This window comes from Chromobacterium haemolyticum DSM 19808, assembly GCF_000711885.1.
Lineage (GTDB): Bacteria > Pseudomonadota > Gammaproteobacteria > Burkholderiales > Chromobacteriaceae > Chromobacterium > Chromobacterium haemolyticum.
The window spans coordinates 57672-288357 of record NZ_JONK01000006.1; the positions used below are offsets into that span (position 1 = coordinate 57672).

200 protein-coding genes, 2 tRNA genes and 2 pseudogenes (2 of these 204 only partly in view) are annotated in these 230686 nt (G+C 63.3%); 108 read left to right on the forward strand and 96 right to left on the reverse strand.

Features of this window, described 5'->3' with window-relative positions:
* Both rho and trxA read right to left on the reverse strand, forming a co-directional pair.
* A protein-coding gene (rho, locus tag BR71_RS05465; protein ID WP_043591613.1) for a transcription termination factor Rho crosses the window boundary here: on the reverse strand, positions 1 to 88 show its 5' portion. Its footprint begins 1169 nt before the window's first position; 88 of the gene's 1257 nt are visible here — the first part of the coding sequence; it begins with the start codon at positions 86 to 88; the stop codon falls past the left edge of the window.
* Between the two features lie 123 nt (positions 89 to 211).
* On the reverse strand, positions 212 to 538 hold the full coding sequence (gene trxA / locus BR71_RS05470; protein WP_039755088.1) for a thioredoxin TrxA: 327 nt from the start codon (positions 536 to 538) through the stop codon (positions 212 to 214).
* A 226-nt stretch (positions 539 to 764) separates the two neighbouring features.
* Between trxA and fabI the strand changes: the two genes are divergently transcribed.
* Entirely contained in the window at positions 765 to 1553 is a 789-nt protein-coding gene (fabI, locus tag BR71_RS05475) for an enoyl-ACP reductase FabI (RefSeq protein WP_043634369.1), read from the forward strand.
* A gap of 257 nt (positions 1554 to 1810) precedes the next feature.
* Here fabI and BR71_RS05480 read toward each other — a convergent pair whose 3' ends face one another.
* On the reverse strand, positions 1811 to 2206 hold the full coding sequence (locus BR71_RS05480; RefSeq protein ID WP_043633793.1) for a nuclear transport factor 2 family protein: 396 nt from the start codon (positions 2204 to 2206) through the stop codon (positions 1811 to 1813).
* A gap of 390 nt (positions 2207 to 2596) precedes the next feature.
* Here BR71_RS05480 and BR71_RS05485 point away from each other — a divergent pair, with 390 nt between their 5' ends.
* Positions 2597 to 3352: an AraC family transcriptional regulator gene (locus BR71_RS05485; RefSeq protein ID WP_052370358.1), complete on the forward strand. Its 756-nt coding sequence runs from the start codon at positions 2597 to 2599 to the stop codon at positions 3350 to 3352.
* A gap of 132 nt (positions 3353 to 3484) precedes the next feature.
* Here the strand turns inward: BR71_RS05485 and BR71_RS05490 are convergent, their stop codons facing one another.
* A complete protein-coding gene (locus BR71_RS05490) occupies positions 3485 to 4888 on the reverse strand; it encodes an NAD(P)/FAD-dependent oxidoreductase (protein ID WP_043633797.1) in 1404 nt (467 codons plus the stop codon).
* A 153-nt stretch (positions 4889 to 5041) separates the two neighbouring features.
* On the opposite strand from BR71_RS05490, the gene BR71_RS05495 reads away from it, so the two are divergent.
* Positions 5042 to 5608, forward strand: coding sequence for a GNAT family N-acetyltransferase (locus tag BR71_RS05495; protein ID WP_043633800.1), 567 nt, complete (start codon positions 5042 to 5044; stop codon positions 5606 to 5608).
* 150 nt (positions 5609 to 5758) lie between these two features.
* The gene (locus BR71_RS05500; RefSeq protein WP_043633803.1) at positions 5759 to 7348 is read left to right on the forward strand and encodes a hypothetical protein; all 1590 of its coding nucleotides are present in this window, start codon (positions 5759 to 5761) and stop codon (positions 7346 to 7348) included.
* A 33-nt stretch (positions 7349 to 7381) separates the two neighbouring features.
* Here BR71_RS05500 and BR71_RS05505 read toward each other — a convergent pair whose 3' ends face one another.
* The 11 genes from BR71_RS05505 to BR71_RS05555 all read right to left on the reverse strand — a co-directional run bounded on the left by BR71_RS05505 (position 7382) and on the right by BR71_RS05555 (position 15735).
* Positions 7382 to 7681 (reverse strand): putative quinol monooxygenase, encoded by a 300-nt coding sequence (locus BR71_RS05505; protein ID WP_043633807.1) that lies wholly within the window; start codon positions 7679 to 7681, stop codon positions 7382 to 7384.
* 264 nt (positions 7682 to 7945) lie between these two features.
* Positions 7946 to 8022, reverse strand: a tRNA-Pro gene (locus tag BR71_RS05510).
* A 30-nt stretch (positions 8023 to 8052) separates the two neighbouring features.
* The gene (locus BR71_RS05515; protein WP_019103244.1) at positions 8053 to 8406 is read right to left on the reverse strand and encodes a MerR family transcriptional regulator; all 354 of its coding nucleotides are present in this window, start codon (positions 8404 to 8406) and stop codon (positions 8053 to 8055) included.
* Complete coding sequence (locus BR71_RS05520) at positions 8387 to 8689, reverse strand: integration host factor subunit alpha (RefSeq protein WP_019103243.1); 303 nt, start codon at positions 8687 to 8689, stop codon at positions 8387 to 8389. The genes BR71_RS05515 and BR71_RS05520 overlap by 20 nt, the downstream gene beginning before the upstream one ends.
* Positions 8690 to 8764: 75 nt before the next feature.
* Positions 8765 to 11122, reverse strand: a complete 2358-nt coding sequence (gene pheT, locus BR71_RS05525) for a phenylalanine--tRNA ligase subunit beta (RefSeq protein ID WP_043633810.1) — start codon at positions 11120 to 11122, stop codon at positions 8765 to 8767.
* 21 nt (positions 11123 to 11143) lie between these two features.
* Positions 11144 to 12127 carry a phenylalanine--tRNA ligase subunit alpha gene (gene pheS / locus BR71_RS05530; RefSeq protein ID WP_043633812.1) on the reverse strand — a complete coding sequence of 328 codons (984 nt, stop codon included), beginning with the start codon at positions 12125 to 12127 and terminating at the stop codon, positions 11144 to 11146.
* 152 nt (positions 12128 to 12279) lie between these two features.
* Positions 12280 to 12639, reverse strand: coding sequence for a 50S ribosomal protein L20 (gene rplT, locus BR71_RS05535; RefSeq protein ID WP_019103240.1), 360 nt, complete (start codon positions 12637 to 12639; stop codon positions 12280 to 12282).
* A 12-nt stretch (positions 12640 to 12651) separates the two neighbouring features.
* Positions 12652 to 12849, reverse strand: coding sequence for a 50S ribosomal protein L35 (rpmI, locus tag BR71_RS05540; protein WP_019103239.1), 198 nt, complete (start codon positions 12847 to 12849; stop codon positions 12652 to 12654).
* Between the two features lie 167 nt (positions 12850 to 13016).
* Positions 13017 to 13541: a translation initiation factor IF-3 gene (infC, locus tag BR71_RS05545; RefSeq protein WP_081556240.1), complete on the reverse strand. Its 525-nt coding sequence runs from the start codon at positions 13539 to 13541 to the stop codon at positions 13017 to 13019.
* A gap of 41 nt (positions 13542 to 13582) precedes the next feature.
* Complete coding sequence (gene thrS, locus BR71_RS05550) at positions 13583 to 15484, reverse strand: threonine--tRNA ligase (RefSeq protein ID WP_019103237.1); 1902 nt, start codon at positions 15482 to 15484, stop codon at positions 13583 to 13585.
* 174 nt (positions 15485 to 15658) lie between these two features.
* A tRNA-Ile gene (locus BR71_RS05555) sits at positions 15659 to 15735 on the reverse strand.
* 160 nt (positions 15736 to 15895) lie between these two features.
* Here BR71_RS05555 and tgt point away from each other — a divergent pair.
* The 8 genes from tgt to BR71_RS05595 all read left to right on the forward strand — a co-directional run bounded on the left by tgt (position 15896) and on the right by BR71_RS05595 (position 26721).
* Positions 15896 to 17011 (forward strand): tRNA guanosine(34) transglycosylase Tgt, encoded by a 1116-nt coding sequence (gene tgt / locus BR71_RS05560; RefSeq protein WP_019103236.1) that lies wholly within the window; start codon positions 15896 to 15898, stop codon positions 17009 to 17011.
* 129 nt (positions 17012 to 17140) lie between these two features.
* Positions 17141 to 17467, forward strand: coding sequence for a preprotein translocase subunit YajC (gene yajC / locus BR71_RS05565; protein WP_043633815.1), 327 nt, complete (start codon positions 17141 to 17143; stop codon positions 17465 to 17467).
* A 68-nt stretch (positions 17468 to 17535) separates the two neighbouring features.
* Positions 17536 to 19383 (forward strand): protein translocase subunit SecD, encoded by a 1848-nt coding sequence (gene secD / locus BR71_RS05570; protein WP_043591625.1) that lies wholly within the window; start codon positions 17536 to 17538, stop codon positions 19381 to 19383.
* Positions 19384 to 19392: 9 nt separating this feature from the next.
* The gene (gene secF, locus BR71_RS05575) at positions 19393 to 20328 is read left to right on the forward strand and encodes a protein translocase subunit SecF (protein ID WP_043633823.1); all 936 of its coding nucleotides are present in this window, start codon (positions 19393 to 19395) and stop codon (positions 20326 to 20328) included.
* A gap of 82 nt (positions 20329 to 20410) precedes the next feature.
* A complete protein-coding gene (locus BR71_RS05580; protein WP_043633826.1) occupies positions 20411 to 21055 on the forward strand; it encodes a DedA family protein in 645 nt (214 codons plus the stop codon).
* Positions 21056 to 21256: 201 nt separating this feature from the next.
* Positions 21257 to 23158: a DNA mismatch repair endonuclease MutL gene (gene mutL, locus BR71_RS05585; RefSeq protein ID WP_043634376.1), complete on the forward strand. Its 1902-nt coding sequence runs from the start codon at positions 21257 to 21259 to the stop codon at positions 23156 to 23158.
* A 3-nt stretch (positions 23159 to 23161) separates the two neighbouring features.
* Positions 23162 to 23983, forward strand: coding sequence for an MBL fold metallo-hydrolase (locus BR71_RS05590; protein ID WP_043633829.1), 822 nt, complete (start codon positions 23162 to 23164; stop codon positions 23981 to 23983).
* 356 nt (positions 23984 to 24339) lie between these two features.
* Positions 24340 to 26721 (forward strand): glycosyl hydrolase family 18 protein, encoded by a 2382-nt coding sequence (locus tag BR71_RS05595; protein WP_043633832.1) that lies wholly within the window; start codon positions 24340 to 24342, stop codon positions 26719 to 26721.
* Here BR71_RS05595 and BR71_RS05600 read toward each other — a convergent pair.
* Complete coding sequence (locus BR71_RS05600) at positions 26709 to 26912, reverse strand: hypothetical protein (RefSeq protein ID WP_043633835.1); 204 nt, start codon at positions 26910 to 26912, stop codon at positions 26709 to 26711. The genes BR71_RS05595 and BR71_RS05600 overlap by 13 nt on opposite strands.
* 89 nt (positions 26913 to 27001) lie before the next feature.
* On the opposite strand from BR71_RS05600, the gene sgrR reads away from it, so the two are divergent.
* The 4 genes from sgrR to BR71_RS05620 all read left to right on the forward strand — a co-directional run bounded on the left by sgrR (position 27002) and on the right by BR71_RS05620 (position 31010).
* Positions 27002 to 28684: an HTH-type transcriptional regulator SgrR gene (gene sgrR, locus BR71_RS05605; RefSeq protein WP_043633838.1), complete on the forward strand. Its 1683-nt coding sequence runs from the start codon at positions 27002 to 27004 to the stop codon at positions 28682 to 28684.
* A 105-nt stretch (positions 28685 to 28789) separates the two neighbouring features.
* Positions 28790 to 29335 (forward strand): MarR family winged helix-turn-helix transcriptional regulator, encoded by a 546-nt coding sequence (locus BR71_RS05610; RefSeq protein WP_052370359.1) that lies wholly within the window; start codon positions 28790 to 28792, stop codon positions 29333 to 29335.
* The gene (locus tag BR71_RS05615; protein ID WP_043633841.1) at positions 29332 to 30546 is read left to right on the forward strand and encodes a cyanate transporter; all 1215 of its coding nucleotides are present in this window, start codon (positions 29332 to 29334) and stop codon (positions 30544 to 30546) included. Before BR71_RS05610 ends, BR71_RS05615 begins: the two co-directional genes overlap by 4 nt.
* 47 nt (positions 30547 to 30593) lie before the next feature.
* Positions 30594 to 31010, forward strand: coding sequence for a RidA family protein (locus BR71_RS05620; protein ID WP_043633842.1), 417 nt, complete (start codon positions 30594 to 30596; stop codon positions 31008 to 31010).
* A gap of 55 nt (positions 31011 to 31065) precedes the next feature.
* Here the strand turns inward: BR71_RS05620 and BR71_RS05625 are convergent, their stop codons facing one another.
* From BR71_RS05625 to BR71_RS05660, 8 genes are all read right to left on the reverse strand, one after another.
* Positions 31066 to 32538: an FAD-binding oxidoreductase gene (locus BR71_RS05625; RefSeq protein WP_081862563.1), complete on the reverse strand. Its 1473-nt coding sequence runs from the start codon at positions 32536 to 32538 to the stop codon at positions 31066 to 31068.
* Between the two features lie 63 nt (positions 32539 to 32601).
* On the reverse strand, positions 32602 to 33876 hold the full coding sequence (locus BR71_RS05630) for a flagella assembly protein FlgT middle domain-containing protein (RefSeq protein ID WP_244269593.1): 1275 nt from the start codon (positions 33874 to 33876) through the stop codon (positions 32602 to 32604).
* Positions 33873 to 34514 (reverse strand): LPP20 family lipoprotein, encoded by a 642-nt coding sequence (locus BR71_RS05635; protein ID WP_043633845.1) that lies wholly within the window; start codon positions 34512 to 34514, stop codon positions 33873 to 33875. Before BR71_RS05635 ends, BR71_RS05630 begins: the two co-directional genes overlap by 4 nt.
* A gap of 109 nt (positions 34515 to 34623) precedes the next feature.
* Positions 34624 to 35541, reverse strand: a complete 918-nt coding sequence (locus tag BR71_RS05640; protein WP_043633849.1) for a GlxA family transcriptional regulator — start codon at positions 35539 to 35541, stop codon at positions 34624 to 34626.
* Complete coding sequence (locus BR71_RS05645) at positions 35531 to 36439, reverse strand: EamA family transporter (RefSeq protein ID WP_043633852.1); 909 nt, start codon at positions 36437 to 36439, stop codon at positions 35531 to 35533. The genes BR71_RS05640 and BR71_RS05645 overlap by 11 nt, the downstream gene beginning before the upstream one ends.
* A complete protein-coding gene (locus BR71_RS05650; protein WP_043633856.1) occupies positions 36426 to 36644 on the reverse strand; it encodes a DUF1737 domain-containing protein in 219 nt (72 codons plus the stop codon). Before BR71_RS05650 ends, BR71_RS05645 begins: the two co-directional genes overlap by 14 nt.
* A 250-nt stretch (positions 36645 to 36894) precedes the next feature.
* The gene (locus tag BR71_RS05655) at positions 36895 to 37446 is read right to left on the reverse strand and encodes an isochorismatase family protein (RefSeq protein WP_043633859.1); all 552 of its coding nucleotides are present in this window, start codon (positions 37444 to 37446) and stop codon (positions 36895 to 36897) included.
* Between the two features lie 70 nt (positions 37447 to 37516).
* Positions 37517 to 38224 carry a LysE family translocator gene (locus BR71_RS05660; RefSeq protein WP_081862572.1) on the reverse strand — a complete coding sequence of 236 codons (708 nt, stop codon included), beginning with the start codon at positions 38222 to 38224 and terminating at the stop codon, positions 37517 to 37519.
* A 232-nt stretch (positions 38225 to 38456) separates the two neighbouring features.
* Between BR71_RS05660 and BR71_RS05665 the strand changes: the two genes are divergently transcribed.
* The 9 genes and pseudogenes from BR71_RS05665 (at position 38457) to BR71_RS05700 (ending at position 49257) form a co-directional block, all read left to right on the forward strand.
* Positions 38457 to 39905, forward strand: a complete 1449-nt coding sequence (locus BR71_RS05665) for an aminotransferase-like domain-containing protein (RefSeq protein WP_043633861.1) — start codon at positions 38457 to 38459, stop codon at positions 39903 to 39905.
* A gap of 201 nt (positions 39906 to 40106) precedes the next feature.
* Entirely contained in the window at positions 40107 to 43379 is a 3273-nt protein-coding gene (locus tag BR71_RS22780; protein ID WP_052370360.1) for an EAL domain-containing protein, read from the forward strand.
* Between the two features lie 419 nt (positions 43380 to 43798).
* A complete protein-coding gene (infA, locus tag BR71_RS05675; RefSeq protein WP_019104365.1) occupies positions 43799 to 44068 on the forward strand; it encodes a translation initiation factor IF-1 in 270 nt (89 codons plus the stop codon).
* Between the two features lie 45 nt (positions 44069 to 44113).
* Positions 44114 to 44299: a hypothetical protein gene (locus BR71_RS05680; protein WP_143330311.1), complete on the forward strand. Its 186-nt coding sequence runs from the start codon at positions 44114 to 44116 to the stop codon at positions 44297 to 44299.
* A gap of 374 nt (positions 44300 to 44673) precedes the next feature.
* Entirely contained in the window at positions 44674 to 45999 is a 1326-nt protein-coding gene (locus BR71_RS05685) for a glycoside hydrolase family 19 protein (protein WP_081862564.1), read from the forward strand.
* A gap of 483 nt (positions 46000 to 46482) precedes the next feature.
* Positions 46483 to 47250 (forward strand): type 2 periplasmic-binding domain-containing protein, encoded by a 768-nt coding sequence (locus BR71_RS05690; RefSeq protein ID WP_156038834.1) that lies wholly within the window; start codon positions 46483 to 46485, stop codon positions 47248 to 47250.
* A gap of 851 nt (positions 47251 to 48101) precedes the next feature.
* Positions 48102 to 48359 (forward strand): annotated as a pseudogene (locus tag BR71_RS25100) (methyl-accepting chemotaxis protein); the annotation flags it as partial.
* Between the two features lie 99 nt (positions 48360 to 48458).
* Positions 48459 to 48800: a CZB domain-containing protein gene (locus BR71_RS25105; protein ID WP_256870422.1), complete on the forward strand. Its 342-nt coding sequence runs from the start codon at positions 48459 to 48461 to the stop codon at positions 48798 to 48800.
* The gene (locus BR71_RS05700) at positions 48793 to 49257 is read left to right on the forward strand and encodes a GNAT family N-acetyltransferase (protein WP_043633869.1); all 465 of its coding nucleotides are present in this window, start codon (positions 48793 to 48795) and stop codon (positions 49255 to 49257) included. Before BR71_RS25105 ends, BR71_RS05700 begins: the two co-directional genes overlap by 8 nt.
* A gap of 10 nt (positions 49258 to 49267) precedes the next feature.
* Here the strand turns inward: BR71_RS05700 and BR71_RS05705 are convergent, their stop codons facing one another.
* Entirely contained in the window at positions 49268 to 49702 is a 435-nt protein-coding gene (locus BR71_RS05705) for an anti-virulence regulator CigR family protein (protein ID WP_043633872.1), read from the reverse strand.
* 139 nt (positions 49703 to 49841) lie between these two features.
* On the opposite strand from BR71_RS05705, the gene BR71_RS05710 reads away from it, so the two are divergent.
* From BR71_RS05710 to BR71_RS05740, 7 genes are all read left to right on the forward strand, one after another.
* Positions 49842 to 50771: a chromate resistance protein ChrB domain-containing protein gene (locus BR71_RS05710; protein WP_043633876.1), complete on the forward strand. Its 930-nt coding sequence runs from the start codon at positions 49842 to 49844 to the stop codon at positions 50769 to 50771.
* A 2-nt stretch (positions 50772 to 50773) separates the two neighbouring features.
* Positions 50774 to 52120, forward strand: coding sequence for a chromate efflux transporter (gene chrA / locus BR71_RS05715; protein ID WP_043633879.1), 1347 nt, complete (start codon positions 50774 to 50776; stop codon positions 52118 to 52120).
* A gap of 32 nt (positions 52121 to 52152) precedes the next feature.
* Positions 52153 to 53343 (forward strand): MFS transporter, encoded by a 1191-nt coding sequence (locus tag BR71_RS05720; RefSeq protein ID WP_052370362.1) that lies wholly within the window; start codon positions 52153 to 52155, stop codon positions 53341 to 53343.
* Positions 53344 to 53466: 123 nt separating this feature from the next.
* Positions 53467 to 54030 carry a putative glycolipid-binding domain-containing protein gene (locus BR71_RS05725; protein WP_043633883.1) on the forward strand — a complete coding sequence of 188 codons (564 nt, stop codon included), beginning with the start codon at positions 53467 to 53469 and terminating at the stop codon, positions 54028 to 54030.
* 1 nt (position 54031) lies between these two features.
* Positions 54032 to 54541 (forward strand): GNAT family N-acetyltransferase, encoded by a 510-nt coding sequence (locus tag BR71_RS05730; protein ID WP_043633886.1) that lies wholly within the window; start codon positions 54032 to 54034, stop codon positions 54539 to 54541.
* 80 nt (positions 54542 to 54621) lie between these two features.
* A complete protein-coding gene (locus BR71_RS05735; RefSeq protein ID WP_052370363.1) occupies positions 54622 to 55536 on the forward strand; it encodes an AraC family transcriptional regulator in 915 nt (304 codons plus the stop codon).
* Positions 55537 to 55708: 172 nt separating this feature from the next.
* Complete coding sequence (locus BR71_RS05740; RefSeq protein ID WP_043633890.1) at positions 55709 to 56167, forward strand: hypothetical protein; 459 nt, start codon at positions 55709 to 55711, stop codon at positions 56165 to 56167.
* A 193-nt stretch (positions 56168 to 56360) separates the two neighbouring features.
* Here BR71_RS05740 and BR71_RS05745 read toward each other — a convergent pair whose 3' ends face one another.
* Genes BR71_RS05745 through BR71_RS05755 form a run of 3 tightly spaced genes read right to left on the reverse strand, consistent with a single transcriptional unit; the run spans position 56361 to position 58487 of the window.
* Entirely contained in the window at positions 56361 to 57107 is a 747-nt protein-coding gene (locus BR71_RS05745) for a metallophosphoesterase (protein ID WP_052370364.1), read from the reverse strand.
* Positions 57104 to 57823 (reverse strand): VUT family protein, encoded by a 720-nt coding sequence (locus BR71_RS05750; RefSeq protein ID WP_052370365.1) that lies wholly within the window; start codon positions 57821 to 57823, stop codon positions 57104 to 57106. Before BR71_RS05750 ends, BR71_RS05745 begins: the two co-directional genes overlap by 4 nt.
* 4 nt (positions 57824 to 57827) lie before the next feature.
* The gene (locus BR71_RS05755) at positions 57828 to 58487 is read right to left on the reverse strand and encodes a helix-turn-helix domain-containing protein (RefSeq protein ID WP_043633896.1); all 660 of its coding nucleotides are present in this window, start codon (positions 58485 to 58487) and stop codon (positions 57828 to 57830) included.
* Between the two features lie 315 nt (positions 58488 to 58802).
* Between BR71_RS05755 and BR71_RS05760 the strand changes: the two genes are divergently transcribed.
* From BR71_RS05760 to BR71_RS05770, 3 genes are all read left to right on the forward strand, one after another.
* Positions 58803 to 59021 carry a hypothetical protein gene (locus BR71_RS05760; protein ID WP_043633899.1) on the forward strand — a complete coding sequence of 73 codons (219 nt, stop codon included), beginning with the start codon at positions 58803 to 58805 and terminating at the stop codon, positions 59019 to 59021.
* 158 nt (positions 59022 to 59179) lie between these two features.
* Positions 59180 to 59542 carry a 5-carboxymethyl-2-hydroxymuconate Delta-isomerase gene (locus BR71_RS05765; protein WP_043633904.1) on the forward strand — a complete coding sequence of 121 codons (363 nt, stop codon included), beginning with the start codon at positions 59180 to 59182 and terminating at the stop codon, positions 59540 to 59542.
* Positions 59543 to 59556: 14 nt separating this feature from the next.
* Positions 59557 to 60309, forward strand: coding sequence for a hypothetical protein (locus BR71_RS05770; RefSeq protein WP_052370366.1), 753 nt, complete (start codon positions 59557 to 59559; stop codon positions 60307 to 60309).
* Positions 60310 to 60371: 62 nt separating this feature from the next.
* Here the strand turns inward: BR71_RS05770 and BR71_RS05775 are convergent, their stop codons facing one another.
* Positions 60372 to 61103: an aspartate/glutamate racemase family protein gene (locus BR71_RS05775; protein WP_043633907.1), complete on the reverse strand. Its 732-nt coding sequence runs from the start codon at positions 61101 to 61103 to the stop codon at positions 60372 to 60374.
* 26 nt (positions 61104 to 61129) lie between these two features.
* On the reverse strand, positions 61130 to 61867 hold the full coding sequence (locus BR71_RS05780; protein ID WP_043633911.1) for a GntR family transcriptional regulator: 738 nt from the start codon (positions 61865 to 61867) through the stop codon (positions 61130 to 61132).
* A 305-nt stretch (positions 61868 to 62172) separates the two neighbouring features.
* Between BR71_RS05780 and BR71_RS05785 the strand changes: the two genes are divergently transcribed.
* The 5 genes from BR71_RS05785 (at position 62173) to BR71_RS05805 (ending at position 67311) form a co-directional block, all read left to right on the forward strand.
* A complete protein-coding gene (locus BR71_RS05785) occupies positions 62173 to 63630 on the forward strand; it encodes an NCS1 family nucleobase:cation symporter-1 (protein ID WP_043633915.1) in 1458 nt (485 codons plus the stop codon).
* Positions 63631 to 64038: 408 nt separating this feature from the next.
* Positions 64039 to 65373, forward strand: a complete 1335-nt coding sequence (locus BR71_RS05790; protein ID WP_043634420.1) for a DUF3422 family protein — start codon at positions 64039 to 64041, stop codon at positions 65371 to 65373.
* A gap of 174 nt (positions 65374 to 65547) precedes the next feature.
* Complete coding sequence (locus tag BR71_RS05795; protein ID WP_052370367.1) at positions 65548 to 66117, forward strand: cysteine dioxygenase; 570 nt, start codon at positions 65548 to 65550, stop codon at positions 66115 to 66117.
* 74 nt (positions 66118 to 66191) lie between these two features.
* Entirely contained in the window at positions 66192 to 66818 is a 627-nt protein-coding gene (locus BR71_RS05800; RefSeq protein WP_052370368.1) for an LbetaH domain-containing protein, read from the forward strand.
* A 181-nt stretch (positions 66819 to 66999) separates the two neighbouring features.
* Positions 67000 to 67311 carry a hypothetical protein gene (locus tag BR71_RS05805; protein WP_043633919.1) on the forward strand — a complete coding sequence of 104 codons (312 nt, stop codon included), beginning with the start codon at positions 67000 to 67002 and terminating at the stop codon, positions 67309 to 67311.
* Positions 67312 to 67721: 410 nt separating this feature from the next.
* Here the strand turns inward: BR71_RS05805 and BR71_RS05810 are convergent, their stop codons facing one another.
* The 3 genes from BR71_RS05810 to BR71_RS05820 all read right to left on the reverse strand — a co-directional run bounded on the left by BR71_RS05810 (position 67722) and on the right by BR71_RS05820 (position 73033).
* The gene (locus tag BR71_RS05810) at positions 67722 to 68975 is read right to left on the reverse strand and encodes an HD-GYP domain-containing protein (RefSeq protein ID WP_043633922.1); all 1254 of its coding nucleotides are present in this window, start codon (positions 68973 to 68975) and stop codon (positions 67722 to 67724) included.
* A 517-nt stretch (positions 68976 to 69492) separates the two neighbouring features.
* Complete coding sequence (locus BR71_RS05815) at positions 69493 to 71088, reverse strand: flavin monoamine oxidase family protein (RefSeq protein WP_043633925.1); 1596 nt, start codon at positions 71086 to 71088, stop codon at positions 69493 to 69495.
* A gap of 31 nt (positions 71089 to 71119) precedes the next feature.
* Entirely contained in the window at positions 71120 to 73033 is a 1914-nt protein-coding gene (locus tag BR71_RS05820) for a thiamine pyrophosphate-binding protein (protein ID WP_043633928.1), read from the reverse strand.
* 498 nt (positions 73034 to 73531) lie between these two features.
* Between BR71_RS05820 and folE the strand changes: the two genes are divergently transcribed.
* From folE to BR71_RS23340, 4 genes are all read left to right on the forward strand, one after another.
* A complete protein-coding gene (gene folE, locus BR71_RS05830; RefSeq protein WP_043633935.1) occupies positions 73532 to 74227 on the forward strand; it encodes a GTP cyclohydrolase I in 696 nt (231 codons plus the stop codon).
* A 316-nt stretch (positions 74228 to 74543) separates the two neighbouring features.
* The gene (locus BR71_RS05835) at positions 74544 to 74969 is read left to right on the forward strand and encodes a BLUF domain-containing protein (protein WP_043633938.1); all 426 of its coding nucleotides are present in this window, start codon (positions 74544 to 74546) and stop codon (positions 74967 to 74969) included.
* A 730-nt stretch (positions 74970 to 75699) separates the two neighbouring features.
* Entirely contained in the window at positions 75700 to 76863 is a 1164-nt protein-coding gene (locus tag BR71_RS23335; RefSeq protein ID WP_081862565.1) for a fimbrial protein, read from the forward strand.
* Positions 76864 to 76960: 97 nt separating this feature from the next.
* Positions 76961 to 77989, forward strand: a complete 1029-nt coding sequence (locus BR71_RS23340) for a fimbrial protein (RefSeq protein WP_081862566.1) — start codon at positions 76961 to 76963, stop codon at positions 77987 to 77989.
* A gap of 283 nt (positions 77990 to 78272) precedes the next feature.
* Here BR71_RS23340 and astB read toward each other — a convergent pair whose 3' ends face one another.
* The 6 genes from astB to BR71_RS05875 form a co-directional block, all read right to left on the reverse strand.
* The gene (astB, locus tag BR71_RS05850; RefSeq protein ID WP_043633948.1) at positions 78273 to 79619 is read right to left on the reverse strand and encodes an N-succinylarginine dihydrolase; all 1347 of its coding nucleotides are present in this window, start codon (positions 79617 to 79619) and stop codon (positions 78273 to 78275) included.
* Positions 79616 to 81076, reverse strand: coding sequence for a succinylglutamate-semialdehyde dehydrogenase (gene astD / locus BR71_RS05855; RefSeq protein WP_043633951.1), 1461 nt, complete (start codon positions 81074 to 81076; stop codon positions 79616 to 79618). Before astD ends, astB begins: the two co-directional genes overlap by 4 nt.
* On the reverse strand, positions 81076 to 82110 hold the full coding sequence (gene astA, locus BR71_RS05860; protein WP_043633954.1) for an arginine N-succinyltransferase: 1035 nt from the start codon (positions 82108 to 82110) through the stop codon (positions 81076 to 81078). Before astA ends, astD begins: the two co-directional genes overlap by 1 nt.
* Positions 82107 to 83138, reverse strand: a complete 1032-nt coding sequence (aruF, locus tag BR71_RS05865; RefSeq protein WP_043633958.1) for an arginine/ornithine succinyltransferase subunit alpha — start codon at positions 83136 to 83138, stop codon at positions 82107 to 82109. Before aruF ends, astA begins: the two co-directional genes overlap by 4 nt.
* 162 nt (positions 83139 to 83300) lie before the next feature.
* Positions 83301 to 84515: an aspartate aminotransferase family protein gene (locus tag BR71_RS05870; protein WP_043633961.1), complete on the reverse strand. Its 1215-nt coding sequence runs from the start codon at positions 84513 to 84515 to the stop codon at positions 83301 to 83303.
* Positions 84516 to 84898: 383 nt separating this feature from the next.
* Complete coding sequence (locus BR71_RS05875) at positions 84899 to 87520, reverse strand: family 20 glycosylhydrolase (protein WP_043633963.1); 2622 nt, start codon at positions 87518 to 87520, stop codon at positions 84899 to 84901.
* A gap of 297 nt (positions 87521 to 87817) precedes the next feature.
* Here BR71_RS05875 and BR71_RS05880 point away from each other — a divergent pair, with 297 nt between their 5' ends.
* Positions 87818 to 88486: a DUF3313 domain-containing protein gene (locus tag BR71_RS05880; RefSeq protein ID WP_043633966.1), complete on the forward strand. Its 669-nt coding sequence runs from the start codon at positions 87818 to 87820 to the stop codon at positions 88484 to 88486.
* A gap of 61 nt (positions 88487 to 88547) precedes the next feature.
* On the opposite strand, the gene BR71_RS05885 is transcribed toward BR71_RS05880, so the two are convergent.
* The 8 genes from BR71_RS05885 to rimP all read right to left on the reverse strand — a co-directional run bounded on the left by BR71_RS05885 (position 88548) and on the right by rimP (position 98333).
* Positions 88548 to 89087, reverse strand: coding sequence for an STM3941 family protein (locus BR71_RS05885; RefSeq protein ID WP_156038835.1), 540 nt, complete (start codon positions 89085 to 89087; stop codon positions 88548 to 88550).
* A gap of 85 nt (positions 89088 to 89172) precedes the next feature.
* The gene (gene pnp / locus BR71_RS05890; RefSeq protein WP_043633977.1) at positions 89173 to 91317 is read right to left on the reverse strand and encodes a polyribonucleotide nucleotidyltransferase; all 2145 of its coding nucleotides are present in this window, start codon (positions 91315 to 91317) and stop codon (positions 89173 to 89175) included.
* Positions 91318 to 91510: 193 nt separating this feature from the next.
* Positions 91511 to 91780, reverse strand: coding sequence for a 30S ribosomal protein S15 (gene rpsO / locus BR71_RS05895; protein WP_019104449.1), 270 nt, complete (start codon positions 91778 to 91780; stop codon positions 91511 to 91513).
* Positions 91781 to 91900: 120 nt separating this feature from the next.
* A complete protein-coding gene (gene truB, locus BR71_RS05900; protein ID WP_043633981.1) occupies positions 91901 to 92824 on the reverse strand; it encodes a tRNA pseudouridine(55) synthase TruB in 924 nt (307 codons plus the stop codon).
* Positions 92821 to 93240, reverse strand: a complete 420-nt coding sequence (gene rbfA, locus BR71_RS05905) for a 30S ribosome-binding factor RbfA (protein ID WP_019104451.1) — start codon at positions 93238 to 93240, stop codon at positions 92821 to 92823. The genes truB and rbfA overlap by 4 nt, the downstream gene beginning before the upstream one ends.
* 169 nt (positions 93241 to 93409) lie before the next feature.
* Positions 93410 to 96337 carry a translation initiation factor IF-2 gene (infB, locus tag BR71_RS05910; protein WP_043633986.1) on the reverse strand — a complete coding sequence of 976 codons (2928 nt, stop codon included), beginning with the start codon at positions 96335 to 96337 and terminating at the stop codon, positions 93410 to 93412.
* Positions 96338 to 96376: 39 nt separating this feature from the next.
* The gene (gene nusA / locus BR71_RS05915) at positions 96377 to 97855 is read right to left on the reverse strand and encodes a transcription termination factor NusA (RefSeq protein ID WP_043633989.1); all 1479 of its coding nucleotides are present in this window, start codon (positions 97853 to 97855) and stop codon (positions 96377 to 96379) included.
* A 52-nt stretch (positions 97856 to 97907) separates the two neighbouring features.
* Entirely contained in the window at positions 97908 to 98333 is a 426-nt protein-coding gene (rimP, locus tag BR71_RS05920; RefSeq protein WP_043633992.1) for a ribosome maturation factor RimP, read from the reverse strand.
* A gap of 313 nt (positions 98334 to 98646) precedes the next feature.
* Between rimP and BR71_RS05925 the strand changes: the two genes are divergently transcribed.
* The 7 genes from BR71_RS05925 to BR71_RS05955 all read left to right on the forward strand — a co-directional run bounded on the left by BR71_RS05925 (position 98647) and on the right by BR71_RS05955 (position 107012).
* Positions 98647 to 100329, forward strand: a complete 1683-nt coding sequence (locus tag BR71_RS05925; protein ID WP_043633995.1) for a long-chain-fatty-acid--CoA ligase — start codon at positions 98647 to 98649, stop codon at positions 100327 to 100329.
* Between the two features lie 131 nt (positions 100330 to 100460).
* Positions 100461 to 101588, forward strand: coding sequence for a PilT/PilU family type 4a pilus ATPase (locus BR71_RS05930; RefSeq protein ID WP_231138223.1), 1128 nt, complete (start codon positions 100461 to 100463; stop codon positions 101586 to 101588).
* A gap of 7 nt (positions 101589 to 101595) precedes the next feature.
* Complete coding sequence (locus tag BR71_RS05935) at positions 101596 to 101946, forward strand: arsenate reductase (protein ID WP_043634003.1); 351 nt, start codon at positions 101596 to 101598, stop codon at positions 101944 to 101946.
* Positions 101943 to 103076 (forward strand): succinyl-diaminopimelate desuccinylase, encoded by a 1134-nt coding sequence (gene dapE, locus BR71_RS05940; protein WP_043634006.1) that lies wholly within the window; start codon positions 101943 to 101945, stop codon positions 103074 to 103076. Before BR71_RS05935 ends, dapE begins: the two co-directional genes overlap by 4 nt.
* Positions 103077 to 103223: 147 nt before the next feature.
* The gene (locus BR71_RS05945; RefSeq protein WP_043634009.1) at positions 103224 to 103853 is read left to right on the forward strand and encodes a MarC family protein; all 630 of its coding nucleotides are present in this window, start codon (positions 103224 to 103226) and stop codon (positions 103851 to 103853) included.
* 288 nt (positions 103854 to 104141) lie between these two features.
* Positions 104142 to 105503 (forward strand): cytochrome c oxidase accessory protein CcoG, encoded by a 1362-nt coding sequence (ccoG, locus tag BR71_RS05950; protein WP_043634012.1) that lies wholly within the window; start codon positions 104142 to 104144, stop codon positions 105501 to 105503.
* Positions 105504 to 105617: 114 nt separating this feature from the next.
* A complete protein-coding gene (locus tag BR71_RS05955) occupies positions 105618 to 107012 on the forward strand; it encodes an aminotransferase-like domain-containing protein (protein ID WP_043634016.1) in 1395 nt (464 codons plus the stop codon).
* Here the strand turns inward: BR71_RS05955 and BR71_RS05960 are convergent.
* From BR71_RS05960 to BR71_RS05985, 6 genes are all read right to left on the reverse strand, one after another.
* A complete protein-coding gene (locus BR71_RS05960; protein ID WP_143330318.1) occupies positions 107009 to 107401 on the reverse strand; it encodes a hypothetical protein in 393 nt (130 codons plus the stop codon). The genes BR71_RS05955 and BR71_RS05960 overlap by 4 nt on opposite strands.
* 48 nt (positions 107402 to 107449) lie before the next feature.
* Entirely contained in the window at positions 107450 to 108583 is a 1134-nt protein-coding gene (locus BR71_RS05965; protein ID WP_043634023.1) for a branched-chain amino acid ABC transporter substrate-binding protein, read from the reverse strand.
* Between the two features lie 75 nt (positions 108584 to 108658).
* Positions 108659 to 110140 (reverse strand): aldehyde dehydrogenase, encoded by a 1482-nt coding sequence (locus BR71_RS05970; protein WP_043634028.1) that lies wholly within the window; start codon positions 110138 to 110140, stop codon positions 108659 to 108661.
* Positions 110141 to 110152: 12 nt separating this feature from the next.
* The gene (gene dapA, locus BR71_RS05975; protein WP_043634032.1) at positions 110153 to 111028 is read right to left on the reverse strand and encodes a 4-hydroxy-tetrahydrodipicolinate synthase; all 876 of its coding nucleotides are present in this window, start codon (positions 111026 to 111028) and stop codon (positions 110153 to 110155) included.
* A gap of 74 nt (positions 111029 to 111102) precedes the next feature.
* Positions 111103 to 112347 carry an NAD(P)/FAD-dependent oxidoreductase gene (locus BR71_RS05980; RefSeq protein ID WP_043634034.1) on the reverse strand — a complete coding sequence of 415 codons (1245 nt, stop codon included), beginning with the start codon at positions 112345 to 112347 and terminating at the stop codon, positions 111103 to 111105.
* A 2-nt stretch (positions 112348 to 112349) separates the two neighbouring features.
* Complete coding sequence (locus BR71_RS05985; RefSeq protein ID WP_043634037.1) at positions 112350 to 113351, reverse strand: 4-hydroxyproline epimerase; 1002 nt, start codon at positions 113349 to 113351, stop codon at positions 112350 to 112352.
* Between the two features lie 373 nt (positions 113352 to 113724).
* Here BR71_RS05985 and BR71_RS05990 point away from each other — a divergent pair, with 373 nt between their 5' ends.
* The 4 genes from BR71_RS05990 to hcnC all read left to right on the forward strand — a co-directional run bounded on the left by BR71_RS05990 (position 113725) and on the right by hcnC (position 117905).
* Positions 113725 to 114420 (forward strand): GntR family transcriptional regulator, encoded by a 696-nt coding sequence (locus BR71_RS05990; RefSeq protein ID WP_043634040.1) that lies wholly within the window; start codon positions 113725 to 113727, stop codon positions 114418 to 114420.
* A gap of 538 nt (positions 114421 to 114958) precedes the next feature.
* Positions 114959 to 115237 carry a (2Fe-2S)-binding protein gene (locus BR71_RS05995; RefSeq protein WP_275888038.1) on the forward strand — a complete coding sequence of 93 codons (279 nt, stop codon included), beginning with the start codon at positions 114959 to 114961 and terminating at the stop codon, positions 115235 to 115237.
* Entirely contained in the window at positions 115234 to 116631 is a 1398-nt protein-coding gene (locus BR71_RS06000) for an FAD/NAD(P)-dependent oxidoreductase (protein WP_043634046.1), read from the forward strand. Before BR71_RS05995 ends, BR71_RS06000 begins: the two co-directional genes overlap by 4 nt.
* Positions 116632 to 116633: 2 nt before the next feature.
* A complete protein-coding gene (hcnC, locus tag BR71_RS06005; protein ID WP_043634049.1) occupies positions 116634 to 117905 on the forward strand; it encodes a cyanide-forming glycine dehydrogenase subunit HcnC in 1272 nt (423 codons plus the stop codon).
* 253 nt (positions 117906 to 118158) lie between these two features.
* On the opposite strand, the gene recR is transcribed toward hcnC, so the two are convergent.
* The 6 genes from recR to hrcA form a co-directional block, all read right to left on the reverse strand.
* The gene (recR, locus tag BR71_RS06010) at positions 118159 to 118761 is read right to left on the reverse strand and encodes a recombination mediator RecR (protein WP_043634052.1); all 603 of its coding nucleotides are present in this window, start codon (positions 118759 to 118761) and stop codon (positions 118159 to 118161) included.
* A 5-nt stretch (positions 118762 to 118766) separates the two neighbouring features.
* Positions 118767 to 119222 (reverse strand): hypothetical protein, encoded by a 456-nt coding sequence (locus BR71_RS06015; RefSeq protein ID WP_052370369.1) that lies wholly within the window; start codon positions 119220 to 119222, stop codon positions 118767 to 118769.
* A gap of 70 nt (positions 119223 to 119292) precedes the next feature.
* Positions 119293 to 119631: a YbaB/EbfC family nucleoid-associated protein gene (locus BR71_RS06020; RefSeq protein ID WP_019100549.1), complete on the reverse strand. Its 339-nt coding sequence runs from the start codon at positions 119629 to 119631 to the stop codon at positions 119293 to 119295.
* A gap of 7 nt (positions 119632 to 119638) precedes the next feature.
* Positions 119639 to 121543, reverse strand: a complete 1905-nt coding sequence (gene dnaX / locus BR71_RS06025) for a DNA polymerase III subunit gamma/tau (RefSeq protein ID WP_043634057.1) — start codon at positions 121541 to 121543, stop codon at positions 119639 to 119641.
* Positions 121544 to 121616: 73 nt separating this feature from the next.
* Positions 121617 to 122627: a lytic murein transglycosylase B gene (mltB, locus tag BR71_RS06030; protein ID WP_043634060.1), complete on the reverse strand. Its 1011-nt coding sequence runs from the start codon at positions 122625 to 122627 to the stop codon at positions 121617 to 121619.
* A gap of 241 nt (positions 122628 to 122868) precedes the next feature.
* Entirely contained in the window at positions 122869 to 123891 is a 1023-nt protein-coding gene (hrcA, locus tag BR71_RS06035) for a heat-inducible transcriptional repressor HrcA (RefSeq protein WP_043634063.1), read from the reverse strand.
* Positions 123892 to 124200: 309 nt separating this feature from the next.
* On the opposite strand from hrcA, the gene recA reads away from it, so the two are divergent.
* The 5 genes from recA to BR71_RS22785 all read left to right on the forward strand — a co-directional run bounded on the left by recA (position 124201) and on the right by BR71_RS22785 (position 129489).
* Positions 124201 to 125253 carry a recombinase RecA gene (gene recA, locus BR71_RS06040; RefSeq protein ID WP_043634066.1) on the forward strand — a complete coding sequence of 351 codons (1053 nt, stop codon included), beginning with the start codon at positions 124201 to 124203 and terminating at the stop codon, positions 125251 to 125253.
* An 8-nt stretch (positions 125254 to 125261) separates the two neighbouring features.
* On the forward strand, positions 125262 to 125717 hold the full coding sequence (gene recX, locus BR71_RS06045) for a recombination regulator RecX (RefSeq protein ID WP_043634069.1): 456 nt from the start codon (positions 125262 to 125264) through the stop codon (positions 125715 to 125717).
* A gap of 2 nt (positions 125718 to 125719) precedes the next feature.
* The gene (locus BR71_RS06050; RefSeq protein ID WP_043634071.1) at positions 125720 to 126178 is read left to right on the forward strand and encodes an SRPBCC domain-containing protein; all 459 of its coding nucleotides are present in this window, start codon (positions 125720 to 125722) and stop codon (positions 126176 to 126178) included.
* 76 nt (positions 126179 to 126254) lie between these two features.
* Positions 126255 to 128888, forward strand: coding sequence for an alanine--tRNA ligase (gene alaS / locus BR71_RS06055; protein ID WP_043634076.1), 2634 nt, complete (start codon positions 126255 to 126257; stop codon positions 128886 to 128888).
* Between the two features lie 115 nt (positions 128889 to 129003).
* Entirely contained in the window at positions 129004 to 129489 is a 486-nt protein-coding gene (locus BR71_RS22785) for a GNAT family N-acetyltransferase (RefSeq protein WP_052370370.1), read from the forward strand.
* 200 nt (positions 129490 to 129689) lie between these two features.
* Here the strand turns inward: BR71_RS22785 and BR71_RS06065 are convergent, their stop codons facing one another.
* The gene (locus BR71_RS06065; RefSeq protein WP_043634085.1) at positions 129690 to 130460 is read right to left on the reverse strand and encodes a sulfite exporter TauE/SafE family protein; all 771 of its coding nucleotides are present in this window, start codon (positions 130458 to 130460) and stop codon (positions 129690 to 129692) included.
* Positions 130461 to 131095: 635 nt separating this feature from the next.
* Entirely contained in the window at positions 131096 to 131320 is a 225-nt protein-coding gene (locus tag BR71_RS24050) for a hypothetical protein (protein ID WP_143330317.1), read from the reverse strand.
* A 90-nt stretch (positions 131321 to 131410) separates the two neighbouring features.
* Here BR71_RS24050 and kdpF point away from each other — a divergent pair, with 90 nt between their 5' ends.
* The 6 genes from kdpF to kdpE all read left to right on the forward strand — a co-directional run bounded on the left by kdpF (position 131411) and on the right by kdpE (position 139708).
* A complete protein-coding gene (kdpF, locus tag BR71_RS23345; protein ID WP_019103745.1) occupies positions 131411 to 131500 on the forward strand; it encodes a K(+)-transporting ATPase subunit F in 90 nt (29 codons plus the stop codon).
* Positions 131501 to 131502: 2 nt separating this feature from the next.
* Positions 131503 to 133326, forward strand: coding sequence for a potassium-transporting ATPase subunit KdpA (gene kdpA / locus BR71_RS06070; RefSeq protein WP_043634089.1), 1824 nt, complete (start codon positions 131503 to 131505; stop codon positions 133324 to 133326).
* A gap of 22 nt (positions 133327 to 133348) precedes the next feature.
* Positions 133349 to 135460 (forward strand): potassium-transporting ATPase subunit KdpB, encoded by a 2112-nt coding sequence (gene kdpB / locus BR71_RS06075; protein ID WP_052370380.1) that lies wholly within the window; start codon positions 133349 to 133351, stop codon positions 135458 to 135460.
* A 20-nt stretch (positions 135461 to 135480) separates the two neighbouring features.
* Positions 135481 to 136056: a potassium-transporting ATPase subunit KdpC gene (gene kdpC, locus BR71_RS06080; RefSeq protein WP_043634092.1), complete on the forward strand. Its 576-nt coding sequence runs from the start codon at positions 135481 to 135483 to the stop codon at positions 136054 to 136056.
* A gap of 234 nt (positions 136057 to 136290) precedes the next feature.
* Positions 136291 to 138993, forward strand: a complete 2703-nt coding sequence (locus tag BR71_RS06085; protein ID WP_043634095.1) for a sensor histidine kinase — start codon at positions 136291 to 136293, stop codon at positions 138991 to 138993.
* 19 nt (positions 138994 to 139012) lie between these two features.
* Entirely contained in the window at positions 139013 to 139708 is a 696-nt protein-coding gene (kdpE, locus tag BR71_RS06090) for a two-component system response regulator KdpE (protein WP_043634099.1), read from the forward strand.
* A 172-nt stretch (positions 139709 to 139880) separates the two neighbouring features.
* On the opposite strand, the gene BR71_RS06095 is transcribed toward kdpE, so the two are convergent.
* The 8 genes from BR71_RS06095 to BR71_RS06130 all read right to left on the reverse strand — a co-directional run bounded on the left by BR71_RS06095 (position 139881) and on the right by BR71_RS06130 (position 151152).
* Positions 139881 to 140549, reverse strand: a complete 669-nt coding sequence (locus BR71_RS06095) for a response regulator (protein ID WP_043634103.1) — start codon at positions 140547 to 140549, stop codon at positions 139881 to 139883.
* A 70-nt stretch (positions 140550 to 140619) separates the two neighbouring features.
* Positions 140620 to 142554, reverse strand: a complete 1935-nt coding sequence (locus BR71_RS06100; protein WP_043634105.1) for a type IV pili methyl-accepting chemotaxis transducer N-terminal domain-containing protein — start codon at positions 142552 to 142554, stop codon at positions 140620 to 140622.
* 10 nt (positions 142555 to 142564) lie between these two features.
* The gene (moaA, locus tag BR71_RS06105; RefSeq protein WP_043634108.1) at positions 142565 to 143539 is read right to left on the reverse strand and encodes a GTP 3',8-cyclase MoaA; all 975 of its coding nucleotides are present in this window, start codon (positions 143537 to 143539) and stop codon (positions 142565 to 142567) included.
* Positions 143540 to 144012: 473 nt separating this feature from the next.
* Positions 144013 to 144339 carry a glycine zipper domain-containing protein gene (locus BR71_RS06110; RefSeq protein ID WP_043634110.1) on the reverse strand — a complete coding sequence of 109 codons (327 nt, stop codon included), beginning with the start codon at positions 144337 to 144339 and terminating at the stop codon, positions 144013 to 144015.
* Positions 144340 to 144541: 202 nt separating this feature from the next.
* Positions 144542 to 145228 carry a respiratory nitrate reductase subunit gamma gene (gene narI, locus BR71_RS06115; protein WP_043634112.1) on the reverse strand — a complete coding sequence of 229 codons (687 nt, stop codon included), beginning with the start codon at positions 145226 to 145228 and terminating at the stop codon, positions 144542 to 144544.
* Between the two features lie 22 nt (positions 145229 to 145250).
* Positions 145251 to 145892, reverse strand: coding sequence for a nitrate reductase molybdenum cofactor assembly chaperone (gene narJ, locus BR71_RS06120; RefSeq protein WP_043634114.1), 642 nt, complete (start codon positions 145890 to 145892; stop codon positions 145251 to 145253).
* Between the two features lie 11 nt (positions 145893 to 145903).
* Positions 145904 to 147454 carry a nitrate reductase subunit beta gene (gene narH / locus BR71_RS06125; RefSeq protein ID WP_043634116.1) on the reverse strand — a complete coding sequence of 517 codons (1551 nt, stop codon included), beginning with the start codon at positions 147452 to 147454 and terminating at the stop codon, positions 145904 to 145906.
* Positions 147451 to 151152 (reverse strand): nitrate reductase subunit alpha, encoded by a 3702-nt coding sequence (locus tag BR71_RS06130; RefSeq protein ID WP_043634118.1) that lies wholly within the window; start codon positions 151150 to 151152, stop codon positions 147451 to 147453. The genes narH and BR71_RS06130 overlap by 4 nt, the downstream gene beginning before the upstream one ends.
* Positions 151153 to 151460: 308 nt before the next feature.
* Between BR71_RS06130 and zigA the strand changes: the two genes are divergently transcribed.
* The 6 genes from zigA (at position 151461) to BR71_RS06155 (ending at position 158183) form a co-directional block, all read left to right on the forward strand.
* Positions 151461 to 152708, forward strand: a complete 1248-nt coding sequence (gene zigA, locus BR71_RS06135) for a zinc metallochaperone GTPase ZigA (protein WP_043634122.1) — start codon at positions 151461 to 151463, stop codon at positions 152706 to 152708.
* Entirely contained in the window at positions 152705 to 153589 is an 885-nt protein-coding gene (gene folE2, locus BR71_RS06140; RefSeq protein ID WP_043634124.1) for a GTP cyclohydrolase FolE2, read from the forward strand. Before zigA ends, folE2 begins: the two co-directional genes overlap by 4 nt.
* Before the next feature lie 151 nt (positions 153590 to 153740).
* Complete coding sequence (locus BR71_RS06145) at positions 153741 to 154301, forward strand: LbetaH domain-containing protein (protein ID WP_043634131.1); 561 nt, start codon at positions 153741 to 153743, stop codon at positions 154299 to 154301.
* Positions 154302 to 155639, forward strand: a complete 1338-nt coding sequence (locus tag BR71_RS06150) for a dihydroorotase (protein ID WP_043634133.1) — start codon at positions 154302 to 154304, stop codon at positions 155637 to 155639.
* Positions 155640 to 156194: 555 nt separating this feature from the next.
* Positions 156195 to 156440 (forward strand): hypothetical protein, encoded by a 246-nt coding sequence (locus BR71_RS23350; protein WP_081862568.1) that lies wholly within the window; start codon positions 156195 to 156197, stop codon positions 156438 to 156440.
* Positions 156441 to 156452: 12 nt separating this feature from the next.
* Complete coding sequence (locus BR71_RS06155; protein WP_156038837.1) at positions 156453 to 158183, forward strand: exotoxin A binding domain-containing protein; 1731 nt, start codon at positions 156453 to 156455, stop codon at positions 158181 to 158183.
* Positions 158184 to 158342: 159 nt separating this feature from the next.
* On the opposite strand, the gene BR71_RS06160 is transcribed toward BR71_RS06155, so the two are convergent.
* From BR71_RS06160 to BR71_RS06185, 6 genes are all read right to left on the reverse strand, one after another.
* The gene (locus BR71_RS06160; protein ID WP_043634136.1) at positions 158343 to 160151 is read right to left on the reverse strand and encodes a carbon starvation CstA family protein; all 1809 of its coding nucleotides are present in this window, start codon (positions 160149 to 160151) and stop codon (positions 158343 to 158345) included.
* A gap of 123 nt (positions 160152 to 160274) precedes the next feature.
* On the reverse strand, positions 160275 to 161051 hold the full coding sequence (locus BR71_RS22790) for a type 2 periplasmic-binding domain-containing protein (RefSeq protein ID WP_052370371.1): 777 nt from the start codon (positions 161049 to 161051) through the stop codon (positions 160275 to 160277).
* Positions 161052 to 161121: 70 nt separating this feature from the next.
* Positions 161122 to 161856 (reverse strand): two-component system response regulator BtsR, encoded by a 735-nt coding sequence (gene btsR, locus BR71_RS06170; protein WP_231138224.1) that lies wholly within the window; start codon positions 161854 to 161856, stop codon positions 161122 to 161124.
* Complete coding sequence (locus tag BR71_RS06175; RefSeq protein ID WP_279625728.1) at positions 161853 to 163553, reverse strand: sensor histidine kinase; 1701 nt, start codon at positions 163551 to 163553, stop codon at positions 161853 to 161855. The genes btsR and BR71_RS06175 overlap by 4 nt, the downstream gene beginning before the upstream one ends.
* A gap of 158 nt (positions 163554 to 163711) precedes the next feature.
* A complete protein-coding gene (locus tag BR71_RS06180) occupies positions 163712 to 165238 on the reverse strand; it encodes a fumarate hydratase (RefSeq protein ID WP_043634142.1) in 1527 nt (508 codons plus the stop codon).
* Between the two features lie 194 nt (positions 165239 to 165432).
* The gene (locus BR71_RS06185) at positions 165433 to 166374 is read right to left on the reverse strand and encodes a GlxA family transcriptional regulator (protein WP_043634145.1); all 942 of its coding nucleotides are present in this window, start codon (positions 166372 to 166374) and stop codon (positions 165433 to 165435) included.
* A 176-nt stretch (positions 166375 to 166550) separates the two neighbouring features.
* Between BR71_RS06185 and BR71_RS06190 the strand changes: the two genes are divergently transcribed.
* Both BR71_RS06190 and BR71_RS06195 read left to right on the forward strand, forming a co-directional pair.
* The gene (locus BR71_RS06190) at positions 166551 to 167696 is read left to right on the forward strand and encodes an aromatic ring-hydroxylating oxygenase subunit alpha (protein ID WP_052370372.1); all 1146 of its coding nucleotides are present in this window, start codon (positions 166551 to 166553) and stop codon (positions 167694 to 167696) included.
* 15 nt (positions 167697 to 167711) lie between these two features.
* The gene (locus BR71_RS06195; protein ID WP_043634148.1) at positions 167712 to 168647 is read left to right on the forward strand and encodes a PDR/VanB family oxidoreductase; all 936 of its coding nucleotides are present in this window, start codon (positions 167712 to 167714) and stop codon (positions 168645 to 168647) included.
* Between the two features lie 341 nt (positions 168648 to 168988).
* On the opposite strand, the gene BR71_RS06200 is transcribed toward BR71_RS06195, so the two are convergent.
* From BR71_RS06200 to BR71_RS06210, 3 genes are all read right to left on the reverse strand, one after another.
* Positions 168989 to 169399 carry a type II toxin-antitoxin system HicB family antitoxin gene (locus BR71_RS06200; protein WP_043634152.1) on the reverse strand — a complete coding sequence of 137 codons (411 nt, stop codon included), beginning with the start codon at positions 169397 to 169399 and terminating at the stop codon, positions 168989 to 168991.
* A 9-nt stretch (positions 169400 to 169408) separates the two neighbouring features.
* The gene (locus BR71_RS06205; protein WP_043634155.1) at positions 169409 to 169591 is read right to left on the reverse strand and encodes a type II toxin-antitoxin system HicA family toxin; all 183 of its coding nucleotides are present in this window, start codon (positions 169589 to 169591) and stop codon (positions 169409 to 169411) included.
* 278 nt (positions 169592 to 169869) lie between these two features.
* The gene (locus BR71_RS06210) at positions 169870 to 171282 is read right to left on the reverse strand and encodes a sigma-54 interaction domain-containing protein (protein ID WP_043634159.1); all 1413 of its coding nucleotides are present in this window, start codon (positions 171280 to 171282) and stop codon (positions 169870 to 169872) included.
* A 379-nt stretch (positions 171283 to 171661) separates the two neighbouring features.
* Here BR71_RS06210 and BR71_RS06215 point away from each other — a divergent pair, with 379 nt between their 5' ends.
* From BR71_RS06215 to dsr1, 9 genes are all read left to right on the forward strand, one after another.
* A complete protein-coding gene (locus BR71_RS06215; RefSeq protein WP_052370373.1) occupies positions 171662 to 172453 on the forward strand; it encodes an ABC transporter ATP-binding protein in 792 nt (263 codons plus the stop codon).
* Positions 172454 to 172472: 19 nt separating this feature from the next.
* Complete coding sequence (locus tag BR71_RS06220; protein WP_043634163.1) at positions 172473 to 173246, forward strand: transporter substrate-binding domain-containing protein; 774 nt, start codon at positions 172473 to 172475, stop codon at positions 173244 to 173246.
* A 40-nt stretch (positions 173247 to 173286) separates the two neighbouring features.
* Complete coding sequence (locus BR71_RS06225) at positions 173287 to 174000, forward strand: ABC transporter permease (RefSeq protein ID WP_052370374.1); 714 nt, start codon at positions 173287 to 173289, stop codon at positions 173998 to 174000.
* A 13-nt stretch (positions 174001 to 174013) separates the two neighbouring features.
* The gene (locus BR71_RS06230) at positions 174014 to 174709 is read left to right on the forward strand and encodes an ABC transporter permease (RefSeq protein WP_043634166.1); all 696 of its coding nucleotides are present in this window, start codon (positions 174014 to 174016) and stop codon (positions 174707 to 174709) included.
* An 88-nt stretch (positions 174710 to 174797) separates the two neighbouring features.
* The gene (locus BR71_RS06235; RefSeq protein ID WP_043634169.1) at positions 174798 to 176000 is read left to right on the forward strand and encodes a pyridoxal phosphate-dependent aminotransferase; all 1203 of its coding nucleotides are present in this window, start codon (positions 174798 to 174800) and stop codon (positions 175998 to 176000) included.
* Positions 175997 to 177592 (forward strand): 5-guanidino-2-oxopentanoate decarboxylase, encoded by a 1596-nt coding sequence (locus BR71_RS06240; protein ID WP_043634172.1) that lies wholly within the window; start codon positions 175997 to 175999, stop codon positions 177590 to 177592. The genes BR71_RS06235 and BR71_RS06240 overlap by 4 nt, the downstream gene beginning before the upstream one ends.
* A gap of 274 nt (positions 177593 to 177866) precedes the next feature.
* A complete protein-coding gene (locus tag BR71_RS06245; protein ID WP_043634182.1) occupies positions 177867 to 178538 on the forward strand; it encodes a hypothetical protein in 672 nt (223 codons plus the stop codon).
* A gap of 41 nt (positions 178539 to 178579) precedes the next feature.
* Complete coding sequence (locus tag BR71_RS06250) at positions 178580 to 179290, forward strand: hypothetical protein (protein WP_208854841.1); 711 nt, start codon at positions 178580 to 178582, stop codon at positions 179288 to 179290.
* Between the two features lie 255 nt (positions 179291 to 179545).
* On the forward strand, positions 179546 to 183385 hold the full coding sequence (dsr1, locus tag BR71_RS06255; RefSeq protein WP_043634185.1) for an anti-phage defense-associated sirtuin Dsr1: 3840 nt from the start codon (positions 179546 to 179548) through the stop codon (positions 183383 to 183385).
* 233 nt (positions 183386 to 183618) lie between these two features.
* Here the strand turns inward: dsr1 and BR71_RS06260 are convergent, their stop codons facing one another.
* The 3 genes from BR71_RS06260 to BR71_RS06270 form a co-directional block, all read right to left on the reverse strand.
* Complete coding sequence (locus tag BR71_RS06260; RefSeq protein ID WP_039755364.1) at positions 183619 to 184095, reverse strand: FKBP-type peptidyl-prolyl cis-trans isomerase; 477 nt, start codon at positions 184093 to 184095, stop codon at positions 183619 to 183621.
* A 306-nt stretch (positions 184096 to 184401) separates the two neighbouring features.
* On the reverse strand, positions 184402 to 184926 hold the full coding sequence (locus BR71_RS06265) for a hypothetical protein (protein WP_043634189.1): 525 nt from the start codon (positions 184924 to 184926) through the stop codon (positions 184402 to 184404).
* A 374-nt stretch (positions 184927 to 185300) separates the two neighbouring features.
* The gene (locus tag BR71_RS06270; protein WP_043634192.1) at positions 185301 to 186236 is read right to left on the reverse strand and encodes a LysR family transcriptional regulator; all 936 of its coding nucleotides are present in this window, start codon (positions 186234 to 186236) and stop codon (positions 185301 to 185303) included.
* 94 nt (positions 186237 to 186330) lie between these two features.
* Here BR71_RS06270 and BR71_RS06275 point away from each other — a divergent pair, with 94 nt between their 5' ends.
* The gene (locus BR71_RS06275; RefSeq protein ID WP_043634195.1) at positions 186331 to 187104 is read left to right on the forward strand and encodes an NAD(P)H-dependent oxidoreductase; all 774 of its coding nucleotides are present in this window, start codon (positions 186331 to 186333) and stop codon (positions 187102 to 187104) included.
* Between the two features lie 6 nt (positions 187105 to 187110).
* On the opposite strand, the gene BR71_RS06280 is transcribed toward BR71_RS06275, so the two are convergent.
* Positions 187111 to 189066 carry an oxidoreductase gene (locus tag BR71_RS06280; protein WP_043634198.1) on the reverse strand — a complete coding sequence of 652 codons (1956 nt, stop codon included), beginning with the start codon at positions 189064 to 189066 and terminating at the stop codon, positions 187111 to 187113.
* A gap of 137 nt (positions 189067 to 189203) precedes the next feature.
* Between BR71_RS06280 and BR71_RS06285 the strand changes: the two genes are divergently transcribed.
* Complete coding sequence (locus BR71_RS06285) at positions 189204 to 189788, forward strand: cupin domain-containing protein (protein ID WP_231138225.1); 585 nt, start codon at positions 189204 to 189206, stop codon at positions 189786 to 189788.
* 446 nt (positions 189789 to 190234) lie between these two features.
* Entirely contained in the window at positions 190235 to 191269 is a 1035-nt protein-coding gene (locus BR71_RS06290) for an ABC transporter substrate-binding protein (protein ID WP_043634201.1), read from the forward strand.
* A 204-nt stretch (positions 191270 to 191473) separates the two neighbouring features.
* Here BR71_RS06290 and BR71_RS06295 read toward each other — a convergent pair whose 3' ends face one another.
* Entirely contained in the window at positions 191474 to 192337 is an 864-nt protein-coding gene (locus tag BR71_RS06295) for a nucleotidyltransferase domain-containing protein (protein WP_081862570.1), read from the reverse strand.
* A 284-nt stretch (positions 192338 to 192621) separates the two neighbouring features.
* Positions 192622 to 193848 carry an RtcB family protein gene (locus BR71_RS06300; protein WP_043634204.1) on the reverse strand — a complete coding sequence of 409 codons (1227 nt, stop codon included), beginning with the start codon at positions 193846 to 193848 and terminating at the stop codon, positions 192622 to 192624.
* Positions 193849 to 194394: 546 nt separating this feature from the next.
* Between BR71_RS06300 and rtcR the strand changes: the two genes are divergently transcribed.
* The 4 genes from rtcR to BR71_RS06320 all read left to right on the forward strand — a co-directional run bounded on the left by rtcR (position 194395) and on the right by BR71_RS06320 (position 198456).
* The gene (gene rtcR, locus BR71_RS06305) at positions 194395 to 195987 is read left to right on the forward strand and encodes an RNA repair transcriptional activator RtcR (RefSeq protein ID WP_043634207.1); all 1593 of its coding nucleotides are present in this window, start codon (positions 194395 to 194397) and stop codon (positions 195985 to 195987) included.
* A gap of 78 nt (positions 195988 to 196065) precedes the next feature.
* Entirely contained in the window at positions 196066 to 196398 is a 333-nt protein-coding gene (locus BR71_RS06310; RefSeq protein WP_019102060.1) for a metal-sulfur cluster assembly factor, read from the forward strand.
* Entirely contained in the window at positions 196395 to 197486 is a 1092-nt protein-coding gene (locus tag BR71_RS06315) for a hypothetical protein (protein WP_043634210.1), read from the forward strand. The genes BR71_RS06310 and BR71_RS06315 overlap by 4 nt, the downstream gene beginning before the upstream one ends.
* Positions 197487 to 197703: 217 nt before the next feature.
* Entirely contained in the window at positions 197704 to 198456 is a 753-nt protein-coding gene (locus BR71_RS06320; protein ID WP_081862571.1) for a substrate-binding periplasmic protein, read from the forward strand.
* 452 nt (positions 198457 to 198908) lie between these two features.
* Here the strand turns inward: BR71_RS06320 and pgaD are convergent, their stop codons facing one another.
* From pgaD to pgaA, 4 genes are all read right to left on the reverse strand, one after another.
* A complete protein-coding gene (gene pgaD, locus BR71_RS22795) occupies positions 198909 to 199382 on the reverse strand; it encodes a poly-beta-1,6-N-acetyl-D-glucosamine biosynthesis protein PgaD (protein WP_052370375.1) in 474 nt (157 codons plus the stop codon).
* Positions 199379 to 200626 carry a poly-beta-1,6-N-acetyl-D-glucosamine synthase gene (pgaC, locus tag BR71_RS06330; RefSeq protein ID WP_043634213.1) on the reverse strand — a complete coding sequence of 416 codons (1248 nt, stop codon included), beginning with the start codon at positions 200624 to 200626 and terminating at the stop codon, positions 199379 to 199381. Before pgaC ends, pgaD begins: the two co-directional genes overlap by 4 nt.
* A 127-nt stretch (positions 200627 to 200753) precedes the next feature.
* A complete protein-coding gene (pgaB, locus tag BR71_RS06335; RefSeq protein WP_156038839.1) occupies positions 200754 to 202712 on the reverse strand; it encodes a poly-beta-1,6-N-acetyl-D-glucosamine N-deacetylase PgaB in 1959 nt (652 codons plus the stop codon).
* Positions 202712 to 205135 (reverse strand): poly-beta-1,6 N-acetyl-D-glucosamine export porin PgaA, encoded by a 2424-nt coding sequence (gene pgaA, locus BR71_RS06340; RefSeq protein WP_043634216.1) that lies wholly within the window; start codon positions 205133 to 205135, stop codon positions 202712 to 202714. Before pgaA ends, pgaB begins: the two co-directional genes overlap by 1 nt.
* A gap of 289 nt (positions 205136 to 205424) precedes the next feature.
* Between pgaA and BR71_RS06345 the strand changes: the two genes are divergently transcribed.
* Positions 205425 to 205904, forward strand: a complete 480-nt coding sequence (locus BR71_RS06345; RefSeq protein ID WP_043634219.1) for a VOC family protein — start codon at positions 205425 to 205427, stop codon at positions 205902 to 205904.
* Positions 205905 to 205913: 9 nt separating this feature from the next.
* On the opposite strand, the gene BR71_RS06350 is transcribed toward BR71_RS06345, so the two are convergent.
* Together BR71_RS06350 and BR71_RS06355 are read right to left on the reverse strand one after the other, a co-directional pair.
* On the reverse strand, positions 205914 to 206480 hold the full coding sequence (locus BR71_RS06350) for a MarR family winged helix-turn-helix transcriptional regulator (RefSeq protein WP_043634222.1): 567 nt from the start codon (positions 206478 to 206480) through the stop codon (positions 205914 to 205916).
* Between the two features lie 474 nt (positions 206481 to 206954).
* Positions 206955 to 207785, reverse strand: a complete 831-nt coding sequence (locus BR71_RS06355; protein ID WP_043634225.1) for a ChaN family lipoprotein — start codon at positions 207783 to 207785, stop codon at positions 206955 to 206957.
* Between the two features lie 201 nt (positions 207786 to 207986).
* Between BR71_RS06355 and BR71_RS06360 the strand changes: the two genes are divergently transcribed.
* From BR71_RS06360 to BR71_RS06375, 4 genes are all read left to right on the forward strand, one after another.
* Positions 207987 to 208583, forward strand: coding sequence for a TetR/AcrR family transcriptional regulator (locus tag BR71_RS06360; protein ID WP_043634230.1), 597 nt, complete (start codon positions 207987 to 207989; stop codon positions 208581 to 208583).
* Positions 208584 to 208686: 103 nt separating this feature from the next.
* Positions 208687 to 209427: an NADPH-dependent oxidoreductase gene (locus tag BR71_RS06365; protein WP_043634233.1), complete on the forward strand. Its 741-nt coding sequence runs from the start codon at positions 208687 to 208689 to the stop codon at positions 209425 to 209427.
* A gap of 45 nt (positions 209428 to 209472) precedes the next feature.
* Positions 209473 to 210573: an alkene reductase gene (gene nemA / locus BR71_RS06370; protein ID WP_043634242.1), complete on the forward strand. Its 1101-nt coding sequence runs from the start codon at positions 209473 to 209475 to the stop codon at positions 210571 to 210573.
* 435 nt (positions 210574 to 211008) lie between these two features.
* On the forward strand, positions 211009 to 211431 hold the full coding sequence (locus BR71_RS06375) for a hypothetical protein (RefSeq protein WP_143330295.1): 423 nt from the start codon (positions 211009 to 211011) through the stop codon (positions 211429 to 211431).
* Between the two features lie 88 nt (positions 211432 to 211519).
* Here the strand turns inward: BR71_RS06375 and BR71_RS06380 are convergent, their stop codons facing one another.
* Positions 211520 to 212191, reverse strand: coding sequence for a UPF0149 family protein (locus tag BR71_RS06380; protein WP_043634249.1), 672 nt, complete (start codon positions 212189 to 212191; stop codon positions 211520 to 211522).
* 93 nt (positions 212192 to 212284) lie between these two features.
* On the reverse strand, positions 212285 to 213973 hold the full coding sequence (locus BR71_RS06385; RefSeq protein ID WP_043634252.1) for an AMP-binding protein: 1689 nt from the start codon (positions 213971 to 213973) through the stop codon (positions 212285 to 212287).
* A 147-nt stretch (positions 213974 to 214120) separates the two neighbouring features.
* Here BR71_RS06385 and BR71_RS06390 point away from each other — a divergent pair, with 147 nt between their 5' ends.
* From BR71_RS06390 to BR71_RS06400, 3 genes are all read left to right on the forward strand, one after another.
* The gene (locus tag BR71_RS06390; protein ID WP_043634256.1) at positions 214121 to 214507 is read left to right on the forward strand and encodes a MerR family transcriptional regulator; all 387 of its coding nucleotides are present in this window, start codon (positions 214121 to 214123) and stop codon (positions 214505 to 214507) included.
* A 104-nt stretch (positions 214508 to 214611) separates the two neighbouring features.
* On the forward strand, positions 214612 to 216282 hold the full coding sequence (locus BR71_RS06395; protein WP_043634261.1) for a sensor histidine kinase: 1671 nt from the start codon (positions 214612 to 214614) through the stop codon (positions 216280 to 216282).
* Entirely contained in the window at positions 216276 to 217007 is a 732-nt protein-coding gene (locus BR71_RS06400) for a LytR/AlgR family response regulator transcription factor (protein ID WP_043634264.1), read from the forward strand. The genes BR71_RS06395 and BR71_RS06400 overlap by 7 nt, the downstream gene beginning before the upstream one ends.
* A 44-nt stretch (positions 217008 to 217051) precedes the next feature.
* Here BR71_RS06400 and BR71_RS06405 read toward each other — a convergent pair whose 3' ends face one another.
* Positions 217052 to 217390, reverse strand: coding sequence for a hypothetical protein (locus BR71_RS06405; protein ID WP_043634267.1), 339 nt, complete (start codon positions 217388 to 217390; stop codon positions 217052 to 217054).
* 204 nt (positions 217391 to 217594) lie between these two features.
* On the opposite strand from BR71_RS06405, the gene BR71_RS06410 reads away from it, so the two are divergent.
* A complete protein-coding gene (locus BR71_RS06410) occupies positions 217595 to 218809 on the forward strand; it encodes an L-lactate MFS transporter (protein WP_043634270.1) in 1215 nt (404 codons plus the stop codon).
* Positions 218810 to 218924: 115 nt separating this feature from the next.
* Here BR71_RS06410 and BR71_RS06415 read toward each other — a convergent pair whose 3' ends face one another.
* Positions 218925 to 219374 carry a YaiI/YqxD family protein gene (locus tag BR71_RS06415; RefSeq protein ID WP_043634273.1) on the reverse strand — a complete coding sequence of 150 codons (450 nt, stop codon included), beginning with the start codon at positions 219372 to 219374 and terminating at the stop codon, positions 218925 to 218927.
* 141 nt (positions 219375 to 219515) lie between these two features.
* Here BR71_RS06415 and BR71_RS06420 point away from each other — a divergent pair, with 141 nt between their 5' ends.
* From BR71_RS06420 to BR71_RS06450, 8 genes and pseudogenes are all read left to right on the forward strand, one after another.
* Positions 219516 to 220685 (forward strand): isovaleryl-CoA dehydrogenase, encoded by a 1170-nt coding sequence (locus BR71_RS06420; protein WP_043634276.1) that lies wholly within the window; start codon positions 219516 to 219518, stop codon positions 220683 to 220685.
* 132 nt (positions 220686 to 220817) lie between these two features.
* Positions 220818 to 222416, forward strand: a complete 1599-nt coding sequence (locus BR71_RS06425) for a carboxyl transferase domain-containing protein (protein ID WP_043634279.1) — start codon at positions 220818 to 220820, stop codon at positions 222414 to 222416.
* An 18-nt stretch (positions 222417 to 222434) separates the two neighbouring features.
* The gene (locus BR71_RS06430) at positions 222435 to 223220 is read left to right on the forward strand and encodes an enoyl-CoA hydratase/isomerase family protein (protein ID WP_043634282.1); all 786 of its coding nucleotides are present in this window, start codon (positions 222435 to 222437) and stop codon (positions 223218 to 223220) included.
* A 26-nt stretch (positions 223221 to 223246) separates the two neighbouring features.
* Positions 223247 to 224578, forward strand: a pseudogene (locus BR71_RS06435) (acetyl-CoA carboxylase biotin carboxylase subunit); the annotation flags it as partial.
* On the forward strand, positions 224570 to 225214 hold the full coding sequence (locus BR71_RS25155) for an acyl-CoA carboxylase biotin carboxyl carrier protein subunit (protein WP_482764006.1): 645 nt from the start codon (positions 224570 to 224572) through the stop codon (positions 225212 to 225214). The pseudogene BR71_RS06435 and the gene BR71_RS25155, both read left to right, overlap by 9 nt.
* 5 nt (positions 225215 to 225219) lie before the next feature.
* Positions 225220 to 225732 carry a GyrI-like domain-containing protein gene (locus tag BR71_RS06440; RefSeq protein WP_043634296.1) on the forward strand — a complete coding sequence of 171 codons (513 nt, stop codon included), beginning with the start codon at positions 225220 to 225222 and terminating at the stop codon, positions 225730 to 225732.
* Positions 225733 to 225744: 12 nt separating this feature from the next.
* Positions 225745 to 226656 carry a hydroxymethylglutaryl-CoA lyase gene (locus BR71_RS06445; RefSeq protein ID WP_043634299.1) on the forward strand — a complete coding sequence of 304 codons (912 nt, stop codon included), beginning with the start codon at positions 225745 to 225747 and terminating at the stop codon, positions 226654 to 226656.
* Positions 226657 to 226709: 53 nt separating this feature from the next.
* Positions 226710 to 228668 (forward strand): acetoacetate--CoA ligase, encoded by a 1959-nt coding sequence (locus BR71_RS06450; protein ID WP_043634302.1) that lies wholly within the window; start codon positions 226710 to 226712, stop codon positions 228666 to 228668.
* A 60-nt stretch (positions 228669 to 228728) separates the two neighbouring features.
* Here the strand turns inward: BR71_RS06450 and BR71_RS06455 are convergent, their stop codons facing one another.
* Entirely contained in the window at positions 228729 to 230378 is a 1650-nt protein-coding gene (locus tag BR71_RS06455) for an ArnT family glycosyltransferase (RefSeq protein WP_043634306.1), read from the reverse strand.
* Between the two features lie 19 nt (positions 230379 to 230397).
* A protein-coding gene (locus BR71_RS06460; RefSeq protein WP_043634309.1) for a hypothetical protein crosses the window boundary here: on the reverse strand, positions 230398 to 230686 show its 3' end. The gene runs 638 nt beyond the window's last position; the window shows 289 of its 927 coding nt (coding positions 639–927); its start codon lies beyond the right edge, outside the window; the stop codon is at positions 230398 to 230400.

Below are 230686 nucleotides of genomic sequence, written 5' to 3' on the forward strand. Positions count from 1 at the left end.
GCAGTCGATTGGCCCCGTCGATCTCGTTGGAAATGGCCATTTCAACGAGCTCGGAAACATGAAGATGTTTTAGATCAGATAAGTGCATAGCAGCCGTAGGTCGACTCGGTAACGATTTAGCGGAACGCTGAATTCGGAGGGTGGCGTAAAAATGGAACGGGCAACGCGTCAATCGCTACCCGTTTTGAGATTTTGCTGGAGAATAGACGCTTTACAGTTGGCTGTCAATGAAGGCGGTCAACTGGCTCTTGGCCAGCGCGCCCACCTTGGTGGCGGCAACCTGGCCGTCTTTGAAAATCATCAGCGTCGGGATGCCGCGAATGCCGAATTTCGGCGGCGTCAGTTCGTTTTGGTCGATGTTCAGCTTGACTACTTTCAGGCGGCCTTCGTATTCCTTGGCCACTTCGTCCAGGATGGGAGCGATCATCTTGCACGGACCACACCACTCGGCCCAGTAATCGACCAGCACCGGCAGGTCGGCTTTCAGAACATCGGTATCGAAACTGTCATCGCTTACGTGGTGGATGAGATCGCTCATGGTTTCCTCGCTAAATATTTTGGTGGTGCATCTACTGCAATTGATGTGTGATGGTAGCAAGCGCGGAGTGCCGGAGCAACCGGAAATCCGGAGCGCGCCGCCGGGTTCGCGCTTCACTCTTCCCTTATATACCACCTGGAACCACTTGGCCTGGCCGACAATGCCGCTGCTGAAACCTCCAGGCTTCGGTATAATGCGCAGCTGTTTATTCCGAGAAGGACTCCAAATGGGCTTTCTGCAAGGCAAAAAGATTCTGATTACCGGCATGATCTCCAACCGCTCCATCGCTTACGGCATTGCCCAGGCCTGTCATCGCGAAGGCGCGGAACTGGCGTTCACCTATGTGGTGGACAAGCTGGAAGACCGCGTGCGCGAAATGGCCGCGGATTTCGGTTCCAAGCTGGTTTTCCGCTGCGACGTGCAGAATGACGAAGAAATCAATAAATTGTTCGCTGATCTCGGCAAGGAATGGGACGGTCTGGACGGTTTGGTGCACGCCATCGCCTTTGCCCCGCGCGAATCGCTGGAAGGCGACTTTTTGGATGCGCTGAGCCGCGAAGCCTTCCAGACCTCGCACGACGTGTCCGCCTATAGTTTCCCGGCGCTGGCCAAGGCCGCGCGCCCGATGATGCAAGGCCGCAACGCCGCTCTGCTGACCCTGTCCTACTTGGGCGCGGTGCGAGCCATCCCGAATTACAACGTGATGGGCCTGGCCAAAGCCAGCCTGGAAGCTTCGGTGCGCTTCATGGCCGCCAGCCTGGGCAAGGACGGCATCCGCGTCAACGGCATTTCCGCGGGCCCGATCAAGACCCTGGCCGCCGCCGGCATTTCCGGCTTCTCCAAACTGCTGGCCATGGCTGCCGGACAATCCTGTCTGCGCCGTAACGTCACCACCGAGGAAGTGGGCAATACCGCCGCTTTCCTGTTGTCCAATCTGTCCTCCGGCATTACCGGCGAAATCACTTATGTCGACGCCGGCTTCAGCATCAACTCGCTGAACGTTCCGGAAGCCTGATTCAATCGCCGCCATATCGAAATGGACCCGTCGGGTCCATTTTTTTATCCTCGCCGATAAACCGCCACACCGTCATTTGCTCCAAGATTAATCTCATTGAAAATAGATGAGCGGAGCGATATTGCATTCAAAACAATGTGGCTGATATTCAAGGGACGCCAACGCCTGATTATAAAGTCATGCGGCCAAGTCACATTGAATATCGATGATCCGCTCCGCAATGGGCCAGGCCGTCATAAGCCCGGCCCAACCCCTCGTCAGCAACGAGAACCCAGATCTCTATCCCCTGCCGCCCCATCCAGCATATGGGTTAGTTCATCGCAGGCGCGCACCATGCCGTCGCGTACACGGAACTCGGCGATGACCAGCATCCGCACCTGACCGCCGTCCCGCTTGTCCGCGGTAACCAAATGGCGGGTGAACAGCCGCTCTCCCTGCTCCGCCCAGCTCAGGATTTCAAGGCCGACCCGGCTGCACTCCCGCTTCAAATGGCGCAAATGCCTGACGAAAGCGGGGTAATCCAGATTGCGGCCGTCCGCCTGCTGCCGGTAGTCCGGATGCACCAGTCGGGCCAAGCGGCTTTCGTCTAGTTCCGGGCTTAGCAATGCGCATTCGAATAGTTCCCTCACCACAGTGATAGCGGTGTCTTGCATGGTTTTGCTCCTTAGTACCGGTTTACGATCTGCCTCGCGTAGACGATGCGGCGTTGAAACCAGCATTCAAAATGCTCATGCACCACCTGTACATTCCGCTTTCTCAGCCGTTGTCGCCTTGTCTCGCTGGGTCGTAAACACATTCTTAGAGTGGCTAACAAAACTCAGTTTCACGGCTGAGGCAAAGCGCGCCGACGCAGACAGTACATTGAGTACGGCAAGTCCGGACAACGCAGCATCAGGGGTTTTGCTAGCCGCTCTTAGTAGGGACAGATGTCGATAAAGGGCGACGCGGCCCATGCCTCGCCGCCACCGTGGCCAGTATCACGCCCCGCGGCGGCGGCGCGTTATCGCTATAATGCCAACGGATAGCTCAAACAGGCCAAGACCATGCTGATCGCCGCCAACCGCATCCATCACGACGCCGCCGACCCCGACGCCTGGCACAGCCATGACAGCGGCCAGCTGAGCTTGTTGCGCCACGGCGTGCTAAGCATCGCCACCGACGACGGCCGGCTCTGGCTGCCGCCCGGCCACTTGGTCTGGATTCCTCCCGGCGTGCGCCACGCCTCGCATCGTCACGGCCTGATAGACGGCATCAGCCTCCTCCTTGCCGCAGCGGCCTGCGACCGGCTTCCCGCCTACGCGCAAGCCATCGCCTGCGATGCGCTGCTCCCCGCCATCATGCGGCGCGCGCTGGACTTCGCCGTTCCGCCTCTTCCCAGAGAACAGCGGCTGCTGGAGGTCTTGCTGGACGAATTGGAGCAATGTCCATCCTTGAGCCTGAGCCTGCCGCTGCCGCAAGACCGGCGCGCCCGCCGCGTCGCCGACGCCTTGACGGAAGCGCCTGATGACCCCCGCTCGCGCGACGACTGGGCGCAATGGGCCGGCCTCAGCGGGCGCAGCCTGAGCCGCCTGTTTCCAGAACAAACCGGGCTCAGCTTCCAGGCCTGGCGCCGCCGGTTGCGGCTATTGAAGTCCCTGGAATATTTATCGGCCGGCCAAGCCGTCGGCGTCGCGGCCTGGCGCTGCGGCTACGACAGCCCCAGCGCCTTCATCGCCGCCTTCCGCCAGGCCTTCGGCCACACGCCAACCCAGTTATTGGGCTGGTCCGCGGACGCCTTCAGCGAAAACTCAAGCTCTTGAACCCACTGAACAGCACAGCCAACGCCTCGATCAACACCCCACCCTGAGAGCCTGTTCACGATCTCGCGAGCAAGGGCGAGACCACAAGAAGTGCGTCGCGACATGAGCGGCGGCCATATCGCATGCCCGCCTTCAAGCCAGCAGCGACTCCAGCGCCGCGGCCAACTTGCCCGCGCTCCGCCGAGCCCATGCGGGCGCGGAGCCTCCGGCGCACAGCCTCTCCTCCAGCGCGTAGGCGCTGCGCACCAGATGATAGCCAAGCCATGGAACCGGTTCCGGAGCCCAACGGCGCACCCGCTCCAAACGCCCTTCAGACATGACCCAGGGCATGGAGGTCAAATCGCCGTCTCGCTCCAGGATCAATTCCGCCAGCGTGCGCCCCATCAAGTTAGACGCCCCCACGCCCTCGCCGCCGTAACCGCCGGCCATGGCGATGCCGGCCCGCCGGTCATACAGCGCATAGGGCGTGAAAGCGCGCGCCACGCCCAAGGTGCCGCCCCAGCGGTACTCAACCTCCGTAGCGCCCAGCGCCGGCAACAATTGACGCAGCAGACGCTCGCGCCAAGCGAACTCATCGCTGCCCGGATCAAAGTTCCATCGTTCACGGCCGCCCAACCGGTAGCCCCCGCGCGCGCCAAACACCAGGCGGCCGTCCGCGCTGCGTTGCCCGTAAGTCACCATCCGGCTCAAATCGCCGAAAGCCTGACGATCAGCCAGGCCAATCTCATCCCATTGAGCAGACGACAACGGCTCAGTGGCCAACAGCAGGCTCTGCACCGGCAGCAGACAACGCGCCAAGCGGGAAAACTGCCCGGCCGCGCCTTCCAGCGCCGGCACGATGACGTCGGCGCACAACTCGCAGCCGTCCAACCCCGCCACGCCGGGAGCGAGCCGGCGCACCGGGCTGCGCTCATGAATCCGCACCCCCAGCCGCGCCGCGGCCCGCGCAAGGCCTTGCGCCAGCCTGGCCGGCTGAATCACCGCGCAATGCGGCGAGAACACCCCGCCGCGCACATCGCGCGCACCCAACTGCTCTTGTGCCTCTTTGCGGTCCAGCCATCGAAAGTCGGCTTCGCCGTGCCCCGCCCGTCGCAACTCCCGCAGCCAGTTCCGTCCCATTGCCTCCTGCTCCGGATAGCGCGCCGCCGCGTACAACACCCCGCCATGGGCAAAGTCGCAATCGATGCCCTCCCGCGCCAAGATCTCGGCCACCTCGTCGACAATGCCGAACAACCGCCGCCGCGCTTGTTCACGCCGCTCGCCGTCCAGCCTGAGCAAATGGGCATCCTGATTGGCCAGCCCTCCGATCAGCCAGCCTCCGTTGCGCCCAGACGCGCCATAGCCGCAAGTTTCGGCTTCCAGCACCGCCACATCCAGCTCCGGCGCCATGCGCTTGAGGTAGTAAGCCGTCCAAAGGCCGGTATAGCCGCCGCCGATTACCGCCACATCGCAGCGCGCCGATTGCGTCAACGGCGGCCAATGCGGCTCGGCGGGGCTTTGATCCAGCCATAGACAGGCTTGAGTCAGTGAGGACATGCGCTCTCCTTGTTGCGGCCAACCGGCTAAGAACCTGTTTACGATATCGCGAGCAAGGGCGAGATCTTAAACAGGTTCTTAGGCTCGGCCCTGCCGCCAACGCTGTTATCATGAAGGTCGACCATACCCGTCCATTGCGAGAAGAACCAGCTTATGGAAATTCTGATTTTTCCCGAAGCGGAAGTGCCCGCCGAACTACGCATGCAAGTTCTCGAGCTGCAAAACCTGGCCTGGCCTGGCGAACCGCCAACCCGCCCCGACCCCATCCACGATGCCGCACTACGGCCGCTGTCGCTGTTGCTGGTGGAGAACCATCGGGTGCTGTCGGCGCTGGACATCCTCAGCAAGCAGCTAAGCCATGCGGACGAGGACTTCCAGGCCAGCGGCATCAGCTGCATGGTCACTCAGCCCGAGGATCGCAGCCGCGGCTTGGGGCGATTGCTCGCCGCCTCCGCTCGCGAAACCATGCAAGCCAACGGCGCAGATCTCGGCATCTTCACTTGCGACCGTCCCCTGCGGCGCTTTTACCAAAGTTGCGGCTGGAGCGAACTGCCTGGCGCCGTCTTGATAGGCGGCACGCCGGCCTCGCCGTTTCCCAGCAGCCAATTCGACAAAGCGACGATGGCCGGCTTTTTCAGCGACAAGGCCAAGCGCATGGCCGCGCGCTTCGAGCATTGCGAGATTGCGCTCTACCCGGGGGACATCGACAAGCTTTGGTGAACCGCGTGACGCCGTCGGGCCGAAGCCAACGAGTATCCGGCGCGATCAAAACACCAATGCGGAGCGGTAGAATCATTCCTTCCGCGACAAACGCCAGCCTCTGCCCCAACCGGCGCTCTGCTCCGCCAATCCGCAAGCGACCCACCCACCATGATCGAAACGCCCGACATCATCGAAATCGAGTTATCCGCGCCCTACCGAGTCCAGGGCGAAGCCGCCCGCGGTCAGTCCGTTTGGTTGTTGGCCCGTCTCTGGCATGCCTACCATTTTGGCGACGGCGCGGTGTCCGCCGCCGCCTTGCGGCTCGGCTTCCCTGGCCAAAACAATATCCGCATGCTGATCTCGCGCGCTTTCGCCGATTTCGCGCGTTGGGGTGTGCAAGCGGGCTGGGGAGCCGCTCACGGCCAGCCCATCTCCACCCTACCGTTGAACGGGCGCAGCCGCGGTCCATTCTGGCTGACGGCCGACATGGCCTCGCGACTGCGTTTCAGCGCCGGCGGCGTAGAGGTGGAGCGGGATTGGCTGGAACACTTTCTGGGCCTGCGCAGGGAGCGGCCGGAAAACCCGGCCGGCGATCTGTCCTACCTGATGCGCGACATGCGCTTCTGGCAGCAGATGGCGCAAGCGATCCGCGATGAATACGACGGTTTCGGACGCCGCCCCAGCCGTCAGGTAGCGGAATCCTTCCACGTTGCGCGCCAGTTCGCCGACGACGATTTTCAACAGGCGCTGGCTTTGATGAAGGAAAGCCTGGCCTGGCGCCGCAGCGCCCAGTTGGACGGCAGCCGCAGCGCGCTGAAACGGCTGGACCGAGTGCTGGACGCCGGCAGCGTGCATCACGCCCACCCTACTTTCGCCGCCATGGCTTGCATCGTCAGAGCCTGGGAACGCTACACGCATGGCGATGCCGAAGCGGCTCAGACCATGCTGGAGCATCTGCAAACCTCGCCGGAGCTGCAACCGGTATTCCGCTACAACCCGCGGGTACGCTTCGAATGTCTGAATCTGATGGCGCTGTTGCACAAGCACGCCGCCACCAGCGGCGCGGGCATAGCGCGCCAGCAAGACCAGGCCGGCGCGGCTCTGCAAGCGCTGAGCGGCGCGCTGGAGGCGGCTTACGAGGCGGATTCGATCGACGCCGCCCAACATGTGGCCGCCAATATCGGTTGGTGCTTGTGGCTGTTCTGGCAGCAAGGTTTGATCGACCCGGAACGAGAACAGCAGGTGAGCGCGGTGCAACTGCAAGCAATGCGCTGGCTTGGCCTATCCGAATGGATTTGCGACCGTTTCGGCTACGGCAGCGGCTCCGCCTGGAACCTGATCTTCATCCTGCGCATCGCACGCGGCAACTGTCCGCCCCCGCGCTCGCGCAGCTTGGCCGCTTTCCGCGCACAACAGCCGCTGGCGCTGGAAACCGCCATCGCCGCCCTGCATCCCTTGCACGCCTCCTTGTCCCCGGCCAAGGGCTTTAGCCGCTGGTCCTCGGCGGCGGTCCTTGCTCTGGACGAGCAGATAGCCGGCAACGCCGCCTTCCCGCCCTTGCAACAAGCCAATCTATTGCTGGAGGCCGCATGGTTTCTGCTGCATGAGCAGGGGGCCGGACGGGAAGCCGCCGACGCGCTCTCCCGCCTCCAAGCCTTGCTTCCCTCCTTGCGCCGCAGCGAGCGCAGCTTTTTTAACGGAGAGTTGCAACGGCTGCCCATAGAAGCGCCGTTAGCCGAGCCCTGCCCAAAAAAATAGCCGGCAAAGCCGGCTGAACGCGGGTCGGCCGGTCTAGACCGGGTTCAACACATGCACGGACAGTCCGGCCACCGCGCCCTCGGTCGCGGCGATGAAGCCCCGCAGCGCCGGCGCGTCCAGATGCCGATCCAGCGCGGCCTTGCTTGCCCATTTTTCCATTACCACCAAACTGTCCGCCCCAAACGGCTGCGGAGAATCCGCATGGTCCAGAGCCGGGCCGTATTCAATGCAACCCTCTTCCTCGCGCACCAGGGGCACGATCGCATTCAGCTCTTGCAAGATTACGGCGCGCTGCCCCGGTTTGGCGGTAATCACGGCAACTACATGCAACATGGCAATCCTTACATAAAGTCGACGACACGCCGCCGCGCGCATTCGCGGCGGCCACTGAAATACGGCAAGCGCCAAGACAAATGGTTCGGCTCCGCCTCAATCGATAAAAACATATAGACGGAATAACCGGCTGAGTTAGGCCGATTCGTTGCGCCTAACCTGCCGAGTTTGATGTTACTGGAGGAATTTCTAAATTTCGGAGGGGAAAATAAAAAAAGCTCTGCAGATGCAGAGCTTTAAATATTTGATACTTTTGGAATTCTTTGGTCGGGGCGAGAAGATTCGAACTTCCGACCCCCTGCACCCCATGCAGGTGCGCTACCAGGCTGCGCTACGCCCCGACTCGAGAGAAACGTATTCTAAACTGCTTTTTAATTTTTGCCAAGCCCTGAATCGAGCCATTCTAAAATCGCCTCCAACTCGGTTCTCACCTCCTGGGCCGTTGCCGGACGCACTTCCTGGCCGTCCGCGCCCAATCGCTGGCGGGCTCCGTGAATGGTAAAACCATCGTCATATAACAAACCGCGAATGCGTCTGACCAATAACACTTCGTGATGTTGGTAGTAGCGGCGGTTGCCACGGCGCTTCACCTGACGCAGCTGGGAGAACTCCTGCTCCCAATAGCGCAGCACATGCGGCTTGACGCCGGTGAGCTCGCTCACTTCGCTGATGGTGAAGTAACGCTTGGACGGTATCGACGGCAGATCAGCCTTGCTTGTTGGCATGGAATTGCTCGACCATTCCCTTGAGTTTCTGGCTAGCATGGAACGTTACCACACGTCGCGCGGTGATGGGAATCTCTTCCCCTGTCTTGGGGTTGCGACCCGGACGCTGCGGCTTGTCGCGCAACTGGAAATTACCGAAACCGGATAATTTGACGGAATCTCCGGACTCCAAGGCCTGGCGAATTTCTTCAAAAAACGATTCAACCATGTCCTTGGCTTCACGCTTGTTCAGACCCACTTGATCAAACAGCATGTCGGCCAGCTCAGCCTTGGTCAAAGTCATGTCACCCTCTCACACATCAATATTTCTAATCATTCAAAAGCCCGCCGACAAGCCGGCGGGCTCCACGCCTTGTGCTCAGCGCAGCTGAGCGCCCAGCTCGGCGGCAACGCCGTCCAGCAGGGCTTTAAGCGCCGGCTCCACATCTTCGTCGGTCAGCGTGCGGCTATTGTCCTGCAACATCACGCGGAAGGCCAGACTCTTCTTGCCTTCTTCCACGCCTTTGCCGCGATAAACGTCAAACAAAGCCACTTCGCTGACAATGGCGGCACCGTGCTTGGCGAAGCAGGCCAGCAATTGCTCCGTTTCCACCGCCTCGTCCACCACCAGCGCCAGATCACGGCGCACCGCCTGGAACTTGCTCACCGGTTGCGCCTTGATAGGCTGCCGAGCTTCCACAGCGGCCAGATCCAATTCAAACAACACCGGAGCGCTGGACAAATCATATTGCTGCGCCCACTTGGGATGCAGTTCGCCAATCACGCCCACCGCCAGGCCATTCACCAGCACCTCGGCGCAGCGGCCCGGATGGAAGGCAGGGTGCTCTGCCTTGCGGAAGCTGGCTTGCTGCGGATGCAGCAGGGCTTCGACATCGGCTTTGACATCGAAGAAGTCGACTCGCTCCGCCTTGACCCCCCACTGCTCGGGCAAGCGCGGCCCCCAGGCGAGGCCGGCCACTTTTTCCGGCTGGTCGAACCAGTCGGCGGATTTCTTGAATACGCGCGCCACTTCGAACACGCGCACGCGCGGCTGCTTGCGGTTGATGTTGCCGACCAACACATCCACCAAGCCGCCGATCAAGGTGGAGCGCATCACGCTCATCTGCGAGGCGATCGGATTGATCAGACGCACCGGCTGCTCGTTAGCGGCGAAATCACGCTCCCAGGCTTCGTCGACGAAGGCGTAGCTGACGATTTCCTGATAGTCGCGGGCCGCCAGCAGATGGCGGATTTGATCGCGCGGCCGCAGCTCTTCCCGCTGCGCCAGCATGCGCATGCCGGAACGCGGCGCGTCTGCAGGAATCGCGTCGTAGCCGTAAACCCGCGCCACCTCCTCAATCAAATCTTCCTCAATCGCGATGTCGAAGCGGAAAGACGGCGCCTCCACGGTGAAAACCTCGCCGTCCAGGCGGTGAGTCAAACCCAGCCGGCTCAGAATTTCACCGATCTGTTCGCTGCTCAGCGTCACGCCCAACAGCTTGGCGCAACGCGACACGCGCAGCTTGACCTCGCCGCGGTGCGGCAACTCGGCCACGGCTTCCACCACCGGACCCGGTTGCCCCCCGCAGATGTCCAACACCAGGCGGGTGGCGCGCTCCATCGCATCGCGCTGTAGCTGGAAGTCCACGCCGCGCTCGTAACGGAAAGAGGAGTCCGAACCGAAACCCAGCTCGCGCGCTTTGCCGGCAATCGCTTCCGGAGCAAAGAAAGCGCTTTCCAGGAAGATGTCCGTGCTACCGGTGGTCACACCACTGTGCTCGCCGCCCATGATGCCGGCGATGGCCAGTGCTTTGCTCTGGTCCGCGATCACCATGTAATCGGGATTGAGCTTGACGGTTTTTTCGTTCAAGCACAGCAGTTCTTCGCCGTCCTTGGCCATGCGCACGACGATGCCACCGTCCAGCTTGGCCAGGTCGAAGGCGTGCATGGGCTGACCTTGTTCCAGCAATACATAGTTGGTGATGTCAACCACGGCGGAAATCGAACGCAAGCCCGCGCGTTCCAGACGGCGACGCATCCATTCCGGCGTGGCGGCGGCGGCGTTGACGCCCTTGACCACGCGCCCCAGGTAACGACCACAACCCGATTTAGCGTCGATGCTCACCGACAGCGCGTCGTCGATGACCGGCGCCACAGAGGGAATGACCACCGCCGCGAGTTCTGCGCCGGTCAGCGCCGCCACTTCGCGGGCGATGCCGCGAATGGACAGACAATCGGCTCGGTTGGGGGTGATTTTCAGCGTGAACAGCTGGTCGTCCAGGCCCAGGTAGTCGCGAATGCTCTGTCCCGTCGGCGCATCGGCCGGCAGCACCAGCAGGCCGTCGGCCTCGTCCGGCACGCCAAGCTCCTTGCCGGAACACAGCATGCCGTTGGATTCGACGCCGCGCATTTTGGTCGGCTTGATCTTGAAATCACCAGGCAGCGCGGCGCCGGGCAAGGCGCAAGGCACCTTCAGGCCCACGGCGACATTGGGCGCGCCGCAGACGATCTGCACCAGTTCGCCCGTCCCCACGTCCACCTTGGTCACGCGCAGGCGGTCGGCGTTTTCATGCTTGGCCACTTCCTTGACTTCAGCCACCACCACCCCGCTGAAGGCCGGCGCGGCGGCGTTGACTTCCTCCACCTCCAAACCCGCCATGGTCAGCAGGTAGGACAGTTCGTCGGTGCTCAGCGACGGATTAACCCAGCTTCTCAGCCATTGTTCGGAAAATTGCATAGTATTCGGCTCCGTACGCGATCAGTTGAACTGTCTCAGGAAGTTGAGGTCGTTCTCGAAGAACAGCCGCAGGTCGTTGACGCCGTAGCGCAACATGGCGAAGCGGTCGAGACCGATGCCGAAGGCGAAGCCGGTGTACTTCTCCGGGTCGATGTTGACATTGCGCAACACATTGGGGTGCACCATGCCGCAACCGCCCACTTCCAGCCAACCACGCTCGCCCAGCACATCGATTTCCGCCGACGGTTCAGTGAAGGGGAAGAAGGACGGACGGAAGCGCACTTGCAGGTCGTCGCGTTCAAAGAAACGACGTAGAAAATCGGTCACCACCGCCTTGAGATCGGCAAAGGACACGCCCTCTTCCACCCACAAGCCTTCCATCTGGTGGAACATCGGCGAATGGGTGGCGTCGGAGTCGACGCGATATACGCGGCCCGGAGCCACGATCTTGATGGGCGGCTGATTGCTCATCATGAAGCGCGCCTGGATCGGGCTGGTATGCGTGCGCAGCACGTCGCCGCCTTCCACGTAGAAGGTGTCGGCCATCGCGCGCGCGGGATGGTTTTCCGGGATGTTCAGCGCTTGGAAATTATAGAAATCGGTTTCGATCTCCGGACCGTCCGCCACTTCGAAACCCATGGTGCGGAACAGGCCGGCGATGCGCTCCAAAGTCAGCGCCACCGGATGCAAGCCGCCGCCGTTGCTGCCGCGCCCTGGGAGGGTCACGTCCAGCGCCTCGGCGGCCAGTTGCGCCTCCAGCTTGGCGGCGTTCATTTGATCAAGGCGCTGTTTGTGCGCGGCCTCAAAAGCCTGCTTGGCCACGTTAATGGTGGCGCCGGCGGCCTTGCGCTCTTCAGCGGGCAGCTTGCCCAGCTGCTTCAGGAGTTCGGTCAATTCGCCGCTCTTGCCCAGATAGCGGGCCTTGACCTGCTCCAGTTCAACGAGATCGGCCGCCGCGGCTACCGCGGTCAGGCCGGATTGGAGAATCGCGTCAACGTTGTTCATCGTGTTCCACACCGTATGCGAAAGAAAGCTGGCCACACGCGCCCCAGAATCCGAGCGAGTCTGGCCAACTGTCTTGATCTTGAATCATGCTCGCGGCTTGGCCGCATTAAAAAAAGGGAGGCATGTGCCTCCCTTTTGATCCGTCCGGGCGATTAAGCAGCGAGGCTTGCTTTCGCCTTTTCGACGATCTGTGCAAAAGCCGGCTTGTCGAACACGGCCAGGTCGGCCAGGACCTTGCGGTCGATTTCGATAGAGGCTTTTTTCAGGCCGTTCATGAATTTGCTGTACGGCAGGCCGTTTTCACGAGCAGCTGCGTTGATACGAGCAATCCACAGTTGACGGAACTGACGCTTTTTCTGACGACGGTCGCGGTAAGCGTACTGACCGGCTTTCATCACCGCCTGTTTGGCGATGCGATAGACGTTCTTCCGGCGGCCGCGATAGCCTTTCGCCAGTGCGAGGATTTTCTTGTGACGAGCACGAGCGGTTACACCGCGTTTTACGCGTGGCATATCTTAGTCTCCTTAAGCGTAGGGCATCATTGCGCGAACAGAGGCCATGTTGGTGCTATCTACCATGGTAGTGCCACGCAGTTGGCGCTTGTTCTTGGTGGTTTTCTTGGTCAGGATGTGACGCTTGAACGCGTAAGAGCGCTTTACACCACCATTGCCCAGTACTTTGAGACGCTTTTTCGCGCTCGACTTGGTTTTCATTTTCGGCATGGACTGCTCCTGCTGAATTTTGATTAGATTAGACGCGAGGTGGTTGCCAGACGGATCTGGAAACGCTTGAAAAACCATCGTGTCACGCTTTTGGGCAGATCGTTGCCGACCTACAAAATCAACACGGCAGAGCGAACCCTGCCGTGTCGATTTGATGATTATACCGATTATTTCTTCTTCGGCGCAATCATCATGACCATCTGGCGGCCTTCGAGCTTGGGAAACTGCTCAACAACCGCAATTTCAGACAAGTCGGCTTCGACTCGCTTAAGCAATTCCAAACCGATGTTCTGGTGGGCCATCTCACGACCGCGGAAGCGCAGGGTGACCTTGGCCTTGTCGCCGTCAGCCAGGAATCGGGTCAAGTTGCGCAACTTGACGTTGTAGTCGCCGTCGTCGGTACCCGGACGGAACTTGATTTCCTTGATCTGAACCTGTTTCTGCTTCTGCTTGGCTTCGTGACGCTTCTTGGACTGCTCGTACTTGTACTTGCCGTAGTCCATCAGCTTGCATACCGGAGGCTGCGCGGTTGGGGAGATTTCCACCAAATCCACGTCACCTTCCTCCGCCAGCGCCATTGCCTCACGCAGACTGACAACACCAATCTGCTCACCTTCTTTACCTACCAGACGAATTTCACGGGCGGTAATCTCGCCGTTGATCCGTGCTTCGCGTTCCTGAGCTATAGCCAAATCTCCTATTAATCTAAACTCAATGCCTGCCGCCGCCGGAATCAGGCCTCAGGCATCTCAGCCTTGAGGCGCGCAATGAGCGCATCCAGCGTAAGCTGCCCCAGGTCTTCCCCGCGGGAGCGTACGGCAACCAACTCGCCAGCCTTCTCCTTGTCGCCGACGATAATCTGGTACGGCAACTTTTGCAGGCTGTGCTCGCGAATTTTATAGCCGATCTTCTCGTTTCTCAAGTCAAGATCAACGCGGAAGCCTTGTTCGCGCAGTTTCGCGGCCACATCGGCCGCGTATTCGGCCTGCGCTTCGGTGATATTCATCACCACCATTTGCACCGGAGCCAGCCACAACGGGAAGGCGCCGGCATGGTTTTCGATCAGGATGCCGAGGAAACGCTCCAGCGAACCCAGCGCAGCGCGATGCAGCATCACCGGGCGCTTGCGGCTGTTGTCGTCGGCCACGTATTCGGCGTCCAGACGCTCCGGCAGCATGAAGTCCAACTGCAGGGTGCCGCACTGCCAGGAGCGGCCCAGCGCGTCCTTGATATGATATTCGATCTTGGGACCGTAGAACGCCCCCTCGCCCGGCAACTCTTCCCACTCCACGCCGCAGGCGCGCAGCGCTTCGCGCATGCCTTCTTCAGCCTTGTCCCAGGTTTCTTCGGCGCCGATGCGCTTTTCCGGACGCAGCGCCAGCTTGATCGCCACCTTGTCAAAGCCGAAGCGCTCGTACACTTCCATCACCAGGCGATGGAAATCCTTGGCCTCTTGGTTGATCTGATCTTCGGTACAGAAGATGTGACCGTCGTCCTGCACAAAGCCACGCACGCGCATGATGCCGTGCAGCGCGCCGGAGGGCTCGTTGCGGTGGCAGGAGCCGAACTCCGCATAACGCAGCGGCAGGTCGCGATAGGAACGCAAGCCGCTGTTGAATACTTGCACATGGCCGGGGCAATTCATCGGCTTGACCGCGTAGTCGCGCTTTTCCGACTCCGTGATGAACATGTTTTCGCGGTAGTTGGCGGCATGACCGGAACGCTCCCACAGATGAGCGTCCATCATCATCGGGGTGCGGATTTCCTTATAGCCTTCGCGGTTCAACTTGTCGCGCATGTATTGCTCGACGCTCTGCCACAACTGCCAGCCCTTGGGGTGCCAGAACACCATGCCCGGCGCCTCGTCCTGCAGGTGGAACAGGTCCAACTGCACGCCCAGTTTGCGATGATCGCGCTTTTCCGCCTCTTCCAGCATGTAGAGGTAGGCGTCCAGGTCTTCCTTCTTGGCCCAGGCGGTGCCGTAAACCCGCTGCAGCATTTCATTCTTGCTGTCGCCGCGCCAGTAAGCGCCGGCCACCTTCATCAGCTTGAACACTTTGAGCTTGCCGGTGGACGGCACGTGCGGGCCGCGACACAGATCGGTGAATTCGCCCTCGCGATACAGGCTCAACACCTCGCCTTGCGGGATGGACTCAATGATCTCGGCCTTATAGGCCTCGCCTATGCTCTTGAAGTAGGCAATGGCCTCATCGCGCGGCAGCTCGTAGCGCTCCACCGGAATGTCCTTTTTCGCCAGCTCGGCCATTTTCTTTTCGATGGCGGCCAAGTCTTCCGGCGTAAACGGGCGCTTGTAGGCGAAGTCGTAGTAGAAACCGTTCTCAATCTCCGGCCCGATGGTGACCTGAGCCTCCGGGAACAGTTCCTTGACGGCATAGGCCAGCAAGTGAGCGGTGGAGTGACGAATAATGGACAGACCGTCCGCATCCTTATCGGTGATGATGGCCAGATCGGCGTTGCGAGCGATGGTGTGGGAAGTATCCACCAGCACGCCATCGACGCGGCCGGCCAGCGCCGCGCGCGCCAACCCGGCGCCGATGGACGCAGCCACTTCATGAACCGTCACCGGTTTATCGAACGAACGGATCGAGCCGTCCGGCAAGCGAATGTCTGGCATGTCAACTCCAACAAGGCGAGAGAGAAATTTTTAGAAAGCGAAGGATAAAAAAAAAGTGCGGCCTGAGCCGCACTTTTTTTGCATGGAACAACCCGCAAGGCTCAGCTAGCGTGAGTATGTCGGGTTGTGGTAGTTCGCAAGTTGTACACTTGTAACGCTCCATGCGTTTGAATTTGGTAGGCACGATTGGACTCGAACCAACGACCCCCGCCTTATCAAGACGGTGCTCTAACCAGCTGAGCTACGTGCCTGTCGTCGAGCTGCGAATACTAAACAAGCCCACCCGTCTTGGCAAGCGTTTTTTTCATCGACCTCAAGGGGAAAATGGGAACAAAGCCCCAGCGGACGCGGCTTACGGTATACTAGCCGGCTGATTTTGCTAAACAAACATACCAGAGCAATCCCCGAATCATGCTGAAGTTTACCGTACATAAAACCTCCGGCGGCGCGCGGCGCGGCACGCTGGAGCTAAACCACGGCACCGTGGAGACGCCGGTGTTCCAGCCGGTGGGCACTTACGGCTCGGTCAAGGCGATGAGCCCGGTCGAGTTGAACGACATCGGCGCCCAGATCATCCTGGGCAACACCTTCCACCTATGGCTGCGCCCGGGTCTGGAGATCGTCGAACAGTTCGGCGGCCTGCACGAATTCATCGGCTGGGACAAGCCCATCCTCACCGACTCCGGCGGCTTTCAGGTATTCAGCCTGTCCGATATGCGCAAGCTGACCGAGGAAGGCTGCACTTTCCAAAGCCCGATCAATGGCGACAAGCTGTTTCTGAGCCCGGAAATCTCGATGAAGATTCAAACCGTGCTCAACTCAGACATCGTAATGCAGCTGGACGAATGCACGCCGGGCCAGGTGGACCACGCCACCGCGCAGAAGTCTCTGCAGATGAGCTTGCGCTGGGCCGAGCGCTCCCGCCGCGCCTTCGACGATCTGAAAAACCCCAACGCGCTGTTCGGCATCGTTCAGGGGAACCTATATACCGATTTGCGCCAGGAGTCGCTGGAAGGCCTGATGCAGGTGGGCTTCGACGGCATCGCCATCGGCGGCCTGTCGGTGGGCGAGCCCAAACCGGAAATGTACCGGATGCTGACCGAGCTGAAGGACATGCTGCCCGCGGAAAAGCCCCATTACCTGATGGGCGTTGGCACGCCGGAGGACCTGGTGCACGGCGTGGCCAACGGCGTGGACATGTTCGATTGCGTAATGCCAACCCGCAACGCGCGAAACGGCTGGATCTTTACCCAGTGGGGCGATGTCAAAATCAAGAACGCGCGCTACAAGGACGACAAGCGCCCGCTGGATGAAGAGTGCGAGTGCTACGCCTGCCGCAACTTCAGCCGCGCCTACCTGCACCACCTGCACCGCGTCGGCGAAATTCTGGGCGCCCGCCTCAACACCATCCACAACCTGCACTATTACCAGGAATTGATGCGCCAGATGCGCCGCGCCATCGAGGAAGACCGTTTCGAGGACTTCCGCCTGGAGTTCGCCGCCAAGCGCGCCCGCGGCGTCAACTAAGGAACCACTCGCTGTCTCGGTCTGTCACAGGCCTGACCGTTGCAAGCATTGGAAAAAGCGGACCAGCATGGCTACAATGGTCCGTTTATTTTGACCAGCCATAACAAATATATCTAAGGGAGTAGTTTGATGTCCTTTATCAGCCCCGCCTTCGCCAACACCGGCGCCGCAGTAGGAGGTTTCGATCTGATGGGTTTCCTGCCGATGATCGCCATCTTCGTGCTGTTCTGGTTCCTGATGGTTCGCCCTCAGCAGAAGCGCATGAAAGAGCATCAGAAGATGCTGTCGGAAATTCAGAAGGGCGATGAAGTCGCCACCCAAGGCGGCATCGTTGGCCGCGTAGCCAAGATCGGTGAACAATTCCTGACCCTGGAAATCGCCAACGGCGTGGAAATTACCGTTCAGCGCGGCTCGGTTTCCGCCAAGCTGGAAAAAGGCACGCTGAAGTCGCTTTAAGGATTCAGCCGACGGCCACCGCAGCGCGCTGCCGGTGGCCGGTTCATTTTCTTTTCCCGAACTAAAACATGAACCGCTACCCTCTTTGGAAATACCTCGTCATTGCGGTGGCCCTGATCCTTTCCGCGATCTACACGCTGCCCAATTTCTACGGCGAGACTCCCGCGGTCCAGGTCTCCAGCTCGCGCCAATCCATTCCGGTGGACACCGCCGTGATGACGCGCGTGGAAGAGGCGCTGAAGGCGCAGAACATCTCTCCCGACGGCCTGTTCCTTGACGGCGCCAGCCTGCGAGTCCGCTTCAAGGACGCCGACACCCAGTTGAAGGCGCGCGACGCCATCCAGCACGCGCTGGGCGACAATTACATCATCGCGCTGAACCTCCTGTCCGCCTCCCCCGCCTGGCTGACCAGCCTGAAGGCGCATCCGATGTTCCTCGGCCTCGACCTGCGCGGCGGCGTGCACTTCCTGCTGGAAGTGGACATGAAGGCCGCCATCGACAAGACGATGGAACGCTACGCCGGCGACCTGCGCCGCGAGCTGAAGAACAAGAAAGTCCGCTACGGCGCGATCAAACGCAACGGCAACACGCTGGAAGTGCAACTGCGCGACGCCGACACGCTGAAGTCCACGCAGGACGTGGTCTACCGCAGCCTGCCCTCGCTCACCGTCAAGAGCGACGACAGCAACTACCGGCTGACGCTGACCCTGAAGCCGGAGGAGATCACCAAGATCCAAGGCGACGCGGTCAAACAGAACATCACCACGCTGCATAACCGCGTCAACGAACTGGGCACTTCCGAGCCCATCATTCAGCAAAACGGCCCGAACCGCATCGTCGTGCAGTTGCCTGGTATTCAGGACACCGCTCGCGCCAAGGACATCATCGGCCGCACCGCCACCCTGGAAGTGCGCATGGTGGAGGATGACCCGAGCAAGATGGCCGACGCCATGGCCGGCAACGTGCCCGCGGGCTACGAGCTGCTGGACGAAGCCTCCTCGCGCGGCGTGCAGAAAATCCTGGTGCGCAAGGACGTTGAGCTGACCGGCGACAATATCAACGACGCCCAGGCCGGCTTCGACGAAAACGGCGCGCCCGCCGTCCACATCAATCTGGACTCCGCCGGCGCCTCCATCTTCCGTCAGGTAACCGCTGAGAACATCGGCAAGCGCATGGCGATGGTGCTGGTGGAAAAAGGCCGCGCCGAAGTGGTCACCGCGCCGGTGATCCGCTCCGAAATCGGCGGCGGCCGCGTACAGATCTCCGGCAGCATGAACCCGGCCGAAGCCAACGACACCGCGCTGCTCTTGCGCGCCGGTTCGCTGGCCGCGCCGATGAACATCGTCGAAGAGCGCACCGTCGGCCCGAGCCTGGGTCAGGAAAACATTGAGAAGGGCTTCCACGCCACGCTGTGGGGCTTTGCCGCCATCGCCACCTTCATGATCCTGTACTACGGCATGTTCGGCGTGTTCTCCGCGCTGTCCCTGGCGATCAACGTCTTCCTGCTGCTGGCGCTGTTGTCGATGATTCAGGCCACGCTGACCCTGCCCGGCATCGCCGCCATCGCGCTGGCGCTGGGCATGGCCATCGACGCCAACGTGTTGATCAACGAGCGCATCCGCGAGGAACTGCGCAACGGCGTGCCGCCGCACTCGGCGATCCAGGCCGGCTACACCCACGCTTGGCACACCATTCTGGACTCCAACGTCACCACCTTGATCGCCGGCCTTGCGCTGCTGATCTTCGGCTCCGGCGCGGTGCGTGGTTTTGCCGTGGTGCACAGCCTGGGCATCCTGACCTCGATGTTCTCCGCGGTAGTCGTTTCCCGCGGCTTGGTCAACCTGTGGTACGGCCGCCGCCGCAAACTCACCACGCTGGCCATCGGCCAGGTGTGGAAACCGGAAAACAAAGGATAAGGACCGGACATGGAGCTTTTCCGCATCAAACGGGACATCCCGTTCATGAGCTACGGCCGGCTCACCACGACCATTTCGCTGGTGACCTTCATCCTGGCCGTGTTCTTTCTGGCCACCCGCGGCCTGAACTACAGCGTGGAGTTCACCGGCGGCACCGTGCTGGAAGTGCAGTACCAGCAGTCCGCCGACCTGGGCGCCATCCGCGACAAAGTGGACGAGCTGAAGCTGGGCGAATCCACAGTGCAGAGCCTGGGCAGCAGCCGGGATGTGATGATACGCCTGCCCAACAAGCCGGGCGTCACTTCCGCCCAGCTGTCTGAAAAAGTGATGGGCATGCTCAAGGCCAGCGACAGCGCCGTGCAGCTGCGCAAAGTGGACTTCGTGGGCCCCAGCGTGGGCGAGGAACTGGTGACTCATGGCCTGACCGCCACCATCCTGGTGTGCGTGGGCATCATGATCTACCTGGCCATTCGCTTTGAGTGGCGCTTCGCCATCGCGGCCATCATCGCCAACATGCACGACGTGGTGATCATCCTGGGTTGCTTCGCCTTCTTCCGCTGGGAGTTTTCGCTGACCGTGCTGGCCGGCATCCTGGCGGTGCTGGGTTACTCGGTCAACGAATCGGTGGTGGTGTTCGACCGGATTCGCGAGAACTTCCGCAAACCGGGCATGAAGGGCCATAGCGTGGCCGAGGTCATCGACAACGCCATCACCGCCACGATGAGCCGCACCATCATCACCCACTTCTCCACCGAGATGATGGTGGTGTCCATGCTGCTGTTCGGCGGCCCGGCGCTGCACGGCTTCGCCATGGCGCTGACCATCGGCATCGTGTTCGGCATTTACTCGTCGGTGCTGGTGGCCAGCCCGATCGCCCTGTGGCTGGGCGTGAAACGCGAGCACATGATCAAGCCGGTGAAACCAAAAGAAGAAGCGGTCGTCTGATCACTTCTCCAAACGCTGGCCGGCTTGTCCGGCCAGTTTTACATTTAACCCGAGCAGCACCCTTACCGAGCGCAACGACATCATGGAAGCCATCACTTTTCTGATCGACTTCATCCTGCACATCGACACTCATCTGACCCAGCTGGTGGCCGCCTACGGCCTCTGGATCTACGCCATTCTGTTCCTGATCGTGTTCTGCGAAACCGGGCTGGTGGTCACCCCCTTCCTGCCCGGCGACTCCCTGCTGTTCGTCGCCGGCGCGCTGGCCGCCATGGGCCAGATGAACCCGCACTTGCTGGTGCTGCTCCTGATTGTCGCCGCCATCCTTGGCGACGCAACCAATTACGCCATCGGCCGCAATGTCGGCATGAAGCTGTTCGATAAATTCCCGCGCATCCTGAAGCCGCAATATCTGGACCGAACCCACGCCTTCTACGAGCGCCACGGCGGCAAGACCATCATCTTCGCCCGCTTCGTGCCCATCGTGCGCACCTTCGCGCCCTTCGTCGCCGGGATCGGCAAGATGCACTACCCGCAGTTCCTGCGCTACAACGTGGTGGGCGCCATCGCCTGGGTGGTTGGCTTCACTTACGCCGGCTATTTCTTCGGCAACCTGCCCTTTGTTCGCAAAAACCTGGAATTACTGATCTTCGGCATCATCCTGGTTTCCTTCCTGCCGGGGCTGATTGAAATCTGGCGCCACAAGCGCGCGGCCGCCCGCGGCTGATCCGTAGTAGAATCGACAAGGCCGCCCAAGACCTGTTCAAAGCCTCGCGAGACAAGGTGAAAACGGCTGAAGAAGCGGAGTGTACAGACGGTACATGAGTATTCTGAAGACGATTTCAACGCCGTATCGCCAACGCGCAGCAGACACTGAACAGGCTCTTCTCGCGGCCTTTTGCTTTGACATCACGCCCACATGCCGCTCATGAAACGCATCCAACGCCTGCCCGACCACCTCGTCAACCAAATCGCCGCCGGCGAAGTGGTGGAACGCCCCGCTTCCGCGCTCAAGGAAATACTAGAAAACAGCCTGGACGCGGGCGCCTCCAAGATCACAGTGGACCTGGCCCAGGGCGGCATCAAGCTGCTGCGCGTCACAGACAACGGCAGCGGCATCGCGGCGGAAGACTTGGCGCTGGCGCTGGACCGCCACGCCACCAGCAAGATCGCCTCGCTGGACGATCTGGAAAACGTCTCCACGCTGGGTTTTCGCGGAGAGGGTCTCGCCAGCATCGCCTCGGTGTCGCGGCTGACCCTGGTCAGCCGGCCGCCGGACGCGGAACACGCTCATCAAGTCATCGCCATCGACGGCGCGCTGCACCCGGTGGAGCCTGCGGCCCACTCGCCCGGCACCAGCGTGGAAGTGGTGGATATCTATTTCAACACTCCGGCCCGGCGCAAATTCCTGAAAAGCGAGAATACCGAATACGCGCATTGCGAAGCCGTTTTCGAACGCATCGCACTGGCGCATCCGCACGTTGAATTCATGTTGCGTCACAACGGCAAGGTCATCTGGCGCCTGCCGGCGCAAAGCCTGGCCGAACGCGTGGCCGCGATGCTGGGCAAGGACTTCGTCGCCGCCGCCATCGAGATCGACACCGCCGCCGGTCCGTTGACGCTCAGCGGCTTCGTCGCCTCTCCCACTTATTCCAAGGCCAGCCGCGACGCCCAGTACTTCTACGTCAACGGCCGTTTCGTCCGCGACAAGACCGCGCTGCACGCGCTGCGTCAGGCCTATCGCGACGTGCTGCACCACGAGCGCCACCCCGCTTACGCGCTATTCCTGACCATGGAGCCGTCCGGCGTCGACGTCAACGTGCACCCGACCAAAATCGAGGTGCGCTTCCGCGAATCGCAGGCCATCCACCAATTCCTGTTCCACAGCGTGCACAAGGCCTTGGCCAGCACCACCGCCGGCGCCGCGCCTACCGTTCAGATCGCCAACGCGGATAACGAAGCGGCGGCCGCTCCCGCGCTGACCCAGGGCGAGTCCGCGCCGCTGTTCGACAAATCATTCAGCCGCCCCGCCGCACCGCCTTCCGGCGGCTCCTCGCCCCAAACCGGCTTCCGCTACCAGCAGCAAGCGATGCCGCTGCACGTGGCCAGGGAGGCCACCGGCATCTACGACAAGCTGTTCGGCGGTCTTCGCGAGGAAGAGCGCGCCCAGACCGCCGCGCCGGCGCCCGTGGAATACAGCCTGCCGCCGCAGCGCGTGGCCGCGCTGCCGCAAAGCGCGGACGGCATTCCGCCGTTGGGCTTCGCGCTGGCGCAGCTACACGGCGTCTACATCCTCAGCCAGTGCGAAGACGGGCTGATTCTGGTGGATATGCACGCCGCCCACGAGCGCATCGTCTACGAACAACTAAAAACCGCGCTGGAAGCCGACACCATTCCAATGCAGCCCTTGCTGCTGCCGGTATCCTTCGCCGCCGATCGCATGGAAGTGGCGACCGCCCACGAACACGGCGAGGAAATGAAGCGGCTGGGCATCGAACTGGCGCCGCTGTCTCCCACCCAGATCGCCGTGCGCGGCGTGCCGGTGTGGCTGAAGGACGGCAACCCGGTGGATCTGGCTCGCGCGGTGCTGAAGGACGTGCGCGAATTCGGCCTCAGCCAGGTGCTGACCGAGCGCCGCAACGAACTCTTGGCCACCATGGCCTGCCACGGCGCGGTGCGCGCCAACCGACAGCTGACGCTGCCGGAGATGAACGCGCTGCTGCGCGACATGGAAGCCACTGAACGCTCCGGCCAGTGCAACCACGGCCGCCCCACCTGGACCCGGCTGTCCATGCGCGAGCTGGACAAACTGTTCATGCGCGGCCAATAAACGATGCGCGTCACCGTTCTGGCGGAAAACCACAGCCTGCGGCCGGACCTGATCGCCGAACCCGGCCTGGCGCTGCTGATCGAGGACGGCGAAGAGCGCATCCTGTTCGATACCGGCCGCAGCGACGCGCTGCTGTACAACGCCAGCCAACTGGGCGTCGATCTCGCCACGCTGAGCCGGGTAGTGCTCTCCCACGGCCATTACGACCATAGCGGCGGCCTGCCGGCGCTAAGCCGGCTGCTGCGCGAACGCGCGGCGCCGCCGCTCCCGCTGCTGGCCCACCCCGAGGCCTTCCGAGCGCGCGAAGCGCGGCTGGGGCCAATCACGCTGCGCAAGCTGGGCGCGCCGCTTGCCGCCGCCGAACTGGAAACCAGCTTCGAGCTGCAACTGCACGCCCAGCCTCACGCCTTCGCCGACCGCTATGTCTTCCTCGGTCAGATTCCGCGGCTGCGCCACGCCGAAGGGCGCGGCACCCTGGGCCGGCTAATCGACGCGCGCGGCCACCGGCCGGACCCGGTGGCCGATGATTCGGCACTGGCCTATCGCGGAAAGCAAGGTCTGATCATCTTCAGCGGCTGCGCTCATTCCGGCATCCGCCACATCGTCGACTACGCGCGCGAAGTGTGCGCCGAACCCCGCGTCCACGCGGTGATAGGCGGCTTCCACCTGCGCAGTGCCAACCCATGGCGCGTCTGGCAGACCCGCCGCTACTTTCAGCAATTGGCGCCGGACCGCTTGTTCGCCTGCCACTGCACCGGCTACGCCCGTCATGCGCTGACGCGCCAGCATCCCATCGCCGCCGGCAGTCAACTGAATTTCGACTAAACCTGTTTCGACAATTCCTGCCGCGAAAAAACGACAGTTCGCTCGCCTCGCTACTATTCACGGCCAAGGTGCCGCATTGCAGCATTCCGCCCGCCGCGCCTCCTCTCTCCCAAGCCCCCAAACAGCGTAAGCGCCGCCCAGCCGGGCTTTGGCCGGTTGGGAAATTCGCTCCCGCTCTGGCACTAGCAAACAGCCGCGTAAATACACCTGAAAAAAAGAACAGGTGTGTGCTTAGTCCCTCCATGCACATGCTTAGACCCAATACCACTTACATACAACTTTAATACAACTTAAATACAAGTCGGCGCTTCCCGCCGGCCTTTCGCCCCCGCCTTTTTCCAAGAAGGAGATGGACTGTGAGCAAAGCCTTACTGCTGCTGAAAACCGGCCTGGCCGGCACCGCCGTGGCCGGCGCCGCGCTGCTGGCCGCCCAGCACGCCCCCACCGCCGCCAAAGCGCCGGCCTCCGCCGCGCGCGACAGCCTGATCAGAACCGCGGCCGCCAGCTGCGCGGACCCAGCCTGGAGCTCCGGATCGATCTACACCGGCGGCCAGCGCGTCAGCTACCAGGGCCAGACCTGGGAGGCCAAATGGTGGACTCAGGGCAACACGCCCGCAGCCGGCGACGCCAGCCCGTGGAAGCTGATAGGCCAGTGCGACGGCGGAGGCGGAAACCCGACCGAACCGCCGCTGGTGCAAGTGCCGCCGCCCACCGGCAACGCGCTGTGCCGGCCGGAAGGCCTGGCGCGCACCGACGGCGTGGACGTGCCGTATTGCGCGGTGTACCAAAAAGGGGGCGCCGAACAACTGGCCAACGGCAGCCGCAAGCGTCTGATCGGCTACTTCACCAGCTGGCGCACCGGCAAGAACGGCCAGCCCGCCTATCTCGCCAGCGACATCCCCTGGAGCAAGCTCACCCACATCAACTACGCCTTCGCCCACGTGGACGGCAACAACCGCCTGTCGGTCGGCGAGAACAATCCCGGCAACCCGGCCACCGACATGAGTTGGCCGGGCGTGCCCGGCGCTGAGATGGACGCCAGCCTGCCCTATAAGGGCCACTTCAACCTGCTGACCCAGTACAAGCGCAAATATCCGGGCGTCAAAACCCTGGTTTCGGTGGGCGGCTGGGCCGAAACCGGCGGCTACTTCGGCGCGGACGGCAAACGGGTCAACAGCGGCGGCTTCTACAGCATGACCATCAACGCCGACGGCAGCGTCAACCAATCCGGCATCGACGCCTTCGCCGACTCCGCCGTTGCCTTCCTGCGCAAATACGGCTTCGACGGCGTGGACATCGACTTCGAATACCCAACCTCGATGAACGACGCCGGCAACCCGCTGGACTGGAGCGTGGCCAACGCCCGCCGCGGCTCGCTGAACAAAGGATTCAACGCGCTGACGCGAACGCTGCGCGAACGGCTGGACCGCGCCGCCGCCCAGGATGGCCGCTACTACCAGCTCACGGCCGCGGTACCGGCATCCGGCTATCTGCTGCGCGGCATGGAAGCCTTCCAAAGCCTGCGCAACTTCGACTTCGTCAACGTGATGTCCTATGACCTGCACGGCGCCTGGAACGAGTTCGTCGGCCCCAACGCCGCGCTCTACGATGATGGCAAGGATGCCGAACTGGCACGCTGGAGCGTGTACACCACCGCGCAATACGGCGGCATCGGCTACCTGAACACCGACTGGTCCTACCACTACTACCGCGGCGGCCTGCCGGCGGCGCGCGTCAATATCGGCGTGCCCTACTACACCCGCGGCTGGAAAAACGTCAACGGCGGCAGCAATGGACTGTGGGGCACTTCAGTGGGCGGCAACTGCCCGACCGGGCTGAAAACCTGCGGCGACGGCGCAGTGGGCATAGACAATCTGTGGCACGACCTGGACGAACAAGGCCGTGAAGTGGGCGCTGGCTCCAACCCGATGTGGCACGCCAAAAACCTGGAGAAAAACCAGGCCGGCAGCTATCTGTCCGCCTATCTGGACCCGAGCAAGCCGGAAAACCAGCTCAACGGCAGCTACCAGCGCTTCTACAACGACACTCTGAGCGCGCCGTGGCTATGGAACGCCGGCAAGAAGGTATTCCTGTCCACCGAGGATGAACAATCCATCGCCAAGAAAGCCGCCTGGGTCGACGCCAACAACGTCGGCGGCGTGATGTTCTGGGAACTGGCCGGCGACTACGACTGGAAACAGGACCGCAACGGCGGCAAGGGCGAGTACTTCATCGGCACCACGCTGACCAGCCTGCTGTACAACGCCTTCAGCAAACCGGCCGCCGTCAGCGTCAAACCCGCCGCCGCCGCGCCTACAGCCACCGTGGCGATCGACGTGGGCTTCTCGCTTGACGGTTTCGCGCTGGGCGACAGCAATTATCCGATCAACCCCAAGCTGACCATCACCAACCGCTCCGGCAGCAGCCTGCCTGGCGGCACTGAGTTCCAGTTCGACGTGCCCACCTCGGCGCCGTCCAATTTCGCTGACCAGTCCGGCTTTGGGCTCAAGGTGATCAGCGTCGGACACAGCGGCAACAATATCGGCGGCCTGAAGGGCGACGCTCATCGAGTCTCGGTCAAGCTGCCGTCGTGGCAAACGCTGGCCCCGGGTCAGAGCGTCAGCCTGGCCGTGGTCTACTATCTGCCGATCTCCGGTCCGCGCAACTTCAGCGTGACCCTGGCCGGCAAGACCTACGCCATCCGCGATGAGGCGCCCTACCTGCCTTACTTACGCTGAACTCCCTCGTTCTCCTCAGTACCTTCCAAGCCGGGTTCGCCCGGCTTTTTTTCTGCGCCGTCTTCCGTCGGCAGTTGCCATTGCATCAGCTCGTTCAAGCTGGCCAGCGCCGCTTGCGGCGTCAGGCCGAGCACCGGCTTTTTGCCGTCGAGAAAGCGTCGATAAAACAATAAGATCTGTTCGGTTTTCATCGCTGTGGACTCCCGCTGTGGATGCGAGTATTGTCGGCGCAATATGAGGCAATAAAAATTGCTGACTTTGAATCAGGAAACTTCCTCTTATGTCCGCGCGGCTCGCCCAGCAATACCAAAAACTCCACCGCCATTTCGCCGGCCAGACCGAGGCCGTCTCGCTGCAGCAGCTGGCGGATCTGCTGTTCTGCACCCGCCGACACATGCGCAGCCTGCTGCAACAGATGCAGGCTCAAGGCTGGATAGCATGGCAAGCGCGGGCCGGCCGAGGCATGCGCTCGCGGCTGAGCTTTCTGCAAGCTCCGGAGCAGCTGCAACGGGAACGCGCCGCGCAACTGCTGGAGCAAGGCAAGGTGGAACAGGCGGTGGACCTGCTGGGCGACGACCGCGACGAACTGGCGCCCTTGCTGCTGGCGCGGCTGGGCAAACGCTGGAGCCAGGACCGCCAGGTCCTGGGCGTGCCCTACTACCGGCCGTTGCCCAATCTCTACCCCGGCACGCCGCTGCGCCGCTCGGAACGCCATCTGGTTGGGCAGATTTTCAACGGCCTAACCCGGATAAACGAGGAAAAAGGGGAAGTGGAAGGCGATCTCGCCCATCACTGGAACCAGCACAGTCCGCTGGAATGGCATTTTCACCTGCGCCCGGCGGTACGCTGGCATGACGGCGTCGAACTCGGCGTCGCCGATGTCCAGGCCTCGCTGCTGCGGCTGCGCGCGCAGCCGCTGTTTTCCCACCTGGCCGCGGTGCGGCCGCTGTCGCCGCGCAGCCTGGCGCTGGAATTGAGCGAGCCCGACCAGTGGCTGCCCTGGCTGCTGGCCGACAGCGCCGCTCTGATCTTGCCCGCCGACCACGCCTCGCGCGCCGACTTCGCCTCCCGCCCGGTGGGCACCGGCCCCTATCGCGTGGCCGCCAATACCCGCCACCAGCTATGCCTGCAAGCCTTCGACGACTACTTCGGCTACCGCGCGCTGCTGGACCAAGTGGATATCTGGATGATGCCGGAGCTGGGCGAGCAGTTGGAGCACGGCGACGGCCAAGTCTGCGGCCTGGAAGTGCGTATCAACCCGCGCGAGCCCAGCGTGCAAACCGAGATGGCGCTGGAGTCCGGCGTGTATTTCTTGCTTGCCGACAGCCGCTCGCCCCTCATGCGCGATACGGCGCTACGCGACTGGCTGGCCCAAACGCTGACCCCGTTGGCCGTCATGCACGAAACCGCGCCGGCGGTGCGCCAGTACTGGGCCCCGGCCGCGGGCTTGCTTCCCAACTGGCACCACGCCCAGCCCCCCCTGAACCTGCAGCCGCCGGCGGGGCTGAGCATGCTGCGGCTGGCCTATTACGAACAGCATCCGGAGTATCAATTGATCGCTGCCGCGATGGCTCGCTGTCTTCTGAGCCACGGCGTGGCGTTGGAGTGCCGCGCGCTGCCTTACGCCGACTGGGAACAGGGGCAGGCCGAGGCCGACTTATGGCTGGGTTCGGTCAACTTCGCCACCCGGCCGGAATACTCTGTGGCCGCCTGGGTGCTGGGCACTCCGCTGCTGCGCCGTTGTCTGGAGCCGGCGCTACCGCTAACGCAATGGCGCCAAGGCTGGCGCCAGGGCCTGTTTCACGCTCAGGACCTGTCCGCCGCCGTGGTCCAACAACGCTGGATGCTGCCGCTGTTTCACAACTGGCTGCGCCTGCAGGGCCCGGCCCAGATGCAGGGCGTGCGCCTCAACAGCCTGGGATGGTTCGATTTCAAATCCGCCTGGCTGCACCCGGACAGCTGAAACGGAGGATGACAACGACGCTTCATGCATCCATATAATTTCATATAAAGTTACTTGATGTGAAATATCTTCCCAGGAATACATATCCATGACATAATCGCCGCCATGGACAAAATCGACACCATTATTTCCCAGTGGCGACGCGAGCGCCCCGACCTCGATAGCGCCAGCATAGGCATCATTGGCCGGCTGGCGCGGCTGGTCACTCATGTCGAACGGGCGCTGGCCGACAACTTCGCCCGCTTCGGGCTCAAGGACGGCGAATTCGACGTGCTGGCCACGCTGCGCCGCGCCGGCGCGCCCTATCAGCTCTCCCCCACCATGCTGTACACCACGCTGTTGCTGACCTCAGGCGCGATCAGCAAGCGGCTGGACCGGCTGGAAAACGCCGGCTGGGTGGAGCGCCTTCCCGACCCCAACGACCGACGCGGCATGCTGATCCGATTGAGTCCGGCCGGGCTGGAACTGATAGAGCAGGCGATGAGCGCCCACATCGCCACCCAGGAAGCCGCGCTGTCCGCGCTGGCCGAGCCGCAACGCGAGCAACTGGCCGCGCTGCTGAGCCAATGGCTGCAAAGTTTTCCAGGAGAAGCACAAGCCGAGCCCAAGCTCATGCCTAGCCTCGCCCCCACCGAAAGAAAAACCTCATGAAGCAAGACACTCCCGTTCAGCGCCCGCTATGGCTGGCGCTGTCCATCATCCTGGTGGGCCTCAACCTGCGCCCCGCCCTCGCCGCCATCGGTCCGCTGCTGGATCAGTTGCGCCACGCCACCGGCATGAGCTTCAGCGATGCCTCCCTGCTCACTACGCTGCCGGTGGCCACCATGGGCGCCGGCGCCTTTTTGGGGAGTTGGCTGGAACGCCGCGCCGGCGCGCGCCAGGGGGTGGTCATCGCCCTGCTGCTCATCCTCTTGTCCAGCGCGCTGCGCTGGCTGCCCGCCAGCTTCGGCGCGTTGTTGGCCACCGCCTTGATGGCCGGCATCGGCATCGCGCTGGCCCAGGCTTTGATTCCCGGTTTCATCAAGCAGCATTTCCCGCATAAGGTCTCCGCGTTGATGGGCTTCTACATCACCGCCATCATGGGCGGCGCCTCGCTGGCCGCCGCTGGCGCGCCGTGGCTGGCCACGCATAGCGCGCACTGGCGGAACGGGCTGGCCGCCTGGGCCGCGCTGGCCGTGCTGGCGCTGCCCTGCTGGCTGCTGAGCGCGCCGCGCGGCATTCCCGGCGGCGGCTCCGCCGCCCGAGCGCCGCAATTCAGCCAGATTCCGCGCGCCTGGCTGCTGGCCTTCTATTTCGGCATCGGCACCGCCGTGTACGCCAGCTCGCTGGCGTGGTTGCCCGCCTTATTCGTGCAATTGGGATGGAGCCAGCAGCAAGGCGGCCTGATGCTCAGCTTCATGACCGGCATGGAAGTGGTGTCAGGCTTGACCATTCCGCTGCTGTCGGCGCGCAGCCATGACATGCGCGGCTGGCTGACTCTGGTGCTGCTGGCGGTGCTGGCCGGCCTGCTGGGCATGGTGCTAGCGCCGCACGGCGGCCTGCTGTTGCTGTGGGTGGCGCTGCTGGGCCTGGGCGTGGGCGGCCTGTTCCCGCTGACCATGATCCTGACGCTGCACCACTATGAAGACGCGCGCAACGCCGGCCAGCTGTCGGCTTTCGTGCAGGGGATCGGCTATCTGATCGCCGCGGTGGCGCCGTTCGCCGCAGGTTGGATCCGCGATGCCACCTCCAGCTTCAACCTGGCCTGGCTGTGCCTGGCGCTGTTGATCGCCGGCCTGCTGGTGCTGACCCGCCGCTTTGCGCCGCAGGGCTACGCCGAGGCGATGCAAGCCCCCGCCGCCGTCGCCGCGCAAACCCGCTAACCCCAGGGCGGCGCTGCGCCGCCCGGCAAACCAGCAGGAGAAAACCGATGAGCAACGCAATCCCCTTCAGCCTGAGCAATCCCGCCGGCCTCTACGACCCGGCGCCCAACGGCTATTCCCATCTGGCCATCGTCAACCCCGGCAGCCGCATGTTGCTGGTGGCCGGCCAGGGCGGCGAAAACGCCGCCGGCGAGCTGGCAGACGGCTTCGAGGCGCAAGTGCGCCAAGCCTTGGCCAATCTGCGCACCGCGTTGGCCGCCGGCGGCGCCGATCTCGCCCACGTCGCCAAGCTGACGGTATTGATCGTCGATCACAGCGAGGCGCGGCTGCACGCCTTCGGCGCGCTGTTAAGCGCCGCCTGGGGCGCGCTGCCAACGCCGACCTGCACCCTGATCCCGGTGCCGCGGCTGGCCTTGGACGGCATGCTGTTCGAAATCGAGGCCACCGCCTTCCTGCCCGCTTGAGGCGAAGCCAACCCGTCATGAACTTGTTCAAGCGCAGCAGGCTTTAAACCGGCGATTAGACCATCAGATATTGATTCCACAGCTGATTGCGGAAACGGCTGGCCGGATCCAATACCCGCTTCAGTGCCAACAACTTTCCGGCGTCGGGATAGGCCTGGTGGAATTGCTCGCGGCTGGCATGCAGCTGATAAGGCAGGTAATAGCTGCCGCCCTGAGCCAGCGCGGCGTCTATCAATTGGCGGGTCCATTGCCCCACTTGGCGCCGCGCGGCTTCGTCCTTGCCTTGTCGGTAATACAGCACCAGCGAGAACACCTCCTGCCGCGCCCAGGCCAATACGGTGCCAGCGTCCGCCGGTGAATGCCGAATCGACACATTGAGTGCGGCCACCTTGTGCGTTTCCAGAATCGTCGCCATCGCGGCGACAAAATGCTCCAACTTAGCCACCGGGACAAAGTACTCCTGCAACACGAAGCTGTGCTCAGCATCCGCGATGCGGCCCAGCGAGGCCACATCCAGGCTGGCCTCCCTGTTGCGCCAGAGCACGGCGGCGCGGGCGAAGCGCAACGGATCCGCGATCTTCTTGCGCAAGACTGGCCCGCCAGGCAATTCTGCCCAGGCACGGATCGCGCCCTCTTGCAGCCAATAGCGCTGTCCTTGAGGCGTTAGCCGGCGGCTATCCGTCAGCGATTTATCACTCACGCGCCAAGTCACTGCGGTCGCCATCTGGAAATAAGGCGGCGCCAGATCGGCGTTGTGCATCACCGCACGGCTGTCAGCGCGAACATGCTTGAAGAAGAAATCGCGGTAGTCATCCAGACTCATGCGATTGACCTGCCGCTCCAACCGCTGGTTGTCCGTCAGTTCCAGCTCTACTTCGCAGATCACGCCTAGCGCGCCATAAGCGCCTATCGCCGCAAAAAACACCTCCGGCCGCTGTTGGCGGCTGGCCGACAGCAAACTGCCGTCGGCCAACGCGATCACGATGGAGCGCACCGCGTTCACCAGCGGCCCCAGGCCGACGTAACGGCCGTGGGCGTTCACCGACAATGAACCGCCAATGCTGAAGTTGGCATAGCTCTGCATGATTTTCACAGCCAACCCATGCGGGTCTATCCATTGCTGCAGCTCACGCCAGCTCATGCCGGCCTGAACCCGCGCCAAGCGCAAGCGCGGCTCCAGGCTGAGTAGGCGATTGAAGCGTCGCATGTCCAGATGCAAACTACCCGGACTGGCTATCTGCCCGCCCATGCTGAAGCGGCCACCGCCTATCGACACCGGGCCGGGCCACTGCCGCAGCGCTTGCTGAATGTCTGCATTGCTGCGCGGCGTCGCCACTTGCGTCACAGCCACCGGATTCATGCCGGTGATATCGTTGACCACTTCACCGGTGGCTGTCGCCCCCCAGGAGAGCAGCGGCTGGCATAGCGGTGCCGCCGCACTCAACAGCCCGGCTTTGAGCAGGGCGCGGCGCAGCAGATCGACAGTGGAGGCAGGAACGGGACGGGGAGTAAAGGGAGATCTCGGCATGCGCGGCAGTCTACGGCCAGCCCGATGTCATGACAAGCCGGCGCGACACGCGCCGGGTCCGCGTCAACGCCGCGGCATGAAGCGCACGTAGTCCCCTTCGCTCACCTTGCCCTGCGACTGCACCGCGCCGACGGCGAAATTAGGCTGCACTTGACTGATGATGACATCGCCGGCCAAGGTCTCCGGTACGCCCAGCTCGCGCCCGGAGATCAGATCCCGCACCGGTTGCGCGCTCTTGCGCTGGTAGACCAGGAATTTGTCGCCGACCGCAACGCCGTCCAGCGAGCCGGCGTTGATATACACCTGACGCGCGTCGACCAGTTTGACGATGCGGGCGGAGAACGGAATGCACGAGATCACGTCTCCAATCCGGCTCACCGCCTGATCCAGCGCCCGGTTCACCGCCTGGCCGTAATCGCTCTGCCAGAACGCCGCCGAGGCAAACGGCCGCGGCGGATTGGGCGTCACGTCGCCCTTGGCCAGTTCCGACACCCGGTCTCTGGCCAGCAGCGCGCCGGTCAGCGCGTCGTAAACCCAGACTTCGGCGTCGAACTGGCGCTCAGTGGGCACGTACTTGACCCCGCCGCCAAACAGGCCGGCGAACGGCCCGTTGTAGAAGGTTCCCTGCTGACTGGTGTTATTGGACTCGTAGAGGGATTTGCGCAGCCCCTTGGCGGTGGCGCCGGTGGCGAGCACCCGCCCGGCCACCACGAACTGTGCGTCTTCGGATTGGCCGATGCGTCGAGCGATCTCCGCGCCGGCGGCCGGTTCGGCCACGCGCGAATCCGGCAGCACCGACACTGTGTTGGCGTCCAGCAGGCTGTACATGCGGTTGGCGCCCAGACGCCGCGACAGCTCGGTGGGCAGCCCGGTGGCCAGCTCCGGCATGTCGGACGCCTCCGCCGGCCGGTCCACCTGGAAATAAGTGGTGACGATCTTGCGACGCAGGCTGCGGCCCGGCGGCATCGCGCAAGCGGGCTCCTTGCCGCGCGCGGCGCCGGAGGGCTTGCCGGTGTCCACCTCCACCAATACATGGTAGAGCTTGCCCTGCTGGAATTCCTGCGTCACCTTGACCGCGCCCTGCGCCGGCGCCAACGGCGTCAGCGAGCCGGACTCGCTGCTTTTACCGTAATCCAGCCCCTGCGAAGCCTCTACTCGCGCGCCCTGGCGCAGCGCCACCATCTTGAGCGCGTCCTGCAACGCCTGCTCGCGCGCGGCGGCGACGCCGTTGTCCAGCGAAGCCACCCCTTCGGCGCGCATGATCTCGGCGCCGGCCGGACAAACAAAAGCCGCCGCAAGCGCGGCGGCCAACAGGGTACGGAAACGAAACCGCATCATTGAGCCATGTAGTAGTTGCTGTTGTAGCGCGCCGCGCCGCAATTGCCCTCGGCGCACTGCAGGCCGGACGTGGCGTTTTCCTGCGAAGCCTTCATCACGCTGCCGGTCTTGTCCAGCGCTTGGCGGAACTGCTTGTAGAAATCCTGATCCAGCGTGATTTCGGCTACGGCCTCGCTGGTGCCGTCCGGCTTCATGCTGTTGGAAACGATGTTCACCCCGCGCAGGTAGGCATCCACGTAAGTGCGGAAGCTGTCGCTGTTGGCGATCATGTTCGATACCGAGCTGTTGCCCACCAGCTTCATGCCCTGTACCTGTTCGGCGATGGCTCGGAAGGCATCCAGCCGGGCGGCGCGCAGGGCCAGCAGTTTGCGCTGCGACGGCGTCAGGCTGGAGGTGTACGGCGCCGCGCCGCTGCCCACCACCCGCACCACGATGGGCTGATAGGGGTTCACCTCCTTGACCACCACCTTGGGGGCCTCGGTTTCAATGCCCGGGCCGACGAAACCGACGCCGCTCGGCGTCATTCCCGCGGCGGCTCGCGGCGCTTCGGCGGCCTGCGGCGAACGCTCGGCGGTGGCGCAGGCGGACAAGCCCAGCAAGACGGACAGAAAGCAGGCAATACTGGGAATCGTTTTCATGGCAAATACCGTTGGATGTTGCTGGAATTATGAAGCGATCTAAGCGAACGTCAACCGCAACATCGGCATTCCTATGCAAAACTTGAATAAAAACAAAATCCCGATCGCGTCAGCAAGCGCCTACGCCGGCCCGGTTCAACTGCCGCGCCGAGGAAAACCCGGCAGCCAGCGCGGCCTTCTCCTTGGACAGCCCGGCGCCGCGCCATTGACTGGCCAGCGCCAGCCGCAGCCCGGTGTGATAGTCGTGCACCGATACGCCGGCGTGCTCGCGGAACAAGCGCGACAAATGCCTGGCGCTGACGTGCACCTGGCCGGCCAAGTCCTCCACCCTCCAGGCGCGGGCCGGATCAGCGGCGATCAAATCCTGTGCCTTGTGCACCGCCGGGTGCAAATGGTTGCGGTGCGTCAGCCACGGCGACAACTCAGGGTCGCCGGCGGAACGGCGGAAATACACCACCATGTGGCGCGCCACATCGCGCGCCAACGACGGCCCGGCGAGCTGCGCGATCAGTTGCAGAGCCAAGTCCACGCCGGCGGTGATGCCGGCGCTGCTGCTGATCGGCCCGTCCTGCACGAATACGCGGTTCTGCTGCACCCTGGCCTGCGGCGCGAGTTGCTGCAAACGCTGCAGCAGAGTGTGGTGAGTGGTGCACTGACGGCCGTCCAGCAAACCGGCTTCCGCCGTCAGCAGGCTGCCGGAGCAAATGCTGGCCACGCGCTGGCGGCTGGGGTCCACCTTGCGACGCAGCCAACGCACGATCTCTCGCGCCTCTGGCCGCGCGTAAGCATCGATCGAATGGGCGGCGCCGCTGATCACCACCAGCGCCTCGTCGGGCAGAACCTCAGGCAATGGCGAGGCGCCCTCAAGGCTCAGGCCCAGCGAGGTGGGCACGCCGGATACCGGCGCGATGAAGTGTGATCGAAACGACGCCCCCAGTTGCGCGGCGATGCGGAAAGCGTCGGCCGGGCCGGCCAGATCCACCAGCAGCAGATTGGGCGGCAACACGAAAAAGATATCAAGCGCCACGCGTCGCCTCCCCCCCGCGCAAGCGCGCCAGCCAGCGCGCGCCGAACACGTTGACCGCCAAGCCGGCCAGCAGCAACAAGCTGCCGGCGGCTTGCAGCGCGCTCAAGCGCTCGTCCAGCAACACACCGGACGCCAACACGCCCACCACCGGCACCAGCAGCGAAAACGGCGCCACCTTGCCGGCCGGGTGGCGCGACAGCAATCGGCTCCACAAGCCGTAACCGAACAAAGTGGCGACAAAGGCCAGATAGGCCACCGCGAACCAGGCCTGCGGCGTGAAATGCCCCAGAGCGGCGGCGATGCGCTCGCCCCCCTCCAGCCACCAGGACAGCAGGAAGAACGGAATCGGCGGCACCAGGCTGGACCACACCACCAGTCCCAACGGCTGCACGCGGTAGCCGGCGCGGCCCATCTGCCGCACCACCACATTGGACAGCGCCCAGCTGAAGGCGGCGGCGATGGTCAGCCCCAGACCCACCGCCGTCATGCTGCCGCCCTTGCTCAGGCCGATCAGCGCCAAACCGCACAGGGCCAGCAGCAAGCCGGCCATCTGGCTGGCCTGCCAACGCTCGCGCAGCCACAAGCCGGCCAGGATCAAGGTGAAGAAAGCCTGTGATTGCAGCACCACCGAGGCCAGGCCGGCCGGCATGCCCAGCTTGATGGCGGTGAACAGGCAGGCGAACTGGCCGACGCCCACGCACAGACCGTAAAGCAACAGATAGCGCCACGGCAGCGACGGCCTGCGGACGAAGAACACAGCCGGCACCGCGGCCAGGCAGAAGCGCAGGCCGCCCAGCAACAAGGGCGGCACATCGGACACGCCCCATTTGATCACCACGAAGTTGACGCCCCACACCAGCACGATGGCCAGCGCCTGCAGCAAATCACTCCACGGCATCGTCGTCTCCTTGCGCCAACGCACCCGGCCACACCACCGCCTGAGCGACGATGACGCGCTCGCCGTTGAAGGTTGCCGCCGGCGAACCGTGCAGCCGGTACCCCAAAGCCAGCGCCTCGCTGACGCGACGGCAGAAGCCGGCGTCGTCCGGGCCGGTCAGCAAACGATAGGCCGGCATGTCGTCGGGCGGAAGGATGGACCGCATGCAATTCTCCCATGGCTGCGCGGCGGGCCCCGCCCGCCGCATTCATTTTGTATCTCGCCTCACACTAAGAGCCTGTTCACGATCTCGCGAGCAAGAGCGAGACAAGGCGAAAACAGCTGAGAAAGCGGAGTGTACACACGGTACATGAGCATTTCGAAGCTGTTTTTAACGCCGTATGCCAACGCGCAGCAGATCGTAAACAGGTTCTAACATCAGATAGTTGCAATGGCGATGGTCAAATACCCTCTATTCAGCGCGCCAGCTTGGCCAGCGCCTGTTCCACGCTGACAATGTCGGCGAAACGGCCGGCCAGCACCAGTTCGGTCTTGGCGCGAATCTCCGCCGGGCTGAAAACCTGGCCGCTATGCGGATGAGTCATCGCAAACGTCAACGTGGCCTCGGTGACGAAGTCCACTTCGTAGCCCAGGTCGGACGCCACCCGGGTGGTGGTTTCGCAGCATTGCTCGGTGCGGATGCCGGACACGATCAAACGCTGGATGCCGTGGCGAATAAGCCAGGGCTGCAAGCCGGAATCCGTCAAAGCGTTGTGCACGTGTTTGACGAAGGTGGCGGCCGGACGGTGACGCAGCCACTCCAGCGGCCGCACCAGGCCGGACGCGGCGGAAAAGGCCTCGTCTCCGTCTTCGTGCAGAATGTTGATCACCGGCGCGCCAAGCGCCTCCGCGCCGGCGATCAATTGTTGCAGTTTGTCCTGAAAAGCCGAGACCTCGTCCTCGTTCCAATACGGGCGGTGGCGGAATGACTCTTGTGCGTCAATCACCAACAAGGCGGTTTTCTTCATGGTGGTTTCTCCCTCGCGTCCAAGCTGGACGCTGTTGAACACAGCCCGAATGCTACGGACTCGCGCGCCTTTATTTAACGCTGATTACGGACAAGCCACTGTCAAATACGGACATCGTGCCCACCGCTTGCGGAGCCGCCGGCGCGGCCGCGATCTCGGCGGCCCTGGCCGGACCGTGCGGCTGGAACTCGTCGTACAGCAACCACAGCGCGGTGGCGGCCATCAATACCCCCATGCTCAGATTAAAACCCAACAAGGCGCGCGGGCTGGCGAGCCAAGCGCGCAAACGTTCGCCGGCCCAGGCCCAGACGCCGATGCACGGCAGGTTGACCACGGCGAACACCGCCGCCAGCATGGCCGCGCCCAGCCAGCGCTGACCGTCCGCAGCCGGCATGAACAGGATGGCGGCGTTGATCACCATCACCCAGGCCTTGGGGTTCAACCATTGAAACAGCGCCGCGCCGACAAAGCCCAGCGGCTGCGCCGCCGCGCCCGCCTCAGGTTGGCCGGCGCGGGCGATCTTCCAGGACAGCCACAATAGATAGGCGCACCCCATCAAGGCCAGCGGCAAGCGCGCGGCCTGGATGCCGTCCAGCAACAGCGACAACAGGCTGCCCACCAGGAACACTTGGAAGGCGCAACCCAGGCTGATGCCCAGCATGTGCGGAATGGTGCGGCGAAAACCGAAATTGACCCCGGACGCGGTCAACATCAGATTATTGGGGCCGGGGGTGATGGACATCACCGCTACGTAGGACAATAGGGCGAATTCAGGCATGGCGGGCTTCTCTTTCACTTGCTCCGCGCCGTCCATCGACGCGGCATGGCGATACAAGGGGCCAACGCGGCCCCGTTTTCCCAATCCATGCTACGCAGCGGCTCGCAACGCCAACAGCCGCAGCTGTCACCTTTCGCAGTGGTGACAGCGCGGCATTTCCTCAAACTGTCACCATCGCCTATCATGGGTACTGTGTCTGTCTACCGTCGCCCAAGCGCGGCAAGCTGTCCTCATGGAACCCATTGTCGCCCCCCAAGCCCCCACGCTGTATCAGCAACTGGCCGACGATCTGTCGCTGGCCATCAAGCGCGGCACGCTGCCGCCCGGCGCCAAATTGCCGTCGGTGCGGCGCACCTCGCAAAGCCGCCAGCTCAGCCTGAACACCGTGGTGGCCGCCTACCGGGTGCTGGAAGATCGCGGCTTGATCGAGGCCCGGCCGCAATCCGGCTACTACGTGCGGGCGCGGCTGCCGTCGCCGGCTCGGCCGGCGGCCACCCTAAGCAGCCCGGCCGCGCCCACCCGCCCACAGGTCCTGGGCCTGATCGACACCGTGCTGGAGGCGCAGCAGAACGAGGACTACATCGACCTGGCGCTGGCCTGTCCGCATGGAGGAGACTTCTATCCCGGCAGCAAACTGGGCCGGCTGATGGGGCAGATACTGCGCCGCCAGCCCGGCATGGTCAGCCGTTACGCGCTGCCGCCGGGCTCCTTGCGGCTGCGCACCCAGATCGCGCGCCGCGGCCTGGAACTGGGCATGACCCTGCAGGCTCAGGACATCGTGCTCACCCACGGCTGCATGGAAGCGCTGCAATTGGCGCTGCGCGCGGTCACCCGGCCCGGCGACACCGTGGGGCTGGAATCGCCCACCTACTTCAACCTGCTGCCGCTCATCGCCAGCCTGGGTCTGAAAACAGTGGAAATTCCCACCGATCCGCAAACCGGCCTGTCCATCGACGCGGTGGAGCTCTTGCTGGCGGAAAAACGCATCAACGCGCTAGTGGCAATGCCCAATGTGCACAATCCGCTGGGCGCGACCATGCCGCTGGAAGCCAAGAAGCGGCTGGCGCGGCTGATCACTCGCCACCAGGTGCCGCTGATCGAGGACGCCTTGTACGCCGAGCTGCAGTTCGGCGACACCCTGGCGCCGGCGGTCAAGGCCTTCGACGACGAAGGCTGGGTCATCGTCTGCTCCAGCTACACCAAGACGCTGGCGCCGGATTTCCGCATCGGCTGGATGGAAGGGGGCCGTTTCGGTCACACGCTGCGCCAGCTCAAGTTCGCCTCCTCCGTGGCGGAGCCGGCGGTGCTGGCGGAAACCCTGGGCGCCTTCCTGGAGTCCGGCGGCTACGACCATCATCTGCGCGCGCTGAAGCGGCGCTACGCCGCCCACGTGGAGAAGGTGCGCGGCATGATCGCGCGCCACTTCCCGGCCGGCACTCACGCCACGGCGCCTTCCGGCGGCTTTCTGATCTGGGTGGAGCTGCCCGAGGACATCGACGCGGTGGCGCTGTTCCACGCCGCCATCGCGGAGAAAATCAGCATCATGCCCGGCCCGCTGTACTCCCCCAGCGGCCGCTATCCCAACGCCCTGCGGCTGTCCTGCTGCTATCCGCTGGACGAACGCTATCTGGCCGCGCTGGCGCGCGTCGGCGTTCTGGCAGGCCAGCTCCGGCGTTCATAACCCCCGTCGGCAACGCCTCTGCGCGTCGGGCTCGGGCATGCCCGCGCTCCGTCACGCGCGACGACATGCCTAAAGGCGCCCGAGGGTTTTTATGAATGACTCATATTGCTATTAAGTAGTTGGCCTTTTTGCAATCCATGCCTAACAATTAAACAAGACCTGAGCGCGCCCGCAGCGGGCTCGAGCGCAAAAAGAGACTTCATGCCGACGACCAAGAAACCAGCCGCCGACAGCAGGTCCGCCGCCGGCAAACACCAGCGCCGTCTGCGCGATCTGCTGAATCGCTACGACGCCGCCTTCTCCGCTGGCGCGTCGCTGGACAGCTTGATACGCCAACTGGAACAACTGCGCGATTACGCGCTGCGCCACGCCATCGGCGAAGCGCAGATCTTGTCCGCGCTGGCCGCCCAACCCTTCCTGCCTCAGGACAGCGCCGCCGGACGGCAGGCGCGGCAGATGCTGACGGACATGACTCACAATCTGGGACGGCAACTGCTGCAGCCGGCGCAGCCCTCCTCCGCCAAGCCGCTGTCGCCGGCTCAGGCCATGCTGGAACAATTGGAAGACGGCGTGCTGCTGCTAGAGCCTGTAGGCCAGCAAGTGCTGTACGCCAACGCCGCGCTGATGGAGTGGCTGGGCCTCGCCGACGCCCCCGCCTATCCTGTCGCACTCTCCGCGCTGGCGCCCGGCAGCGGGCTGACCGAAGCGTTGCGTCCGTTGCTGGCCTTGCCCAAAGACAAGCCCAGCCAAATCGCCGCGACCCCGCTGCGTCGGCCGGGAGGCGAAGTCGGCCATGCCGACATCCGCGCGCGGCCGTTGCGGGCGGATGATCATGACTGCCTGTTGCTGACCTTTCACGACGCCACCGACCGGCTCACCTCCGAACAATTGCTGACACGCCATCTGGACATCCTCGCGCAACTGGCCGGCCTGTCCGCGGAACTGGCCAGCCAGCCGGCCGAACCGCTGTGGGCGCGCATGAGCGGCCTGCTGGAGCGCGTGGGCCGCTTCCTCGGCGCGGACCATTGCCTGTTGGCCCTGCTCGATGTCGACGGCAAGCAAGTGCGCATCGCCCGCGAGTGGCGGCGCGAAGCGCGAGGAGCCGGCCCTCCGGTCGAAACGCCGGTCATTCCTCGTTCCAAGCTCTACTGGCTGGAACAACAACTGGGCCAGCAGCGCACGTTGCAACTGAACGACAGCGCCGACGCGCCGGAAGCCGCCGACGTGCTGCGACAGCTGCTGGGCGACAACGGCCAGAGCGCGTTGCTAGCCACGCTGCGGCCTCGCCAATGCTGGCGCGGCGTGCTGGCGGTCAGCGCGCCGGCCCCCCACAGCTGGCTGTGGATAGAACAACACATGCTGCAATCGGTGGCGGACATGCTTTCCAACTTCCTGGATCGCAGCCAGCACCACAGCGACGCCCAACGCCGCCAGAGCGAGGCGTTGGCCCAGGCGCGCGTCGGCCATTGGGAATGGCGGCGCGGCGACTCCGCGCCGCATTGGTCCGACGAGCTGTATCAACTGTGGCGGCTGGACCCTGCGCGGCCTCCCCCGCCGCTGACTCAATTGCCCGCGCTGCTGCCGCCCGGCGACTGGCCTCCGCTGCGCCGCTGCCTGCGCCACGTATTGCGCCGGCGCGAAACCGCTCAACTGGACCATCGCATCCTGCTGCCGGACGGCGGCAACCGCTACGTGCGCCATCACATCGCGCTGGAACAGGATGACCGCGGCCGCGTCCTCCGCCTGAGCGGCACCTTGCAGGACATCAGCGAATTCAAGCTCCGCGAGCAGACCCTGCAACAAGCCGCGGCGGTCTACGAGCACACGCTGGAGGGCGTGATGATCGCCGACGCCGACCTGCGCATCCTCGACGTCAACTCCGCTTTCAGCGCGCTCACCGGCTACGCCCGCGCCGATCTTCTGGGGCAAAGCACGCGCTTATTGTATTCCGGCCGCCACGACGTCGGCTTCTATCGCAGGCTGTGGCAGGCCGTGACGGAGCACGGCCGCTGGCAAGGCGAGATCTGGAATCGGCACAAGGACGGCAGCGTGGAGCCGGCCTGGCTCACCGTCACCGCGGTGCGCGACGGCTACGGCGCGGTGCGCAACTATGTCGGCGTGTTCTCCGATATCGCCCAGATCAAGAAATCCGCCGCCGAAATGGCGCAGTTGGCCCATTACGACCCCTTGACCACCCTGCCCAACCGGCTGCTGTTTCTGTCACGGCTGGAGCATGCCATCCAGACCGCCAAGCGCGAACGCCGTCGCGTGGCGGTGCTGTTCATCGACCTGGACAACTTCAAGCAGATCAACGACACCCGCGGCCACGGCGCCGGCGACCGGCTGCTGGTGGAAGTGGCGGCCCGCCTCAAGGACTGCTTGCGCGCCAATGACACCGTGGCCCGCATCGGCGGCGACGAGTTTCTGATCCTGCTGGAGAACCAGAAAGCCGACAACCCGGTCATCGACATCGCCAATAAAATCGTCAAAGCCTGCTCCCGCCCTTTCCAACTGGAGGAACAAGAGGTGGAAGTGGGCTGCAGCGTCGGCATCAGCATCTATCCGCGCGACGGCCAGGACGCGGAAACCCTGATGCGCAACGCCGACGCCGCCATGTACCAGGCCAAAAACGACGGCAAGGGCGCCTTCCGCTTTTACACCGAGGAGTTGACCCAGCGCGCGCGGCTACGGGTGGAACAGGAGCGCGAACTCCGCCTGGCGCTGGAGAGACGAGAGCTGTTTCTGGTGTTCCAGCCCAAATACCACCTGCAAAGCGGCGCCCTCGTCGGCGCCGAGGCCTTGCTGCGCTGGCAACACCCAAGCCTGGGTCTGATTGGGCCGGACACTTTCATTCCGCTGGCGGAGGAAACCGGCCTGATCATTCCAATCGGCAGCTGGCTGATCCGCCACGCCTGCGGCATCTTGCGCCGCTGGCAGGATGCCGGCATCTCTCCGGGCGTGCTCAGCCTCAATATCGCCGGGGCGCAAATCCAGCGCGCCCCCATCCTGCAAACGCTGAAACAGGCGCTGCGCGACTGCCGGATTCCGCCGAGGCAGATCGAACTGGAAATCACGGAACGCTTCGTGATGAGCAATCCGGACGCGCATCTGAAAGTACTGCGCGAACTGCGCCAGCTGGGGGTTGGTCTGTCCATCGACGATTTCGGCACCGGCTACTCCTCGCTCAGCTACTTGCGCCAACTGCCGGTGCAAACGCTGAAAATCGACCAGTCCCTGGTGCGCGGCCTGCCGGACCACGAACACGAGGCCAGCATCAGCCTGGCCATCATCTCGCTGGCCAAAACCCTGCGTCTCGGCTTGGTGGCGGAAGGCGTGGAGAACGAGGCTCAGCGGCGTTTCCTGCTGGACGCCGGCTGCGAACACGGCCAAGGCTTTCTCTACGCACGGCCGCTGCCGGAAGACGAATTCGCAGAACTGGTCAAAAACGGCGGTTTGGCCCCGCCCCGCCCCTGAGAGCCTGTTCAAAGTCTCGCGGGCCAGGGCGAGACGCTGAACAGACGCCATGCCGCCAAGGCGAAGAAACCGGCTTGCCGATCAGATTTTCAACACTGCGGCGGCGGCGGCGGATAAATCCATCTCCCTGATTTTTTTGTGAAAACCGCCTCTTCGCCGCGCCTGATTCGGCCATTGCCGGAAAAATCCTTGTATTTTTCTGACAAATCAGTGCGTTAGATATATAATACCGTTCGCCTCAGATTTTCTGATCGTTCCGGCAGCTGCCTGCTGGACGCTCCGCCTTGCCTGAGGGCTGCCTGTGAAGCCAGCCCCTCCCTAGCTTGGTTACCGAATAGACGCGCCAATAGCACCCGCTCGCGGCAGTCCACGTGACTGCCGCTGTGGCTGTTGGCCTACCGTATTAGAAAGGAATCGTAATGTCCAAAGAAGACATGATCGAACTGGAAGGTGTTGTCATTGAAATGTTGCCTGAGTCCCGCTTCCGCGTGCGCCTGGACAACAACGTCGAAATCCTGGCCTATGGCTCGGGCAAGATGAAGATGCACCGTATTCGCGTTCTGGTAGGCGACCGCGTCACTGTAGAGATGTCGCCCTACGACTTGACCAAGGGCCGCATCAATTTCCGTCATCCGACGGCGCCGGCCGGCGGCGGCACTCCTCGTCCGCATCACAACCGACGCCGTTGATCTGCCGGCATGATCCGCTATCGCGGTCATGCCCTGGAGCAACATTTGCGAGTCAATGAACTCAAACCAGGCGATTACATCGCCGAACAACACGATAGCGCCGCGATCACTTTTACCGTGATTGCGGTCCATGCAGCAGGACGTCACTGTCACATCACCTTTTCGTCAGAATTGGGCCTGGATTCCGCCAGCTACCCGCACGACGCCTGGATCAACGCCTCTCGCCCCTGAGACGGCCGCGCAGTTACGATTGACGCCCAAAGCCGCACCCGCCCGGGATCTCACCCCGGCGCCAGCCGCGGCCGCTTCCGCCTTGTTTGTCCGAGCCCGGCTTAGCCGCGGGTCGGCCGCATTGCCGCGTCAATCTGATTCTTCCTCAAAAAGTCATTTGACATATCTAGAATTGGTTCCATAGTGGTATCTATGCCGCGCATCGCGCACGGCAGAAACCACCCAAGGGGCCTAGAAACACCATCGCAAGCGGTGTATGGAGTCCAGCGCGACGGCGCTGCCGGACCGCGCATTCGGTTTGTCCGGGCCCTTATAAACGGCTGCCCGATTCACGCGGCGTCAACCGCGGCGGCAGCTCGACAACAGGAGCCAACATGCGCAAACCCTTCTCCGCCCTGCTGCTCGGCCTGGCCTGCCAGGCCGTCTTCGCCGCGCCCTGGAACGCCGGCGCCGTCTACCAAGCCGGACAACAAGTCCAATGGCAAGGCCAGGACTGGCAGGCGAAATGGCGCACCCGCGCCGAAACGCCGGCCGCCAATCCCAGAGGCAGTTGGACGCCGGCGGCGGCGGCCAAGGCCGCGGCGCAGGCCGAACCGGGCCAGCCTCAACCGCCCACGCTGCAGCAAGCGCTGCAATACGAGGCAGGCCTGACCGACACCGCTTTCTTCCGCAACGTCAAAGCCTCGATCCGCACCTTGCCCAACGCTCAGGTGGAGCAAGTTGCGCCGGGCCGCGCCGCCAATCCGCTGAACGTGCGCCGAGTGGAGCGTCTGCTGTCGGCAGCCAAGTGGGAGTATTACTTCTCGCGCCGCGACGCCAGCTATAGCTACCAGCGCTTCCTGCAGGCCATCGCCAAGTTTCCCGCCATCTGCGACGACTACAGCGATGGCCGCGACGGCGACGCCATTTGCCGCCACAGCCTGGCCACCATGTTCGCCCACTTCGCCCAAGAAACCGGCGACCACAACCGCAGCGATACGGTGCCGGAATGGCGACAAGGCCTGAAATACCTGCGCGAAATGGGCTGCGACGAAACCGGCCCCGGTTGTGGCTATAACACCGAATGCGCCGACCCGGTATTCAACAAGGTGTGGACCTGCGGTAAAAACGCCGACGGCAGCTGGAAAAAATACTTCGGCCGCGGCGCCAAACAGCTGTCTTACAACTACAACTACGGTCCTTTCTCCCAAGCCATGTACGACGGCGACCAATCGGTGCTGCTGAAGAATCCGGACCTGGTGGCCTCCACCTGGCTCAACCTGACCTCGGCCACGTTCTTCTTTGTCTTCCCACAGCCGCCCAAGCCATCGATGCTGCACGTGCTGGACGGCACTTGGGTGCCCAACGCAGCGGACAAGGCGGCTGGAGCCGGCAACAACTTCGCCACCACCATCCAGATCATCAACGCCGAGTGCGGCGGCGGCACCGAACGTCAAGCGGCGCAGAACCGCATCGACTACTACCGTCAGTTCGCCAAAGACCTGGGCTGGGACTACGGCAACGAACAGCTGTCATGCGCCAATATGCAGCGCTTTAGCGCCGCCAGCTCCGCCGCCTACAACATCTATTGGGAAAAAGACTGGAAATGGGGCAATGACTACAAATGCCAGCTGGTGAGTTACCAGACGCCCTACAGCGCGCTGCAAGCCGGCAACTACCAGCGTTGCGTAGAGGACAACTGGAACATCAAGCTCAAATGAAATCGGCCGGCCCCGCTCACACGGGGCCGGCCTCGCCAACGACTCTTGTTCACCCGTGCATCACCTCCCTGCCCACAGGTTCCGTCTCGTGTTCACGATAAGCCATCGCGACTAAACGCCGCGTCAATCCGGCCGCTGCCGCGCTAAAAATCGCATCAAGAACCTTAGAAGCTGTTTACGATCTGGTGTGCGGCGCTCTATTTGCTCAAAATTGGCCGCCAATGGCGAATGTTACCCAGCGACTTACCCAAGCAGCCAACGATGCGCCTGCTTTAGCCGTTGGAGCGAGTCCAACCCGGATGGTGCCGGCCTCATGAACGCGGCTGGGCGGCGGCGTTTGCGGCCCTGCCGCCGGAGCTGAAACGGGGGCCGACGCGACAGACGGAGCGGGAATATTGAAACTCCGCCAACCAGCTCTATGCCGCCGAGACCCGGCGCTGTTACCCTCTGCGCAGACGATAACAATGGATATATGGATTGGGCTTGAAACAGATAGGATTGCTGCTCGCGGCGCTGGCCGCGCAGCCGGCGACCGCGGCGACGCTGGACATGGTCTACGGCGCGGTGGCCTCGGACCCGTACATGAGCGGCGAAGGCGATCAGGTGCCGCTCCACCCCGGCGCGGTAGTGGAAATGGCGCAGGCGGCGGCCAAGGGCTGCCGGATCGCGCTTAAACTATCGCGGCTGCCGGGCAAGCGCCTGCTCACCGAGATGCAGCACGGCCAGCACGATGCCGCCTTCATGTTTTCACACAATAAAGAGCGCGAAGCATATTTCAACTACCCGATGCAGGGCGACGAGCCGGACCCCCGCTACCGGTTGACCACGCTGGCCTACTCCTTGTACGCGCTGAAAAGCGCGCCGCCGGCCTGGAACGGTCAAAACCTGCCGGCGCTGGGCGCCATCGGCGTCAACGCAGGCTGGTCCATCGCCGACGATCTGCGCGCCAAGGGCGCCAGGGTGGAGACGGCAAAAGACACTGAGATGAACTTCCGCAAGTTGCAGGCGCGTCACATTGCCGCCTACGCCACGCAGAACCACATCGGCGACCGCTATGTGGAGGAACACCCTCAAGCCGGCTTAATCCGCCTGCAGCCGCCGCTGTCGCGCAAAGACTACTACCTGGTGCTAGGCAAACGCTGGCACAAGGACAACCCGGCGCTGGCGCGCTGCCTGTGGCAGCAGATCGGCAAGCTGCGCGAAACCATGCTGCCCGCGCTGCTGCGCCAGCCCTGGTACCGGCAACCCTGAGCCGGAACGCCTGGTTTACTCCTTCCGCGCTTTTCGCTTCTCTCCACATGGCCCCGCCCTGCCACGACATGCCTCTGGACACTGCCTCTCGCCCAGGGAGGATGTACGTTTCCCGCGCCGCCGCTGATGTGTCGACATTGATTTTCGTCATATTGATTCTTATTTAAATAAGACAAATGATTGCAGATTCATGACGGCATTCGGATAATGCTAAGCGTCTATTTAAAATCATCCGGCGACATGCAAGCGCTCTAAGAACGTGTTTGCGATCTCGCGAGCTAAGTCTAGACAAGGCGAAAACAGCTGAAAAAGCAGACTGTACGCACCGTACATAAGCATTTTGAAGCGGTACTCACCGCGTCACGTCTCACAACGCCCAGCAGATCGTAAACAGGCTCTTAGCGCTCGTCCGTCCCGGCCGGCGTCACAAGGAGATAGGAATGGGTTTCTGGAACAAGGCCGACACCACGCGACAGCAAGCGGAGCTGTTGCAATGCAGGCAGGAAGCCGAGCAACTGCGCACGGAGCTGCGGCACACCCGCGCCCGCGCCGACGAGGCGGAAAGCCAGCTGGCGGCCAGCCAGGCCAAGAACCAGGAACTCCACGGGCTGATCGCCAATTTATCCGCCTTCGCCCAATCGATGACCGATACCCAGCAATCGCTGGCCACCCTCTCCAGCGTGATGAGCCAGGAGAAAGACCGCGCCGTCGCCGCTCAGGGCATTTCGCTGCACAGCCGCCAATCCATAGACCAGATCGCCGCCGATCTATCCAAGCTGGCCGGCGCCTCGCAAGGCGCGGCGGAAAAAGTGGGGGAGCTGGACGCGCGCGCCCAAGAGGTGGGCGGCATCGTGCAATTGATCCGCGACATCGCCGACCAAACCAATCTGCTGGCGCTGAACGCCGCCATCGAAGCCGCTCGCGCCGGCGAGCAGGGACGCGGCTTCGCCGTGGTGGCCGACGAAGTGCGCAAGCTGGCCGAACGCACGGCCACCGCCACCGCCGACATCGCCAAACTGGTGGAGCAGATTCGCGGCGACAGCGCCGGCAGCCGCAGCCAGATGGGCCAACTAGCCGAGCAGGCCGCCCGCTTCAGCCTGGACGGCGAGACCGCCGCCGGCACCATGAAGCAATTGCTGGACATGTCCACCAGCATGGAAGGCAGCATCGCCGCCTCCGCGCTGCGCGGCTTCTGCGAACTGGCCAAGATGGATCACCTGATCTACAAATTCCGCGTCTACCAAGTGATGTTCGGCTTGTCCGACGAAGACATCGGCCACTTCGGCTCCCACCAGCACTGCCGCTTCGGCAAGTGGTATTACGAGGGTGAAGGCCGCGCCAGCTTCTCCCACCTGCCCGGCTTCCGTGAAATCGAAGCGCCTCACGCCAAGGTGCACACTGCGGCGCTGGACGCCTTGCGCGCCCATGCCGAAGGCGACAGCCGAGCCGCGGTGGCACAGGTGGCGGCGATGGAGGCCGCCAGCCTCCAAGTGTTGGCCGGGCTGGAACACATGGCCGGCGCAGGCGCCGCGGAACCTCGCCATGACTGAAACCACGTTCGCCATCCGTCCGTTGCAAGCCGGCGACTACGCCGATTGGCTGCCGTTATGGCGCGGCTACAACGCCTTCTACGGCCGCGAAGGCGCGACCGCGCTGCCCGAGGAGGTGGAGAGGGAAACCTGGCGCCGCCTGCTCTCGCCGGCGGAACCGGTACATGGGCTGGCCGCGGTCGCCGGCGACGCGCTGCTGGGCATCGCCCATCTGCTCTACCACCGCAGCACTATCCAGATTCAGGACGCCGCCTATCTGCAGGATCTCTACGTGGCGCCGGCGGCCAGGGGAAGCGGCGTCGCCCGCGCGCTGCTGCGGGCTGCCGCGGACCGGGCGCGCGCCGACGGCGCCGTGGCGCTGTACTGGCGCACCGCCGGCGACAATCACGCCGCGCGCCGCTTGTACGATCAGGTTGCGGAGCTGGCGGACACCGTGATCTACCGCCAAATCTTGTGAACCCACCGGATCAGCGCAGCACATCCAGCAAGATATCCGCTATCAATCCGCTGGCCGCCACCAGCACCAGATCCGCGCCCACCGCCCGCCACTCGTAGCCGGGGTGGCGCGGCAGCTGGCTCAGCAAGGGCGCCGGCAACACCTGCTTTGCGACGCCGGGCGGCAAGGGCTTGCCGCGCGCCAGGCGCTTGCGCATGCCGGGCGGCAGCGATTTATAGCCGGTCGCCCCGGAGTCCAGCGCCAAGCGCCGCGCCGCCGCGACGCTGATACCCGCCGCAACCCAATCCCTGTCCGTCCGCGCCGGCGACGCCTCCCTGTCCTGATCTTTATGCTTGTGCTTTCCCTGCCCCTCGCCATGCCCCTTGCCTTCCGGCGGATTGCCCAGCGTCGGCGCGGCCAACGCCGCCGCCAACAACCACGCCCCCCATGATTTCCATCTCCTCATCTCCGTCTCCTGTCGCGCAAAGTCCACTGTGCATGATCGATCAGCCAAGGACAAAATTTCCCTCCCAGCCAGCCCATCTCAAAAATATATTGATCACTACATTAAATGTAGAATACGCTACAAAAAAATGGAGCGCATCATGGACTGGCTGCTACTGATCACTTCCTTGCCCACCGAAAACGCCACCGCGCGCATGCGTGCCTGGCGCGCCTTGAAAGCTTGCGGCTCCGCCGCGCTGCGCGACGGAGCCTATCTGCTGCCCGGCGGCGACGCCCGCCTGCAACAGCTCGAGGCCATCGCCTCCGATATCCAGCAACACGGCGGCATCGCGCGCTTGCTGACCTGCCGCCCGTTGGACGGCAGCGATTTTCCGCCGCTGTTTCAGCGCGATGCAGACTATCAGCAGCTGCGACAGGACATTCAGGAACAGTTGCTTGGCCTGGACCCGGACAACGCCGCAGAGCGGTTGAAACAATGGCGGCGGCTGGGCAAGGCTCTGGCCGGCATCGCCGCCATCGACTTCTTCCCCAGCGCCAGCCAAGAACAGGCGCAGGCGGCCTTGCAACAACTGGAAGCCGCCATCCAGCAGCAATTGTCCCCGGGCGAGCCGCATAGCCTGGAGATGCGCATCCCGCGACGCGCCCTGGCCGAGCACCAGGGGCGGACCTGGGCCACTCGCCGCCGCCCTTGGGTGGACCGGCTGGCCTCGGCCTGGCTGATTCGCCGCTTCATCGATCCGCAGGCGCGCATTCTGTGGCTGGCCGCGCCCGGAGACTGTCCGCCGGACGCCTTGGGCTTCGACTTCGACGGGGCCGCTTTCACTCATGTCGGCGACAAAGTCAGTTTCGAAGTGCTGCTGGCCAGTTTCGAGCTGGACTCGCCGCCGCTGCGGCGGCTGGCCGCGCTGGTCCATTATCTGGACGTGGGCGGCGCGCCGCCGCCGGAAGCCAGCGGCGTGGAAACCGTGTTGGCCGGCCTGCGCGCCGCGCTGAACGACGACGATCAACTGCTGGCAGCCGCCTCCAACATCTGGGACGGGCTGTACCAGCAATTCGCCAAGGAAGCCTGAACATGCCGCCCGACCGTCCCCTAACCCCTCCCGCCCCCGTCGGTTTCTGGCAAGCCGTCCAATTTTGGCTCAAGCTCGGCCTGATCAGCTTCGGCGGCCCGGCCGGCCAGATCGCCATCATGCATCAGGAGCTGGTGGAGCGCCGGCGCTGGATTTCCGAACGCCGCTTCCTGCACGCTCTGAATTACTGCATGTTGCTGCCCGGACCAGAGGCTCAACAACTGGCCACCTATATCGGCTGGCTGCTTCACCGCGGCTGGGGCGGCGTCGCCGCCGGCGCGCTGTTTGTGCTGCCGTCCTTTTTCCTGCTAGTGCTGCTGTCCTGGATCTATGTCGCTTACGGCCACCTGGCTTGGATCGCCGGTCTGTTCTACGGCATCAAGCCCGCGGTGGTCGCCATCGTGGCCCAAGCGGCCTGGCGTATCGGCACGCGCACGCTGAAACGGCCCTGGCTGTGGGGTGTGGCGCTGGCCTCGCTGTGCGCCATCGCGCTGTGGCAAACGCCGTTCCCGCTGATCGTACTCACCGCGGCCCTGATCGGCGCGCTGGCCGGCCGGCTGCGGCCGCACTGGTTCCAGGCCGGCGGCCACGGCGGCGCGGACGCGCATTTCGGCCCGGCGCTGATCGACGATCACACCCCGCCGCCGGCTCACGCCCGCTTCTCCTGGCTCCGGCTCTGCCGCGCCGCACTGGCCGGCCTGCTGCTATGGTCCTTGCCGATGGCGCTGCTCGCCGCCATCTACGACTGGCACGGCGGCTTTACCCAAATGGGCTGGTTCTTCACCAAGGCCGCCCTGCTGACTTTCGGCGGCGCTTACGCGGTGCTGCCCTATGTCTATCAGGGCGCGGTGGCGCATTACGGCTGGCTGAGCGCCGGCCAAATGCTGGATGGCCTGGCGCTGGGCGAAACCACGCCGGGGCCTCTGATCATGGTGGTGGCCTTCGTAGGCTTCGTCGGCGGCTACGCCAAGGCGCTGCTGGGCCCGGACCACCTGTTCCTGGCCGGCGTGCTGGCGGCGGCGCTGGTCACTTGGTTCACCTTCCTGCCCTCCTTCATATTTATCTTGGCCGGCGGCCCGCTGATCGAACACAGCCATGGCCAAATCCGCCTGACCGCGCCGCTGACCGCCATCACCGCCGCCGTGGTCGGCGTGATCGCCAACCTCGCCCTGTTCTTCGGCTGGCATGTGCTGTGGCCTCAGGGCTGGCGCGGAGGCGTGGACTGGGCCGCCTCCGCCATCGCCGCCTTGGCGGCCTGGGCGCTGCTGAAACGACAGGTCAAAGTGATGCCGGTGATAGCCGGCGCGGCGCTGGCCGGCCTGCTGCTCAGCCTGTGGCGTCTGCCGTGAACGAATTCCCACTTCAAGAAAGGGCCGCGCGCATGCAGCCACGCATCCCCGCCACCATCTGGGCCCTGGGCCTGGTCAGCCTGTGCATGGACATGTCCTCCGAGATCATCCACGCGCTGTTGCCAGTGTTCCTGGTCTCCACCCTGGGCGTCAGCGCGCTGACCCTGGGCATTATCGAGGGCCTGGCGGAATCCACCGCGCTGATCCTGCGCGTGTTCTCCGGCGCCATCAGCGACTACTGGGGCCGGCGCAAAGGCTTGCTGTTGCTGGGCTACGGCCTGGCGGCGCTGAGCAAGCCGCTGTTCCCGCTGGCGCACAGCGCCGAAACCGTGTTGGCCGCGCGGCTGATGGACCGCGTGGGCAAGGGCATACGCGGCGCGCCGCGCGACGCGCTGGTGGCCGATGTCGCGCCGCCGGAAATCCGCGGAGCCTGTTTCGGCCTGCGCCAGTCCATGGACACCATAGGCGCTTTCGCCGGCCCGCTGCTGGGCATCGCGCTGATGTTCTGGCTGGCGGACGACATCCAGCAAGTACTGTGGTGGGCTTGCCTGCCGGCCCTGCTGGCGGTGCTGCTGATCGTCGCCGGCGTGCGCGAACCGGCCGGCGGCGAGCGCAAGCCCTTCCGCTCGCCGCTGCGCCTGGGGTTGCTGCGTCGATTCTCCAGCCGCTACTGGTGGATCGTCGCCATCGGCGCACTGTTCACCCTGGCCCGTTTCAGCGAGGCCTTTCTGGTGCTGCTGGCGCAGCGCCACGGCCTGCCGCTGAGCTGGTTGCCGCTGGTCATGGTGGTGATGAGCCTGGTCTACGCGCTCACCGCCTACCCGGTGGGCGTGCTGGCCGACCGCTGCAGCAAGAGCATGCTGCTGGCCATCGGCCTGCTGATCCTGATCCTGGCCGATGCCGCGCTGGCGCTGTCCGGCTCCATCGCCATCACCCTGACCGGCATCGCCCTGTGGGGGCTGCACCTGGGTTTCACCCAAGGCTTGCTGGCCACGCTGGTGGCGGAGGAAACGCCGGCCGATATGAAGGGCACCGCCTTTGGCCTGTTCAATCTGGTCAGCGGCCTGTGCCTGCTGCTGGCCAGCGTGCTGGCCGGCTGGATGTGGGACCGCCACGGCAGCGCCAGCACCTTCATTGCCGGCGGCGCACTGGCCGCCGCGGCCTTGGCGGCCACCTTGCTGTGGCATTGCCGGGAGCGGCGGCTTGCCAGTCAAACCGCCTAGCAACCTGTTCAAAATCTCCCGGGCGAGGACGAGACGAGGCGAAAACGAACGCCGCTCCGGCCATGGACAAGAACACGGGCAATGCGGTGAAATACGACATCATAAAAACAGCAAGCAACCGCCATGTCCCACACCTTTGTTTCCTCCATCGTCTGGCAACGGCTGGACGCTCCCGGCCACGATTACGCCGCCTTAGAACACAGCGAACTTGGCCCGCGACTTAGCGGCTGCGCCGTCTTCGTCGAAGACGGCGTCAACTGCCTTCTGCGATACCAGGTGGACTGCGCGCCGGACTGGAGCACCCGCCGCGTCGAGGTGAGCGGCTACCGCGGCGGCGAAACCATAGCTTTGCTGCTGGAAACCGACTCTGACCGCAACTGGCTGCTCAACGGCGCGGAACAGCCGCAGGTGCGCGGCTGCGTCGACATCGACCTGGCCTTCACCCCGGCCACCAATCTGCTGCCCATCCGCCGCGGCCGGCCGGACATCGGCTCGGCACTGGAGCTGAGCGCCGCCTGGCTGCGGTTCCCGGCGCTGACCCTGGCCCCGCTGCCGCAGCGCTACACCCGTCTGTCCGAGTTCGGCTACCGCTACGAATCGCGGCAAGGCGCGTTCCAGGCGGAGCTCAGCGTCAGCCCTGACGGGCTGCCGCGGGAGTATCAGGGCCTGTGGCGGGAGGCGCGCTGACATGGCCGCGACTTGCATCCGCCCGGCCGCGCCGGAAGACTTTGACCGCCTGGCCGAAATCGAACGCGCCGCCGCCGCCCGCTTCGATCCGCAAGACCTGCCGCCGGCGCTGGCCGGCGACGCGTTGCCCCGCGAAGAACTAGCCGCCGCCCACGCCGCCGGCCTGCTGTGGGTGGCCGCCGACGCCGACGGCGCGCACGGTTTCCTGCTGGCGCGCCGCTGCGACGACAGCCTTCACCTGCAGGAAATGGATGTCTGCCCCGGACGCCAGGGGCAAGGCCTGGGTTCGGCGCTGATCGCGCACGCGGAAACCATCGCGCGCGGGCAGGGACTGAGCCGCCTTACGCTGACCACGTTCGAGCATCTGGCCTGGAACGCGCCCTACTACCAAAAGCGCGGTTTCCAGCCCCTCGACGACGCCGGCTGCCCGCCCTTCCTGTTGGCCCTATTGCACGCCGAAGCCGAACACGGCCTCAAGCGACGCGTGGCGATGCACAAGCCGCTGCGTTGAATCCGCCCGACAACACCGCAAGATTGGTCAGGCGCGCGGCGACGCGGCCGCGCTAGACTGGCGGCGCCAAGGAGGAAACCATGCGGCACGACACCGCCAGCCCGCGCCTGGACAAAGCGCTAGCCTATATCGACGCCCATCTGGACGCCGACCTGAGTCTGGAACGGCTCAGCCGGGTAGCCGCCTGCTCGCGCTTCCATTTCCACCGCCTGTTCCGCGCCCGCTTCGGCCTCAGCCTGCACCAATACGTGAGGCTATGCCGGCTGCGCCGCGCCGGCGAACGGCTGGCCTTCCGCCGCTGCTCCGTGCTGGATATCGCACTGGACAGCGGCTACCGCAGCCCGGAGGCTTTTGCCCGCGCCTTCCGGCAAGCGTCGGGCCAAACGCCATCGGCCTTTCGACGGCGGCCGCGCTGGCTGCCTTGGCATCAGCACTTTCACGCCCTGTTCCAACTGAGGAGCTTCTCCATGCCATCCCGCCAAACCCCGTTCGCCGTCGACATCGTAGACTTCCCCGCCACCCCGGTTGCCCTGCTGGAACACCGGGGCGATCCCGCGCTTTTGGGCGACAGCCTGCGCGACTTCATCGCCTGGCGGCGGGAAAACCGCCTGCCGCCCAGCGCCGCCGCCACCTACAACCTGCTGTACGAAGACCCGGAAAACTGCGCCCCGGCGGACTACCGCTTTGGCCTGTGCGCCGCTTTCGACGGCCCCATCGCCGCCAACCGACAAGGGGTGCGCGCCGCGCAGATTCCAGCCGGACGCTGCGCCCGGCTGCGCCACATCGGCTCCGACGACGCCCTGGCCGCCGTCGCGCGGCGCTTGTACGCGGAATGGCTGCCCGCCAGCGGCGAAACTCCGCGCGATTTTCCGCTGTTTCTCCAACGCATCCGCTTCTACCCGGACGTGGCGGAAAACGAAGCCGTCTGCGATCTGTTTCTGCCGCTGCAAACGCCTGCGCCGAAAATCGGCTCCGCCGCGACATTAAAACAATAGCAATCCGGATATTCCAAAAACATTCCCTCAAGCGCCTTTTGCCGGCTTTGGGTAAACTAGCTCGCGTTAAATGCAGGGGTAATACACAATGCGCGCTCTTTTTCTGACTCGAATAAAAAAATGGATCATCAGCGTATTCAATCCACCCTACCAATTGGTACTGTGCGACAGAATGCTCAAGAAGAATTCCAAGGAATATCTCTATCTGTTCAAGCTTTACGGCAGCCACGACTTCGTCAAGCTTTCCCACGCCGACATCCTGGCCAGCAATCAGATTCTGTCCGCCATCCGCCCGCGTGACCTGATAAAAATAGCGCTATTGGAAAACAACCGGAAAGAAGAAGAGAAACGCTGCAAAGTGGAGGAAGAACTGCGCGGCAATCAATACCGGATTCATTTGCACGGCAATAGCGAAACTTTTTCCGGCGAAAGCATCTGCCGGAATATCGACTATTTCGCGGACCTGCATCCGCAGGAAGTCTGTAAGATCGCCTACGCCACAGGGTTTCAGAAAGGCCGCGCCGTCTCCGGCCACATCAGCCGCGCGGCGGCCGAGGCCCGCCGCCAGGACACGCCGGCGGCGGACGGCTCAAGCAAGGTGCTGGCCTTGCGGCGCGCCAGACCGCGCTAAGAGCCAGTTCAAAATCTAGCGAGCAAGAGCGAGACAGGGCGAAAACCGCTGAGAAAGCGGAATGGTCAAGTGGTACATGAGCATTTCGAAGCGGTACTCACCGTGTCACGCCTCATGAAGCGTAGCAGATTATGAACAGACTCTAAGAGCCTGTTCAAAGTCTCGCTCTTGCTCGTGGGATCGTAAACGGCCTCTAAATCATCACGGTCTGGCTGCGGAAGCCTGCAGCGTCGAACTCCAGCAGCTTGTAGCCCCGCGCATCCACGGTGTCCAACGCCGCCGTGCCCTTGCGCCACTGAAAACAGCTGGCCGGACAGACTTCCAGCGCCACGCCGCGCGCTTCCAGCCGGTAATCCCCATGCGCATGGCCGCACAGCAGCACTTGCAAGCGCGGCGTTTCCTCCATCAACTCCCAAAACCGCTCCGTGTCTTGCAACATGCAGCTGTCCAATAGCGGCGTGCCCACCGCCGCAGGATGATGATGCAGCAGCACGGCGCAGCGCTTCCCGGCGCTCTCGGCTCCGGCCAGCCGTTGCCGGAAGGCGGCGGCGGCGCGCTCGTCTATATGGCCGTCATCCGTCCCTGGCCGGACCGAATCCAGCGCCAGCAGCAGCCAGTTCGCCGTTTCCAGACGCTCCAGCGGCCGCATGAAGTCGTAGCGGCCCAACACCTCGGCCGCCAAGGGCGCGGCGTCGTGGTTGCCGGCCAGCCAGTACACCGGCAGGCCCGTCCGCTTCAGCCGCTGCGCAAAGCGCTCGTAGGAGGCGGCGCTCTCATCCTGGGAGATGTCTCCGGTGACCAGAATCGCGTCCAGCTCCGCCGCGTGCCGCCGTTCCAATTGTTCCAGCACCCGGTCAAATTCGCGATAAGTGTCGTAGCCCATCAACTGGCCGCCGGCCTCGGCGAACAGGTGCGTGTCGGATATCTGCGCGGCTCTCATTGTCCCTCCTCCGTTGCGTATTTGTTTCTCTTGACGTCTTCGCCGTCCTCCTTGAACACCGCCAAGGGGTTGTAGGACACGCTCCAGTCAAAGTAATCGGTCTTTTCTATTCTCTTCACCACCCCCACCAGGTAATAGCCCACCGGCAGCAAGGCGATGGAAACGAACACTTTGTAAGACCAGGTGGTGGCGATGATGTTGAGCAGTTCCTGCCCGCTATAGCGCGACGACAGACTGATGGGATAGGCCGTCGTCAGCAGCACCGCCTGGGCCAGCATGGACGCAATGACATAGCGGATGAAAAAGAAACGGCCGGCGAAAAAGACCTTCATCCGGGATACGACAAACCCATTGCAAAAATAAGAAGCCGGCACCGAAATCCAGGTACCCACCATCACTCGCCAAAACTCGTTGAACAATAGGTAGTACTGCTTGGAAATTTCGTTATTATCCGGCTGCAACAAGGCGAAAGCATTGATGATCAAAACAAAAAATGTCTGGCACACCACTAGAATCCACACTGTGCGCCCGCCCAGCTTATAGCCATACACCTCGGTGGACACCGTGGACAAAAGATAGCAAAGCGAAAACACAATGCCGCTGGCGGTGATTTTCAAGCCGTAAATGTCCAGCGTCTTGTACACCAGCGAATCGCACACCACCATGATGGTCACCGACAAACCCACAATAAAACCATAAACTCTGAACTGTTCCACACCTTCATCCTGCGCTAAAAGTCTTAATCGCTTTGACCGCCACGCCAAGCACCTTGAAATCCCGGCATACGAAAGGCTGCAAATCATGCATCAAGGAAATGCTTGAAAACAGAAAATGCTCGCCGTCGATGAATATCCGGCGGAAACAAGGCTGCTGGCCGGCCATGCTGACCAAAACCACATCGCCGTCCGTCGGACGCTCCTGCCGAGCCACGATGAAAACGCTGCCCTGGGAAAAACTGGGGAACAGCGAATCATTGTTCAACAACACCGCAAACGCCTCCGCGGCGTCAAAGCCGGCGGCATCCACAAAATAGCGTTCCGGCTCGATAATCATTCCGTCAAAAAACAGGGCCAACTCGGTGAATTTGATCAAGGGCACCGCTATGGCCGCAGGGCTGCCGACGGCTTCGCCTCCCAGATCGCTCTCCACGAAATCGCTCAACTTGACATCGAAAAACCGCGCCAGCTCCATCAAGGTCAGCAACGTGGGATTGCCCACACCGCGCTTGATATTGTTGATCGTCGCCACGCCCAGGCCTATCGCCTCGCTTAATTGCGCGGCATCTACGCCGGCGCGCCCCATCAGACACGTCAGGTTTTTCGACGCCTTGCTCAACAAGGCGCCATGCTCGGCTTCCTCTTTCCACACCGCCCTGCTCATTCAGCCCTCCATGCAAGTCAAACCCGTTTCGATTCGATTTTTAATTTCATATCCCAACATGCGCGCCCATTTTAAACGCAAGCGCCAAACCAGACGCAAGCATCAAACCATATTGTTCTTGTCAGGTTATTTTTTTGTAATTTCATCACTACTCTTTTAAACAAAAAGACAATATAATAATTTTGCAACACTATATCATTCAAGGCATTGCGCAAGATACTCGCGAGCCATAAATTTAAAAGAAGAAAAATATCAATAAGAACAATTAAAACGACGCAACAGCCCGCCATCGCGCAATGCAGAGGAAACGCTTAAATGAGAATTTCAGAAGATGAATTCGCGCTGGACGTCATTGACGGCGAGCCCGCCATCATTACCCAAGCCAGTGTGATTGGACAGCCGGGCAGCGAATGGGAAGGCTCCCCGATATTCAAGAAAACTTATTTGCTGGAGCTGATCAGCCGCAGCCTGGAGCATGAGGTCATCAAGCCGGAAGATATCCAAAGCCTGATCCGGGTCGCGAAAAAACTCTGATAGCGCCGGACGCCTCTTCCGCCGCCGCCTCCGCTGTTCCCTGCTCCGGGCTTGGGTACGCCGGGCCATTGCAATACAATGGCGTATCCACCGCCGCCTAGCCCTTCCCTCGCCCGCCCGGCACAAGCGGAAGGCGGCTCAACACCACAGGCCCACACATGCCCCATCTGACACTGGAGTACAGCGGCAATCTGGCCGGCTTCGCCGCCGCGGACGCGCTACTGGACATCAACCGCGCGCTGCTGGCCAGCGGCCACTTCGAAGAAGCCGACATCAAAAGCCGCGCCGTGGCCTTGGACGCCTGCCGCATCGGCATCCACGATCTGCCCCGCGGCTTCGTCCACGCCAAACTGGCCATACTCAGCGGACGCAGCCCCGAGGAGAAACAGCAGCTGTCCGAACTGAGCCTGCAAGCGCTGGCAGACAGCGCCGCGTTGCCGTCGGGCATGGAAGTGCAATTGTGCGTGGAAATCCAGGAAATAGACCGCGCCAGCTACCGCAAACGCCTCATCGCCCGTTAACGGAGAAACATCGCATGACAGCGCTCAAACTCGCATCCCGCGGCCTGCTCGCCGCCGCCCTGCTCGCCGGCCTGGCCGGCGCGGCCCACGCCGCAGACGACATCGACCGCGTCAACCTGGAAGGCACGCTGGGCCAGGAACGCATCGGCATGAGCCTGCTGGTGAAAAACGGCAAAAGCTTCGACGGCGGCCACTACTTCTACGGCCGCTATCTGAAAGACATCCCGCTGCGCGGCAAGCTGCAAGGCGAAACCCTGCTGCTGAGCGAACCGAGCGGCGGCGTGTTCAAACTGCGCTTCAAAAGCAACGGCAGCGCCGACGGCCAGCCGCTTAGCTTCGACAACAGCGTGGGCCTGGACGGCGACTGGACGCTGAAAACCAAGACGCTGCCGGTGACGCTGACCATGGGCGACATGGCGCCGGCCTCCGAAGGCCGCTGGTATCGGGATGTCACAGAGGAAAGCGACGCCGCTTTCGAAGCCCGGGTGCAAGGCTTCCTGCGCGCAGCGCTTGCCGGCGAGGCTCAGCAGGCCAGCCGCTACGTGCACTTTCCGCTTAGGATCAACCACAAGGGCGGCAGCCGCCAGATCGCCAACGCCCGCCAGTTGCAAGCCGAATGGAGCGATATTTTCACTCCGGCCTATCTGGAGCAACTGAAACAGCCGATGCCGCACAATCTGTTCGTGCGCAACGGCCAGGCGATGCTGGGCAGCGGCGTGGCCTGGTTCGACGCCAAAGGCGCGGCGGCGCTGAATCTGCCGGACTGAAGCCGACGCGCCCAAACAAACAGAGCGGCCAAAGCCGCTCTGTTTTCATTGGGGCCTGCCCGCTATTGCGAAAAAGCGGCGAAACGCCCGGAAAAATGTTTTGGCGGAGGGAAAGCCAGGTCGCCCGTCTTGCTGGTCCGCAGGCCCAGAGTGACCAGCGACTCCGCCAATACCACCGCCGCTCCCACCCCCTCCACAACCGGCAGGCCAATCGCCTCTCCGATACGGGGAGCCAGATCCGCCATCCCCGCGCACCCCAGCACAATGGCGCCGATGCCATCCTCGTCTCGGGCCTTGCGCGCCTCCTCGACGATAAGCCGGTAAGCGATGTCGGGGTCTCGTTCCAGATCCAGCACCGGCACCTCTGCGGCGCGCACCCGCCGGCAAAGATGGGCATAGCCATAGCTATGCAATAAATGCTCGGCGATCACGCAAGTGCGGCTCAATGTGGTGACCACCGAAAAACGCGTGGCGATCAAGGACGCCATTTGGAAAGCGGCCTGCGCGATCCCCACAACCGGAGCACGCACCAGTTCCCGCGCCGCGTTCAAACCGGGGTCGCCAAAGCAGGCCACAACGTAAGCGTCACACCCTTGCCGCGCGCCCTCCATGACCTCCTCGCATACCCCGATCACACTGACCGCTTCGTCAAAATGCGACTCAATCGACACCGGCCCATCCTCGGGATTCCTGGCCACAATCAAGGTGTCGGGTCTGGCGGCCCGTACCGCGGCCAAACGGATACGCTCGGTCATCTCCGCGGTCGTATTGGGATTAATCACGCAAATCTTCATGAGCACGCTCCATGAACAAACGCCATTTATCGGCCGCTGCGCCGCTTGGCGATACCGTGCAACACAGCCCTCAAATCCGGCCCGGCGGCGCTCTGTTCCTCAAACTGACAGTTGCCCTCCACAGCGTCCAGGTGACGCCGCATCCACTGCACCGCGTCATCCACTTGTCCGTTCTCCATCAGTTCGAGAATCTGCTGATGATCGGCATGGCGGCATGAACCGGCAATCGGCGTGCCGTAGCGGGCAATGATCAAAGAGCTGCGCACAATCAATTCATGCAGGATATCGGTCAAGAGTTGATTCCCGGCGATGGACAATAGCCGCAGATGGAAGGCGCCGGACCACGTAATGGCCGCCGATCGGTTCTGCTCGTGCTGGGCCTTGCACTCTTGCCGCAGCGCGTCCGCCAGCGCGGCCAGATCTTTCTTGCGCAAATTGGCCATGGCCTGCGGCAAAGCGCCGCACTCGATCAACCTTCTGGCGGCGAAAACATCGCGCGACTCCTGCACCGTCGGCTCCGCCACCGAGGCTCCTCTATTCGGACGTAAATCAACCAGCCTAGCAATCGACAGACGCTGCAAGGCCTTGCGCACCCCTGCGCGACTCACGCCAAAAGCCTCCGCCAGCGCATCCTCCGGCAATTTAGTGCCTGGCGGCAACTGCGCCTCGTAAATGGCCGTCAGCAGATGCTCGTACACCAGCGCGTCCCTGGCTCCGGCCTCGTCCAAAGCCACGTCATCCTCCTTGCTACGCCCTGACACCATTCCCCCCTTCCGCGCTCCATCCGCGACGCAAAACAACGCCGACCATCAAAACAACAAAATTGTTCACAATAACCAGCAAGATTGTACACAATAAAAAACGCAAAATACAATGCGCCATTAGTGTCCAAATAAAAAAAGCATTTAAATCCGCAGATTGGCAAGTGGCCTGCTAAAGCAATGTTTTGTAACAAAATAGACGGCAATCAAGTCTTACAAAACCATAGCAATGGTCCTTTATTTTGTATACGAAAATAAATAAATCGTAGACAAAAAAGGAGAGACTCACCCCCACCAGGAGTCACCCTATGTCAGAGCAACGCCCCGCCAGCTATAGCGACCGGCTATACAATGAAGACCTCGGCGCTCTCAAGCAGCAGAACTGGAACTGGTACAACATCTTTGCCTTCTGGATGTCGGACGTGCACAGCGTTGGAGGCTATGTGTTTGCCGGCAGCCTGTTCGCTCTTGGCCTCAACGTCTGGCAGGTTCTGCTCTCCCTGCTGATCGGCATCTGTCTTGTGAACCTATTCTGCAATCTGGTGGCCAAACCCAGCCAACAAGCCGGCATCCCTTATCCCGTGGTCTGTCGCATGTCTTTCGGCGTATACGGCGCAAACGTGCCCGCCATCATCCGCGGGCTGATCGCCGTGGCATGGTACGGCATACAAACCTTCCTGGCTTCCAGCGCGCTCAACATCATACTGCTGCGCTTCTTTCCTCAACTCGCAGGCCTTACCCACGGCAGTCTTCTAGGCTTGTCATACCTTGGCTGGCTGGGATTCATGATTATGTGGACGCTGCAGGCCATCGTGTTCTGGCATGGCATGGAATCCATCCGAAAATTCATTGATTGGGCCGGCCCCGCGGTGTACGCCGTCATGCTGCTACTCGCAGCGTGGATAGTCTGGCGGGCGGGCCCCTCCAATATCAGCCCCACGCTGAGCGAAACAAATCATCAGGGCCTTCTCGCCCTGGGCCAGATGGCGATCGCCATCGCCCTGGTGGTTTCATATTTTTCCGGCCCCATGCTCAACTTTGGCGACTTTTCCCGTTATGGCAAAACATTCGAAGAGGTCAAACGCGGCAATTTCTGGGGCCTACCAGTCAACTTCCTGGCCTTTTCCATCGTCACCGCGGTTATCACTTCCGGAACCCTGCCGGTATTCGGCCGCATGATTACCGACCCCATCGAAACCGTCGGCAGAATCGACAATACGCTGGCCGCCGTGCTAGGAGGCTTCACTTTCGTCACCGCCACGATTGGCATCAACATCGTGGCCAATTTCGTTTCCGCGGCTTTCGACTTTTCCAATGTCGCCCCCAAACACATCAGTTGGCGGACCGGCGGTTTCATCGCGGCTTTTGCCTCGATTTTCATCACGCCCTGGAATCTGTTCAACTCCCCTCAGGTCATCCACTATACGCTGGACGTGCTGGCCGCTTTTATCGGCCCCTTGTTCGGCATCCTGATTGCCGATTTCTACCTGATCCGTCATCGCGTCATCCATGTCGACGACCTCTACAGCAATCAGGCTGGAGGCCATTACTGGTACCAAAACGGCGTCAACCCCAAAGCCCTTTACGCCTTGGCCCCCTCCGTGCTCATTGGTCTGATCATCATCTTCAGCTCATGGGAAACGCTTGCCAACTTCAATTGGTTCATCGGCTGCGGGTTGGGGTTTTCAACTTACTACCTGCTGATGAGGCGACACGGCAAAACACTTGCCCTGGTCGCGCCGGACGCTGTCACCAGCCAGCCATAGCAGGCCTGTGACCCGCCCCCCTGATTCCGCGTCGCGCCTTCTGGGATCAGGCTCTCCACAAGGTTTTGTTCGCGGCTTTCAAAACCTGTTTATGTTCTCGCGAGCCAGGGCGAGGCAAGGCGGAAAAGGCTGATAAAGCGGAATGTACTGGTGGTGCGCGAGCATTTCGATGACGGTTTCAATGCTGTATCGCCGACGCGCAGCAGATTGTAGACGGGTGCTAAGCAGAGCGGCGATCACATCCCAAGGCAAGAGGGACAAAATACCGATTCAAAAACCGAGAACATAGCGAGAGGGCGGCCACGGCCGCCCTTTCTTCATGGCGAAACAATCCGGCGTCAAAATATGCTGCATTGCAGCATGAAACGTTTTATGCTGAAGACTGCCCACCCGCCACCGGAGCCCGTCATGACAGCCGAACTCTCCGATCCGCCCCGCCTCCGCCTTAACGAACACCCGCAGCGCCGGCAACTTAACCACGAAGCCCACGCCAGGCCAGCGCTGCAGATAGCCGCCGACAACCGGATCAGCTACCTGGCCTATCTGCACCGCCACATCAGCCGAGAACAGGAAAACTGGCTATGCAGGGAGCTGGCCCAACAGTTAGGCCAGCCCGTCCAGGACCCCGAGGCCGGTCAATTTCAACTGGACGCCCCGTTTGGCCTCGTGCGCTGGGAACGGTACGGCGAATTCTCCAGTTTCACCATTCTTGCCCACGGCGCGGAATCCAGCCCCTTCGCCCAACCCGCTTTGCAGGCCCTGCCGGCGGCCTGGCTACATCTGTTGCCCGGCAACGTGCTGGTGGCCGCCCATGCCGCCTTGCTGTCGCCCGGAGCGCTGCCGCTGCGCATCGAGGACCTGGCCGCCCAATGCTTCAACGGCCATGAACTGGCGGGCGCGGAGATAGGAGACGGCGCCGGCCGCGCTTACACCGATTTCCGCATCCATCCGGACGGTTTCTCCCGCTATCTGCTGGCGGACCTCTACATGGGCCGCCGCCAAGCCGGCCGTATGCTGCAGCGGCTGCTGGAGCTGGAAACCTACCGCATGCTGGCCCTGCTGGCGCTGCCGGTGGCCAAAAGCATCGCCCCGGAGCTGGCCAAAGTGGACGAGGAGCTGGCCGAGCTGACCGGCGCCATAAGCGGCGCGGCCGCCGACAGCGAACCGCAGCTGCTGCACCGGCTGACCGAGCTGGCCGGCGCAGCGGAAAACGCGCTGTCCCGCACCGACCACCGCTTCAACGCCTCTCTCGCCTATTACGACATCGTCCGCAACCGCGTCGCCGAACTGCGCGAACGCCGCATCCACGGCCTGCAACCCTTCCAGCAATTCGTGCAACGCCGTCTGGCCCCCGCCATGGACACCTGCCGCGCCGTGGCCTTTCGCCAGCGCGAGCTGGCCGCGCGGGTCAACCGCGCCACCGCGCTGCTGCGCACCCGCGTGGACATCCGCCGCGAACGGCAGAACCAAGCGCTGCTCACCTCGATGGAACGCCGCGCCGCCATGCAGCTGCACCTGCAACAAACCGTGGAAGGCCTGTCCATCGCCGCCATCACTTATTACAGCGCCGGCCTGATCGGCTATCTGTTCAAAGGCGCCAAGGCCGCCGGCCTGCCCATCAACGTGGAATTGGCCACCGCCGCAGCGGTGCCTTTGCTGGCGCTGGCCATCGCGCTGGGCCTGCGCCGGGCGCGGTCCGCGCTGCGACGCCATGGCGAAGCCTCCAGCGCGCCAAACGGCTGAAACCTGCCCATTCAGGCAACCGGCCCGCGGCCTCATCGGCTATACCGAAACCATAGACGCGGACCGCCGCCGCGAACTTTGCCGGCGCGGGTCCAGTCAGAAAAACGCCGTCCCCGCTCCAGCCCGACGGACAGAACCCACTGTCCGCGGCCGCGCCGGCCAAAGGAGAAACCGATGAACGACACGCTATGCGCCGCCGCGCAGTCTTCCTTCGCCCTGAGCCCCAGCCTGACCGCCTCGCTGCGGCAACTGGACGCCTACCAGGCCAATCTGAACATCGAGCAGATCCAGCGGTTTCACGATTCGCTGCAACTGAGCCCGGATGATCTGCTGCCCTTCCGCCAATTCAGCGACGAACGCTACCGCCGCAACCAGATCTATCTCAGCCCCTGGTGCGAGCTCTTGCTGCTCTGTTGGCGCAGCACCCAACGCAGCCGCATCCATAATCACCGCGGCAGCCTGTGCGGCTTGCGCGTGCTGCAAGGCACCGCCACCGAAACCGTGTTCGAACGCACCGATCATGGCTTGGTGTACGCGGTGGAGTCGCACCGTCTGGAAAGCGGCAGCCTCACCATCAACAGCCATCTGGACATCCATCAGATCTCCAACCTCCAGCCCTACGGCGACGACCTGGTCACCCTGCACCTGTACTCGCCGCCGCTGCGCAAAATGGAGCTGTTCAGTCTGGAGTCGCCCCAAGTGGAACGCCCCGGCGACTCCATCAGCTGGGTGTACGAAATCTGACGCCGCGGCGGCCTTCTGGCCGCCTTGCTCCGCCGGCTCTACAATACAAATCCCCGCACGCACCAGGCCCAATCATGCCCTCCGCCCTCCCCGCCGAATTGTTCGCCGATCTGCTCACCCACTTTCCCTGGCTGGACAGCGCCCAGCCCCCATGGCACTGGCTTGGCCAGTTGCCCGACAGCCTAGCGCGGCAATGCGCCTTGCTGGACCCCGCGCACTGGGCAGTGGACGGAGACATCGCCATCCATCGCAGCGCTACGATAGAAGCCGGCGCAGTGCTCAAAGGCCCTCTGCTGATAGGCCCCAATTGCCGCGTAGCCGCCCACGCCTATTTGCGCGGCGGTGTGGCGCTGGCCAACAACGTGACGGTGGGGCCGGGATCGGAACTCAAAACCTGCGTCGTCGGCCCCTACTCGCGGCTGGCCCACTTCAACTTCGTCGGAGACTCCGTGCTGGGCGCGGACGTCAATATGGAAGCCGGCGCCGTCATCGCCAATCACTGGAACGAACGCCGCGACAAGACCATCACACTGCGCTGCCGCCAGCAAGCCTGGACGCTGCCCACGCAGAAATTTGGCGCATTGGTGGGCGACCACAGCCGCATCGGCGCCAATGCCGTGCTCTCTCCCGGCACCCTGTTGCCGCCGCACGCCGTGGTGGCGCGGCTGGAGCGGGTGGAGCAAGACCCAGGACAGGGATAAGCCTAAGCCCTCGCAATCCCCGCGCCGACAAAGCGGCCAGCGGAGTGCGTAGATCGGCTTGAGAGCATAATGACAAACACCCCGCGGCGACGGGGTGCTTCTACCCTGTTCAAAGCTAGCAAGCAAAGCAAGGCGTGAGCAAAAAGAAGCTCCCGCTCTTACGGAGAATCAACCCCTGCCCATGAAAAACAAGCTCAAACTCTCCCGCTCCATTGTCAGCTATGACGCCCTCAGCGATATCGACGAAACGTTCAACCTTGGCGATGAAACCCTACTGTTCTCCTTGAAGGAAGACATTCTGCAAATAGAGTGCGAGCCACTTGGAGTTCTGGTTGATGTCGGCTGGTATCCGGAATTCAATCCGCGCGGTCGTTTTCGCATTTATGTGATTCAGCATGGAGACTGGGATCAACCGCTGGAAGAAAAAACCGCCAAGAACCTGGCACAGCTATTCGACGCGCTGACAGCCATCATTGAGCGGCACGCGTTATGAGCGTCTCCGATCCAGCCGAGACTCAACTAGCCGCGCGGCTTCTACAGTGCCCTGAAAGCCAGAGCGCCTAAGAACCTGTTTACGATCTGCTGCGCCTCTTGAAACGCGGCTCAATGAGTGTGACTTCAAAATGCTCATGTAACTTGTGCACACTCCGCTTTCTCAACCGTTTTCGCCTTGTCTCGCGAGACTTTGAACAGGTTCTAAAACCGTGTCCATGATCCGGCGCTGCTCCACACCCCAAGACGGAGGAAAGCCCTGATTTGTGCAAAGCATTAAAATTTACCACCCTCACTTTTATAAATGACCTGCGCTTCTTACAAGATAACTATAAAAGTTTGGATAAGAAGCAGTCACGATCAGGCAGCCACACTCATATGAATTAGATAGACGGAGTGGCCACTTAAAAACTAGCCCCAAAAGTGCAACTTGATTTTATCAGCCAGTAAGCTTCGAGCCTCATTCTCACTGATGTCTTTTAATATGACATACACATCAACAGCAATTCCGAGAAAAACCTGCATCACATCAGGGTCAAAATGTGAACCGGTATTCTTTTTTAGGGTATCCATCACTTTATCAAATGGAAAGGGCTCCTTGTATGGCCGCTTTGAGGAAAGTGCATCAAAAACATCCGCTACTGAAAAAATACGCGCGGATAATGGGATGGCGCTACCTGCCAAACAGCGAGGATACCCGCTGCCGTCCCATTTTTCGTGATGTGCAGCCACCACCTCTTGTGCACCATCAAGCCAGCCCATGCCATGCACAATTTCCTCGCCCAAGGCGACATGAGTCCGCATTGTCGCCATTTCATCGGCATCCAGCTTCCCTTCTTTCAATAGTATTGCATCAGGAATGCCAATCTTACCGACATCATGCAGAAAGCTGCCTGCGATCAAAGCTTGCATGGCTGAACCAGACAGCCCCAACTCCTCGCCAATTCTTGCGGCAATCCATGCAACACGATAATTGTGCGCACCAGTATCTGAGTCTCTTTTTGCAATGGCACGCCCTAGGGACTCCATCATGGCTATGTGTGAGTCAAGAATTTGATATGCCTTTCTCACATTGTCTCTAGACAATTTCAGCACAATGGGGAAAATAGCAATCCCACACATCAGGGCAGCCAATGCCGTTATTAATGCAGTCCTGATGGCGGCAGACTCTATGCTTTTACGCTGCCAGGCCGGTATGATCCTGACACCCTCAAAATATCCGACAATACCCGTCCGCCATGCATCTTCCAGCGGGACAAAAACCCGTAATGCCCACAGCCCCTCGTCCAGTTTCACGCTCTCATAAAAAGTATCCGCATAGCTAGGCTTGCCATGACTAGGTAACTTATCTTCAATCTTACTTCCATTAGCCGTCATAGATTCTGCTAGCTTGCCACCATTTCGGTCATATATTTCAGCAATATCAAATAATCCACCAGACAAACCGGTAACCGCTACTTGTGCCTTACTGATTAAACCATCCCCTGTTAGCTTATTACTGTCGAAGTGCAATAAAAATCGCTTAGACTCTTCCATCGCCAACAATACAATTTCATTCTCTGCGCTCTCCGAAGCAACAAGCCATGCAACCGGTACCGAAATCAACGCAAGAATCAAACTTACCAAACCAATACGGAGTACTGCCCGTCTCTCGAAATACCCCATTGCCCCCCCTAAACTGCATCTGCGCATATTTATAGTTACAATATACTGATAGCATATCAGTAACCTTGTTGCACAAATCTGTTAAGAGCGGCTAACTACACTCAGTTTTACGACTAAGCCAAGACACGCCGACGCAGACAGTACATTGAGAGCGGCAAGCCGGCACAACTCACCATCAGGGTTTTGGTAACGTCTATGGAGTCCATAATGTGTGGGGCGGCCTTGGACAGCGTCGCCTTGCCCTCGTCCGACCCCACATCGTAATAGCCGCCATGATCGCTAGTAGGCCATCCTCGATGTGGCGGCGCGGCTTCATCACCACGCTTGAGCCCGCTTTGCAGCTGTATCAAAGCCTAGCGCTGCTCATCGGGAAATCGAAAATGGCACCGTGCGAAAATGATATGGTAGCCGGCACCGAACTACACACTAAGGAAACAGGCGGCTCCCGTCCCGCTTCCGGCAGCGCATCAACGCCCCTGTCTCAGCCCGCCGACGCGCGGCAGGCCAAAACAGGAACTCAGACCAGCTTGGCCAACATCATGTCCGCCGTCTGTAAAGCGCCCTCCACCCAACCTTGGGCGTCGGAATAAGCCTCGCCGCACACATACAGCGGCTGGCCGTCCAGCGGCTGGATGATCTGCTGTTTCACTTCCCAGCTTTTCACCCCGATGTTCCAGCTGTTCCAGCCGCCGCCGAACGGGTCGTCGCCCCAGTCGCGGAAAGCGGCGTTGCGCACTTTGGGCGTATAGGACAGGCTGTGCATCACCGTCAGCTGGCGGGTAACTTCCTCGGTCATCATGCGCGGGGCCTTGTAGCGGTGCCAGCTCAGTTCATTGGCGCGCACATGGTCATCCGTGCCGATGAAGGGATCGGCCAGCTCCGCCACCTCCAGGCCCTTCTTCCAAGCGCTGTGACGACGGCCGCGCAAGCCGTCCCAAAAACCGGTGTTGTCGCCGTCGTCGTAGCTGGCCAGCAACATGGCGTGACCGTGCAAGGCGGGCTGGCCGTTGCTGCGCGGCCAGTAATAAGTCTGGCGCACCGGCAAATCGGTGACGGAACGGCCGGACTTGACCGGCACGTATTCGCCGTCGGCCTTGCTGTAACCGGTATTGAGCCACCAAGGGCTGTTGTAGGTGGTGAACAGCTTGAACAGCGGCCGCGGGGTGACGCTGGCGGTCAATTGCTGAAAGCGCGCGGACTCCTGCAACCAGGGGCTGGTGGCGGACAGCAGTTCCAGCGCGCGGCGCGGCATCGCCAGGATAAGGGTCTTGGCGGACACGGTGCGGCCCTGCGCCAGGAACTGAAAGCCTTGCTCGCTGCGCGTCACGCCGCTGACCGGCGCTTCCAGGCGCACCTCGCCGCCGGCTTGTTCAAACAGCTGGGCCAACACCAGCGGCACTTGCTGAAAGCCGTTGCAAAACCCCATGTATTGAGCCGATACGCTAAAGTCCGACAAAAACCACGGGATGGCGTCGGCGGCGTTCCAGTTGCACAGCGTGGAGTCGTAACCGCCGGTGTCTTCGGCGTATTGATAGGCTTCTCCAGTGATCACGCGGAACAACACATTCCAGAAACCCTGCTGGTACAGCGGCACGCCGCCGAAGCTGGCGCCCTGCGCCATTAGCCGGCGTTCTTCCTCGGACAGCGATTTATTGGTGATGCCAGGCACGATTTGTTCGATGGCGTCGATGATGACGCTGCCGCCGGTTTGGCCCCGATCCAGAAAGTTGAGCCGGTACGGCACTTTGTCCGGCTCGGCGGTGAAGTCTTGCAAGCGCAGGTAAACGCCGCGCAGATAGGCGATGTTTTGCGGCTCGTCCACCGGGAAGCGGTAAAGCTCGATCTGTTCCGGTGCCGGCAGCAGCGCGTTCAATTCCTGGATCAAGTCGTAAATCAGCGGCTGCACCTCCGGCAGGATGCGCATGCCGCCCAGTTCCGCCACCATGTCGGGGATGTCCGGCGGCCGCACCGACAGCAAGCGGCCGCCGATGTGATCGCTGGCCTCGAACACCGCGATCTTGCTCTGGGGATAATGCTGTTGCAGCCGCCAGGCGCTGTACACGCCGGACACGCCGCCGCCGACAATGGCGATGTCTATGTTTTCGCTAGCCATGTTTGCTCGTCCTTGCTGAGTGAAGCCGGGATCAGAAAATCACCGGCACATTGGCCGGCTGGCCGTTGTCCGTATTGCGCTGGGCATCCCCGTCCGGAATGTGGAAGCAGTCAAGCCGCGGCTGGTTGCGGTAGCGGGCGTTGGCCTGCTGCGGCGTGGGCGGCGGCTGGTCCAGGCCCACGGTCTGCATGTCCAGCACATAGGCGCGGCCGGCCAGTGCGTGATCCAGCCCGCGCCGCACCGCGGCGCGCACCGCCTCCGGATGCGCCACCACTTCGCCCTCCATGCCGCCAAAGGCTTTGGCCAGGGCGACGAAGTCCGGTTTGGGCCGTTGGATGCGCAGGTATTCCGGATCCTGGGTGCGCGCATGCCAACCGTAGCCGGCCGCGTCGCCGTACATCGCCTCCACTTGTTGCAGCCCCATTTGCAGGGTGTGGTATTCGTGATTGTTGGTGATGATGTAGAGCACGCCCAGCTGGCGGTGCTGCGCGGTCCACCAGGTTTGCGGGTAGAACAGCGAGGAGCCGTCGCCGGTGGCCGCCACCACGAAACGGGTGTCGATGCCTTGGCATCCTTGCTCCTCCAGCTTGATGCCCAGGGTGGCGGGCATGGACCAGCCCAAGGAGCCGCCGCCCACGCAGTAGTAGCTGATGGGCGCGGCGGCCTCTTCGGTGAACGGCAACAGGTACTGGAACGGCGCCGGGTCCGACACCGCTTCGTGCACGTAGACGAACTGCTTTTCCAGCCCGCGTTCGCGGATTTCCAGGCGCAAGGCGTCGGCGATCACCACCGCCCAGATTTCTTGCTGCCGCATCGCCTCGCCCAGATACCTATCCCATTGCTCACGCCGCGCTTCGGCCTTTTGCCGCAAAAGCTCATTGCGTTGCCGCGCTGCCGCCGACGGCTGATCGCCGATCTCCCGGTTCAGCAGCGGCAAAGTGGCCTTGATGTCGCCGAACAAGGCGCACTCGCCGTAGTAGTTCTTGCCGATGTCCCAACTGTTGTTGCTCAGGTAAACCTGACGCACCGAGGGTGGAATCAAGGGGCCGTCGCTGTACTTGAACACGGTGACCTGGGCCTGATTGCTGAAACCGCACAAAAAAGCCACGTCATGACCGGCAAAAACCTTCTGCAAGTCTTTTTGCCCGCCGGGCAGTTCGCCTTGCCAGTGGTAATCTCCATTGGGGAAATTGGCTAGGCTGCTGAAGGTTTGCAGCGACACCGGCGCGCCGATCAACTCCGCCAGCGCCTGCAGTTCCGGCCAGGCCTCCGCGTAACCCGCGGCGTCGCCCACCACGATCAGCGGGTTCACCGCCTCGCGCAGCATGGCGGCCGCTTGGCGGATGGCGTCGGCGTCGGCGGTGAAGTGCGGGGAGATGCGGGTAATGCCGGGCAGGCGGTCGCCGTCGCCGATGCGCCTCATGGTGAACTCCCAGGGAATGGCGACGAACACCGGCCCGTTGGGCGGCGCCATCGCCTCCTTGAAGGCGCGCTGCAACACCATGGGCAGCTCTTGCTCGGTGCGCACCTCATGCGCCCACTTGGTATATTGCCGCGCCAGGTCCACCAGGTTGGAGGCCAACAACGGCTCTTGGGTGACCAGCTCGTTCTGCTGCTGGCAACACAGAATCACCAGCGGCGCCTGCGAACGCCAGGCGTTGAACAGATTGCCGATGCCGTGGGCGATGCCCGGAGTAACATGCACCACCACGACGCCGGGCTTGCCGGTCATCCGCGCCGACCCCATCGCCGCGCCCATGGCGATGTTCTCATGCAGGCACTCGATGTACTCCACCTGGTTTTCCGGGTAGGACGTACCGTCGATGATGGGGATTTCATTGGTGCCCGGCACGCCGAAAATGCGATGGATGCCCAACTCGCTCAATGCGTCGAACACATAGTCCCGGGCCCAGCGTTGCTGGCCGTTGCCTTGTTGACTATTCATACCGCCCCACCCCTCTTCATAAGTTGTCGTCGTTATGTGAGTGGTAATCCAGGCGGGCGGAAATTCAATCCGAATAATCTCTGTGTCGAAAACACCAATGCACACGGAGGGAGCCGAGGCCTTCACCCTCGTCTCCTGCGCGGCCAAGGCTTGCGCCGCCGCGGCAAGGTCTCGCCGCCCCATGTCCATCCCCGTCCAAAAGGACAGCAAGATCATGTACAGCCGGCCTCCATCATTGACTTTGCATACCAGCCAAATTAAGGACTTTCCGCGTCAAGCCCTGATGGGCTAAGGGTTTCTACTAGGCTCATCGGCTGCGGATACGCTCCGGCGCTTGTGCTAACATGGAGCGTTCCTGTCGCATCGGCCAGGCTCCAACCACGCCGCCCTGCGGGGAAGCGCCCACCGCCTGCCCCGTCCCAAATCATGCGCAATGGATAGAGCCGCCGGCCATGGCGGCGCCAAAATGATAAATAAGCATCCGAGACTGCCAACACAATGAACAAGACCAATACCGTTGACCATCTGCCGGTCTCACAGCGCATCCGCAGCCGCCTGCAGCAAGCCGGCGTCCGTTTTCACGCCAACGACAATATCGCCGCCTATATCGAAGACGGCGAGCTGGACCAGTTGCAAACCGAGGTTCAGGAAAAACTGAAAGCGGTGCTGGAAAGCCTGGTGATCGACACTGAACACGACCACAACACCCAGGACACCGCCAAGCGCGTGGCCAAGATGTTCATCAAGGAAGTCTTCCGCGGCCGCTATGTGGCGATGCCGGCCAGCACCGAATTTCCCAATGTGGAGCAGTTGAACGAGCTGATGATCGTGGGCCCCATCACGGTGCGCAGCGCCTGCTCCCACCACCTGTGCCCCATCATCGGCCGCGTCTGGGTGGGCGTGATGCCCAATGAACATTCCAACCTGATCGGCCTCTCCAAATACGCGCGGCTGATAGATTGGGTGATGACCCGCCCGCAAATCCAGGAAGAAGCGGTATCCCAGATTGCCGACCTGCTGATGAAAAAACTGCAGCCGGACGGCTTGGCCATCGTGATGGAAGCGGACCACTTCTGCATGCACTGGCGCGGAGTGAAAGACAGCAACAGCAAGATGACCAATAGCGTGATGCGCGGCTCCTTCCTGAGCGACGCCAATCTGCGCCGCGAATTCCTGTCCTTGATGCACAAATAAAGCGCCTGTTCAAAGCTTCGAGGGCAGCAGCTAGGCAAGAGCTTGCGGCCGCATCCAGAAGCGCCGCCGGCAGCGCCCAGTTTTACGATGCACAATAGACCTTGAACCGATTCCGTGAGTCAGTTCAAGGTCTTTTTTAGTGCCTTGCAAACTTGCGTAGATACACAGGAAACCGCGTATCTACATTGCATTTCAATATACGCATGTAAGATCGTGAACAGGCTCTAAGGCCAGCGGCAAGACGCCGCGCACCAGCTAAGATGAAAGCGGGGCCTCGCCAGTCTGGCGCGGCGTCTTTCCATCGAAGGGGCACATCATGCTGGTACGCCTGACTTATTGCAGCCGCGCGCACAAATCCATAGACAGCGATCTGGTGGACGACATCATGATCGCCGCTCGCAAATACAATCCGGCTCAGGGCATCACCGGGGTGCTGTGCTACAGCAAGGACGTGTTCGTTCAATCTCTGGAGGGTGGCCGCGCCGAGGTCAACCTGCTGTACCAGAAACTGGCCCACGACCCGCGCCATCAATGTCTGACCCTGCTAGATTATCAGGAAGTGGAGCAACGCCGCTTCGCCAATTGGAGCATGGCGGAGGTGATGATGGAAAAACTCAACGCCTCGCTGCTGCTGCGCTATTCCGCCCAGGCTAGGCTGGACCCGTTCAACCTGCCCGGCGCCAGCACCGCCCTGCTGCTGGAAGCGCTGGCCGAAGCCGGCAGCACCCAGATCCGCCACTAAGAGCCGCTAACAAAACTTCGCAGAGAACCTGAGCCAAGGCGCGCCGACGCAGGCAGTACCAGTTGTACGGCAAGGAGGCGCAACGCAGGATCAGGGGTTTTGTTAGCGGGTCTAAGCAGCGCTTACGATCTGTCGGGGGCCGTGTGACGCGGCATGGTGAGGGTGTCTTCGAAATGCTCATACACCGCGTGCACACTCCAAGCTCTCAGAGCCTGTTCAAAGTCTGCTGCGCTTCGTGAAGCCTTGCAGGGTGAGTACAAGCTCAAAATGCTCATGCCCCCCTCAAGCCTTGCGCTTTTTCGCTCGTTTTCGCCTTGTCTCGCCCTAGTTCGCGAGATCGTAAACACATTCATCAGTCACGCGACGGGAACGGCCGGCGTCGGCTCGTCTTGGCTCAGATCCTCTGCGAGCTTTTGTTAGCCGCTCTAAACACCTCGGGCTCCGGGGCCCGAGCGCCGGTCCATTGACTGAATGAGCCGCTCCATGGCCATTTTGCCCCTTCCGCTGTTTTCGCTGTGTTTCGCCCTGAATCGCAAAAATTTTAGCCGGCTCTTAAGGCGCTATTTTTAAGTAGATTCCTAATGAGCTTTACGTAAATTCTTACAGAATTTAGCACCATGACGCCCATAGAATCTTCTTGCGCTTTTAAAACGACGTCCTCCCATCCACCATTGCCCATATAGGTAAAGGTAAGAACGTCCGGACTTACCACCTCGGTGTATTCCGATGTATGGAATCGCTTTTTGGAAAACTCACTGCCGGTAACAGTTTTTTCTTTTCAGAGTTTTCTTATATTCCAATGAAAATGACGATAAAAACCATTTTGGCATCCACGCTTGCCACAAGCTTGCTGGCGCTAAGCGGAATCACCCACGCGAACTTTTGTACGAATGCAGATCTTAACATTCCCGCCCTCCACTTTAACAAGACGTATCACAACGCAGCGGAAAACCCGGCGGCGGGCACTCTGCTACCAAACGTCCACAGTTGGCAGCTTGATAAATACAGCGCCATTTGTTATTGCTCTGCCAGTAGAACCCCTCGCCGGACCTATTTTTTCACCGACGTCTTGCTAGAAGCAGCAGGTTGGCAGACGGCCAATGGCAAAAGCATCTTTTTTTTCAAGATTAATCCCTATGTGGAAATAGGGATGGAGCTATTTTTGGGCGGGGCGGTTCAACGTTATATGTCGCTGCCCTGGTGGAGCCCCTACACCAACGATGAGGCTCAAGGAGAAGAATCCTGCACATACAATCCCGCAACGAGCAGCTATATAGTGGAGCGCCATAATCTGGATACCGCTAACAGTGGACGAGTGCACCTGCGAATCAGCAAGCCTTTTTCCGGGACCGTCAACGTGCCGGCTTTCACCGTATTTCGGCTTCTGGCCTCGACGGACGATGCCGTCCAGGGCAACATTTTCCCACTGGCAAGTTTAGTCATGAGCCTGAATGTCAGCGTGCCGCAAAGCTGCACGCTGGCGGCCGGACAAGTGGCCAGCATCGACTTTGGCGCGCTGCCGCCCGAGGCGCTGGCCACGCCCGGCGGCGCTGATAAAAACGCGGTCAAACGCACGTTCCAAATCCAGTGCAATAATATTGCTTCCGGGGCCGCCGTCCAGCTATCGCTGGAAGGCCAGCCTCAAGGGCAGGACCCGCGCTACCTGGCCACCTCGCATTCAGCGGTGGGCATCGCCATGGAAAGCAGCGGCAAGCTGGTGCCGCCCACGCCGCCGGGCGCCACTCCGGCCGGCTCTCAACACATCCCCATCGCGCTGGACTATCAAAGCCAGCAAGCGCAGTTCCAATTACTGGCCTGGCCGGTGAAGATGACAACGCGGCCCTCGCCGGCGCCGTTCCAGGGCTCCGCCACCTTGAGGTTTGATTTTGAGTAAGCACGATACGCGAGAAAACACGGCCAGGAGTGCCGGAACCCTCGCTTATCAGCCAAGCGGCAGGCGGACAGGCGCCTTGCCCCGCCTGGCGGGGGCCATGCGCCCTACCGCGCTGTTGCTGTGCGGATGCCTGAACCTATGGCTGGCGTCCTCGGTGAACGCGGGGCCTTGGGATACGTTGAATCATGCGTGCCGTAACACAGCACAGCCACTCGGCAACAATGTGGCCTGGGTTGAGGTGGGAACCATCCAACCTTTTTCCTCGGTGCCGGTAAACGGGGTGCTGGGCCGCGCCAAAATCAGAGGCCCCGCCATCAGTTGCGTAGGCGAGATTCCCCCTCCGGTCGCCAATTTCGCCTTGCAAATCCGCCCTGGCACCGGTGAGGCCGGTACGGTTTGCAGAACGGGGTTGGATGGCGTGGGGGTACGCTTCATAGACAAGAATGGCCAAGCCATTTTGTGCAGCGGCAGGGAGGAGTTCCGGCGTTTTGTCAATGTGCAAGCAGGCCAATCCTTACAGCTTGATGTCCCAGGGGCGGTGGAGTTCATCCGCACCAAAGCCATAAGTTCGCTCAAACCGGGGCAGTATAATCTAGGGCTCCCCTCCTCGCTTGCGATCGACTCATACTGGCCGGGCTATTCGGATAGCTCAGCGTGGGCCTTCCCGAAAATTGACCCCAACTCACCTCCGCTGCTCCTCTCCCAGTGCAGTTTAGCCGGCGTGACCACTACGGTGGACTTCAAGACGCTAACCCTGGCTCAAATCCAATCCAGTCAGCAGGAAAAGCCTTTTACCGTGAGCATAGGCGGTTGCGGAGATCAGACCGCGGCAGAGGTGATCAATCAATACGGCAGCTTCAGTTTTAGCTCCGCCACCATCCTGGCAGACGGCAGCTTGGGCAATGAGAGTTGTGCGGATTGCGCAACGGGGCTGGCGATTGAGGTGCTAAAGCAGGACGGCGCCAAAGTGGATTTGAACCGTCTGTACAAATTAAGTCTGGGCCAATTCGCCATCAACGGCGAAACCGTTACCCATTTTTTCCGCGCCCGCTTGAAAGCCACGCCCAGCACGCTCTCTAGCGGCGCGATCAAGAGCGTGCTGGTGGTGGTTTTGACGCAGGAGTGACGGTTTGACGTTTCCGCCCGCTTAGAGCCTGTTCACAATCTCGCGAGCCAGAGCGAGACAAGGCGAAAACGAGCGAAAAAGCGGAATGGTCACGTGGTACATGAGCATTTTGAGCTTGTACTCACCGTGCAACGCTTCACGACGCGCAGCAGATCGTGAACAGGTTCTTAGAGTGGCTAACAAAACTCCGTTTTACGGCTGAGGCAAGGCGCGCCGACGCAGACAGTACATTGAGTACGGCAAGGTCGGGACAACGCAGCATCAGGGGTTTTGTTAGCCGCTCTTAGCCCAGCTGGAAGGGATACACCGAGCCCAGACCCAGAATGCCGCTCAACTCGTCCAAGGCGGTGCGGCTTTCGATCAGCAGCTGCGGATCGGCCAAGTCATCGCTGCTCAGGCGGTCGCGGTAGTGGCGATCCACCCAAGCGTTGAGCGTGGCGAACAGCGCGTCGCTCATCAGCACCTTGGGGTTGACCGCGGCAATCTCCGCAGCGGACAGCGCCACGCGCAGCCGCAGGCAGGCGGGGCCGCCGCCGTTCTGCATGCTTTGCTTGAGGTCGAACACCTTCACCTCGTCGATGGGGCCGCCGCTGGCGACCAGCTTGCAGAGATAAGCCCAGACGCGCGGCTGATTGCGACACTCCTCCGGCACCACGATGATCATCTTGCCGTCCGGCTTGGACAGCAGTTGGCTGTTGAACAGATAGCTCTTCACCGCCTCCTCTACGCTGACCTCCGCCGCCGGCACCTCCACCGACACGAAGCTGCCGCCGGCGGCGGCCAGCTTGGCGCTCAGCTCGGCCAGCACCTTGTGCTGATCGAGGAAGGATTTCTCGTGGTGGAACAGCACCTGGCGGTTGCCCACCGAGATCACGTCGTTGTGGAACACGCCGGCGTCTATGGTGTCCGGGTCCTGCTGCGCGTAGACCACGCGCTCCGCGCTCAGGCCATGCAGCCGCGCCACCGCCTGGCAGGCTTCCAGAGTCTGCCGCGCCGGGAATTTGGCCGGCTTGGGATAGCGGGCGTCGAAAGCCGCCGCGCCGAACACGAAGAACTCCACGCCCGGGCCGTCGTACTCGGCGCAGAAGCGGGTATGGTTGGCCGCGCCCTCGTCGCCGAAGTGCATCTGCGCCGGCAGCGCCGGATGCACGGCGAAGCGGGCTTCGTCGGCGAACATCGCCCGCAGCAGCCGGCCGGTAGTTGGGTGCTCGATCGAACGGTGGAATTTATTGTTCAAATTGGCCGGGGTGAAATGCACGCGGCCGTCGGCGGTATCGCCGGACGGGCTCACCGTGGCGGCGTTGGCCGTCCACATGCAGGAGGCCGAGCTGGCCGCGGCCAGGATGGCCGGCGCTTCCTTGGCGGCGCGCGCCACCACTTCGGCGTCGCTGCCCGCAAAGCCCAGCAGGCGCAGGCTGGCCACGTCCGGACGCTCGTGCGGGGCCAACACGCCCTGCTTGAAGCCCAGGTCGTGCAAAGCCTTCATCTTGGCCAGGCCCTGCTTGGCGGCCAGCTTGGGATTGGACGCGGCGCTGACATTGCTGGTGGACGCCACATTGCCGAAGGACAGGCCGCTGTAATTATGCGTCGGGCCCACCAGACCGTCGAAATTCACTTCATAGGCGTTCACAGCGTGATCCCCGGCGAAAGTTGGGCCGGCACGGCCAGGCTGTCGCATTCCAGCGAGGCCACCGGATAGGCGCAGTAATCCGCGGCGTAATAGGCGCTGGCGCGATGGTTGCCGGAGGCGCCCACGCCGCCAAAGGGCGCGGCGCTGGACGCGCCGGTCAAGGGCTTGTTCCAGTTCACCACGCCGGCGCGGCTTTCCAGCAGGTAGCGCTCGTACAGCGCGCGCTCGTCCGACAACACGCCGCCGGCCAGGCCGAAGCGGGTGTCGTTGGCGATGGCGATGGCCTCATCGAAATCGGCGTAGCGTATCACTTGCAGCAGCGGGCCGAAGTATTCCTCATCCGGACGCGCGGCGGCGGTGGTGTCGATGATGCCCGGGCTCAGCAGCGCCGCGTCCGGCGTCAGCCGGCGCATTTCCAGCAACGCCTTGCCGCCGGCGGCCAGCATCGCGGCCTGGGCTTGCAGCAGCGCCTCGGCGGCGGCGCTGGAGATCACCGCGCCCATGAAGGGCGCCGGCTCGGCGTCGTATTTGCCGACGCGCAGCTTGGCCGCCACCTCCACCAGCCGCGCCAGCAGCGCATCGCCCCATGCGCCTTGCGGCACCAGCAGCCGGCGCGCGCAAGTGCAGCGCTGGCCGGCGGAAACGAAGGCGGACTGGACGATGTGGTGGACGGCGGCATCAATATCCTGAACGCCTTCCACGATCAACGGGTTGTTTCCGCCCATTTCCAAGGCCAGGATCTTGTCCGGATGGCCGGCAAAGTTCTTGTGCAGCAGCGCGCCGGTGGCGGAGCTGCCGGTAAAGAACAGGCCGTCGATGCCGGCATGGCCGGCCAGGGCCGCGCCGGTATCGCGCGCGCCTTGCAGCAGCGCGATCACGCCCGCCGGCAGGCCGGCTTCGGCCCACAGCCGCACCGTTTCCTGCGCCGTCCACGGCGTCAGTTCCGACGGCTTGAAAATCACCGCGTTGCCGGCCAAGAGCGCCGGCACGATATGGCCGTTGGGCAGGTGGCCGGGAAAGTTGTAGGGGCCGAACACCGCCACTACGCCGTGCGGCTTGTGGCGCAGCACAGCCTGGGCGTCGCCCATGGCGGCGGCGCGTTCGCCGGTGCGCTCGTGATAGGACTTCAGCGAGATGTCCACCTTGTTGACCATGGTGGTCACTTCGGTCAGCGCCTCCCACAACGGCTTGCCGGTTTCCTGGGCGATGACGCGGGCCAGCGCGTCCTTGTTGGCGCTCAGGAGTTCGCCGAAACGCTTGGCCACCGCAACCCGCGCGTCCAGCGGCGTGCGCGCCCAGTGCTTGAACGCGGCGCGGCCTGCGGCCACGGCGGCGTCCACCTGGGCGGCGTCGGCGGCGCGCCCCTGCCACAGCGGGCTATTGTCGGCCGGATTGGTTTTGCTCAGCGCCGCGCCGGCGCCTTCTTGCCATTGTCCATTGATGAATAAGCTGCTCACTATGCATTCTCCTTGGGATAGAGCGCGACGCAACGCAGATGGCCGCCCTCTTCCACATTCAGCGCCTGCGCCTGTTCCGGCGTCAGCAGGATTTCATGGGTGGGCGCCAGCGTCTCGGCCAGGATGGCGCGGAAGCCGGCCAGCGAGTCGTTGGACACCAGATAGAAGTTCTTGTCGCCCTCCGGCAGCGGGTCCGCCAGCCGCGCGGCGGCCACCGCGCTTTCCTTCACCGCGCGGATTTCGCTGGTATAGGCCTGTACCGTCGGGCCGGCGTCGAAGATGTCGACATAGCCTTCGTAGCGGAAGCCTTCGGACTCCAGCATCGCCACCGCCGGACGGGTGTTTTCGTGAGTCTGTCCGATCACCGCCTGCGCCTCCGGCGGCAGGAAGTCGATGTAGACCGGGTGCTTGGGCATCAGCTCGGCGACGAAGGCTTTCTGGCCGACGCCGGTCAGATAGTCGGCGTGAGCGAAGTCGATGGAGAAGAAATGACGGCCCAGGCCTTCCCAGAACGGCGAGCGGCCGGCTTCGTCGGACACGCCGCGCATCTCGGCCACCACCAGCTTGCCGAACAGCTGCGGGAACTGGGCCAAGAACAGGAAGCGACTCTTGGACAACAGGCCGCCGTTGCGGTTGGCGCGGTAATCCGGGTGCAGGAACAGCGTGCACAGCTCGGAATAACCGGTATGGTCGTTGGACAGGAACAGAGTGTCGTGGCGCGAATACACGCCCAACTCCTCGGAGGCGTGGACGATGGTCCCCACGCGGTAGTTGTACCACGGCTCCTTCAGGCCCACCGCGGCCTCCAGCGCGCAGATGCCGGCGATGGCGCCGGTGGCGCCGTCTTCCATCACGAAGACATAGCCTTGGTCGGCCTTGTCCAGCTCGCCGGCGAAAGACAGCACCGAGCGGGCGATGCGACGCGACAGCCGCTCTTCGTTGACCGGCAGGGAGGTCAGGCCGACGCCGGCGCTGCGCGCCAGATTCATCAGGCCGTCCAGGTCTTTGTGAGCTACGGGGCGGATGAACATCATGCTGCGGACTCCTTCTGCTGCAGGCCGGCCACCTGGACCTGGCCGCCGCTGGCGAGGCCCAGCGCGCGGGCGGCGTCGGGATTGATGAAGGCGACGCCGTCCACCACCGCCACGCGGCACACCGCGGCGGCGAATTCGCTGGATTCGAGATTGCTCAACAGCTGCGGCTGCGCCTGCTCCGGCAGGCTGGCCAGCACTTCCACCGGATAACAACGGCTGGTTTCCAGCGTTTTCAGCCGGTCCACTTCGGCGGTGAGCACCGCGCCGCCGTCGAAGATATCGATGTAGTTGTCGGCCTCGAAGCCCTCGTTGCACAGCAATTGGCAGGAGCGCTCGAAACTGGCGTGGATTTGGCCGATGGCGTGCTGCGCCTCGTCCGGCAGCAGCGGCACATAGATAGGGTAGCTGGGCATCAGCTCGGCGATGAAGGTCTTGCTGTGGCTGACGAAAGCCTGCTCCACCTGCAGGAAATCCATATTGAAGAAGCGGCGGCCGATGGCGTTCCAGAACGGCGATTGGCCGGCGTCGTCGTGAATGCCCTGCATCTCCGCGATCACGCGGCGGCCAAAGCGCTCGCGCTTGCTGGCGATGAACAGCAGCCGGGCGCGCGACAGCAGCTCGGCGGCCAGTGGCTCCAGATGGCTGTCCACGTAGAAACCGCACAGCTGCACCATACCGGTCAGGTCATGGCACATATTCAGCACGTGCACGCGGTTGTTGACCTTCAGCGCGCGCGAGGCGTGCACGAAGATCTCGCTGCGGTAGCTGTAGAAGGGCTCGTCGAAACCAGCGGAAGCGTTGATCGACGCGGTGCCCAGCACCTGGCCGCCTTCTTCCAGCACGAACATATAGTATTCGCAGCCGGAATCGCCGGTGGCTTCGTGTTCGAAGGCGGATACGGACTGCTGAATGCGTTCGAACAGCTTTTCCCGGTTGTTGGGCAAGCTGGTGACACCGATGCCGCTGGCCACCGCCATGCGTTCGATGGCGGGCAGATCGGAGGTGCGGACAGGACGCACGGTAAGCATGGGACATCTCCCCTAATCGCTGAAATCCGGCCAGGCCGCGGCGGGACCGCGGCGCAGCATCGCCCGCGCGCCAGCCGGGGGCAGGAACGTGGGGGATAACAGTATTTGTGTCTGGAGCAAGGGCGGCCGCGACGGCCGCCCGGAATCAGTGCCGCGAGGCCCTTATTGAGCGGAGGTCAGCTCGGCGATGGCGGCCTCGAAACGCGCCAGGCCTTCGTCGATGTCCTTATCCTCGATCACCAGCGACGGGGCCAGACGCACCACGCTCAGGCCGGCCACCAGCAACATCAGCCCCTGCTTTTCAGCGGCTTTCAGAAACTCCTTGGCACGGCCGGCGTAAGCGTCGGTCAGTACGCAGCCCAACAGCAGGCCCATGCCGCGCACGGTCTTGAACACCTGGTATTTGGCGTTGATCGCGTTCAGGCCGTCGACGAAGCGCTGATGCTTGGCGCGCACGCCGTCCAGCACCGCCGGTTCGTTGACCAGTTCCAGCACCTTGTGCGCCACCGCGCAAGCCAGCGGATTGCCGCCGTAGGTGGAGCCGTGGGTGCCGATGCCGAAGCTCTTGGCTACTTTCTCCGTAGTCAGCATCGCGCCGATCGGGAAGCCGCCGCCAATACCCTTGGCGGAGCTAAGAATGTCCGGGGTCACGCCGTATTCCTGATAGGCGAACAGCGAGCCGGTGCGGCCCACGCCGCTTTGCACTTCGTCGAACACCAAGAGCGCATTGTGCTGGTCGCACAGCTCGCGCGCGGCTTGCAGGAAAGCCTTGTCGGCCGGCATCACGCCGCCCTCGCCCTGGATGGGTTCGATCACCACCGCACAGGTCTGGTCGGAGATGGCCGCCTTGAGCGATTCGATGTCGTTGTATTCGAAGTGGGCGATGCCGCCCGGCACCGGGCCGAAGCCTTCGGTGTACTTGGGCTGGCCGCCCACGCTGACGGTGAACAGGGTGCGGCCGTGGAAGGAGTTCTTGCAGGCCAGGATCTGGTTCTTTTCCGGGCCGAAGTGATCGGACCCGTATTTGCGCGCCAGCTTGAAGGCGGCTTCATTGGCTTCCGCGCCGGAGTTGCAGAAGAACACGCGCTCGGCGAAGGTGGTCTCGGTCAGCAGCTTGCCCAGCTTCAAGGCCGGCTCGTTGGTGAACACATTGGACACGTGCCACAACTTGGAAGCTTGCTCGGTCAAGGCCGCCACCAGCTGCGGGTGGCAATGGCCCAGCGAGTTGACGGCGATGCCGCCGGCGAAATCGATGAATTCGCGGCCGCTCTGGTCCCATACGCGGGAACCCAGGCCCTTGACCGGGATGAAACCGGCCGGGCCGTAATTGGGGACCATGACTTGGTCGAAATCGGCGCGCGTTACAGTATTGCTCATCTTGATGGTTCCCTTCCTGCTCTATCGTCGTTTCTTATCCGTATCATGAAATCCCAAGCGGCGAGCCGGACCGGTCGTGATGCCGGCTTTATCGACGATTTCATGAAGTTTCAATGATTCTAAGGTAAGCCCGTCGCAAATCCATATCCGGTTTGCGACACCGCCGTATACATTCCTTGATACAGCGCAATAAATTTTGTCCGACAACATCCATTACAGAGGGCAACTGTGTCCAATCCTGCTGTAAACGCCGCCCTCCGGCTTGAAGCGGAATGAGCAAGATAGATCAACACCATTGCCTTAATCAACGCCTGAGCGTCTATTCGCAATGAAAAACGCCCGGGCCAACAGCCCGGGCGTCCTTGTCTTGCTCGCATCGGCGCTCAGTCGCCGCCTCGCGACTCCTGCCGGCTAAAGCGCGCGCCATCGCCGCTGACGCCGCGCCAGTAGGACGCTTCCGCGCCCTGGCCCGGCCGGTACGGCGCCCAGTTGCGTCCGTCTGGCGAGAACTGCAGCGCCTGACCGGGGAATTCCGTCAACACCCCGGCCGACCCGCTCTCCAGGCCCGGCGGCGCGATGCGCAGGCCGATGCCGGCGCCTTCCAGCTTGGCCGCCTCGCGCCAGCCCAGCACCGCGGCGAACTGTTGCCAATCCCGGTTCAAGGCCGTGCGGTCCACCAGATGGCTGACGCCTAACTGATAACGCTCGCCCTGACGGTAAGGCCGTTCCCAGCCCGCGCGGTGCCAGGCCCGCTCGGCCAATGCCAGCAGCCGCGGATAGGCCATGTATTCAAACTGGGCGTCGCTGCGCATCACCTCGCTCCAGGCTTGGCCCTGAATGCCGGCGAAGCGCGCTGGCGCGGCCTCGCTGGGCACTTCAAAAGCCTTGCCTTGGCGATCCGTCATCACCTCGGCGTTCTGCGGCAGATTGTCCGGCGCGAAACTGAACACCTTGTAGCTGTCCGTGGCGCGCGAGGCCCAGTAATAGCCGCGCTCCTTGGGGTTAAGCTCATAGGGGAAGTCGAAGTACAAATAATCCGGCATCGCCAGCACGGTCTGGAAACCCTTGTTGGCGAACTCGTGCGCCTCCTTCGCCGCGCCCCAGAACAAGGTGTCCCACTCGGTCACCATCACCTTGGAGGTGGCGAAGCTCTTGGGCGATTTCGCCCCCTTCAAACCGTCCTGCCAGGCCCCCATCGTGGCGATGCCATGCCGCGCCAGGATGCGGCTGACGTCTTCGGCAAACTGCAAGGGCAGATCGGCGACGGTTTTCCCCGGCTGCTCCGCCAGCAAGACGCGGCAGGCCGGCGAACGCGCCCAGGGCTTGTCCTGTGCCGCCAACTTGATCTTGCCCTTGCCTGGGTCCTGGCCGGACAGGTCCTGGAAGCCGCCGCCCAGCAGGATGTTCTTGGCCTCGTCGCCGCCAAAGTGCCAAGTGGCGAGCGGCGCGCCGGCTTCGCGGTGCATGGCGGCCACTTCCGACACCACTTTGTCGACAAAGCGCGGCACGCCGGGCACGCAGGGGTTGACATAGGTGTGACGGTCGTAGAATTGCACCGACAAGGTATTGGAGCGGTCTTGCGGATCGATCAGCCGGTAAGCCGAAGCCGCCTCCGGCTGACCCAACTGGCTGAGATGGCGGTAGCGCCGTTCCATCGCCATCACCGCCGCGCGCGCATGCGCCGGCATGTCGATTTCCGGAATCACCTCGATAAAGCGCGCCTTGGCGTAACGCAACAATTCCACATACTGCTCGCGGCTCAAATAGCCGCCGCCGGAACGGTTGTCCGGGCCGGAACCCAGTTGCGGCAGCAGGCAGTGGTCCTCGTTCAGATCATGGCAGCGGCGCGCGCCGACCTCGGTCAATTCCGGCAGGCCGTTGATCTGCAAGCGCCAGCCTTCGTCGTCGGACAGGTGCAGATGCAGCTTGTTGAGCTTGTAGGCGGCCATCTGTTCGATCAAGCGCTTAAGCGTGGCCGGCTGGCGAAAATTACGCGCCACGTCCACCATGAAACCACGGTGGCCATAACGCGGCGCGTCTTCCACCGTCAGCGTCGGGATCTCTCCCCCACCCTGCGGGATCAGGCCCAGCAAGGTCTGCGCGCCGTAGAACAGTCCGGCGGCGTCATGCGCGTCTATGCGCGCGCCGCCGCGCTCCACTCGCAGGCGGTAGCCGCCGGCAACGGCGATGTCTGCCGGCAAACCCTTGACCACCGCGCCGCTGACCGGCAGGCCCTGACCGGCCAGGCCCAGTTGGCTGCTGCGCTGGGCCAGCGCCGCGCGCGCGTCCGCGGGCAAGGCCGGCAGCCGCCAGCTCAAGCCGCCGGCAGCCGCCTTGCCGCCATCCCGCTTGACGCGCAGCGCGGCGGGAATCACCCGCGCGGCCACGTCGGCGGCGCCCAGTTGCGGACCGCGGCGCGCAAACTCGCGGTAGCGTTCGGCAGCGTCCATCAAAGGCCGCGCCTCCCCCGCCGGCGACTTCCATTCATCACCCGGCAACGGCAGCAAATAGCTGGCGTCGTCATCGTCATTGCGCGCCAGCACCGCCGGCTCCTGACCTTCCGCCGTCAGGTAGGGCCGCGGCAGCACGTCGCTGTTATGCAACATCCAGTACTCGGCCACCAGCGGGAGCTCCAGTTTGGCGCCGGCGGCGATGCCGGCAAAGCCGGGCTTGGGGGTCAGCCGGTACAGGTCGCCGGTAAGATGGCTCAGCTCGAAGTCCGGGCTGTCCAAGCGCAGCAGCCGGCGAATGCTGTGCAAATACAAGGTCCAATCCTTGGGCGGCACCGCGGCCGAGCCATGGTTCCGCAGAATCAGCCGCCCTTTCAAACAGCTGCCCCAGTCCGCGCCCAACTCCACGCAGGGCGCGCCGGCGGCGGCCCCCTTATTGCTGTCCACCGCTACAGCCAGAGACAGGTCCCGCGCCAGCGCCGCCACATCCGGCTGCGCCCACGCCAGCGCGCTGGCCGACAACAGGCCCGCCGCCAATAGTTGTTTCGTCCTCATGCTCACCTCTGCGATTTGCGTGGCGCGCCGCGCGGCGGAATCCCTACCGCCGCGCCTCCCATTCGTCATCCGCATGCCACCGTGGGCACAGGCTAACTGGTATTAATGTGGTATTCAATGCTCAAGATCAAAATCGTGCTCTCCCGCCTCGGACTGCTAGCATGATGATGGCGGAATGCAAATATCTGTGAAGCCGGGGAACGCCGGCGTCATGCCGACGGTCTAGCCGCGGTTGCCGCCGAATCCGCCGCCGCGGGCGGATGGCGCGCTATCACTCAACACCAACAGGAACGCATCATGCGCAAGACTCTATCGCTCGGCCTGCTATTGCTGGCCGCTCTGCCTGCAATGGCTCAGGACGCAGCAGACCCACAAACCTTATTCAGCCTGCCGCTGACCGCGTTCAAAGCCTCGGACCGCGACGCCTCCCAACGGCTGTACCGTGCACCAGACGCTCAGCTGAACACTTACAAATCCATTGTGGTGGAGCCGCTGTATTTCATGCGCCACCAGCCAGACGGCGACTGGCAACTGCTGCAAAGCGGCGAGGAAAACCGGATCGCCGCTTATTTTCAGCGACGGATGACCGAAGAGTTGCATAAGGTCGGCATCCCTGTCAGCCGCGAAGCGTTGCCGGACAGCGCCCGCCTGCGCGTGGCGGTCACCGGCATGGCTCAGGAGCGGCCGGGCGTGGAGCCGCTGGACATCTTGCCGATCAAGGCGGTGTTCAATCTGGGCCGGCTGGCCGCCGGCAAGGAGCCTTATCTGACCAAGGTGGCCAGCATGGGACAATTGGAAGACGCCAATAACGGCAAACTGCTGGCCGGCAGCGTCAATCTGCGCAAAAGCGACAAAAGCCGCCAGCGCGGCGAACCAGTCAAATTGGAGAGCCTGGAAAGCCTGATCGACGACTGGTGCCGCGATAGCGCCAAACTGCTGGCGCGAGGCATGGCGGTCAAGCCCTGAATAATCTGGGTGCCCAGCAAGAGAAACGCCGAGCCCAGAGGCTCGGCGTGAAGATCGGCGGCTAGCGCCAACCGGAGGATGCAGAACCGTAGCGCTGATGGTATCGCTCAAGGAGCGCCAGCACCTCGTCAAAGCTCGCTTGCAAGGCGCTGGATGAAATGGCGATCGGGCTGCCGTAGCATATTGAATTAAAGCGGCTGAATAGCCGCGCCACCGGCCCCAGCTTGTTCAGATACGCCCCCGGAGCCCTCACCTTGACGATCAAAAACTGCTGGCCGCGCACCGCCGAAACCTCCCAATCGACAATGTCCGACCAGGGAATCAAGCCTACTGCGATCAGGCTGGAGTGATCCCACAAACCCTGCGCGTTGAAAATCAGGGCGGGCTTGTCCTCCATGCATTGACGCAGTCCAAACAGGCAGCAGCAGCCAAAGAAAATCATCGCCGCGCCCCCCGCGCCGTAACGCAGGATCAGGCTGTCTTCGGGGTCGGGCTCGGTCCACATGAAATAGCCGATGACGACAAAGGCCAGTCCGGCGACGATCAAGAGCAACACTTTGCCGCCACCGAACTCAATACGCGTCTCATCCATCGCGCTCATCTCGCAGTCGTAAAAAACCCCCTGCCTTGGCAGGGGGTGATGCTAGCCGGCGGCCGTTCCGCATCGGAACGGCGCTCAGGCGGGCTTACTGGGTTTTCAGGCCGAAGGAGTCGGCAGTTGCCTGCGCGGTCTTGGCTTCTTCTTCCAGCAAAGCCTTGATGGACAGGCGGATGCGGCCGCGGTCGTCCATTTCGATGGCCTTGACCTTCACTACCTGGCCTTCTTTCAGATAGTCGGCCACATTCTTGATGCGCTCGTTGGCGATCTGGGAAATGTGAACCAGACCATCCTTGCCCGGCAGGATGGACACGATGGCGCCTACATTGTTGTCGAGGATCTTGACCACGGTGCCTTCGTACACCTTGCCCACTTCCACTTCAACAGTGATCTCTTCGATGCGCTTCTTGGCGGCTTCCGCGCCTTCGTTGCTGATCGAAGCGATGGTGATGGTGCCGTCTTCCTCGATGTTGATCTCGCAGCCGGTGTCCTTGGTGATGGAGCGTATGGTTTCACCGCCCTTGCCGATCACTTCGCGGATCTTGTCCGGGTTGATCTTCATCACGTACAGACGCGGAGCGTGAGCGGACAGCTCTTGCGGGCCGTCCACGGCTTCCTTCATCAGGCCCAGGATGTGCATGCGGCCTTCCTTGGCCTGATCCAGCGCCACCTGCATGATTTCCTTGGTGATGCCCTGGATCTTGATGTCCATCTGCAGCGCGGTCACGCCTGCGGCGGTACCGGCGACTTTGAAGTCCATGTCGCCCAGGTGATCTTCATCGCCCAGGATGTCGGTCAGCACCGCGAAGCGATTGCCTTCCAGGATCAGACCCATGGCGATACCAGCCACGTGCGCCTTCAGCGGCACGCCGGCGGACAGCAGCGACAGGCAGCCGCCGCACACGGAAGCCATCGACGAGGAGCCGTTGGATTCGGTGATTTCCGACACCACGCGCATCGAGTAACCGAACTCGGATTCCGGCGGCAACACGGCCACCAGCGCGCGCTTGGCCAGGCGGCCATGGCCGATTTCACGGCGCTTCGGCGGGCCCATGCGGCCGGCTTCGCCGGTGGAGTACGGCGGGAAGTTGTAGTGCAGCATGAAGCGCTCGGTGTACTCGCCGGCCAGCGCGTCGATGATCTGCTCGTCCTGCTTGGTGCCCAGGGTGGTCACCACCATGGCTTGGGTTTCGCCACGAGTGAACAGCGCGGAACCGTGGGTGCGCGGCAGCACGTTATTGCGGATGCTGATCGGGCGCACGGTGCGGGTGTCGCGACCGTCAATGCGGGCTTCGCCGGCCAGGATCTGACCGCGAACGATCTCAGCTTCCAGACCCTTGAAGATGCCCTTGATCTCATTGGCCTTCAGGGTATCGGTGTTTTCGTTGATCAGGCTGGACTTAACCGCGTCCCAGGCTTCGTTGATCGCCACGGTGCGGGCTTGCTTCTGACGCAAGCGGAAAGCGTTGGCCAGTTGCTCGCCGGCGATGGCGCGCACTTGGGCGATCAGCTCTTCATTGGCAACCGGAGCGGCCCAGTCGAACATCACCGGATTCACTTCGTCGGCCAGTTCGTTGATGGCCTTGATCGCGGCTTGCATTTGCTCGTGGCCAAACACCACGGCGCCCAGCATCACGGCTTCCGGCAGCTCTTTGGCTTCGGACTCCACCATCAGCACCGCGCGCTCGGTACCGGCAACCACCAAGTCCATTTCGGAGGCGGCCAGCTCGGTGCGGGTCGGGTTCAGGATGTATTCGCCATTGGCGTAGCCAACGCGCGCGGCGCCGATCGGGCCGGCGAACGGCAGGCCGGAAATGGCCAGAGCGGCGGAAGCGCCGATCATCGCCGGGATGTCGGAATCCACTTCCGGGTTCAGCGACATCACGGTGGCGACGATTTGCACGTCGTGGAAGAAGCCTTCCGGGAACAGCGGGCGGATCGGACGATCGATCAGGCGGCTGGTCAGCACTTCCTTCTCGGACTGCTTGCCTTCGCGCTTGAAGAAGCCGCCTGGGATCTTGCCTGCGGCGTAGGTGCGCTCGAGGTAGTCCACGGTCAGCGGGAAGAAGTCCTGGCCCGGCTTGACGTTCTTGCCGCCAACCACGGAGACCAGCACCACGGTGTCTTCAACGGTGACGATGACGGAGCCGGACGCCTGGCGTGCGACTTCGCCGGTTTCCAGAGTCACGGTATGACGGCCGTACTGGAAAGACTTAGTGATTTTATTGAACACAGGGTTTCCCTATTTCTTGGTGTGTGACAAATAATCGCAAGCCGAAAAAACAACGGGAACCCCTAAAAATTCTGACCAAGGCATATGGATCCGAATTTTTAGAGGCTCCCCCCGTTGTTACAGCAGTAATGCTCGCGATCTTGATGCGGCATGAAAAAGTCGCAGCACGCTGCGACTTTTCCAAAACCCAACCTTACTTGCGCAGACCCAGACGGGCGATCAATGCGCGATAGCTATCGGCATCGGTGCGCTTCAGGTAATCCAGCAGACGACGACGGCGGCTAACCAGCTTCAACAGACCACGACGGCTGTGGTGATCCTTGGTGTTGGCTTTGAAGTGCGGGGTCAGGTCGTTGATGCGAGCGGTCAACAGAGCCACTTGCACTTCGGACGAACCGGTGTCGCCTTCGCTGCGCTGGAAGTCTTTAACGATGTCTGCTTTTTGAGCGGCGGTCATTGCCATTTTGGGGTAACTCCAAATTATCAGTAGGGGTTTTTCAACCCGACAAGTGCAGCGAGCAAGCAAGGCCGAAACCCCGACAACCCATCAACACTCCGGTTGCGGCCCTAAGGCCGCCGGCGTTCAAGACGTTGCCGCCTTGCTCGCCAGGAGCCGGATCGGATGCAGGCGACCATCGTCGCGCGCCTCGCCCAGCCCCAGAAATTCCCGGCTTCCCTCGCGGTAAATCCGGAAACGCTGCATTTTCGCACATTTTTCGGCAAAACGCACGGGCTGCCCGTGCATGAATTTACCGGCTTCGTCGGCGGCCAACTCAGCTTCCGGCAGATGGCGCACCAGGATGTCCGCCGGCAGCAGCAAAGCCTCCCGCTGCGGCATGTCCAACGCCTCGATGTCGGTCAGCTGCAAGGCCTCGTCCAGGGAAAAACCGCCAGTGGCGGTACGGCGCAAACCGGTCAAATGCGCGCCGCAGCCCAAGGCTTCGCCGATGTCGCAGGCCAGGGTGCGGATATACGTGCCCTTGCTGCACAGCACCTCGATCACAGCGGTGTCGCCGTCCAGGCTGATCAGCTCCAGCCGGCGAATATTCACCCGCCGCGCCTCGCGTTCAATCTCAATGCCGGCGCGCGCATACTCGTATAAGGGCTTGCCCTGATGCTTGAGCGCCGAATACATCGGCGGCACCTGAGAGATTTCGCCTCGGAACGCCGCCATCGCCGCCAGCAAGCCCTCGCGGTCGAAAGCCATCGGGCGCTCGGACACTACCTCGCCCTCTACGTCCCCCGTGGTGGTGACCACGCCAAACTTCACCGTGGCGCGATACCCCTTGTCCGCATCCAGCAAATAGGAGGAAAACTTGGTCGCCTCGCCCAGGCACACCGGCAACAGGCCGGTGGCCAGCGGATCCAACACACCGGTATGGCCGGCCTTGGCGGCGTTCAGCAGCCAGCGCGCCTTTTGCAAGGCGCCGTTGCTGGAGATGTCGTAGGGCTTGTCGATCAGCAGCACGCCGTCTATCTGTCGGCGATTGCTGCGCGGCTTGCTCATTCCTTGCCCTCGGCGCCGTCCTCGCTGGACGGGGCTTCCTGGCCGCCGAATTTTTCGGCGTCCTCGCGCGCCACCTGATTGATCAGGCTGGTCATGTGCATGCCGCGCTCCACCGATTCGTCATAGACGAAATGCAGCTGCGGCGTGGTGAAGATCTTGATGCTGCGGCCCAATTCGGAACGCAGATAGCCGGCGGAGCTTTCCAGCGCTTCCTGTGTCGCTTCCCGCGTCTTCTCGTCCATCACGGTGTAGAACACCTTGGCGTGCGAGTAGTCCCGGGTCACTTGCACCAGGGTGATGGTGATCCAGCCTGCGCGCGGATCTTTCAAACCCTTGCGGGTCAGTTCCGCCAATTCGCGCTGAATCTGTTCAGCGATGCGGTCGGAACGGGAGAAACCTTTTTTGGCTTTTGCCATATCACTTCCAATCAACTTTGCGCGGCGTCGCCGCCGCTCAAGGCCACGAAACCCACGAAATGACACGGCCTGGGCCGCCATGTCATTTCGTGGTTTTCGCGGCGAAATTAAAAAAGGCGAGCGCCCGCCGACCTCACGGTCAGACCGGCGCCCGCCCCTGGCGTCTCGCTTACAGAGAGCGCGCCACTTCCACGATTTCGAACGCTTCCAGCTGGTCGCCTTCTTGGATGTCGTTGAAGTTTTTCAGCATCAGGCCGCATTCGTAGCCCTGCTTCACTTCCTTCACGTCGTCCTTGAAGCGCTTCAGGGAGTCCAGTTCGCCGGTATGCACCACCACGTGGTTGCGGATCAGACGGATCGAAGCAGTGCGCTTGATCATGCCGTCGGTCACCATGCAACCCGCGATATTGCCCACCTTGGACACCGGGATCACCTGACGGATTTCCACCGTGCCCAGGATCTGCTCTTTCTTCTCCGGAGCCAACATGCCGGACAAGGCCGCTTTCACTTCGTCCACCGCATCATAGATGATGTTGTAGTAGCGGATGTCCACGCCTTCGCTCTCCGCCAGCTTGCGGGCGGCGGCGTCGGCACGGGTGTTGAAGCCGATCACGATGGCCTTGGAGGCGATCGCCAGGTTGACGTCGGATTCCGAGATGCCGCCCACGCCGGAGTGCAGGATGCCCACGCGCACTTCGTCGGTGGACAGCTTTTGCAAGCTGCCGGCCAGCGCTTCGTAAGAACCTTGCATATCGGCCTTGATGATGATGGACAGGGTTTGCACCTCGCCCTCCGCCATCTGCGCGAACATATTTTCCAGCTTGGCCGCCTGCTGCTTGGCCAGACGCACGTCGCGGAACTTGCCGGCGCGGAACAAGGCGATTTCACGCGCCTTCTTCTCGTCGGTCAGCACCATCGCGTCCTCGCCGGCCTGCGGCACGTCGGACAGACCCAGGATTTCCACCGGAATCGCCGGACCGGCGGATTCGATGGCCTTGCCGTTTTCGTCCATCATGGCGCGAACGCGACCGAAAGCGGTGCCAGCCAGGACCACGTCGCCCTTCTTCAGGGTGCCGGACTGCACCAGCAGCGTGGCCACCGGGCCGCGGCCCTTGTCGAGACGAGCCTCGACGATGATGCCCTTGGCCGGGGCGTCCACCGGAGCTTTCAGCTCCAGGACTTCGGCTTGCAGCAGAATGGCTTCCAGCAGCGCGTCGATGTTCAGGCCCATCTTGGCCGACACTTCAACGAACTGGGTGTCGCCGCCCCAGTCTTCCGGCACCACTTCGTGCGATACCAGTTCCTGGCGGATGCGCTCTACGTTGGCGCCCTGCTTGTCGATCTTGTTCACCGCCACCACCATCGGCACCTTGGCCGCTTTGGCATGGTGAATGGCTTCGATGGTTTGCGGCATCACGCCGTCATCGGCCGCCACCACCAGCACCACGATGTCGGTGGCTTTGGCGCCGCGGGCACGCATCGCGGTAAACGCTTCGTGACCCGGGGTATCCAGGAAGGTGATCATGCCGCGCGGGGTTTCCACGTGGTAGGCGCCAATGTGTTGGGTAATGCCGCCGGCTTCGCCCGCGGCGACCTTGGCGCGGCGGATGTAGTCCAGCAGCGAGGTCTTGCCGTGGTCGACGTGACCCATCACGGTCACCACCGGGGAGCGCGGCAACTCGGCCATTTCCACGGTTTCGCCGCCGCCCAGCTCCAGATAGGCTTCCGGATCGTCGGCCTGAGCGGCCTTCGGCACATGGCCCATTTCTTCCACCACGATCATCGCGGTTTCCTGGTCCAGCACCTGGTTGATGGTTACCATCATGCCCATTTTCATCAGCGCTTTGATCACCTCAACGGCCTTAACGGCCATCTTGTGCGCCAAGTCGGCAACGGAAATGGTTTCCGGCACCAGCACTTCGTGCACGATCGGTTCAGTCGGCGCTTGGAAAGCGTGCTGATTGTTCTGCTTGTGACGGTTTTTGCCGCCGCGGGATTTCCAGTCGTTGCCGGCATCGCCGCCCTTGGTCCTCAGACCGCGGCCGCCCTTCTTGCCTTCATCCCAGCGATCGCCGCCCTTCTTGTTGCCGCCGCCCTTCTTGGCGTCGGGACGGCCGGCCACCGTGGCCGGAACCACAGGAGCGCCGGGCGCGCCGGCTGCAGCCGGACGCGGACCGCGGTTGTCGCCCGCCGGACGCGGACCACGGTTATCGCCTGCCGGGCGCGGGCCACGATTGTCGCCAGCCGGACGCGGGCCGCGGTTATCGCCTGCCGGGCGCGGGCCGCGATTGTCGCCCGTCGGGCGCGGACCGCGGTTGTCGCCTGCCGGACGACGATCGTCGCGACGCGGTTCGTCACGGCGCGCCGGCTCCGCGGCGCGTACCGGCTCGGGAGCCGGCGGCGGCGGAGGCGGCTGCAGCGCGGCCTGGCGGGCAGCCTGACGGCGTTCTTCGCGCTCGATCTTTTCGCGCATCAGCGCTTCCTGACGGGCGCGGAACGCGGCTTGACGCTTTTCTTCCGCTTCGCGGGCGGCAATCTCTTCCGGAGTCAGGATGGACGCCACGGTGGGACGCTGCGCCGGCGCGGCCGGCTTGGGAGCGGCCGGCTTGGCGGCTTCCTGACGCGGCGCTTCCGCCGGCTTGGACTCGGGCTTGGCTTCCGCCGCTTTCGGAGCGGGTTCCGGCTTAGGCTCGGGCTTGGCTTCCGCTTTCGGCTCGGGCTTGGCCTCTACCACCGGCGCCGGTTCCGGCGCCTTCACCGGCTCGGCCGGCCGGGATTCCGCCGCGGCGGCGGGCTGAGCCGCGGACGCCTCTTCCGGGCGCACCACGAAACGCTTCTTGCGGGTCTCCACCTTGACGGTGCTGCCGTCGGCGGTCTTGATCTCGCTGGTAGACTTGCGCGTCAGGGCGATGCGCGACTCTTCGTCGCGCGCGCCGTGGGAACGCTTCAGATAGTCTAGAAGCTGGGTCTTGTCTTGCGCGGATAGCGCGTCATCCGGCGAACGCTTGCTCACGCCCGCCGCGCCCAGCTGCTCCAGCAGGCGCTCCGGAGTGAGATTCAGCTCACTGGCAAATTGTTTTACGTTTGTCAAAACCATGCGTCTTCCCAAATTCTGTAAATTCTTTCCGGACAGGCCTTACTGGTCGAACCAGTGCTCGCGCGCCTTCATGATGACGGCGCGGGCGGTCTCGGCTTCCATGCCGGTCATGTCCACCAGATCGTCCACGGCCAAATCGGCCAGGTCGTCGCGGGTGATCACGCCGCCTTCGGCCAGCTTGCGAACCAGCTCGGCGTCCAGGCCCTCGATATCGCGCAGGCCATCGGAAACGCTTTCCACCTTTTCTTCGGACGCAATAGCCTGTGTTAAAAGAGCGTCACGTGCGCGGCTGCGCAGATCGTTGACCAGCTCCTCGTCAAACCCTTCAATCTCCAGCATTTCCGCAATTGGCACATAAGCCACTTCTTCCAAAGCGGCAAAGCCTTCTTGCACCAGTACGGTGGCGACATCCTCGCTCACGCCCAGGGCGCTCACGAACAGATCCCGCACGGCGGCGTCTTCCGCCTGGTGCTTCTCTTCAGCCTCGGCAACGGTCATGATGTTGAGGTACCAGCCGGTCAATTCGGCGGCCAGCTTGACGTTCTGGCCGCTACGGCCGATGGCCAGCGCCAGCTGTTCCTCTTCCACCACCACGTCCATGCTGTGGTTGTCTTCATCCACCATGATGCGGCTGACCTCGGCCGGCGACAGCGCGTTGATCACGAACTGAGCCGGTTCCGGCGCCCACAGCACGATGTCGATGCGCTCGCCGCCCAGCTCCTGACTGACCGACTGAACGCGCGAACCGCGCATGCCGATGCAGGTGCCCTGCGGGTCGATGCGCGCGTCGTTGGCTTTAACCGCGATCTTGGCGCGCATGCCGGCATCGCGCACGGCGGCCTTGATCTCCAGCAGGCCTTCGTCGATTTCCGGCACTTCCAGCTCAAACAGCTTGGTCAGGAAATCCGGAGAGGTGCGCGACAGCACCAGCTGCGGGCCGCGACCCAAACGATCGATGCGCAACAGGAAGGCCTTGACGCGGTCGCCCACGCGCAGGTTTTCCTTGGGGATCATCTGATCGCGCGGCAGCACCGCTTCCAGCTTGCCGCATTCTACGATGGCGTTGCCCCGCTCGATGCGCTTGATGGTGCCGGTCACAAGGTGCTCGCGGCGCTGCAGGAACTCGTTCAGCAGCTGCTCGCGCTCAGCGTCGCGGATGCGTTGCAGGATCACTTGTTTGGCGGTTTGAGCGCCGATACGGCCAAACTCCACCGCTTCCATCGGTTCTTCGATGAACGCGCCCACTTCAATGCGCGGATCGCGCTCACGCGCGTCGATTACGCCGATTTCCTTGCTTTCCGATTCCAGCAGCTCGTCCTCCACCACCAACCAGCGGCGGAAGGTCTGGTATTGGCCGCTGTGACGGTCGATTTCGACGCGCACGTCCATCTCGTCATCGGTAAACTTTTTCTTGGTTGCCGAGGCAAGCGCCATCTCAAGGGCGGAAAACACCACATCCTTGCTGACATTCTTTTCGCTCGCCAGGGCATCCACCAGCAAAAAAATCTCGCGACTCATTCATTCCTCTCCGATTTTTGTCCTTTTGCGTGGCTTTATGGCCGTCCAGACATCAAAACTCAGGCTCCAGCCTGGCTTTGTCGATATTGGCAAACGGAATTGCCACGATACGGCCATCCACATCCAGCTTCACAGAGTCTTCCTCGACCCCGGCAAGACGACCGGTAAATTTCTTCTGCTGCTCGATCGGCATGCGCGTCTTGATCTTGGCAAGCTTTCCGGCGAAGCGGACGAAATCAGCCTCTTTCTTCAGCGGACGGTCCAAGCCCGGCGAAGATACTTCGAGTCGCTCGTAGTCGATGTTCTCGACCATGAAAAGGCGGGTAAAGTGATTGCTCACCTGGACGCAATCTTCCACGGTGATGCCACCCGGCTTGTCGATAAAAACGCGAAAACCGCCCCCCGGGGTCATTTCGAAATCGACCAACTCATAGCCGAGACCCGGCAGGGTGCTGTCCAGCAGCAAACGAACATCCATTGCTTTTTCCACAAATAAAAAATGGGCGAAACGCCCATCCCTAACCGACGCGATTGTAACCTATTCCATTGAAAAAGAAAACCGGCGAACCACCCGCCGCCAACGGACTCGGGCGGCTGTTTGCGCCGGACTTCTTTGCGAGCGGTTCTAGTTACGGTACATTACCGGGCACTCAAACAGCAGTTTGACGTCATGAGCGGCCAAGCCGCCGCGACATAACAAATATTATAGTTACCAAAAGGTACGATACCCGCCGGCGCGCGACACGCTGGCGCGACTCTCGTTAACCAGCACGATGGAGAAACCGGGATTTATGGAAAAGGTGTGGCTCAAAAACTACCAGCCGGGCGTAGCTCACGAAATCGACATCAATCAGTTTCAATCCGTGGTCGAGGTTTTCGACCGCAGCGTAAAAAAATTCCATGACCGTCCCGCTCTGGCCTGCATGGGCAAAGAGCTCAGCTACCGCGAGATGGATCAGCTCTCCGGTCAGTTCGCCTCCTATTTGCAGCATGAGCTGAAGCTCCAGAAGGGCGACCGCGTGGCGGTGATGATGCCCAATCTGCTGCAATATCCGGTTGCGGTGTTCGGCACCCTGCGCGCCGGCGGCACCGTGGTCAACGTCAACCCGCTGTACACCCCGCGCGAGCTGGAGCACCAGTTGAAGGATTCCGGCGCGGAAACCATCGTGATTTTGGAAAACTTCGCCAATGTGCTGGAGCAAGTGCTGCCGCGCACCCAGGTCAAGCACGTGATCGTGGCCTCCATTGGCGAGATGCTGGGCTTCGCCAAGGGCATGCTGGTCAATTTTGTGGTGCGCAAGGTCAAGAAAATGGTGCCGCCGTGGCGCCTGCCCGGCCATGTCCGCTTCAGCGACGCCCTGTCCCGCGGCGCGCGCTCGCCCTACCGCCCGGTGCAGCTGGGCCATGACGACATCGCCTTCCTGCAATACACCGGCGGCACCACCGGCGTCTCCAAGGGCGCAATGCTGCTGCATCGCAATATCGTCGCCAATATGCTGCAGGCGGGCGAATGGGTGAAGCCGGTTATTCGTCCGGGGCAAGAGATCATCGTCACCGCGCTGCCGCTCTATCACATCTTCTCGCTGACAGCCAACCTCATGGTGTTCACCGAGGTGGGGGCGCTCAACATCCTGATCACCAATCCGCGCGACATCCCTGGCTTCATCAAGGAAATGGGCAAGTATCCGGTTACCTGCATGACGGGGGTCAACACCCTGTTCAACGCGCTGCTGAACAATCCCGAGTTCGCCAAGCTGAACTTCTCCACCTGGCGCCTGGCGCTGGGCGGCGGCATGGCGGTGCAAAAAGCGGTGGCGGACAAGTGGAAACAAGTGACCGGGGTCACCCTGGTGGAAGCCTACGGCCTGACCGAAGCCAGCCCGGCCGTGTGCATGAACCCTCTGGACCTCCCCGCCTACAACGGCGCCATCGGCGTGCCGGTGCCCTCCACCGAGATGCAACTGCGCGACGCGAACGGCAATGAAGTGGCGCCCGGCGAACAGGGCGAGCTGTGCATCCGCGGCCCTCAGGTGATGAAAGGCTATTGGAACCGCCCGGACGAAACCGCCAAGGTGCTGAGCCCGGACGGCTTCCTCGCCACGGGCGACATGGCCATGCTGACCCCGGACGGCTTCGTCAAACTGGTGGACCGCAAAAAGGACATGATTCTGGTATCCGGCTTCAATGTTTACCCCAACGAGATCGAAGACGTGGTGGCCGGCCACGCCGGGGTGCTGGAAGTGGCCTGCATCGGCGTGCCGGACGACAAGTCCGGCGAAGTGGTCAAAGTGTTCGTGGTGCGCAAAGACCGCGCGCTGACGGAAAAGGACATCATCCAGCATTGCCGCGACAACCTCACCGGTTACAAAGTGCCCAAGCTGGTGGAGTTCCGCGACGAACTGCCCAAGACCAATGTCGGCAAGATTCTGCGCCGCGCGCTGCGGGACGAAAACAACAGAGTCAAATCCGCCTGACGCATGCCGACACCATGAAATCGCCGCCGCCCGTCCTGTCGGGCGGCGTTTTTTTTGGACGCGAGACGGCTACACTTTAAAAAACCGTTTTATTGATAAACCTTGCCGCTTCCGGGTGCACGATTATGTTGATGCTGCCGTTTTTCAAATTGATGGCCGAACGCCGCGCCAGCGATCTGTTCTTCACCAGCTTCTCTCCACCGATGATCAAGCAGAACGGAGAACTGCTGCCGCTGAATGAAAAACCGCTAACCGCGGACATGGTCAAGCAACTGGCCTACAGCTTGATGAGCGAAGAGGAGATAAGCGTCTTCGAGCAGGAGCGGGAAATGAATCTGGGCCATCCCGTGCCCGGCCTCGGCAGTTTCCGCATCAATATCTTTTGGCAGCGCGGCTCGGTGGGCATGGTAGTGCGCTACATCCTGCCCAATATTCCTTCGTTGGATCACTTGCAGCTGCCGCCGATACTCAGCGAATTGATCAAGCTCAAACGCGGCCTGATCCTGGTGGTAGGCTCCACTGGCTCCGGCAAAAGCTCCACCGTGGCGGCGATGCTGCAAACCCGCAACCAGACCATGAGCGGCCACATCCTCACTGTGGAGGACCCGATCGAGTTTCTGTTCCGCCACGACAAATCCATCGTCAACCAGCGCGAGGTGGGCTTCGACACCCTCTCCTATGCCCGCGCGCTGAAGAACGCGATGCGCGAGGCGCCGGACGTGCTGATGATAGGCGAGATCCGCGATCCCGAAACCCTGACCCAGGCGGTCACTTACGCCCAGTCCGGCCATCTGTGCATTTCCACGCTGCACGGCAACAACAGCTATCACATGCTGAGCCGAGTCATCAATTTCTTCCCGGCGGAAAGCCGCGCCGCCTTGTTGATGGACCTCTCCTCCGCGCTGAAGGCAGTGGTTTCACAGCGCTTGATTCCCACCGTGGACGGCGCCCGAGTGCCGGCAATTGAAATCCTGATCAACACCCCGCGCATTTCGGAGTTGATCCGAAACGGAGAGATAGACAAAATCAAGGAAGCCATCGAAAACAGCATGAGCGATGGTTCGCAAACCTTCGAACAGGCGTTGTACCGGCTCTACAGCACGGGACGCATCAGCCTGGACGAGGCCCTGAGAAACGCCGACTCGCCCACCAACCTGTACTGGTTGATCAATCAGAGCAAGGAAAAAGCGGCGAGCGGCGACGATAAGCAAGCCGGCGGCGAGCCGCCAAGCTTCGACAGCATCAAACTGGACCTGTAACCCACCCATGATTACTCTTTACGGCATCCCCAACTGCAGCACCGTCAAAAAAGCGCGCCAATGGCTCAGCGACAACGGCCTCGACCACCACTTCCATGATTTCAAGAAACAAGGCGCGGACGCCGCCAGCCTGGAACGCTGGGCCGCCGCGGTCGGCCTCGCCAAGCTGATCAACCGCCAGGGCACCACTTGGCGCCAGTTGCCGGACGAGGTCAAGGCCGGCGCCGATCAACTGCCGGCCGCGCTGGCCTTGATGCAGGCCAACCCCTCTGTGATCAAACGCCCGGTGCTGGACGCAAACGGCAAGATCAGCGTCGGCTTCGTCGAAGCCGACTGGGCGGAGCGCCTGCTGAAATGAGCGCCACCCTGGAACTGGCGCGGCAACTGATCCGGCTGGACTCGGTCACCCCTCGCGACCAAGGCTGTCAGGAACTGATGATAGCCCGGCTGGAAGCCATCGGCTTTCGCGTGGAACGCATGCGCTTCGGCGACGTCGATAATTTCTGGGCGCGCCGCGGCGGCGACGGCCCGCTGGTCTGCTTCGCCGGCCACACCGATGTAGTGCCCACCGGCCCGCTGGAACAATGGGACAGCCCGCCCTTCGAACCCACTGTCCGCAACGGCTTGCTCTACGGCCGCGGCGCCGCCGACATGAAAGCCTCGCTGGCGGCCTTCGTCACCGCCTGCGAAGACTTTGTCGCCCACCACCCCGGACACCCCGGCTCCATCGCCCTCTTGATCACCTCGGACGAGGAAGGCGTGGCGGTGGACGGCAGCATTAAGGTAGTGGACGCACTGGAAGCGCGTGGCGAAACCATAGACTATTGCATCGTCGGAGAACCCACTTCGGACCAAGCTCTGGGCGACACCATCAAAAACGGCCGCCGCGGCTCACTGTCCGGTCAGTTGATCGTGCATGGCATCCAGGGGCACATCGCCTACCCGCATCTGGCCAAAAACCCGGTGCATCTGATGGCGCCGGCGCTGGCGGAACTGGCGGCGACGCGCTGGGATGAGGGCAACGCCTTTTTCCCGCCCACCAGCTGGCAGGTCTCCAACATCCACGCGGGCACCGGCGCAAGCAACATCATCCCCGGCCATTGCGAAATTCGCTTCAACTTCCGCTTCTCGCCGGAGAGCAGCGCGGAATCGCTGAAGGAGCGCGTCTGCGCCATTCTGGACCGCCACGGCCTGGGCTACGAACTGCACTGGCAGTTGTCCGGCCAGCCCTTCCTGACCCAGCCGGGCAAGCTTACCGATGCCCTCGGCCGCGCCATCGCCGCCGTCGCCGGCCGCCAGGCCGAGCTATCCACCACCGGAGGCACCTCCGACGGCCGCTTCATCAAACGCATCGCGCGCGAACTGGTGGAGTTCGGCCCGGTCAACGCCACCATCCACAAGCTGAACGAATGCGTGGAAGTGGCCGACATCGAGCCTCTGTCCGCAATTTACCGCCGCACGCTGGAGCAATTGCTGAACACGGACTGAGCTGAATTCCGGCTATGCTGAAACCGGTTGCGCCCAATTGGGCCAACCGGTTTTTTTACGTGGAGACGCTCCTGTCTGACGCAGTGCCGACGCTTCCCGTCTCCCGCCTGAATGCGCAGTCCTCCAGCGAAAGGTATGATCCGAACCATGGAAGTCGAAATCGCAAAAATATTCATCGCGCTGCTGGTGCTGGTCAATCCGCTGGGCGCCATCCCCATCTTCATCAGCCTGACGCCCACCTCCAATCAATTGGAGCGCAAGAAGATCGCCAAGACCACGGCCATTGCCGTGGCCATCGTGCTCTGCCTGTTCGCCGTCGTCGGCGAGACCTTGCTGCGTTTTCTCGGCATCAGCGTCGGCTCCTTCCAAGTGGGCGGCGGCCTGCTGGTGATGCTGATCGCCATCGCGCTGATGAACGCCAAGCCAGGCCCCACCAAAACCACCAAGGTGGAGCGCGAGGAGGCTGAAAGCAAGACCAATATCGCCGTGGTGCCCTTGGCGATTCCGCTGATGACCGGGCCGGGCACCATCTCCACCGTGATCATCTATGCGACCACGGCCTCGTCATGGGTACAGGTGATTTACCTTTTGGTAAGCAGTTTGCTGGTGGCCATCACCTGCTACGGCGCGCTGGTGCTGGCCTCGCCGCTATCGCGCCTGCTGGGACAGACCGGCATCAATATCGTCAACCGAGTGATGGGCATGCTGCTGGCCGCGGTGTCGGTGGAAATCATTGTGGACGGGATTTATCGTCTTTTCCCGCAGCTTGCCAGATAAAATCCCGTAAACCCCACAAACTCGGCAGGATTATTGTGCGGAGGCCATCAGCACAGTCTCACGCATCCAATACAGCATGAAGCGGGATCGGCCAGTGGAAGCACCCGTTTCATGCAGGGAAAACTCATTGTTTTCACTTGAAGTTTCCCCAAATACCCGTCAAGCCCCAGCCCTGATCTGTATATAGACAGACTGCGCTGTATACACATTTTCAAGAGCAACTGTTCATTGTTTGTACCGATCCCAAGCAGTACTAATAAGGGGTTTTCATCCAATGGTCATTTTGCCATGTCTAGCCAGCAAGCCGTCCCCATCAAAATCTATCCGCGCCTGACCACCGGCCGCTTCAACAATGTTCGGGTGTTCATGGTTCTCGCCACCCAACTGGTGTTCTTCGGCCTGCCTTGGTTGCAGTGGAACGGCAGGCAGGCTGTGCACCTGGACCTGGAACAACACCGTTTCCTGATTTTCGGCCTCACTTTCTGGCCGCAGGATTTCATCTTTTTCGCCGCCTTGTTGGTGATCTGCGCGCTGGGCCTGTTCCTGTGGACCGCGCTGGCGGGCCGGCTTTGGTGCGGTTACAGCTGCCCGCAGACAGTCTACACCCAGATCATGTTGTGGATCGAACGGCTGACCCTGGGCGATCACAACGCGCGCCGCAAGCTGGACGCCGCGCCGATGAGCGTCAACAAATTCACGCGCAAAACGCTGGCGCATGGACTGATGGGTCTGTTCTCGCTGATCACCGGCTTCACCCTGGTGGGCTACTTCACCCCCGTGCGCGAACTGGCCGCCGCCGCGCCCAGCCTGGCCTACGGCCCGTGGGAAAGCTTCTGGATACTGTTCTACGGCGGCTTCACCTGGCTGCTGGCCGGCGTGCTGCGCGAGAAAGTCTGCCTGCACATGTGCCCGTACGCCCGCTTCCAGGGCGCAATGTTCGACAACGACACCCTGATCATCTCCTACGACAACCGCCGCGGCGAACCGCGCGGCAAAAGCAAGCAAGCGGCGGACAAGGCGCGCGGCAGCTGCATTGATTGCGGCATCTGCGTGCAGGTTTGCCCCACCGGCATCGACATCCGCAACGGCCTGCAATACGAGTGCATAGGCTGCGCCGCCTGTATCGACGCCTGCGACCAGGTCATGGACAAGACCCATGCGCCGCGCGGGCTGATCCGCTACACCAGCGCCGCCGCGCTGGAAGCCGCCGGCAAGCCCAACCGCCCCAGCAGCAGTCATCGCCCGCGAGTCATCGTTTACTCCAGCCTACTGGCCGGCATCATCGCCCTGTCCACCACCGCGCTGATCTTGAAAAAACCGTTCAAAGTGGATGTGCTACGTGATCGCGCGGTTCTGGTGCGCGCCACCGACGACGGCCTGCTGGAAAACAGCTACAACCTGAAGCTGATCAACACCAGCGAACAGGCGCAGCGCTTCAAGATCCAAGTGGAAGGCCTGCCCAGCCTGAGGCTGGACAAGCCCGGACAGGTGGTCGAAGTCGCGCCCACCCAGACGGAGACCGTCACCGTGCGGGTGCAGGCCGAGCCCGAGCACGCCACTCGCGGCGCGCACGACATCTACTTTGTGGTCAGCTCGCTGAGCCATGACGGTAGTATGATCAGGGAAAAATCCAGCTTCATCGGCGAATGAATCTAGGATCCGCCGACGTTTTTTCAGCGCAACGCAAACATCGGCGATCCTAGGCAGTCCATCAGGAGTCAAACCGCGGCGCAACGCCGCCGCGGTCCAACCGCCAGGAATACAATGAGCAAGACCAGTCAACTGAGCCAGCGCTTTCGCCATGCCATCGAGCAAGGCCATCTGCGCCCCGGCGATCGCATGCCTTCGCTGCGCAAACTGTGCCTGGACCACAAGGTCAGCATCACCACCGCCCAACGCGCCTATGCCGAATTGGAGAAACAAGGCCTGATCGAATCCCTCCCCCGCTCCGGCTTCCGGGTGCTGGGTCTGTCTTCGCTGTCGCTGCGCCAAGCGCCGCCGCTGCCGGACCACCCTGGGGAGTTCCGCGCCGAGCACCTGACCATGGCGCTGCCCATGCCTTGGGGCTGCCCGTTCATGAACCCGGTGCTGATCAACACCACGCCGCTGACCCGCGCGCTGACCCGCGCGCTCAGCGATTACCGCTACGCGCTGTCCAGCACCGACAGCGAAGGCTACGAAGGCTTGCGCCGAGAATTGGCGCTGCGCTACCTGGCCCAGGGCGTGGAGCTGGACGGCGAGGAAATGCTGATCACCTGCGGCGGCATGGAGGCGCTGAACCTGGCGATCCGCTCGGTGGCCCGCCTCAGCGGCAGCGACTGCATGCTGGTGATCACTCCGGCCTTCCCGCCCATCTTCGAACAATTGGAACACCTGGAACTGCGCGCCGTCGGCTTCAACTGCCCGCCAGGGCAGCCGCTGGACCTGGAACGGCTGGAGGCGCTGCTGATCCAGCACCAGCCGGCCGGCATCATCGCCATGCCCAATTTCCAGCACCCCACCGGCCAGGTGATGAGCGATTCGCAAAAAGCCGCGCTGCTGGCGCTGGCGGAGCGTCACCGCGTGCCCATCATCGAGGACGACACCTATCGCGAGCTGTACTTCGGCGAAGGCGCGCCGCTGCCGCTCAAAGCTTTTGACCAGCGCGGCAGCGTGCTGCACTGCTCCTCCTTCAGCAAATCGCTGGCACCCGGCTATCGCGTGGGCTGGATCGCAGCAGGGCGTTTCCGGGACAGCATCCTGGGCCTCAAGCTATGCAGTTCGCTGGCCACGCCGCTGCCCAGCCAGATGGCGCTGGCCCGGCTGCTGGCCGGCGGCCATCACGAGGATATGCTCAGCCTGCTGCGCCAGCGCCTGCAAAACAATCTGGCCGCGCTGCAACAGCAAATCGCCGCTCACTTCCCCGCAGACTGCCGGGTGGCCAGGCCTCAAGGGGGCTACTTCCTGTGGGTGGAGCTGCCGCCCGGCATAGACTGTCGCCGGCTGCTGCCGATGGCGATGCAACAAGGGCTGCACTTCGCGCCGTCACAGATGTTCCACACCCCGGGGCAGGACACCGGCAACGCGATGCGGCTGAACTTCAGCTTCTTCGATCCGCTGCAACATCGTTCCGGCGTGCCGCTGCTGGCCGAGCTGCTCAGCCCGACCAAGGTACGCTAAGCCTCGTCAGGCCCGGCCACGCGCTGGGCCAAGTGCTTGCGCTGCCCCAGAAGGGGCAGCAGCAAGGTGCGGCAACAAGGGGGGATGGACAGGGCGAGGAAAAAACCGTTCCAACCCCAAACATCGATCACCTTGGCCAAAAGATAGCCGGACAAAGCCGCGCCCAAAACACCGAACGCGCCGATAAAACCGGTGCGGCGCGCGCCGAACTCCTCGTCCAGCACCCCGTGGTCTGGATAGCGCAGCAGGGTGCACTCGCACAGCTTTGGCTCAATCACAAGATCCAGCCGGGTTATCAGGGCGTGGTCCGGTTTGAATTGCGAACTCCAGTCAGGACGGGAAGCCAGCAAGCCGCGGCTGCCCACCACCCGTTCCCGAGCGAAGCTCAACCAGTCGTCCAACTACCCTTGGGAATACCGCATCATTCAAACCTCCTTTCACTGCATCACCGCTCTTGTCGTCCACTGGCCGTTCTTGACCTCGGAAATCGTCACCGCCGCCTTGTTGAGATCGCCTTTGGCGTCAAAGGAAAAATCCGTGCTGACCCCGGCGTAGCTAAGCTTGGCCAAGACCGGCATGAAACGTGCCGGTTCCACCGAGCCCGCCTGCTGCATCGCGGCGGCCACCATCATCATGCCGTCGTAGAACTGCGGCCCCAGCCGCACCACGTCCTGTTTGAAGCGCGCCTGATAACGCTGGCGGAAAGCCTTGCCCGCCGGTCTGTCGTTCAACTGGCCGCCGGGAATGCCGGCGAAGTGGCCGCCCGCGCTGTCGCCGGCCAAGCTGAGGAAGGTAGGCGTTTGCAGCATGTCGCCGCCCAACAGCCTGGCGTCCAGACCCAGCCGCTTCATCTGCTTGACCATAGGCGCGGCCTGAGCGTCGGCCCCGCCGTAAAAGATCACTTGGGGCCGCAAGGGCTTGACCGCGGTCAGGATGGCGGAGAAATCACTGGCCTTGTCGTTGGTGTACTCGCGGCGGGCGATCTTGCCGCCGCTGGCTTGCACCGCCTTGGCGAACTCGTCGGCGATGCCCTGACCGTAGGCGGTGCGGTCGTCTATCACCACGATGCTGGCCGCCTTCAGCGTTTGCACCGCGAAGCGGCCCAGCGCCGCCCCCACCTGACTGTCGCTGCCCACCAGCCGGAAGGCGGTGCGGTAGCCCTGCCGGGTATAAACCGGGTTGGTGGACACCGACAACTGCGGAACGCCGGCGGCGGCGTAGATGCGCGCCGCCGGGATGGATACTCCGGAGTTGAAATGACCTAACACCGCCTTGACGCCGGAGTCGACGAAGCGCTGAGCCACCTGAGTGCCGATGCGCGGATCCGCCTGATCGTCCTCCGCCAAGAGTTGGAAGCGCACCGGCTGGCCGCCGACCTGCAACTTGCGCGCGTTCAATTCGTCCACCGCCAGCCGCGCAGCGTTTTCATTGTCCTTGCCGTAATGCGCCTGCGGTCCGGACAAGGGCGAGGCGAAGCCGATCTTGACCAGGGTTTCGGCAGCGGCCGGCCAGGCGCTTATCAGCAACACGGCGCCAGCGAGCGCCGCCCGCAAGGGGATAATGGGTTTCATCTCGTCTCTCCTTTGTTTTGACATGGGTGCTGCCGAAGGCAGCCCGGCGCCGCGTGGGCGACACCGGGCCTGACTCTAGTTCACGTACCAGATGGTCTTGGTCTGTTGATATTGCTCCAGCGCTTCCAGGCCTTTATCGCGGCCGCCGAAGCCGGACTGCTTGAAGCCGCCGAAAGGCGTGGTGATGTCGCCTTCGGAAAAGCCGTTGACCGACACCGTGCCGGCGCGCAAGGCGGCCGCGACGCGCTGCGCGCGCTTGACGTCGCGGGTGTACAGCGAGGCGGCCAGCCCGTAGACGCTGTCGTTGGCCAAGCGCACCGCCTCTTCCTCGCTGTCGAAGGTGCTGACCGCCAAGATGGGCCCGAAGATTTCCTCTTGGAAAATACGCATCTTGGCGCTGACCTGATCGAAGATGGTGGGCTCGATATACCAACCACTGCCCAGCTCGGCATGGATGCGGCCGCCGTGGACCAGCCGCGCGCCCTCGGCCTTGGCCACTTCCAGATAGGCTTTCACCCGCTCGAAGTGGGCTTGCTCCACCAGCGGGCCGACCTGAACCGTAGGATCGGTGGGCAGGCCCAGCTTCCAGCCGGCCAGCCGCCGCTTGAGCTTCTCAAGCAACTCGTCCTTGACTGCGGAAGCGACAATCAAGCGCGAGCCGCAGCTGCAGTTTTCGCTCATATTCCAGAACGCCGCGGCCAGCACGTCGTCGACAATCTCATCCAGCGCGGCGTCCTCGAACACCAGTTGCGGGCTCTTGCCGCCCAGTTCCAGCACCACTTCCTTCAGATTGCTCTCGGCGGCGTATTGCAGAAACAAGCGCCCCACTTCGGTGGAGCCGGTGAAGGACACCATGTCCACATCCGGGTGCCGGCCCAGCGCCTCGCCCACCGCCTGCCCGGAACCGGTGACCAGGGTCAGCGCGGCGGCGGGGATGCCGGCCTGATGCGCCAGCTGGGTGATGCGATAAGCGCTGAGCGAGGTCTGCTTGGCCGGCTTCACCACCACTGAATTGCCGGCGGCCAGCGCCGGAGCCACTTTCCAGGCGTACATCTGCGCCGGGAAGTTCCACGGCAGCACCGCGCCCACCACGCCTATCGGCTCCTTGACGATGAAGCCCAGCGCTTCCGGCCCGGTGGGCGCCACCTTGCCGTAGCACTTGTCAATCGCCTCCGCGTACCAGGCGAAGGTGTCCAGCGTGGCCGGCAGGTCGGTGTTCAGGCATTCGGTGATCGGCTTGCCGGCGTCGATGCAGTCCAGCGCCGCCAGTTCCTCCACGTGTTCGCGCAACAACGCCACCCACCGTTGCATCGCCTGCTTGCGCTCGGCCGGCGGCCGGCGCGACCATTCGCCGGACTCGAAGCATGCGCGCGCCGCCGCCACCGCGGCGTCGACGTCGGCGGCGTCGCCGGCGGCGACATGGCCGATCAAGCTATTGTCCATCGGCGTCATATTGTCCAGCCGCGCCCCCCTGCCCTCATGTCCGGGGATCAGCAAGCCGGCCCATAAGCGCCCTGCTCGGGCGCTCTCGAATACTGCTTCCTTGCTTAATGGCATCTCGTTCTCCCGTTAGCGATCAAACGCGGCCAGCGCGTCGAGAAAAGCCTTGGCTTCCGCGCCCGGCAAGGGCAGCAAGGGCAGACGCACATCTCCGGCGTCGACGCCGTGACGGCGCACGCCCAGTTTGGCCTTCTGGTTGTAACCGCCGGACTCCATCGCCTGGATCGCCGGATACATCGCCGCCATCAGCGCGCGCACTCGCGTCCAGTCTTCGGCCTTGGCGGCGTTCAACATCGCCACCTGCTCGCTGGGGAAGACATTGGCCGCGCCGCTGATCCAACTGCGCACGCCCCAAAACAGGAAATCCGCCGCCTGGTCGTCGCAACCGCAGATCACTTCGAAATCCGGCAGCCGCGCCTGAATCAGCGCCAGGGCGCGGCTGAAATCGCCGCTGCTTTCCTTGATGCCGACGATATTGGGCACGCGGCTCAACTCAATCACGCTGGCGATGTCGATGGAGACGCCGGCGCGGGCCGGAAAGTTATAGAGAATGATGGGCAGCGCGCTGGCGGCGGCCACCGCCTTGAAGTGAGCGATGATGCCGGCCTGATCCGGCAGGCTATATGCCGGCGGCGCCAGCATCAGCGCCTCGTACCCCAGCTCCGCCGCCTGACGCGCGCGTGCTATCGCGCCGCGGGTGGACAGGTCGTTGGCGCCGGCGATCAAGCGCAACCGGCCCTTGCCCGCCTTGGCCACGCACTCCAGCACTTGGCTGCGCTCGCCTTCGTCCAAGGCGTAGTATTCGCCGGTGGTGCCGCAGGCGACGATGCCGGCGACGCCTTGTTCGATGAAGCGCTCGACCAGTTGCCGCAGCGCCGCCAAATCCAGGCGGCCGTCGCGGTCGAACGGTGTAACGATGGGGACCAGAATGCCTTGTTGTTGCATAGGGTGTTTCCTTTATGCTTGAGGGTGGACGGAAGCCGCGCGGCTCACTCCAGCGTCGCGATGGGGCCGCGGCGCTAAAAACGCGCCAGGCGGTACGGGTGCAAATCCAGGCCGCTGGGACGCTGCAACACCATGTCGCGCAGCAGCGCGCCGGTGGTGGCGGCCAGCGTCAGGCCCAGGTGGCCGTGACCGAAGGCGAAATACAGGCCGGCGCGATCCGGCGCGGGGCCGATCACCGGCACGGTGTCAGGCAGCGACGGCCGGTTGCCCATCCACAACGTCATGTCCTCGGTGGAGAAATCGCCGACGATGCCGCGCGCTTTGTCCAGCAGGATCTCGGCGCGCCGCCAATCCGGCGCTGCGTCGCGGTGCGCCAGCTCCACGGTGCCCGCCAGCCGCAGCCCGCCGTCGGCCAGCGGCAGAATCACAAAGCTTTCGCTGGCGCACTGGATGAAATGACGCAAGGCCACGCCGGCCTTGGGCAAGTTGACGTGGTAGCCGCGTTCGCTTTCCAGCGGCACCCGGTAGCGGCACTGGCGGGTGAAACGGTCGCTCCAAATGCCGGCGGCGACAATCACCTGCCCGGCAGCCAGCATGCGGCCGTCGGCGCAGACCACGCCGTCCACCTTGCCGCCGCGCTCGCTCAAAGCGGCCGCTTCCGCTTGTTCGAAAACGCCGCCGGCGGCGACGAAGGCATCGAGCAGGCCTCGGCTAAATAGATAGGGATCGTCGACATGGGACCAGGCCGCCACCTTGACCGCGCGCGCCCATCCATCCCGCAGCGCCGGCTCGCAATCCTGAACGGCAGCCTGATCCAGCGTCTGCCAGGCCACGCCGTGCTCTGCCTTGCGTCGCCAAGCCGGCAAGGCCCGTTCAAGTTCGGCCGCATCGCGGTACAAGGTCAGCGCGCCGTGCCGCCGCCACATGCCGTCGAGGCCGGCCCGCGCCACCAGCGGCGCGTAGTCGGCGGCGGCTCGGTTCAACAAGGCCGCCAGCGCGCGGGTCAGCGAAGCCACCCGCGCCGGCCGGCTGGCCAGCGCAAAACGCGCCAGCCACGGCGCCAGCGTCGGCAGATAACGCCAGCGCACCGCCAGCGGCCCCAGCGGGTCCAGCAGCCAGCCAGGCAACCGCCGCCAGACGCCGGGCTCGGCCAGCGGGATCACATCGCTGACCGCCAGCGCGCCGGCGTTGCCGTAGCTGGTTTCCCGCGCCGGCTCGCCGCGGTCCAGCAACAACACATCCAGGCCGGCCAGCCGCAATTGCAAGGCCGTGGCGATGCCCACGATGCCGGCGCCGACGACAATGACTCGCTCGCTCATGCTCAGGCCACCTCGAAGCCATGAACATAGGGATCGGCGTCGTCCAACAGGATGCGGTTGTACGCTGTGAAGCGCGCCCAGCCCTGCACCGAAGGCACGATTGCCGGGTAATCTCCAACCTGGGTCTCCGCCAGCACTCGGCCAACGAACTGGCTGCCGATAATGCTCTCGTGGACGAAGCTTTCACCAACGGCGAGCAGGCCGCGCGCATGCCGCTGCGCCAGCCGCGCCGAAGTGCCGGTGCCGCATGGAGAGCGGTCTAGCGCCGACTCGCCGTACAGCACGGCGTTGGCCGCGCTGGAGCCGGCGTTCTTGGGCGCGCCGGTCCACTGGCAATGACGGACGCCGCTGATATTCGGGTCCAACGGGTGGACGATGTCGTAATGCCGGTTCAGGTATTCGCGCAGTTCACGCCCCATCTCAACCAGTTGCGCCGGCGAATAATCCGCCATGTCGCGGTAGCCCGGCTGCGCCTCGACGATGGGATAGAAGTTGCCGCCGTAGGCGATATCCACCCGCAGGCGGCCCAACGCCGACACCTCCGCCTCCACGTCGCGCAAATAGAGAAAAGACGGCACATTGGTCAGCGTTACCGCGGCGACCTTGCCGCCCTCCATCCGATATTGAGCCGCCACCTTGCCCGCTGGCGTGTCCAGGTTCAACACCCCGGGCTCGGCCGGCCTCACCAGCCCGTGTTCCAGCGCCATGGTGACCACGCCTATGGTGCCGTGGCCGCACATCGGCAGACAGCCGCTGGTCTCGATGTACAGCACCGCGATATCGCAATCCGCCCGCGTCGACGGATACAGGAAGGCGCCGGACATCTGCGCATGGCCGCGCGGCTCGAACATCAAGCCGGTGCGTATCCAGTCATAGCGACGAATGAAGTCCAAGCGCCGCTCCGCTTGCGTCTCGCCTTCCAACTTCGGGCCGCCGTTCACTACCAGCCTTACGGGGTTGCCGCAGGTATGGCCATCCAGACATTCGAATTCGCGCACCGCCATGTTCTTGCTCCTCGCATGTGATGTGGCCACTCTAACCCCGCCATTTTTTGAATACAATTTTTACAGTTCAAGATGGAGAGGCGCCAGCGTAGAGAAAGTATTGATTTACATTAAATTAGATTTTTTATTCAATAAAATCATGGTTTTATGTTTTGTTGCTTTTTATCATCTTGCATTGCAGCATGTTTGATATCATGGAAAATCGTGATAACCATGCAAAAAATCATCAATATTTGAATACAAAAATACACACCAATCCGTAAACAGAACCTACAAAGATCAAAGCCGGCCGCAATCAAGCCGCCCTTGCCTTGCCATTGCCGGCCCACTCCGCGCCTGTGATAATTTGAGGATTCCAACCGTCGACACCGCCATGCCTCGAACCACCGCCCCGCGCCAAACCCTCACCGCCACCACGACCGACACGCTGCGCCAGCGCATCTTGCTGGGAGAATGGCCGGCCGGCACTCAACTGCGCCAGGAAGCGCTGTCCAAGGAACTGGGCGTCAGCCGGGTGCCGCTGCGAGAGGCGCTGCGGCAACTGGAGGCAGAGGGCTTGGTGGCGATTACCGAGCGGCGCGGCGCGGTGATCGCCCAACTGTCGCTGCCGGAAGTGATGGAGTTGCTGCGGGTAAGAGTGCTGCTGGAATGCGATATGTTGCTGGAGGCCGTGCCGCGGCAGACTCAGGCGGATTTGGATGCGGCCGGGGCGCTGCTGACGCAATTTGAAGAAGCGCTGCGCCGACGGGATGTCGGCGCCTGGGGCATCCTGAATTCACGCTTCCACCTAGCGCTTTATCAGGCGGCCAACCGGCCGCAAACCCTGGCGCTGATAGAACAGCTTCACAACCGCACCGACCGCTACACGCGAATGCAGATTCTGCTGACCAATTTCAGCGACCGCGCCCACCGCGAACATAGCGAAATGCTCGAATTGTGCCGTCGCAAGGATGCAATCAGCGCCGCAGCCTTCTTGCGACAGCACATTCTGAACGCGGAAGAGGCTCTGGAGGCCTGGTATCAGGAGCACCAGAGCGAAACCGGCCGCAACGCGCGCAAGCGGCCCTGAAACCCACCTGGGAAAATTCCGCAAGGGCTTGGTTTCAAACAAAAAAGTCTTGAATCACACTATATCCAATGACTAAAATAATGATATTGACATCATTTTTCAAGCCATTTGATTATAATCAATTAATGTACAGTTTTGAAAATGCTATACGCATTAAAATAACAGAAAAACATATTATTCCAACGGTTTAACAACACACAAAACTCACACAACCATTTGTTTTTTAATTAAAAACAAATAGACCACCCTCTTGCCGCACTCACTGACGCAGCCAATCTGTATACATCTGATTACAGAAATCTGTACATTGCCTGTATCCATACAATGCGATAACAATGCTGCGACAATTTAAAAGCGATTCATCATAGTTAGACTACGGCAGGCGCCATATAGTCTGATTGTCTGACTAAAATCAGACGCGACAAAATCGCTCGCAGCCGGAAAAGACTGTCCACTCTCCGGCACCTCTTTCGTGTCAGCAGAACCAGAACGAGCTATTTCGATGCCAAATTTAGACAGAAAATATGACATTCAGAAATTGAATGCAGATCAAATCGCCATCAACATCAATGGCAACACCGTCGTCGCCGCGCAGGGCGAAACCGTACTCAGCGTGCTCAACGCCGTTGGCTTGCGCCGCGTCAGCCGCAACGACAGCCAGCAAACCATGGGTTCCTACTGCGGCATGGGGGTATGCCACTGCTGCCTGGTCCGCATCGACGGCCGCTACAAACGCCGCGCCTGCCAGACAGTGGTGCAAGCCGGCATGACCGTGGAGACCGCGGCCAACCGCATTGAACTGGAGGGCCTGCAATGAGCATGCGCCCCATCATCGTCGGCGGCGGCCCCGCCGGCATGGCCGCCGCCATCGAGCTGGTCAACCATGGCCAGCCCTGCACGCTGATAGACGAAGCCTCGCGTCTGGGCGGCGTGGTTTACCGCGGCCCCTTGCGTCAAGGCGTGACCCTGGACTACCTGGGCGAACGCTACCGCGACGCCATGCAAGCTCTACACTCGGAGTTCGCCAAGGTCAGCCACGCGGTAGAAGTCAAACTGAACACCCGCATCGTCGGCGGCGAAGCCGGCCAATGGCTGTACGCGTTGAATGAACAAGAAAAGGTCGAGAAGATCGACTTTGAGCAATTGCTGCTGTCCGCCGGCTGCCATGAGCGCAGCGTGCCCTTTCCAGGCTGGACCCTGCCCGGCGTGATCATGCTGGGCGGGCTGCAATTGCAGATCAAAAGCGGCGTGGTCAAGCCGCTGGGCCGCACCACCATTGTAGGCACCGGCCCCTTGCTACCGCTGGTGGCCTGTCAATTGCACCGCGCCGGCGCAGAAGTCCAAGGCGTCTACGAGGCCAGCTCCTTTGGCCGCATCGCCAAGGAAACCCTGGCCATGCTGAACAAGCCGCAGCTGTTCCTCGACGGCCTGAGCATGCTGGCTTACCTGAAACGCCACGGTGTGCCGCTGCACTATGGCTGGGGCGTGGTGGAGGCAAGCGGCCAGCAAGAGGTGCAGGAAGTCACCGTCGCGCCGTACGACGACAACTGGACGCCGGATCTGAACCGCGCGGTCAGCCTGGCCACCGAAACCCTGGCGGTGGGCTACGGCTTCATTCCGCGCACCCAACTCACGCAGCAAATGGGCCTGCGCCACGCTTACGACGCCGACGGCTTCCTCAAACCGGAAATCAACGGCTGGCAACAGAGCAGCGAAGCCCACATCCATCTGGCCGGCGACATCGGCGGCCTGCGCGGCGGCGAAGCCGCCATGCTGAGCGGCCGCATCGCCGCCCAGTCCATGCTCAAACAAAGTGGCGCGATCAGCGCCGAACTGGCCGAGAAAAACCGTCAGCGCTATCTGACGGAGTTGAAGGCGGTGCTGCGCTTCCGCGTGGGCATCGACAGCTTTACTCAGCGCGGCAGCGGCCAGTTGACGCTGCCGCGGGAAGACACGGTGATCTGCCGCTGCGAGAACGCCCTGCGCAAGGATATCGACTCCGCGCTGGAACAAGGCGTGCAGGACTTGATCAGCCTGAAGATGCGCACGCGCGTCAGCATGGGCGACTGCCAGGGCAAGATGTGCGTCGGCTATTGCAGCGACCGCCTGCGCGAGCACACCGGCAAGGCGGACGTGGGCTGGATCCGGCCGCGCTTCCCGCTGGACCCCTTGCCGTTCTCCGCCTTCCAAACCGAAACCGAAGAGGCCTGACCATGAGCAGACAATACGATATCGTGATTGCCGGCGGCGGCGTGATCGGCGCCTCTTGCGCCTACCAGCTGTCCAAACGCAAAGACCTGAAAATCGCGCTGATCGACGCCAAGCGCCCCGGCAACGCTTCGCGCGCCTCCGCCGGCGGCCTGTGGGCGATCGGCGAATCGGTGGGCCTGGGCTGCGGCGTGATTTTCTTCCGCATGACCTCGGCCAAAAACAAGCGCGAGGCGGCCGGCGCCGCCATCGCCGTGGACGCCAGCACCCCGCACATCCTGCCGGAGTCCTTCTTCAATTTCGCGCTGGCCTCCAACGCGCTGTATCCGGCCCTGCATCAGGAGTTGATCGAAAACCACGGCATGGATTTCAAGTTCGAGGAGACCGGGCTGAAGTTCGTGATCTACGACGAGGAAGACCAACTCTACGCCGAACACATCGCCGCACAGATCCCCCACCTGTCCGATCAAGTGCGCTGGGTGGACCAGGCTCAGCTGCGTGAAAACGAGCCCTATATCAGCCACGAAGCCACCGGCGCGCTGGAATTCCTGTGCGACCACCAAGTCAGCCCCTTCCGCTTGACTGACGCCTACACCGAGGCGGCTCGCCAGAACGGCGTTGACGTGTTCTTCAACACCAATGTCACCGGCGTGCTCAAGCAAGGCTCACGCGTCACCGGCGTTCGCACACTGGAAGCCGGCGAATTCCACTGCCACACCCTGATCAACGCGGCCGGCTCCTGGGCCGCCGAGCTGAGCCAATGGGCAACCGGCGTCGGCATTCCGGTCAAACCGGTCAAAGGGCAGATCGTGCTGTCGGAAAAAATGCCCAAGCTGCTGCGCGGCTGCATCACGACCAGCGATTGCTATATCGCGCAGAAAGACAACGGCGAGATCCTGATCGGCAGCACCACCGAAGACAAGGGCTTCGACGTCACCAACACCTATCCGGAAATCGCTGGCCTGGTCAAAGGCGCCATCCGCTGCCTGCCCGAAATGCAAAACATCAACATCAAGCGCTGCTGGGCCGGCCTGCGCCCCGGTTCGCCAGACGAACTGCCCATCCTGGGCCCGATGCAAGGCGTTGACGGCTACCTGAACGCCTGCGGCCATTTCCGCACCGGCATTCTGACTTCGGCCATCACCGGTGTAATGCTGGACGCGCTGGTGCGCGGCGAGACGCCGCCGCTGGACGTCACCCCCTTCCTGGCCGACCGTTTCAACGCTCCGGCCACCCAACCGACGGCACAGGAAGCCGTGGAACCGGCGCTCTCCTAAAACGCGAAAGCCCGCATGCATGCGTGCGGGCTTTCACACTGATTCAGATGTTCCTCTGTTACAGGCCGGCTAGTCCGGCCTGCTTTTTTTTGCCCTCCTGGCCAGCCCTACAAAGCGGCTCACCGTCTCGCAAGCAAAGACGAGACAAGGCGGAAGCGAGCAAATAGCAGAATGGCCAAGTGGCACATGAGCATTCTGAGCTTGTACTCACCGAGCAAGGCTCCACGAAGCGCGGCAGACTTTGAACAGGTTCTTACTGGCCAATGCCGCGGCGCTCATATACCGCCTGCGCCAAAGTGCCCAGGTCGACGTATTCCAGTTCGCCGCCCACCGGCATGCCGCGCGCGATGCGCGTCACCTTCAGGCCACGCTCCTTCAGCAGCTCGGCGATCATATGCGCGGTAACCTCGCCCTCCGCGGTGAAATTGGTGGCGATGATCACCTCCTGCACCTCGCTGTCCGCCGCCCTCACCAGCAGCTTGTCCAGATTGATGTCTCGCGGGCCGACATTGTCCAGCGGCGAGATGCGGCCCATCAACACGAAATACAAGCCATCGAAGCACTTGGCCTGTTCCAGCGTCAGCAGATCCGCCGGCATCTCCACCACGCACAGCAAATCCTGACGGCGCTCCTCGTCGGCGCAGATCGGGCACAGCGGCGTTTCGCTGAAAGTATTGCAACGCTCGCAGTGGGTCAGCTGAGTCAAGGCCCGGTCCAGCGCGCGCGCCAGCTTGTCCGCGCCCTTCTTGTCGCGTTGCAGCAGATGGAAAGCCATGCGCTGCGCGGTTTTGGGGCCGACGCCCGGCAACACTTTCAGAGCGGAGATCAGGTGATCTAGAGCGGGAGGGTTCTTCATCGCTTTCACAATCGGTAAAAACGGCGGCGCAAACGCGCATGCCGCCAGGCAAAGACCAGACGGAAAATGCCGTAATGCAGTGTCAAAAGCCAGGGGGCGCGCGGCGCGAAGCCGACGCGATCCACTACTTCGCAGCCATCGGGCAAGGCGCGCACCCGCCGCCGGTGCAGCCAGCGCCGCTGGGTCAGCATGGTCGAACGCTCGTCGAAGGCGCCCGGTTCCAACCGCGTCAGCCCCAAGTCATCGTATTCCACCGGCAGCAGGCCAAACAGCAGAATCCAGCAGCGTCCGATTTGCGCCGGTGGCGTCAGCCCGGCAGGCAGGGCCTTGCCCGGCAAGCGCATGTGGAGCCAGGGCCACAATTCGTCGTTGATGCCGACGGCGCGGGTGGCGTGCGCCCACACTCTGTCAGCATTCACGCTCAGCCGGCTACGCACGGTGAAATGGGCGAATCGGCGCATGGCTACCCCGGGATCAACGCAAAAATGGCCCGGCGCGCGCCGAGCCATCCGGATGCCGAAATCGTCGCGATCAGAACGGCAGCTTCATGCCGGCCGGCAGGTTCAGACCCGCGGAAAAACCGGACATCTTTTCCTGGGTGGTGGCTTCCACCTTGCGCACCGCGTCGTTGAACGCGGCGGCGATCAGGTCTTCCAGCATTTCCTTGTCTTCCTTGGCGTCGTCCAGCAGGCTGTCGTCCAGGCTGACGCGCTTGACGTCGTGAGAGCAGGTCATCACCACCTTGACCATGCCGGCGCCGGATTGGCCTTCCACTTCCACCTTGGCCAGTTCTTCCTGCGCCTTTTTCATATTATCCTGCATTTGCTGGGCCTGCTTCATCAGGCCGGCGATGCCACCTTTGCCAAACATAATCGTTTCACTCCTTCACGGGTTGAATGGTTTCGATGAGCAGCGTCGCGTCGAATTCGCGCACCATTTGCTGCACCACCGGATCGTTTTTCATATTCTCGCGCGCGATGTTCAACTGCTCCTGCCGATGGCGAGCGTCTTTCATCGCCGGCGTTTCCAGGCCCAGCTCCTCCACCGTCACGGCCAATTCCACCGGCCGGCCGAAGCGTTCGCTCAGCGCTAACTTGAGCTTGTCCTGATAATCGCGGCTGGTCATGTGGCGGAAGCTCTCCGGCACCGCCAGCGCCAGGCGATCCTGGCTCCAGTCCTTCAATACCGCATTATGGGCCAGCATGCGCGCCGCGCCCAGCTTAGCGCCCAATTCGGTCACCAAGGCCTGCCAGTCGCCGTCAAACTGATAATCGACCGCTTCCTCCGGCTCTTGCTGCAGATAGGACGGCATCTCCTCGTCCGCCGCGGCGCCCTGATCCCAAGGCACATCGTCGGGGCTGACGTCGCCGTCGCTATCATCGTCCTCGTCATCCGCGGCTTCCGGCTTGGCCGGCGGCACGACCGGGCGGGCCGGAGCAGCTTGCGGCGCGGCTTGCGGAGCCGGCCTGGCTTCCGGCGCGGCAGGCTCGGGTTCGGGTTCCGCCGCCGGGGCGCTTTCCTGTGCTGGGGGCGGCGCGGACTGACGCGGAGCCGGCGAACTCAGGCCGGCGGCCTGCAAAGCGCGCGCGGCCGGCGAAATCCCCCCAGGCGCGGCCGGGGCCGACTGCGCTGGCGGCTGTTGCGGCCGCGTAGACGCGACGGCGGCAGGCCGCGACGGCGCGGACTCCGGCTGCGTGTTGGCCGGGTGGAAGGCCAGCATGCGCAGCAGGGTCATATTGAAACCGGCGTGCTCGTCCGGCGCCAGCGCCAAGTCTTTGCGGCCATGAATGGCGATCTGGTAATACAGCTGCACGTCCTGCGGCGAGATGGCGTCCGCCAGTGCCTGCAACGCGTCGCGTTCCGGCTCGTCCTGGGCGATCGCCTGCGGCACGGTCTGCATCAGCGCCAACTGCTGCAGCAAGACCGCCAATTCGCTCAACGCGCCTTCAAAGCTGACGCCGCGCTCGGCCAGGCTGTCGGCTTGCGCCATCAGCTGCGGGCCGTCGCCGGCCGCCAACGCCTGCAGCAAAGCAAACAGGTAACGGCGGTCCACCGCGCCCAGCATCGCGCGCACGCCGTCTTCCTTCACGTCGCCCAGACCGTAGGCGATGGCTTGGTCCAGCAGCGACTGCGCGTCGCGCATGGAGCCGGCGGCCGCGCGGCCCAGCAAGGCAAGCGCCGGCGCTTCGTAGGCTATGCCTTCCACATCCAACATATGGGCCAGATGGCCGGCCACTTGCTGCGGCGTCATATTGCGCAGCGAGAACTGCAGACAGCGGCTCAACACCGTCACCGGCACCTTCTGCGGGTCGGTGGTGGCCAGGATGAATTTGACGTGGGCCGGCGGCTCCTCCAGCGTCTTCAGCATCGCATTGAAGGCGCTCTTGGACAGCATGTGCACTTCGTCGATGATGTAGACCTTGAAGCGGCCGGAAGTTGGCGCGTACTGAGCGTTTTCCAGCACTTCGCGGATATTGTCGATGCCGGTGTTGGACGCGGCGTCGATCTCCAGCAAATCGACAAAGCGGCCGGTGTCGATCTGACGACAGGCCGAGCATTCGCCGCAAGGCTCCGCGGTGGTGCCGGTTTCGCAATTGAGGCTCTTGGCCAGAATCCGGGCGATGGTGGTCTTGCCCACCCCGCGCGTCCCCGTCAGCAGATAAGCGTGATGCAGACGCTGTTCTTTGAGGGCGTTGGTCAAGGCGCGCACCACGTGCTCCTGGCCGACCAGATCGGCAAAGCGCTTGGGACGCCACTTACGGGCAAGGACTTGATAGCTCATGGGGGCGGATTTTAATGGCAATTGCCGCGCGTGGCGACAGGTTTCGCGCCGCCGCGGCGGGCGGCGCGCGGCGTCACGGCTGGGCGGCGGCCTGGCCCGCCAGGTAGCGCTGGCGCAGCTGATCCGCGATTTCCTGCACTGCCTTGGCGTACAGCGTGCTGCGGTTGTAGCGGGTAATCACGAAGAAGTTGTTGAGGCCCAGCCAGTATTCGGTCACGCCGGGCGCCGTTTCCAGCGGCACCAGCACCGCCGGCACGTCGTCGGCCACCGGCGACTGCGGCGTCACGCCCATTTTCTTCAACTCGCCCACGGTGTAATGCAGATTGAACTTGTCGGCGATCAGCTGATCGATCTGTGGCCCCGGCTGGACGCTGGCCGGCAGGATGACGTCGTCGCCGTGGCGCCAGCCGTGGCGCTGGAAGTAATTGGCCACGCTGCCGATCACGTCGTCCGGATCGCTCCAGATGTCGCGGTGACCGCTGCCGTCGAAATCCACCGCCCATTTTCGGAAGCTGGACGGCATGAACTGCGGCCAGCCCATCGCCCCGGCGTAAGAGCCCTTCAGCGTCAGCGGGTCCTTGCCCTCCTCCTTGGCCAGCAGCAGGAATTCGGTCAGCTCCTTGCGGAAGAATTCGGCGCGGCGCGGGTAATCGAAGCCTATGGTGGACAAGGCGTCCACCAAGCGGAACGATCCGGTGTTGCGGCCGTAATGGGACTCCACGCCCAGAATGGCGACGATGAGCTCCGGCGCCACGCCATACTGCTGCTCGGCGCGCGTCAGCGCGGCGGCGTTGGCGCGCCAGAACGCCACGCCGTCTGCGATGGTCTTTTCTCCCACCGTGGAATTGCGGAACTGATACCAGGGCCGCGAGGTGGACGGCTTATCCAGTATCTTGATGATGTTGGGCTTGAGTTCGACGTTGGCGAATACAGCCTCCAGCTCCGGGCGGTTGAACTGGCCGCCTGCCACTTGCTCGTCGATGTAGCGCTGAACGTCCGGACGCGCCAGGAAAGCCGCGTCGGCCTGTGCCAGCTGGAAGGAGAACAGGGCCGCCAACGGGGCCAGTTTAAGCAGAGATTTCATGGGCTGGTTTCTGAATAAGCGTTTTTGACTTAGCCGCGCTTCTTTAAAAAAGAGCGCGGCGCGAAAACTAAAAGCCGCCGAACGGCCGGCTCCTGGCGTTAGAGCCTGTTTACGAGCTCGCGAGCAAGAGCGAGACAAGGCGAAAACGACCGAAAAAGCGGAATGGTCAAGTGGTACATGAGCATTTTGAGCTTGTTTTTAACGCTGTATCGCCGCAGCGCGGCAGATCGTAAACAGGTTCTTAGACCCGGAACGACAAGGCGCTGGATACCAAGCGCGCGGTAATATCGACAATGGGTATCACCCGCTCGTAAGCCATCCGGGTGGGGCCGACCACGCCCAACGCGCCGACCACCTGCCCGTTGATCCGGTAAGGCGCCGTCACCACCGAGCATTCGTCCAGCGTCACAACGCCTGACTCCTCGCCGATGAAAATGTTCACGCCCTGCGCTTCCCGCCCTTGATTCAGCAGCTTGAGCAGCTCGGTCTTGCGTTCGAACACGCTGAACAACTGGCGCAACCGCGACAAGTCCTCGGACAGGTCGCTCACCTCCAGCAAGCGGCTGCCGCCGGCCACCACCACCGCGGCGCTGCTGGCGGTCATCGAACTCTGCCCCAGGCGGATCGCCGCCGACATCAACTCGGCGATGTCGCCCTGCAACTGACGCAACTCGTCCGCCACCCGGCTGGCGATGCTGCCCAACCCCTGGCCAGCGTAATGCTGATTGATGAAATTGCCGGCCTCTATCAGCTCCGACGGCGTGTAGTCGCGCTCAGTCGTCAGCAAGTGGTTCTGCACGTCGCCGTCCAGCGTCACCAATATCATCAGCACACGCCGCTCGGACAGACGCAGGAATTCAATCTGGCGGAAAGCGATGTCGGAACGCTGCGGCGTGACGATCACGCCGGCGAAATGAGTCAGTTCGGACAACAGCGAGGACGCGGACTGGGCGACGCGCTGCGGGCTGTCCGGCTGCAAATTCAGCTCCAACTCGTGCAGCGCCGCCTCTTCCAAGGGCTGGATGGTGAGCAGACGGTCGACGAACACGCGGTAGCCGCGCGCGGTGGGCACCCTGCCCGCCGAGGTATGCGGGGCCGCGATCAGCCCCATCGCCTCCAGTTCCGCCAGCACGTTGCGGATGGACGCGGACGACAGTTCGACGCCGGGCAGCATTGACAGGGTTTTGGACCCCACCGGCTGGCCGTCGACGATATAGCGTTCGATCAGAACCTTGAGCAGGTGTTGCGCGCGTTCGTTCATCATGATGGCTTCATTGTACACAGGGTGGACACTTGTAAAAGTGGTCGCAATCACAACTTTTTCAAGCGAGATCGCGGTTTCCCGTTCCGAAGGACGGTATCGCCGGCAAGCGGCTCTGCCGTTGACCAAGGCTTTATGAGATAATCGACGACATCTTTTCGACTATCGGCGCGGCAAGCGCGAGCGCGGCGGGGCAGCCCCGCCGGCGCCGCGCAAACCCCTGTCCGGCATCGGGTTTTTCCCGCCGCCATGGACGCGGGCCGCCGCTAGCCGACCATTCATTTTGTTTAGCGCCCCCACACTGGAGACAGCATGGCATCCGAAGACAAGAGCAAAGCGTTGGCCGCGGCCCTTGCCCAAATTGAAAAGCAATTTGGCAAGGGTTCGATCATGCGCATGAGCGACAACCAGATCAACGAAAACCTGCAGGTAGTCTCCACCGGCTCGCTGAGTCTGGACTTGGCGCTTGGCGTCGGCGGCCTGCCGCGCGGCCGCGTGGTGGAAATCTACGGCCCGGAGTCGTCCGGTAAAACCACCCTGTGTCTGCAAGCGGTGGCCGAGATGCAAAAATTGGGCGGCACCTGCGCCTACATCGACGCGGAAAACGCGCTGGACCCGCAATATGCGCAAAAGCTGGGCGTCAAGGTCGACGACCTGCTGATCTCGCAGCCGGACACCGGCGAGCAGGCGCTGGAAATCTGCGACATGCTGGTGCGCTCCAGCGGCGTCGATCTGATCGTGATCGACTCGGTGGCCGCCTTGGTGCCCAAGGCTGAAATCGAAGGCGAGATGGGCGATAGCCACGTGGGCCTGCAAGCCCGCCTGATGAGCCAGGCGCTGCGCAAGCTGACCGGCAACATCAAGCGCACCAACACCCTGGTGATCTTCATCAACCAGATCCGCATGAAGATCGGCGTGATGTTCGGCAACCCGGAAACCACCACCGGCGGCAACGCGCTGAAGTTCTACGCCTCCGTGCGCCTGGACATCCGCCGCACCGGCGGCATCAAGAAGGGCGAGGAAGTGATCGGCAACGATACCCGCGTCAAAGTGGTGAAGAACAAAGTATCGCCGCCGTTCCGCCAGGCCGATTTCGAAATCCTGTACGGCGAGGGTATCTCCCGCCAGGGCGAAATCATCGAACTGGGCGTCAAGCACGGCTTCATCGATAAATCCGGCGCCTGGTACGCCTACAACGGCCAGAAGATCGGCCAGGGCAAGGACAACACCCGCGAATGGCTGAAGGCCAACCCGGAAATCGCGGCCGAAGTGGAACGCAAGATCCGCGACGCGGTGGGCATCAAAGTGGAAATCACTGAAGGCCAACCGGACGAAGAGTTCGCGGACGACGCGCTCGACGCCTGATTCCCTGAATGGAAAAAAGCCTGAGGGCGCGAGCCGTCGATCTCCTGTCCCGCCGCGAATACACGCGGCGGGAACTGGAGCGGCGGCTCGCTCCGTTTGCGGAAAGCCCGGAACAACTGACCGCGCTGCTGGACGAGCTGGCCGAGCGCAGCTGGCAGTCCGATCAACGTTTCGCCCAACAGTTCGCCGACAGCAAGGGGCAACGCTACGGCAGCCGCCGCCTGCAGCAGGAAATGCGCCAGCGCGGCGTGGATGCCGAGCTGATCCGCGACGCGCTGCAAGGCCGCGACGACCTTGCCGCCGCCCAGGCGCAGTGGCTGAAGAAGTTTGGCCACTTGCCGGCCACGCCGCAGGAACGCGCGCGCCAGATCCGCTTTCTGGCCGGACGCGGCTTCCCGATGTCGGTGATCGGCAAGGTGCTCAGCGGCGTCGACGACGACGACTTTCCCGCCGACGAGGACTAAGCATGCAAACGCGCAGCATCGCCACCCATATCGACATCGACGCTGCGCCGTCCGCGGTCTGGCGCGTGCTGTGCGACTGGGCCGCCTACCCGGAGTGGAACCCCTTCATCGTCGGCCTGCACGGCCGCCAACAGATAGGTTCGCGCCTGGTGGTCAGCATTCACCCGCCCGGCCGGCCGCGCCTGACCTTCCGCCCGCGGCTGGAAGTCTTGCAAACGACGGATGAACTGGCGTGGCTAGGACGCGCGCTGCTGCCGGGCCTGCTGGACGGCCGCCATAGTTTCCGCCTGGAAGCGCTGGCGGACGGAGGCACCCGGCTGCATCACGGCGAAACTTTCAGCGGCCTCTTGCTGCCCTTGTTCGGCCAGGCGCTGCTGGCCGATGCCCGCAAGGGTTTCGAATTAATGAACCAGGCGCTCAAGCGCCGCGCCGAAACCCTTGCCAGCGCGGGCGCGGCTTGACACAATCAGCTGTCCGCGCCGCTCTGGGCTTGAGCCCCCAAAGCGGCCCAGAATTCGCAATCTTACGAAATCAAACATGAAAACCTCTGAAATTCGCCAGAAATTCCTGGATTTCTTTGCCGGCAAAAACCATCAGGTGGTGCCTTCCAGCAGCCTGATTCCCGGCAACGACCCCACGCTGATGTTCACCGTCGCCGGCATGGTTCAGTTCAAGGACGTATTCCTGGGCTTTGAAAAGCGTGATTACACCCGCGCCACCACCAGCCAGAAATGCCTGCGCGCGGGCGGCAAGCACAACGACCTGGAAAACGTCGGCTACACCGCGCGCCACCATACCTTCTTCGAAATGCTGGGCAACTTCAGCTTCGGCGACTACTTCAAGCAAGACGCGATCACCTTCGCCTGGGAATTCCTCACCGGCGAGCAATGGCTGAACCTGCCCAAGGACAAGCTGCTGGTCACCGTCTACGCCTCCGACGACGAAGCCTACGACATCTGGCACAAGAGCGTGGGCCTGCCGGCCGACAAGATCATCCGCATCGGCGACAACAAGGGCGCGCCGTACGCCTCCGACAACTTCTGGACCATGGGCGACACCGGCCCCTGCGGCCCCTGCACCGAGATCTTCTACGACCACGGCCCGAGCGTGGCCGGCGGCCCTCCGGGCAGCCCGGACGAAGACGGCGACCGCTTCATGGAGATCTGGAACAACGTGTTCATGCAGTTCAACCGCGACGAGTCCGGCACCCTGCATCCTCTGCCCAAGCCGTCGGTAGACACCGGCATGGGCCTGGAACGGCTGTCCACCGTGCTGCAACACGTCAAGTCCAACTACGAGACCGACGCGCTGGCCTGCCTGGTGCGCGCCGCCGCGCGCGAAACCGGCGTTGCCTACAGCCAGGACGTGCCGTCGCTGAAAGTGATTGCCGACCACATCCGCGCCTGTTGCTTCATGGTCGCCGACGGCATCCTGCCGTCCAACGAAGGCCGCGGCTACGTGCTGCGCCGCATCGCCCGCCGCGCCATCCGCCACGGCTACAAGCTGGGCCAGAAAGGCCTGTTCTTCCACAAGATCGTCGCCGATCTGGTGGCCGAGATGGGCGACGCCTATCCGGAACTGCGCGAAAAGCAGGCGCATATCGAAGACTCGCTGCGCGCAGAGGAAATCAAGTTCGCCGAAACGCTGGAAATCGGCATGGGTCTGGTCGACTCCGCCCTGGAAGGCGGCAAGACCGAGCTTGACGGCGACACCATCTTCAAGCTCTACGATACCTTCGGCTTCCCGGTGGACCTGACCGCCGACATCTGCCGCGAACGCAACATCCACGCCGACCTGGAAGGCTTCGAGCGCGCGATGGAAGCGCAACGCGAGCGCGGCCGCGCGGGCTCCAGCTTCAAGATGACCGGCAAGGTCAGCTACAGCGGCTCGGACACCTGCTTCCACGGCTATGAATCCGCCAGCACCGACGCCAAGGTATTGGCGCTGTTCAAGGGCACCGAGGCCGTCTCCTCGCTGGAGGCCGGCGAAGAAGGCATCGTGGTTCTGGACAACACTCCGTTCTACGCAGAAGGCGGCGGCCAGGTCGGCGACGTCGGCGAGATTTCGCTGCAAGGCGGCATCGGCGCGCTGTTCGACGTCAACGACACCCAGAAAATTCAAGCCGCGGTATTCGGCCACAAGGGCAAGCTGGCTCGCGGCCGCCTGGCCGTGGGCGACAGCGTGACCGCCACCATAGACCTGCACGCGCGCGCCTCCAGCGCCCGCAATCACTCCGCCACCCACCTCTTGCACGCGGCGCTGCGCCACGTGCTGGGCGACCATGTCGCGCAGAAGGGCTCGCTGGTGAATCCGGAGCGCACCCGCTTCGACTTCGCCCACGGCGAACCGGTCAGCGCCGAGCAAATCGCCGAGCTGGAGCGCGTGGTCAACCGCGTGATCAGCCACAACCTGCCGGTCAAGGCCGAAGTGATGAGCATGGAAGCCGCGCAGAAGTCCGGCGCGATGATGCTGTTCGGCGAAAAATACGGCGATGAAGTGCGCGTGCTGACCATGGGCGACTTCTCCGCCGAACTGTGCGGCGGCACCCACGTGCAACGCACCGGCGACATCGGGCTGTTCAAGATTGTGGCGGAAAGCGGCGTTGCCGCCGGCGTGCGCCGTATTGAAGCCGTCACCGGCGAAGGCGCCATCGCCCACATCCAGGCTCAGGACGCCTTGCTGAAAGAAGCCGCCGGCGCGCTGAAAGCGCAAACGCTGGACGAGGTAGCCGTCAAGATCGGCAGCCTGCAGGACAACGTCAAGAACCTGGAAAAAGAGCTGGCCAAGCTCAAGGGCCAATTGGCCGCCTCCGCCGGCGACAGCCTGGCCGACGGCGCAGCCGACGTCAACGGCGTCAAAGTGCTGGCGGTGGAACTGCCGGGCGCGGACAACACCGCCTTGCGCGAAACGCTGGACAAGCTGAAGGACAAGCTGGGCTCCGCCGCCATCGTGCTGGCCGCCAAGGGCGACGGCAAAGTGGCGCTGGTGGCCGGCGTCACCGCCGATCTGACCGCCAAGCTGAAGGCCGGCGAACTGGTCAACTTTGTCGCCCAGCAAGTGGGCGGCAAGGGCGGCGGCCGTCCGGACATGGCCCAAGCCGGCGGCACTCAGCCGGAAAACCTGGCCGCGGCCTTGGCCGGCGTGCAAGCCTGGGTGGCCGGCAAACTCTAAGCCGCACGCCACGCTACGACAAAAGACCGCGCAAGCGGTCTTTTTTTTGCCTGCCTTTTGCCAAATGGGCCAAACCGCGCGCATGCTGTAGCGGGACAACGCAGCGGAAACCGCCATGAACTCGCTCGACACGCTGGAACTGCGCGCGGCGCGCGCCGACGAATTGCCCGCCGTACTGACCTTGATCACCCTCGCCTTCCAACCGCTGGCCGCGCGTTTGCCCAGCCGCCCCACCGCGCTGGACGAGACCGAAGACAGCCTGCGCCAGCGCCTGGATGCAGGGGGACAAGTCTACATCGCCAGCCGGCAGGATACGCCCTTGGCCTGCCTCATCACCGCGCCGCTGAACGCCGCTGCGGTGGAATGCAAACGCGTGTGCACCCACCCGGACTGGCAGGGCCAAGGTCTGGGCAAGCGCCTGATGCTGCACAGCGAAGCCCTCCTGAAACAACAAGGTCTCATCCGCATCCAGTTGGCCACCCGCGCCAGCATGCCGGCCAATCTGCGCTTTTATCAGGCGCTGGGCTATCGCATCATCGCGGAAGAGCCTTACCCGACAGGCATTGCCGATCTGCGCATCATTCTGGAAAAACAATTGTAGCCGGCGGACGCGGCTTTCTTGTTCCAAATCAAGGGCGCAAGAATTACGAAACCCTAATATTAAGAGGCTTTAATTTTGGCTTCTCCTTTTGTTGTTTGCATTTCAGCCCTGCTCGCCTCTCCGACCAGGGCGTTTTTTTGTGCGCGGACATGAAAAAAGGCGGCCCGAGCCGCCCAGTTACCGTGAAGCCGCGCCGCGGCTCAAAACACCAGCTTGCCCCCTATCACCGCCAACATCACCGCCAGCGCCGGCCGCAGCCAGCCCTCCGCCAACTGCCGCGTCAGCTTGCTACCCAGCCAGATGCCGGGCAAAGAGCCCGCCAACAGATTAAACAGCAGCGAGAAATCGACATTTCCAAGCCCGGCATGCCCCAGGCCCGCCACCAGGGTCAGCGGCACCGCGTGAGCGATTTCCGTGCCCACCAGCCGCGAAGTCGGCAAGGCCGGATACAGCAGGAACAAAGCCAGCGTGCCCAGAGCGCCGGCGCCGATGGAACTAAGCGTCACCAAGACGCCCAGCACCACGCCGGTGGCCACGGTCAGCCCGACCCGCGGCTCGAACGACAACTCAGCGGCGCCGGAGCGGCCCAGCCAGCGCAGCAGCAAGGGCTTGCCCAGGATGGCGGCGGCGGTCAGCAACAGCGCCGCGCCCAACACCAGCTTGAACAGAGTGTCCAGCATCTTCTCCGGCAGATGCAGATAAGACAGGCCCGCCAGCACCAACAAGGCCGCCGGCACGCTGCCGACTGTCAGCCAGCCTGCGATGCGCCAATCAACATGGCCCTGCCGGTGATGCACCGTCACCCCGCCCATCTTGGTCAGGGCCGCGTACAACAGATCAGTGCCAACCGCGGTGGCCGGAGAAATGCCGAACCACAGCAAGATAGGCGTCATCAAAGAGCCGCCGCCCACACCGGTCAATCCGACAATAAAGCCCACCGCCAGCCCTGCGATCGCATACCCCCACTCCATAAAACCCGCTCCTTGGCCGCGCCATTCGATAGCGGGATGCTACGCCAGTTTCATATAACGATTTATACCGTTTTGAAACAACATTATTCGAAAAGTGATTTACCTCAAAGACTTGCTTCAACCGCCCTCCGAATCATGCTGCGGTAACATCGCGCCGGTAGCGTGAAAAGGCGGAGACGGCAAGCAAACGCAACTTTTGCTTCTAACCGTAACCAAGCAGGGCTTTACAAATCTTCAAAATAGCGTCAATGTCAAAGGGTCAGGGTTTGCCCTGGCCTCACACAAGTACGTGACCGAGAGGTGCAAGGATGATGACTTCCCGTATTCCTCTGAGTGTTCGCAGAAAGCAGGCTAGAGACCAGCACGAGAGTTTTCTCTATGCAGTTGCAAAGCCTCAGTTGAGTGATGCTGAGAGGTCGCGCCAGCAGAAAGTGCGCCAACGCGCACATGATCGGGACGATGCCCGGTTCCTGGCCGACCGCTGCGACGACCTGTTCTGAACACCCGCCCGGCGGATTTCCGCCTCATGACGGCTAGCGACCCAGCCTGACGCCAGGCCGCAGCCCTACTCGCTTGCAAGCCGCGGCGCTGCATCTGTTCTGCGCCGCAGCTTTACTGTTTTTCCTCTTTCCCCGCTACCACCCCCGCCAGGCCACTGCCAGCAAGCCGTGTGCGCTCCCTAGACTCATCCCCGCGTATAAAAAAAATCCGTTTTCCCGCCCAAATCTGGCTTGAAATGAAATAAAGGCCAGTTTTTCAAACATTTTTATACGATTTTTATCCGCTACCATGGGGTTTTGTCGGGTTTTTGACGTGCGCTTGCGTACCTTCTCATTACTGATTCGAATGGAGATTTTCATGATGGATGCCGTCTATCTGGGACTCGTCCTGCTGTTTGGCGCGCTGAGCTACGGCTTTGTCGTCGGCTGCCAACACCTGGGAGAAAAGAAATGAGCGTCTGGTATCTGCTTAGCGCGCTGATCGCGCTGGGCCTGCTTGGCTATCTGATCTACGCACTGCTTAAGCCGGAGAATTTTTAATCATGTTCGCCAATTTCATCGGCTCGGCCGCACCCTTGCAGCTGGGCTTGTTCCTGCTGGTGCTGCTGGCGCTGGCCTGGCCCCTGGGCGCCTATATCGCCCGTGTGATGCAGGGCGACAACGTCGGCCCCCTGCGCCTGTTCGCGCCGCTGGAGCGCGGTTTCTACCGGCTGGCCGGCGTCAAGCAGGACGAAGACATGGGCTGGCGCGGCTATGCCGTGGCGCTGCTCTTGTTCAACGTGCTGGGCGCGCTGGCGCTGTACCTGTTGCAACGCGTGCAGGGCTGGCTGCCTTTCAACCCGCAGGGCATGGGCGCGGTGGCGCCGGACTCCGCGTTCAACACCGCGATTTCCTTCATCACCAACACCAACTGGCAAGGCTATGGCGGCGAATCCACCATGGGCTATCTGGTGCAGATGCTGGGCCTGACGGTGCAGAACTTCCTGTCCGCCGCCACCGGCGCGGCGGTGGTGCTGGCGCTGGTGCGCGGCTTCGCCCGTCACAGCTCGGCCAAGATCGGCAACTTCTGGGTGGACGTCACCCGCTTCACTCTCTACGTGCTGCTGCCGCTGTCCTTCGTGTTCGCGCTGGTGTTCAGCCAGCAGGGCATGATCCAGAACCTGTCCGCCTATAAAGACGTGCAGACGGTGGAGACCACCCATTACCAGCAGCCCAAGACCGATGCCCAGGGCAATGCGGTCAATGGCGCCGACGGCAAGCCGGTGATGGTGGACGCCAGCACGCAGAAACAGACGCTGCCTATGGGGCCGGTGGCCTCGCAGGAGGCGATCAAGCTGCTGGGCACCAATGGCGGCGGCTTCTTCAACGCCAACTCCGCGCATCCGTTCGAAAACCCCACCCCGCTGACCAACTTCCTGCAAAGCCTGGCCATCTTCCTGATCCCGGCCGCGCTGTGCTTCATGTTCGGCCGGATGGTGGGCGACCAACGCCAGGGCTGGGCCATCATCGCCGCGATGACGGTGATGTTCGCCTGCGCGGTGGTGGTGGAAACCGGCGCCGAGCAAGCCGGCGTGCCGCAGTTCAGCACCCTTGGCATAGACCAGCAGGCCAGCCATCTGCAGGCCGGCGGCAATATGGAAGGCAAGGAAACTCGTTTCGGCATCATCGACACCTCCTTGTTCATCGCGGTGACCACCTCCGCCTCCTGCGGCGCGGTCAACGCCATGCACGATTCCTTGACCCCCATAGGCGGCCTGGTGCCCACCTTCCTGATGCAACTGGGCGAGGTGGTGTTCGGCGGCGTCGGTTCCGGCCTGTACGGCATGCTGATCTTCGCCATCCTGGCGGTGTTCATCGCCGGCCTGATGGTGGGCCGCACGCCGGAATACCTGGGCAAGAAGATAGAAACCTACGAGATGAAGATGACGGCAATCACCATTCTGGTGACTCCGGTGCTGGTGCTGACGCTGACCGCCGTCGCGGTGCTGGCCGCCTCCGGCAAGGCCGGCATCCTCAACCCCGGCGCGCACGGTTTCAGCGAGGTGCTGTACGCCTTCACATCGGCCGCCAATAACAATGGCAGCGCCTTTGCCGGCCTGTCCGCCAACACGCCTTTCTACAACATCGCCACCGGCGTGGCCATGTTCTTCGGCCGCTTTTTCATGATCGTGCCCATCCTGGCCATCGCCGGATCGCTGGCCGCCAAGAAGCGTCTGGCCGTCAACGGCGGCACCCTGCCCACTCACGGCCCGCTGTTCGTGGTGCTGCTGATAGGCACCGTGTTGCTGGTGGGCGCGCTCAACTATGTTCCCGCGCTGGCGCTGGGCCCGGTCGTCGAGCAGTTGCAGATGATCAACGGCCGCTGAGCCTGACGGGAGGATGCAGAAAATGAACAATATCAATCATTCCAATATCCAGCCCGCTCAAGCGGGCCACCGGAGCGCGGCCAAGTCCATGCTGGACCCCAGCCTGGTGAAACCGGCCATCGTCGACTCCTTCAAGAAACTGTCGCCGCGCACCCAGTGGCGCAATCCGGTGATGTTCGTCGTCTACATCGGCAGCATCCTGACCAGCGCGCTGTGGGTTCAGTCGCTGGCCGGCCAGGGCGAGGCGCCGTCCGGCTTCATCCTGGCGGTGGCGCTGTGGCTGTGGTTCACCGTGCTGTTCGCCAACTTCGCCGAAGCGCTGGCCGAAGGCCGCAGCAAGGCCCAGGCGGCCAGCTTGCGCTCCGCCAAGAAAAACGTGGTGGCCAAGAAGCTGTCCGGCCCTAGCCACGACGCCGGCAAGACCGTGATCGACGGCAGCAGCCTGCGCAAGGGAGATTACGCGCTGGTGGAAGCCGGCGACGTGATCCCGGTGGACGGCGAGGTGATCGAAGGCGTGGCCTCGGTGGACGAGTCCGCGATCACCGGCGAATCCGCGCCCGTGATCCGCGAGGCCGGCGGAGACTTCTCCTCGGTCACCGGCGGCACCCGCGTGCTGTCCGACTGGATCGTGGTGCGCATCAGCGTCAATCCGGGCGAAACCTTCCTCGACCGCATGATTGCGATGGTGGAAGGCGCCAAGCGCCAGAAAACTCCGAACGAGATCGCGCTGACCATCCTGCTGGTGGCGCTGACCATCGTGTTCCTGGTGGTCACCGTCACCCTGCTGCCCTTCTCGCTGTTCAGCGTGGAAGCGGCCAAAGCCGGCTCGCCGATCACCATCACCACCCTGGTGGCCTTGCTGGTCTGCCTGATCCCCACCACCATCGGCGGCCTCTTGTCCGCCATCGGCGTGGCCGGCATGAGCCGGATGATGGGCGCCAATGTAATCGCCACCTCCGGCCGCGCGGTGGAAGCCGCCGGCGATGTGGACGTGCTGCTGTTGGACAAGACAGGCACCATCACCCTGGGCAACCGTCAGGCCTCCACCTTCATCCCGGCTCCCGGCGTCAGCGAGCAGGCGCTGGCGGACGCCGCGCAACTGGCCTCGCTGGCCGACGAAACCCCGGAAGGCCGCAGCATCGTGGTGCTGGCCAAAAAACAGTTCAATCTGCGTCAGCGCGAACTGGCCAGCCATGAAGCCGTATTCATCCCCTTCACCGCGCAAACGCGGATGAGCGGCATAGACTACGACAGCCGCCAGATCCGCAAGGGCGCCATCGACGCCATCCGCCGCCATATCGCCGATCAGGGCGGCCAGTTCCCGGACGCGCTGGCCAAGAGCGCCGATGACGTGGCGCGCCGCGGCTCCACTCCGCTCTTGGTGGCGGAAGGCAACCGCGCCTTGGGCGTGATCGAGCTGAAGGACATCGTCAAGGGCGGCATCAAGGAGCGTTTCGCCGAGCTGCGCCAGATGGGCATCAAGACGGTGATGATCACCGGCGACAACCCGCTGACCGCCGCCGCCATCGCCGCCGAGGCCGGCGTGGACGACTACCTGGCCGAGGCCACGCCGGAGGCCAAGCTCAAGCTGATCCGCAGCCACCAGGCCGAGGGCAAGCTGGTGGCGATGACCGGCGACGGCACCAACGACGCGCCGGCGCTGGCCCAGGCCGACGTGGCTGTGGCGATGAACACCGGCACCCAGGCGGCCAAGGAAGCCGGCAATATGGTGGACCTGGACTCCAACCCCACCAAGCTGATCGAGATCGTGGAAATCGGCAAGCAGATGCTGATGACGCGCGGCTCGCTGACCACCTTCTCCATCGCCAACGACGTGGCCAAGTACTTCGCCATCATTCCGGCCGCTTTCGCCAGCACTTACCCGCAATTGAACGCGCTGAACGTGATGGGCCTGAACAGCCCGGCCTCGGCCATCATGTCGGCGGTGATCTTCAACGCCGTCATCATCGTGTTCCTGATCCCGCTGGCGCTGAAGGGCGTCAAATACCAAGCCAAGAGCGCGGCGGAGCTGCTGCGCGGCAACCTGCTGATCTATGGCCTGGGCGGGCTGCTGGTGCCCTTCGCCGGCATCAAGCTGATCGACATGCTGCTGGGCGCGCTGGGCCTGGTATGAGCACTGAAAGGAAAAACCAAATGAAACTGTTACGTCCCCTGCTGGTGGTGTTTGGCGGCCTGACCCTGATCACCGGCCTCGCCTACCCGCTGCTCACCACCGGAGCGGCCCAGGCGCTGTTTCCGTTCCAGGCCAATGGCAGCCTGATCGAGCGCGACGGCAAGATCGTCGGCTCGCGGCTGATAGGCCAGAACTTCAGCGGCCCGCAATATTTCTGGGGTCGCCCATCCGCCACCGGTCCAATGCCGTACAATGCCGGCGGGTCCAGCGGCTCTAACCTGGGCCCCACCAACCCGGCGCAGCTGGACTCGGTGAAAGCCAATGTGGCGCGCATCCGCGCCGCCCACCCGGCGCAAAGCGGCCCGGTGCCGGTCGACCTAGTCACCGCTTCGGCCAGCGGCCTGGATCCGGAAATTTCCGCCGCCGCGGCTTTCTACCAGTTGGAACGCGTCGCCGCCGCCCGCAAGATGGAGCCGGCCGCGCTGCGCAAGCTAGTGGAAAGCCGGGTGATAGGCGAAACCTTCGGCTTGCTTGGCGAGCCGCGCGTCAATGTGCTGGAATTGAATCTGGCGCTGGACCAGGCCGCCAAAGCCTGATCAACCTTCGGCGCCGGGGGCGCAGCGAGGCTTGCTCCGCCTCGTCCCCGGCGCCGATGAATGAATAAGAGCGTGTTTACGATCTAGCGGGCTAGAGCGAGACAAGGCGTTGCGGCTGAGAAAGCGGAATGCGCAAGTGGCACGTGAGCATTTCCAGGACGATTTCAACGCCCTTTTCCATCCATCATGCCGACGCGCGGCAGATCGTAAACAGGCGCTAAACAAAGCTCGCATATGACCGATTCCCGTCCCGATCCGGACGCCCTGCTCGATGAGCTCAAACGCGAAGAACTGGACGCCCAGCGCGGCCGGCTGAAGATTTTCTTCGGCGCCTGCGCCGGCGTCGGCAAGACTTACGCCATGCTGGCGGCGGCCCGCGCCAAGCGCCAGGACGGCGCGGCGGTGCTGGTGGGCGTGGTGGAAACCCACGGCCGCAAGGAAACGCAGGAACAACTGGCCGATCTGGAAGTCCTGCCGCCAAGACAGATCGCTTATAAAGGCCACGAACTGGCTGAATTCGATCTGGACACAGCGCTGGAACGCCGGCCCCAGCTGATCCTGATGGACGAGTTCGCCCACTCCAACGCGCCCGGCTCTCGCCACCCCAAACGCTGGCAAGATGTGGAAGAACTGCTGGCCGCCGGCATCGACGTTTACACCACCCTCAATGTCCAGCACCTGGAAAGCCTGAACGACGTGGTCGGCCAGATCACCGGCATCGTGGTGCGCGAAACCCTGCCCGACCATGTGTTCGACCGCGCCGACGAAGTGGCGCTGGTGGACCTGCCGCCGGACGAGTTGCTGGGCCGCCTGGCCGCCGGCAAGGTCTATCTGCCTCAGCAAGCCGAACGCGCGGTGAAGAACTTCTTCCGCAAGGGCAATTTGCTGGCGCTGCGCGAACTGGCGCTGCGCCGCACGGCCGACCGCGTGGACGCCCAGATGCGCGCCTACCGCGCCGACCAGGCCATCAACCCGGTGTGGCATGCGCGCGAGCGGCTGCTGGTCTGCGTCGGCTCCAGCGCCGGCATCGACAAGCTGATCCGCAGCGCCAAGCGCCTGGCCGCCAGCCTGGACGCGGACTGGATCGCCGTCTACGTGGAAACGCCCCAGCAGCGCAAACTGTCCGAGGATCAGCGCGCCCGCGTGCTCAAAGGCCTGAAGCTGGCGCAGGAGCTGGGCGCGGAAACCACGGTGCTGGGCGGCAGCGAGTTGGCGCCCACGCTGCTGGCTTATGCCCGCAGCCGCAACGTGTCCAAGCTGGTGCTGGGCAAATCCGCCCGCGGCGGCTGGTCGCGGCTGTGGCGCCGCCCGTTGGCCGACGAACTGAGCCGCCGTTCCAGCGACGTCGATCTCTTCGTGGTGGCCCACGAGCAGGAAGACGCCTCCGCCAACGCCGCCGCCAAAACCGGCGGCAGCCTGCTGTTCGAAGACCAGGACAGCCCGCGCTCGCGCTTCGGCTACCTCGCCGCCTTCGTCGCCTGCCTGCTGACCACCGCGCTGGCCGGCCTGCTGATTCCGCACGTGGCGCTGGCCAACGACATCATGATCTACCTGCTGGTGGTGGTGCTGGTGTCGGTGCGCTACGGCCGTGGTCCCGGCATGCTGGCCTCGCTGCTGTCGGTGGCCTCCTTTGATTTCTTCTTCGTGCCGCCGCATATGTCGTTCGCGGTATCGGACACCCAATATCTGATGACCTTCGTGGTGATGTTGCTGGTGGCCTCCATCATCAGCCAGCTCACCGCCCGGCTGCGCTTCGAAGCCAATATCTCCACTTATCGCGAACGCCGCACCCGCGCGCTGTACGACCTGGGGCGCGAACTGGCCGGCGCGCTGACCGCCGCGCAGATTGTCGATACCGCCGTCAGCCGGCTGGAACCGCTGTTCGCCGCCAAGGTCAGCCTGTTCCTGCCCAATAGCGGGGACGAGCTGCGCTCGGCCGGCGAGGGCCGCGGCGATGCCGATATCGGCGTCGCGCAATGGGTTTACGACCATCAGCAGCCGGCCGGCCTGGGCACCAACACCCTGCCCGCCAACGCCGCGCTTTATGTGCCGCTGCGCGCCCCCATGCGCAACCGCGGCGTGATCGCGCTACTGCCGGACGTTACCGATCAGGTCTTCTTGCCGGAGCAACAGCGGCTGCTGGAAACCTGCGCCGCCCAGATCGCACTGGCGCTGGAACGCGTGCATTACGTGGAGGTGGCGCAGGACGCCATCGTGGCCATGGAGTCCGAGCGGCTGCGCAACAGCGTGCTGTCGGTGGTGTCTCACGATCTGCGCACACCGCTGACCACCATGGCCGGCCTGTCCGAGCGGCTGTGCTCGTCCAACATGGACGACAGCCAGCGAGCCGAGATCGCCGCGGCCATTCAGGACGAAGCGCTGCGCATGAACAAACTGGTGACCAACCTCCTGGACATGGCGCGACTGCAATCCGGCGTCAAACTCAACAAAGAATGGCAGATGCTGGACGAGGTGGTGGGCAGCGCGCTGCGCGCCGCCGAACGCGGCCTGCGCGGCCGGGAGCTGACGCTGGAGCTGGCGCCGGACCTCCCTGTGCTGGAGTACGACGCCGTGCTGCTGGAGCGGGTGCTGGTCAACCTGCTGGAAAACGCCGGCAAATACACCCCGCCCGGCAGCCACATCACACTGGCGGCGCGGCGCGAGGGCGCGGAGGTGGTGGTGTCGGTCAGCGACGACGGCCCCGGCCTGCCGCCCAATATGGAAGAGCGCGCCTTCGACAAATTCTCGCGCGGCGCGGCGGAATCCAGCACCCCCGGCGTGGGGCTGGGGCTGGCGATCTGCCGCTCCATCGTGGAAATCCACGGCGGTCGCATCAGCGCGCGCAACCGCTCGCCGCACGGCGCGGAATTCCGCTTCAGCCTGCCGGCAGGACAAGCGCCGGCGCTGCCGGAAGAACGCCCCGAACCGCGAGCCTAAACCTGAGCGAAACCCTATCATGCAAGACGCACCGATCAGCATCGTCGTCATCGAAGACGAAAAACCGATCCGCCGCTTTCTGAGCGCGGCGCTAGAAGAGGAAGGCCTGACCGTTCACGAGGCGGAAACCGGCAAGCAGGGCCTGATCGAAGTGGCCACCCGCAAGCCGGACCTGGTGATACTGGACCTGGGCCTGCCGGATATGAACGGCCAGGACACCATCAAGCAACTGCGGGAATGGACCGACCTGCCCATCCTGGTGCTGTCGGCGCGCACTCAGGAAACCGAAAAGGTGGCGGCGCTGGACGCCGGCGCGGACGACTACCTGACCAAACCCTTCGGCGTGGCCGAATGCCTGGCGCGCGTCCGCGTGCTGTTGCGCCGCCGCACCCACGGCAGCGCCGCGGCGCAGCAGGTGTTCCAGTTCGGCGACATCAAGGTGGATCTGGTCAACCGTCAGGTGGCCAAGGCGGAGGCGGCGGTGCATCTGACGCCGATAGAATATCGGCTGCTGTCCACCTTGATACGCAGTGCCGGCAAGGTAATCACCCATCGCGAGCTCTTGCTGGCGGTATGGGGGCCGTCGTTCTCGGAGCACAACCAGTATCTACGCGTCTATATGGGGCATTTGCGCCAGAAGCTGGAAGACAATCCGGCGATGCCGCGCCATATCCTCACCGAGACCGGAGTCGGTTATCGGTTGGTGGAGGGTTGAGCAGGCCGCCGCTTAGAGCGGCTAACAAAAATCAGTTTTACGGATGAGGCAAGGCGCGCCGACGCAGGCAGTACTTGAGTACGGCAAGTCGGCGCAACGCAGCATGAGGTATTTTGTTAGCCGCTCTTAGAAGCTGTTCATGCTCCAGGGAGCCAGGGGCATGTGTAGCCGCTCAAGCGCTGCGCCCCACCCCGTTCTCCACCGCGAACACCGCCGCCTGCACCCGGCTGCTGAGGCTGAGTTTTTTCAGGATGTTCTGCACGTGGATCTTGACCGTGCTCTCCGCCAGGTCCAGGCTGCGCGCGATCTCCTTATTGCTCTTGCCCTGGGCCAGAAAACCGAGGATTTCGCGCTCGCGCGGGGTCAGCTTATCCAGCTCCTGCTCCTCCGGTTCCACCGGCGCCGCCGCGCCGTGGCGGAACTGGGCCATCAACTTGGCGGTCATCGAGTCGCTCATTACCGATTCCCCGGCGGCGGCGCGCACCACCGCCTGAGTCAGAAAGTCCGCGTCGATGTTTTTCAATAGATAGCCGCGCGCGCCGGCCTTCAGCGCCGCGGTCAGGTCGTCGGCCTCCTCGGACACCGTCAGCATCACCACCGCCCGCTTGGGCTGGTCCTGCAGCATCAAGGTCAAGGCCTCCACGCCGGAGATACCGGGCATGTTCAGGTCCAGCAGCACCACGTCCGGGTCCAGCTGCTTGGCCAGCTTGACGCCCTCGGCGCCGTCGGCCGCCTCGCCTACGACGTCGAAACCCGCCTGGCGCGCCAGCAGAGCCTTGATGCCGCTGCGGAACAAAGTGTGATCGTCCACCAGCAAAATGCGTATGGTCTGTTCAGACATCATCGAGTTCCGGGTCTTTCTAGTTCAGATATGGACAGTATGAGAGCTGTCTTGCCGCCGCGCCAGCGGCTCAAGCGGCCATGCGCCGCGCGCGCGGCAGCAGCAGGCTGACCAGGGTGCCCGCCTCCGGGGTGGATTCAATGTCCAGCTGCAAGCCGGCGCGCTGCGCGCGTTCCTGCATGATGGACAGGCCGAAATGACCGTCGCCCTTGTTCCGCACGGTATCCAGGTCGAAGCCGACGCCGTTGTCCAGCACGCTGAGCACGAACACCTCGCCGTCGTCGCTAAGGCTGACCGTGACCTGGCTGGCCTCGGCGTGCTTGCGCACATTGGACAGCGCCTCTTGCAGAATAAACAGGATTTGCAGCTGTTGTTCCGGCATCAAAGGCGCGCTGGCCCCGGTGGAGCGCAGCTCCACCCGCAGCCCGGTCTGCTTGCGGAATTTGTCCAGCAAGCTGCTCACCGCCTGACTCAGGCTTTCCGACAGCTTGGAGCGGAAATTATTGAGCAGTTCGCGCACATCATCGTAGCTTTCCTTGACCCCGGCCTCGAACAAGGCCAGCGTGTCGTCCACCAGCCCCGGATCCCCGCTGTCCAGCGCCTGCCGCATGATCTGGGTTTGCAAGTTCAGGAAAGACAGACCTTGCGCGATGCTGTCGTGCAAGCCCTGGGCCACCAGGTTGCGCTCTTCCAACACAGCCAGTTCGCGCTCCTTGGCCGCCAGCCTCAGGTTTTCGATCGCCACCGCCAAATGCTGGCCCAACATCTCCAGCTGCCGCACTTGTTGCGGCAGCAGAATGCGCGCCTGGCGGAAATGCAAATTGAAAATGCCCAGCGTGCGGTTCTGCGTCGACACCGGAAAGGCGCTGACTACGCGGAAGCCTTCGCGGCTGCATTGCTTGTCCGGCAGGCCGCGCATGTTCTCCACCCGGCTCTCGGCTTTGGCTGCGGCTTCTCCGCACAGGCAGTCGCCCACTTTCAGGCAGTGTTCGTCGCGCAGCAGCCCCTCCGGCAAGCCGTCGTCGGCCACCACGAACACCATGCCCTGGCCATAGTCGGTCAAGCGCACAGCGCCGCCGTCGGCGTCGAAGGCGCGCATCACTCGGGCCAGAAAACCCTTGCACAGCGCTTCCAGCGGCTGGGATTGATTGCAGAAGGCCGTGATTTCGTACAGCAGGGCCAATTCTTGGTTTTTCTGCTGCAGGCTGGCCGTCTTGCCGCGCACCCGCTCTTCCAGGGTGGCGTGGGATTCGGACAAACAGGCCGCCATCAGATTGAAGCCGGTGCTGACTTGGCCGAACTCGTCGTCGGTCTCCACCGGCACCCGCACGCTGTAATCGCCTGCAGCCAACTGGCGTATGCCCTGGTGCAACTTGTCCAGCGGCCTCAGCACGATCAGCAGCATCAGATAGATCAGCGCGACGGTGCCCACCACCGCCATGCTGGCGAGCAAGAGCTGCAACAGGCGAAGGTAGTCTGTATTGCGCGCGTTGTAGGCTTCCATGCCGCTGACGAAGGTGTTGATGTCCTCCACGTAGAGCGCCACGCGCTCGGCGAAGCGGGCGGCCTCCGCCGCGTTGTCGCCGGGCCGCGTCAGCGCGTTCAGCAGCACCGGTTTCAGTTGCTCGCGCCACTGCCTTTCCACCTGATTCAGCGCCTGCTGAATGTCGGCCTGGCGGGGCACCAGCAGCGGCCGCGCGGGGTCGCCGCGGCGCAATCGCTGCAAGATGGTTTCGTAATTGACCATGTCGCGACGCAAGGCGTCGGCGCGCGCGCCGTCCTGGCCGCTGAGCTGCAAGTCCAGCGCCAGCCGCGTGACGCGCATGCGCAGGCTGCCGGCGTCGTTGATCGCCGCCGCGCCGCCCTCTTGCTGCCAGGACAGCCACAGCGTGGCGCCGATGGAACCCAGCGCCACCAACAGAAACACCGCCAGCACGCCGACGATCTTGGCGCTGAGCCGCTGCCCCAGCGGGCCGCCCAGCACCGGGGACACGTTCAGCCGCATCGCCGTTGTCCTAGCCACCGGTCATCGACATGAAGCGCACCAGCTTTTGCGGCTTCTCGCTGAACTCATGTCGCTCCGGCTTCAGTTCTATCGCGGTACGGATTGCCGCTTCCAGTTCGGCATCGGAGATACCGGCGCGCAGCAAGGGACGCAGTTCGAAGCTTTCCTCCTGGCCCAGGCACATGTACAAGGTGCCGTCCACAGACAGCCGCACCCGGTTGCAGGTGGCGCAGAAGTGTTGGGAGATGGGGGTGATCAAACCCAGCGAGAAACCGCCGTCCCGGGTTTTCCAGTAGCGGGCCGGACCGCCGCCTAGGGTAGCGGCCTGTTCGACCAGATCGAATTCGGTTTGCAACTGGCGCAGCACCGGCTGCAAGTCCAGATAACTGGCGGCGCGGCCGGTGTCGCCCATCGGCATGGCTTCAATCAGCCGCAGCACGAAGCCATGCTGGATACAGAAGGCGACCATGGCGCCGATGTCGGCGTCGTTGACGTCCTTCATCGCCACCATATTGATCTTGATTGGGGAAAAGCCGGCGTCCTTGGCCGCCATCAAGCCTTCCATCACCCGCGGCAGGCTGTCGCTGCCGGTGATGTCGTGCACGCAGTCGCGGCGCAGCGAGTCCAGGCTGACGTTGACGCGGCTCACCCCAGCGGCGCGCAGCGCCTGGGCGTGGCGCGCCAGCTGAGTGGCGTTGCTGGTCAGCGACAGATCGTTGAGACCGGGCAGCGCGGACAGGCGCGCCGCCAGCTCAGGCAGATTACGGCGCAGCAGCGGCTCGCCGCCCGTCAGCCGCAGCCGTCGGGTGCCCAGCCGGGCGAAAGCCCCCACCACGCGTTCTATCTCGTCGAAGGTCAGCCAGTTGGCCGGCTCCTCGAAGCCTTTGAAGCCTTTGGGCAGGCAGTAATTGCAGCGCAGGTCGCAACGGTCCGTCACGGATAGACGCAGGTATTCGATGGAGCGCCCGAAGCGGTCGGTAAGCATGAGTTCCTCCATGGCAGCCAATGATACCGCTTAGTCGCAACCAAGTGGCCCGGCTGTCGCCGCCAATCTGATATTTCCTGATTCAATTTTACTAGCTAGACCAACTTTTCGCAGTCCAACCAAAGCACGCAGGCCCCTAGTCACTTGTAACTAGGGGCCAGTCGGCTGAATTGAAGCCCGCGGAGCGGGAGAGGTTTACGATCTCGCGAGCAAAAGCGAGACAAGGCCGAAACAACTGAAGAAGCGGAATGTGCATGCGGTACATGAGCATTCTGAGGTTTTTTCAGCGCCGTATCGCCGAAGTGCAGTCAATCGTAGACCGGTTCTCAGATCAAGGCCTGGACAGCATGGCGGGTCCCGATCTCTATCGATTGTTTCTCTTGATTTTCCATGACAAAGGAAACCAACACCCATCAATATAGATCAAGCCCGGCCCATGCTGAATACGACAAGGTGACTAATGGCTATGACACTCAGCAGCGGCCTTTCTTGGCCTGTCCCGGCGGGCAGAAATAGCCCTTGTCGTGGTGGTGACGATGACGGTGCTTGCGATAGCGGCGGCCATCGTCGTCGCGGCGTTCCGACGCCGCCGGCTTGCCGTAGTCGTGGCCGATGGCCGCGCCGGAAGCGCCGCCCACCGCGCCGCCGATGATGGCGCCGTTGCGGCCGCCCACCGCTTCGCCCACTGCCGCGCCGGCCGCGCCGCCCAGCGCGCCGCCGACGATGGTGGAGGTGTCCGCCATGGCGGTGGAGGCCAGTCCGGCCAGGCTCAGCGAAAAGATGACAAGTGCGCGTTTCATGCGGCTAACTCCCGAATTTAAACAGATGGCCCAGCTTAACCGTTTGGTTGACAACGAGCTGTTTCGAATTGTTAGGAATTGTTCGCTCTTGTTATCGCTTCACAACTTATCAAGTTTATATGTAGCCGGACGGCATGAAAAACGGCGAAGCCCCCTTGGGACTCCGCCGCATCGTCATGCAAATTCTGGCAAGCCAGCCGGATCAACCCCGCGGCCGCACCAGCTGCCAGGCCCGGCCCAGATACGTCACCGCGCCGAAGCCGCTCCACACGTGCACCAGACGGGTGAACGGGAAGATCACGAACAAGCTCATGCCCATGAACAAGTGCGCCTTGAACACCGGCGAGGCGTCGACGATGAAGAAGGCCGCGTCGCCGCGCAGAGTGACGATGTGCTGAGCCCAGCTCATCAGCAACACCATCTCGTGGCCGTCCAGGTGCTGCGCCGACACCGCGATGGTGCTGAGACCCAACAACAAGGTGGCCAGAATCCACAGCAACACCAGCTTGTCGCGCCAGGTGGTGTTGGCCGCCAGCCGGTCGCAGGTGAAGCGGCGGTGCAGCAGAATCAGAATGCCAATCAGGCACAGGCCGCCCATGATGCCGCCGGCCGTCATCGCGAACACTTGCTTGAAGCTGTGGCTGACGCCCAGCACGTCCCACACCGCCACCGGGGTCAGCAGCCCCACCAAATGGCCGAAGAACAGGCCGATGATGCCGAGATGGAACAGGATGTTGCCCAGCCGCAACTGGCCGCGATACAGCAGCTGCGAGGATTCGCTCTTCCAGCTGTATTGCTCGCGGTCAAAGCGGATCAGGCTGCCCAGCAAGAACACCGCCAGCGCGATGTAGGGGTAGATGCCGAATACGAATTGGTGCAGATAGTTCATGTTGCTCTCCTGGCAGCGGGATTCAGCCCTGCGGCCGCTGCGGGTAAAAATTCACCGGGGCGATGGCCGGCCGCGCCGGCTTCAGCAGCGGCTCCACGCCGTCGGCGCCGGGGCCGAAGGTCTCCAGCATCTCGTCCATGTCGCGCACCGGCGGCACGGTCAGCGCCTCCGGCGTCACCGGCGACAGCAGCACCAGGCTCTGCAGCACGCCGGCGTAGTGGGAGTGACTGTCGGCCAGCTTGCCGGCCACATGGGCGATCACGTGCACCGCGTCCGAAAGCAGCCGGGTGGCCTCTTCCGGCTGGCACTGCGCCAGGAACTCGAGAAACAGCGGCAGATAGTCCGGCAGCTCGTTGCCCGCCGGCTCGAAGCCCTGGGCCTGGTATTCCGCCAGCAGGTCCACCATGGCCTGACCGCGGGCGCGGTCCTCGCCGTGGATGTGCTCGAACAGATGCAGCGAATGGCTGGGGTTGCGGTCGAAGGTCTGCACATAGCGTTCTTGCAGGGTGATCAGGTCCTCGCCTTCCAAGGACAGCAGCAGCGGCTCCAGCAGCCGGGCGATGCGCGGCTCCGCCGCGACTTCGACGCGGATGTCGTCCGCCGCCGCGACCAGGTCCGGCTCCGGGTAGCACAGCAGGGCCGATAAGGCTTGATAGATGCGCATGGCGTTCTCCCTCACTGACCGGAATTGGACTTGCGGTCGCGCCGCATGTCGTGGAACACGATGGGGGTGGCTTTCTTCTTGCCGAACAAGCTGGCGTCGGACTCGCCGCCGGAGCAGCCGTTGCCAAAGGTGAAGCCGCAGGACGCCTTGTCCTCGAAAGTGTTTTCCACCAGTTCCTTGTGGCTGGACGGAATCACGAAGCGGTCTTCGTAATTGGCGATGGCCATCACCTGGTACATCTCCTCCACCTGGGCCGGATTCAAATGGGTGCCCTTGAGGGTGGCGGCGTCGGACACCTTCTCCACACTCTTCTTGCGCATATAGCGCCGCATCGCCACCATGGTTTCCAGCGCTTTCACCACCGGCTCTTCCTTGCCTGCCGTCAGCAGATTGGCCAGGTACTGGATGGGGATGCGCAGATCCTTGACGTCCGGGATGATGCCGTTCTCGCCGATCAGGCCGTTTTCCATCGCGGACTGGATGGGCGACAACGGCGGGATGTACCACACCATCGGCAGGGTCCGGTATTCCGGGTGCAGCGGGAAAGCCACTTTCCACTCCATCGCCATCTTGTAAACCGGGGAGCGCCGCGCGGCGTCCAGCCAGCTTTGCGGAATGCCCTGTTTCTGCGCTTCGGCGATCACTTCCGGCGCGTTCGGGTCCAGGAACACGCCCAGCTGCGCCTCGTACAAGCTCTTCGGGTCTTCCACCGCGGCGGCTTCGTCTATCTTGTCGGCGTCGTACAAGAGCACGCCCAGATAGCGGATGCGGCCAACACAGGTTTCCGAGCACACCGTCGGCTGGCCGCCCTCGATGCGCGGGTAGCAGAAGGTGCACTTCTCGGCCTTGCCGGAGGTCCAGTTGTAATAGATCTTCTTGTACGGGCAGCCGGACACGCACATGCGCCAGCCACGGCATTTGTCCTGATCGATCAGCACGATGCCGTCGTCTTCGCGCTTATAGATGGAGCCGGACGGACAGGACGCGACGCAGGCCGGGTTCAGACAGTGCTCACACAGCCGCGGCAGATACATCATGAAGGTGTTCTCGAAGGCCGAGTACATCTCCTTCTGGATTCCTTCGAACAGAGCGTCCTTGCTGCGCTTGGAGAATTCGCCGCCCAGGTCGTCCTCCCAGTTCGGGCCCCATTCGATCTTGTCCATCTTCTTGCCGGTCAGCACCGACACCGGCCGCGCGGTGGGCGGGGTCTGCATTTCCGGCGCGTTCTGCAGGTGTTCGTAGTCGTAGGTGAACGGCTCGTAGTAATCGTCAATCGCCGGCATATTGGGGTTGGCGAAGATATTGCCCAGGATTTTCAGCCGGCCGCCCTGACGCGGCTCCAGCTTGCCGTTGGGCTTGCGCACCCAGCCGCCCTTCCACTTTTCCTGGTTTTCCCATTCCTTGGGGTAGCCGATGCCGGGCTTGGTTTCCACGTTGTTGAACCAGGCGTATTCAATGCCGTCGCGGCTGGTCCAGACGTTCTTGCAGGTGACCGAACAAGTGTGGCAGCCAATGCACTTGTCCAGATTCAACACCATGCCGATTTGAGCGCGGATTTTCATTGTTGCTCTCCTGCCGGACTATCCATCCAGTCCACTGTGTTCATCTTGCGCACCACCACGAATTCGTCGCGGTTGGCGCCCACGGTGCCGTAGTAGTTGAAGCCCCAGGACAGCTGCGCGTAGCCGCCTATCATGTGGGTGGGCTTGGTCACCGCGCGGGTTACCGAGTTGTGGATGCCGCCGCGCTTGCCGGACACTTCCGCGCCCGGCACGTTCACGATCTTCTCCTGGGCGTGGTACATCAGCGTCATGCCCTGCGGCACCCGCTGCGACACCACGGCGCGGGCGGTCAGCGTGCCGTTGACGTTGAACACCTCTATCCAGTCGTTGTCCACGATGCCGGCCTTCTTGGCGTCGTCCTCGGACAGCCAGACGTGCGGGCCGCCGCGGCTCAGCGTCAGCATGCGCAGGTTGTCGGAATACGTGCTGTGGATGCCCCATTTCTGGTGCGGCGTCAGGAAGTTCAGCACCAGTTCGTGGTTTCCGTTGCCGTGCTTGCCCAGCACCGCCTGGGTGGTTTTCAGGTCCACCGCCGGCTTGTACACGCACAGGCCTTCGCCGAAGGCGCGCATCCACTGGTGATCCTGATAGAACTGCTGGCGGCCGGTGATGGTGCGCCAGGGAATCAGCTCGTGCACATTGGTGTAGCCGGCGTTGTAGCTGACCTCTTCGCTTTCCAGGCCGGACCAGGTGGGCGAGGAAATGATCTTGCGCGGCTGCGCCTGCACGTCGCGGAAGCGGATGCTGTCGTGCTCGCGCGGCTTGGCCAGATGGGTGTGGTCGCGCCCGGTGATCTTGGACAGCGCGTCCCAGGCCTTCACCGCCACGTGGCCGTTGGTTTCCGGCGCCAGGGTCAGAATCATCTCGGCGGCGTCGATGGCGGTTTCCAGCTTGGGCTGGCCCTTGCCGGCGCCCTGGCTCGCCACCTGGTTCAGGCCGCGCAGGATGTCCACTTCATGGCCGGTTTTCCAGTTGATGCCCTTGCCGCCGTTGCCGGCTTTTTCCAGCAAGGGGCCGATGGTGGTGAACTTGTCGTAGATCGCGCCGTAGTCGCGCTCCACCACCGTCATCTTGGGCATGGTCTTGCCCGGCACCGGCTCGCACTCGCCTTTTTTCCAATCCTTGGGGTCGAAGGGCTGACCCAGTTCTTCCGGGGTGTCGTGCATCAGCGGGGTCAGCACCAGATCCTTTTGCACGCCCAGGTAGTCCTTGCCGATCTCGGACAGCTTCTTGGCGAAGCCCTTGTAGATCTCCCAGTCGGTGCGGGACTGCCACAGCGGCTGCACCGCTTCGGACAGCGGGTGGATGAAGGGGTGCATGTCCGAGGTGTTGAGGTCGTCCTTTTCGTACCAGGTGGCGGTGGGCAGCACCACATCGCCGTACAGGCAGGTAGTGGACATGCGGAAGTCCAGCACCACCAGCAGGTCCAGCTTGCCTTCCGCCGCCGGGCGCATGGTGATCTCGGTGGGCTTGATGCAGTCGTCTTCCGAATTCAGTACCGCGTTCTGGGTGCCCAACAGGTATTTGAGGAAGTATTCGTGGCCCTTGCCGGAGCTGCCCAGGATGTTGGAACGCCACACAAACATATTGCGAGGGAAGTTCTGCGGGTTGTCCGGGTCGTTGCAGGCCAGGTCCAGCTTGCCGGACTTGAGGCCATCCACCACGTAGGCGGCGGCGTCCTGGCCGGCGGCGGCCGCGGCGCGGGTCACGTCCAGCGGATTGGCGGACAGCTGCGGCGCGGAAGGTAGCCAGCCCATGCGTTCGGCCTTGGCGTTGTAATCGATCAGCGCCATGCCGGCCATGCTGCCGTCGGCGGTGGGCGCAAGGATTTCGCCCACGCCCAGTTTTTCATGCCGCCACTGGCTGGTATGGGCGTAGAAGAAGCTGGTGCCGTTCATCTGCCGCGCCGGGCGGTTCCAGTCGCCGGCGAAGGCCAGCGGCGCCCAGCCGGTTTGCGGGCGCAGTTTTTCCTGACCCACGTAGTGGCACCAGCCGCCGCCGGACTGGCCGATGCAGCCGCACAGCATCAACATATTGATGATGCCGCGGTAGGTCATGTCCATGTGGTACCAGTGGTTCAGCGCCGCGCCGACAATGACCATGGACTTGCCCTGGGTCTGATCCGCGTTTTGCGCGAACTCGCGCGCCACCTGGATCACCAGCTCCGGTTTCACGCCGGTGTGTTTTTGCTGCCAGGCCGGGGTGTAGGGCACGTCGTCCATGTAGTCGACGGCGACGTTGCCGCCGCCCAGCCCGCGGTCTATGCCGTAGTTGGCCGCCATCAGGTCGAACACCGTGGCCACCAGGGTTTCGCTGCCGTCGGCCAAACAGATGCGCTTGGCCGGCACATTGCGGGTCAGCAGTTCATCGTGCTCGGCGCCGAAATAAGGGAAGCCCACGCCGACTACCGCGTCGCCGTCCTTGATCAGCGACAGCTTGGCGGATACCTCGCGGCCGTTGCCGCCATCCTTCTGCTCCAGGTTCCACTTGCCGGTCTTGCCCTCGGCCTGACCCCAGCGGAAGCCGATGGAACCGTTGGGCGCGACGATGTCGCCGCTGGCCTCGTCGATCAGCAGGGTTTTCCAGTCCGGGTTATTGTCCTCGCCCAGGCTGCCCTCCAGATGGGAGGCGCGCAGGAAGTAGTCCGGGAGGTAACGCTCGCCGTCTTGCTTCAGGGCCACCAGCATTGGCATGTCGGTGTAGCGGCGGATGTAGTCGGTGAAGTAGCCGGATGGATTATCGAGGTGGAACTCCTTGAAGATCACATGACCCATCGCCATTGCCAGCGCGGCGTCGGTGCCCTGCTTGGGCGCCATCCAGATGTCGCCGAACTTGGCCATTTCGCCAAAGTCGCTGGACACCGCCACCGTTTTGGTGCCCTTGTAGCGCACCTCGGTATAGAAATGGGCGTCCGGGGTGCGCGTCATCGGCACATTGGAGCCCCACACCATCAGATAAGTGGAGTTGTACCAGTCCGCGGACTCGGCCACGTCGGTCTGCTCGCCCCAGGTTTGCGGGCTGGCCGGCGGCAAATCGCAGTACCAGTCGTAGAAGGACAACGGCACCCCGCCGATCAGGCTGAGGTAGCGGCTGCCGGCGGCGTAGGACACCATGGACATCGCCGGAATCGGCGAGAAGCCCACCACGCGGTCCGGGCCGAATTTCTTGATGGTGAAGGCGTTGGCGGCGGCCACGATCTCATTGGCCTCGTCCCAGCTGGCGCGCACGAAACCACCCTGGCCGCGCTTGGATTTGTACTGCTTGGCCAGTTCCGGCGTCTGACTGATCTTTTCCCAAGCCTCAACCGGGCTCAGGGTCTGGCGCGCTTCGCGCCACAGCTTGGCCAGCCGACCGCGGATCATCGGATATTTGACGCGCTGGGCGGAGTAGACGTACCAGCTGTAGGACGCGCCGCGCGGACAGCCGCGCGGTTCGTGATTGGGCAGGTCCGGCCGGGTGCGCGGGTAATCGGTCTGCTGGGTTTCCCAGGTGATCAGGCCGTTCTTCACATACACCTTCCAGCTACAGGAGCCGGTGCAGTTCACGCCGTGGGTGGAACGCACCACCTTGTCGTGCTGCCAGCGCTGGCGGTAGGCGTCTTCCCAACCGCGATCCTCGTTGACGACGGCGCCGTGACCATTGGCAAAGGTGGAGCGGGTCTTGCCCAGGAAATTCAAACGGTCGAGAAAGTGACTCATCTTGCCTCCAAATATCGGGGTCCGCGCCATGCGGGCCGGCGGCTCCAGCCACCGGGGGAAACGGACCTTTTCACTTGATTGCAAGCTTAGAACGCGCCGGCAAACGCCGACATTCGCCGAAGGTCGACGCCGGGCGGCGCATTGGCACTAGTCGCGGTTAGTACTTTGGCAAGAAGGACTAGCCAGAAAGAACTAGTGCCGACATTCGACCCTTGCCATCGAAAAATAAAATGTTATAACATAACAAAAATAACGAAAGCCAAGCACTCTCGCCATACGCATCGCCATCATCTAATCGGACCCATGCCATGACGCCCAGCCCCTCCTCCACCGCTGCTTCTGCCACGGATACCAGACTACCGGTCACCGTGCTGTCCGGCTTCCTCGGCGCCGGCAAGACCACCTTGCTCAACCACATCCTCAACAACCGCGAGGGCCGCCGCGTGGCGGTCATCGTCAACGACATGAGCGAGGTCAATATCGACGCCGCCCTAGTCCGCGACGGCGGCGCCGCGCTGTCGCGCACTGAGGAAAAACTGGTGGAAATGAGCAATGGCTGCATCTGCTGCACCCTGCGCGAAGACCTGCTGCTGGAAGTGTCGCGGCTGGCGAGCGAAGGCCGCTTCGACCAGCTGGTGATCGAATCCACCGGCATCGCCGAACCGCTGCCGGTGGCGGAAACCTTCACCTTCGCCGATGACCAAGGCCGCAGCCTGGCCGACTCCGCGCGGCTGGACACCATGGTCACCGTGGTGGACGCCTGTCACTTCCTGCGCGACTACGCCTCGCGCGATCATCTGCGACAACGCGGCGAATCGCTGGGCGAGGCCGACGAGCGCACGGTGGTGGACCTGTTGATCGAACAAGTGGAGTTCTGCGACGTGATCGTGCTCAACAAGACCGATCTGATCGACACCGCGGACAAGGAGCGGCTGGCCGGCATTCTGCGCCAGCTCAACCCCCGCGCCCGCATCGTTGAAGCCTGTTTCGGCCAAGTGCCGCTGGACGAAGTGCTCAACACCGGCTTGTTCGACTTCGACGCCGCCGCCGACGCCCCCGGCTGGCTCAGCGAGCTGCGCGGCGAGCATACGCCGGAAACCGAGGAATACGGCATCGCCAGCTTTGTCTACCGCGCTCGACGCCCCTTCCACCCGCAGCGCTTCCACGAACTGGCGCAACGGGAATGGCCGGGCGTGCTGCGCTCCAAGGGCTATTTCTGGCTGGCCAGCCGCCCTGCCCACGCCCAGCTGTGGTCGCAGGCCGGCGCGGTGTGCCGCCACGAACTGGCCGGCCAGTGGTGGGCCGCCACCCCGCGCGAATACTGGCCGCAGGACGAGGACAGCCTGCGCCAGATCGAAAGCCACTGGCAGGACGTGATCGGCGATGCGCGCCAGGAACTGGTGTTGATCGGCATCGCCATGGACGAAGCCGAACTGCGTCGGCAACTGGACGCCTGCCTGCTGGACGAGGCCGAAATGGCCGCCGGCCCGGCCGCCTGGGCGCTGCTGCCGGACCCGTTCCCACCCTTGGAAACCGCCGCCGAGGACGCCGCATGAACGCCCCGCTGCCCGATATCGCGCGCAGCGGCGCTGCCGCCGCGCTACTGCCCTTGAACTGGGTGGGCATGGATGGCATCGCGCTGCCGCTGCGGCTGGCGGACGCCGCCCACGGCTGCGTCGCCGCCCGCGCCAGCGTGCAAGTCAACCTGCCCCGGCCAACGATCAAGGGCATCCACATGTCCCGGCTCTACCGCTTGCTGCAACCCCACGCCGACGCCGCGCCGCTCAGCCCGGCCGCCCTGAGCCGGCTGCTGCAGGCAATGGCGGACAGCCACGCCGACTGCGGCAGCAACGCCGCCCGCGCCGAATTCCGCTTCGAACTCTTGTGCCAGCGCCCGGCGCTGGCCACGCCGGGACTGTCCGGCTGGAAAGCCTACCCGGCCGCGCTGGGCGCGGAACGGGACGGCGACGGCTGCCGGCTGTGGGCCGAGGTGGAAATCGCCTACTCCTCCACCTGCCCCTGCTCCGCCGCTCTGGCGCGCCGGCTGATCGCCGACGCCTTCCTCCAGCAAGCCTGCGCGGCCACGCCGGACGCGGTCCACGCCTGGCTCCTGGAACACGCCACCCTGGCCACCCCGCACAGCCAGCGCAGCCAGGCGCGCTTGCGCTTCGACATCCCCGCCGACGCCGCCGGCTGGGACCTGGCGGCCCGCATAGACCTGGCCGAACAGGCGCTGGCCACCCCGGTGCAAACCGCGGTCAAGCGCGCCGACGAACAAGCCTTCGCCGCCCTCAACGGCGCCAACCTGATGTATGTGGAAGACGCCGCGCGCCGGCTGCAAGCGGCGCTGGCCGGTCACGGCCTGAGCCGGGTCGACGTGCGCCACCAGGAAAGCCTGCACCCGCACGACGCCGTGGCCGCCAGCCAACTCTCATAACCCATCCACGATCTCGCGAGCAAGAGCGAGACAAGGCGAGAACAGCGGAGAAAGCGGAATGTACATTCGGTATATGAGCATTTCGAAGATGTTCTCAACGCCGTGTCGCCGCAGCGCAGCAGATCGCGAACACCCCCTCAGAGAGCAGCGCATGATACGCAAGAACCCCTCCGGCCACCTGCCGCTGATCGCCGAATCCGCCTACGTCGACAAGACCGCCATCCTCTGCGGCAAGATCATCGTCCACGACAATGTCTTCATCGGCCCCTACGCGGTGATCCGCGCCGACGAAGTGGACGCCAACGGCGAGATGGAAGCCATCGTCATCGGCCCCCACTCCAATATCCAGGACGGCGTGGTTATCCACTCCAAGGGCGGCGCCGCCGTCACCATAGGCGCACACACCTCCATCGCCCACCGCTCCATCATTCACGGCCCCTGCGCCGTGGGCGAACGCGTCTTCGTCGGCTTCAACAGCGTGCTGTTCAACTGCCGCGTCGGCGACGGCTGCGTGGTGCGCCACAACGCGGTGGTGGACGGCTGCGAACTGCCGGCCGGCTGCTACGTGGCCTCCACCGAACGCATAGGCGCGGCCAGCGACACCGCGCACCTGCCCAAGGCCAGCGTTTCCGCCGCCGAATTCTCCGAAGACGTGCTGCGCGCCAACAGCGAACTGGTACGCGGCTACAAAGCGCTGCAAAACGAGTTCTGAATGAACGACATCCTGATCCGCAACGCCCGCCTGGTCAGCGACGGCCGCGAGTGGGAAGCCGACCTGCGCGTCGGCAACGGCCGCATCCGCCTCATAGGCGCCAGCCTGCCCGGCCGCCCCGGCGACATCGATATCGACGCCGCCGGCCAATGGCTGTTGCCCGGCATGATCGACGACCAAGTCCACTTCCGCGAACCCGGCGCGCCGCACAAGGGCAGCATCGCCAGCGAATCCCGCGCCGCGGTGGCCGGCGGCGTCACCAGCTTCATGGACATGCCCAACACCCGGCCGGCCACCACCTGCCTGGAGGCGCTGACGGACAAGGAAAGCCGCGCCGCCGCCAACTCGGTGGCCAATTACGGCTTCCATCTAGGCGCCACCCGCCACAATCTGGACCTGATCGCCGCGCTGCCGCCCAACCGCGCCGCCGGCGTCAAAGTGTTCATGGGCGCGAGCACCGGCGACCTGCTGCTGGACGACCCGGCCGCGCTGGAACGGCTGTTCGCCTCTTGCCCGCTGCCCATCCTCACCCACTGCGAACACACACCGCGCATCCGCGAGCGCGAAGCCGCCTGGCGGCTGCGCTTCGGCGACGATATCCCGCCGGACCAACACCCGCTGATCCGCGACGCCGAAGCCTGCTACCAATCCAGCCGGCTGGCGGTGGACCTGGCGCGGCGTCACGGCAGCCAGCTGCACGTGCTGCACCTGAGCAGCGCGCGCGAACTGGAGTTGTTCCAGCCTGGCCCCATCACCGGCAAGCGTATCACCGCCGAGGCCTGCGTCCACCACCTGCTGCTGGACGACGGCGACTACGCCCGCCTGGGCCACCTGATCAAATGCAATCCGGCGATCAAAAGCCGCGCCGACCGCGACGCGCTACGCCAGGCGCTGCGCGACGGCCGCATCGATCTGATCGGCACCGACCACGCGCCGCACGCCTGGGAGGAAAAACAGCAGCCCTACTCGCAGGCCCCGGCCGGACTGCCGCTGGTCCAGCACGCGCTGCCGGCGCTGCTGGAACTGGTGGCCGACGGCGAACTGACGCTGCCGCAATTGGTGGACAAGACCAGCCACGCGGTGGCCACGCGCTTCGCCATCGCCGAGCGCGGCTATCTGCGCGAAGGCTATTGGGCCGATCTGACGCTGGTGGCGCGCCTGCCCGCGCCGCGCCCGGTGTGCCGCGACGCCCTGCTGGCCCATTGCGGCTGGACCCCGTTCCCGCATCTGGCCTTCCGCCACGCGGTCAGCGCCACCATCGTCTCCGGCCAGTTGGCCTGGTTCCAGGGCCGCATCCAGCCGGACTGCCAGGGCCTGCCGCTGCGGTTTATGCGTTGAGGGCCGGTCGCGATCTTTACACACAGGGATCATTGCTTGGAGCCGCTAACAAAAGCTCGCAGAGAACCATTGAATCCGCTTCGCGGATAATGGTTTTGATTGCCGGAGCGGCATCTTGGAACCGGCCGCCCACGAAGAGGCTCCCCGCCGGCACCGGCCATTTACACGTGCGTCAACGCAGCGGCATGCAGGCGGAAATGGTTGGCGTGCTGGCGGCGCATTACCTCAGCCAAGACGGTTCAATTGAAACCGCATCGCCATTCCATTTCCCACCCCTACCCCAATAAAACCCGCTGCCAATAAAATGCCATAAACATTTAAATACCCACCCATCACGCCAATAGAAACAACCATAAAGTTCTTACAAAACCATCTTTATTTAATACTTTCCTAAATATAAATTTAACAATCAAAATCAATGACATATGGCTGTGAGTATTTACAATTGACCTCAAAAAACAAACACCGAGATACTGTAAATACAAAATTTAATCATTTACAAAAATGATCATAACAATGGCTCGCTCGCTTCATTCCATCACTTAGGAGCGCCATATGCGATTGTATAAAAGCCTTGCCCTTGCCGCGGGCCTGATTCCCTTATTGTCCGCGTGCGAAACCGACGAAGCCAGCCCCTTTGCCGCCGGAACGGCTCAGACCGCCAGCTTCAAGCAGGCCGCCAGTTCCGTCATCAAAACCGATTTCGAAATCTTCAAGCAATGCGCGGACAACTGCATTCTCTCGCCGGCTGAACCAGGCAAATTCATCAGTACCTCGCTGCCGCTGCAAATCACCCCGTAGCCGGACGAAGGCGTGCTGTACTACTCGATGTTCGTGCAAGACCGCTTCGCCGCCGCCGCCAACAACAGCGCCACCATCAAGATCGACGAATTCGCCAAGGTCCGGATCAACGACGGCCAGGATACCGGCCACGCGCCGGGCACTTTGACCATCGAACTGGCCACCCCGGACGGCAAGGTCAAAAAATTCACGCATAAGCGCCGTACCGAATGGTTCACGCTGAATTGGGTGGTCCCCATCGGCAAAGACGCGCCCACCAGCATCAAGCTGTTCATCATGGACATGGACAGCAATAAGAAGATCGTCGATCACTCGCCGCTGTACAGCGTGGACCTGGACGACGCCGCGCTGGCGCGATGGCCGGACAAGGCCAAGCTGGCGTTCAGCTCCGCCAATCCAAGGAACGACATCATCCTGTCTTGGCCAGGGGTGGGTTACACCGCCGCGCCCACGCAGCACAACCGCCAAAAGCGCTGGAGCGAATGGCATAGCGGCATCCTGCTGTGCTGGCTGGACCCGCTGGACGCCATCTACAACTATGTCACCCAAAACCGCTGCCAGTTGAACAAGACCTGGGAAGGCAAGCTGTACCAGGTAGTCGCCGGCAAGCCGCAGATCAATGAATTCAAACCGCTGGCCAAAGCGCCCATCCAGCACCGGGTGCACTTCAGCAAGGAAAACGCCTTGGGTGCGCTGTCCGCCCACCGCGTCTGCGGCATTCCGCTGGAATCCCTGGCCCGCAGCCGCCAGCCCAGGGGATGGGAAGAGCTGTCCGCATGCGGCTTCCGGGTGGAAAACATCGTCGGGCTATACATCGCCACCCGGCTGTCCTTCGATCGTTTCCGTCAGGTGGTCGATGACTTGATCCATTCCCGCCCGGTCAGCGGCGCGCAAGATCCGGAGGCGCTGGAGCAATTGGGCACCGCGGTGCGCGAAACGCCGGAACTGGCCCGTGAAGGCCTCGCCGAGGCGGAGGCTCGTTTGAACGCCTATCGCGCCAACCACGCCGGCGCCAGCGCCGACGACGCGCAAAGAGCGGATGTGCTGTCGCTGACTTGCCCGGCCGACAGCGAGCCTTGCGCCGCCGACAACGCCGACGGCGCTCACGTCAACCGCGAGTACCACCCCGGCTCAAGCTTCTTCGCGCCGGGCGAGCCGGTGGAATTCCTCGCCAACGGCACCACCGGCAACTGGAGCCAGGAGCGCCTGCAAGCCACCCATCAGCGGCTGCTGGACCAGGGCTATGTCTTCGCCGGCTATCACGGCGGCTCCCGCGCCGCCGCCACAAGCATCGTCACCGGCGGCATCACCCGCCGCACCCAGGATCTGCAGCCGATCTGGCGCGGCCTCTACATCGCCGGAGATCCGAACGTCGCCTACGGCTACGCGCTGGACAACGACTCCGGCGCCACCGGCATCATGATGCGCGTCTACGTGCCCAGAACCGCCCTCTCCCGCCTGTTCCGCACCAGCCAGCCACTCAGCGACGAGACCGCGGCGCTGAGGGAGATCAGCCGCTTGCTCGGCCGCAACGTCACCTTGAATAGCCTATTGGGTTATGAGTCGATCACTGGGCCGCAAGACCCCGGCGAGGCGGATGAAACCATTCTGGGCTGGGATCTGGCGGAACACGCGGTGGCGATTCCGTCGATGATTCAGGGCAACAACAGCGTGCGGCCCATCAATGTGCCGGACTACGAGAAGAAGATCAGCGCTCTGCCCGACTACGTCACCAAGCGCTGACATCCCCAGGCCCAGGGAAAGCGCCCTCCGGCTTTCTCAGGGCCTGTTCAAAGTCTCGTTCTTGCTCGCAAGAACCTAAACAGACTCTCACGGCCCTGGCGTAAAAAAGGCCCGCTGTTTCCAGCGGGCCAAGTCTTACCCCAATTTTGATCAAGCGGCTCAAGCCTCCGTGGCGGCCAGTTCGCGCCGCGCGTCCGGCGCCGGCCGCGCAAGCAGCTCCATCCACTTGCGGCAGGCGGAAAGCAGAATCACCAGGCCCAGCGCCAGCATGGCGATGGAGATGGCGGCGTTGAACAGGTTGTAGCCCTTGGCCGCCGGGTTCAGATAAACATGCTTGATCATCCAGTAGCCGGCGTAATTGACGGTAACGTAGAGATAAGCCAACGGCACCAGGCAGGTCATCATATAAGCGCGCTTGTGCGACAGCCGCAGGATGATGGTGGCGCCGATGATCAGGCCGATGGACGCCATCAGCTGATTGGACACGCCAAACAAGGCCCACACCGAATTAATATCGCCGGAGTTCAGCAGATAGCCCCACAGCAAGCAGGCCACCACCGACGCACCGATGGCGCCGGGCATCCAGTCGGTGCGCTTGAGCGGCGCCCAGGCGTCGCCAACGAAATCCTGGATCAGATAGCGGGCGACACGGGTACCGGAATCAATGGCGGTGAGGATGAACACCGCTTCGAACATCACCATGAACTGGAAGAAATAGGACGCCAGATTATGGAACCAGGGGATGCGGGTAAAGATGTCCGCCATGCCCACCGCCAGCGTCACCGCCCCGCCGGTGCGGCCGTACAGGTCCAGGCCGATTTCCTGGGACAGCTGCGGCAGGTTCACCACCTGCATGCCCAGCTTGGCGAAGACATCCGGCGCGGAGTTGATGGCGAAGTAATCCGCAGGATGCAGCGCGGTGGCGGCAATCAGCGCCATCACCCCCACCACGCATTCGGCCAGCATCGCGCCAAAGCCCACCGGCAGGATGTCGCTCCAACGGTCTATCTGCTTGGGCGTGGTGCCGGAGCCGATGAAGGCGTGGAAGCCGGAAATGGCGCCGCAGGCGATGGTGATGGAGATGAACGGCCATACCGGGCCGGCCAGCACCGGGCCGCCGCCGTGGATGAACTGGGTGACGGCGGGGAACTGGATTTGCGGGTTGATGAACACCACGCCCACCACCAACAGACCAAACACGCCTATCTTCATGAAACTGGACAGGCAAGCGCGCGGGGTCAGCAGCATCCACACCGGCAGCGCGGTGGCGAAGAAGGCATAGATGGGCAGCAGCAGGGACACGGTGGACGCCTTCAGCGTCAGCAGCTCGCCCAGCGCGGTGCCCTGGATGTAAGGGCCGGCGAACACACAGGCCATGATGGCGGCGACGCCGACATAGCTGGCGTTTTTCATGTTGCCGGTGACGCGCTCCCACAGGCCGACGGCGATGGCGATGGGAATGGTCATGCTCACCGCGAACGCACCCCAGGGATTGCGCTCCAGCGCATGCACCACCACCATGGACAGGCCGGCCATGGTGATGGTGATGATGAACAGCATGGCCAGGCCGGTGCACCAGCCGGCCCAGGGGCCCAGTTCGGTCTTGGCCACTTCCGACAGCGATTTGCCGTGATGCTTCATCGAGGCGAACAACACCACGGTGTCGTGCACCGCGCCGCCGATCACACAGCCTATCAACAACCACAACATGCTGGGCAGATAGCCGTACTGGGCGGCCAGCACCGGCCCCACCAGCGGGCCAGCCGCCGCGATGGCGGCGAAGTGGCCGCCAAACGCCACCCACTTGCTGGTGGGCACATAGTCCTTGCCGTCCTGTAATTCATGCGCCGGGGTCACGGCGCTATCATCGACACCCAACACCTTGCGCGTGAAGAATACCCCGTACAGGCGGTAGCAGATGGCAAGTATGCAAAGAGTGGCGATCACGAAGGTCAATGCGTGATCCATTTTTGTCAGCTCCGGTGATAGTCTCACTCGGAACTTACGCGCGGGCGCGGCCTCCGTGGGGCGAAAACCGGCTCAGCGGCAGCATGGCGCTGCCAGCGGCGGCCAGAGCGGAGCGAACGGCGCTCAGGGCTGCCAGTCCTGATAAGGCTTATGCACCTTAACGTAGGCTTTCTGCAGTTCTCCGCTGACGCGCGCGGAGCGTATGGCCCGATTCAGCGCTTGGTGGACAAAATCGCCACGGCGGTTGCAGTTGAGAAACAGCACATCCGGGTAGTCGTCGAAGCGGGCGCGATGGATATTGCTCAGTTTGAACTTGCGCACCAGATAATCCGCCTCCTCTTGCGCCCACAACACCCCGTCCACCCGGCCCAGGTTCAGCTTTTTCAGCGACAGTTCCAGGTTGACCACGCTCTTGCTGGGGAAGCCCCAGTTCACCGGCGGCGCTTCAATGTCGTACTTGGCCAGATTGGCCATGCGCAGCACGTCCTCCCTGTCCAATGGTTTGTTCTTGTGGGTGTAAAGCACGAAAGTGACCTTGCCCAGCATCTCCTTGGTGAACTGGTAGGGCGTGGCGTCGTCGGCGCCTTCGCGCAGCTTCATGATGGGAAAGCGGAAGTCCGCGTTCTTGTCGCTGGTATCCATGTACACGCGCTTGACCGGTTCGATGCTGAAGCTGATCTTGCCTTCCTTGTAATGTCTGGCCACCACATTCAAGAGTTCGGCGAACGGACTGGTCTGATTGTTTTCCAACAATTGCGGCAGAAAGACGGCAATGCCGTGCAAATCCGGCCGGGTGACGTCCGGCGAACTGTCCTGCGTCGCCGTGCCGTTGCAGGCCAGGAGCACGCCGGGCGCGCAGCCCAGCGCCCAAGCCGCGCATAGCAGTAATTGTTTTGCCATCGAATGTTCCCCCTGGACTGAGGTGTAGCACACCCGCGGCGGCTGCGCGGCGCATTCGGACGGGTGGACGCTAGCTCGCGATACCCAATGCGTCCTTCAAGGGTTTCAGATAACGGCGGCTGACCGGCAAGCTGTGGCCGTCCAGCGTGCAGGCGGTGGCCACGCCGTTGTCGCCAAACAGGATTTCCCGGATCGCGGACAAACGCACCAGGTATTGCCGGTGACAGCGAAACAAATCCGTGCGCTCTTCCAGCGTGCGCAGCGTCAGCTCGGTAAAGCGTTCCACACCGGCGGCGTCCACCACGTACACGCCGCTGAGCCGTGAACAGACATAGGCCACCTCTTCCAGCCGGCACAGCACAATGCGGTTGACGCCCTGGCAGGGAATCAGGCTTAACGGCGCCAAGCCGCATACCGCCGCCGGCGGCGGCGCGGCGCGCTGGCGCAGCCGCGCCAGAGTCTTGGCCAGCCGCGCCGGGTCCACCGGCTTGAGCAGGTAATCGCAGGCGTGTTCCTCGAAAGCCTGCAGCGCGTAGGCGTCGTAGGCGGTGACGAACACCACTTGCGGCATGGACTCCGGGTCCAGCATCGCCAGCATTTCCAGGCCGCTGATGCGCGGCATCTGGATATCCAGAAACACCACGTCCGGCTTGCGGCGATGGATGAAGGCAATGGCCTCCACCGCGTTGCCGCACTCGCCGACGATGTCCAGGCCGCCGGCGGCTTGCAGCCGCTGACGCAACTCATCGCGCGCCAGCGGTTCGTCGTCCACCAGCAGCGCGCTGGGCAGGCCGGCCGCGCTCATGCCGCCGCTCCGGCGCGCTCGGCGTCCGCCCGCGGACAGCGGCAGGGCAGCAGCAGGCTGACCCGGGTGTAAAGCTCCGGCGCGCAATCCACCGCCACCCCGTAGGCCTCGCCGTAACGAGCTCGGATGCGGCGGTCCACCAGCGACATGCCCAGGCCGTCGCTCTGCTCCGGCTTGCGGTAGAGTCCGGCGTTGTCCTCCACCGTCACCCGCAGGCCTTGCGCGTCGCAGCGGGCGGCGATGCGGATGCGCCCCGGCTCCAGCAGTTGGGAAGTGCCGTGCTTGATTGCGTTTTCCACCAGCGGCTGCAGGGAAAACGCCGGCAGCTCGGCCCGGCGCGCCGCCTCCGGCGCCTCGATCTCCACTTGCAGCCGGCCAGCGAAGCGGGCCTCCTCAATGCGCAGATAGGCGCTGACGTGGTCTATCTCGTCGCCCAGCGTGGCCATCTCGCTGGAGCGCTTCAGGTTCTTGCGGAAAAAGGTGGACAGGTATTGGACCAACTGGCGCGCATGCTCCGGGTTGCGGCGTATCACCGCGGACAGCGTATTGAGCGCGTTAAACAGGAAATGCGGGTTGACCTGGGCGTGCAGCAGCTTGATCTCGGTTTGGGCCAGCAGCTGTTTCTGCTGCTCGTACTTGCCTTGCAGAATCTGATTGGACAGCAGCCGGGCAATGCCCTCGCCCAGGGTCAGGTTGATGCCGGAAAACAGCTTGTTGCGCGTCTCGTACAGCTTGATGGTGCCGATCACCCGTTCGTCCTCTCCGCGCAAGGGGATCACCAGCGAGGAGCCCAGCTTGCACGCCGGGCTGATGGAGCAGCGGTACGGCGTCTCGTTGCCGTCCGCGTACACCACCTGATTGTCGGCAATGGCGCGCTGGGTCAGCGGCGAGGTGATGGGCGTGCCCGCCAAGTGGTGGTCGGCGCCGGCGCCGATGAAGGCCAGCAGCCGCTCGCGGTCGGTCAGCGCCACCGCGCCCACGCCCAGCTCCTCGTACAGGATGCGCGCCATGGTCATGCAATTGTCGCGGTCGAAGCCGTGGCGCAGCACGCCCTCGGCGCGGGCGGCGATCTGCAGCGCCTTGGAGGAGAAGGCGGAGGAATACTTCTCCGCCAGCGCGCGCCGGTCCAGCAGGATGCGCATGAACATCGCCGCGCCCAGAGTGTTGGCTATCATCATCGGCAGCGCGATGCTGCGCACCAGATGCCAGGCCGCGGCGAAGGGCTTGACCGCCGCCAGCAGGATCAACATCTGCATGCATTCGGCCAGCAGCGCCACCGCGGCCACCGCCAACGGGTCGAACACCCTTCCCACTTGGCCGCGCCGCACGAAGTAAAGATGCACCAACCCGCCCAGCAAGCCTTCCGCCATGGTGGACGCCATGCAAGCGCCGGCGGTGACTCCGCCCAGCGAATAGCGGTGCAGCCCGCCAGTGAAGCCCACCGCCAATCCCACCCACGGCCCCCCCAGCATGCCGCCCAGCACCGCGCCGGTGGCGCGGGTGTTGGCGATGGAATCGTCGATGTGCAGGCCGAAGTAAGTGCCCATCACGCAGAACACCGAGAACACCAGGTAGCACACCAGCTTGTGCGGCAGGCGGATGGTGACCTGGGTCAGCGGGATGAACAGCGGCGTCTTGGACAGCAGATAGGCGATCACCAGGTAAACGCACATCTGCTGCAACAGCGTCAGGATCAATGAAAACTCGGTCAGCATGCGGGCAGGAAAATAAGGGTGTGCCGTCGAGCATAGGCGACGGTTCGCCGCCCGACCTTGGTCTGGATCAAACCATTTTCAAGCGCCAGCGGCACAAACAAAAACGGCCGCCGAAGGCGACCGTTTCTTTCATCCAGGCTTTACACCGGGATGACCGGGATCTTGCCAATCTTCACGCGCCACTCGGCCGGGCCGGTGTCGTGCACGCTGGACCCACAGGAATCCACCGCCACCGTCACCGGCATGTCCTTGACCTCGAACTCGTAAATGGCTTCCATGCCCAGATCTTCGAAGGCCACGACCTTGGACGCCTTGATCGCCTTGGACACCAGGTAGGCGGAGCCGCCGACGGCCATCAGATAGACCGCCTTGTTGTCCTTGATCGCCTCAATCGCGATGGGGCCGCGCTCGGCCTTGCCTATCATGCCCAGCAAGCCGGTTTGCTCCAGCATCTGGCGGGTGAACTTGTCCATGCGGGTGGCGGTGGTGGGGCCGGCCGGGCCCACCACTTCGTCGCGCACCGGATCCACCGGGCCCACGTAGTAGATGAAGCGGTTGGTGAAGTCCACTGGCAGCTTCTCGCCCTTGTTCAGCATGTCCACCATGCGCTTGTGCGCGGCGTCGCGGCCGGTGAGTATCTTGCCGTTGAGCAGCAGCACGTCGCCCGGCTGCCAGCTTTGCACTTCTTCCGGGGTGATGGCGTCCAGGTTGACGCGCTTGCCGTTGGAGTTGTCGTAAGTGATGTCCGGCCAGTCTTCCAGGCGCGGCGCTTCCAGCACGGCCGGGCCGCTGCCGTCCAGGTGGAAGTGCACGTGGCGGGTGGCCGCGCAGTTGGGGATCATCGCCACCGGCAGGCTGGCCGCGTGGGTGGGGTAATCCAGAATCTTCACGTCCAAGACCGTGGTCAGGCCGCCCAGGCCCTGGGCGCCGATGCCCAGCGCGTTGACCTTTTCAAACAGCTCCAGGCGCAGTTGCTCCACGCGGCTCAGTTCCGCGCCGCTGTCGGCCTTGGCTTTCAAATCCTGAATGTCCACATGGCTCATCAGGCTTTCCTTGGCCAGCAGCATCGCCTTCTCCGGCGTGCCGCCGATGCCGATGCCGAGGATGCCCGGCGGACACCAGCCGGCGCCCATGGTGGGCACGGTCTTCAGCACCCAGTCCACGATGGAGTCGGACGGATTCAGCGCGTAGAACTTGGATTTGTTCTCCGAGCCGCCGCCCTTGGCGGCACAGGTCACTTCCACGCCGTCGCCTTCGACGATCTCGAAATGCACCACCGCCGGGGTATTGTCCTTGCTGTTCTGGCGCTTGCCGGCCGGATCCAGCAGCACCGAGGCGCGCAGCTTGTTGTCCGGGTTCAGGTAAGCGCGGCGCACGCCTTCGTTCACCATCTCCTGCACCGACAATTCGGCGTCCCACTGCACCTTCATGCCCACTTTCAGAAACACCACGGCGATGCCGGTATCCTGGCAGATCGGGCGCTTGCCTTCGGCGCACATGCGGCTGTTGATCAGGATCTGCGCCATGGCGTCCTTGGCCGCCGGGCTCTCTTCCTTCAGATACGCCTGGTAAAGCGCGTCGATATAATCTTTGGGGTGGTAATAGCTGATGAACTGGAAGGCGTCGGCAATGCTTTGCACGAAGTCTTCCTGACGGATGATGGCCATTTTCGGGTTTCTCCAGCGTAGGGCGATTTTGGGGTTTGCCCTGTCATTTTATGGAGGCGCGCCGCCCGCGCCAATCCAAACCCTCAACAGTACCCGATAATACCGTCCGCGGCCAGCCAATGCCCCCGCTCCGAACCGGTCCAAAGTCTCGCGAGCAAGAGCGAGACAAGGCGAAAACCGCGGAGAACAGATCCTCAGGCGCCGCTGCGGTCCTCGCGATCTTCCCTCGGACTACGTCCAAAACGCTTGCGGTAAGCGCGGGAAAAATAGGACGGAGACTCAAAGCCGCAGGCCACGCTGATCTCCACCACGCTTAGCTCCGTCTGGCGCAGCAGCCAGCGGGCGCGGTCCAGCCTCAGCGCGCGGTAGAACTCCGCCGGCGAGGCCTTGAGATGGGCGCGGAACAAGCGCTCCATCTGGCGGCGGGTGGCGCCGCAGCGCGCGGCCAGTTCCTCCGGCGGCCACGGGTCCTCCAGTTGCTCCTCCATCAGCCGTATCGCCTGCGCCAGCTTCTTGTTGTGCACCTGATAGCGGCTGGCCACTTGCAGGCGCTGATGCTCGGACGGACTGCGCATCTGGCCCTGCACCAGTTGTTCGGACACCGCCAGCGCCAGCTCGCGGCCGTGGCGTCGCGCCAGCAAGGCCAACGCCAAGTCCAGCCCGGCCACCGCGCCGGCGGAGGTGGGCCGCTTCTCGGTCAGGAACAGCTCCTGGCTGGCCGTCACCTGCGGGTAGCGTTCCCGGAAGGCCGGAATCGCTTCCCAGTGCAGCGTCACCGTCTCGCCGCGCAGCAGGCCGGCCTCGGCCAGGATGAAGCAGCCGGTGTCTATCGCCCCCAGGGTCGCTCCCCCGCGCTCCAGCCGTCGCAGCGCCGCGCCCAGTTCCGGCGAGTAATGGCGCAGCGGATGGAAGCTGCTGACCACGAACAGACAGGTGCACGGCCCGGCCTCCGCCAGCGCGCCGTCCACCATCAACGCGATGCCGTTGCTGGCCGCCACCGCCTGGCCGTCCACGGACAGCAATCGCCAGCGGCTGGCGCCGGGCTGAAAACGGTTGGCGATGCGGAAGGGTTCCATCAAGGCGGCAAAGCCGATGAAGGAAAACTCCGGCAATAACAGAAAATGGTATTCGTCCACCGTGCCCTCCCTCCCAGTTCAAAGCCCAGCATAAGCGCGAGCGCCCGGTTCACGTCAATGCCAAATTGTCGCGCAATGAAAAGTAAGCGTCGCCGCCATCCACTCCGCCGCCGCCGGCAGGCCGTTAAATCATCGACAGCCCTCCCCCACTCGCAGGCTTTTGAAGGAGCCCCGCCATGCAACAGTACGCCGCCGTCCAGTTCCCGCCCGCCGCGCCGCAACTGCCCGCCGATTTCTGCAGCGACATCGACCGTGCTCACACCCTGCCGGCGCGCTGCTACACCGCCGACGAAGTATTCCAGTACGAAAAAGAACAGATCTTCGCCAAGTCCTGGCTGTGCCTGTGCCACGGCAGCGAGCTGGCCCGGCCCAACGATTACGTCACCCGTAGGGTGATAGGCGAAAACATCCTGCTGCTGCGCGACCGCGACGGCGCGCTGCGCGCCTTCTACAACGTCTGTCCGCATCGCGGCCACGAGTTGCTCAGCGGCAGCGGCCAAGCCAAGAATGTGATCACCTGTCCCTACCACGCCTGGGCCTTCAAGCTGGACGGCCAGCTGGCGCACGCGCGCAACTGCGAGCAAGTGGCGGACTTCGACCGGGCCGGAAACCATCTGAGCCCGCTGCGGGTGGCGGAATACTGCGGCTTCGTCTTCGTCAACATGGACCCGGACGCGCCGGACATTGACGTCGAATACGCCGGCCTGCAAGAGCACTTCATGCAAGTGTGCCCGCAAGTGGCGGACTTGAAAGTAGCCGAACGCGTGGTCACCACCACCCCGGCCAACTGGAAAGTCATCGTCGACAACTATATGGAGTGCTACCACTGCGCGCCGGCCCACCCCAGCTTCTCGCAATCGGTGTCCACCGAGGGCTACACCCACAGCTTCCACGGCCGCTGGACCTTGCAGCGCGGCGCCGCCCAGTCCAGCGACAGCAGCTACGCCTTTGACGGCGAGGCCGCCAACCAGGCCTTCAACGGCTACTGGCTGTGGCCCGGCGTGATGTTCAATGTGGTGCCCGGCGACGCGGCGATGACGGTGATCTACGAGTTTCCGGAATCCGCCGGCGTCACCGTCCAGCATTACGACATTCTCTTCCTCAATCAGGATTTGAACGAGGAGCAACGCCGCTTCGTCAGCTGGGCGCGCGACGAATTCCGCCCCGAGGACCTGCGGCTGGTGGAAAGCGTGCAGCGCGGGCTGCAATCTCGCGGCTACCGCGGCCAGGGCCGCATCATGGCGGACAGCCAGCGCAGCGGCATCAGCGAACACGGCATCGCCTACTTCCACCAGATGGTGGCCGCCGCTTACCGCGGCTGAACCGGAGCGCCGCGCATGTCCGCCATCGTCACCGAAGTCTGCGCCATCGAAGACGTGGCCGCCGGAGTCAAAGCCTTCACCCTGCGGCCGCTGGACGGCCCGGCCCCGCCCTGTCCGTCCGGCAGCCACATTGTGGTGGACATGCCGCCTCCGGGCCGGCCGGCGGCCTACTCGCTGTTGGATCCCGGCGGCGGGGTCTACCGCATCGCGGTCAAGCGCGAGCCGGATTCGCGCGGCGGCTCAAGCTATCTGCACGCGCTGAAGCCGGGCAGCCGCCTGCGCGTGCAGGCGCCGGCCAACCGCTTTCCGCTGGCCGCCGCTCCCGGCCCGCGGCTGTTCATCGCCGGCGGCATCGGCATCACCCCCTTCATCGCCCATATGGCGGCGCTGGGCAATGACGCCTACCAGCTGCACTACGCCTTCCGCGACGCCGCCAGCGCCGCCTTCGCCGCTCAGCTGGCCAACCGAAGCGAACGAGGCGACGCCAGAATCCACCTGTACGAGAGCCGAGCCGGACGCAGGCTGGACCTGGACGCCTTGATCGCCGCCGCGCCAGCGGACAGCCAGGTGTATGTCTGCGGGCCGGAACGGCTGATCGCGGCAACGGCGGACGCCTGCGCGCGACGCTTACCCGCCGGCCGGCTGCACTATGAGCGCTTCAGCGCCGACGCGACGGCGGAGGGCGCTAGTTTCGAAGTGGAGCTGGCCCGCTCCGGCCTGCGAGTGCGGGTGGGCGCAGAGGAATCCATTCTGGCGGCGATAGAGCGGCAGACCGCGCTGCGGCCGGACTGCCTATGTCGGGAAGGTTATTGCGGCAGCTGTGAAACCAGGCTGCTGGCCGGCGATGCCGAGCACCGCGACCAATACCTGAGCGAGACGGAGCGCCAGGAGCGCATCATGATCTGCGTGTCGCGGGCGGCGGGGAGCGGGCCGCTGGTGCTGGATTTGTAACTAAGGCCCGCTAACAAAACCCCTGATCCTGCGTTGCGCCTCCTGGTCGTACCACTTGTACTGTAGCTTCGCAGAAACTTCGTTTTCTGCGTCGGCGCGCCTTGGCTCAGGTACGCTGCGCGGTTTTGTTAGCAGGCCTAAGAGCCTGTTCACGATCTCGCGGGCTAAGGCGAGACAAAGCGTTGCGGCTGAAGAAGCGGAGTGTACAAGTGGTACATGAGCATTCTGAAGCCGTACTTACCGTGTAACGCGTCCACGACGCGCAGCAGATCGTAAACGGGTTCTTAAGAGGCTGAGTGCGACGCGGCACATCCATGGTCAAACAGCAAAATTAACCACTTTTACGGCCGACACAACAGCTTTTCTAGCGCGGTCTTGGCCAGGAAACCGCTGCGGCTATCGTATTCCGGGTGGGAAGCGACATATTCATCGATACGGTGCAGAAGGTTGGCCGGCAACGTGACATTGATCTTGGTCGCTTTACCCAGATAGCGAGTGATGTCCACATCCACCAGCGCCCAGATATGGCCGGCAAACTCGGATTTACCGACATGAGCCTGCGCGCTGCTGGCCAAAGGGATAACGTCCAGGTCTTCCACCAGCCCTTCCAGATGCAGTTCGATGGCTTCGCGGGCGTTACGGATGGCCTCATCCAGGGTGTCTCCGGCGGAGAAGCAGCCGGGTAGATCCGGCACGATGACGCCGTAGGCATGTTGGTCGTCACCGGGTTCAACTGCAATCGGGTAGTACATAATGGTTCCTTACTTGAGACCCGCTTGTTTCTTGATGCTGTTCAGTGTGCCTATCGGTATGTCCTTCTTGGGGTGAGGCACCGTCACCCGGCCGGTCTTGATCGGGTGTTTGAACTGTTGATGGCTTCCCTTGGCGGCAACCAGATACCAGCCGTCGGCCTCTATCATGCTGATGACTTCTTTGCTGGTCACGGCGTCGCCCCTACGCTTAGAGTCTGTTTACGATCTGCTGCGCCTCGTAAACACAGTACGGTGAGAACAGCTTCAGAATGCTCATGTAGCATTTCTACATTCTGCTTTTGTTTTCACCTTGTCGCGCTCTTGCACGCAAGACATTTGAGCAGGCTATCGGCCAGAGCTTATTGTAGCTTCTACGACGGGCCCGTCAATAACCCTGGGGTTATTTGATCGACAGCCAAGCGCTCTCGCTCTCTACCCGCTACTCAGCTGCGAGGGACGCCATGCCCAGCTCACCCCAACACCGTGCGCGCCAGCTGTATCCCGTGTTTCTTCAACTTGTACTGCAAGGTGGCGCGCGGCAGGCCCAGCCGGCGCGCCGCCTCGGTCAGATTGGCGCAGCCCTTCAGGCAGTCCACCAGCAGCCGGCGCTCATAGCTCGCCATCCGCTGCTCCAGCGTGCCCTCGGCGTCCGGCGGCGGCGGGGCCGGCGGCCGACGCTCTTCCGCGCGCCGCTCCGCCGCCTCGCCCTCCTCCTCCAACAGCAGGAAGTCCAGTTCGTCCCCGCCCTCGCACAGGATCAGGCTGCGCAACAGCACGTTTTCCAGCATGCGCACATTGCCCGGCCAGTGATAGCGCAGCATGCGCTCCATCACCGCGTGACTGATGCGCTGCACTCGGTGGCCAGTGACCTTGCCGTGCTTGCGTAAAAAGGATTGCGCCAGCAGCGGGATGTCACGCAGCCGCTCGCGCAGCGGCGGCACCGCCAGGCAGCCCACGTTAAGCCGGTACAACAGGTCCGGCCGGATCTTGCGCTCGTCCAGCATCCGCTGCGGCGACTCGTTGCTGGCAGCCACCACTCGCACATCCACACGCACCTCCGCGCCAGAGCCCACCCGGCTGAACGTGCCCTCCTGCAAGGCCCGCAGCAGCTTGCCCTGGATGGATAGCGGCAGCGAGTTGATCTCGTCCAGAAACAAGGTGCCGCCATGGGCGGATTCCAGCACCCCGCGCCGGTCCTCGGCCCCGGTGAAGGCGCCGCGCACGGTGCCGAACAAGGTGCTTTCAAACAGCGGCTCCGGCAAGGCCGCGCAATTGAGCACCACGAAGGGACGCTCGGCGCGCGGCCCTTCCTGATGCAGCAGCCGGGCGAACAATTCCTTGCCGGTGCCGGTTTCACCGTGGATCAGCACCTGCACGTCGGCGCGCGCCAGCCGCCGGGCCTGGTGGATCAGCTGCTTCATCGCCGCGTCGTCGGTGATGATGCCCATCAGCCCGCCGTCGGCCTCCTCCTCCACGTTCTGCTGCAAATCCACCAGCGCCTGATGCAGCGGGCTGACCACGGTCAGATCGCGGGACAATTCCACCGCGCCGACGATGCGGCCGTCGGCGCGCTTCAGCGGCAGCGTGGTATGCACCTGATGCACAGCCTTGCCTCTGGGATTGCGGTAGCGCTGATAATGGTTGCGGTAGCTGCGGCCCTGTCGCAGCGCCTGCAACAAGGTGCTGCTGTTCTCGTCCAGCTCCGGGTACAGCTCCAGCAGATAGGCCCCCAGCGCCTGCTCCGCGGTGTATTCGTCCAGCTGCGAACACTCCTGGTTGTAATAGGCGTAGCGCCCGTCCTGATCGATGATGGCCACCGACAGGCCGATCGCGTCGAAAAAATCGCCAAACAGCGCAATGCCCTGGCTCAGGTCTGCATCCATGTCTCCCCCTTCCCCTTAAGAACCTGTTTTCGATCTGCTGCGCGTCGTGGAGCGTTACACGGTGAGTACGGCTTCGAAATGCTCATGTACCACCTGTACATTCCGCTTTCTCAGCCGTTTTCGCCTTATCTCGCCTTAGCTCGCGAAATCGAGAACAGGTTCTTGGCTGCTTCAAGCACGGGTGCCAAAAATTCGGCGTTTTTATGAATAGTTGCAGTATTGACGGTTTTTATCGCCGCGAGCAAGCACAAAACCCTTTTAAATTCATGCAATTAAAAAACGGACCCGCTGGCATGGATGTTGCCACTCCTAGCACGGTCGCACCAAGGTGCGGCTCACAACTACAGTAGGCTGCCACAGCCGCAAGGAGGAGAGATTCATGCATCACCCCACCCCCACCATCCACCCACCTCCCACCCCCATCGTCGCGGTGGAAAACCTGCGCAAGCGCTTTGACAGCCAAGTGGTGCTGGACGGCGTCTCCTTTGCCGCCTCCGCCGGCGAAGTGGTGTCGCTGATCGGCGCCAGCGGCTCCGGCAAGAGCACCTTGCTGCGCTGTCTCAATTTGCTGGAAGTTCCTGACGACGGCCGGGTGCTGATCGCCGGCGAGGAAATCGCCCTGCGCACCGACAAGCGCGGCCGGCGCGTGCCGGCCGACCCGCGCCAAGTGGACCGGCTGCGCTCGCGGCTGGGCATGGTGTTCCAGAACTTCAATCTGTGGCCGCACATGACGGTGCTGGAGAACCTGATCGAGGTACCGGTGCGCGTCTTGCGCCAGCCGCGCGCAGAAGCGGTGGCGCTGGCCGAGGCGCTGCTGGAGAAAGTGGGCATGGCGGACAAGCGCCAGGCCTATCCGGCCTTCTTGTCCGGCGGCCAGCAACAGCGGGTGGCCATTGCCCGCGCGCTGGCCACCCGGCCAGCGGTGATGCTGTTCGACGAGCCCACCTCCGCGCTGGACCCGGAACGGGTGGGCGAAGTGCTGCGGGTGATCCGCCAGCTGGCCGATGAAGGCTGCACCATGCTGCTGGTCACCCATGAAATGGCCTTCGCCCGCGAAGTCTCCAGCAAAGTGCTGTTCCTGCACCAGGGCCGCATAGAGGAAGCCGGCCCGCCGGAACAGATTTTCGCCGCGCCCCGCAGCGAACGCTGCCGCCAGTTTGTCAACGCCTGACACCCCAGGGAGAAACCCCATGAAGCCACTCCGCACCCTCATCGCCGCCTTCGCCGTCCTGTGCTGTGCCGCCTCGGCCGCCGCCAACCCGCTGCGCATCGGCATCGCCGCCGAGCCCTACCCACCATTCACCATCAAACAGAGCAACGGCCAATGGAGCGGTTTTGAAGTGGAACTGGTGCGCAAGCTGTGCCAGCGCCTCAAGCAAAACTGTCAGATCACCGAAGTGTCCTGGGACGGCATCATCCCCGCGCTCAACAGCAAGAAGATAGACGTGATCTTCAACTCCATGTCCATCACCCCGGAGCGGGAAAAAGTCATCGCCTTCAGCCTGCCTTACTACTACACCGCCTCTGAGTTCGTCGGCCCCAAGGGCCAAAAAACCGTCCTCAGCCCGGCCGGCCTCAAGGGCAAGACCCTGGGCGTGCAATCCGCCACCACCAACGCCAACTTCCTGAAGAAATACTACGGCGCCGGCTCCGCCATCCGTTACTACAACACCCAGGACGAACTGAACGCCGACCTCGTCGCCGGCCGCGTGGACCTGATGCTGCTGGACGCGCTGGCCGCCAGCGATTTCCTCGGCGGCAAGGACGGCGCCGGCCTGGAATCCAAAGGACTAGCGCCCAAGGACCCGCTGTTCGGCCCCGGCATCGGCGCCGGCCTGCGCAAGGCCGACGTTGCGCTCAAACAGCAGTTCGACCAGGCCATCTTGCAACTGCGCGCCGACGGCAGCTTCGACGCCATCCAGAAGAAATACTTCAAGGTCAACATCTCGCCGGACGCCAAGTGACAGCGCCCCGTCCGCCTGCGCCGCCCCAGGGAGAGCATAGATGCTGGATTCACTGCAACAAGCCTACGACGCCGTAGTCCGCGACTGGGGCCCCGCCCTGCTGCAAGGCGCCGTGGTCACGCTGGAAATCTCGCTGGGCGCTTTCGCGCTCGGCCTGGTCATAGGCCTGGCCACCGCGCTGGTCAAACTGGGCGGCCACCCGCTGCTCAAACGGCTGGCCAACGCCTACACCAGCGTATGCCGCTCGCTGCCGGAGCTGCTGCTCATCCTGCTGCTCTACTACGCCGGCGGGGACGCCATCAACGCGCTGGCGGCGCTGCTGGGCCAACCGCAAGTGGAGGTGAACGGCTTCGCCGCCGCCATCGTGGTGTTGGGCATCGTGCAAGGCGCTTACGCGGCGGAAATCATGCGCGGCGCGGTGCAGGCGATACCGCACGGCCACATCGAGGCCGCGCGCGCCTTCGGCTGCGGCCGCTGGCTGACCGCGCGCCGCGTGATCCTGCCGGAGATGATGCCTTACGCGCTGGCCGGCCTGGCCAACCTGTGGCTGGTGCTGATCAAGGACAGCGCGCTGATCAGCGTGGTGGGCTACAGCGAACTGCTGTTCACCACCAAACAGGCCGCCGGCTCCACCCGTCAGTACCTGCTGTTCTATCTGACCGTGGCCGCCATCTACTTATTGATGACCCTGCTGTCCAACGCCGGCTTCAGCCTGATTGAACGCCGCTTCCGCCGCTGGCAACCGGCGCTGTGAACGGGAGACCCGCATGAACTTCCAATGGCTGCAAGACTACGGCCCCATGCTCTGGCGCGGCGTCACCATCACCGTGCAACTACTGCTGCTTTCCGGCAGCCTGGGCTTCGCGCTGGCCGTGGCGGTGGGCTTTGCCCGGCTGTCCCGCCAGCCCTTCCTCGCCTGGCTCAGCCTGTCCTTCACCAACCTGATCCGCGGCACCCCGCTGCTGGTGCAGATCTACGTGCTCTATTACGGCCTGGGCAGCCTGTTCGCCGGCTTTCCGGCGCTGCGCGACAGCCCGCTGTGGCCTTACCTGCGAGAAGGATTCTGGTACGTGGCGCTGGCGCTGGCGCTGAGCGTGGCCGGCTATGTGGGCGAAGTGGTGCGCGGCGGCCTGGCCGCCGTGCCCAAGGGCGAACTGGAAGCCGCCCGCGCGCTGGGCATGTCGCGGCTGACCGCGGCGCGGCGCATCTGGCTGCCGCGCGCGCTGCTGATCCTGCTGCCGTCCTTGGCCGGCGAAACCGTGCTACTGCTCAAATCCACCGCGCTGGCTTCCACCGTGGCGGTGATGGACGTACTGGGCGCGGCCAACCTGGTGCGCGCGCAAACCCTGCGCACCTACGAACCGCTGCTGACCGTGGCGCTGATCTATTTTGCGCTGGCCTGGCTGATAGAACGGGTCTTCCTGCGGCTGGAGAGGAGGCTGCCGGTCCGTACCGCATTCTAAGAGCCTGTTTACGATCTGCTTCGCGAAGGTGATCCCGTCTTGAAAACGGGTTCCAGTGCCGTCTTACCCCATTGTTACGGAGACCTCCATGCGCTTTTCCCCCTTGGTCGAACGCATCGCCGGCGAACGCGTCGATGCCTGGAACATCCACTTTGCTGCGCAACAAGCCGCCGCCCGCGGTGAGGACGTGATCATCCTCAGCGTGGGCGACCCGGAGTTCGCCACCCCGGCCCCCATCATCGAACGCGCGGTGGCCGCGCTGCGCGACGGCGATACCCACTACAGCCCGGTGGATGGCCGCGCCGACCTGCGCGCCGCCATCGCCCGCCGCCATGCCGCCGCCACCGGCCTGGAGATGGACGCCGACAACGTCATCGTGGTGGCCGGCGCGCAAAACGGCCTGTTCTCCGCCGCGCTCTGCCTGTGCCAGGCCGGCGACGAAGTGCTGGTGCCGGAGCCCATGTACCTGACCTACGAAGCCAGCATCCGCGCCAGCGGCGCCACGCTGGTGCCGGTGCCGGTGAAACCCGCGGACGGCTTCCACCTGGACCTGGCCGCGCTGGAAGCCGCCGTCACCCCGCGCACCCGTGCAATCTTCCTCGCCACCCCCTGCAACCCCACCGGCGCGGCGCTGCGCCCGGAAGAACAGGCCGCGGTGGCCGCGCTGGCCCGCCGCCACGATCTGTGGGTGGTGGCCGACGAAGTCTACGCCGGCCTCTGCTTCGAAGCCCCGCACCACAGCATCGCCGCGCTGCCCGGCATGGCGGAACGCACACTGACTCTGGGCAGCCTGTCCAAATCCCACGCCATGGCCGGCTGGCGGCTGGGCTGGGCCGCCGGCCCGCGCCCGCTGATCCAGCACATGGGCACGCTGGCCCTGTGCATGCTCTACGGCATCCCCGGCTTCATCCAACAAGCCGCGCTGCTGGCGCTGCAAGACTACGACGCCTTCGTCGAACCCGTCCGCGCGCTGTACCAGCGGCGGCGCGATCTGGCCCACAGCCTGCTCAGCGGCGTGGACGGCCTGCAATGCCCACTGCCGGAAGCCGGCATGTTCCTGCTGCTGGATGTGCGCGGCTGCGGCCTGGAAGCCGGGGATTTCGCCTGGAAGCTGTTTGAAGCCACCGGCGTCTCCGTGCTGGACGCCGCCGCCTTCGGTCCCACCGCCGCCGGCTTCATCCGCCTGGGCCTGGTGGTGGACGACGAACGCCTGGCCGAAGCCTGCCGCCGCATCGCCCGCTTCGCCGGCCAACTGCGCACCGCCGCGCCAAGACAAAAGGAATCCGCATGAGCACCACCCTGGGCAGCTACCTCACCGCCTGGCTGGCGGCTTACGGCGTCGACACCGTGTTCGGCATCCCCGGCGTCCACACCATCGAGCTCTACCGCGGCCTGGCCGGCAGCGGCATCCGCCACATCGCCGCCCGCCACGAACAAAGCCTGGGCTTCATGGCCGACGGCTACGCCCGCGTCAGCGGCAAACCCGGCGTCTGCTTCGTCATCACCGGCCCCGGCCTCACCAATATCGCCACCGCCATGGGCCAGGCCTACGCCGACTCCATCCCGCTGCTGGTGATCTCCGGCGTCAACGCGCGCGGCAAGCTGGGCTCCGGCGACGGCCACCTGCACGAACTGCCGGACCAGCACGCGCTGGCCAGCCAAGTCGCCGCCTTCAGCCACACCCTGACCGCGGCGGCGGAACTGCCGCAAGTGCTGGCGCGCGCCTTCGCCGTGTTCGACGGTGCACGCCCGCGCCCGGTGCACATTGAAATTCCGCTGGACCTGATGGCCGCGCCCGCCGACGGCCTGCCGCCGCCGCATGCGCCGGCAACGCGGCTGCTGCGCGGGCCGGCCGCCCCCGCCGCCATCGACCACGCCGCCCGCCTGCTGTCCAACGCGGAACGACCGCTGCTGCTGATAGGCGGCGGCGCGCGCCAAGCCGCGCCGCAACTGACCCGGCTGGCGGAAGTGCTGGACGCGCCGGCGCTGATGACCATCAACGCGCGCGGCGCGCTGCCGGACAGCCACCCGCTAGCGCTGTCCTGCAGCCCCTCGCTGCCGGCCGCGCGCCGCCTGATCGCCGCCAGCGACGTGGTGCTGGCCGTGGGCTGCGAACTCGGGCCCACCGACTTCGACATGTATGTGGACGGCGGCTTCCGCCTGCCCGGCGCGCTGATCCGCATCGACATCGACCCGGAACAACTCTGCCGCGGCCGCGGCGCGGATCTACCACTGCTGGGCGACGCCAAAGAAACCCTGCAACTGCTGATACCGCGGCTGACCGACGCCGCCCGCCAGGGCGAAGAGCGCGCCGACGCCGCCCGCCGCCTGGCCGCCGCCGAAATGGAACCGGAAAACGCCGCCGACCTGGCCTGGCTGCACCGCGTGCGCGACATCCTGCCGCAAGCGCGCTGGGTGGGAGACTCCACCCGCCTGGTCTACGCCGGCAACCTGGGCTTTTGCGCGCCGCGCGGCAACAGCTGGTTCAACGCCTCCGTGGGCTTCGGCGCGCTGGGTTACGGCCTGCCCGCCGCCATCGGCGCCGCGCTGGCCGACCCGGACCGGCCGGTGCTGTGCCTGGCCGGCGACGGCGGCTTCCAGTTCACCCTGGCGGAAATGGGCACCGCGATGGAAACCCGCGCCCGCCTGATCGTGCTGCTGCTCAACAACCGCGGCTACGGCGAAATCAAAAGCGCGATGCGCTCCGCCGATATGGAACCGCTGGGCGTGGACCTCTACACCCCGGACTTCCCGGCGCTGGCCCGCGCCTACGGCTGGCGCGCCGAAACCCTGGCGCTGGGCACCCCGGAACCGCTGCTGCGCCAGGCGCTGGAACAGGCCGCCGCCGCCGCTAATCCCACCCTGATAGAAATCGAGGCCTAAGAACCTGTTCAAAGTCTGCTGCGCTTCAGCGATACGGCGTTGCGGCTGAAGGAGCGGAATGGTCATACGGTACATGAGCATTTCGAAGCGGTACGCACCGTGTGACGTCTCACGACGCGCAGCAGATCGTAAACAGGCTCTAAAGCGCGCCGGCCCGCCCCCGGGCCGTGCGCCGCAAACTCAATTTGCATAGAACCCGGCTGCGGCGATAACATGGCTTATCCACGGCGGCACCCGCCCCGCAAGCAATGCGAGACCGGCTCCGGGCATCCCTATGAGAGAACTCGAAATCGTCGAACAACTGGTCCTGGGCGTAGACCCGGCCGGCCGGCGCGACCCGCTGGGCACCCCCAAGGACCCGGCGCTGGACAAGGCGCGCGCACTGTATTACGAGCAGCTCAAGCGCGTCGCCAAACAACACGCCGCCCCACCCTCCGCGCCTGAGCCACAAGTGGCCCCCGGCGGCGCACGCCAGGGCCAACGCTGGACCATAGCGGAAGACAACCGCTTAACCCTGCTGTGGGAAGCCTCCCCCGCGCCGGTGCGCCAACTATCGGAAAAACTGGGCCGCAGCCCGCTGGCCATCGTCTCCCGGCTGGTCCGCTTAGGGCTGTATGACCACCAGCAAGCGGCGATGCAGGCCGACAACGCCCGCATGCAAGCACTGGACCTGCCGCCGCTCTGGGACGTGCCCGCCGCCACGGAAACCCCGCCGGCCAAACCCGCCGCGCCGCCCACGGCAGACAAGCAAGGCGCGGTCTGGACCATGGCCGACGACCAGCAACTGAAAACCCTGTGGCACAGCCCGGCCCAGCCGGACAGCCAGGCCATCGCCAAACAACTGGGCCGCAGCCGCGGCGCCATTCTCGCCCGCCTGGTGCGCCTGGGTCTGTTCAGCGACCGCGACGCGGCGTATCAGGCGGACCAGGCGCGGCTAACCGGCTAGCCGCCCTCATCCTTTTCTAAATCACCAGTCCAAACGACACCATGGCATTCACCTTCGCAAATATTTTCAAGAATCGTCCCCCACAACAAGCAAGCAAACCGGCAGCAGTTCCCGCTCCACAGCCAAGCGCCGCGCCCACGCCGCCGCAAGCCATAACGCCTATCCAGCCCGCTAGCCCAATAAGCGCGCAAACTTCCGCGCCTAGCCTGCCGCCAGTCACAACTCAGCCCTCCGCTCCAGCCCAACCCGCCCCCAGCTCAGCGGAAAAAAAGGGCCATGAGGGCGAGAAAGCGCTCAACGCCTGGTTCAAGCAGCACAAGCTGGCCTATGTCGGCATCTGTCAGAACAAAAACAGCTTTGCCACCCTATTCCATGGCACGGCCAAACGGCCGGACTTCCTGCTCCTGCTGCCCTCACTGGGCATGATCGCCATCGACGCCAAGAACTACACCCCATCGCGCGGCGAACTCACCCTCAGCCTGGAGGAAGAACTCAAAAAAGCACTCACCTTCGAGCGGCTATTCCGCCTGCCGCTGTGGTACGCCTACTGTGATAAGGGAAACATGGGCCAGAACTGGTACTGGATAAGCGCGCTGAAAGCGCTGGAAGTGGGCGAAGTGCGCGATGGCAGTAATGGACAATTCCTGGCCATCAAGATGGAGCACTTTGAAACCATCGCCAGCCCCAATGACTTGGCCAAGCTGTATACCCATACCTTGCCGAGTTTGGAGAAGGTGGCGGCGGGGGTTTGATTGGGGGGTGGGTGAAGGGTTTGTGATGGGACATGTTGTTGTTCGGCTATTCGGCCAAAACGGTCCTTCCGCTACTTGCTAGATAACAGTCGGTTTACACAGAATTTCGGACACTCTCGTCATAGCATCAGTTAATGTCAGATAGATACAATGTTTGCTATGAGCCGGACGCGACTAGTCAATTTGGGCCCTCAGTAGCATAACCTCAGGAGAGAGGGTGTTCTTTTTATATGTTTTGGACAGGTTACAGAAGAAATGCAATTCGTCACAAATGGTCCTGACATCCCCGACACACTCTTGCAGGCACACGAGGAAGGCCACGTAGTGTTTTTTTGTGGGGCGGGTATTTCCTACCCTGCCGGTTTGCCGGACTTCAAAGGACTAGTAAATGAAATCTACCGATTAAACGGAACAGTACTTTCTGATTCGGAGATTGAGCAAGAGGCCTTCAAGCGTGGGCAATACGATGCCACACTCGACCTGCTGGAGAGGCGCCTACCAGGGCAGCGACTAGCAGTTCGTCGCGCACTTGCACAGACCCTGGAGCCTAAACTCCGACGCAAAGGTGCTACTGACACTCAGGTGGCGCTGTTGCGTCTAGCGCGCAGCCGCGAGGGCTCTCTACGGTTGGTTACTACAAACTTCGACCGCATCTTTCACGCAGCGGCCAAACGCACGGGCCAAACGTTCCAGGCTTACGCAGCCCCAATGCTACCGATTCCGAAGAACAGCCGCTGGAATGGGCTGGTCTACCTACACGGCTTGTTACCCGAAAAGCTGGACGACACAGCCCTAAACCGTCTGGTGGTCACTAGCGGTGATTTCGGTTTGGCGTATCTAACCGAACGCTGGGCAGCTCGCTTTGTAAGCGAGCTGTTCCGCAATTATGTGGTCTGCTTTGTCGGCTACAGCATCAACGACCCTGTGCTGCGCTACATGATGGATGCGCTGGCGGCTGATCGGATGCTGGGTGAAGTCACACCTCAAGCCTGGGCACTGGGCGATTGCGAACCGGGGCAAGAGCACCGGAAGACCATTGAATGGGAAGCCAAGGGCGTCACTCCAATCCTTTACACTGTCCCGGCTGGCAGCTACGACCATTCAGCGCTGCACGAGACTCTGTATGCTTGGGCAGACACCTACCGCGATGGCGTGCAGGGAAAAGAGGCCATCGTCGTTAAACACGCCCTGACGCGCCCTCAGGAGAGTACACAGCAGGATGATTTTGTCGGGCGGATGCTTTGGGCCTTATCGGACAAATCGGGTTTGCCGACAAAACGCTTTGCCGACTTCAATCCCGCCCCTTCACTGGACTGGCTACTGGAGCCTTTCGCGCACGAGCGCTTCGAGCACAGCGATCTGACTCGCTTTGGCGTGCAACCCAATCACGAAGTGAACACCAAGCTGCGCTTCAGCCTAATTCGGCGGCCTGCGCCCTATGACCATGCATGGCCGATGCTGCTTGCCTCCGGTGGCATCACGGGCACCCAGTGGGATGAAGTGATGTTTCATTTGGCTCGATGGCTGGTGCGCCACCTGGATGACCCCCGATTGGTCATCTGGATTGCGGAACGGGGCGGACAGATACACGACCGTTGGCTTTGGCTGATCGAACACGAGCTGGATCGATTTGCTCTACTAGAGCGTGATGGCAAAACCTCCGAGCTCAATGAAATTCGTTTGCACGCACCCAATGCCATTCCCGGTCCTTTGATGCGCACGTTATGGCGCCTTCTGCTTAGTGGCCGGGTCAAGTCGCCGTGGCACAATCACGATTTGTTTAGGTGGAAAGAACGTCTTAAGCGAGAAGAACTGACCACCACATTGCGTCTGGAATTGCGAGAGTTGCTTGCACCCAAAATTGTTCTGGAGAAGCCATTTCGTTGGGGCGACGACGACTCAAGCAGCACTAATGAACCCACGCGAATCAAGCAACTGGTGAACTGGGAACTCGCGCTGGCCGCTGATCACGTGTATTCCTCTCTGCACGATTTGACTGACGAGCATTGGACTTCTGCCCTACCGCTTCTGCTGGATGATTTTCAACTGTTATTGCGTGATGCACTGGACCTGCTGGGTGAGTTGGGCGAGGCCGACGACCGTAACGATCAATCGCATTGGGATCTGCCCTCCATCACGCCTCACTGGCAGAACAGGGGGCTCCGGGACTGGGTGAGCCTGATCGAATTACTGCGGGAATCGTGGATGGCAGTTCGCGCCAACGACAGGTCACGCGCGACACGAATCGCACAGAGCTGGGTTGAACTGCCATACCCAACCTTTAAGCGCCTTGCTTTGTTTGCTGCCAGTCTAGATGGTTGCATCCCTCCCGAGCAGTGGGTGAATTGGCTGTTGGCCGATGACGAGTGGTGGTTGTGGTCCGCAGAGATGGGGCGGGAGGTGTTCAGACTGTTCGTCCTGCAGGGGAGGCATTTGGCAGGAGCCGCACAGGAACGCCTAGAGGCTGCCATTTTGAGAGGGCCTCCGCGCAATATGTACGTGGATGACCTGGAGGAAGATCGATGGCAATATATAGTGGCACGCTCGGTCTGGCTGCATCTGGCCAAACTGAACATATCGGGCCTCACACTGGGAACGACTGCAGCGGCACGCTTGGTGGAAATCTCCAGCGCCCATCCTCAATGGCAGTTGGCGACCAACGAGCGTGACGAGTTCTCACACTGGATGAGTGGTACTGGCGATCCGGATTACGAGGACAGCCGGGATGTCGACCTTGCTCCCCGAAAGCGGCAGGAGCTGGTTCAATGGCTCATCAAGCCTACGCCTGAACGGCGTCCTTTCTACGAAGATACGTGGCGTGAGGTTTGCCGCACGCGCTTCTTTCACAGTTTGTCCGCGCTGTGCGATCTGGCAAAGGATGATGTGTGGCCCACCGGCCGGTGGCGCGAGGCTCTGCAGGCTTGGTCTGAAGAAGGCATGGTGTTACGCTCCTGGGGATACGCCGCACCGCTGGTACAGACTATGCCCGATGCCGTACTTCAGGAGATTGCCCACGCTGTCACCTGGTGGCTCCAGTCTGCATCCAAATCGATAAACCGCCATGCGGACATTCTGCTGGGCCTATGCAGCCGTGTACTGGCTCTGCCGCTAGAAGTAGGCTCAGGTTCTCGCATCATACGAAATGGCGTCGAAACTTACGACCCCGTTGGCTCAGCCATTAATCACCCCATTGGGCATATCACGCAAGCCCTGATCAATCTTTGGTTTAAACAGAACCCGAACGACAACGATCTGATCCCAGCTGACCTGAAGCCTATCTTCACCACACTGTGTGACGTGCAAGTTGAGCGATTCCGCCACGGTCGGGTGCTGCTAGGTTCGCGGCTGATCGCTTTTTTCCGTGTGGACCGCCTATGGACCGAACAGCACCTGCTGCCGCTGTTCAACTGGAGAAATCCCGTCGAAGCCAAGGCTGTGTGGGAAGGCTTCCTTTGGTCGCCTCGCTTGTACCAGCCGTTGTTGATAGCCTTCAAGTCGCAGTTTCTGGATAGCGCCAACCACTATGCCGATCTTGGCACGCACCGCCAGCAATTCGCGACATTCCTAACCTATGCAGCATTAGGCCCGACTGAGGGATACACCGTGGAGGAGTTCCGATCTGCGATTGGTTCACTTCCACAAGAAGGTCTGGAGGAGTCGGCGCAGGCTCTCTCCCAAGCGCTTGAAGGTGCGGCGAATCAGCGTGAGGACTATTGGAAAAATCGTGCCCTGCCATTTTGGCAACAGATCTGGCCAAAGTCTCGCAATTTGGCCACCCCGCGCATTGCAGACTCTTTGAGTCATTTGGTGATCGCGGCCCGAGGAGAATTCAAGTCAGCCTTGATTGCGGTACAAGACTGGCTAAAACCGATCGAACACCCGGACTATGTCGTACACCTGTTACACGAATCCGGTTTGTGCAGACAGTTCCCTGCCGAGGCATTACAACTGCTAAATTCAGTGATTGCTAACCAGCAGTGGGCACCCCGAGAGTTGGGACAATGCTTGGACGAAATCTTGCACGCTGCGCCAAACTTTGCACAAGATGCCAGCTACCAACGCCTAAAAGAATATTTCCAAAGGCGTCAGAGCTAAATGACTTTTCTGAGGGTAAAAGCCGTCGTTCAAAATCGGGCTGCTTGCTGTCTGCTTTGGCCGAGTTATAGACGCTCAACAAATTTGCCACTACCCACTACTTTTGACGACTAGCAGCCCCTGCTCTATTCATCTCCTCCTCATATCAGCAGCCAATCCCCCTAACCACCAAGCCCCAGACAAAAAAAGCCCTCCCAATTTGGGAGGGCTTTGTTTATATGAGGCAGGAGCTATCAGTGCTGATGCCCATGCTCGCCATGCACATGCTGGTGAGCAATTTCCTCAGCCGTTGCCGCGCGCACGTCCACCACTTTGACGGCAAAGCGCAGGGTTTTACCGCACAGCGGGTGGTTGCCGTCCAACAATACCGTGGGGCCTTTGATCTTGGTAACGAAGTAGTAACGCGGCTCGCCATCCGGGCCGATACGCTGGATTTGGCCGCCTACCTTCACGCCGGGCGGGAAGTCCGCCTTGGGCATGGTGGTGACCAGGGCTTCGTCGCGCGCGCCGAAGGTGTCTTCGGTAGCCAGTTCCAGCGTGGTTTGAAAACCCGATTCCTGACCTTCAAGCGCGGCTTCCAGCTTGGCGAACAGGTTGTCGTAATCGCCGTGCAGGTAGGAGACGGGCTTTTTGCCATCGTCGTAAACCAGGCCCTGGCTATCGGTAACTTTCATGCGCAGGGTAACGGCGGTGTTGGCGGTGATTTTCATGGCGAGCAATAACAAAAAAATGGAAGCGGGAAGGGTCTCAGTTCAGCGAGGGAGTGTCAACCGAAACGCCCCTGCTTTGCTGGATACGAATGTGGCTGTTTTCCGGGGTAACTATCCCCTTCCCAACAGCCAGCCCCAATGGGGCCGGCTGTCCCTTCCCGGCTTAGAACCTATTTACGATCTGCTACGCGTCGGCGATACGGCGTTGAAAGCAAGCTCAAAATGCTCATGTACTACTTGACCATTCCGCTTTTTCGCTCGTTTTCGCCTTGTCTCGCCCTAGCTCGCAAGATCGTAAACAGGTTCTTAGCTCCTCTTCTTCTGCCTCGGCTTCCGCTGCAAGGTTTCCAACTCGTCCAGGCTGAGATGGAAGCGTTGCATCGCCTCCACGTGCTGCGCCAGGTCCACCTGTTGCGCCCCCAAGTTCAGCAGTATCTCCAGATAGTTGAAGAAGCTTTTGCACATGCTGCGGCGGTGGCTGCGGTCGCTGAAATCCATATCGCTGGCGATGCGGAACAGCAGCCCGCGTGCCGAGTGCTGGCGGTTGAGCTTCAGCATCTGCGCCAAGTGGGCGGCGTACTGGCGGCCCAAGGCGCAGGCTTCAAACTCATCCTTAGGCTCGGCCGGCTGCCAGTAATGTGGATAGGTACGGCCTGCGATACGGCGGATGAAGGGCAGGCTGAGGTCTTTGGCGTGGGGGCCGGCAAACCGGTAACGGGAGCGCGGCCCTAGCGGCGGGAGTTGGGATACGGAATCCAGGCGGGTATCTTGGGTTTCAGTAGCGGACGAAGTGAGTTCGATGCCTAGCACCGGACGGACTAGCTTTACCATTTGCAACCTCCTGAGCAGAAGGGCCCGGCCGCAAGGCGGCAGGGCGGGCACATGACAAGAGTTGGTCTACCGGTGAGCTCTTACGAAAGCCGGCGCGCCCATCAGGGCGCCACTTGCCACGGCCCGCCCGAATAGGCAAAGCAATGGCAACGGATACGCTGTAGAAACAGCGCATCCGCAGTAAGAACTCATAATCGGGAGACCAATCCCGAGCACCGCGATTGCTGCGGCGCGGGGGCTATTGTTGGGGAGGAGCGGGAGGGCGTCAAGCCGGCGGGGTCCGACAAGAGTAGCCGTGCACCGAGTGCCGTGCGTGGCAGGCCATGTACCCTAAACATCATCTGCGCAGCGGATTCAAGAGATCGAGAACAGGCTTAAGACAAAGGCACCGCGTCCGCCGCCGACCCCGCCTGAGCATTAACCAGGGTAACAATGAAGTCCCGCATCCAGCGATGGCCGGGGTGCTGCTGGGTGCGGTCATGCCAGACCATGCCCACTTCAAAGCTTTCCGTGGGCAGCGGAAACTCCACTTGCTTCAGCGCGTCGCCGCGGTCTTGCACCAGGCGCTGCGGCACCAGCGCGACAAAGTCGGACTGCGCCACCATTTCCGGCACAAACAGGAAGGACGCGGCGGACAAGACCACGTTGCGGCGCAGGCCCAGCGCCGCCAGCGTGCGGTCCACCGGGGTGAAGAAGCCGTTGCCGTCCAAGGACACGATGACGTGGTCCAGCGCCGCGTATTCTTCCACGCTCAGCCCTTCCTTCAGGGCGGGGTGGTCGCGGCGGCCAATCAGCACATAGTGTTCGTCAAACAGCCGGCAGCTGTTCAGTTTGGACGGGGCGGCCGGCGGGGTGAGCAGCGCCAGGTCCAGATCGCCCTGCTCCAGCTGCGCCTCTAGCCGGTGCGGGTCCAGCGTGCGCACCGCCACCCGCACGCCGGGCGCGCTTTTGTGCAGTTCCCGCGCCAGCGGGATCAGCAACGCGGCTTGCAGGTAATCGGTGCAGGCGATAGCCACGGTAAGGTCCGCGCTGGCCGGCTCGAAGTCCTGATGTCCGGCCACGGTGGCGCGCACTTCGTTCAGCGCCTTGCGCAAGGGCTCGAACATTTCCAGCGCCTTGGCCGTGGGGTACATGCCGCGGTGGACGGTCACCAGCAGCGGATCGTCAAACAATTCGCGCAGGCGGTTCAATTGCGCGCTCACCGCCGGCTGGCTCAAGCTCAGCCGCGCGGCCGCGCGCGTCACGTTCTGTTCCACCAGCAAGGCTTCCAGCGTTACCAGCAGATTGAGGTCGAGTCGTTTGGTATCCATCTGATGAATAGTAAGCAATAAAAACCGTGATTTCACGAATTGTTGACCACGCGTCAGACTGACGGCTTTCCACCTTTAAACGCTTGGAGGCCGCATGAACCGACACGCCCTGATCATCCACGCCCACCCGGACCCGGCGTCGCTAACCGCCCAATTCGCCGCGCTGGCGCGGCAGACCTTGCAACAGCAGGGCTGCGAGGTCATGGAGTCCGATCTCTACGCAATGAGCTGGAAAGCCGGCGCCGACGCGCAGGATTTCCCGGACCGGATCAATCCACAGCGCTTATTCCTGATCTCCGAATCCCAGCACGCTTACGCCAATGGCCGGCAGAGCGCCGATGTGGCGGCCGAACAGCAAAAACTGCTGGCGGCGGACTTGGTGATCATGCTGTTTCCGCTGTGGTGGTACGGCTTGCCCGCCTTGCTCAAGGGTTGGATTGACCGAGTCTACGCTTACGGCTTCGCCTATGGCTATCGCAACGAAGGCAACCGCTGGCGCTACGGCGACGGCGCGCTGAGCGGCAAACGCGCAATGCTGGCCGCGATGGTGGGCGGGCCGGAGCGGGACTACGGTCCGCGCGGCATCAACGGGCCGCTGGAGCAACTGTTGTTTCCCGTGACACATGGCTGCCTGTTCTACCCCGGCATGGAGGTGCTGCCCACCCATGCGGTGTACGACGCCAACCGCCTTGCCGGCGCGGAACTGGATGCGGCCAAGGACGCCTGGCGGCGGAGGCTGCTTGGGGTGTGGGATGAAGCGCCGATTCCCTTCCGCCGCCAGAACGGCGGCGATTACCCGGACGGCCACACTTTGGGCGAGCAGGTCGCCGCCTGCGCCAGCGGCCTGACGGCGCATATCGCCGGCTGACGGCAGCTACAAACGCCAGCCCAGCCGCATGCCTTCATAGATGGCTTCTTCCGCGGTGCGCGGCGCCAGGCAATCGCCTATCGCGTGCAGTTCGGCGCCGCAGTCGCTCAATTCCTCCAATAAACCATCCTCGGCCTGGTGCCCCTGACACAGCACCAGGCAGTCCACATCGCTTTCCACCATGGCTTCCTCGCTGGCGGTGTGCAGCAGATACACGCTGTCGTCGTCGTGACCGTACAGCCGCGCGTACGGCGTTACCGCCACGCCGGCGCGCTGCAGTTGGCCGGCCAGGTGGTCGCGCACATACATTTGCAGCGCTTCGCCGGCGTGGGTGCCGTTGACCGCCAGCCTCACCTGATGGCCGGCGGCGGCCAGCCGCAGCGCGATGCCGGGGCCAATCCAGTCGCAGCGCCAGTCCGCCACCAGTACCTTGCCTCCCCTCACCGCTTCGCCGCGCAGCACTTGCCAGGCGTCCAGCACTTGCATGGCGCCGCCGCCTTCCAGCGCCGGCCAGCGCGGCCGCGCGCCGGTGGCCACCACTACCGCGTCCGGGGCCAGCCGCCGCACTAGTTCGCGGTCCACCCTAACGTTGCGCCTCACTTCCACGCCAGCCAGTTGCAGCTCCCGTTCCAGATTGGTGATCAGGCCGCCGAACTCGGCTCGGCCGGGCAGCAGTTGCGCCAGCAGCGCCTGGCCGCCCAGTTGCGGGCCCGCTTCGTACAGGCTGACCTGATGGCCGCGCTGCGCCGCGATCACCGCCGCCTTCATGCCGGCCGGGCCGCCGCCGGCCACCAGCACTCGCCGCGGCGCGGCGGCCGGCCGCAGTTCGCCGTATTCCAGTTCGCGGCCGCTTTGCGGGTGTTGGATGCAGGAGATGGGCAGGCCGCGGTGGAAGCGGCCGATACAGGCCTGGTTGCAGCCTATGCAGGCGCGGATGTCGTCATGCCGGCCCTGCTCGGCCTTGGCCGGCAGTTCCGGGTCGCAAATCAGCGCGCGGGTCATGCCGCAGCCGTCGGCCTGCCCGCCGGCCAATAGTTGTTCTGCTTCCTGCGGCTGGTTGATGCGCCCGGCCAGCAACACCGGGATGCTCAGCGCGCGCTTGAAGCGCGCCGCTTGCTCCGCTAGGTAGGCGGCCGGCAACGCCATCGGCGGCGCGATGTGGATGGCCGCGCCCAGGGTGGCGGAGCTGCCGGCCACCAGGCTGACGTAGTCCAGTTCGCTCTCCTGCGCCCGCGTCGCCGCCAGCGCCAGCTCGGCGTCCATCCCCTCGCCTTCTTCCTCGCCGGCGGAAATGCGCAGACCCACCACAAAGCCAGGCCCGCCGCCGGCACGGGCGGCGGCCACCGCTTCGCGCAGGAAGCGCAGCCGGCCGGCGTCGTCGCCGCCATAGCCGTCTTGGCGGCGGTTGACTTGGGGGTTGAGGAATTGCGCCGGTAAATAGCCGTGACTGGCGACGATCTCGGCGCCGTCCACGCCGGCGGCGCGCAGCCGCCGCGCCGCCGCTCCGTAGCCAGCGATGATTTCGTCTATCATTTCGCGGCTCAGCGCGCGCGGCTGCACGTGGAAGCGCTCGCTGGGCGTCGCCGACGGCGCGTAGGCCACGCTCAGCAGGCCGTCGGCGCTTTCCATGATTTCGCGGCCGGGGTGGAACAGCTGGGCAAACAGCTTGCAGCCTTCGGCGTGCACGGCCTCGGCCAGTTGGCGGTAGCCGGGCACGCAGCTGTCGTCGGTGGCCATCAAGGCGTGCGAGGTGTAGCGCGCGGTTTCGTGAACGCCGGAGACTTGCAGCACGATCAGGCCGACGCCGCCGCGCGCCCGCGCCCGGTGGTAGGCCACCAGCGCCGGGCTGACCCGGCCATCCTCCGGCAGCACGGTGTCGTGGCCGGTGGACATGATACGATTCTTCAGCAGCGCCGGGCCGATGCGCAGCGGGGAGAACAGCAAGGGGAACAAGGTGCTCATCGCGTGGACCTTTGATCGGGTTGGCGGACGCCATCGCAGTGGCGCTTTGATTTTGCTTAAATTAAAATTTATTGCAAATTTTTTTAATAAAATTCAAGCATGAACCGCGGCCAAGCGCCGTCGCACAGGATTTCATCGTGAGCAAAAACGCAACATCCGCCGCCGAGGCCCCGCTGCAGCTGGGCGCCCGCATCCGCCAACTACGCAAGCGCCAGGGCCTGACGCTGAGCCGGCTGGCCGCAACCAGCGGCCTGTCCGTGGGCCACATCAGCCTGATAGAACGCGAGCTGGCCCAGCCGTCCATCAATGCGCTGGTCAATATCGCGCGCAGCCTGGGGGTGACGGTGCAATGGTTTTTCAATGACTCCGCCGAGCAAGCCGAGGATGAGAAGGACTACATCGTGCGCCGCGAGCAGCGGCCGCGGCTGGACTACCAGAGCGGCTTCGTCGATCACTTGCTGACGCCCCGGAATCAGCGCCAGCTGGAGATGATCCATTGCCTGATCCCGCCCGGCGCCAGCTGCGACGAGGGCTATAGCCACAACGGCGAGGAAGCCGGCTTTGTGCTCAAGGGCTCGCTGGAGTTGTTTGTGGGCGAGCGCCAGTTCCATCTGGAACAGGGCGACAGCTTCGCCTATTCCAGCAGCGAGCCGCACCGCTACCGCAACCCGGGCAGCGGCGAGACCATTGTGATATGGGTGATTACTCCGCCCAGCTTCTGAGAAGCTGTTCAAAGTCTGCTGCGCTGCCTCGCTCTGTGATCGCTAGATCGTAAACACGTTCTAACAGCCCGTAGGATCTCCGCTGCGCGTCGTAACGCGTCCACGGCGAGTGCCGCTTCGACAGACTCCCCCCCCCCAGCAAAGCCGCTCGCTCAGCGGCTTTCGCCTTCTCCCGCGCAGGCTTGCACAGCGCCTGTCCCGCTCAAAGCCGGCCAGTGCCGCAACAAATTTTTAATAAAATCAAAATAAAATTTACAGTTTTTTGATCGCTTCCTAGACTGTTCAATCCGGCAAGGCTAAAAGCCGCTAACAAAGCCACGAAGAGAACCTGAGCCAAGGCGCGCCGACGCAGGCAGTACAAGTCGTACGACAAGTCGGCGCAACGCAGGATCAGGGGTTGGGTTAGCGGATCTAAGCCGGCCCCGCAGCACAAGAGGAGATTGGTCATGAAACTGACGTATCTGAGCATCGCCGCCAGCCTGCTGGCCGGCGGCGTCGCCTCCGCCAGCGAACTGGTGGTAGTGTCCTATGGCGGCGAGAACCAGGCGGCGCAGTCGCGCGCCTATTACGCGCCCTATCAACGCCAAAGCGGGGTGCGCATCGTCGCGGACGCCTGGAACGGCGAGTTCGCCAAAATCAAGGCGATGGCGGCCACCGGCCGCGCGCGCTGGGACGCGGTGGAGGTGGACGCCGCGGCGCAGGGACGCGGCTGTGAGGAGGGCCTGCTGGAAAAGCTGGATTACAAACGGATAGGCGACAAGGCCGACTTCGTGCCGGGCGCGGCCCAGCCTTGCGCCATCGGCATGTTTCTGGCCTCCATGGTGCTGGCTTACAACGAAGACAAGCTGAAAACCGCGCCGCAAAGCTGGCGCGATTTCTGGGATGTGAAGCGCTTCCCCGGCAAGCGGGCTTTGCGCCGCGGCGCGGCCTACACGCTGGAGATCGCGCTGCTGGCGGACGGCGTGCCGCCCGCCCAGGTCTACAAAACCCTATCCACGCCGGCCGGAGTGGACCGCACCTTTCGCAAGCTTGATCAGCTCAAGCCTTATATCCAATGGTGGGAAAGCGGCGCGCAGCCGCCGCAATACTTATTGTCCGGCGACGTGGTGATGAGTTCTTCCTACAACGGCCGCATCAGCCTGGCGCGGCGAGAGGGCCGCAAGCTGCGGATGGTATGGCTCAACAACATCAGCGAGTTCAGCTACTGGGCTATTCCCAAGGGCTCGCCCAACAAGGACGAGGCCATGAAGTTCATCGCCTTCGCCAGCCGGCCGGAACAGCAAAAGCTGTATTCAGAGCAGATGCCTTACGGCCCCAGCAATCGCAAGGCGCTTAGCCTGCTGCCGGCCGCGGTCCAGGCGGACTTGCCCAGCCACCCGGCCAATATGGCCGGTTCGCTGGCAATGGACGCCGCGTTCTGGACCGATAACGGCGAGGCGCTGGAGCAGCGCTTCGCCAGTTGGGCGGCCAAGCGGCCGTAAACGGCGCCGCCCATCCCGCAAACCTTAATCGGCCCGCCGCCGCAACGGCGGGTCCGTCAGGCTCAACTCAGGCCAGACCCCAGGGCGTAAAAGCCACGCCCGGCGTCCAGACCGGAGAGCTTGCCGGCAGCGGTAAAGCAGACCCTGATAGCTGACGCCGTCGCCCACTTGCCAAGCGTGCTCGTTCAGCCGCTCAGAACCTGTTTACGATCTGCTACGCGTCGTGAAACGCGGCTCGGTGAGTGCAACTTCAAAATGCTTCCGTTCATGGTCTAGCGGCTTGGCCAAGCGCCACAGCGCCTGGTCCAGCCGCGCGCTGTCTCCACGAGGCGTTGGCAGCGCTGGCGCGGGTTCCGCCGCCGCCAATTGTTGTTCGATGAAAGCATGGATCCGCGGGCGGCGCGGTCCGCGCATGGACTCGCCGCAGGCGATCTTCACCGCCAACAGGCGGTTGATCTCAACCGCCAGCTCGGCGTCGTCCACAACCCCGGCGGCCAGTTGGGCGAAGCGCGTCGGCGGCATGCCTCGCCCGGCGTCCAGCCAGCGCACGGCCAGCAAAGCCCTCAGCACGTACAGGTATTTTTTCAAGCACACGCTGTCGCCCTGCAGGTGAGCGTTGAAGTTCTTGCGCGCCATCGCCAGGTAGTGCCAGCGACACTTGAGGTCCGAGCGGAAGTCCGGCGCCAGCCCGCGCAGCAGGCGCAGGGCCTGCGGATCCGCCCGGTACACCAGCGGCGATTGCAGCCATTCGCACAGCGTGGGATTGGAACCTTGCAGCAGACGCAGCGCTTTGCGCAGCTCCCAACCGCTGATGTCCAGCTCATCGTTGATCGGCAGTTCGATCACGTCGCGCTGCGGCATCACGCGCAGATACCATTCCGGCTCGTGCACGTAGATGAAGCGCACGTCGTAATCACTGTCGGGCGACGGAAAGCCCCAGGCGCGGCTGCCGGATTCGCAGGCATAAAGCACCCTCACCCGATGCCGCCATTCCAGCGTGTCCAGTTCACGCCCCACCCGCTCGCGCATCGCGTCTTCCAGCGGGTGCTGAAATAAAAATTCTTGCATTGTCTCTGTCTCCAGGCAGCCGCAGAGCTTCCAACCCTGTTGGCGCCTTTCTTTAGAACCTGTTTCCGATCCGCTCCGCGCAGGGAGATGTCACACAGCGAACGCCGCCGCGAAATGCCGATACACCACTTGAACATTCCGCTTTTCCCTGGTTTCACCTTGTTTCGCCCTTGCTCGCAAGATCGCAAACACGCTCTTTGAACCTGTTCAATGTCCGCCGCGCACCCGCCAAACGGCTAGCAAAGGACGTTAAAAAACGCGCGCGCCGGGCCGGGAACGGGCCTTCACCCTTTCACGCAGACCACCTGGCGCAAGGTATGCACCACTTCCACCAGGCTGGACTGCGCCGCCATCACCGCGTCGATGTCTTTGTAAGCCATCGGGATTTCGTCGATCACGTCGGCGTCCTTGCGGCATTCCACATGGGCGGTAGCGCGCCGCTGGTCTTCCAGATCGAAACGGCGCTTAGCTTCGGTGCGGCTCATCGCGCGGCCGGCTCCGTGGCTGCAGGAACAGAAGGCCTCCTCATTGCCCAGGCCGCGCACGATGAAGCTCTTGGCGCCCATGGAGCCGGGGATGATGCCCAGCTGGCCCTTGTGGGCGGCCACCGCGCCCTTGCGCGTCACGAGCACGTCTCGGCCAAAGTGGGTCTCGCGCTGCACGTAGTTGTGGTGGCAGTTCACCGCTTCCACTTCGGCGTCGAAGGGCTTGGCGATCACGCCGCGCGCGGCCTCCACCACATGGCGCATCATCAGTTGACGGTTTTGACGCGCATAGTCCTGAGCCCACCCCACGGCTTCCACGTAGTCGTTGAAATGAGAGCTGCCTTCTTCGAAATAAGCCAGTTCGCGGTGCGGCAAGTTGGCGATGTGCCGGCGCATATCCGCCTGGGCCAGTTCAATAAACAGGTTGCCGATGGCGTTGCCCACGCCGCGCGAACCAGAGTGCAGCATGAACCAGACCCGATCCGCCTCGTCCAGGCACACTTCGACGAAGTGATTGCCAGTGCCTAGCGTGCCCAAGTGGAGGTAGTTATTGGTTTTCGCCAGCTTGGGATATTTGGCCGCGATGGCGTCGAAGCCCGGCAGCAGCCGCGCCCAGGCGGCGTCCACGCCGGCCGGCGGCCGCTGCCAGGCGCCCTTGTCGCGCCCGGAGCGGGGGGAACTGCGGCCGTGCGGCACCGCGGCTTCGATGGCGCCGCGCAAGCCACCCAGTTGGTCCGGCAAATCCGCGGCGCTCAGCGTGGTACGCGCAGCCATCATTCCGCAGCCAATATCCACGCCCACCGCCGCCGGAATGACGGCGCCCACGGTGGGGATCACACTACCGATGGTGGAGCCCTTGCCCAGATGGACGTCCGGCATCACCGCCAGGTGCCGGAAGATAAAAGGCAGCTGCGCGGTTTGCAGCAGTTGCTCGCGGGCGGCGTCCTCCACCGGGACGCCTTGCGTCCACATCTTGATTGGCGCGCCATTGGGCGCTTGCAGGGTTTGGTAGGGATTCACGGTCATATTTTTGTCTTTCTTTGTGCATATCTGTTTTTAGAGCCGCTAACAAAACCGCGCAGCGTACCTGAGCCAAGGCGCGCCGACGCAGAAAACAAAGTTTCTGCGAAGCTACAGTACAAGTCGTACGACAAGGAGGCGCAACGCAGGATCAGGGGTTCTGTTAACGGGTCTTAGAGCCTGTTCACGATCTCGCGAACAAGAGCGAGACAAGGCGAAAACGAGCGAAAAAGCGGAATGGTCACGTGGTACATGAGCATTTTGAGCTTGTACTCACCGTGCAACGCTTCACGACGCGCAGCAGATCGTGAACAGGTTCTTAGCGCGCTGCCGGCGCGCTTCGCCCCAAGGGCGGACAGGCTTGCGCCTCCGCACCCATTTCGCTTATTGCCAGAATCGTGCCAGCTTGATGACAACTCAAAATAGAACCAACAAGCCATTGATTAAACAATAACAAACCTTCCACGAGGCAACCAATCTCCGTATTTTGAAGAAACACAGCCAAGTCTTTTTTGATAAAATATTCTATTCAATTATCCAAATAGATAAGATATGCGCGAAAGAGTGGCGATTGGTTTCCTGGGTACGGTGCTGGACCGGCGCGGCCACGGCGCCGAGCGCTGGAAAAAATGGCGGCCCTCGGTGGGCATTTGCGCCCAGCCCGAAATGCCGCTGCGGCGGCTGGAATTGCTGCACGACAACCATCATTCTCGGCTGGCTCAGCTGACGGCGCAGGATATCGCCGCGGTGTCTCCGGGTACCGAAGTGCGGCTGCATGCAGTCAATCTGCAAGACCCGTGGGATTTCGAGGAGATGTACGCGGCGCTACACGATTTCGCCTTGCGCTACGCCTTCGACACCGAACGCGAGGATTACCTGGTCCACATCACCACCGGCACCCATGTGGCGCAGATTTGCTGGTTTCTACTCACCGAATCCCGTCACCTGCCGGCGCGGCTGCTGCAAAGCTCGCCGGCGCGCCAGGGCCAGCGGCTGGCCGGCGAGGTCAGCCTCATCGACCTGGATCTGTCGCGCTACGACCAGATCGCGCAACGTTTCCGCCAGGAGAGCGACGACACCGTGTCCTTTCTCAAGTCCGGCATCGCCACCCGCAACCCCCGCTTCAACCGCCTGATCGAGCAAATCGAGCGGGTGGCAGTGCGCTCCGACGCGCCCATCCTGCTCAGCGGCCCCACCGGCGCGGGCAAGAGCCAGCTGGCGCGCCGGCTCTACCAGCTGAAAAAAACGCGTCATCGGCTGGATGGCCGCTTTGTCGAAGTCAATTGCGCCACCCTGCGCGGCGACAGCGCGATGTCGGCCCTGTTCGGTCATGTGAAGGGCGCCTTCACCGGCGCGCACGCGGAACGCTTCGGTCTGTTGCGCAGCGCGGACGGCGGCATGCTGTTTCTGGACGAGATAGGCGAACTGGGACTAGACGAACAGGCGATGCTGCTCAAGGCCATAGAAGAAAAGCGCTTCTTCCCCTTTGGCAGCGATTGCGAGGTGCACAGCAATTTCCAGTTGATTTGCGGCACGGTGCGGGACTTGCGCCAATGGGTGCGCGCCGGCCGTTTCCGCGAGGATTTGTACGCGCGCATCAATCTATGGAGCTTCGACTTGCCCGGCCTGGCCGAACGCCGCGAGGACATCGAACCCAATCTGGAGTTCGAACTGGCGCGCCACGCTGAGCAACATGGCCAACGCGCCCGCTTCAACGCCGAGGCGCGCCGCGCCTACCTCGCCTTCGCCGCGTCTCCGCAAGCGCGCTGGCAAGGCAATTTCCGCGAACTGTCCGCCTCGGTCACGCGGATGGCCACGCTGGCCGACGCCGGCCGCATTGACGAGGAAGGCGTCAACGAGGAAATCGCGCGGCTGCGCCACGGTTGGCAAGAGCAAGCGTCGGACGAGGCCCTGGCGGCGCTTGACCCGGAGCGTCTGACGCGGCTGGACCTGTTCGACCGCATGCAATTGGAAGGCGTGCTGCGCGTCTGCCGCGACGCCGCCTCGCTGTCCGAGGCCGGCCGCCGGCTGTTCGCCGCCTCGCGTCAGCTCAAAAGCCAGCCCAACGACGCGGACCGGCTGCGCAAATATCTGGCGCGCTTCGGCCTGGATTGGGAGCAGGTGCGCCGCCGCGATTTAGGCTGAACGGCCTATTGCCCGTCCGCCGCCGCCAGCGTAGCATTCATAAGGTGTAAAAAATATATACCTTAAAAGGCGACCACCATGCCGGACCCGCTCTCAACCGAACAGCAACAGGAAGTGGACTTGGCGCGCAACTTGCTGCGCCAGGTCATAGACCCGGAAATCGGCGTCAACATCATCGACCTTGGCCTGGTCTATCGCATCGACCCGCAAGCCGAACATTTGTTGATCGAGATGACCATGACCTCGCCCGCCTGCCCCATGGGCGAAATGATCATGGATGAAGTGGAATTCGCGCTCACTCACGGTCTGCCGCCGCAGCGTCGCATCCATGTCAACCTGGTTTGGGAGCCGGCCTGGTCGCCGGAAAGGATGAGCGAGGACAGCCGCCGTCATTTCGGCTGGCGGGCATGAGCGCCCGGCAGCCCTGGCTGGGCCTGGCCGCGCTGTCCCTGTTCTGCGGCGCGCTGGCCGGCCTGGCGCGCCTGGGCTGGGCAGTCCCCACCGCGACCGCTGCGCTGGCCGGTTGGCACGGCGCGCTGATGATAGGCGCGTTCTTCGGCGGGGTAATCAGCCTGGAGCGGGCAGTGGCCTTGAACCGCCGGTGGGCCTTGCTTGCGCCGGCGGCCGCGGGACTGTCCGGCCTGAGCCTGATCGCCGGCCTGCCGCCGCTGACGGCGCAGTTGCTGCAGACGCTGGCCGCGGTTGTCTTGCTGGCCGGAGGTGTCCAGGTGCTGAGGCGTCAGGCCGCCGCTTTCACTCTGACCCTGGCCGCCGCCGAGCTGTGCTGGCTGATCGGCAACCTCGCCTGGCTGCTGGGCAGCGATTTGCAAGCGGCCATCCCCTGGTGGCTGGCCTTTCTGGTTCTGACCATTGCCGGCGAACGGCTGGAGCTGACCCGCTTACTGCCGCTTGCGCCGTCGGCCCGGCGCGGCTTCGCGTTAGCGACCCTGGCGCTGGGCGGCGGCGCGGCGCTGTCCCTATGGCAGCCGGACGCCGGTCTGAGGCTGTACGCGGCGGCCTTGTTGGCGCTAGCCGTCTGGTTGCTGCGACACGACATCGCCCGGCGCAACGCGCGCCAGCAGGGGCTGACCCGCTACATCGCCGTCGCCCTGCTCTGCGGCTACGGCTGGCTGGCGGTGGCCGGCGCCTTGGGCCTGGCCGGCGCGCTGCTGCCCGGCCACCCTTGGCGAGACGCGGCCTTGCACGCGGTGGGCCTGGGCTTTGTGTTTTCCATGGTATTCGGCCACGCGCCCATCATCATCCCTGCGCTGACGCGGCTGAAGCTGCCTTACCGCCCGCTGTTCTACGCGCCGCTGGCGGCCCTGCACCTGTCCTTGCTTCTGCGGCTGTACGGCATGCTGGACGGCGCTTTCGGCTGGCGGCGCGCGGCAGGCCTGCTCAATGCGCTGACCCTGTTGTTTTTCGTCGTCCTGCTGCTAAGCAGCTTGCGACGCGGCCGCGCCCCGGGGGATAGACTCCGGAAAGAAGCCACATCATGAAGCGACACCCCGCCTTGCCGGAATTGTCCCGCGAACACCACCTTGCCTTGAAAATGGCTCGCCAGGCCCGGCTGGCCGTCGAGTCCGACAATCCGGAACGGTAAGCGCAATTAGGCGTCGCGCTGGCGCCGCGCTAAAACCGCCCATTTGTCATCAAACAGGGGCTTTTGTCTGGCAAACTGCCATGCAGTGAACCATCACGCATAACGGACAAAAAATGGTCATACCGGGGACTCTCATCCGCCCGCTGCTGGCGGCGCTTGGCGTATGCTGGGCGCTGTCCGCCGCGGCGGCCGACATCAACGCCTATACCGAGGATTTACCGCCGCTCAGCTATGTGGAAAACGGCCGGGTCAAGGGCTATGCCGCGGAGGCCTTGCGCCTGGTCGCGGCGGAGGCCGGGCTCAGCCTGGAAATTGAAGTTCAGCCCTGGCTGCGCGCATACGCCACGGTGCGGAAGACGCCGGACGCGCTGTTGTTCGCCATGGTGCGCACGCCGGAGCGGGAAACACAGTTCCAATGGGTGGGGCCGATAGGCCCGCGCCGCGTCTTCCTGTACCGGCTGTCCGCCCGCCGCGATATCCGCCTGGGCAGCGCGGCCGACGCGCGGCGCTACCGGGTGGGCGCGCTGGCCGGCTCCGCCGCCTTCAACCGGCTGGCGGCGCTAGACCCGCGGCGCGAAGGGCTGGACGCCGGCCAGGACGACGCGGCCAATCTGAACAAGCTGCTGCTGGACCGCGTCGATCTGGTGGCGATGCTGGATTGGGCGATGCGCTGGCATCTGGACAAGCTGAAGCTGCCGCCGCGCACGGCCGCGCCGGCTTATTTGCTGGACGGCGGGGGGCAATACTGGTTCGCGCTCAATCCGGACACGCCGCCGCAGCGCGTCCTGCGTTTGCAGAAAGCCTTGAACCGCGTTATCGCGGACGGCCGGCTGCGGCTGTTGCGCCGGCGCTATCTGGGCGATTAAGAGCCGCTAACAAAAACCTCGCAGAGAACCTGAGCCCAGTACCCGTAGCACGCCAAGGAGGCGCAACGCAGGATCAAGGGTCTTGTTAGAACCTGTTTACGATCCGCTGTGCGTCGTGGAGCGTTACACGGTGAGTACGGTTTCGAAATGCTCATGTACCGTGAGTACACTCCGCTTTCTCAGCGGTTTTCGTCTTGTCTCGCCTTAGCTCGCGAGATCGTAAACACGTTCTTAGCGGGTCTAAGCCGGGTCGAAGCCCGGCGGCGCCAGCTTGCCGCTGCTGGGCCTGGCCGCGTCCTTCGCCCTGCTCTACCACGGGCTGTCGGCCAGATTGGGATGGAGGAGGAAGTGGAGTCGCAGCACTTCGCCTATAGCACGCTGTGCGCCGACGCGGCCGCCTGGGCCGTGTCGCTGACCTTGCTTGCGGCTGCCTTTGTTCGGCGGCGGGCGATTCAAGCGGGCGGCGGCAACCGCGTCACGGTTTCGATACGGGCGATGCCGCCCTCGTCGCAATGGTGGACCACCGCCACTTTGGCGGCCTGGCCCTCGCGCAGTTCGTCCGGCGGCAAGCCCAGGTCTTCCGCCAATTTCTCCAAAGCGACGTTGGGGATCGGGCTGCGTTTCTGCTTGCCGGTGAAACGCCAGTAATTGATGCGCGACCAAAGTAGCAGGCATAAGCCGATCAGCGCGATCTCTAAGCCGTAGTCGCGCAGCTTGCCCAGATGTTCCGGAGCGTCCTCCGCGCGGAGCGCCGCCGGCAACACGTCCCGACCCCAGATCAGGTAGCCGACATAGGCCAGGGCCGGCAGCCACAGATAAAGCCACGCCAGCCAGCACACCAGGGTCATCAGCCAGGACAGCAGCCGCTGCAAGGCGCTCATATTGTGCGAGGCCTGGATAATCAGGCCGTCTCCCAGCCGGCTCATGCCCTCACTCCCCGATCCGGGCTGACCCAGCGCGCGCGCTTGCCCTTTTTGCGGAACACGGCCTGCGGGAAAGCCACGATCGTGGTGCAGACGTTCAGCAGCCAGTAGACCAGCGGATACCACACCATCCAATAGTAGTTCTTACCCAGTTTGGCGTCGTACTGGCTATCCATCATCTTGCTGATCATGAACTGCAACATGCAAGTGCCGCCCAGCACCATGCCGTGCCAGCGCGGGATCAGCGGCGTGCCGATCTGGGGCAGCCAGTCGCCCAACACCAGGCTCAGCAGCCAGTACGCGATGATCCCGGCCATGGTGTAGGACCACACCACGCTGAGGAAGTATTCGGAGTATACCGGCCACATATGGCGGTGCCGCCAAGTGCGCAACACCCAGGCGTTGCGCATCAGCGCCTGGGTGCCGCCCTTGGCCCAGCGCAGCCGCTGCTTCCACAGCCCGCGCAGGGTTTCCGGCATCAATATCCACACCAGCGCGCGCGGTTCGAAGCGCACGTTCCAGTGCTTGAGCTGGAGTTTCCAGCTGATGTCGATATCCTCGGTCAGCATGTCCTCGCTCCAGTAACCCGCCTGATAAACCGCGGTCTTGCGAAAGGCGGTGATCACGCCGGACACGGTGAACAATCTGCCGTAAGTGCGCTGCGCTCGCTTGATCAAGCCAATGATGGCGGTGAACTCCCCCACTTGCAGCCGCCCCAGCAAGGTGGTGCGGTTGCGGATGCGGGGATTGCCGGTGACCGCGCCCACGCGCGGCGAGGTCAGGAAATGGCGCATCAGCCATTTGCCCGCGTACGGGTCCAGCAGCGCGTCGCCGTCTATGCACAGCAGGTATTCGTGGCGTGCCAGCGCCAGCGCGGTGTTGAGCCCCACCGCCTTGCCCTGATTGGTGGCCTGGTGCACTACGCGCAGCCTTGGATGCGCGGCGGCCAATTCGTCCAGGATGGCTCCGGTGGCGTCCCGGCTGCCGTCGTTGACCGCGATCACTTCGAAGTCCGGATAGTCCAGCGCCAGCGCGTAAGCCAAAGTCTCGCGCACGTTGTCTTCCTCGTTGTAGCAAGGCACCACCACGCTCAGGGGCGGATAATCCAGCACTGGCGGCTGGTTCAGCGGCGGATCTTTTCTTTCGTAGTGGAGGTAGTAATGCACCGCCCCCACCATCCACAAATACGCCATGAACAACGGATAAAAAAAGGCATATGCCAGCAGCAATATTAATGCCAGGTCCACAACACGTCTCCTCGCCCCTTGATGCGATGAATCATCAATCGCCTAATGGTTCCACCGCCTCATGGGCGGGGCCCGCCTCCAGCCGCGGCGCGCCTTGTAGCAGGCGCTTGGCCCCCGCCGGAGGCCTTTATTCTTCCGGATGCGCCGTCATCGAAAACACCCGCCTGAACGCTTTCAGCCTGGGTTGATCGTGGAACAAGTCGTCCGGGTAGTAGGCGATATGCCGCGCCCCCAGAGTGTTGAGTTCTCGCACCGTGGCGGCCAGCTCCGCGGTGGGGATAGGCTTGCGGCTGCGCCAGTCCACCGCCTGTAGCTCGAACACGGTTTTTTCCAGCGCGCCCGGCTTGGCCGCCACTTTGTCGAACAGGCGCCGCATCCAGGCCTTGGGATCGGCCGCGTTTTCCATATAAGGCATCGCCATCACCGCCACCCGGTCATAGCGTTTCAGCGCGCTGTCGAAGGACTGGGCGAACCAGGTTTCCGAATCCGGGTTGAGCACCACCTCGGCGTAGAGATTGCGCGCGGTGCGCAAGTCCGGCTGGTATTGGCGCACCACGGCCGCCAATTCCATGCTGAAGTCGTCCAGCAAGGCGGTTTTGGCTCGCGTCCAGCGCGCCATTTGCTCCGGATCGGCGCGCACTTCGGCCACACCGGCAGCCAGGCCCTGCCCTTGCCGCGCCAGACGGGCCGCCTGGCCGGCGTCTTCGAAATCGGACAGAGTGGCATCGTCATGGAACAACAGGCCGCCAAAGCGGGAGCTGCGCGCCAGGTCTTCGTAAATCTCGCGAATCAGCTGGCGCACCGGCGGGGAATACGGAGTCAACCGCGCATAGCCCTGTGTCTTGGCCTGAGCGCCTCCGGCCTGCTCCGCCAGCACCCGCTCGCCTGCCAGCGGATGGCCCGCTGGCAGTACGAAGCCCAAAAGCGGCATCCAGGCGTAGACCCTGACGTTGGCCCGGGTCTGCAATTGCCAGGCGGCGCGGTTGAAGAGGTCCGCGCGCATCGGCAGATGGCGGTTGGGGAAATACAGCGCCTGCGCCACGCCGTCGCCGTCGGGATCGGCGAAAGCCTGCAGGTAGACGGTGCTCACGCCCATCGCCTTGACCCGGTCCAGCAGCCGGCCCAGGTTTTCGTCCTGCCGCTTGGGGTCGGGATCATAGATATAGTCCAGGTCCACGTGCATGATGCGGCTGGGTTCGGGCCGGATGCCGTCCGGCCAGCCGTTCAGCTGCTTGAATTGATAAGCCAGATCGGCCAGGTCCATATTGGCGTCCAGCAGCACCCGGCGCAGCGAGGACAGCGGAGTATCGCGGTCGTTGATGCCCGCGCCCAGCCCCATGGTCACCGGCATGCCCTCCTTCGCCGCCACCTTCGCCGCCTGCGGCGAATAGCTGCCGTAAGGCCACACCATCGCTCTGGGCGCAACGCCCAGCCGCGCCTTGAGCAGCGCGCTGTTGCGGCGCAAATCGTCCTGGATGCGCGCCAGATAAGCCGATTCGCTTTCATAACCGCCAGCGCGGTAGGCGCGGGCAGTCAGGGCCGGCTCAAGATTGCCCTGGGGATTGGCCAGCACGCCCAGATGAGAGGCATAGCTGTGGCTGGCCACTTCCACCAGGCCGCTGGCCCGCATTTCGCGGATTTGCTCCCAGCTCAGGAATTTGCTCCGCCCCGCCACGCCGTCGCCATAGCTGACTTGGCTACCCTCGGGCGCTTCCAGCCAACTGCCCACCAGCGCAATCACGGCCGGTGCCTGGAACAGCTTCAGCACCGGATAGACATTGGTGTACACGCTGCGATAGCCGTCGTCGAAAGTCAGCAGCACCGCCTTGTCCGGCAAGGGCTTGCCGCCGGCGCGGTCATCCAGCACCTGCTGCAAGCTGACAAAGCTGTAGCCCTGGCCCCGCATCCATTCCATCTGTTTCACCAGCGCGCGGGCGTCCACCGCGAATGGGTCCGACGCGCCGCTGTCGGTCTTGTCCACCTCGTGGTAGCACAGGATCACCAACCGCCCGGCCGCCGCTTGCGCCCAGCCGCTCCACAACAGGCAGGCCGTCATCAGGGCCGCCAGCCATTGTTTCATTTTCATCAGAAGCGCCAATCCAGATTGAGATAAACCTTGTTGCCGGTTTCAGCCTTGCCGTCATAGGGATGACGCACTCGGGTGAAGCCGTAGCGCAGGCTGCCGCGGCTGCCCCAGCGCCACTCTTGTTCCAGCAGCAGACCCCACACGCCGCCGGCGCCGAAATCGCGCTGGGTATAGCTGCCCAGCGTCAAGCCCAAGCGCTGATGCCAGGTGGTTTCGTACTCGCCCCACAGCTTCCATTCCTGCATCGCCGTCACCGAAGCCTCGCCGTCGGCGCGCGGGTTGAAGTAGCGGGCGGACGGCACCGCGTCATTGGCGCTGGCCGCCAGCGTCAGAATGGTATTGAGCTTGTAGCGCGGGCCGCTGACCCAGCGCTGGTCCCAGTTGGCCGACACCGCGCGGCGCAGATTGCCGTCGGACAAGGACAGCGCTTCGGCTTGCAAGGCGTAGCTGCGATAGTCGTCGGCCCGGTATTGCAGGCTCAGTTGGGACCGGTTGCCGCGCACATCGTCCAAGCGGCCTTTCAACGGCGCTTCGGCGCTGTTCAGCTCGAAGCGAGCGCCCAGCGTCCAATAGTCGTCCGGCGTCCAGTCGTAGCCGGCGAAAGCGCCGCCGCGCCGCCCGCCGTCTATCTGGCCGGTAAGGCCGAATTCGCCGCGCCCTTGTTCGCCGCGCCATTCCGCGCCCATGCCCAGCGCCTCGTAACGGGCCGAGGCCGTCTCGTTCACATAGCTGGCGCGTTGCAACTGGTGCAGACCAAACAAGCGCCAGTGGCCGAACGGCGAGGAATACAGCCGCGCCGAGCTTTCCCAGGCGTTTTGTTCGCCCGCGCCCTGGCCGCCGCTCAAATCCTTCTTCCCCTCCAGCACCAGCTCCGGCCTCCGTTCCAGCCGGGCCCGTTCCCTCAGCTGGCGCACGCCGGCGTTGTCCACATCCAGCTCGTTCAGCCTCAGCAGCTGGCGGTCCGCCTCGTCCAGCTCCTGCAAGTCCAGCGCGGCGCCGGCCAAGCCGGTTGCCGCCGCTTCCGGCTGGTCCGGTTCGTCCACGCTCAGCCGAGTGAATACGCCTCGCGCCAGCCGCGGCCAGCCGCGCATCAGAGCCAGGCTGCCCTGGTTCTGTCGCAATTCGGGATTAAATGACGCTTCGTCCAGCAAAGCCTCCATCTTCTTCCAGCCCCCGCGGGTGTCCTCTTGGTAGGCGGTCACCATCGCGTCCAGCAAGGCCACGCGCTGGAACGCCGGATTGAACACGCGCCGGCCGCTGGCGCGGTCGGTTTTCAGCCGGGGAGCGGCGGCTTGCAACGCGGCCAGCTCCCGGCGGCAGGCGGCGTGCTGGCCGGACTCCAACAGGGCGTAAACCAGGCCGATGCGCCAATCCAGCGCCTCGTCCGCCTGCGGCGCGTCGCGCAGCGCCGAGCGGTACAGCTCCTCTGCGCGCAGCGGCTGGCGCTGGTTGAGATAAGCGTCGGCCAAGGCCGCGCGGGCATACGGCGACCACGCCTGGCCGGCCCGCTGCCGGTCCAGGGCGATGGCCTGCGCAGACAAGCCGCGCTGCTGCAACATTTGCACGCGGTCATCCGCCGCCAGCGCGGCGAACGGCGGCCGCGCGGCTTCAGGCCGCGCCGAGATGTCCTGATTAAGCTTCAGCGCCGCGTCGGTTTGCGCGTGCCGGCCAGGTCCGCTGTCCTGGCTTTCCTGGATGCGTCCCCAACGGCTCAAAGTCGCCGCGCGGTCAAAATCAACCTGCAAGGCCAGCCGGGGATCCGCGATGGACGCCTGACCTGCCTGCCACGGCGCGCCCAAGCGGAGCAAGCAGCCCAGATAACTGCGCTCCAGCTCCGGGTCTCCGGGAAAGCGCGCCCGCGCGCGGATCAGATAGTCCAGCGCCCGGGTCAGGTCCCCGCTTTGCAGCAAGACGTATGCACGCGCTCGGGTCAACTCCAGTTCGTCGGCCGGCGAGCCGGCCGGCGCGGCGTCCAGAGTGGCCAGCGCCGCCGCGCCGTGTCCGGCCTCGGATTGGGCCATCGCCAGCCCGGCGCGGTAGCCCGCCGCCGGCTGACGCGCCAACAACAAACGGTACAACCGTTCGGCCTCCGCGGCATCGCGTTGGTCGCGCGCAACACGCGCCAGCCGCGCCAGCGTGTCCGCCGACATGTCGGCTTCGTGGCCAGGCAGCACCCGCAGAGCCTCCGCGCCGCGCCCGCTCCAGCACAGCAGGGTCAAATAATCGTCCAGCAAAGGCGCGGCCAGCGGTCCGCGCGCGCGCTCCCGCTCCAGCATCGCCAGCGCCGGCGCGGTCTGCCCCGCCCTAGCCTGGACGATGGCCGCCGCGTACTCCGGCTGTTTCCAGACCGGCGTCTCCGCGCCGGCCGCAGCGCCGGCCAACAACAAACCAGCGGTCAGGCTGGTGAATAGATTTCGCGTCATGCTTGACCCGTCATGGCCTCTATCAACATCAAGTTATAAGTTATTAAACGAATACTAAATTTCACTCAATTAGATAGCAAATTTTTTTTCTATTTAAATTTATTATTTAAAACAGTCCGCATGGAAACCTACCCCACTCGCATGAGGCCAATATAGCCGCTGGCGCGCGGCTTGCTGGCTCGACTGGCCAATTCAGCTCTTCCAAAAATTACGCTTGACGTATAGTTTGCATAACGTACTATATGACGACAGGCGGCCGCCTCACCTCATCCCCTTAAGGAATCGAACTATGGCTATCGAAGTATTGGAATTGCACCATCAAGGCTTGCGCATGCCGCTGAACCTGGTTGAGGCCATGGGCGCGTTTTACCGCGACGTGCTGGGCCTGGATGCCGACGGCGGCCGCTGGCACATCCCCGGAGTGCCCGGATTTTTCCTGGACCTGGGCAACGACTGCCAGATTCATCTGCTGGGCAACGACGGCGCATCCCCGTATGCGCAGGGCGCGGATCAGGACCCGGTAGACAATCACGTGGCGCTGGCGGTGAGGGACATCGCCCAAGCGGAGGCGGAACTGCTGCGGCAAGGCATCGCTCACTGGAAACAGGCCAACGTCGCCGCGCCGGAACTGACGCAATTATTCCTGCGCGACCCCGCGGGCCACTTGATAGAGCTGCATCAGATCGGCCATTGCCGCTGCAAAGCCAGCGACCGCGCCCGCGCCGACGCGCTGGCGGCGGCGGGCGCGCAGCCCAGCGCGCCGCGCTGAAAAACGGGTTCAGTCCGCTTTCAATCTACTCCACACCTTGGCGAGCAAGGACCAAAGCGCCGCGCATTCGCTCTCGTCCAGCGCCTCGGTCAGGCGCTGGCAAGCGCGCCAGAAACCCGGCAGCGCTTGCCGCAGCAGTTCCCGGCCGGCCTCGGTCAGGCTCAGCTCCAGGCTGCGGCGGTCTTCGTCTCGCAATTGTCTTTGCAGCAGGCCGCGTCGTTCCAGCCAATCCAACTGGCCGGTGACGGTGGAGCGGGTCACCCCTAGATAGTCGGCAATCGCCGACGGGGTGAGCGGCCCGTTCCGCCACCACCCCCGCTCTTGCAGCGAAAACAGCATCAACACGTTCAGCTTGCTTTCGGTCACATCCAAGGACCGCAAATCCGCGTTCACCGCGCCCAGCACGTCGTCGCTCAACCACAGCAGCAGCAGGCCGAGCCCGGCGTGGGTCTGGCTCACCTCCTCGCCGGCGCTATGCGTCAGCAATTGCAAATGTGGGGCGATGGCCGGCTCCAGCGCGCGCGTGGCGGCGGAAGCATCAGATGGAGGAAAGGAGGTGGCGGCGGCGTCGGACATGGCTTCAAGACAAGAGGAGGAATCAAACCCGCAGCAGGCTTCGCCTACCGCGGAAACGAGGGCAGCGCGCGGGGCTCCCGCGGCTATCATAGTGGCCGGCCCGGCGCGACGCAAACGTCCGCGGGCCCGATCGCTCAGCCCGCCGGCTCCCTGGCGGATTTGCAAGCGCCCTTCTTGAAGATCTCGCGGTTGCGGTCCGTAGCCGGCGGTTAAGAATCGACGAGGATGGCCCCCGTCCAGTGGCCATCGGTGGGATTGGATGTCAGAATGAATGGCGGCCCTGATCCATCAGCCGCGCGCGCTCACAAGTTCATCAATGATTGAATCAAGCATCTCAGAAGGTGTTTACGATCTCGCGAGCAAGACAAAGCGAAAACCGTTGAGAAAGCGGAATGGTCATACGGGGTATGAGCATTTCGAAGCGGTACTCACCGTGTCGAGTCTCACGAGGCGCAGCAGACTTTGAACAGGCTCTCAGCGCCGGACCGGCGCGACAAACCAGACATAATCGGCCTGCCCCGCATCCAGCTTCATGCCCTCTTCCGCCAGGATCAACACCCGCAGCGGCGCTTGCGGCTGCAAGTCGCGCACATGCAGCGGCACGCCGATGTCGGCGGCGGCATGGTAGGCGCCGGCAATCAGCAAAGCCGGCGCCGGCGCGGCCAACAGCCTCTCGGCCATGCGCCGGTCGCGCGCCTGCTGCACCGCCAGCATCGAGGCCAGGTGCTCGGCCGTGAGCTGTCCACCGTGCTCCTCGCGGATCAGTTCGCTCAGTTTGACGCGCACCTCCGGCCGCGCGGACGCCTGCCCCGACAATTGCGCTTGGCTGCGGTATACCGTCCGCATCTCGCTCTTGTCCAGATTGGCTGCCAGCAAGGGATAAGGCGCGCTCAACGCATGCTCGGCCAGCTTGCCGTACAAGGGCCACGGCCAACCCGGCTGCCAATCCACCGCCTGCGCCAACGCCTTGCCGGACAAACGCTGGCCAGCGCGCAGCGCCGCCTGAGTCTGTTCCACCTTGGCTTGTTGCGACGGCGTCAGCATTTCCAGCAGTACGCTGCCCTGCGGCCGGCGCGCCGCCAGTTCCGCCGCCAGCCAGCGTTCGATGCGGTGGTGCTCGGGGTTATCGTGCTTTTCCCCCACCAACAAACGCGGCGCCGGAGCCAGGCGCTGCAACAATTGCGCCGGCTGCAAGGCCTCGCCGCTGCGCAAGTCCACGATGCGGCCGGGTGGATCGGTCTCCTGAGGCAAGGCGGCGCAGCCGCTCAGCAGCACAATGCCCAGCAGCTTCCAAATTGACTTCATAACGGCTCCCTATCGCATCGGCGCTGACGTAAGATTTCAGTATCTTAATTGCAATTGATTCTTATTGTTATTAATAAAATACCTAAGGGAACTGCATTCAGGCCCTCCAAGCCGCCCGCCCGCGCATCGCGGGCACGATGTCTCTCGCAAAGGGGGATAAATTTCTTGAAACTAGACGACCGGTCTAGTAGAATTCAGCCTATGTCACGTCCCAACCAGTTTTCTGATACTCGCGAACACCTGCTGGCCACCGGCGAAGCCATCATTCTAGGCAAGAGCTTCTCCGCCGTGGGCCTGGCGGAAATCCTCGGCGCGGCCGGCGTGCCCAAGGGTTCGTTCTACCATTACTTCCGCAGCAAGGAAGGCTATGGCGTGGAACTGCTGCGCCGTTATTTTGAGAAATACGACGGCAAACTGGTTAGCTTTCTATCCAAGGACGCCGGCAGCGCCCGCGATTGCCTATTGCATTATTTCGACGGCTGGCTGGAAACCCATCGCTGCGACGAGCCGCAACGCTGTTGTCTGGCGGTGAAGCTGGCGGCCGAGGTGTCCGACCTGTCCGAGCCGATGCGTGAAGCGCTGGCCGAGGGCATGGGCTTTGTGGTGCGCAATCTGGCCGCTTGCATCCGCCGCGGCCAACAGGAAGGGTCTCTGGACGCGGACCTGCTGCCGGACGAAACCGCCAGCGCGCTGTATAGCCTGTGGGTGGGCAGCGCTCTGCTGTTCAAAACCCAACATTCGCGCGCGCCGCTGCTGGCGGCGATGGCGCACACGCAACAGATTCTGCGCGCGCCTTAGCCTTCAGAACCCGCCAAGGCAAGGCCGCTCACTCCCCGCTCCCCGGAGCGGGTTATTTTGAAATTACAACTAGACGACTGGTCTACTTCAAGGAGCCTAAAGCATGAATCAAACACTGGAACTGATGCAAGAGCACCGCAGCGTGCGCAGCTACCAAGACAAGCCCATTCCCGCCGAGGTGCTGGATGCAGTGCTGGACGCCGCCTGGAAAGGCCCCACCTCCATCAACGGCCAGCAAGTGACGCTGGTGGTGGTTCAGGATGCTGAACGCCGCCGGAAAATCGCCGAGATCGCCGGCGGTCAGCCGTGGATCGCCCAAGCGCCGGTCTTTGTCGCCATTGTTCCCGACTTCTACAAAACCCGGATCGGCGTGGAAAAAGCCGGTTCCGAGCAAGTGATACACAATAGCGTGGAAGCCTTCGCCGTCGGCGCGGTGGACGCCGGCATCGCGCTGGGCAACATCATGACCGCGGCCCGCTCCGCCGGCCTCAGCGTGGTGCCCATCGGCGGCATCCGCCGCGATCCGCAGGCCATGGTGGAGCTGCTGGAACTGCCGGAACTGACCTTCCCGCTGGTGGGTGTGGTGCTGGGCTACGCCGATCAGGACAGCGCGATCAAGCCGCGGCTGCCGCGCGCCAGCTTCGTGCATCGTGAACGCTACCAAGCGGCGGAACTGCCTGCAATGATCGCGCAGTACGACGCCGCCATCATGGATTACTGGAAGAGCATTCAGCGCGCAGACGGCCAGCCCTGGTCCGCCAACACCGCGCAGTACTACCGCAACGTGTATTTCCCGCAGGTCGCGCCGGTGGCGCGCAAACAGGGTTTCGGCTTCGATCAGTGATCGCGACCGCCCCATTTTCTCCCGCTTAGAGCCAAGGAAACCGCAATGCAAGCCGACAAACTGTTCACCCCGCTGCGCGTAGGCGCCGTGACCCTGAAAAACCGAGTGGCGATGGCGCCGCTGACCCGGCTGCGCAACACCGAGCCGGGCGACGTGCCCACCGCGCTGGCGGAAACCTATTACGCCCAACGCGCCGGGGCCGGCCTGATCGTGGCCGAAGGCACCCACATCTCCCCCACCGCCAAGGGCTACGCCGGCGCGCCAGGCATCTACAGCGAAGCGCAAGTGGCGGCCTGGACCAAGGTCAACGCCGCGGTGCACGCCAAGGGCGGTCTGATCGCGCTGCAGCTGTGGCACACCGGCCGCATCTCGCATCGCTCGCTGCAACCGGACGGCGAAGCGCCGGTGGCGCCGTCGGCGATCCAGGCCGACAGCCGCACCAATATCCGCGCCGCCGACGGCAGCCTAGTGCGCGAACAATGCGACACCCCGCGCGCGCTGGAAGTCTCCGAACTAGCCGACATCCTGGAAGACTACCGCCGCGCCACCGACAACGCGCGCCGCGCCGGTTTCGACCTGGTGGAGATCCACGGCGCCCACGGCTATCTGCTGGACCAGTTCCTGTCGCCCCAGGCCAATGTCCGCACCGACGAATACGGCGGCAGCGTGGAAAACCGCGCGCGCTTCCTGCTGGAGGTTGTGGACGCGGTGGTGTCGGAATGGGACGCCGATCACGTGGGCATCCGCATCTCGCCGCTGGGCATCTTCAACGGCATCAGCAACACCGATCAACTGGACATGGCGCTCTACCTGGCCGAAGAGCTGGCCAAACGCAAATTGGCCTTCCTGCACATTTCCGAGCCGGACTGGGCCGGCGGCCCGGTGCTGGACGAGGGCTTCCGCCAGGCGCTGCGCCAACGCTACCCGGGGGTGATCATAGGCGCCGGCGCCTATACCGCCGAGAAGGCCGAAACCCTGATCCGCCAAGGCTATATCGACGCCGCCGCCTTCGGCCGCAGCTATATCGCCAACCCGGATCTGGCCGAGCGTCTGCAAAGCGGCGCGCCGCTGAACCCGCCGGACCCGGCCACCTTCTACGGCGGCGACGCGCGCGGTTATACCGACTATCCGGCGATGAATCACTAAGCCCAGCGCTAACCGCCAAACACGCGGCGCGTCTCCCCTCCCGAGGGCACGCGCCGTTTTGCCATTGCCTCACCCATCCGGGCTTGCCGGCCGGCTATTTTCCGCCCAGAGCCGATACCGACCGCGTAAGCAAGCATTGACGGGCTTTTAACGCCCGGCCTGCGCCTTGACCCGGCAGCTGGCAACTGTGCACAATCGCTGCCGTGCCGTTCCTCGCGGCACCGGACTTGGCCGTCCGGCGAACTACACTGCGAACAAGCGCTTGAGTCTTGCGTTTGGATCGCTGCACTCGTGCGCGCTCACAATGGCGGGCCGGGTGGGGACACCTTAGCGGGTGTGCCGGAGTCGTGTAGTCCGGTCGGCCAACCCTGTTCGGTCTGCCACCTCCGCTTGGCCGTGGGGGTGGCAATGAAAAACCGCTACACGGAGGTGATCATGTCGATCAAAACCCCATCCCGCCGCCATTACCGTCCAGACCCGGACCCAACATCCCGCGCGGAATTGCCGTTTGCCGGCAACGCGTCCAACCGGCGCGGCGTCCATTGCTGGCAAGTTCCGCCCATAGACGACCAACACGCCGCACATTTGCTGGGCCGCGAATTCGCAGGACATTTCATCAAGTATTTGCAGGACAACCCCGAAGACGGTCTGCACAATCTGCTCGCTCAAATCGCCGCGGACATCGACTTTAGCGACAACAGCGCCGCCAAAGGCTATTGGGAAGGCTTCTTCAGCCTGCTGGAGCAAGTGCTGGCGCTGACCACCTCTCTTTTGGATGTATTCGACTACATCGACCGGCTCAACGCACGGGAGGCCGCCGAACGCGCGCTAAAGTCCGCAGCAGTGCCCGGTACTTAACAATTTCAGCAAGCGCCGAGGCGCCCCAGCATGAAAAAAGGAAGCCGAATGGCTTCCTTTTTTTGCTCCCGGCGCGGTGCGCGGAAAATCAGTTGCGTCCGCAGCAGGCCTTGTACTTCTTGCCGCTGCCGCAGGGGCAGATATCGTTGCGGCCCACTTTATCGCCTTCGCGACGCACGGTGCTGGGCGCCTGCTCCTTGGCGCGCCAGTAAGTGTAAACCGCGGCCAAGGCCTCCAGCAGTTCTTCCTTGTAGCCTTCCACTTCCTCGTCGCTGAAGGTCAGCAGATCTTCGCCGTCCTCTTGCTCGAAAGCGCCGCCCAACACCAGCATAGGCATCATCAGGCTTTCAAAACCCTCGTCCTCGTCGGCCACTTCGAACCAGTCGGTGTCCACCACGTCCAGCGCGTAGAGGAAGGCATTGGCCCAAGGCCAGTAGTCCGGCTCGTCGCTGTCGCTATCGTCTTCAGCGTACAGGATCAGATCCAGTTCCTTGCCGCCCGCCAGCGCGGCGGCGGTGGCGTCGTACAGCTTTTGCAGCAGGGTTTTCAGTTCAGCCGCGTCGTCCGCGCTCTCAAAGGCCGGCGCGTCGCCCAGCACTTCCTCCAGCCAGAAATCGGCGTCCACCGCGTCCGGACCGCACGCCAGAGCGGCGAAAAAGCCCTGCACTTCGTCCGGGCGCATGGTACTGCCGCTGGCGGACAAGGGGGTCAGCAGGTTTTCCAGACGCAGCAGATCGGCGTCGTTGAATACGGTAGTCATGATGGATTCCTCAGCTTAAAGATCAGTCTGGCGGCATTGTAAGCCAAAAAGCCCCGGCAAGCCGGGGCTTTTGTTCCCATCGCTTGCGACGAGTCAGGCGGTTTTGCCGTCCGCCAGCCCCAACTTCTCCTTCATCTTCTCGCGCATGATGAATTTCTGGATCTTGCCGGTAATCGTCATCGGGAAACTATCGACGAATTCGATGTAACGCGGGATCTTGTAATGCGCGATTTGCCCCTGGCAAAAAGCACGGATATCGTCGGCGCTCACACTTTCGCCGTCGCGCAACCGGATCCAGGCGCACAATTCCTCCCCGAATCTATCGTCCGGCACTCCAATCACCTGCACGTCCTGAATCTTGGGATGGCGGTAGAGAAACTCCTCCACCTCGCGCGGGTAAATGTTCTCGCCGCCGCGGATCACCATGTCCTTGACCCTGCCCACAATATTGACGTAACCGTCGGCGTCCATCTCCGCCAGGTCACCGGTGCGCATCCAGCCGGCGGCGTCTATCGCCTCGGCGGTCTTGGCCGGATCGCCCCAATAGCCCGGCATCACCGAATAACCGCGGGTGTGCAGCTCCCCGCTCTGGCCACGCGGCACGATGCGCCCTTCCACGTCCACTATCTTCACCTCCACGTGCGGGTGAATGCGCCCCACCGTGGCCACGCGCTTGTCCAGCGGCGTGTCGGTGGCGCTCTGAAAGCTCAGCGGGCTGGTTTCCGTCATGCCGTAGCCTATGGTGACCTGGCTCATGTTGAGCTGGCTGGTCACCCGCTTCATCACCTCGATGGGACAGGGGCTGCCGGCCATGATGCCGGTGCGCAGCGTGGACACGTCGTAATCGGAAAAATCCGGGCGGTCCAGCACCGAGATGAACATTGTCGGCACCCCGTGCAAGCCGGTACACCCCTCTTCCTGCACCGCGCACAGCACCTCCTGAGCGTCGAAGCTCTCCGCCGGAAACACCATGGTCGCGCCGTGGGTCAGACACAGCAAGGTGCCCAGCACCATGCCGAAGCAGTGGTAAAGCGGCACGGGAATGCATAGCCGGTCGTCCGGGCCGAACGCCATCGCCGCGCCGGCGAAGTAGGCGTTGTTCAGAATGTTGTGATGGGTGAGGGTGGCGCCCTTGGGGCTGCCGGTGGTGCCAGAGGTGAACTGAATATTGATCACATCGTCGAACTGCAGCGTCTCGCCCAAGCGCTGCAACCCGGCTTTCTCCTCCGCCGACGGCACGGCCATCAAATCGGCGAAATTGAGCATGCCCGGCGTGCGCTGCTGGCCCAGGCGGACCACGATCTCCAGCTGCGGCATGGCGGCGGACTTGAACCGGCCCGGCTCGCAAACGGCGAGCTCCGGCAGCAGATCGGCCGCCATCGCCAGGTAGTCGCTGCTCTTGAAGCTGGGCGACAGGACCAGTGCGCGACAGCCCACCTTGCTCAGCGCGTACTCCAACTCGGAGCGGCGGTAGGCCGGGTTGATGTTGACCATGATCAGCCCGGCCTTGGCGGTGGCGAACTGGGTCAGCACCCATTCGGCGTTGTTCTGCGACCAGATGCCGATGCGGTCGCCTGGCTTGAGCCCCAGCCGGATCAGGCCGCAGGCCAGCCGGTCCACATGCTCTCGCAGCTCCTCGTAGCTCCAACGTATCTGCTGGTGGCGCACCACCAAGGCTTCGCTGCGCGCATGCTCGCGGCAGGTCTGGTCAAACAACTGGCCGATGGTCTGACCGATCAAGGGCTGCGGGCTGGCGCCGTGGACATAGCTGGGCAGGGTCATCGAATCTCTCTCTCCTGGTAGACGGTACGTATCGCTTTTGTTTTTTTCATTCATCCCATAAGTTGACGATTACGTAAACGTAAATCATGCTAGAGCTGAGAACACGTTAAAAAAAAGCTACAATCGCCGCTTGCCTTGGAACACACCATGACCGAACCCGAATTCTTCAGCATCTCCGACCTGGCGCGCGATTTCGACGTCACCCTGCGCACCATCCGCTTCTACGAAGAACAAGGCCTGATAGAACCCCAGCGCGACGGCCGCCAGCGGGTATTCAACCGCCGCGACCGCGCCCGGCTCAAGCTGATACTGCGCGGTAAGCGCATCGGTCTATCCTTGTCCGACATCCGCGAAATCCTGGACATGTATGAACTGGCCCACGACGAGGCCAGCCAGTCGCAAAAACTGCTGGACTTGGTACTGGAGCGCCGCCGCCAGCTGGAAGAGCAACGCCGCGACATCGACGCGGTGCTGGAAGAAATCACCCGCCTGGAAAACCACTGCCGCACGGTGCTGGCGCAGCCAGCGGCATGACGCCCGCCTAATCTGCGCCAACCTGCGGTCAAAGTGTCCCGCATGGCTTAAAATCAGGGCTTGAGGCTGGCCCGACCGGGCGCGGCCGCCCCGCTCCCGACGCCATGATAGAAAACCAAACCATGCTGCTGGCGGTGTTCGAACGGGCGGCGCTGATGTTGATGGCGCTGTTCTTCCTTACCCGCACCCGCCCGTTTCAACATCTGCTGCGCAAACAAGACCACAGTCCGGCCGAACTGGCGGCGGTATCGCTGCTGTTCTGCCTGTTCGCCGTGTTCAGCACCTATACCGGCATTCCGGTGGACGGCTCGCTGGTCAATGTGCGCATCATCGCCATCCTCTCCGGCGGCATTCTGTTCGGCCCCTGGGTGGGCATACCGGCCGGTATCGTCTCAGGCCTGCACCGCTACCTGATAGACATCAACGGCTACACCTCGCTGCCCTGCCTGATCTCCAGCGTCTGCGCCGGCCTGCTGGCCACCTGGATACACTTCCGCGCCGGCAGGAGCCGGCTGTGGCTGTACGGCATTTTGGCCGGCATGTTGTGCGAGGGGCTGACCATGGGCCTGATCCTGCTGTTGACCGATCCAGCGGTGAGCGTGCCCATCGTCCGCCACATTGCCTTCCCGATGATCTTCGGCACCGTGTGCGTCGGCCTGATCATCAAGCTGGTGCAAGACGTCAACGACGAAAAAGAGCTGCTGGCCGCGCGCCAGGCCAAGCTGGCGCTGACCATCGCCAACCGCACCCTGCCCTATTTCCAGAATCTGGACCGCGACGCCATGGTCCAGGTCTGCACCGTGATCCGGGACCAGTTGGACGCCGACGCGGTGGCCATCACCAACACCTCGGACGTGTTGGCCTATGTGGGCCTGGGCAAGGACTACTACGAGATGGACGAGCACTCCGCCATCGGCGCCATCACCCGCCAGGCCATCGCCGGCGACCAGATCATCATCGAAAACAATCTGCAGCAATACCACCTGGCGGACTTCCACTCAGTGATCATCATCCCGCTGCGCGAAAAAGCCGGCGTCAGCGGCACCCTGAAAATCTTCTACCGCAAGAGCCACGGCATCAGCACGCCGTTGCGCGAAGTGGCGGTGGGCCTGTCCCAGTTGATCTCCACCCAGATGGAAGTGTCGCGGGTCAAACAACTGGAAGAGATGGCGCGCAAGGCGGAATTCAGCGCGCTGCAAAGCAAGATCAACCCGCACTTCCTCTTCAACGCCCTGAATGCCATCTCCTCGCTGATCCGCATTCAGCCGCAGCAGGCGCGCCAGCTGATCTCCAACCTGGCGGACTACCTGCGCTACAACCTGTCGCTGGGCGACCGGCTCATCGACATCCAGGAAGAACTGCAACAAGTGCGCGACTACGTGGCGATAGAACAGGCGCGCTTCGGCGCCAAGCTGACGGTGGAATTCGATATCGACGACGTGCACGTGCGCATCCCCAGCCTGCTGTTGCAGCCGCTGGTGGAAAACGCCATCCTGCACGGCATCCAGCCGCGCAAGGAGCCGGGCCGGGTCAGCATCGCGGTCAAGCGCGACGGCGCCAAGGTCCATGTCTGCGTGCGCGACACCGGCTACGGCGTCAGCCAGGAAGTGCTGGACGGCGTGGCCGCCGGCACGCTGTCCAGCCGCAGCATAGGCCTGAGCAATGTCAACCAGCGGCTCAAACTACTGTACGGAGAAGGCCTACGGCTGACCCGGCTGGAGCCCGGCACCGCCGTTTGTTTCGACCTGCCCGCCGCCGAGGAGCCGACATGCTGAAAGCCCTGATCGTGGAAGACGAGTACCTGGCGCGCGAGGAGCTGGCCTATTTGATCCGCGAGCACAGCCGCATCGACATCGTCGCCAGCGTGGAGGACGGGCTGGAGGCGTTCAAATTCCTGCAGGAACACGAAGTGGACGTGGTGTTCCTGGACATCAACATCCCATCCATAGACGGCTTGCTGCTGGCCAAGAACCTGCACAAATCGTCGCGGCCGCCGCGCATCGTCTTCGTCACCGCTTACAAGGAGTTCGCGGTGGAAGCATTTGAAGTGGAGGCTTTCGACTACATCCTCAAGCCCTACAACGAAGCCCGCATCATCAATCTACTGGCCAAACTGGAAGCGCAAACCCCGCCGGCGGCGGCCGCCGCGCCGGCCGAAGCCCCGGCCGCCAGCCGCACCGTCAACCTGGTCAAGGGCGACAGCATCATCGTCACTCCCTGCGAACAGATCTACTACGCCGAGGCCGACGAGAAAGTCACCCTGGTCTACACCGCGCACGACCGCTATGTGATGTCGATGAGCATCAGCGAATTCGTCGCCCGCCTGCCGGCCGACAGCTTCTTCCGCTGCCACCGCTCCTACTGCGTCAACATCCACAAAATCCGCGAAATCGCGCCCTGGCTCAATAGCACCTACATCATCAAGCTCTACGACCTGAAGGCGGAGATTCCGGTCAGCCGCAGCAATATCAAGGCTTTCCGGCAGTTGATGCATCTTTGACCAACGAGAAAGCCAAAGCAGCCCAATAGGGCTGCCAGCGGCGACTACTGATTCAACTCACAACCGTACTGTCGAATTGCCGCCTGCTCTTCTTCATTGATTCGCGCCAATTCAACATTTTTCAACAACACCAGCTTGATCGGCAGTGACTGTAATACTGCGGCATGCAATGCTCGATGCACTTTTCTAAAGCCCTCCGGTTTACTTCGCCGGTATGGGAGGCCCGCTAATAAGCGGCGTACATTTCTCGAGTAATGCTTCAACGGTCGTCTGCTTCCCTTACTCGCTTTCCCGATATAACGCAGACCGCCGATTTCCCACAAATAGAGCAAAGGCAGTCCCTCGTCCACACCATTGCTCTCAAACTCAAACTGAAAGTCCATCCCCCCCCCGCTAATTCCATTGGCAAGCAAGCATCGCAATGTAAATGCCAAGCGCCCATACGCCCCATTCTCAGGGTCTGCAACTGGTTCGCCGTCCTCTGCACTTCATTCCGCGCCGCCTGCATCTCATGCCGCCGCCGCACCCCCTACATAAGCACAGGCTTATAGTCACACTAACAGTAATGACTTTAAGCGAGCAGCGCCATGAACGCCTCAAACTCTATCCGCTACCGTACCCTGGCCGGCACCGTCCTCACCCAGTTCGCCCTGGGCTCCGTCTATACCTGGAGCCTGTTCAACGCCCAACTCTCCGCCAAGCTGTCCGAGCCGGTCAGCCAGGTGGCTTTCGCCTTCGGCCTGCTGAGCCTGGCGCTGGCGGTGGCCTCCTCGCTGGCCGGCAAATTGCAGGAACGCTTCGGCGTGCAGCGCGTCACCCTGGGCGCCGGCCTAATGCTGGGCCTGGGCTTCTTCCTCACCGCCCAGGCCAATAATCTGGTCATGCTTTACCTTTGCGCCGGCGTGCTGGTGGGCCTGGCCGACGGCGCCGGCTACCTGCTGACGCTGTCCAACTGCGTCAAATGGTTCCCGGAGCGCAAGGGCCTGGTGTCCGCCTGCGCCATCGGCGCTTACGGCCTGGGCAGCCTGGGCTTCAAATACATCAATCTGGCGTTGCTGGCCCGCTTCAGCCTGGAAACCACTTTTGAACTGTGGGGCCTGATCGCCATGACCATGGTGGTGGCCGGCAGCCTGCTGATGCGGGACGCGCCGCAGCAACAAGCCGCCGCGCAGCAGAACGCCAACCATGACTACACGCTGGCCGAGGCGATGCGCCAGCCGCAGTACTGGATGCTGGCGCTGATGTTCCTGACCGTGTGCATGAGCGGCCTGTACGTGATCGGCGTGGCCAAGGACATCGGCGAAAGCTATGTGCACCTGCCGGCGCTGACCGCCGCCAACGCCGTGGCGGTCATCGCGGTGGCTAATCTGTCCGGCCGCCTGGTGCTGGGCATCCTCTCCGACAAGATGCCGCGCATCCGGGTCATCACCATCGCCCAAATTGCCGCGCTGGCTGGCATGCTGACCTTGTTGTTCGTGCCCTTGAACGCCACCCTGTTCTTCCTGGCCATCGCCTGCGTCGCCTTCAGCTTCGGCGGCACCATCACCGTCTATCCGTCGCTAGTCAGCGATTTCTTCGGCCTCAACAACCTGACCAAGAACTACGGCGTGATCTATCTGGGCTTCGGCATCGGCAGCATCGTCGGCTCCATCGTCGCCTCGCTGTTCGGTGGTTTCCTGGCCACCTTCCACCTGATCCTGGCGCTATTGATCGTCGCGCTGTTGTTCTCGCTGACCATACGTCAGCCGGGCGCCGCCAAGGACGAGGCATTCGAAGCCGAGCCGCATCTGGGCAAAGCCTGATTCCCGCGCCGCTCTCTGCAACGCCCCCGCTTGGGGGCGTTGTTGTTGGGGAACCGGGAGGAATCCCTGGCAGGGATCGCCTGCGGCGCCCCACTCCTCCACAACAGCTGCCGCCTCAGCCCCGCCGCTTGGCCAGCCAGATATCCAACTGACGGGCAAAAGCCTGGCGGTCCGCCTGACTCAAGGGCGGCGGGCCTTCGGTCTGCACGCCGCTGGCGCGCAGCGTGTCCATGAAATCCCGCATCGTCAGCTGCGCGGCGATGGTGTCCGGCGAATACACGTCGCCACGCCAGTTCAGCGCCTGCGCGCCCTTGCCCAAGGCCTCGGACGCCAAGGGGATGTCCCCGGTGATCAAGAGATCGTTCGCCGCAATGCGGCGGACAATCTCGTTGTCCGCCACGTCAAAACCCTTGGGAACCTGCAAGGCGCGGATGTTGGGCGCTTTCGGCACCGCCAATAGCTGATTGGCGACAAACACCAGTTCCACGCCGGTGCGCTGCGCCGCCCGGCACAATGTTTCGCGGATCACCTTGGGACAGGCGTCCGCGTCCACCCATATCGTCATTGTCTGTTCTCTGCATGCAAACCCGGCCATGATAACGGTTTCGCGCCGGTTTCCGTCGTCGCCATGTTGACGCTTACGTAAACGTAAGTAATGATAGAGCATATCACGCGAAATACGCGCGCCCATCAGAGGAGAGAAACCATGTACAGCAGCCTGCGCTTCGCCTTTGGCGACACCTACGACATGTTGCGCGAAACCGCGCGCGACTTCGCCCAAAGCGAAATCGCCCCGCGCGCCGCCGACATCGACCGCGACAACCTGTTCCCGGCCGACCTGTGGCGCAAGTTCGGCGATCTGGGCCTGCTGGGCGTGACGGTGGACGAGCAATACGGCGGCACCCAAATGGGCTATCTGGCCCATATGATCGCCATGGAAGAAATCAGCCGCGCCTCCGCCTCGGTGGGCCTGTCCTATGGCGCGCACTCCAATCTCTGCGTCAACCAAATCCACAAAAACGGCAACGACGAGCAAAAAAGCCGGCTACTGCCCAAGCTAGTGTCCGGCGAGCATGTCGGCGCGCTGGCGATGTCCGAGCCCAACGCCGGCTCCGACGTGGTCAGCATGAAGCTGAAGGCGGACAAGGCCGACGGCGGCTACCTGCTCAACGGCAGCAAAATGTGGATCACCAACGGCGGCGACGCGGATGTGATGGTGGTGTACGCCAAGACCGACGTCAACGCCGGCGCCAAGGGCATCACCGCCTTCATCGTGGAACGCGGCTTCGCCGGCTTCAGTCACGGCAGCAAGCTGGACAAGCTGGGCATGCGCGGCTCCAACACCTACCCCATCTTCTTCGACAACTGTTTCGTGCCGGAGGCCAATGTGCTGGGCGGCGAAGGCAACGGCGTCAAGGTGCTGATGAGCGGCCTGGACTACGAACGCGCGGTGCTGGCCGCCGGCCCGCTGGGCATCATGCAGGCCTGCATGGATATCGCGGTGCCGTATCTGAACGACCGCAAGCAGTTTGGCCAGGCCATCGGCGATTTCCAGCTGATGCAGGGCAAACTGGCGGATATGTACGTCAAGCTGTCCGCCAGCCGCGCCTATGTCTACGCGGTGGGCCAGGCGCTGGACCGCGGCGAAACCGGCCGCCAGACCCGCAAGGACGCCGCCGGCGCCATCCTGTACGCGGCGGAAGGCGCCACCCAGATGGCGCTGGACGCCATCCAGTGCCTGGGCGGCAACGGCTACATCAATGAATACGCCACTGGCCGCCTGCTGCGCGACGCCAAGCTGTACGAGATCGGCGCCGGCACCAGCGAGATTCGGCGTTGGTTGATTGGGCGCGAGCTGATGGCGGAAACCCGGTAGTCGCGGCGGATAAAATGCCTGATGCCTCGTTGCGCAGCCTTGCCTCAGGCCTTTTCTCCCGCCGCACTCGGCCGCACTCCAGCAAGACTTGACAGTGCGCCTCGTCGATAGCGAATGACAAGGTAAAACGATATGCCCATCCTCGAATCCAAACTCTCGCCGCGCGCGGCGGATTTCCAGGCCAACGCCGACAAGATGCGCGCGCTGGTGGCCGATCTGCGCGACAAGGTGGCCAAGGCCGCGCTGGGCGGCGGCGACAAGGCTCGCGCCAAGCACGCCGCCCGCGGCAAGCTGCTGCCGCGCGAACGCATCGATCTGCTGCTGGACCCGGGCGCGCCCTTTCTGGAGCTGTCCCAGCTGGCCGCCTTCGGCATGTACGACGACGACGCGCCCGGCGCGGGCCTGATCAGCGGCATCGGCCGCATCGCCGGCGTGGATTGCCTGATCATCGCCAACGACGCCACGGTGAAGGGCGGCACCTATTACCCGATGACGGTGAAGAAGCATTTGCGCGCCCAGGAAATCGCGCGCGACAACCGTCTTCCCTGCGTGTATCTAGTTGATTCCGGCGGCGCCTTCCTGCCCTTGCAGGACGAGGTGTTTCCGGACAGGGAGCACTTCGGGCGCATCTTCTACAACCAGGCCAATCTATCCGCCGCCGGCATTCCGCAAATTGCGGTGGTAATGGGCAGTTGCACCGCCGGCGGCGCTTATGTCCCGGCAATGTCGGATGAAACCGTCATCGTCAAGGAACAAGGCACCATCTTCCTGGGGGGCCCGCCGCTGGTGAAGGCGGCCACCGGCGAAGTGGTGACGGCCGAAGAACTGGGCGGCGGCGATGTGCACGCCCGCGTGTCCGGCGTGGCCGACCACCTGGCGCAAAACGACGCCCACGCGCTATCCATCGCCCGCCGCATCGTGTCCGGCCTCAACTGGCGCAAACAGGGCGAACTGGACCGTGCCGAACCGCGTCCGCCGCGCTACGCCGCCGAGGAGATCTACGGCGTGATCCCGGCGGACCCGAAAAAACCCTTCGACGTGCGCGAGATCATCGCCCGGCTGGTGGACGATTCCGAGTTCGACGAATTCAAGCAGAACTACGGCGCCACCCTGGTCACCGGCTTCGCCCGCCTCAACGGCTACCGCGTCGGCGTCATCGCCAACAACGGCATCCTGTTTTCCGAATCCGCGCTCAAGGGCGCGCACTTCGTCGAGCTGTGCTGCCAGCGCGGCATTCCGCTGCTGTTCCTGCAGAACATCACCGGCTTCATGGTGGGCAAGAAGTACGAGAACGGCGGCATCGCCAAGGACGGCGCCAAGCTGGTCACCGCCGTGGCCTGCGCCCGCGTGCCCAAGTTCACCGTGCTGATAGGCGGTAGCTTCGGCGCCGGCAACTACGGCATGTGCGGCCGCGCTTATTCGCCGCGCTTCCTGTGGATGTGGCCCAATAGCCGCATCTCGGTGATGGGTGGCGAACAGGCGGCCGGCGTGCTGGCCCAGGTGAAGAAAGAACAACTGGGCGACGCCTTCGGCCCCGAGCAGGAAAAAGCGCTGAAAGGACCGGTGCGCGAGCAATACGAACGCCAGGGCCACCCCTATTACGCCAGCGCGCGGCTGTGGGACGACGGGGTGATAGACCCGGCGCAAACCCGCGAAGTGCTGAGCCTGGCGCTGGAGGCGGCCCTGTCGGCCCCGGTGGAAAGCACGCGCTTCGGCGTGTTCCGGATGTGACGGCGAGAGGCGATACCGATGAGCTACACCACGCTTGAAATCGAACACAGCGGCAAGACCGCGACGATCTGGATGAACCGGCCGGACATCCACAACGCGATGAACGAAACCCTGATCGCCGAGCTGACCGCCGCCTTCACCCATCTGCAATTGCAGGCGGACTGCCGCGTCATCGTGCTGGCCGGCCGCGGCAAGAGCTTTTCCGCCGGCGCGGATCTGGACTGGATGCGCCGCGCCGCCGGTTACAGCGAGGAGCAGAACCTGGCCGACGCGCAGCGACTGGCCGCCATGCTCAAGAGTATCTACCGCAGCAAAAAGCCGGTGATCGCCCGCATCCACGGCGCGGCGCTGGCCGGCGGCACCGGCCTGGCGGCGGTCTGCGACGTGGCCATCGCCACCGAGGCCGCCAAGTTTGGCCTGACCGAGGTGAGGCTGGGCCTGGTGCCGGCCACCATCGGCCCCTATGTGGCCGACGCGATAGGCTGGCGTCAGGCGCGGCGTTATTTCCTGTCCGCCGAGCGCATAGACGCCGCCACGGCGCTGCGCATCGGCCTGGTGCACGAGGTGGTGCCAGCCGAGGCGCTGGACGCGCGCGTGGCCGACATCGCCGAGGCGCTGGCCCAGGGCGCGCCGCAGGCGCTGTCCTCGGCCAAGGACTTGCTGGCCATGCTGCGCGAGGGCTCGCCCTGGGACGATCAATTGCTGGAGGACACCGCCGGCCAGATCGCCAGCGTGCGGGCCGGCGCCGAGGCGCGCGAGGGCCTGGCCGCTTTCTTCGACAAACGGCCGCCCAACTGGTCATGACGCGAACAAGAAACAAGGGACGGACCATGTTCAATAAAATACTGATCGCCAACCGCGGCGAGATAGCATGCAGGGTGATCAAAACCGCGCGCGCGCTCGGCATCGCCACCGTCGCCGTTCATTCCGACGCCGACGCCGACGCCCGCTTCGTCAAACTGGCCGACGAAGCCTACCGGCTGGGCCCGGCCCCGGCGGCGGACTCCTATCTGCGCGGCGACTTGATCCTGGACATCGCCCGCCGCAGCGGCGCGCAAGCCATCCACCCCGGCTACGGCTTCTTGTCCGAGAACGAGGACTTCGCCGCAGCCTGCGAAGCCGCGGGCATCGCCTTCATCGGCCCGCCCGCCTCCGCCATCGCCGCGATGGGCAGCAAATCCGCCGCCAAGGCGCTGATGGAACAGGCCCGGGTGCCGCTGGTGCCCGGCTATCACGGCGAGCGCCAGGAACCGGACTTCCTGCGCGGCCAGGCCGACGCCATCGGCTACCCGGTGCTGATCAAAGCCAGCGCCGGAGGCGGCGGCAAGGGCATGCGCATCGTGGACGCTTCCGCGGACTTCGAAGCGGCGTTGGCCTCCTGCCAGCGCGAAGCGCGCGCCAGCTTCGGCGACGACAAGGTGCTGGTGGAGAAATACCTGCCGCGCTCCCGTCATGTGGAAATCCAGGTGTTCGCCGATCGCCAGGGCCAATGCGTGTATCTGTTCGAGCGCGATTGCTCCGTGCAACGCCGCCATCAGAAAGTGCTGGAGGAAGCACCTGCGCCGGACTTGCCGCCGGCCACCCGCGAAGCGATGGGCGCGGCCGCCTGCGCCGCCGCGAGCGCGGTGGGCTATGTCGGCGCCGGCACCGTGGAATTCATCATGGAAGTGCTGGCCGACGGCAGCCCCGGCCGCTTCTTCTTCATGGAAATGAACACCCGGCTGCAGGTGGAACACCCGGTCACCGAGATGGTCACCGGGCAAGACCTGGTGGCCTGGCAACTGGCCGTCGCCAGCGGCCTGCCGCTGCCCTTGAGCCAAGAGCAGCTGCGCATCAACGGCCACGCCATCGAGGCGCGCATCTACGCCGAAGACCCGGACAAGGGTTTCCTGCCCGCCACCGGCACCCTCTATCACTTGCGCGCGCCGGCGGAATCCGACGTCGTGCGCATCGACACCGGCGTGGCCGCCGGCGAGAGCATCTCGCCCTTCTACGACCCGATGATCGCCAAACTCATCGTCTGGGGCGAGGACCGCCGCCAGGCGCTGCAGCGGCTGGACGCGGCCTTGGCCGACTACCAAGTGGCCGGCGTCACCACTAATATTCCCTTCCTGCGCCGCATCGTGCAGCACGCCAGCTTCGCCGGCGGCCAGGTGGACACCGGCCTGATTGCCCGCCATCACGACGCGCTGCTGCCGCCGCCAAGCGCGCCCGACGCCGAACAACTGGCGCTGCTGGCCCTGGCCGAAGCGCTGACCGCGCCCGACTGCTACCCGGTGGCCGCCGGCTGGCGGCTCAACGGCGCGCTCAGCCGCAAGCTCGTTTTCCACATCGACGGCCAAGACTACCCTGCGACGCTGTGCCATCAGGGCGACGGCTTCGAGATCCTAGCCGCCGGCCGCCGCTTCTCCGCCGCCGGCCGCTTGGACGGTGGAACGCTGCGCGCGCGGCTGGACGGCAAACAACTGGAAGCCGCCGTCGCCCGCAGCGGTCAACAACGAGTGCTGTTCGCCGCCGGCCGCCGGCTAGAGGCGCAGTGGCTGGACCCGCTGGCGGTGGCCGCCGAGGAGGTACACGGCGAAACCCATTTGAAAGCGCCAATGCCGGGCCGCATCGTCGCCCTATTGGCCGCCACCGGCACTAAACTCAACAAGGGCGACCCGCTGCTGATCCTGGAGGCGATGAAGATGGAGCACACCATCCCCGCGCCGGCGGACGGCGTGGTCAAGGCTTTCTATTTCGGCACCGGCGAGCAGGTCAACGACGGCGACGAACTGGTCGACTTCGAAGCGGAGTGAACCTTATGGACCCCATCATCATCAATCACCCCGGCTTGAACCTGGCCGGCTACAGCATCGCCACCCGGATGGAGAACGGCGACAACCTGCGCCAGATCCCCGAGTTCTGGGGCGAATACGCGGCCACGCTGCGCCAGCCGCTGCTGGCGGCGCTGGGCCGCGCCGACGCCGCCGAATACGGGCTGATCCACGACTTCGACCCGGACACGGGCCGCTTCGGCTATATGATAGGGATGGAATGCGCGCAGCCCTTGCCGCTGCCACCCGGCTGCGAGCAGCGGCGCACGCCGCCGGCCAAGTGCGCGGTGTTCACCACCCAGCCGGCCGGCAGCGACGCCGAGTTCGGCCAGGCGATCCAGGCCGCCTGGCGCTACATCATGCAGGACTGGCTGCCGGCGTCTAAACAATGGGAACAAGCGCCGCTGAGCACCTTCGAGCGCTACGACGGACGCTGCGCGCCGGACCAGCCTCAACGCCAGATGGATATCTACATCCCGGTGCAGCCGCGCCGCCGCTAACGGAGAGCCGAAGTGCCGCATGTGAAGATTGTGGAAGTGAGTCCGCGCGACGGACTGCAAAACGAAAAACAGCCGCTGTCCACCGCGGTCAAACTGGAGCTGATCCGCCGCCTGGCCGCCAGCGGCCTGCGCAGCATAGAAGCCGGCGCCTTCGTCTCGCCCAAATGGGTGCCGCAGATGGCCGGCAGCGCCGAGGTGCTGGCCGGCCTGGACCTGGCCGGACCGGTTTCCTACCCCGTGCTGGTGCCCAATGAACAGGGGATGGAGGCCGCCTTGGACGCCGGCGCGCGTGAAATCGCCGTGTTCGGCGCCGCCAGCGAAAGCTTTAGCCGGCGCAATATCAACGCCAGCATCGCCGAAAGCCTGCAACGCTTCGCCCCGGTCATGGCGCGCGCGCAGGCGGCCGGCGTGCCGGTGCGCGGCTATGTGTCTTGCGTAGTCGGCTGTCCTTACGAAGGCCGCATCGCGCCGGCCAAGGTGGCGGAAGTGGCCGCGCGCCTGCTGGACATGGGCTGTTATGAAATATCGCTGGGCGACACCATAGGCGTGGGCACGCCGTCCAGCGTGCTGGCGATGCTGGAAGCGGTGAGCAAGGCTGTGCCAATCACACAGCTTGCCGGCCACTTTCACGACACTTATGGCATGGCGATCAGCAATATTCATGCGTGTTTGGGCGCAGGAATGATGACATTCGATTCTTCTATTGCCGGCCTTGGCGGCTGCCCTTATGCTCAGGGAGCTTCCGGCAACGTCGCCACCGAAGACGTGGTTTACCTGCTGCACGGCGAGGGCCACGATACCGGCGTCGATCTGGCCGCGCTGGTGGACGCGGCCTGGTTCATCGCCGACGCGCTGGGCAAACCGCCTGCCTCCAAGCTGGCTTACGCCTTTGCCGACAAACGCGCCGCCAAACCGGAGCAATAACAAGCCGCCGCCCGTCCATGGGCCGGCGCGCGGAGAAAATATCAGGAGAAAGCATGACCCCCGACACGCCCATCTGGACCCCCCCCGCCGGCCGCCTGGCCGGCGCTCACCTGACCGCCTTCACCAAGCTGGCCGAGCTGGCCTATGACCGCAAGCTAAACGGCTACGCCGAGCTGTGGCGCGCCAGCGTGGCCGATCCGGCCCGCTTCTGGTCGTTGGTCTGGGACTACTGCGGCGTGATCGGCGACAAGGGCTCGACGGCGCTGAGCGACGGCGACAATATGCTGGCCGCCCGTTTCTTTCCGGAAGCGCGGCTGAGCTACGCCGAAAACCTGCTGCGCCGCGACGACGACGGCGACGCGTTGGTGTTCTGGGGCGAGGACAAGCTGCAACGGCGCTGGAGCTGGCGCGAGCTGCGCGCTCAGGTGTCGCTGCTGCAGCAAGCCATGCGCGGCGCCGGCATCCAGGCAGGCGACCGCGTGGCGGGCTTCATGCCCAATATGCCGGAAACCATCGCCGCCATGCTGGCCGCCAACAGCCTGGGCGCGGTGTGGACCAGCTGTTCTCCGGACTTTGGCGTGGACGGCGCAGTGGAACGCTTCGGCCAGACCGAGCCCAAGCTGTTGTTCTGCCCGGACGGCTACTGGTACGCCGGCAAGGCGGTGGACATCCGCGCCAAGATGGCGGCGCTGGCGGAGGCGCTGCCCTCGGTTCGGCAAATCATCGTGGTGCCGTATCTGGGCGAAACCGGCGTGTTCGCGGAAAACGTGCCCAAGGCCGTTACCCTGACGGATTTCACCGCCGCGTATCAAGCGCAAGCGCTGCACTTTGAACGGCTGCCGTTCAGGCACCCGCTGTTCATCCTGTATTCCAGCGGCACCACCGGCAAACCCAAGTGCATCGTCCACGGCGCCGGCGGCACCCTGCTGCAGCATCTGAAGGAACAGCAGCTGCACGGCGACGTGCACCACGGCGACCGTCTGTTCTACTTCACCACCTGCGGCTGGATGATGTGGAACTGGCTGGCGTCCGGCCTGGCTTCCGGCGCGGCGCTGATGTTGTTCGACGGCTCGCCCTTCGTCGGCGAAGGCCGCACGCTGTGGGACTATGCCGAGCGGCAGCGCTTCACGCACTTCGGCACCTCGGCCAAATACATAGACGGCCTGCGCAAGAGCGGCATCGTGCCGGCCAGGGAATGGAAACTGGATTCGCTGCGCGCAGTGTTCTCCACCGGCTCGCCGCTGGTGGCGGAAAGCTTTGACTGGGTCTACGCCAACATCAAGACCGACATCAATCTGGCCTCGGTGTCCGGCGGCACCGACATCGTGTCCTGCTTCGCGCTGGGCTGCGCCAGCCTGCCGGTCTATCGCGGCGAGCTGCAATGCCGCGGCCTGGGCATGGCGGTGGACATCTACAACGAGTACGGCCGCCCGGTGCGCGGCGAGAAGGGCGAACTGGTGTGCACCCGCCCCTTCCCGTCAATGCCGGTGGGCTTCTGGAACGACGCCGACGGCGGCAAGTACCGCCAGGCTTATTTCGGCCGTTTCGACAATATCTGGTGCCACGGCGACTACGCCGAACTCACCGCCCACGACGGCATGATCATCTACGGCCGCTCCGACGCAGTGCTCAACCCCGGCGGCGTGCGCATCGGCACCGCCGAAATTTACCGCCAGGTGGAGGCTTTCGACGAGGTGCTGGAGAGCATCGCCGTCGGCCAGCAATGGCAGGACGACGAGCGCGTGTTGCTGTTTGTGCGTCTGCGCGCCGGCGCGCGGCTGGACGAAGACCTGCAGCAGCGGATCAAGGCACAGATCAAAACCGGCGCCAGTCCGCGCCACGTGCCGGCCAAGATCATCGCCGTCTCAGACATTCCCAAAACCATCAGCGGCAAGATCGTCGAACTGGCGGTGAAAAACGTGATCCACGGCCAACCGGTCAGCAACGTCACCGCGCTGGCCAACCCGGAAGCGCTGAAGCTGTTCGAGAACCTGGAAGAACTGCAAAGCTGAACCGGCACGCAGTCAATGAAAAACCCCCGCATTCATGAATAAATGCGGGGGTTTTTCTTGCTAATGCGGATGAATACGCCGCAACAGCGCAAACATCATGTTCTGCTCGCGCGGCCGGGAGCCGTACCACAGCACCTCCCAGCCCGGCTCGGCAATGCCCTCGTCCTCAGAGCGCACCACCAGTTGGTAGTCGCAAGGCGAGGCGTTGCCCGCTGGATAGGACACCAGATCCAAGCCGGCGTAATAGCGCCAACTGATCAGCGCCAGCTGATTGCGGCTCTCGGTCGCCACGCAGGCGGCGTTGGCCGGCAGCGCCTTCATCATCCGCTCCACCACCGGCCGGTAGCTCTTGGCGGCGTCGAACCAAGGCAGCCACAAGGTCATGCCCAAGCCCCACAGCAGGGTCAGGCCCGCCGCCCAGTTGCTGATGGCCTGACGGCCGCGCAAATGTTTGCGCGTCAACGCCCACAGCCACACCAGGGTGGCGATCACCGCGCACACCGCAGCCAAGCTGGAGACATGGGCTTGGTAATACGGGCTGAAGTACTGGGCGCGCCCGGCCAGGCCCCGCGGCCAGCCAAAGTTCATCGCCGCCCAGCCCGACCACACCAGCAGAGCGAAGAAGCCGAAGGTCATCAGGCCGAACCAGTTGAGGAAGGCCGCCGCGCCACGCTTGAGGTTGTCCAGCTCCACCGCCGCCAGCAAGGACAGCGGCAGCAGCAGCGGCATTGCGTAGGTCATATTGGGCCGGCTGGACAAGGTCAACAGAATCAGCACCACGGCGAAGAACATCAGCGGCAGTTGCAAGCGCGCCTGATCCAGCCTCTCCCGGTTGCGGTACAGGGTCCAGCCGGCCAGCGGCCAGGCCGGGAACGCGAACCACAGGGCGTTCAGGCTGTAGTAGCCGAAGTCGTGAAACAGCTGCACCCGGCCGAAGCCGTTGAGCTGGCCCAGCGAGTAGTCGTTCCACCAGAGGCTGAACGCGTCCGGATGGCTCTTGGCCAGCACCAGCGGCCACACCAAGGAAGTGGGCGCGGCGATCAACAGCGCCAGCAGCACGGTGATTGCATACTGCTTGCTGCGCCAGGCGGAGAAAGCCGGCAGCAACAACACCACCATCCACAGCAACATCAGCTCCATCAGGCTGGCGCTGAGGAAGATCGCCGCGCTGGCCGCGCCCAGTAAAGCGCCGGCCATGCCGGGCGACCTCAGGGTTAAGGACAAGGCGTAGAAGGCGGCCGCGAAACCGGCGAAGCCGGCCACCACCGAGGTGAGCTGATGGCCGGTTTCCACCAGGCCTACGCAACCTATCAGCACCATCACCACGCTGCGGCCGTGACGGCGGCCGATCAGGTCGCGGCCGGCCATGCCGGCCAGCAACAAGGCCAGGGCCATGAACAAGGGCGTGGCCAGCCGCGCCGCGTCGTGCGGCGCCAACAACCAGGGAGACAGCAGCTTGACCATGATGGCCGCCACCCAATAGTACAAGGGCGGGCTATCCAGATAGGGCGCGCCTTGCACCGTGGGCAACAGCCAATTGCCGGTGTCCAGCATGCCCTGCACCGCCGCCAGCACGAAGGGTTCGTCCGGCTTCCATGGGTCGTGGCCTATGATGCCCGGCCACAGCCAGACGAAACACAACAGCAGCAAGATCCACGGTTTTTCCGTGGGCTTGGCCAGAGTTTGGGATTGTTCCGAATAAGTGAGCATGAGTCTCGTTCAAACGGTTTCAATCGGCCGACGGCAATGCGCCGCGCAGCCGGGCGATCAGAATGCGCCAATCCACCTTGCGCTTGGAAATGGAATTGCGCAGTTTGTTGCGGCGGCGCTGGCGTTTATGTTCGGGATCGGCCTGTATCGTCTTCAAGCGCGACTCGTCCCAGGCGAATTCGCCGCAGTACTCGGCCTGACGCGCCACGTCCCATCCCGGTTCCATGCCGGCGAACACCTCCGCCAAGTAGAGCGGCGCCTCGTAACTGTAGTTCCAGTAGTGGTGCAGTGCATCCCCCAGCGCCAGC

Excerpts from the sequence above, each read along its gene's own strand:
- trxA (WP_039755088.1), bottom strand. The coding sequence starts at position 538 with ATGAGCGATCTCATCCACCACGTAAGCGATGACAGTTTCGATACCGAT.
- fabI (WP_043634369.1), top strand. The coding sequence starts at position 765 with ATGGGCTTTCTGCAAGGCAAAAAGATTCTGATTACCGGCATGATCTCC.
- BR71_RS05480 (WP_043633793.1), bottom strand. The coding sequence starts at position 2,206 with ATGCAAGACACCGCTATCACTGTGGTGAGGGAACTATTCGAATGCGCA.
- BR71_RS05485 (WP_052370358.1), top strand. The coding sequence starts at position 2,597 with ATGCTGATCGCCGCCAACCGCATCCATCACGACGCCGCCGACCCCGAC.
- BR71_RS05490 (WP_043633797.1), bottom strand. The coding sequence starts at position 4,888 with ATGTCCTCACTGACTCAAGCCTGTCTATGGCTGGATCAAAGCCCCGCC.
- BR71_RS05495 (WP_043633800.1), top strand. The coding sequence starts at position 5,042 with ATGGAAATTCTGATTTTTCCCGAAGCGGAAGTGCCCGCCGAACTACGC.
- BR71_RS05500 (WP_043633803.1), top strand. The coding sequence starts at position 5,759 with ATGATCGAAACGCCCGACATCATCGAAATCGAGTTATCCGCGCCCTAC.
- BR71_RS05505 (WP_043633807.1), bottom strand. The coding sequence starts at position 7,681 with ATGTTGCATGTAGTTGCCGTGATTACCGCCAAACCGGGGCAGCGCGCC.
- BR71_RS05515 (WP_019103244.1), bottom strand. The coding sequence starts at position 8,406 with ATGCCAACAAGCAAGGCTGATCTGCCGTCGATACCGTCCAAGCGTTAC.
- BR71_RS05520 (WP_019103243.1), bottom strand. The coding sequence starts at position 8,689 with ATGACTTTGACCAAGGCTGAGCTGGCCGACATGCTGTTTGATCAAGTG.
- pheT (WP_043633810.1), bottom strand. The coding sequence starts at position 11,122 with ATGCAATTTTCCGAACAATGGCTGAGAAGCTGGGTTAATCCGTCGCTG.
- pheS (WP_043633812.1), bottom strand. The coding sequence starts at position 12,127 with ATGAACAACGTTGACGCGATTCTCCAATCCGGCCTGACCGCGGTAGCC.
- rplT (WP_019103240.1), bottom strand. The coding sequence starts at position 12,639 with ATGCCACGCGTAAAACGCGGTGTAACCGCTCGTGCTCGTCACAAGAAA.
- rpmI (WP_019103239.1), bottom strand. The coding sequence starts at position 12,849 with ATGCCGAAAATGAAAACCAAGTCGAGCGCGAAAAAGCGTCTCAAAGTA.
- thrS (WP_019103237.1), bottom strand. The coding sequence starts at position 15,484 with ATGCCAGACATTCGCTTGCCGGACGGCTCGATCCGTTCGTTCGATAAA.
- tgt (WP_019103236.1), top strand. The coding sequence starts at position 15,896 with ATGCTGAAGTTTACCGTACATAAAACCTCCGGCGGCGCGCGGCGCGGC.
- yajC (WP_043633815.1), top strand. The coding sequence starts at position 17,141 with ATGTCCTTTATCAGCCCCGCCTTCGCCAACACCGGCGCCGCAGTAGGA.
- secD (WP_043591625.1), top strand. The coding sequence starts at position 17,536 with ATGAACCGCTACCCTCTTTGGAAATACCTCGTCATTGCGGTGGCCCTG.
- secF (WP_043633823.1), top strand. The coding sequence starts at position 19,393 with ATGGAGCTTTTCCGCATCAAACGGGACATCCCGTTCATGAGCTACGGC.
- BR71_RS05580 (WP_043633826.1), top strand. The coding sequence starts at position 20,411 with ATGGAAGCCATCACTTTTCTGATCGACTTCATCCTGCACATCGACACT.
- mutL (WP_043634376.1), top strand. The coding sequence starts at position 21,257 with ATGAAACGCATCCAACGCCTGCCCGACCACCTCGTCAACCAAATCGCC.
- BR71_RS05590 (WP_043633829.1), top strand. The coding sequence starts at position 23,162 with ATGCGCGTCACCGTTCTGGCGGAAAACCACAGCCTGCGGCCGGACCTG.
- BR71_RS05600 (WP_043633835.1), bottom strand. The coding sequence starts at position 26,912 with ATGAAAACCGAACAGATCTTATTGTTTTATCGACGCTTTCTCGACGGC.
- sgrR (WP_043633838.1), top strand. The coding sequence starts at position 27,002 with ATGTCCGCGCGGCTCGCCCAGCAATACCAAAAACTCCACCGCCATTTC.
- BR71_RS05610 (WP_052370359.1), top strand. The coding sequence starts at position 28,790 with ATGGACAAAATCGACACCATTATTTCCCAGTGGCGACGCGAGCGCCCC.
- BR71_RS05615 (WP_043633841.1), top strand. The coding sequence starts at position 29,332 with ATGAAGCAAGACACTCCCGTTCAGCGCCCGCTATGGCTGGCGCTGTCC.
- BR71_RS05620 (WP_043633842.1), top strand. The coding sequence starts at position 30,594 with ATGAGCAACGCAATCCCCTTCAGCCTGAGCAATCCCGCCGGCCTCTAC.
- BR71_RS05625 (WP_081862563.1), bottom strand. The coding sequence starts at position 32,538 with ATGCCGAGATCTCCCTTTACTCCCCGTCCCGTTCCTGCCTCCACTGTC.
- BR71_RS05630 (WP_244269593.1), bottom strand. The coding sequence starts at position 33,876 with ATGATGCGGTTTCGTTTCCGTACCCTGTTGGCCGCCGCGCTTGCGGCG.
- BR71_RS05635 (WP_043633845.1), bottom strand. The coding sequence starts at position 34,514 with ATGAAAACGATTCCCAGTATTGCCTGCTTTCTGTCCGTCTTGCTGGGC.
- BR71_RS05645 (WP_043633852.1), bottom strand. The coding sequence starts at position 36,439 with ATGCCGTGGAGTGATTTGCTGCAGGCGCTGGCCATCGTGCTGGTGTGG.
- BR71_RS05650 (WP_043633856.1), bottom strand. The coding sequence starts at position 36,644 with ATGCGGTCCATCCTTCCGCCCGACGACATGCCGGCCTATCGTTTGCTG.
- BR71_RS05655 (WP_043633859.1), bottom strand. The coding sequence starts at position 37,446 with ATGAAGAAAACCGCCTTGTTGGTGATTGACGCACAAGAGTCATTCCGC.
- BR71_RS05660 (WP_081862572.1), bottom strand. The coding sequence starts at position 38,224 with ATGCCTGAATTCGCCCTATTGTCCTACGTAGCGGTGATGTCCATCACC.
- BR71_RS05665 (WP_043633861.1), top strand. The coding sequence starts at position 38,457 with ATGGAACCCATTGTCGCCCCCCAAGCCCCCACGCTGTATCAGCAACTG.
- BR71_RS22780 (WP_052370360.1), top strand. The coding sequence starts at position 40,107 with ATGCCGACGACCAAGAAACCAGCCGCCGACAGCAGGTCCGCCGCCGGC.
- infA (WP_019104365.1), top strand. The coding sequence starts at position 43,799 with ATGTCCAAAGAAGACATGATCGAACTGGAAGGTGTTGTCATTGAAATG.
- BR71_RS05685 (WP_081862564.1), top strand. The coding sequence starts at position 44,674 with ATGCGCAAACCCTTCTCCGCCCTGCTGCTCGGCCTGGCCTGCCAGGCC.
- BR71_RS25105 (WP_256870422.1), top strand. The coding sequence starts at position 48,459 with ATGGATCACCTGATCTACAAATTCCGCGTCTACCAAGTGATGTTCGGC.
- BR71_RS05700 (WP_043633869.1), top strand. The coding sequence starts at position 48,793 with ATGACTGAAACCACGTTCGCCATCCGTCCGTTGCAAGCCGGCGACTAC.
- BR71_RS05705 (WP_043633872.1), bottom strand. The coding sequence starts at position 49,702 with ATGAGGAGATGGAAATCATGGGGGGCGTGGTTGTTGGCGGCGGCGTTG.
- BR71_RS05710 (WP_043633876.1), top strand. The coding sequence starts at position 49,842 with ATGGACTGGCTGCTACTGATCACTTCCTTGCCCACCGAAAACGCCACC.
- chrA (WP_043633879.1), top strand. The coding sequence starts at position 50,774 with ATGCCGCCCGACCGTCCCCTAACCCCTCCCGCCCCCGTCGGTTTCTGG.
- BR71_RS05720 (WP_052370362.1), top strand. The coding sequence starts at position 52,153 with ATGCAGCCACGCATCCCCGCCACCATCTGGGCCCTGGGCCTGGTCAGC.
- BR71_RS05725 (WP_043633883.1), top strand. The coding sequence starts at position 53,467 with ATGTCCCACACCTTTGTTTCCTCCATCGTCTGGCAACGGCTGGACGCT.
- BR71_RS05730 (WP_043633886.1), top strand. The coding sequence starts at position 54,032 with ATGGCCGCGACTTGCATCCGCCCGGCCGCGCCGGAAGACTTTGACCGC.
- BR71_RS05735 (WP_052370363.1), top strand. The coding sequence starts at position 54,622 with ATGCGGCACGACACCGCCAGCCCGCGCCTGGACAAAGCGCTAGCCTAT.
- BR71_RS05740 (WP_043633890.1), top strand. The coding sequence starts at position 55,709 with ATGCTCAAGAAGAATTCCAAGGAATATCTCTATCTGTTCAAGCTTTAC.
- BR71_RS05745 (WP_052370364.1), bottom strand. The coding sequence starts at position 57,107 with ATGAGAGCCGCGCAGATATCCGACACGCACCTGTTCGCCGAGGCCGGC.
- BR71_RS05755 (WP_043633896.1), bottom strand. The coding sequence starts at position 58,487 with ATGAGCAGGGCGGTGTGGAAAGAGGAAGCCGAGCATGGCGCCTTGTTG.
- BR71_RS05760 (WP_043633899.1), top strand. The coding sequence starts at position 58,803 with ATGAGAATTTCAGAAGATGAATTCGCGCTGGACGTCATTGACGGCGAG.
- BR71_RS05765 (WP_043633904.1), top strand. The coding sequence starts at position 59,180 with ATGCCCCATCTGACACTGGAGTACAGCGGCAATCTGGCCGGCTTCGCC.
- BR71_RS05770 (WP_052370366.1), top strand. The coding sequence starts at position 59,557 with ATGACAGCGCTCAAACTCGCATCCCGCGGCCTGCTCGCCGCCGCCCTG.
- BR71_RS05775 (WP_043633907.1), bottom strand. The coding sequence starts at position 61,103 with ATGAAGATTTGCGTGATTAATCCCAATACGACCGCGGAGATGACCGAG.
- BR71_RS05780 (WP_043633911.1), bottom strand. The coding sequence starts at position 61,867 with ATGGTGTCAGGGCGTAGCAAGGAGGATGACGTGGCTTTGGACGAGGCC.
- BR71_RS05785 (WP_043633915.1), top strand. The coding sequence starts at position 62,173 with ATGTCAGAGCAACGCCCCGCCAGCTATAGCGACCGGCTATACAATGAA.
- BR71_RS05790 (WP_043634420.1), top strand. The coding sequence starts at position 64,039 with ATGACAGCCGAACTCTCCGATCCGCCCCGCCTCCGCCTTAACGAACAC.
- BR71_RS05795 (WP_052370367.1), top strand. The coding sequence starts at position 65,548 with ATGAACGACACGCTATGCGCCGCCGCGCAGTCTTCCTTCGCCCTGAGC.
- BR71_RS05800 (WP_052370368.1), top strand. The coding sequence starts at position 66,192 with ATGCCCTCCGCCCTCCCCGCCGAATTGTTCGCCGATCTGCTCACCCAC.
- BR71_RS05805 (WP_043633919.1), top strand. The coding sequence starts at position 67,000 with ATGAAAAACAAGCTCAAACTCTCCCGCTCCATTGTCAGCTATGACGCC.
- BR71_RS05810 (WP_043633922.1), bottom strand. The coding sequence starts at position 68,975 with ATGGGGTATTTCGAGAGACGGGCAGTACTCCGTATTGGTTTGGTAAGT.
- BR71_RS05815 (WP_043633925.1), bottom strand. The coding sequence starts at position 71,088 with ATGGCTAGCGAAAACATAGACATCGCCATTGTCGGCGGCGGCGTGTCC.
- BR71_RS05820 (WP_043633928.1), bottom strand. The coding sequence starts at position 73,033 with ATGAATAGTCAACAAGGCAACGGCCAGCAACGCTGGGCCCGGGACTAT.
- folE (WP_043633935.1), top strand. The coding sequence starts at position 73,532 with ATGAACAAGACCAATACCGTTGACCATCTGCCGGTCTCACAGCGCATC.
- BR71_RS05835 (WP_043633938.1), top strand. The coding sequence starts at position 74,544 with ATGCTGGTACGCCTGACTTATTGCAGCCGCGCGCACAAATCCATAGAC.
- BR71_RS23335 (WP_081862565.1), top strand. The coding sequence starts at position 75,700 with ATGGAATCGCTTTTTGGAAAACTCACTGCCGGTAACAGTTTTTTCTTT.
- BR71_RS23340 (WP_081862566.1), top strand. The coding sequence starts at position 76,961 with ATGCGCCCTACCGCGCTGTTGCTGTGCGGATGCCTGAACCTATGGCTG.
- astA (WP_043633954.1), bottom strand. The coding sequence starts at position 82,110 with ATGATGTTCATCCGCCCCGTAGCTCACAAAGACCTGGACGGCCTGATG.
- aruF (WP_043633958.1), bottom strand. The coding sequence starts at position 83,138 with ATGCTTACCGTGCGTCCTGTCCGCACCTCCGATCTGCCCGCCATCGAA.
- BR71_RS05870 (WP_043633961.1), bottom strand. The coding sequence starts at position 84,515 with ATGAGCAATACTGTAACGCGCGCCGATTTCGACCAAGTCATGGTCCCC.
- BR71_RS05875 (WP_043633963.1), bottom strand. The coding sequence starts at position 87,520 with ATGAGGACGAAACAACTATTGGCGGCGGGCCTGTTGTCGGCCAGCGCG.
- BR71_RS05880 (WP_043633966.1), top strand. The coding sequence starts at position 87,818 with ATGCGCAAGACTCTATCGCTCGGCCTGCTATTGCTGGCCGCTCTGCCT.
- BR71_RS05885 (WP_156038835.1), bottom strand. The coding sequence starts at position 89,087 with ATGAGCGCGATGGATGAGACGCGTATTGAGTTCGGTGGCGGCAAAGTG.
- rpsO (WP_019104449.1), bottom strand. The coding sequence starts at position 91,780 with ATGGCAATGACCGCCGCTCAAAAAGCAGACATCGTTAAAGACTTCCAG.
- truB (WP_043633981.1), bottom strand. The coding sequence starts at position 92,824 with ATGAGCAAGCCGCGCAGCAATCGCCGACAGATAGACGGCGTGCTGCTG.
- rbfA (WP_019104451.1), bottom strand. The coding sequence starts at position 93,240 with ATGGCAAAAGCCAAAAAAGGTTTCTCCCGTTCCGACCGCATCGCTGAA.
- infB (WP_043633986.1), bottom strand. The coding sequence starts at position 96,337 with ATGGTTTTGACAAACGTAAAACAATTTGCCAGTGAGCTGAATCTCACT.
- nusA (WP_043633989.1), bottom strand. The coding sequence starts at position 97,855 with ATGAGTCGCGAGATTTTTTTGCTGGTGGATGCCCTGGCGAGCGAAAAG.
- rimP (WP_043633992.1), bottom strand. The coding sequence starts at position 98,333 with ATGGATGTTCGTTTGCTGCTGGACAGCACCCTGCCGGGTCTCGGCTAT.
- BR71_RS05925 (WP_043633995.1), top strand. The coding sequence starts at position 98,647 with ATGGAAAAGGTGTGGCTCAAAAACTACCAGCCGGGCGTAGCTCACGAA.
- BR71_RS05930 (WP_231138223.1), top strand. The coding sequence starts at position 100,461 with ATGCTGCCGTTTTTCAAATTGATGGCCGAACGCCGCGCCAGCGATCTG.
- BR71_RS05935 (WP_043634003.1), top strand. The coding sequence starts at position 101,596 with ATGATTACTCTTTACGGCATCCCCAACTGCAGCACCGTCAAAAAAGCG.
- dapE (WP_043634006.1), top strand. The coding sequence starts at position 101,943 with ATGAGCGCCACCCTGGAACTGGCGCGGCAACTGATCCGGCTGGACTCG.
- BR71_RS05945 (WP_043634009.1), top strand. The coding sequence starts at position 103,224 with ATGGAAGTCGAAATCGCAAAAATATTCATCGCGCTGCTGGTGCTGGTC.
- ccoG (WP_043634012.1), top strand. The coding sequence starts at position 104,142 with ATGTCTAGCCAGCAAGCCGTCCCCATCAAAATCTATCCGCGCCTGACC.
- BR71_RS05955 (WP_043634016.1), top strand. The coding sequence starts at position 105,618 with ATGAGCAAGACCAGTCAACTGAGCCAGCGCTTTCGCCATGCCATCGAG.
- BR71_RS05965 (WP_043634023.1), bottom strand. The coding sequence starts at position 108,583 with ATGAAACCCATTATCCCCTTGCGGGCGGCGCTCGCTGGCGCCGTGTTG.
- BR71_RS05970 (WP_043634028.1), bottom strand. The coding sequence starts at position 110,140 with ATGCCATTAAGCAAGGAAGCAGTATTCGAGAGCGCCCGAGCAGGGCGC.
- dapA (WP_043634032.1), bottom strand. The coding sequence starts at position 111,028 with ATGCAACAACAAGGCATTCTGGTCCCCATCGTTACACCGTTCGACCGC.
- BR71_RS05980 (WP_043634034.1), bottom strand. The coding sequence starts at position 112,347 with ATGAGCGAGCGAGTCATTGTCGTCGGCGCCGGCATCGTGGGCATCGCC.
- BR71_RS05985 (WP_043634037.1), bottom strand. The coding sequence starts at position 113,351 with ATGGCGGTGCGCGAATTCGAATGTCTGGATGGCCATACCTGCGGCAAC.
- BR71_RS05990 (WP_043634040.1), top strand. The coding sequence starts at position 113,725 with ATGCCTCGAACCACCGCCCCGCGCCAAACCCTCACCGCCACCACGACC.
- BR71_RS06000 (WP_043634046.1), top strand. The coding sequence starts at position 115,234 with ATGAGCATGCGCCCCATCATCGTCGGCGGCGGCCCCGCCGGCATGGCC.
- hcnC (WP_043634049.1), top strand. The coding sequence starts at position 116,634 with ATGAGCAGACAATACGATATCGTGATTGCCGGCGGCGGCGTGATCGGC.
- recR (WP_043634052.1), bottom strand. The coding sequence starts at position 118,761 with ATGAAGAACCCTCCCGCTCTAGATCACCTGATCTCCGCTCTGAAAGTG.
- BR71_RS06015 (WP_052370369.1), bottom strand. The coding sequence starts at position 119,222 with ATGCGCCGATTCGCCCATTTCACCGTGCGTAGCCGGCTGAGCGTGAAT.
- BR71_RS06020 (WP_019100549.1), bottom strand. The coding sequence starts at position 119,631 with ATGTTTGGCAAAGGTGGCATCGCCGGCCTGATGAAGCAGGCCCAGCAA.
- dnaX (WP_043634057.1), bottom strand. The coding sequence starts at position 121,543 with ATGAGCTATCAAGTCCTTGCCCGTAAGTGGCGTCCCAAGCGCTTTGCC.
- mltB (WP_043634060.1), bottom strand. The coding sequence starts at position 122,627 with ATGAAATCTCTGCTTAAACTGGCCCCGTTGGCGGCCCTGTTCTCCTTC.
- hrcA (WP_043634063.1), bottom strand. The coding sequence starts at position 123,891 with ATGATGAACGAACGCGCGCAACACCTGCTCAAGGTTCTGATCGAACGC.
- recA (WP_043634066.1), top strand. The coding sequence starts at position 124,201 with ATGGCATCCGAAGACAAGAGCAAAGCGTTGGCCGCGGCCCTTGCCCAA.
- recX (WP_043634069.1), top strand. The coding sequence starts at position 125,262 with ATGGAAAAAAGCCTGAGGGCGCGAGCCGTCGATCTCCTGTCCCGCCGC.
- BR71_RS06050 (WP_043634071.1), top strand. The coding sequence starts at position 125,720 with ATGCAAACGCGCAGCATCGCCACCCATATCGACATCGACGCTGCGCCG.
- alaS (WP_043634076.1), top strand. The coding sequence starts at position 126,255 with ATGAAAACCTCTGAAATTCGCCAGAAATTCCTGGATTTCTTTGCCGGC.
- BR71_RS22785 (WP_052370370.1), top strand. The coding sequence starts at position 129,004 with ATGAACTCGCTCGACACGCTGGAACTGCGCGCGGCGCGCGCCGACGAA.
- BR71_RS06065 (WP_043634085.1), bottom strand. The coding sequence starts at position 130,460 with ATGGAGTGGGGGTATGCGATCGCAGGGCTGGCGGTGGGCTTTATTGTC.
- BR71_RS24050 (WP_143330317.1), bottom strand. The coding sequence starts at position 131,320 with ATGAAAATCTCCATTCGAATCAGTAATGAGAAGGTACGCAAGCGCACG.
- kdpF (WP_019103745.1), top strand. The coding sequence starts at position 131,411 with ATGAGCGTCTGGTATCTGCTTAGCGCGCTGATCGCGCTGGGCCTGCTT.
- kdpA (WP_043634089.1), top strand. The coding sequence starts at position 131,503 with ATGTTCGCCAATTTCATCGGCTCGGCCGCACCCTTGCAGCTGGGCTTG.
- kdpB (WP_052370380.1), top strand. The coding sequence starts at position 133,349 with ATGAACAATATCAATCATTCCAATATCCAGCCCGCTCAAGCGGGCCAC.
- kdpC (WP_043634092.1), top strand. The coding sequence starts at position 135,481 with ATGAAACTGTTACGTCCCCTGCTGGTGGTGTTTGGCGGCCTGACCCTG.
- BR71_RS06085 (WP_043634095.1), top strand. The coding sequence starts at position 136,291 with ATGACCGATTCCCGTCCCGATCCGGACGCCCTGCTCGATGAGCTCAAA.
- kdpE (WP_043634099.1), top strand. The coding sequence starts at position 139,013 with ATGCAAGACGCACCGATCAGCATCGTCGTCATCGAAGACGAAAAACCG.
- BR71_RS06095 (WP_043634103.1), bottom strand. The coding sequence starts at position 140,549 with ATGTCTGAACAGACCATACGCATTTTGCTGGTGGACGATCACACTTTG.
- BR71_RS06100 (WP_043634105.1), bottom strand. The coding sequence starts at position 142,554 with ATGCGGCTGAACGTGTCCCCGGTGCTGGGCGGCCCGCTGGGGCAGCGG.
- moaA (WP_043634108.1), bottom strand. The coding sequence starts at position 143,539 with ATGCTTACCGACCGCTTCGGGCGCTCCATCGAATACCTGCGTCTATCC.
- BR71_RS06110 (WP_043634110.1), bottom strand. The coding sequence starts at position 144,339 with ATGAAACGCGCACTTGTCATCTTTTCGCTGAGCCTGGCCGGACTGGCC.
- narI (WP_043634112.1), bottom strand. The coding sequence starts at position 145,228 with ATGAACTATCTGCACCAATTCGTATTCGGCATCTACCCCTACATCGCG.
- narJ (WP_043634114.1), bottom strand. The coding sequence starts at position 145,892 with ATGCGCATCTATCAAGCCTTATCGGCCCTGCTGTGCTACCCGGAGCCG.
- narH (WP_043634116.1), bottom strand. The coding sequence starts at position 147,454 with ATGAAAATCCGCGCTCAAATCGGCATGGTGTTGAATCTGGACAAGTGC.
- BR71_RS06130 (WP_043634118.1), bottom strand. The coding sequence starts at position 151,152 with ATGAGTCACTTTCTCGACCGTTTGAATTTCCTGGGCAAGACCCGCTCC.
- zigA (WP_043634122.1), top strand. The coding sequence starts at position 151,461 with ATGACGCCCAGCCCCTCCTCCACCGCTGCTTCTGCCACGGATACCAGA.
- folE2 (WP_043634124.1), top strand. The coding sequence starts at position 152,705 with ATGAACGCCCCGCTGCCCGATATCGCGCGCAGCGGCGCTGCCGCCGCG.
- BR71_RS06145 (WP_043634131.1), top strand. The coding sequence starts at position 153,741 with ATGATACGCAAGAACCCCTCCGGCCACCTGCCGCTGATCGCCGAATCC.
- BR71_RS06150 (WP_043634133.1), top strand. The coding sequence starts at position 154,302 with ATGAACGACATCCTGATCCGCAACGCCCGCCTGGTCAGCGACGGCCGC.
- BR71_RS23350 (WP_081862568.1), top strand. The coding sequence starts at position 156,195 with ATGCGATTGTATAAAAGCCTTGCCCTTGCCGCGGGCCTGATTCCCTTA.
- BR71_RS06160 (WP_043634136.1), bottom strand. The coding sequence starts at position 160,151 with ATGGATCACGCATTGACCTTCGTGATCGCCACTCTTTGCATACTTGCC.
- BR71_RS22790 (WP_052370371.1), bottom strand. The coding sequence starts at position 161,051 with ATGGCAAAACAATTACTGCTATGCGCGGCTTGGGCGCTGGGCTGCGCG.
- btsR (WP_231138224.1), bottom strand. The coding sequence starts at position 161,856 with ATGAGCGCGGCCGGCCTGCCCAGCGCGCTGCTGGTGGACGACGAACCG.
- BR71_RS06180 (WP_043634142.1), bottom strand. The coding sequence starts at position 165,238 with ATGGCCATCATCCGTCAGGAAGACTTCGTGCAAAGCATTGCCGACGCC.
- BR71_RS06190 (WP_052370372.1), top strand. The coding sequence starts at position 166,551 with ATGCAACAGTACGCCGCCGTCCAGTTCCCGCCCGCCGCGCCGCAACTG.
- BR71_RS06195 (WP_043634148.1), top strand. The coding sequence starts at position 167,712 with ATGTCCGCCATCGTCACCGAAGTCTGCGCCATCGAAGACGTGGCCGCC.
- BR71_RS06200 (WP_043634152.1), bottom strand. The coding sequence starts at position 169,399 with ATGTACTACCCGATTGCAGTTGAACCCGGTGACGACCAACATGCCTAC.
- BR71_RS06210 (WP_043634159.1), bottom strand. The coding sequence starts at position 171,282 with ATGGATGCAGACCTGAGCCAGGGCATTGCGCTGTTTGGCGATTTTTTC.
- BR71_RS06215 (WP_052370373.1), top strand. The coding sequence starts at position 171,662 with ATGCATCACCCCACCCCCACCATCCACCCACCTCCCACCCCCATCGTC.
- BR71_RS06220 (WP_043634163.1), top strand. The coding sequence starts at position 172,473 with ATGAAGCCACTCCGCACCCTCATCGCCGCCTTCGCCGTCCTGTGCTGT.
- BR71_RS06225 (WP_052370374.1), top strand. The coding sequence starts at position 173,287 with ATGCTGGATTCACTGCAACAAGCCTACGACGCCGTAGTCCGCGACTGG.
- BR71_RS06230 (WP_043634166.1), top strand. The coding sequence starts at position 174,014 with ATGAACTTCCAATGGCTGCAAGACTACGGCCCCATGCTCTGGCGCGGC.
- BR71_RS06235 (WP_043634169.1), top strand. The coding sequence starts at position 174,798 with ATGCGCTTTTCCCCCTTGGTCGAACGCATCGCCGGCGAACGCGTCGAT.
- BR71_RS06240 (WP_043634172.1), top strand. The coding sequence starts at position 175,997 with ATGAGCACCACCCTGGGCAGCTACCTCACCGCCTGGCTGGCGGCTTAC.
- BR71_RS06245 (WP_043634182.1), top strand. The coding sequence starts at position 177,867 with ATGAGAGAACTCGAAATCGTCGAACAACTGGTCCTGGGCGTAGACCCG.
- BR71_RS06250 (WP_208854841.1), top strand. The coding sequence starts at position 178,580 with ATGGCATTCACCTTCGCAAATATTTTCAAGAATCGTCCCCCACAACAA.
- dsr1 (WP_043634185.1), top strand. The coding sequence starts at position 179,546 with ATGCAATTCGTCACAAATGGTCCTGACATCCCCGACACACTCTTGCAG.
- BR71_RS06260 (WP_039755364.1), bottom strand. The coding sequence starts at position 184,095 with ATGAAAATCACCGCCAACACCGCCGTTACCCTGCGCATGAAAGTTACC.
- BR71_RS06265 (WP_043634189.1), bottom strand. The coding sequence starts at position 184,926 with ATGGTAAAGCTAGTCCGTCCGGTGCTAGGCATCGAACTCACTTCGTCC.
- BR71_RS06270 (WP_043634192.1), bottom strand. The coding sequence starts at position 186,236 with ATGGATACCAAACGACTCGACCTCAATCTGCTGGTAACGCTGGAAGCC.
- BR71_RS06275 (WP_043634195.1), top strand. The coding sequence starts at position 186,331 with ATGAACCGACACGCCCTGATCATCCACGCCCACCCGGACCCGGCGTCG.
- BR71_RS06280 (WP_043634198.1), bottom strand. The coding sequence starts at position 189,066 with ATGAGCACCTTGTTCCCCTTGCTGTTCTCCCCGCTGCGCATCGGCCCG.
- BR71_RS06290 (WP_043634201.1), top strand. The coding sequence starts at position 190,235 with ATGAAACTGACGTATCTGAGCATCGCCGCCAGCCTGCTGGCCGGCGGC.
- BR71_RS06295 (WP_081862570.1), bottom strand. The coding sequence starts at position 192,337 with ATGCAAGAATTTTTATTTCAGCACCCGCTGGAAGACGCGATGCGCGAG.
- BR71_RS06300 (WP_043634204.1), bottom strand. The coding sequence starts at position 193,848 with ATGACCGTGAATCCCTACCAAACCCTGCAAGCGCCCAATGGCGCGCCA.
- rtcR (WP_043634207.1), top strand. The coding sequence starts at position 194,395 with ATGCGCGAAAGAGTGGCGATTGGTTTCCTGGGTACGGTGCTGGACCGG.
- BR71_RS06310 (WP_019102060.1), top strand. The coding sequence starts at position 196,066 with ATGCCGGACCCGCTCTCAACCGAACAGCAACAGGAAGTGGACTTGGCG.
- BR71_RS06315 (WP_043634210.1), top strand. The coding sequence starts at position 196,395 with ATGAGCGCCCGGCAGCCCTGGCTGGGCCTGGCCGCGCTGTCCCTGTTC.
- BR71_RS06320 (WP_081862571.1), top strand. The coding sequence starts at position 197,704 with ATGGTCATACCGGGGACTCTCATCCGCCCGCTGCTGGCGGCGCTTGGC.
- pgaD (WP_052370375.1), bottom strand. The coding sequence starts at position 199,382 with ATGAGCCGGCTGGGAGACGGCCTGATTATCCAGGCCTCGCACAATATG.
- pgaB (WP_156038839.1), bottom strand. The coding sequence starts at position 202,712 with ATGAAAATGAAACAATGGCTGGCGGCCCTGATGACGGCCTGCCTGTTG.
- pgaA (WP_043634216.1), bottom strand. The coding sequence starts at position 205,135 with ATGACGCGAAATCTATTCACCAGCCTGACCGCTGGTTTGTTGTTGGCC.
- BR71_RS06345 (WP_043634219.1), top strand. The coding sequence starts at position 205,425 with ATGGCTATCGAAGTATTGGAATTGCACCATCAAGGCTTGCGCATGCCG.
- BR71_RS06350 (WP_043634222.1), bottom strand. The coding sequence starts at position 206,480 with ATGTCCGACGCCGCCGCCACCTCCTTTCCTCCATCTGATGCTTCCGCC.
- BR71_RS06355 (WP_043634225.1), bottom strand. The coding sequence starts at position 207,785 with ATGAAGTCAATTTGGAAGCTGCTGGGCATTGTGCTGCTGAGCGGCTGC.
- BR71_RS06360 (WP_043634230.1), top strand. The coding sequence starts at position 207,987 with ATGTCACGTCCCAACCAGTTTTCTGATACTCGCGAACACCTGCTGGCC.
- BR71_RS06365 (WP_043634233.1), top strand. The coding sequence starts at position 208,687 with ATGAATCAAACACTGGAACTGATGCAAGAGCACCGCAGCGTGCGCAGC.
- nemA (WP_043634242.1), top strand. The coding sequence starts at position 209,473 with ATGCAAGCCGACAAACTGTTCACCCCGCTGCGCGTAGGCGCCGTGACC.
- BR71_RS06375 (WP_143330295.1), top strand. The coding sequence starts at position 211,009 with ATGTCGATCAAAACCCCATCCCGCCGCCATTACCGTCCAGACCCGGAC.
- BR71_RS06380 (WP_043634249.1), bottom strand. The coding sequence starts at position 212,191 with ATGACTACCGTATTCAACGACGCCGATCTGCTGCGTCTGGAAAACCTG.
- BR71_RS06385 (WP_043634252.1), bottom strand. The coding sequence starts at position 213,973 with ATGACCCTGCCCAGCTATGTCCACGGCGCCAGCCCGCAGCCCTTGATC.
- BR71_RS06390 (WP_043634256.1), top strand. The coding sequence starts at position 214,121 with ATGACCGAACCCGAATTCTTCAGCATCTCCGACCTGGCGCGCGATTTC.
- BR71_RS06395 (WP_043634261.1), top strand. The coding sequence starts at position 214,612 with ATGATAGAAAACCAAACCATGCTGCTGGCGGTGTTCGAACGGGCGGCG.
- BR71_RS06400 (WP_043634264.1), top strand. The coding sequence starts at position 216,276 with ATGCTGAAAGCCCTGATCGTGGAAGACGAGTACCTGGCGCGCGAGGAG.
- BR71_RS06405 (WP_043634267.1), bottom strand. The coding sequence starts at position 217,390 with ATGGACTTTCAGTTTGAGTTTGAGAGCAATGGTGTGGACGAGGGACTG.
- BR71_RS06410 (WP_043634270.1), top strand. The coding sequence starts at position 217,595 with ATGAACGCCTCAAACTCTATCCGCTACCGTACCCTGGCCGGCACCGTC.
- BR71_RS06415 (WP_043634273.1), bottom strand. The coding sequence starts at position 219,374 with ATGACGATATGGGTGGACGCGGACGCCTGTCCCAAGGTGATCCGCGAA.
- BR71_RS06420 (WP_043634276.1), top strand. The coding sequence starts at position 219,516 with ATGTACAGCAGCCTGCGCTTCGCCTTTGGCGACACCTACGACATGTTG.
- BR71_RS06425 (WP_043634279.1), top strand. The coding sequence starts at position 220,818 with ATGCCCATCCTCGAATCCAAACTCTCGCCGCGCGCGGCGGATTTCCAG.
- BR71_RS06430 (WP_043634282.1), top strand. The coding sequence starts at position 222,435 with ATGAGCTACACCACGCTTGAAATCGAACACAGCGGCAAGACCGCGACG.
- BR71_RS06440 (WP_043634296.1), top strand. The coding sequence starts at position 225,220 with ATGGACCCCATCATCATCAATCACCCCGGCTTGAACCTGGCCGGCTAC.
- BR71_RS06450 (WP_043634302.1), top strand. The coding sequence starts at position 226,710 with ATGACCCCCGACACGCCCATCTGGACCCCCCCCGCCGGCCGCCTGGCC.
- BR71_RS06455 (WP_043634306.1), bottom strand. The coding sequence starts at position 230,378 with ATGCTCACTTATTCGGAACAATCCCAAACTCTGGCCAAGCCCACGGAA.